We start from the raw sequence: 221,642 nt of genomic DNA, 5'->3' as shown, positions 1-221,642 counted from the left end.
TTTCCGTTAAGCTCTTTACCTTTATCGTATTCGGCGTACAGAGAAAAGTTTTCTGAAGCGGAATATGTGACCCTTGCACCCTTGTAAATAAAGGGTTGGCTGTTCCATACAAAACCGTAAACTATGTTTGGATTCAAATAAGTGGCTGCTAATTCATATCCTACGTTTGTAGGTAGTAAACCTGCTTCTACTTTGAAGTTTTTAAACGGAGAGGTATATAAAAATCCCCACACTATCCCCGTCTTTTCGCCGATTACAGCAGTATTGTCGTTATTAGCACTTGAAAGTACTGTAGGTTCTGTAATCGTTCCAAGACCAAAATCTGCTCCGGAAATTCCGTCTGTTGCCTCTAAATTTAAGATAGCATCGGATAGTTTCAGGTCGTTTGAGGAACTTCCGTCGGTTTTAGCTCTCGTTTCAAAGAATTCAGTTGTAGTTATTCCACCTTTTACGTTTAGTTTAACGTTCTGCATCTTCAATTCTGCCGACATAGATGTAGAATATGATACTGTTGCTAATATGATTGATGTTAAAATAGCTTTCGCACCTTTTCTCACGCTTCACCTCCTGTTCTCTTTTCTTCTGCTTTTTAAGGGGAGGGGAGGACCCCTCCCGCTCTCTTACAGGTTAAACCCTTTCTCTCCGTGAACTGCAGAATCAAGACCTTCTATTTCTTCTTCTTCGCTTACTCTTGCACCTCCTGTTATTAGGGAAGAAACGAAGAACACAACTGCAGTCATAATTCCAGAGTAGATAAGCGTTGCTAAAACAGCTTTTACCTGAATCCATAATTGAGGTAAGTTTCCTTCAAGAACTCCTGCTGTTCCGCCGATTGACTTAACTGCGAATATACCTGTAGCTATTGCACCCCATATACCGCAGAGACCATGAACGCCAAAAGCATCTAAAGAGTCATCGTATCCCAACTTCTGTTTTAGAACGAATACTCCGAAGTAACCTACAAGCCCTGCAATTAAGCCTATGATTAAAGCTCCTGTTACGTTTACAAATCCTGCTGCTGGCGTTATAGCTACAAGTCCTGCAACTGCACCTGAAGCAGCGCCTAAAAGCGTTGGTTTTTTATGAGTAATCCATTCGGTTACCATCCAAGAAACGGCTGCAATTGCAGCTGCCACGTTCGTTACAAGCAGAGCTAAGGAAGCAGAACCGTTAGCCGCTAAAGCTGAACCGGCGTTAAATCCAAACCATCCAAACCAGAGTAGCGCTGAACCTAAAACGGTTAAGACTACAGATGAAGGAAAGAAAGCTGCTTTCCCGTAATTTCTTCGTTTCCCTAAGAGAAGTGCCATTACGAGACCTGCAATACCAGCATTGATGTGAACTACCGTTCCACCGGCAAAGTCAAGAGCGCCATCGTTTGCTAAGAAACCTCCACCCCATACCCAGTGAGCTATTGGTGAATAGACGAGCGTTGCCCAAAGAACAGAGAATATTAACCAAGTTGAAAACTTCATCCTTTCAATAACAGAACCGCTTGCAAGTGCTACCGTAATAGCTGCGAACGTCCCCTGAAACGCTACAAAGAGGTATTCGGGAATTGTTCCGCTTAAAGTGTCGGGCTTTATTCCGTTTAAAAAGAGTTTTTGAAGGTTACCTACTATTCCGTGAACGTCTGTTCCGAACGCCAGTGTATAACCCCATAGCACCCATATGACAGAAACGATACAGTAAGCTAAAAAGCTCATTCCTATAGTGTTAAGAATGTTTTTGCTCCTTGACATTCCTCCATAGAAGAGAGCAAGACCTGCCGGCGTCATGAGCATTACTAAAGCTGTTGATATGAGCATCCAGGCGGTGTCTCCGCTGTTAAGTCCTGAAGAAGCGAAAGCGGTTGAGGGTATTAGTAAAGCTGTTATAAAAGGCATAAGTCGTTTTTTCATAGCGTCCTCCTTTATAGTGCTTCTTCCCCTCTTTCTCCCGTTCTGATTCTTATGGCGTCTTCCACAGGAATAACGAAGATTTTTCCGTCTCCGATTTTTCCTGTTCTTGCAGATGTGGCTATTGTTTCAATGACCTTTTCTGCCATACTGTCGGGGACGATAACTTCTATTTTGATTTTGGGGATGAAGTCAATTACGTATTCGGCGCCTCTGTAGAGTTCGGTGTGTCCTTTCTGTCTTCCGAATCCTTTAACTTCCGATACGGTAAGACCGGAAACGCCCAATTCTGAAAGGGCGTCTTTCACCTCTTCCAACTTGAACGGTTTGATGATTGCTTCGATTTTCTTCATGACGCCTCCTGAGAATGGGTTTTTATTTAGTTAAGCAAGAGGCGTGCCAGTTTTAAAGTTTAATTCCGTAAATGTTTATTTATTTTGAATGAACAAAAATAGTGTAGAAATCGGACAGAATGCACAGTTTTTGTGCAGAAATTATTCAAATTGTTTATTGAAATTTATTTTTTATTGATTAACTTAAAAAAATAATAATTGACAAAAATTGATTATAAACTTAAAATCAGGATAGAGCCTGATAATTTTATGGAGGGGGAAATGCGATTTAATCGATTGTTTTCTGCTCTGGTTTTAGGTGTTTTCGTTTCAGGTTGCGGCGGTATTTCGGGAAATGTTTCTCAGAACAGTTCCACTTCTCAGTTGACAGGCGTTATCTACGATGCTTTTATCAAAGGTCTTTATGTTTGTCCTTCAGGTGTTGACCCTTCTTCATCTCAATGTAATGTTACGGATGGAACCGGGAAGTATAGCGTGAAAGGTAGTGAGATGAAGTTAGATCTCTATTTACCGGTGGGAAATAATTTTATCTATCTTGGTTCTATACCGGCTGATAAATCAAGTGGTAACGTTGTGCGTCCAACGGATCTTTATTTTGATGGTGAACTGAATAAGACCATGGGGCTTGATCTGGGATTGTATCTGGAAACGCTGGCTGCTTATTGCACGAATAGTTCGACTTATCTATCCTGGGATTTGTCTGGCATTGATGCGGAAAGATGCAGTGGTTTTGTTGGTTTTGATGATTTTGCAAAATTGGAGCAGGAAAAAGGTGGAAATAAGGTAGTTTACTGTCTGTCACAATCCTACGGAAATGGCACTGCTTTTAAGGAGTGTCTTGATAACGCTACGGTTAGTGTTAACGATTCTATGGTTGATGACTTCAGGAGTTTTAAAGAGAAGCAACTTTATGAAAGCAATCCTGAACTTATTATGCAACAGTTGTCTGCGTTTTCTATTTTTTACAGTCCTCATACTTTTAAAGGGAAACTACGAGGACAGGATTTTGAGATAACCTTAACCCCGACTGAAGTGAATGGTCTGGAAGTAGAAGGGAATTATTCCGATTCATTTGAAAATGGAACTTACAAGCTATTTTATCCTCTTGATGATTCTACAGGTGTTGCTTATGCCTATCCGGTGCTTTTGTTGAACAATAAGTATTTTATACTTATGAACGAGATTTCGCCGAAAGGTTTTCTGGGCGTTTATGCCGATGTTGGCGCTTACAGTTTTTCGTATATAAACGTTTCGCTGGACGGTATTGAAATTCCTTATAATGGTTCTAATGCTACAGATATGGTTAAGCTGATGAATGAAGGGACAAGTTACTATTTCTCTTCATATCAGACAAATTCCTGGTATCAAACTGTTTTGCCGTTTAATGGGACGGGGACGTTTAATAGCATGACGATTACAATGTATAACAATAACTGGAGTATTAATCTCTCTAACGCAGCTGGTGATATACAGGTGGAGAATGGAAAAGTTATTTTCAGTAGCGGAGAAAATAGCGCCACTGTTTATTCGCCTCAAAATACGCGTGCATCTCTATCTAACTGGAACTTTACGTTTACTCTTACTCCTATGTTTGCCTATCAGGTTGATTGTTCAGATAAACTTGCTGCCGACGGTTTCTGTAAGGAGGGAGATGTTCTGCCGTTTCTGGTTGTTTGCAGGGGGATTTTTAATTTTGATTCGGTGTGGTTTATTCCACCTGATGAACAGTATTACCTGAATAACAGTATCTATGAAGGTTCTCTAATGAGCACTTCAGTTTTTATTCCCTTTGATTACTTCCAGGAACCCCAAAAAATCAGTGAACCCATGGCTTTTAAGAAAGAGAGTTAATCGTTTCATTTTGCCTCCTGCATGAGCGGGAGGCAAAATTCCTGTTTTTTGGATAGGGATTTTCTCCGGCTTCTCTTTGCCAGAAATACTTTAATGACTGAAATCATCTTGAAATTTTTTTATAAGATAAATATTATTAGTTTAGGTAAACAATTTTGGAGGGGAAGATGTCTCTGCGTTCTAAATTGTTCCTGGCGTCTTTATCTTTCCTTCTTCTGGGTTGTGGAGTATCTAATAACGTATCGCAGAACTCATCAGCTTCAGGGGTAATTTACGATGCTTTTATCAAAGGTGTTTACGTGTGCCCTGAAGGGTATTCGCCAGGCTCTTCGGCCTGTAGCATCACAAATGGTGCAGGTAAGTTTCTGATAAAGAACTATGACGGTAGTAATCTGGACGTTTACTTGCCTGCAGGTGATAAGTTTATCTATCTTGGAACTATTCCAGCGTCAAAGGTTGGTGGTGTTGTGCGTCCTACAGACCTTATTTTTGATGGAGAGGAAAACGAAACTATGGGGCTTGACCTCGGTTTGTATCTTGATACAGTTGCAGCTTACTGCACTATTTCTACGTTTCTAAGGTGGGATTTTTCAACGCTTAATACTACTGCCTGTGAGGATTTGTTGAGCTTTGATAGTTTCCCTGCGTTGGAGAAGGAGAAAGGTGGTGATAAGGTGGATCAATGTCTCTATGATCGTGTTTCTGGGAGTTATCCAGAGTTTGATAGCTGTGTGAATGATACCAGTGTTTTTGTTAGTTCTACTATTGTCAGTAATATGAGGGACATTAAGAGAAAACAATTGATGTATAGTGATCCGGAAACGGTGGCTGAACAGATGGATGCGTTTTCTATTTTTTATAAGTCTCATACTTTCAAAGGTAAAATGGGTGAACAGGATTTCGAATTGACTCTGATTCCTACACAGATTGACGGTTTCGCAATTGAAGGTAACTACACAGTTGTTCTGGGTAATGAAACGGAAAACGGCACTTACATTATCAACTATCCCATTAAAGAGGGAGATGGTATTGCAGGATATCCTGTTATTTTTATGGAGAGAAGCAGCATAATTATTAATAAACTTACCGATAAAGGTTTTGTGGGTGCTTCTTTTGATGATGGGGTTCACATTGTTAATCTTTCTCTTGACGGTTCACAGATTTCGTATCCTCCACTTGATGAGGATTCTTTAGAGTTTTATTTAGGTAAAGGGTTTGAGATGCATATAGGTGAGAATGGTAATAGTTTTTACGTCAGCGTTGAGAATTATGGTGGTTTACGTATATATATGTATACCGATTTAGGCACTTTGACGCTGTCAGGTAGCGGTTCAGATGTTACCATTAATAATGGGACTGTAACTGTTTCCAGTTATAATGTAACTGGTAGTTTGAATGGAGCGAGTTTTTCGGTTAACTCAATAACATTTTCTTTCAGCCCTGTGTTGATTTACGAAACGACCTGTTCTGGTCTTGAAACTGACTTTTGCATGGAAAATGAGACTATTCCTGATTTATCTGTAGGATACGGTAAACTCATCTTTGAAGGAGTGGATAACGCTACGATTCAACAATTAATCCAGAATATTAATGGGACGGAATATCTGAATACGATTGAGTTTCCTGACATAGATTTCTGGGATCCAAGCACTATGATAATGAGAACGCCTTCTTATTATATTCCTTCTTATTTTCCTACATAAAGATTACAAATTTAGAGTTTAACCTGTAATTATTGGCGCCTTCGGGCGCCTTTTTTAATGCTGGAGGTTCAAAAATTGAAAGAAATCTATCACCCACCGGTAATGTTAAAAGAGGTTCTTGAATTTTTAAATGTAAAGAAAGGTGGCGTCTTTGTTGATGCTACTTTGGGTGGAGGGGGACATACAGAAGCGATTTTGAAGGCTTCTCCCGATGTTAAGGTTATTGGCATAGATAGAGATGAGGAAGCGATAGAGAGGGCGATAGAAAGGCTTGAACCTTTTGGTGGTAGGGTTTCCATCTATCACGCTGCTTTTTCCCAGATTGATGAGGTTTTGGAAGCCGAAGGAGTGGAAGAAATTGATGGCGTTCTCTTTGATTTGGGTGTTTCTCATTTTCATTTAAGAGGAGATAGAGGGTTTACCGTTTGGGAAGAGCAACCTCTTGATATGAGAATGGATAGGAGACAGAAACTAACCGCCAGAGATGTTGTTAATGAACTTTCTGAGAAGAAGTTAGCAGAGATAATTTTTAAATATGGCGAGGAAAGATTTGCCAGAAAAATTGCGAGAGAAATAGTTAGGCGAAGGAAAGAAGAGCCTATAGAGACAACGTTAGAATTGGCGAAAATTGTAGAGGAAGTTGTTCCTAAAAAGTTATGGGCTGGTAGAAAAAAACATCCTGCGATAAAAACGTTTCAGGCTATAAGGATATACGTCAATAAGGAATTTGAAGAAATAGAGGAAGGGATTCCAAAAGCAGCAAACTTTTTGAAACCAGGTGGCAGACTGGTGGTGATTACCTTTCACTCCTTAGAAGATGGTTTGGTGAAGAGGATAATGAAAAACTTAGAAGGCTTTAAAGTTCTTACAAAAAAACCTGTTGAACCTACAGAAAAAGAGGTAAAAGAAAATCCCGCCGCCCGTAGCGCCCGACTGAGAGCAGCAGAAAGAGTTTCTACCTGACAAGTCTCATTATATCGTTGTAGAAAACAATGACCATTAATAGAGCTAACAGGGCAAAACCCACCTGCTGGAACTTTTCTCTAAAGGAAGCAGAAAGGGGTTTCTTTCTCAGCATTTCTATTAAGAACATAACTATGAGTCCGCCGTCTAAAACGGGAAGCGGTAGCAGGTTGAAATAGCCAAGCTGCAAACTTATGAAAGCCATAAAGTATATAAAGCTAGAAATTCCTGCCTGAGCGGCTTTTCCTGCCACTTCGGCTATCATTATAGGACCGCCTAAACTCTTTATGGATGCCTGTCCTGTTATTAGCTTGTAGAGGAAAGTGAAGAAAAGAGCGGATTGGGAAACGAATTCTTCTATACCTTTTTCAACAGCTTTTATTGGAGAGTATCTGACGAACGTAACGTCAAACTTCGGAATAATCCCAATTGTGTATCTGCCGAGTTGTTTATTTAAATGGGGTTTGACCGTTATTGTAAGTTTTTTGCCATTCCTTAGAATTAAGATTTTGACAGGTTTGCCGTTACTGTTTCCGATGAGCTTAACTACCTGTCTCCAGGAAGTTATTTCGTGACCGTTTATCTGGAGGATAACGTCTCCAGGCTTTAGTCCTGCTTTTGCAGCAGGAGAACCTTTTATCACTTTCCCGACAATAGGCTTTATTGCAGGAATTACATCTACCGTTCCTATGCCGGTTTTTTCATCCATACCGGTTTTGAGTGGTACGGTTACTTTCTTCCCGTCTCTTTCAACTACTACGTTTAGCGTTTTGTCAGGATTAAGAGCAATAACTTTTGAAAACTCCTGCCAGTTTCTAATTTTTTGACCGTCAACGGAGAGTATTACATCTCCGCTTTTTAAACTTGAGTTTGCGCTTAAAACGTTTCCTACTTTGGCTGCTTCGATCTGATAAGTGGGAACGTACCTTCCTATCATAAACGAAAGCGAGAAGAAGACAACTGCCAAGAGCAGGTTCATTATAGGTCCTGCCAATGCTATGACTATTCTCTGCCACGGCGGTTTGGCGTAGAATTCATCAGGTGAGGAAGGCGGAACGTCCGGGTCTTCTCCTGCCATTTTGACGTAACCGCCTAACGGTATAAGGCTTACGGCAAACTCTGTATCGCAGCATTTAAATGTGAAAAGTTTTGGTCCAAAACCGATTGAAAACGTCTCAACTTTAACGCCGAAAAATCTTGCAGCTAAGAAGTGTCCCAACTCGTGTACAAATATCAATATTCCTAACGCTATGATAAAGTAAAGAACGGTCATTCATCCTCCAGCACTATTGATTTGATGGCTAACTCCGGCATCTTCTCGCCGCTTTTAGTTGCAAACTCTGCTTCGTGGATTTTTTGTAAGAGTAAAAATAGGTCTTTTATGGTCGTTCGTCTTGATAGTTCTTTAAAGGTTTTTTGTGCTTTAAGCGGGAGTTTAGGTTTCTCTCCGGTCAGAATAGCTATTAGTTGTCTTACCTGTGATTGTAAGAGACCTATAATTGAAAGTGGGTCAACACCTTCAGATAGAGCAGTAGAAATCAGTTTTAAGAATTCCTTTCTGTTTTTCTCTACTAAAGGAACAATTATCTCAAAAACGTTAACTCTACCGCTTGAGAACAGTATCTGCCTGACCGTTTCCTCTGTTAGTTCTCCAGGATAGGCTAACAGTTTGTCCGTTTCCTGCTTCAAGTTTAAGAGGTCTGTTCCTACAGTTTCTATTATTAACCTTATTGCTTGGTCTGATATCTGTTTCCCTGCAGATGAAAATTTTTTCTTTAGTAGGTTATAGACTGCTTTTTCGTGGTAACTTTCAGAGACTATAACAATCTCTGCTAATTCGGTTATTGTTTGAAATATTTCACTTTTAAGCTTTTTGTAATCAAGGGTTTCTGTTGCTGCAACAATGAATTCAGGTAAAGTTTTTAGAAATTTTAGAAACTTTTCTTTTTCGCTTTTTTTTCGCAGCGCAGAAGGTAAATGTTGGGCGTTTGTTATCAGTAGAACTGGCGAACTGCCGAAAAGGGACGTTCCACTGAAGCTGTATATTGCGGATAGGTCTTCGTCTGCGTAGAACTTTTCTACTTCTCTAAAGCTTGAGATTTTCTTTATTAGCTGTTCCGTAAGGTATATCTCGTCTCCGTAGATGAAAATCCTTTTCCAGGGGACGTTGTTTTTTAGCTGTTTGAGTGCGTCTTGTACCTTAACCTGTTTCATTAACCTTTACCTTTTTCATTTCAATTGCTTTAGGGTTTGTCGGGCAGCTGTGGATGCACCGTCCACACCCTTTACAATGTTCGCTGTTGAATACAGGTTTTACTAAGTTTTCAAGGGTAATGGCTTTGTCCATCTGGGGACAACTCCAGTAGCAAGTCTGGCAGAATACGTCTTGATATGCAGCACACCTGTTTTTGTTAAGAACAGCTACGTACCTAAAACGTTTAAGGTTTTCAAACGTTAGCGCTCCGTTGGGGCAATTTTCAATACAGGTGTAGCACTGCTCGCAGTAGTTTTTGTCAAAATTCATAAAGGGAGTATCAAGTATTACGGGGTGGAGTTTTGATACCTTATCAAGTACTCCTGTAGAGCAGGAAGAGATACAAGTTCCGCACCTTTTACATAGAGATAGAAATGTATCTTCGTCTGGACTTCCAGGAGGTCTTATGAATTCTTCTTGAGGTTTTGTCGCTTCATAAGTAAACTCAGCAGCTGCCTGTGCTAAGGAGTTCGCGAGAGCTTTAAAGAACTTCCTTCTGCTCATTTTCTCTTCCTTTGAGTTTTTGATAGACCATGAAAATTATAATTATTCCTATTCCTGCAAGTAGAGAGATTATATTTAAGTTTTTGTATAGGAAATTTACGATGTCCTCTCCAAACCTTTTTATCAGCAGGGCTTCAAGAAAAAATCTACTACCTCTACCAATTAATGAAAATATAAAAAGTTTCTTTAGAGAGGCGTACAGAACGCCAGACGTTACGGTAAATACCTTATAGGGTAGTGGAGTGAATCCTGCCAAAAGTATGACTAAACTTTCGTACCGGTCGTAAAGGTTGTGAACCTTTTTTACTTTTGTTTCTCCAAAAAACTTTATAGCTAAGGGTTTCCCTCCCCAGAACCCTAAGAAATATCCTCCTATTCCGCCTAAAGAGGAAAAGATAGTTGCTATGAGTGCGTACAAAAAAGCGTTTTCTGGTTTTGCAAGGCATAGAGTTATAAGTAGAACATCTGGAGGTATTGGGAAGAATATCGCTTCTATAAATGCGTTTAGGGCAAGCGCCGGCGCTCCGTACTTTAAAGCTAACTCCTGCCAGAACTGGATTGAGAGTAAATCCATTCTACCACTCGTAGTTTTTAAGAATTTCAAGAGCTTTGTAGTCTGTTAGGTCTAAGTGGATTGGAGTTATGGAAATGTAGCCGTTTTTTACCGCCCAGTAGTCTGTTCCTGGTTCAGCTTTCCAGTTAGGTTCTTCTCCGCCTATCCAGTAATAGGTTCTTCCCCACGGGTCTTTTCTGACTTCTACCTTCTCAGTGTAATCCTTTTTTCCCTGCCTTGTTACCTTAATGCCTTTTATTTCGTTTTCAGGCAAATTGGGAATGTTAACGTTGAGACAGCAGTTTTCGGGAATACCTTTTTCAAGAACTTTTTGGGTGATTCTTTTAGCCCAGTTGCCGGCTGATTCCCATTGAAAGTCCTTGAAGGTGGCTAAAGAAAACGCGATGGAAGGTATTCCTAATAAAGCACCTTCCATCGCTATTGATACAGTACCGGAATAGGTTATATCTTCGCCTAAGTTTGGTCCTCTGTTTATTCCGCCTATGACCATGTCTGGCTTTTTGCCTTTCATTATTGCGTGGATACCGATGTAAACGCAGCTTGTGGGCGTTCCATCAACGGCGAACCAGTTTTCGTCAACCTGTTCGCATCTTAGGGGGCGATGCAGGGTTAAAGCTCTACCTACGGCACTTCTTTCTCTGTCTGGTGCTACAACAACTACGTCGGCAAATTCGGAGAGTTTTTCGTAGAGAACTTTTAAGCCGTCAGACCTTATTCCATCGTCGTTAGAGAGTAGTATTAAAGGCTTTTTATCCATTGTTTGCTCCCATAAAAACCCATCTGATTATACCTACTATTTCTACTGCTCCGTAAATCAGAGAGCTAACCATTATGCCGTATTGCTTTGTGGTGTATCCATAAATTGCATACATAGCAGATGCGAAGAGGGCTACTACAAAGCCTATTTGAGGATAACCGATGGCAGTTATAAACAGCGCTACTACGCCAGTGATAGATGCTGCTATTTCCAAAGCTTTTTGAAGTTTTGTTCGCTTCACTTGGTGTACTCCTATTAATTAAGGTGTAAAGAAATTTAGTTAATTTTCAGTAATTTGGATAGTTGCTGTGAAGAATTGATTAAAGGGATACCTTCTTTTTCGCATGGTTTTGAGAAATCGCTGTCTATAGATAATAGATAATTTATTTTGTAATACTGGCAACTTGCTAAGATTAAGCTGTCGTTTGTGGATAACTTGTAGTGTTTTACGTATTTATCGGCGATTTCTTTTACTTCGTAAGGTATGTCCAACCAGGATAGAACTTTAAATATTTTAAAAACATAGTCATCTATTAAAGAGGATTTCTTTTTTCCTTTTATGACCAGTTTGTATACAGACTCGCTATACACTATGGCATTTACGTAAAGGTTAATTTTAGGATAAAGCAAATGGTTTAAGAGGATTTTCCATATATCTTTAGCTTCTTTATTTCCGTCTTGCTTTAGAGCTTCAATGATAATATTACTATCAATAAAGAGCTTCACTTAGTCACCTTGAATTATAAGGTCTTCTTCGCTAATGTTTGGAATTTCCACGGCGTTGTTCACTTCAGGATAATGTTCTTGAAGGAAAAGAACATCTTCAATTAGTTTTAATTTTCGGAGGAATTCTTTTACTGTCTGTTGATTTTTTTCTATTTCAAGGGTTTCTTTTACGTTTCCCGGGACTTTAATTACTATTTCACCCATTTTAACCTCAGTGCTGCAGTGAAATTCTTCAACCTAAAAATGTATTCTTTTTTTCTTGTTTATGCAAAAATGTGATAGAAGGGGGACGGGGAGGTCCCCGGAGAAAATTAGAAAGTAAATACCATCTTAACCATACCGGCGAAGATGGAATCGTTGTTACTTGAGCCGTTAGGGTTAACTACGTATTGAATGTCTGGCATGATGTGGAAGTTTTCCGATACTTTTATGTCGTAGTAGGTTTCAAAGTGCCATTCTGTGTCGTCATTTTCAAACTTGCTGCTTGGAATAATTGCTGCAACACCGGCTGACAGCGTGTTTCCTCTGTTAAACGGAGAATTTATTGATATTCCAGCAGATACAAATTTGTTGAACGCATAGACGTTTCTGTTGGCGTAAGATGCTCTTCCGAAAATGCCGATTTTATCTGTTATTTTTTGGTCTATAGATATTCCTGCACCCCAACCTTGTTCTGTGTCAGGTTTGGCGTTTGGGTTATCTGTTGTTTCTCCTAACTTAATATGGTCGGCTGTGTTATCCCAGATGTAAAACCTGTAGTTTCCATTTTCTGTTGAATAGTTGAGCTGCGCAGCTAAAAATGGTTTGTCAAATACGTTGTCATACTCGCTTTTTTCTCTTACTTCCCATTGTTTGTCGTCGCTATTCCAGTATATTGTAGTTTGTTGGTTACTCTGAACAAGGGCGGTGAAAGATAGGTTTTCGGATAGGGTAACCTGTGCTGCGATTAGTGGAGCGAAAAAGTCTTCAGGGTCTAATATTGGGTTGTTAACGAAAGGTTTTCCTACAAATTGGGAGACTTCATCGTTGGCGTATTCGTTGTCATCAATGAAGGCAAAAGGTTCTGTTTTCCCAACCGTTAACTGAAGTTTGCCGTTAAGGAAACTATGAGAGTAGTAGAGTTCTAAGATTTCAAAGGTTTTCCCTTCGGGGTTGTCGTCTGCTAAGGTGTTGAGGTTAGCAAACAGGGCGTCTTCAGCGTAATCAAAGATTTTGTCGGCACCTGTTCCGTCTCCTGCATGGACTCTTGTGTAGAATTCTCCGTTTTTGTCTGGGTTGAAAGAGAGTTCTAAGTCGGCAGTGTAGCCTGTTCCTGAGGGGTCAGGAATGTTAACGTTGTTGATGTCGCCCACTTTCGCGCCCTGATAGTAAAGGGTTGCATCACCGTGAAATTCCACGGGGACTTTGAGTTCAGCGCCTAAAGTGGGGAGGGAGGACATTAACAATAAAGACGTTAGTAAAAGCACCTTCCCACGCATCACTCCTCCTGTTCTTGAAAGTTTTAAGAGATTATACCAATGAGTAATACTAAAAAGCAAGAAAGTTTTACTGATTTGTTGAAAAAGTCACAAAAAAGTATTACCATAGTCGTAGATAAAATTTAAAAAGTAGGAGGTAGGTATGAGGAAATTGTTGGCTGTTGCTGCCGGGGTGTTGTTATCTTCACAGGCTTATGCTCACTTTATGGTCTTGAAGCCTAATACCGATATTGTTGAGGGGAATCAAAGGGTAATTAAGTTAGAGGCAAAGTTTACCCATCCTATGGAAGGCGGTCCTAACATGCCCTTCAGAATTCTTGATAGTGGTGCGGTTGTTGGACATCACAAGTACAAGATTCACTGGGTTAAACACATGATTCCTGCTTATGAAGGAGTGAATAAAAAAGTACCTATGTACACTGCTGATTTCAGAATAAGAAGACCGGGAGTGTATAAGTTTTATTTGGTGCCAAGCGCTTACTTTGAGCCTGCAGAGCAGAAGTTTATTAAACAGATTACCAAGGTTTATGTTGACGCTTTTGACCTTGAAGAAGGTTGGAATGAACCTGTTGGTTTGAAGATGGAGATAGTTCCACTTACTCGCCCTTGGGGATTGTGGGAAGGAAATACTTTCAGAGGAAGGGTTTACTTCCACGGTAAGCCTGCTGCAAATGTGAGGATAGAGGTTGAGTATCTTAATACTAAAGGAATTAAAGTTCCAGCAGACCCGTTTGTTACTCAGGTTATAAGAACGGATAAGGATGGATATTTTGAATATACGTTCCCATGGGCTGGTTGGTGGGGATTTTCTGCCATTGGTTACGGAGGAAAGAAGAGATATAAAGACGGCAAGCTGTATCCTGTAGAACTTGATGCTGTAATGTGGGTTAAAGCCTATCCGAAACCAGAGGGGGTTAAGTAATGCATATCTCTGAAGGAGTTTTACCAGGTTGGGTTTTAGTTACAGGTTGGGTTCTGACAGCTGCTGGAACTTATGTGGGCTTGAAGAAGATAAATCAAAAGAATTTACCATTAGCGGCTTTGATGTCAGCAGTTTTCTTCGTTGCTTCTCTTATTCACGTTCCGCTTGGTCCTACCAGCGTTCACTTACTTTTTAACGGTTTAACGGGGTTGCTCCTTGGGTGGGCAACCTTTCCTGTTTTATTGGTGGCTTTGTTTTTGCAGGCTGTTCTTTTTCAGTTTGGTGGTATAACGGTTTTAGGAGTGAATACTTTTAATATGGCTATTGGTGGTGTTGTTGCTTACTACCTTTGCAGACCTTTTCTGAAAAAGGACAAAGGATTTGTTGTAGCCGGTATTTTGGGAGCGGTTGTTGCGGTTCTTACGGCTGGATTCTTAGTAGCTTTGGAGCTAACCACTATAGGGCAGGAATTTATCGTCAATGCAAAACTGGTCTTGTTAGCGCACATTCCTGTAATGGTTATAGAAGCGATTGTTAACGTGTTTGTTCTTTACTTTATTAGAAGGAATCTTCCGGAGATGCTTGACTTGGAGGGAAGTGAGAAATGAAAAGGTTAGTCATTCTTTTGACAGTGCTGTTTGTTGCAATTTTTTCAAACGCTTTTGCCCACAAAATTACTGCTTTTACCGATTTAGAGGGGAATAAGTTATCTGTTTATAGTTATTTTAACGATGGAACGCCTGCGAAACACGCGCAGGTTATAATATATGATGAGAAAACAGGTAAAAAAGTTATTACTGGTTATACAGATAATGAGGGAAATTATTCCTGTACGCTGCCGCATCCTGGTAAGTACAAAGTAGTTGTGAATGCAGAGTTAGGGCATAGGGCTGTTGCAGAGGTTGATTACGGTTCGGTAGAGCAGGCAGCTTCTGCAGAACAACCTTCGTCTTCTAAAAATGTTTCGCAAGGTATGTCTAATTCTGCGAATGCACCTGTGGCAGGCGTTTCTGCAGATGAGATAAGGAAGATTGTAAGGGAGGAGTTGAAGGAGCAACTCCAGCCTATTGACAGAAAGCTTTTAAAGATAGAGGAGCAGGTTTCTGCCATTCATTTGAAAGATGTTTTTGGTGGTCTTGGTTGGATAGTTGGTATCTTTGGAGCTGCTGCGTTTGGTTATAGTTTTAGGAGGAAAGAGGCTTGAACTATTTTGAAGCTTTGGGGAAGAAATCGTTTCTCTACAGGCTTGATGCGAGGGTGAAACTTGTCGTTTTGTTGCTTTTCGCCTGGAAGATTGCGCTGTCTTCCTCTTTTGGTGAGGTTTTAGGATTTGTTCCTTTTGTCGCTGCGCTGCTTTTTTGTTTGCGGGGGGATGTGGGGCGGATTTTCCGCATCCTCCTTGCTGCTGATGCTTTTCTTATTTTTTTAGTTGTTTCAGCTTTTATTTATGGAAATGTTAGTTTGGGTTTACTCCTGTTTTTGAAGTCTAACGAGATATTGGTTATAAGTATTGCTTTACTTATGACTTCTGAACCTTTTCAGATTTTTAGAGCTTTCAGAGATTTCAGGTTGCCTGCAAAGTTGGTGCAGCTGTTTTTTTTAACCTACCGATATATTTATACAATTTACGATGAGTATCGTTTGATGTTGAAGTCTGCGTACTGTAGGGGATTTAGACCTAAGACGAGTTTGAATACGTACAAAACGTACGCGTATATATTGGCTAATTTGTTGGTTAAGAGTTACTTTAGGGCTGATAGGATATATAAAGCTATGCTTTGTAGAGGGTTTAGGGGGGAGTTTCCGGTTTACGGGGAGTCTAAGATGAAAAAAGAGGATTACGCTTTTGCAGTTGTGAGCTTTTTAGTTTTTACGGTGGTGGAGTTATGGAGCTTATCAGGACAGAGAACCTTTCTGTAAAGAGAGGTGGTAGAGAAGTTCTTAAGAACGTTGATTTTTCTCTTCATGAGAGAGAAAAGATTTTTATCGTAGGTCCTAACGGTTCTGGTAAAACGACTTTTGCTGAAACTTTGATGGGGTTTGTGGAGTTTGAGGGGAGGATTTTTTTTGAAGGGAAAGAGGTGGAAGGAGAGGAGGATTTTTATAATTTGAGGACTAAAGTTGGTTACGTTTTCCAAAATCCAGACGACCAGCTGTTTTCTCCTACCGTTGAGGAGGAACTGGCGTTTGCGCCTATGAACTTGGGCTATAGTAAGGAAGAGGTTAAAGCTTTAGTTGAAAGCGTTTTAGAAAGGTTTGGAATACGACATTTGAAAGATACTCCTATATATAAGCTTTCTGGTGGTCAAAAAAGGCTTGTTTCTATTGCTGCCGTTATGACTATGAATCCTAAGGGACTTATACTGGACGAACCTACGAACGGTTTGGATGAGAAGAACTTCTTTATGTTGGTTGACTTTCTCAAAAGCGTTGAAAAAGCTGTAATTGTTATCACTCACGATAAAAATCTTATTGATGCCCTTGACTGGAAAAAGTATTACCTAAAAGATGGCAGTTTAACTTTCGTCAAATAGTTCTCTTATTAGTTTCTCCCACTGTTCCTCACAGTCTTCACCTTCGCATCTATCTAACGGAATGCTGGAAGCTTTTTCAATAACTTCTCTTTCTACGTAGATAGGAGCGCCTACCCGAACAGCCATGTTTATCGCATCGCTCGGTCTTGCATCTATCCTTATTACTTCACCATCGGGTCTTTTGACTTCAATTACTGCGAAGTAGATTCCTTTGTCAAAATCGTTGATTACTACTCTTTCTATTTCTCCGCCGAACGCTGCTAAAAGTTCTCTTATCAGGTCGTAGGGGAAAGGTCTTGGCGGGACTGCTCCTAAAAGTTCTGTTTCGAGGAGTTCGGCTTCCCACATTCCTACCCAGATGGGAATGGCGAATCGTTCCCTTGCGTTGCCTAAAATGATGATAGGCATGCCGTTCATTCTGTCCTGAGTGATTCCTATTACGGATACCTCGACCATGATGACCTCTCCTGTAAATAGTGTTTTATCTTTAAAATAAACTTTTCTATGTCCATTTCACTACATGGAGTATTAATATGTTCTTCTGGGTTTTCAAAAGGGTGTTCGTGGCAAATTTTGGAGCTCCTTCAGTTTCTTTTCGCAGTAACGTATTCCTTCTACTGCGTGTTCCCATTCTATGTAGTCGTTTTCTACTTCCCAAGAGTAGTTGTGCTTTTCTAAGAGTTTTGATTTTTCAAATTCTTCGAACGATAGTTTGTATTTTTCTTCAAGAGTTTTATTTGTCTTTTTGTATTTTTGTAGTTTCCTCTTTAACTCTTTTTCAAGGGCTTCTATAACCAGCCTGTAGGGAAAAGTCTTAAAGAAGTCTTCTTTAGTTTCTGTTTTCATTTTTGTCTCCTTCGTGGTGTTGCCCTTCTAAGAAGAAGGGGGTAGTTTTCGTGATTTTCACTTTAACGATTTTTCCTATTAAATTTTCATTTCCTGTGAAGTTAACGACTTTGTTGTCTCTCGTTCTCCCTGTTAGTTTATCTCCCCACTGGCTTTTACCCTCAACTAAGACTTCTTCTACCTTGTTGAGTCTTTTAAGGTTTTTCTTTTCTGCCTGCTTTTTGATTAATTCCTGAAGTATTTGTAATCTCCTGTTCTTTTCTTCTTTCGGAACGTTGTCTTCCATCTGGTAGGCTTTTGTTAAAGGTCTTGGAGAGTATTCAAAGACGAAAGCCTGGTCGTAGGTGCATCTTTCTACGAGTGATAAGGTTTCTTCAAAGTCTTTTACCGTTTCGCCTGGGAATCCAACTATGAAGTCTCCAGATAGTGCAACATCCGGAACGTACTCTCTGAGCATCTCTACCTTTTGTATGTATTCTTCTCTTGTGTAGCCTCTGTTCATGAGTTTGAGGATTCTGTTTGAACCGCTTTGAGGCGGAAGGTGAACGTAAGGACAGACTTTTTCTATCTCTTTCATTGCTCGGGCTATCTTTTCTGTGAAGCCTGCAGGGTGGCTTGTCGTAAAGCGAATGCGTTCTATTCCTTTGATTTCTGCAACCATGTATAGAAGGTCTGCAAGGTCGGTGTTTTTGTATCTGTAAAAGTCAACGTTCTGTCCTAAGAGGTGAACCTCTTTTACGCCTCTTTCTGCAAGTCTCTTGATTTCTTCTAATACAAGTTCAGGTTTGACGCTTCTTTCTCTTCCTCTTGTGAAGGGGACTATGCAGTATGTGCAGAAGCGGTTGCAGCCTCTCTGGACTGTAACGTAGGCAACGTATGGGTTTTCAAGGTAGCTGTCTATAAGGGGGAGGTGGTCTTCTTCGGGGATTTTTTCTTCAAGTATTTCAGTAGTTCTTCCCTCTTTTGCTTTTTCAAGAAGTTCGGGGAGTTTAACGAAATTGAACGTTCCAAAAATTAGGTCAACGTGCTCAAACCTTAAAAGGTGTTCTTTCTCTTTTTGAGGAACGCATCCGGCAATGGCTATGATGGTTGATGGTTTCTCTTTTTTTAGTTTTTTCAGGTTTCCAATGAAACTGTAAGCTTTGTTGTCCGGCTTTGCCCTTACAGAGCAGGTGTTGACAATTATTACGTCTGCTTCTTCTGGCGATTCAGCTTTTTCATAACCCAAGTCTTTTAACATTCCTGCCATCTTTTCTGAATCGTTGACGTTCATCTGGCAGCCGAACGTTTTTATGAAGAATCGCTTCATTTTTTCTCCCTATCTGCAGTAACTGCAAGGTTCCGGGATTGTTGCGCCTTTAGGGTAAACCATAATTTCTACTCTTCTGTTGAGTGCTCTACCTTCTGGTGTGTTGTTTGGCGCTATGGGGCATTTGGGTCCGCAGCCAAAGACTAATATACGGGTTGGGTCAACGCCGTTGAGAATTAAAAACTTTCTTACGGCTTCTGCCCTTTTTGTTGAAAGTTCAACGTTGTAGTTGAAATCCCCTGTGCTGTCTGTAAATCCTGCGATAACTATCACGTTGTCAGGATTCTGTCTGAGAGTTTCAGCTATTCTCCTAAGGGTTTCTTTGGCTTCTGGTTTAAGTGTATAGCTGTCAAAGTCGAACAGGACGCTGTTTTTGAATATTACTCTTACCTTATCTGGTTCTTTTACCACAGCAACAGGTTTTTCTTCACTGATAGGTGGCTTTGCAGGTCTAACTGCCGGGTTTGTGTTATCTATAGGTTTAACGCCTACGTCATTTCCCAACTCTTCTGCCTGCTGTTCTAAAGCGTAACCTATAGCACCACCGACTATTGCACCGATGGCTGCACCTATCAGGACTCTTTTCCCTTTATTGCTGCCTGAAGGTCCTGTTGCTGCGCCTAAAGCGCCACCTACTACAGCGCCGATGGCTGCGCCTGCAACCGTTTTATTTACTTTCTGCTGCTGTGCTGGTTGAGTTTGCGGCGTTGTTCCTGTTGTTGCGCATCCTGCTGTGAACGCTACTGCTGTTATGGTTAATATCAGTTTCTTCCACATGGATTTCTCCTGAAACTTTGATTTTAATAAGAATTTAGTTTCATTTTGTTAGAATTTCCACGAAATTCTGCAGGGGGAGAGGTATGAACGTTGAAGATATAGCTAAAAAAGCGAAAGAAGTAAGTTATCAGCTTGTGGATATTTCAACTGAGGTAAAAAACAGGGTTTTGTTGAGAGCAGCTGAATTAATTGAGGAGAAGAGAGAAGTTATAGAAAAGGAGAATAAAAAGGACTTAGTTGCAGGAGAGGAAAAAGGTCTTTCAAAGGCGATGCTTGATAGGTTGCTTCTTAATGAAAAGAGAATAAAGGGGATGGTTCAGGTTCTTCACGACGTTGCTGCTCTGAACGACCCCGTTGGTGAAGTTATAAAAATGTGGAAGAGACCTAACGGTTTGAAAATAGGAAAGATGAGAGTTCCTTTGGGTGTTGTGGGAATTATTTACGAGTCAAGACCTAACGTTACTGTTGAAGCTGCTTCTTTGTGTATTAAAAGCTCTAATGCGGTGATTTTAAAGGGAGGTTCTGAAGCTATTAACTCAAACCGCGTTCTTGTAAGTATTTTGAAAGAGGCTGCTGCTTCTGAAGGATTTCCTGAAGAGGCGATTCAGTTTATGGATACGACTGACAGGTCTGCAGTGAAAGAGATGCTTCAGCTTGATGAGTATATAGACGTTGTAATTCCAAGAGGCGGAGAAGGCTTAATAAGGTTTGTGGCTGAAAATGCCAGAATGCCTGTTATAAAGCATTATAAGGGCGTTTGTCACGTTTACGTTGATGAGTTTGCAGACTTAGAGAAAGCCTGGAAGATATGCTTTAACGCCAAAGTTCAGAGACCGGGCGTTTGTAACGCCATGGAAACGATGCTTGTTCACTCGGCAGTTGCAGAAGCGTTTTTGCCTAAAATGATAGGAATGTTTAAGGAAGCTGGTGTTGAGATTAGAGGATGTGATAGAACGAGGGCTTTTGCGCCAGATTACGTAAAGCCTGCAACGGAAGATGACTGGTATGCTGAATACCTTGACCTGATTTTGGCAGTTAGGGTTGTTGATTCTTTAGATGAAGCTATTGACCATATTAATACTTACGGTTCTCACCATAGCGATGCAATAGTCACAGAGAATTACACAAATGGAATGAAGTTTTTGAACAGGGTTGATTCAGCTGCTGTTTACATAAACGCTTCTACGAGATTTACGGACGGTAACGTTTTCGGACTTGGTGCGGAGATGGGTATTTCTACCGATAAGGTTCACGTAAGAGGTCCTATGGGACTTGAAGACCTTACCATTCCTAAATACATCATTTTCGGTGATGGGCAGATAAGGGAGTGAAGTTGATTTCAAACTCAACCTTTGGGACGTTGCTGTTCTGGTTTTTTATAGTTGTTACTGTTGCTTGGACTGTTGTGGCTGTGGGGGGGAGGATTTTTTCTTCCTTGAGGAAAAAGTGAAGGAAAGTGTAAAATTTGGCTGGCGCAGGTGAACGGGAAGTCCGGTGAAAATCCGGCGCTGTCCCCGCAACCGTGAGCAGGGAGAATAACAAGGGCTTTAGCCACTGGGAGGTTGGGTGGTAAGCCTGCCTTCCGGGAAGGTTAAAGCCTTTTGAATCCTGCGAGCCGGGAGACCGGCCTGCGCTGAATCTGCTGCTTCCTGCGGGGGTTCAGGAAGCGGGAGGGTTAATGAGGGTTCTTTTTTTGTTTTTCTTTATTTTTCTAATTTTTGGGAATGCTTTTGCTTTTGAAAGGATTGTTAGTCTTTCCCCTGCCCTTACAGAAATGGTCGTTTACGCTGGTGCTGAAGATAAGTTGGTTGGTGTGACTGACTTTTGCACCCTGAACGTTAAGGCAGAAAAGGTTGGGGGAATAGTTAACCCAAACGTTGAAAAAATTATTTCCCTTAAGCCAGACCTGATTCTCGCTACAAATATGACACCACCGGGAATCAGGAAAGTTTTAAGTAGGGTGGCGAAAGTTGTTGTTTTTCACCTTGTGAGTTTAAAGGAAGTTGAAGATGCCGTTGAATCTGTTGGGAATTTAGTTGGTTCTGATGGTAAGGAATTGAGGGAGCGATTTGAGAAGGAATTAGATAGTTCTTTAAAAACTGTTTCCTGCTTAAAAGGTAAGAAAGTTATTGTTCTTGTTTCCTGCAGTCCGATTTACGTTGCTGGTGGAGAAAGTTACATAGGACAAGCACTGTCTTTAGCTGGGTTGAGAATAGTTCCTGAAAACGTTTCGTTTGGTGCTGTTTCTGCTGAGTTTGTCGTTCAAAATGGGGAAATAGCTGTCCTTTCGTGCCACAACGGCGGTGGGGATTTGAAGTTACTGCTGAGAAAGTTTGGTTTGAAGGTATATGAAGTGCCAGGGAGTTTCTTGCTTCACCCATCGCCGATGTTTTTAAGGGGCGTTAAATATTTGGGGGAGGAAGCTTGCGGTTTAAGATAACGATTGCTTTTCTTCTGATTCTGACAATAGCTGTTTTTTTGCTGTTTTTAGGCTGGAAGTTGAATGATGAAAGGGTTTTGATGTGGCTGAGGCTTCCGGAAGCTCTTGTTGCTTTCTCTTTCGGCGGAGTTTTAGGAATCACCGGCGTGGTTTATCAGGGGGTTTTGAAAAATCCCCTCGCCTCCCCCTACATCTTGGGCGTTTCTGCGGGGGCGGCTTTCGGGGCAACTGTGGCTGCTTTTTTCTCTTTTCCTGTTATTTCGGGAGCGATTCTTGGAAGTCTGGTGACCGTTTTCCTTTTAGTTCTGTTTTCAGCTGTTTACAGGACTTCTGCCGAAATACTCCTGTTCGGTGTCGGCATAAATGCGTTTTTGTCTTCCTTGATACTCTTCCTTTACGCTGTTATGCCCTCTTTCACCGTTCAGGATGCGCTCTTTTTTACGTTGGGTTTTATCTCTCCTCAGCCTTTAAAATTTTCTGCTTTGCTGTTTCTGATTTCTTTACTCGCCATCTTCGTTCTCCTTCCTTTCGGGAAGTGGGTGGATGCGCTTTCTCTTGGAGAGTTGGGCGTTTTCTCTGGCGTGAGGTTTGAGAGAGAGGGGATTATCCTCTTGATTTTATCAGCGCTTTTCGTTTCTGTTTTCGTTGGAACTGTTGGCATTGTTGGATTTGTCGGCATCGTTGTTCCGCACATAGGAAGGCTTTTAGGTTTCAGAGTTTCTAACTACCTGATGCCCGTTTCGTTTTTGGTTGGCGGCGTGCTTCTTCTGTTTTCTCAGTTTTTAGCGAGGACGCTGGTGTATCCGACGGTGCTTCCGGTTGGGGCGATTACCGCTGTTGTAGGCGTTCCCTTGTTCCTTTACGTTTTGTGGAGGGCGGGGCGTGCTTGAAGTAAGTGTTGAAAAAGCGGGAATTGTTAGCGGTGTTGAGTTTACCCTTTCTCCCGGAACGGTTTTAGGAATAGCCGGTAAGAACGGGAGCGGTAAGACAACTCTTTTGAAGTTTATTGCAGGTGTTTTTGAAGGGAAAGGGCGGATAAGGTGGAAGGGAAAGGACTTGAAGGAGTTATCGTTCAGAGAGCGGATGAAAGTGGTTAACGCAGTTCCTCAAAATTTTGAACCGAACCTGTTTTATAGCGTTTACGAGGTTGTTGAATCTTCTTCGCCTGTGCGTTTGAGAAAAAAAGATATAGACGAAGTTCTTGAGAAAGTCGGGCTTAGTGGGTTTGGGGGGAGGATTTTTGCTAAGTTAAGTGGCGGAGAGAAGGTAAGAGTTCTCATTGCGAGGCTTTTGGCTATAGACCCGGATGTTGTCCTTTTTGACGAGCCATCTGCTTTTCTTGACCCTGATGTTGCTGTAGCTGTTGCCGAAATTGTAGGAGAGTTAAAAGATAGAGGAAAGGTTGTAATTGTTGCTTCTCACGATGTGTTGTTTTTGCTTGATACTTGCGACCTTTTTTTGGGATTGAAAGAGGGGAGGGAGGTTTTTTGGGGAGGGAGGGGGGATTTTTTACGGTCGCTGCAGTTAATCTACGACGTTCCTTTAAAAGTTGCCGAAGTGGATGGAGAACTTTTCATAAAACCAAACTACAGGAGGTAGAAAAAAGATGAAAAAACTGCTTTTAGCTGCAACGATTTTTGCAGCAGTAAATGCTTATGCGCAGACGCCAGAGATTCAAATTACGGCGACAAGAGTGGCTGTTCCTGTTGACCACGTAGGCGATGACGTTGATATCATCACTAAAGAGCAGATTAAAAAGTATGGGTTTACCAGTATCGCAGACGTTTTGAAGTACGTTGCCGGAATTACAGAGAGTTCCAACGGTGGATTCGGACAGACGACAAGTGTTTACATGTTGGGGCTTCCTACTAAGTATATCCTTGTAATGATTGACGGTGTTCCAGTTAACGACCCTTCGTCTCCTGATACTCAAGCAAATTTTAGTTATATAGATTTGAGTAACGTTGAAAGAATAGAAGTTTTAAAAGGACCTCAGGGAGCTCTCTACGGTTCTGAAGCGATTGCAGGTGTTATTAACATCATTACTAAAAAACCTAAGAAAAATGAATTTAAGGTAGGACTGGAAGGCGGGAAATATAAGACTTTTAAGGAAGACCTTTATTCTGCATTAAAGCTAAAAGGTGGATACCTTTCTCTTTCTTTTGAAAATTTCAAAACTAACGGATTTAGCGCGTCAAATGAAAAAGCAGGTAGTGGGACTTACGATCCGGATAACGATGGTTATAACTACAGAACAGGTTGGCTAAGCTGGGGATGGGATTTAAATGATTCTACTAAACTTACAGGGAATATTAAACTTAAAGGTGGAAAAGTGGAATACGATAGTGCTAATAATGGCGTTCCTGTTCCTGATGCGCATACTTCTTATAATAACTTTTTCACCAGTTTAAAAATAGAATCTGCTCTGTCGAACAACTTATTGTTGACCGCAAAGTTTGGAAATAATAAGGAAGAAAGGTTCAGTATAGATACAGGGATTGGCAACTATACGGGTATTACAAGGTATGCTTCTTTTCAAATTACCAATTATTTCGGTTCTTCGTTTGTTAATTTTGGTACATCTTACAAACAAGAAATAGGAAGATGCATTTATGACTATCCTGCCTGGAGTTTTACTACTACCTCAGTAGCCAATTTACATACACGTTCGATATATGGAGAATTTCATAGTGATTTAAATGCTTCACATTTCACTTTTGCTCTAAGAAGAGACTTTCATAGCCAATTTGGAGCTAAAACTACTTATAAGGTATCAGCATCTTACGATGTAAAAACAACTGAAACTACCTTGAAGGTGCAATATGGAACAGGTTTCAGGGCACCATCTGTTTATCAGCTTTATGCCAGAGGCGCGTTTTTTGGTATCTATGAAGTGATAGGAAATCCGAATCTTAAACCAGAAACGAGTGAAGGATGGATTTTAGGTGTAGCGCAGAGAATGCCTTTTGTAAAAGGGAGAATAGATATTAACTACTTTAAAAATCATGTTTGGAATCCAATTGTCTATGAAAGTAGTGCAAATCCTAATTACCAGAATGCGTCCAAAGGGTTGTCGGAAGGAGCAGAAATTAGACTATCTATTTCTCCGATTAAAAACTTTAGTTTATGGGGAACTTACACTCATCAGCATGTAGATGGTGATGATGATTTCACTCTTAGAAGACCTGAGATAATATATATAATGGGTTCTGATTATTTATTTGGAAAAACTAAATTCTCTTTTTGGATAGAACACTATAGTGCAAGAGCGGATAAAGATTACTCAAGTTCTCCTGCTAAAATTGTTTCTCTTTCACCGTTTACTACTTACAATTGTTATCTTTCCTACAGGCTCAACAACAAAGTTAAATTCCATATTAAAGGCGTGAACTTAACTAACAAAAAATACGAGCTTGCCTACGGTTATAACACTATGGGAAGAGCAGCCTTCGCAGGCATTGACATCTCCTTCTAAGGATTTCAAGCCCCTCATACGAGGGGCTTCATTAACTTTCTTTATTCAAACATAAACTTTCCAAATAACACAAATTAATCTGAATCTGTTAAAATGACTTCAATCTGTTTTGTTGGGAGGAAAGAGTATGAGAATTAAAAAGCTTCTAACCGCCGCGCTTATTTCAACTTTACCCTTTATGGGAAATGCAGTAGCGAAAAGCGTTTCTAACAATTGTGTTGCTTATACGCAGTTAGATAACGTTTGTGCTACAGTTCCTGAATTTAAGTCCTACTATAAAAAGTATAAAGCTGAAGTAATTCAAAAGGTAGGTAAGGGTAACTGGTATTTTAACCTTGCTGATGAAGTTCAGGCAGCGAAAGAACTTATGCTTCAGAAGCTTCTTTTACATGAGGCAGAAAAAAACAATATAGAAAAGACGAAGTGGTTTAAGAAGTATCTTCCAGAAATAGAGGATGCGAAGAAAGAAATTAAAAACTGGGTAAAGGAACAGGTAAAGAAAGGCAAAATCCCCCCCACCCAAGCTCCTTTAGTAGAAAAACGCCTTATACAAAGAGCAGTTAACGGCTACAAAGTAAAAGCATATCTTGATATGGTTTTAAAAGATGCCATAAGGGTAACGAGGGAAGATATAGAAAACTTTTTCTCTGCTCATAAAGGTGAGTACGGACTTTCTCCTGACCCGGATAAACCAAACCTAAAAGTTATAAATAAAAGAGACCTTGTAGAAGCAATTAGAGAGGAGAAGAAGCAGGTTGCGGCAGCTCAGCTTGCAGATTATCTATTCAAGAAATACAAAGTAAAAGTAAACGTTGAGTTACTCAAAAAGCTGGATAAAGTTGTTAATGCTGGTCAGAACTTTAAAGCCAAAGATACAAAATAGGGAGGTGTGAATGATTCTGTCTTTCGGAGAAATTCAGGAACCGCATGAAATTGTTAACATCGCTTACTCCTTTGCACAGCAGAAGCAATCTGTATGGTTTGAAGAAGAGCTTCCCATTGACCCAGTTATGCGAGTTGTTGGAATGCTTGAACAGCAGGCTGAACAGTTAAAGGCGGATGGAGTTAAAAACATTAAAATTCAGATTGTTCAGGGCGTAGATAAAGATGGTGACCCGGTTATTAACGTTTGGGGAATGGGAACAATCATAAAACTTAAGAACAAACAAGAGAATCAAGAAGAACCTTCTGATGCCAACTAAAAATCCTCCCTCCCCTCGCGGGAGGGTTAAACTCAGAATAACCATCACAGGCACTCCAGGAACTGGCAAAACTACCGTTTCAAAACTCCTCGCACAGCGTCTTGAATTACCTCTTTATGAACTTTCAAAGCTAATAAAAGAAGAAAAGCTCTATACTTCTTACGATGAAAAAAGAAACTCTTACGTTGTTGATACAGATGCTCTGAGGAGATTCTTTGAAGAGAAAGAATCTTTTATCGCTGAAGGAATGGTAGCTCATTATATACCTTCAGACGTTTTGGTTATCCTTCGCCTTAAACCTGAAGAAGTAAAAAAGCGACTGAAGATGAGAGGGTATTCTGAAGAAAAAGTAGTAGAGAACGTAGAATCGGAGAAGTTAGCAGTAATAGCTACAGAAGCGTTAGATTCTCCCGCTTCTCCTAAAATTCTTCATATTGATACTACCGGCAGGACGCCAGAAGAAGTTGCTGAACTTATATTAGAAGGAATAAAAGGAAAGGAGATATTTGACGACGTTGACTGGCTGGAAGACGAGATTTTTGGCTCTGAAAATCCTGATATTTACTGAAAGAGAAAACTTTAAACGCTTTAAGCCGTTTCTTGACAAATACACTAAAGACTTACCGCCTCTTGACAGGGCTTTTGTGAGAGAGATTGCTTCTGGGACAGTTAGATTCTTAAGGCTTCTTGACTTTTCTATTGAAAAAGCTACCGGTAAAAATCCTGCAAAGCAAAAAATCCCCACCCGCAACGCCCTCCGCCTTACAGCTTATCAATTGTTCTTCACCGGCATTCCCCCTTACGCTGCAATCAACGAAACCGTTGAAGCCTTTAAAAGAATTGCCGGTAAAAAGGCTGCAGGTTTTATCAACGCCGTTTCAAAGAAATTGATAAATTTTGACTACAAAAGCGCCGTTAACGAAATAAGAGACCCGATTGAAAGGCTTGCCGTTTTCCACTCTTTTGAAACCTGGATGGTAAAGAGGTGGCACAACTTTTACGGACAGAACCTTGAACGCTTGCTTGAGAGTTTGAACGAGGTTGCTCCTCTCTACCTTCGCGTTAACGCTCTCAAAATAAATGTAGGTGAGTTTTTAAAACTCCTTGAAGATAAAGGTTTTGGCTTTGAACAGCATCCATTCCTGAAAGAGATGGTCAGGATAAAAGGTAGAGTTGCAGTTGAAGAGCTACCTGGATACGAAAGTGGTTTCTTCTACATACAGGACCCTGCTTCTTACCTTGCAGCGTATCTGCTTCAGCCAAAACCTGGCGAAAGAATATTGGACGTAGGCGCTGCTCCGGGAGGAAAGACAACCGCTATTGCTGCCCTTACAGGAAACGAGATGGAAATCTACGCCGTTGATGTCAGCAAAAGTAGGATGGAACTTTTAAAAGAAAACTGCAAGAAGCTTGGCGTTAAGAACGTTAAACCTGTTATTACCGACATTTCAAAAGATAGGTCCTTCATTGAAAAGCATAAGAATAGCTTTGACAGGATACTCATTGACGCTCCATGCAGCGCAACAGGCGTTATCAGGCGTCACCCTGAAGGCAAGTGGAACAAAAGTTTATCTTTGATTAAAACCAACGCTTCCATTCAAAGAGAATTGATAAAGTCGGCAGTTAAACTTTTAAAACCTGGTGGCGTTTTACTTTTTAGCGTTTGTTCTTTGGAGAAAGAGGAGGGGGAAGCCCATGTAGCGCTTTTTAAAAACCTTAACTTGAAGCCTCAACCGTTTGAAGAAGTCAAGAATTTCCTCTACCCTGACTCTAACGTTTTGCGGGTTTTCCCCTATAGAGATGGCATGGACGGATTTTTCTATACCCGCTGGAATGTATAATTACTCTACTACGCAAAAGAGGGAGGAGAGGATGTCCAACTTAGATAGGCTTGAACTCAACCGAGAAGTGATGCTCAGGCTTATAAAAGGTTTAATAGAAGGGGAAGAACTTAACGAGATAGCTCAAATAATAAGCCTTGACCCAAACCTTTCTGCAAGGCTTTTAAAGTTTATCAATTCCCCCTTTTTCGGTCTCAGAAAGGAGATAAAGTCTATCGTTCAGACGGTTGCTTATTTAGGATATAAGAACCTTAAAGACTACATATTCGTTCTCCTTACTTCTTCATTTCTGAAAACTAAGAGTCGCGATGAGATGAAAAATACTATAAAGTTTGCCTATCTCCTTAGAGGATTGGCGGAAAAACTCCTTCCTGAACATTCCGATGAGGCTTACATGGTGGGGATTTTAGACCCGGTAAAAGATGAAATTGGTGAAGAGATAAGAGAAATTCTTGAGAAAGCTGGCGTTTCAGAGTACGTAATAAACGGCTTGTTGGACGATAACAGCAAGTTGGGGAAAATTAAGAGATTAGGGAAAAAACTGATGGAGCTTTGCGGCGATTTAACTTCAGGAAAGAACGTTAACATTCCAGAAGAGTTTTCCATGTTTACAAAAGAGGAACTGGTGGAAATATGCCTTTCTGCTGAAGATAAGGCTCAGAACATTCTTTCTACCCTTTAATGAGGAATCTTAGTAAAACTGTTGCGTAGGAACCGGGAGGGAGGGTAAACTGCAGTTTAACGTGCTTTTTCGTCTTCTCTAAAATGCGGAAATCTTCAGGCTTTACGATTGCCTTTCTCAGTCCATCTGTCATTACCACCATTCCTGCTGTTTCTTTATCAAACCACTCTTCTTTCACGCCGTATTTCTTGAATACCTTTTTCATCACTTTCTTCAGTTTGGGGTCTTCAGGTTTGTAAACGTGACCGGTGTAAGGTATTTCTAACTTTTCTAAGTGCTTGAAATCGTGAACCTTCAGGTAGTATGAGAGTTTCCAGTTGTTTATAAAGGGAATTCTTACAAAGGGGTATTTCATTTCAACGTATTCTCTTAACGTTTCATTCCACAGAAAGCTCTGAAATGCAAAGTTAAACATTAAGCGGACGTTTTTGGGCAGTATCCTGAACGCTTTTTCGGCTGGCAGCCCTCTCATTAACCCTTTTATTAGGTCTTTTTCATACTCTTCAAGGGCAGGTGAGAGGGTTTTGTATAGCTTTTTCCAGTCACCCCAGTAGTCAACGGTGGATTTTCCAAAAAAGTAACTTCTCAAAGCGCCGTCAAAGTCTCCTTTTAGAATGTATCTTAGAACGAAATCATCTCTGCTCTTTACGCTTCCAAATCTCTGTTCACCAAAATAGTTTGGAAAGCCGTAGGATTTAACTATTTCAAGGTTCCGGTAAAACTTTCCTCTTAGATTTTTTTCAAAATTTCTTACGGTTATCGTAAACCTGTTTCCCTTCAAATCTCCTAAATTCAGTTTTCTATTTACCTTGCCTAAAATTTCAACGCAAAAACCTGTTTCTTTCCCTACGTTAACAGTTTCTTTTCTTACCCACCGATTGTTTTTTATTCCAAAGCAGCAGCTTTCAACGGTATAAGAGTCAGGAATCGTTAAATACTGCGTTGTGACTGCAAATTTATCCTTCAGTCCTGCAAACCCTATTTCTTTTAGGGGAATCTTTAAAAATCGGGATAGAATCCTTACGGCTTCTAAAGTAGATGTGTTGGATTTGTGAAGTTTTAATAGATAAAAGTTGCCGCTTTCTTTAGGTTCTAAAATTGGCAGTTCTTCTACTACAAAATCTTCTGGTTTTTGCTTTATCTTTGTATATAGCTTAACCATCTTTCAACATTAAATGTTGATTTTGAGATTGGTATGTTAGCAAAATGCGGAACCTAAATGGTATATAATCAAAACTATGAGCAGGAAATATGACTATTATAAAGACTTGTTTGGAAAAGCTTTTACTGTATCCGTTCTTCTAATAGGTGCAACTGTAAGTTCTCTTAAAACAGAAGGCATTAATTTCTGGAATATATTGGGAGCTATACTAAGTGTTACAGGGATGGCTATTTCATATAAGTTAAATCTAAGATATAAACTTTTGGCGGAGGATAGCGATGATTGAAGCAATTTTAGCGTTTCTATTAGTATTGGCATTTTTATTAGCTTTAGCCCTACCTGCTTTGAAGACTACTCCTAAAGTTCAGCATTAATTCTTAAAAAATTCCACTACAAACTGTGCTGCTTTTAAAAAGTTGTCAAAAGGGTAACTCCCCACTTTTAAACTACACTTCATTCCAGCTTTAAAACCAAATTCAACGTCTGAATCTTTATCACCTATCATCACGCTGCTTTTAAGGTCTATGCCTATCTCTTTAGCTGCTTTTAATGCAAGCTCTATTTTAGGCTTACGGCAGGTGCAGTTATCGTCTGGTTTATGTGGGCAGAAGTAAAAAGCGTCTATCTGAACGTTAAACGGTTTTAATAGCTCCTGTAGTTTATTGTTTACTGCCCAAAAGTCTTTCTCTTCAAAGTATCCCCTGCCAATTCCAGATTGGTTGCTTACTACTATGAGGAGGTATCCGTTGTCTTTCAGTAGTTTTAATCCTTCACCAACGCCCTCAAGCAAAATTACTTTCTCCGGCTCGTGTATGTATCCCGGGTCATGAATAAGGGTATTATCCCTATCTAAAAACGCAGCTTTTTTCATTTTGCGTCGTCCGTGCAGTTTGTTATATCGCTGTCTATCGGGCAGAATCCAGAAAGTGAATTCTCTTCTATTGTAGTGTTTTCCTCTTCGTTCCCTTTAAAAAGGAAATCTTCTATGTTTTTATCCCCTATTACTATGATTTTTTCTGCTTTCTTATTAACTACTAAAACAGGAACTTCCTTTATGTTTAGGCTTTTAAGGAATGAGATGCACTTTTGGGCGTTTAATTTTTCAAGCTTTACACCTTTTTCTTCGGCTTCCTTCATAACTTTTTCGCAGTGGGGACATCCTTCTTTGTAAATTATCGTATAAGTAGCACTAAAGCTTACATTGTTTGTTCCTGCAGGTTTAAGCATAAACATCACGAACAAGACACTGACGAAGGTTAAGAAACCGGTAAGAACAAATCTTCTTTCTATACTCCTTATTAAAGTAAGAACTACAAAGGTTAGAAATACTGTAATGCAGAATATACATATGGTTTTTACCCTGAAGAGTTGGTATCCAACGAAAACACCTTCCGCACTTAAGGCTGTTATAAGTAAGGCATCTATAAGTTTCTGGCACACCTCTTTTTTACAGAGAGATAAAAGAAAAATTGCTAAAAAAACTAAAAGTCCTACTAAAACGATTACTGCGTCGGAAAAGCGAACGCTTTCGGCGACTATCCTGCACCCTTCCGTTGAACAGATGCTTTTGTGGAGTAGGTTGGAAATAAATTCAGCAGACGTAAGGAGTATCCCAAATAGGAGTACTATTTTGAATAGTCTTTCTTTCATAGGTTCCCTCCGGGAATATATATATCCATAAATTTATAAATGTCTGCCTTACAAAGAAAGGGGTTGTTTCTGTTACAATACTTTACTAAAGAAGTGGGGGAAGCTATGACTCCCAAAACCGTTATTGAAAGCATATTTTCCGAAAACGATGAGTTTGTTTCTTCTAAAGGTAAAGATTTCTTTGAAACTCACATTCACGAACAAAAACCTCTGATAACGCTTGTAACCTGTTCTGATGCGAGAGTTCAACCCAGTATTTTTTCAAGCGAGTTGATAAATAACGTTTTTGTCATAAGAAACATAGGAAATCAGATTGAGAACAACGTTGGTTCTGTTGATTACGGCGTTTTTCACCTTAGGACACCAGTTCTTCTCATTTTAGGTCACGTTCATTGTGGGGCGATAAAAACCTTTTTAGAAGGTTATGAAGATGAATCTATGAGTATCAGGCATGAGCTTGACCACTTGTGCATTCCCGTTTCAAGAGTAGAGAGAACAGGAGACTTTGAAAAGGATTGGTTGATGGCTGTAGAAGAAAACGTTCACTGGCAGGTAAGAATTGCCGTTGAAAGGTACGGCGTTTTAATAAAAAGGAACAGGCTTGCCGTTGTTGGGGCTGTTTATGATTTTGCCAACTATTACGGTAAAGGTTATGGAAGAATCTTAATTGTAAATCTGAACGGCGATAAAAATCCTAAGAGAATAAGGAAAAATCCCCTCCTCTCCAACCTGCCTCTTGAAAAGGTTATTCCTTAAATTCCTATCCTTCTAAACTTTGCGTATCTATCTTCTCTAAGCTCTTTGCCGGAGAGTCTCATCAGTTCGTCAAGATGCTTCTTCACGTAAGTTTTAAAGTTCTTAAACGTTGTATCCCAATCCCTGTGTGCACCTTCTAACGGTTCAGGAATGATTTCATCAATTATTCCCAACTCAAGTAAATCCTTAGCCGTTAACTTTAGCGCTTTAGCCGCCTCTTTAACTTTATCCTGCGACTGCCACAAAATAGCGGCGCAACCTTCCGGAGAGATAACAGAGTAAATGGCGTTTTCAAACATTAAAAGCCTGTTAGCAACGCTTATAGCCAAAGCTCCTCCTGAACCGCCTTCTCCTATTACCACGCTTACTACAGGAACTGTTAACTTTGCCATTTCGTAAAGGTTTCTTGCTATGGCTTCCGACTGCCCTTTCTCTTCTGCCTCTATCCCAGGAAAAGCCCCCGGCGTATCAACAAGGGTAATTATCGGTTTCCCAACCTTTTCTGCTAACTTCATAACTCTTAAAGCTTTTCTATAATCTTCAGGAACGGGCATTCCGAAATTTCTTGCTATTTTCTCTTTTGTGTCTCTACCTTTTTCCTGTGCTATCACGCAGACAGGGATTCCCTCAAATTTTGCAAAGCCTGCAATTATTGCTTTTCCATCTCCGCAGTGTCTATCTCCGTGAAGCTCAACGAAATCTTTGAAAGTAGCTCTTATAAAATCAATAGAATGTGGTCTATCTGGATGTCTTGCTATTTGAACCCTATCCCAGGCTTCAAGGTTTTCGTAGAACTCTTTTATTTTCTTCTGAAACTTTTTTTCTATCTCCTCAATAACCGCTGGCTCAAACTTCTCCATAGACTTCAGTTCCTCAATCTTTCTTCTTAATCTATCCACCTGCTTTTCAAATTCAAATAACGCGCTCATCTTTCAACCTCAAGCAACACTTATTCTTTCTCTTGGTAAAATTTTCCCTAATTCGCTAAATACCTGTGTTTCAATAGGTAACGAAAACTCAGGGTGTAGTTGCAATTTTACAAAACAATCTCTTAGTTTCATTTCTAAAACTACCGGTTTTCCGTTTGGGCTGGAAAGCTTTTCCAGCGTTTTCTTCAGTTCTTCAAGGAAGTTGTCCGTAAGCTCCTCATCGGTCAGTTTAAGAACAACCTGGTTGACCTTTTCAAATACTTGTCTATTTAAAGGTTCTACGTTCTTTGCAATTACCGATTTGCTTTCCTCTTCCTCCCTTACGCTTCCTTCAATTACGACTACATTTCCTTCCGTTAAAAGTTCCATTGTTTCTTTAAATACGTTGGGAAATACCAAAACGTTTACCGTTCCATCCATATCTGAGAGTTCAACGTTTGCCCAAAGCTCTCCTCTCTGGGTTCTTCGCGTTTTCACTTCTGTGATAGCTCCAACCAACCTAACTTCCTGGTCGTCTTTCCACTCTTCCTTTTCGGCTGTTGAGTTAAATCCAAACTTTATGAAATCCTTGTATTCAAGGAGAGGATGTCCTGACAGGTAAAAGCCTATGGATTGTCTTTCATACTCAAGTTTTATCCTTTCAGGCCACTCTTCCACTTCAGGAATTTCTTTGTTTACTACAGATACTTCATCTCCAAATAGGCTCATAAGACCTTTGCTTTTGGATTTCTGTATGCTCTGTGCGGCAGACATTGCTTTATCTAACACCTCCAAATTGGCGGCTCTACTGATTCCTGTTGAATCAAAGGCGCCAGCTTTTATTAGCGACTCTATTACCTTTCTGTTTACAACCTTCAGGTCAACCTTTTCGCAGAAATCGTAGATATCTTTAAATGCACCTTCTTTTTCTCTTACCTCTACGATGTGTTGCGCTGCTTTCTCTCCCACTCCCTTTATACCGGCGAGTCCAAACCTTATTCCTTCCCCTTCAATAGAGAACATGGCGTTACTTCTGTTTACATCCGGCGGATATACAGGAATGCCGTTTTCTCTGCAGTCTTTCATTAACTTCACGATTTCATCAGTTTTATCGTAGTCAATAGACATCATTACAGTCATTAACTCTTTTGGATAGTGCGCTTTTAAGTAAGCTGTTACGTAAGCTAAAAATCCGTAAGCTGCAGAGTGAGATTTGTTAAATCCGTATTCGGCGAATTTGGCTATATCGTCAAATAGTTTTTCTATCTTGTCTCTCGGATATCCTCTCTCAACCGCCCTTGTAACAAATATATTCCGCTGTTCTTCCATGATTTCTTTTTTCTTCTTACCCATAGCACGGCGGAGAAGGTCAGCTTCTCCTAACGAGTATCCTGCCAAGATGTTGGCAATCTGCATTATCTGTTCCTGATAGATGAAAAGCCCGTAAGTCTCTTTCAGAACAGGTTCAAGTTCCGGGAATATGTAGTCAACTTCCTCTTCGCCGTGCTTACGTTTTATGTAACTTTCTGCCATTCCGGAGTTTAGGGGACCGGGGCGGTAAAGAGCAACTAAAGCAATTATGTCTTCAAAAACTGACGGCTTGAGGCGTTTCATCAGGTTTCTCATGCCGCGAGATTCAAGCTGGAACACTCCTACGGTGTTTCCTTCCTGAAGCAACTTAAACGTCTTTTCATCATCTAAAGGCAGTTTTGTGGGTTCTATCTTTACTCCATGCCTTTCTTCAATTAGCCTGATGGTTCTATCTATGATGGTTAACGTTTTGAGTCCTAAAAAGTCCATTTTCAGCAGACCTAAAGCTTCAACCTGCCCCATGTCAAACTGAGTAGTAACGTCTCCGTCCTTACTTCTTGCTAACGGAATGAAATTCGTAAGCGTTTCGGGGGCTATAACGACACCGGCTGCGTGAACTCCCGTTTGTCTGGCAAGCCCTTGAAGCCTTTTGGCAATTTCTATCAGTTTCTTTATGGTTTCATCTTTCTCTGTTAGCTCTTTTATTTCCGGTGCTTTCTCTACTGCCTCTTCAACAGACTTTGCGTCGGAAGGTATGAGTTTCGCAAACTTATCAACCTCTTTTGCAGGCATTCCTAAAACTCTTCCGACATCTCTAACAACCATTTTTGTTTTCATGGTGCCAAAGGTGATTATCTGGCACACTTTGTCTTCGCCGTACTTATCTCTAACGTATTGGATTACCCTGTCTCTTCCTTCCTGACAGATGTCAACGTCAATATCTGGCATTGTCACCCTTTCAGGGTTTAAGAACCTTTCAAAAAGCAGGTTAAACCTTATCGGGTCAATATCGGTTATTCCTATGGCGTAGGCGACTAAAGAACCTGCTGCTGAGCCTCTACCTGGTCCTACGGGGATGCCGTTTTTCTTTGCCCAGTTGATGAAATCCCAAACGATAAGGAAGTAACCGGGAAATCCCATGTCGGAGATGATTTTAAGTTCATGTTCTAACCTTTCGTAGTATTTCCTCTTTGTTTCGCCGTCTTTTATCCCCTGCTCTTTAAACCTTCTTTCAAGTCCTTTATGGGCAAGCTCTCTAAGGAAGCTTTCGTACGTGTAGCCTTCAGGAACTGTGTATTTAGGTAGCAGGTAGTCAGAAGACTCAAATGTTGGTAGCGTATCTTCTACTTTTTCGGCTATTTTGAGTGTGTTGTAAACAGCATGTGGAATTTCCGAGAACACTTTTAGCATTTCTTCGGCGTTTTTGAAGTAGAACTCTTTTGTCGGAAACTTCATACGCTTTTCATCTGAGAGTTTCTTTCCGGTTTGAAGGCATAGGAGAACGTCGTGGGCTTCCCAGTCGTCGCGGTTTAAGTAGTGAGCGTCGTTGGTTGCGACTAATTCAATATCTAACTCTTTTGATAGCTGAGTTAGAAACCTGTTTGCTCTTTCCTGGTCTCTCAGCCCGTGGTATTGAACTTCAAGGTAGAAATCATCTCCGAAGAGTTCTTTATACCACTTGGCTGCGTTTTTTGCTTCCTCTTCCTTTCCCTGCAAGTAAAGTAGAGGTATTTCTCCCTGAACGCAGGCAGAGAGGGCTATTAACCCTTCGCTGTGCTTTTCTAAAACCTCTTTATCAATACGTGGTTTATAGTAAAACCCTTCTAAGAAGGCTATGGAAGAAAGTTTCATGAGGTTTTTTAAACCAGTGTCGTTTTTGGCTAAAAGAACCAGGTGGTAACTTCCTTTCTCTCCTTCGTTTCCTTTCTTTTTGTCAAACCTTGAGCCTTTTGCTATGTAAAACTCCTGCCCGATTATCGGTTTAATTCCTTTACTTTTGCAGGTTTTGTAAAGTTCGTATGAGGCGAACATGTTGCCGTGGTCTGTAACTGCTACTGCAGGCATACCGTATTCAATGGCTTTATCTATTAACTCGTTTATTTTGATTGCGCCATCAAGAATTGAGTACTGCGAGTGAAGGTGGAGGTGGACGAAATCGCCTTTGTTTGCCATTTGGGGCTCCTTTAAAGAGAAATTCCTTGATTATAAGGAAAGATACGAAAAATCCCCTCCTCCTGCAAACAACCAAACTACCTGGAAACGTCGGAGAAAGCTGATTAACTGCGATTTAAATTTCTGTGTTCTTGAAAGTTTCCAGGATTTTTTCCATTAAAGAGTAATATTCTTTCAATTTCGGAAGGATTAAATCAACCAGTTCTCTCCTATAAACGTGAGATAGATAATTTCTGCTATCAAGCATTTCAATGGCTGACTCATACTCTTCGTAAGTTAAGTAGTTTAATTGAAAAAGCGTTTTAATAACCCGTTTAGGAGAAACTACGTCTATCCCTTCTTTATCTCTCAAAAACTCTTTTGCTGTTTTCCAGAATAGTTCAAAACACATCTCAAACTTTTGAATCTGTCCACTTTCTATAACATCTCTTATTTCTTGTGGAAAATCTGACAAATTTATTTCTAATGCTTTAGAAAAATCTCTTAATGCCTTCTCAAATTCCTCAAGTTTTCTTACAGCCATCGTATTCCTTCCTTTTTGATAATTTCCTTCATTTCCTCTGGTAACAGGTCAAAGTTCAAAATATCCGCTTCAAAAGGAACTATACTTTCTTCAAGTTTATCTTCTAACTGCCACCTGAACTTTCTAAATTCTTTTTCAGAAAGACCGGAAACAGCTATATCTACATCCGAATGGCGTTTAAAATCCCCCCTCGCTCTTGACCCAAATAGATAAACTTTGCAGCGTTTCCCTTTTAAGAGAGAAATAACCATTTCTTTGAACTTTTCAAGAAATTCTTCTTCTTTCTTATAGTCTATCTGTTTGTTAACTTTTAATACCAACGAATACCTCTTAGATAAGTTCGGTGAAACAATAAAATAAATGATATAAAAATCCCCCCGAGACTTTCCAACCAACCCAACTTACCATTACTAATATTAATCCCTGAATTTTGATTCACTCTTCTTTATATAACTTTTTGCGGATTGTTCTTAACAAATTCTTAACAAAACTGGTTCGGTAAAGTGGTAAATTTATTCTGTAAAATTCCTCTACCAAAGCTTGCGGAGTACGGTTGTGAAAAAGTCAAAATTGGTTGACTGGACCTTTGGAAAAGTAGCCTTTGTATCGGCTTTACTGCTTCTATTAATTCTGTTTGCCCTATTTGTCGTTCTTTATAAAGAATCCTCTCTGTCTATTCACACTTTTGGTGTCTGGAAGTTCATTACCTCAAAAGTATGGAATCCTCCAGCTGAAAAATTTGGTGGTGCGCCTGCTATCTTTGGAACGATAGTAAGTACCATAATCTCAATATTCATCGCCGTTCCTGTTGCCATAGGGATAGCGATATTCCTTACAGAGATTGCTCCTCCTTTCCTTAGAACCCCTGTTGGCGTTGCAATAGAACTTTTGGCGGCTATCCCCTCCATTATTTATGGTATGTGGGGACTTTTCTACTTTGCTCCTTTTATGAGAGATAAACTGCAACCAGTCATTCATGCAACTTTAGCTAAACTCCCTGTTATAGGGGAGTGGTTTTCCGGTTATACTCCTGGTATAGGACTTTTAACAGCTTCTATCGTTCTTTCAATAATGATTCTTCCCTTTACTGCCGCCATTTCAAGAGATTCTTTTAAAATGGTACCTGATATCCTGAAGGAGTCAGCTTACGCTTTAGGAGCAACCAAGTGGGATGTAATGAAAGACGTTGTTATACCTTATGCAAAGCTTGGTGTTATTGGCGGAATTATTCTTTCTTTGGGAAGGGCTTTAGGTGAAACTATGGCTGTTACCTTTGTTATGGGTAACCAGCCTGTAATCCCCCACTCCCTTCTTGAGCCTGCAACTTCAATTACCGTTACTCTTGCCAACGAATTTACAGAAGCAGATACAGACCTTTACCTTTCAAGCCTCTTCTACCTTGCTTTAATCCTTTTTGTTATGAGTTTTATTGTAATAGTTGTTGGGAAGTTTTTCTTCTTGAAGAAAGTAGAGAGGTAACGTTGTGGATGCTTTTAAAAGGAGAAAATTAGCTAATGCGGTAGTTCTGTTTCTTTCAACGGCAGCGGCACTTTTTGGAATAATGTGGCTATTCTGGATATTAGGAACTCTCCTTTATAAAGGGCTTTCTACTTTATCTTTAGAAGTTTTCATAGGTAATCCACCAGCTCCCGGCGATAATACCGGGGGACTCAAGCACGCCATAGTGGGGCAGACGCTAATTGTCCTTACTGCTACTGTAATAGGAATTCCGCTTGGTATATTGGCAGGTACTTACCTTTCTGAGTACGGTAAAGGTAGTAAGTTGGCGAATTTTATAAGAGACATGTCTGATGTGATGATGAGCGTTCCTTCCATAGTTGTAGGAACGTTTATATATGCCATTTTAGTTAAACCGGTAGGACACTTTATGGGATTTGCCGGTGCTTTATCTCTTGCCATTATGATGATTCCCATAATACTGAGGACTACTGACGATATGCTTCGTATGGTTCCACCAGAACTAAGAGAAGCAGCTTACGCTCTTGGGGCTACAAAATTCAAAGTTATAAAGGATGTTGTTTACCGCTCAGCGATAACTGGTATTTTAACCGGGGTTATTCTTGCTGTGGCGAGAATTGGTGGCGAAACAGCACCTCTCCTCTTTACATCCTTTAACAATAACTTTTTTACTCTTGATATGACCCAGCCGATGGCATCCCTTACGGTTACGATGTATGATTATGCCATGAGCCCTTACGAATACTGGCAAAAATTAGCGTGGGCAGCAGCTATAATTCTTACGTTTGGCGTTTTGGGTGCAAATATATTGGGTAGAGTTATAGCTCACTGGAAGTTTAAAAAGTAAGGAGGAATAATGGCTTACGTTATAGAGCACGGTTTAACTCCAAAGATAACCGTTGAAAATCTTAACTTTTACTACGGCGATAAGCACGTTTTGAAAAATATCTCTTTTAAGATACCTGAAAATAAGATAACAGCGCTTATAGGACCATCCGGTTGCGGTAAGACCACGCTGTTGAGATGCTTTAACCGTATGCACGACCTTTATCCCGGTAATAGATATGAGGGAAAGATAATCCTTGATGGGGAAAATATCTTAGAACCAGATTACGACCTTATAAAGTTGAGAACCCGTGTAGGAATGGTGTTTCAAAAACCGACTGCTTTCCCTATGTCTATTTTTGATAACGTTGCTTACGGATTGAGACTTAAGGGGATAAAGAACAAGAGTGAACTTGAAGATAGAGTAGAAAAAGCTTTGAAAGATGCAGCTTTGTGGGATGAAGTAAAAGATAGACTTAAAGACCCAGCTTCAGGACTTTCCGGAGGACAGCAGCAGAGGCTCTGTATAGCGAGAGCAATTGCTGTTGAACCGGAAGTTTTACTTTTTGATGAACCTACATCGGCTCTTGACCCCATTTCCACTGCGAAGATAGAGGAGTTGGTTGTTAGCTTTAGGGGTAGGTTAACTATTGTGATTGTGACCCATAATATGCAGCAGGCTGCGCGAGTTTCAGACTTTACCGCTTTCATGTACTTAGGAGAGCTAATAGAATTTAATAAAACAGAAGAGATGTTTATCAAGCCGAAAGAAAAGTTAACTGAGGATTACATTACAGGAAGGTTTGGTTAATAAAAGGATTGGAGAAAGTCTAAGGAAAGTAGCTCTATTTTCTTCCCCATATAAATAATTCCCTATATTTTGCTTCTTGAATCCATTTGATATACTCATTTGCGAACTTTCTGTTTACACTATCTTTACAAATTATTTACATTTTGTTTACAATTTGGTAGTATAGTTGAAAGTAACCAACAGCGGAGAGGAAATATGCTCTACGATTTTATAGTCTTTATAGTTGTCATTACGCTTGCTGCTCTTCTTATATGGCTTATGTCCGTCGCAATAGCGCCGAGGAATCCCCATCCTGTAAAGGACGATACCTACGAGTGTGGGTTACCTGCTCCTGAGCCGATTATCTCCAGTGTTAACTTTCAGTATTACTTTTACGCAATAATATTCATAGCTATGGATATAGCAGGTGTATTCTTCGTTCTTTACGTTATAGGTAATAGTAATCCTGCTTACGGTTGGTTCTTCGTTCTGTTCGCCTTCCTTTTAATGATTCCCCTTTCCTACGTAATGCTTGGAGGAAAAAGAGAATGATTCTGAAATTTTTTGACTGGAGCAGGTCAAATTCGCCGTGGGGCGTTCACTTTTGTAGTGGTTGCTGTTCGTTGGAAGTTTTAGCTCTTATGTCCCCACGCTTTGACTGGGAAAGGTACGGTTTTATGATGGTGCCGAGTCCAAGACAGGCAGATTTCATCATAGTTACGGGTCTCGTTTCAAGGAAAGTTCTTCCTGTTCTATTAAGGGTTTATCAGCAGATGCCTGAACCGAGATACGTTTTCGGTATGGGTGCGTGTGCAGGAGGTGGCGGTCCGTACTGGGATTCCGATTTCGTTGCAGTTGACGTTTCTCAGTACATCCCTTTTGACGTTTTCGTTCCCGGATGCCCACCTAATCCAGAAGCTACGCTGGAAGGTCTTTTAAGGCTTAAGGAGATAATAAAGAGAGATAAGGTAAACGCTGCTGCTAAATATCCTAACAGAATGGAAGAGTTAAACTACTAAGGGAGAGCAGATGTTGGAAGAGATAAAGGAGATTGTTGAGAAAGAGTTTGGGCTTGAAGGTAAGAGTTTTGATACGAACGTTCTATTGATAAGATGTGAAAGGGACAAACTAAAGAATTTGATGAAGCTCTTGAAGGAAAAAGGTTTTAACTACCCTCATACAGTTTCCGTTGTGGATTATACACCGAAGGAAGAGGGCTTTGAGGTTAATTACGTTCTTGAAGATATTGTAGCTAAAAAGATGGTTATTGTAAGAGTTAAACTTGATGAAAATGACCTTTCCATACCTACCGTTAGCGATATTTTTCCGGCTCTTCAGCCTCATGAGAGAGAATGTTGGGAAATGTTTGGCGTTAACTTTGTTGGTAATCCAAGACTTGAGGTAATGCTTTTACCTGAATGGGCTGAAGGTTGGTTTCCTCTTAGGAAATCTTACGACTTTGAGAAACACAGAAAGCCTTCTAAGGAGAAGAAGTAATGAGCAGTATTGAGAACGCAGGATACTCCTTTACGATAGAGAGCAAGAAAGAAGTTAACGGTAAAGATTTAGGGCTTTTGAAAGAGAAGATACTGCAGCTTAACTGGGGTGTTCAGCATCCGGCTTCCGGTCCTATGAGGCTAAAGGTATGGATTGATGGAGATGTAGTTGTAAAAGTTGACCCTGATATCGGTTACGTTTTGAGGCTTTTAGAAAAGCTTGTTGAGTATAGAACCTGGATTAACGCAATTGTAAACGTGGAAAGAGCCTGCTTTATGGACGATTTTGGCACGATGGTTGGTTATTCTATTGCTGCGGAAAAGATAGCAGGAGTTGAAGTTCCAAAAAAAGCAGATTACGTAAGGGTTATTCTTGCAGAAGGTGGAAGGATAGTTAGTCATCTTATAGGTCTCGGAAGTTTCGTTGGCGTTTTAGGTGTTCATACTCCTATGCAGTGGGCTTTAATCGCAAGAGAAAAATTCTTGGATGCCTTTGAGGTTTATTCTGGTCAAAGGATTGCTACTTCTTCAATAGTTCCTGGCGGAGTGAGGTATGAACCTACGGGTAAATTCGTAGAGAAAATGATAGAGGCAATAGACTTTTTAGAGAAGGAATTTGTTCCAAGATATGAGGAAGTATTTATAGATAACCCTACGTTAAAAATTAGAAGTGTTGATGTTGGAACGGTGACGAAGGAGAAAGCAATTGAGTTAGGAATGGCAGGACCTCCTTTGAGGGCTTCCGGCGTTGAATCGGATATAAGGAAAGACTACCCTTACGCAGCTTATGGGGAATTAGACTTTAAAGTTATTACCAGAACGGAAGGAGATTGTTACGCAAGATACTTAGTAATCTGGGAAGAGATAAAAGAGTCTGCAAGAATTATCAGACAGGCGATAGAGGGACTGCCAGAAGGTGATTACAGGGTAAAGTTTCCTGTGAAGCTACCTCCCGGTGAGGCTTACGTTAACGTTGAGTGGGCGAGAGGGTGTTTTGGTTTTCACCTGATTAGTGATGGTGGTACAGGTCCTTACAGGTTGAAGATGAGGTCGCCGTCTTTTGCAAACCTCTGGGCTTTACCTGAAATAATGAAAGGCGTTAAGCTGGCGGATGTTCCTGTAATTTTTGCCTCCCTTTACATGTGCCACGGTGATATAGACAGGTAGGAGGAACTATGGAAGCGTGGATAAAAGCGATTTTCTTTCCGGGATTTTTCTTTCTGTTGGTTGTGTTTTTGATGATTTTTTACCTTGAGAGAAAGGTATTGGCTGATATTCATTTGAGGGTAGGTCCTTATTACGTTGGTAAGTGGGGACTTTTACAGACGACAGCAGACGTTTTTAAGCTGTTTCAGAAAGAGTTCATAATTCAGAGGCGTGCGAATAAGCTGCTGTTTTCTCTTATACCTTTTGTTGCTTTTGTAATGGTTGCAATTCTTATAGCTTTTATTCCGTTTTCTGAACACGTTTACATAGTTAGTACCAGTTTTGACCTGTTGGTTTCTCTTGCAATAGTAACGAGTATGCCTCCCATATTCTTCTATGCAGGCTGGGCTTCAAAGAGTAAGTATTCATTTATTGGCGGTTTGAGAGTGGTAAACCAGATGATTTCCGGTGAGATTCCTCTCTGGCTTTCTGCCCTTGCAGCAGCGCTTCTTCACGGAACGCTAAATCACGTTCGCATAGTTGAGGGAACCTCTTTCCTGACGTTCTTAGCTCTGATTCCTGCCCTTTTGATTTTTATAACGGCAACGCTTGTTGTTACCGATAGACCGCCGTTTGATATACCAGAAGCTGAACAGGAAATCGTTTACGGTTTTATGACAGAATTTGGTGGATTTAACTACGCTATACTTTCTGTTGCAAAGCTCATAGAACTTTTTGCCCTGTTCGCTCTTGCTACGGTTCTCTTCTTAGGTGGTTTTAAAGGTCCTGTTTTGCCTGGTATTGTGTGGTTTTTCCTGAAGATAGCTGTTCTCTACCTTTTCACTTTCGCTTTGAGGGCGTCCACGCCTCGTATAAAGATGGACCAGCTTCTCAAGTTTTGCTGGAAAGCGTTGACGCCGTTAGCGTTGCTTAACCTTGCTTTTGTAATCGTTTTAAAGATGTTCCTTTTTTAAAGGAGTTTGAAGATGAAGGATGAAATGAGAGAGCTTTCTATGATGCCTGTAAGGGCTTTACAGAAGGTTGTAAGGGTTTCCAAAGCGCTGTTTCGCGAAAAGGCGACGGAAATCTGGTGGGATAAGGGTATAAAGAGGGAACTTCATTATAGGGGTAAGCACGTAATAAAGGCAGAACTCTGTATAGGTTGCTCTCTCTGTGCGAGGTCGTGTCCTGTTAACTGTATAGAGATGGTTCCTACCGGGGTAAAAAAGCCAAGAGCTGTTCCAAAGGTAAGGGCGAGTGAGTGTATCTTCTGCGGTTTGTGTGAAGATGCCTGTCCGACAAAACCTCAGAAAGCTATTCAACTTACAGATAACTACAGCATGTTGGTTGAACCGGGAACGTGGGACAGGTTGACAGGCTACGTGTTTGAACCGGAAAACCTTGAGGCTGCCATAGAAAAGGCGAAGAAGATGGAAGAACTGATAGAGAAGAAAAAGCAGGAAGCGCTGAAGAAGAAACAACAGCAGGAGAAGAAAGATGAGCGGTAACGTTTATTTCTGGATTATATACGCTGTGATAATAGCTTCAGCTATTGTTGCTCTTGAAGCGTCGTCTCTGTTGTGGGCAGCTATCTCTTTTGTCATTCTCCTTTCTGAGATAGCAATTGTTTACTTTGGTTTGGGTATGCCTATACTGGGCGGCGTTCAGCTTGCCATATATGCCGGTGGTGTAACGATACTGGTTCTCTTTGCCATAATGATGGTAGGTGAAAGTTATAGAAAACCGCCGGGTAAAGCTGTTACTGCGATAGTTCTGAGTTTGCTTCTGGTGATTTTAGGAACGGGTCTTTCCTTCTTCAGCGCCATAGATACTTTTCCTTACAAAGTCTACTCTACGGAGTTTTTAGGAACGGTGTTTGTTAAGAACTACTCTTTCTTCGCAATTATTTTGGGCTTTATAGTTTCGGCAATTCTCTACCTTGCCAACGCGATTATTACGAAGAAGCGGGAGGCTAAGTAAAATGCTTTTAACTGCGGACGTTCACTACTACCTGTTTCTGTCTTTCTCTCTGTTTGCCGTTGGTGTTTACGGTTTGCTTTCCCGTAAGTCTGTGATAAGGATGCTCTTTTCCATAGAGATGATTATCAACGCTGCAAATATTAACTTCGTTGTCTTTTCGGCTCAGAGAAACGTGGATGGAGAGATATTTACCTTCTTTACCATAGGTCTTGCTGCTCTTGAGGCTGCTGTTGGTCTTGCGATAGTAATCGTTTTCTACAAGCGGTTTGGTGAGGTTATCCCATCCAAAATAAGAAATTTGAGGTGGTAGGATGGTAGAGCTTGCGTATCTGAACATTGCAATCTTTTTTGCTGGAAGTATTCTGGCGTTTTTGATTGGTAAGTTTACAGAAAGGTGGAATTCTTTCTGGGTTGCGGCGATAACCGGTTTAGCTGGTTTCCTCATTTCTGCTTACATAGCCGTTAATATGGGAGAACGTCCGATAGTTCACCAGTTTGAATGGTTCAGGTTCGGACACTTCTCTGTGCCGTTCGGGATTTTCGTTGACCACCTTTCCATCGTTATGGCGCTTATAGCTACCGGTATTGGATTCTTGGATATCGTGTTTTCTAAGGGCTATATGGAAGAGGATAAGTCTCCTCACAGGTATTACTTTGAAAAGCTGTTCTTTATAGGTTCTATGGTTGGACTCGTTTTTGTCAGTAACTTAGTGGGGCTTTACATATTCTGGGAAGGCGTTGGGCTTTGTTCTTATCTCCTCATCGGTTATTGGTACTGGAAGAAGAGCGCAGCCGAGGCTGCTTTGAAAGCGTTCGTTATGACGAGATTCGGTGACGTTTTTATGCTTGCCGGTATCTTAGTAGCCTGGGTGTTTTTGGGAACTATTAGTTTTCAGGACTTGAACGCCCTTGCTGCGATAGGTGCTTTTAGCGTTAAGTTGGGATTGATAATAAGCGTTCTGATATTTATAGGTGCAATAGGTAAGTCTGCTCAATTTCCGCTCTTTCCGTGGCTTTTAGACGCCATGGAAGGTCCTACAACGGTTTCTGCTCTCATTCACGCTGCTACAATGGTTAACGCTGGCGTTTACTTAGTTGCGAGAATGTTTCCGTTCTTTGATTACTCTCACGCTCTCATCGTCGTTGCTTTTGTCGGTGCGATATCTGCGTTTATAGCGGCTACCGGTGCAATGGCTCATACGGAAATTAAGAAAATACTGGCTTTTTCTACTATGGAACACCTTGCCTTGATGTTTGTCGGACTTGGTGTTGGCTCGGTGGCTGCGGGGATTTTTCACCTGATGAACCATGCGATATTTAAGGCACTGCTCTTTTTGGCTGCAGGTGCTGTTATACATATGACGCACCACACGAAAGATGCCTTTAAGTTAGGCGGATTGAAAAGGTATATGCCTCAGACGGCTATGCTGTTTTTGGTGGGAATTCTTGCTCTTTCCGGAATTCCGCCGTTTAACGGCTTTTTCAGTAAGGACTGGATTTTAGGTGAGGCTTTTCATTCAAATCCTGTTGTCTTTGCGCTTGCATTCAGCGCAGCAGTTCTGTGTATTTTCTACGGCTTCAGATTGTGGTTTGTGGTGTTTACAGGTGAGCCTTCAGAGTATTCTAAAAAAGCGAGAGAAGCTTATCCAGTGATGCTTGTTCCTCTTTACATTTTAGCTGCTATGACGCTTATAACGGCTTTCTTTAAGGAAAAGATTGTTCACTTCCTGTTTGGTGAAGTTCACGAGCCTTTTTCTGCTGCTCTCCTTACAGTAACGCTGACTGTTATGGCTTTGCTATTCCTGTTAGCTTATGCCATTTACTATAAGAGGGTTATCAGCACCAAAAAGTTGATAGAGCACCCTATTGGAGAGGCTGTTAACGTCTTTTTATATAGAGGCTGGCTCGTTGATGATGCGATAAAGTGGACCTGCAGGAATATCTTTTACGGTTCAATGGCAAAGGCTATTGAATGGGTAGATACTAACGTTGTTGACGGTGCTGTTAATGGCGTTGCTAAAGTGTCTTTGAAGTGCTGGGATAGATGTAGAAAAATCCAGACCGGCGACCTCATCAACTACCTTACTTACTTTGTTGCCGGGGTTATTGCACTCATAGTTATTATTACCTACTTGTAGGAGGCGTGAATGATTCTTTTGAGTATGATACTTATCCCTGTGATACTTGCGCCTTTTGCCTGGTTGGGAGAGAAGTTAAACAGGGATTTTCCGAAGTTCCTGTCGTTGGGAGTGGGAGTATTCTTAGCTCTTTCAACTGCCTACCTGATAGTGAAGTATCCGGGAAATGACTTTGCTTTTGGGGAGTTCTACCACATATATCCACCTTTTGATTTCAATCTGCACCTTGCCGTTGACGGTATATCTCTGGTGCTGTTAGCTATAGTGGCGTTCCTTTCAATTACGGTTACTCTTTCTTCCTGGAACGTTGAGAGACCTGGCGCTTATTTCTTTTTGGTTCTTGCGTTTTTAGGTCCTATGGTTGGCGTTTTCACCTCTCTGAATTTGCTGTGGTTCTTTATCTTCTGGGAATTCACTCTGGTTCCGATGTTCTTCCATATCGGTATTTGGGGTGCTGAGAATAGAATTTACGCAGCCATGAAGTTCTTTATCTATACGCACCTTGCGAGCGTTTTCCTGCTTTTAGGAATAATTGTTCTTTATTTGAACGCTCATACGTTTGACTTTTTGAAACTTTTAGAAGCAGGTGTTGACCCTAACGTTGCGAAGTTGGTGTGGATTTTGATGTTTATAGGTTTTGCCGTAAAGATGCCTGTAGTTCCGTTCCATACGTGGCTTCCTGACGCGCACGTTCAGGCGCCTTCACCTATTTCTGTTTTCCTTGCAGGATTGCTTCTTAAAATGGGTGCTTACGGTTTGTTGAGGTGGGAAATATTCCTTTTCCCTCATACGAGTAAGTTTTTTGCACCGTTAATGGCTTTTATAGCCGTTCTGACGATTTTCTACGCGGGATTCAGGGCTTTGGCGGAGGACCACATAAAGAGGATGGTTGCGTATTCCAGTATTAACCATATGGGCTTTGTTTTACTTGGACTTTCAGCCATTACGGCTGCAGGGATTTCGGCTGCTATTTATGAGATGGTGGGACACGCTTTGATTATTTCTCTGCTGTTTATGATTGCCGGTTACGTTCATCACAAGACGCACACCTGGTATATATCTGAGATGGGCGGAATAATGAAAAAAATCCCCGCCCTCATGACCATGTTCGTTATAGGCGTTTTGGCTGCTGTGGGGCTTCCTGGAACTGCCGGCTTTGTCGGTGAGCTTTCCGTTATGCTTGCAGCGTTTGATTATTACGGTTGGGTGATGATTATCGTGCCTCTTGCAAGTGCGCTTGGGGCGGGATTTTTCATGTGGATGCTCCAGCGTGCCGTTTTCGGTCCTCTGAGAGAGGGGTTTGAAAATATGAAGTCTTTGAAAGAACTGCCGTTCATAGAGAACCTGTCTTTAGCGCTATACATAGCTGCCTTTATCTTTGTTGGCGTTGTTCCATCGGTCGTTTTTAATCTTTACAACCCTGTTGTAGATGCTTTTGCTCAACTTTTTAGGTAAGGGGGTAACAGGTGAACGTTAACTTTTTAGCTGCGGTGATGATACTGGCGCTTACCGGTGCCTTTCTGCCCGTGATAAATAGAGTTTTTAGAGTAACAGGACTGCCCGGCGTTGCGATTTCCAGTGTGGGGTATGTGCTGGGGATTTTCTTGGTTATTCTCTCAAACTCTGGCGAGAAAATACTCAACAACTTTTTCGTTACCGATGAAGTTACACGTTTAATAGGCATTCTGATTCTTGTAGCTTCCTGGATGCTCATGTTCGTTCTATACTGGATTTTAGAAAAGGATAAGTTTGTAAATGAAATTATCGGCGCTCTTTTAATATCTACTGCCGGTGCGTTGCTACTCATTTCATCTACGAACTTCGTTTCCCTCATAATATCAATGGAACTTATGACTATGCCTACCTACCTGATGGTTCTCTTTGCCTTTGATGATAAAGCGATAGAAGCCGGTATTAAATACTTTTTCAACGGCGCTTTGGCTATAGGAATGCTTCTTTTCGGCGTTTCTCTTCTTTACGCCATGACGGGAAGCTTTGAGTTTTCGGTTTTAGCTCAGAAGCTCTTTAAAGACCCTCTGGTGTTGCTTGCAGCCGTTTTCATACTTGCAGGTTTCGGCTTTAAGATTACTGCTTTTCCTTTCCACTTCTGGGGACCGGACGTTTACGATGGAACGTGTCCCGGGATTGCTGCTCTTTTAACGGGAATTTCAAAGAGTGCTGCTTTCATAGCTCTTATGAGGGTAATTTTTGAATCTTTCCCGCTTTTCGGAGAGGGCGGTATATCACACCAGCTGACCTTGATTCTTGCCATTATTGCTGCTGTTACCATGACTGTAGGTAATCTGCTTGCCCTTGTTCAAAAAAGGGTTTCAAGAATATTAGCCTACTCTTCTGTGGCTCATGCCGGTTATACTTTAGTTGCCTTTGCAGCTCTCTCAACGCCTTTAAGCGTAACCGGTATCATTTACCATTCTGTTGCTTACGTATTTATGAAAACGGCTGCCTTTTTATGTTTCGCCGTTTTTCTCTTTGTCTGGGGTGCAAGGACGATGGACGACTACAAAGGACTTGGCAGGAGAGAACCTATATTGGCTGCTCTCTTTTTGATATTCCTCCTGTCGCTTGCGGGCGTTCCGCCTATGGCAGGTTTCATCAGTAAGGTTTTCGTTTTTACTGCAGCTGTTAAAGCCGGAATGCTGTGGCTTGCTCTTGTTGGATTACTTAACAGCGCCTTTTCCGTTGCTTACTATATATGGATTGCGAAGCAGATGTATTTAGAAGAACCGACCATTGAAAAGCCGAACAACGTCAGAGCTGATAAGAATCTGGTTCTAATTCCTTTAGGTGTTATGGCTGTTATGCTGATTATCTTGGGTATATGGATTAATCCGGTTCTCAACGCAGCTGGACAGTTCGTTTCCGGGTTATAGAAAGTAGAAAGGGCAGGATTACGTTCCTGCCCTAATGGATTAATTGGCGCAGGCTATACACTCTTCCTTCTTATTTATTTCAGATTCGCTATCTTTCTGTATTGTTCTCACGTAGTAGATGGTTTTTATTCCTCTTTCCCATGCGAGTAGAACCGTTTCGTAAATGTCTTTAGCTTTAATTCCTAAGTTGAGGTTGAAAAGCAGTTCCATAGAGATACCGCTATCTATCCATTTCTGGATTGCCGCTATTATTTCAACGACTTCTCTCTGGTCCATATATTTGCTTTCTCTGTAAAACCAGAACCGTTCTTTTATAAACGGTGGACAGATAGGAACAGCTTGTTTCTGATTTTTGTCTATGTAAAACTTTGAAAACGGCGGTAGGACGCCTGGCGTTGCTCCCTGAAGGAGTCCAGAACTTGTGTTCGGAGCTATGGCGAATAGCTGTCCGTTCCTTATTCCGTAGTTTTTCAGCTTGTTCAGAACTTCTTTCCAGCGTTCTTTTAGTTTCGTTTTCGTTAACAGGTATTCTTCGTCTTTGCCAAAGACTATTCCTCTACTCCAGTCAGAACCTTCAAATGCGGGAAATTTACCTCTTTCTTTTGCTAAATTAGCGCTTTCATCTATTCCGTAAAAGGCGATTTTTTCGTAGAGTTCTTCTATTATCGGTATTGATTGTCTGCCGTAGGGGATTTCTCTCTTTGCAAGGTAGTCTGCAAGTCCTAACGTTCCTATTCCTATCGTTCTGTATCTATCGTTGTGAAGTTTGCTTTCAAGTATCGGGGGACTTGTCAGTTCTATGGTGTTGTCCAGGATTCTTACTGCCGTCCTGACGGCATCTTCAAGCTCAAGGTCATCTTCAATGTTTGCAAGGTTAATTGAGAGCAGGTTGCAGGTGTGGACAAGCCCGGGCTCTTTGATTTCGGAAACGATTTTTCCGTTCTCAAGTTTTGAAGAGAAGCCTTTTGAAGGTTTAAAGTTTGAGAAACTTTCCATACAAAGGTTGCCGTTTCCTATGTATCCATCGTGTTTTAACGGATTGAGTCTGTTGGCTGTGTCTTTGAAAAAGATGTATGGAAGCCCCGTTGCAACCTGGGTTTTCAGTATCTCTTTTAGAAGTTCTTTTGCCTTTACAACCTTCTTTAGTTTTAACGTTTCCTGTTCTCTTTCTATATGAGTGTAGGCTTTTTCAAACTCTTTTCCCCACAATTCATAAAGCTTGTAGCCAAATTTCCTTTCAACTTCGTAGGGGTCAACTAACAGCCAGTTTCCATTCTCTTTTACTCTTTCCATAAAAAGGTCTGGAATGACGACTTGGGGGAAGATGTCAAAAGCCTTCCTTCTTAAGTCTCCGTTCTCCGTTTTCAGTTCCAGGAAGTCAAAGATATCTAAATGCCAGACGTCCAGGGCTACGGTGACAGCGCCTGCTCTTTTCCCTTCCTGGTTTACTGCTACGGCGACGTCGTTGAGGATTTTCACCCATGGAACAACGCCGCCGCTGGCGCCGAAAACCTTTTTAATCCATGAACCCTGTGCCCTTATCCTTGAGAGGTTAACGCCAACGCCGCCTGCCCTTTTTGATATCTGTGCTACCTGGTTTGCTGTGTACATTATGGAGTCAAGGTTGTCGTCCATTGCGGTTATAAAGCAGGAAGAGAGGTTCCCGTTTGGTCTTCGCAGGTTTATGAGTATGGGCGTTGCGAGGGAAAGTTTTTTGCCGGCTATCATGTCGTAGAACTTTTTTACTATTCTCATACGTTTTTCTTTCGGTTCATCTTTTGCGAGCATGAGGGAGATGCTCATATACATTTCCTGGGGCAGTTCTATGGGGAAGTCTTCGTAAACGCACAGGTATCGCTTTGCTAAAAGGTTTGCGCCTGCGTAATCGTAGAGAAAATCGTATTTCAGCTTCAGGTAGTCGCCTGCTTCTTTTATTTCTTCTTCTGTATAGCTTTCAAGGATTTCTGGAGTGTATAGTCCTAACTCTGTCAGGTTTTTTACTACTTTTAAGTATTCTTCACCGCCGCCGACGTAAGCTAACTTGTTCGTTCCTCTCCTGATGGAGATTTCTTTGTAAAGGTTAAAAATGAAGAGTCTGCCTGCTAATATTCGCCAGTCCGGTTCTTGAGGCGTTGTCAGGTTGAGGGCTGTATTTATTACCGCTTCGTGAATCTGCCTTGTAGTAATGCCGTCAAAAAAGTGGAGTTTCAGTTTTGATTCAAGTTTTAGCGTGTTTATGTCCAGCCCTTCTGCCGCCCAGTTTATTACCTTCCTTATTTTTTCTATGTTTAAGGGTTCTTTTACGCCTTTTCTTTTAACGACTTTTATCTGCGTCATGGTTTCTCCTGAAAGGTTTGTAGTTCGTATTTTACATCAAGATAAGATGATTGATTTTAATATTAGAATAATTAACTGACATCTTTGAAGATATATTCCACGTTTGTTGAACTTTCCTGTAGCGTGTAGTCGGAAAGGTAAGGGAAGAGTTCTTTTACGCCTTTGTTTATTTTGATTACCACGCGCTTTCTTGCCACTCTTTCTGCTTCTTTAAGGGTTTCAGGAGAAACGAAGTCTTTTACGGCAACCTCTCTAAAGGGTGACATAACGTCGCAGTGCCACTTTGGTTTTATGAACATAGGTGAAAAGTAAACGATATCGTAAGATTTATCGGGCTGTGCTTTTAAGAATTCGGCGTTATCGGCGCAAACTGGTTTTATTCTTTTGAAGGCATCTTCAGCGATTTTCAGTTTTCCTCCAGGTTTATACCTTTCCAATCCTCTTTTCACTATTTCAAAAATCACGGGGTCTTTTTCAACACCGGTGACCGGCTGTTTAGAAACAAATGCTGATAAAAGGGCATCCTGTGCAAGTCCCAAGTTGCAGTCTAATACGGTATCTCCTCTTTTCAGGTTCATCGCCTTTATCATTGCCTCGTTCCCAGTTGCTATATAGTTGAGGAGGCGAATTTTGAATAATCCCGGATGGAAAAAGAGTTTTTGCCCTTTAAGCGTATGTAAGGTTAGGCTTAAATCTCTGTTTACTACTAAAACGTTCCTGTTGTAGCGTTTTTTTATCTGGTTAATTGTGTTGTGTCTTCTGTGAATGTGGACTGTATTGAACTTTTTGGCTAATTTTTCTGCATCTTCTATCATTTCGGGAGTTGGTTTTTTGTCGGTTGTTATTACCACTTCCATTTTTTCTTTCCTTTAGTTAGAATTTTTGATATAAGTCTAATATTACGTAAACAATAATTAGTGAGGGGTAATGAAATTTTCTAACTTCCTTGCCAAAGATGCAAGAGAAGTTAAAGATATTCTTTTGCAGTGTAAACCTTCTTCTCCAGACCTTATCTTGTTCTTTTGTGCTTGCTGTCAGGAAGAGATTGAAAAAGTTGTAGATGTTGCTGCCGCTGTTTTACCTGATGTAGAGAGGGTTGGAGTTAGTGCTGCTTCTGTGATAAAGGATGGAGAAGTTTTTGATTCTGGAATTGTCGTTTGTTGCGTTAAAGGGAACGTTAAGGTTGTTTCTTCTGATTTTGTTGATGAATTGGAGAGAGGGAGGTTTTTGGGGAAGTCTCTGGCAGGAAGTGATGATGGTTTTATCGTTTTGCTTTCTGATGGAACGGAGACTAAGGGAGAAAGTTTGATAGAGGGATTGAGGGAGTATCTCCGAATTCCTCTGGTGGGAGGGAAAGCGTCTAACTCAGATTTTGGAGATGTTACGTTAGTTTTTCATAACGAAAAGCTGATGGATAGAGGGGCTATAGCTGTTTATTTTGAAGAGAAAAGTTTTGTTTCTGACTACGTTTTTGATTGGGTGGAGGTCGGGAGGAGATTTCTTGTAACTAAAGCAGATGGTAACAGGGTTTATACGATTAATCATTTTCCGGCAGTTGAATTTTATAGGCATTATTTGGGAGATGTTGTTGCCAATGGTTTGCCTGGTTCCGGTATTGAGTATCCTCTGGTGTTTGAAGTTAACGGCAGGAAAGTTGCGAGAACGTGTGTAAAGAAACTTGAAGATGGTTCTTTACTGTTTGCAGGAGAAGTTCCTTCGGGTGTTTACGTTCGTTTGGGATGTGGGAGTTTAAGAGATGGATGCAGAACTTTGAGCCGATTGAAATCGGTTTTTGCTGATTGTGAAAGCCATTTGGTCTTCTCCTGTTTCGCTCGTAGGAAATTTTTAGGTGAAGAAGTGGAAAAGGAGTTGCAGGTTTTGGGTGGGAGAGGGGGAGGATTTTTTACTTTTGGGGAATATTATGATGATTGTGTTTTGAATGAGAGTTTAGTGGTTTTGGGTACAGGGGTAGAGGGGAAAAGGTTAAGTAAGGTAGAGGAAAAGTGCACTAATAAAGAATCGTCTCTTTATGCAATCTCACATTTTCTTAATCAAACAACTAAAGAGTACGAGCTAATAACTGAAGCTGTTGATAACAATGATTTTGGGGTTATGGTTCTTTTGCCTATTGGCGGTAGTAGGAAGTGTATTTTCGCTTCAAAGAGTTTGGAAAAGATAACGGGTTATCGGGTGGAGGATTTTATTTTAGGGAGGGTATCTTTTGAAACTTTGATTCATAAGGGAGATTTGCATAGAGTATTGAGAATTAGGCAATCCTTTCTCAAAGAAGGTAAAAGAGAAGGGAAGGCGGAGTACAGAATAGTAACTGCTGATGGAAAAGTTAAATGGGTGCGTTCTTTTATTAGAATTTGTGAGGATGGGAAGATAGTTTTCTCCATAATTGACATTACTCCCGAAAAAGCTGTTGAGTTTTTAGCAGTAAAAGACCCGCTGACTGGTCTTTATAACAGACAGTTTGCTTTTGAGATTCTTTCAAAGCTTATTGCTCATAATAAGAGAAAGAAAAGTCACGGAGCTGTTCTGTTTATAGACCTTGATAGATTTAAGTTCATAAATGACGTTTACGGGCATGATGCAGGAGACAAGGTTTTAAAGGAGGTTGCGAGGAGAATAAAGAAAGCTGTTAGAGATGAAGATGTTGTCTGTAGATTTGGTGGAGATGAATTTATAGTTATCCTTTCAGGATTGGGTCCAATTAGGAAAGTTGCAATTGCTGAGGCGAAAAGAATCGCAAAGAGGATTTTATCGTCTATAGATAGACCTGTGTTGGTTAATGGTAAGGAGTTTTTCTTAACGGCAAGCATAGGTATTGCCGTGTTTTCTGGGGAGATTACTCCTTCAGAGGTGATTAAGTTTGCAGATGTTGCTATGTACAGAGCTAAAAATCGTGGACGCAACAGAATTTCAGTTTTCAATGAAGAATTAAAAACAAGAGTAGAATGGGAGGAATTAGTAGAGAGGGAACTTAAAAGAGCTGTAAGGCGTAGAGAGTTCAAGCTTGTGTATCAACCTCAGTTTTTTGTTGGAAATCTTAAGGTTAAGAAGTTGGTGGGGTTTGAGGCTCTTTTGAGGATACTTAATCCTAAGATAGCTTCGATACCTGTTTCAAAGCTTATAAAAATGGCTGAGGACTGCGGGATAATTCAGGATATTACGATAAATGTTATTGATAGGGTTTGTAGCCTTTTGAAGTTTGCGAGGGGGAAAACAAGAATAGGTATTAATGTGAGTTCGCAGGATTTGATGGGGGAGGATTTTGTTGAAGAGGTTGAAAAGATATTAAGAAGCCATGGTGTTGACCCTGCTAACTTGTGCTTTGAAGTAACGGAGCGGGTATTCATTGAAGATTTTGATATTGCTAAAAAGACTGTAACAGCGTTGAGAGATAAAGGAATTCATATAGCAATAGATGATTTTGGGACGGGCTATTCTTGTCTATCGTATTTACAGGAGTTTCCTATAACTGAAATGAAGGTAGATAGAACTTTTATAGAAAACGTAGAGATGGATTCTAAGAGAAAAAGTTTGTTATCTGCGATACTTAAACTTGGTAAATCCTTAAACGTTCAACCTATAGCTGAAGGTGTAGAAAAAGAGGAGGAGTTTAGGACTTTAAAGTCCTCAGGTTGTTCTTTGTTTCAAGGTTACTACTTTTCTCCTCCTCTGGAAGAAAATAAAGTGCTTAACCTGATGGGAAAAGGGGGAGACATTGAAGTTAGTAGTACTTCTTTTAATGGGGGTTGTAGTGATTAATTATCAATTAGAGAGGCTCTACAAAGATTTGATAAAAACGTGGGAGGAAGGTTAGTCCTTTACAATTAGGTCAGGACGTTTGCGTTTAAGGTATTTTTCTGTGTATGAACAAAGGGGGTATATCTTATAGTTCTTCTCTTCAGCGAATTCTACCAACTTGGCTGATAGTTTACCTGCAATTCCTTTTCCCCTCTGACTTTCTGGAACGTAAGTGGTACTTACAACTATTACTTTTTTCTCTTCATCAATACCAAAGGTGATGAAAGCCTCTTCGCCTGTTTCTAATTCCATCCATATTCTTTTTTTGGAAACTTTTATTTCCATTCTGACCTCTTTAAACAATTTTAACGTTTGTATTTTACAACACTTGTTCTTGCACCTTTAGGTAAAAGTCTTAAAATTCACCTCGTCACGGGTGAACGGGAAGTCCGGTGAAAGTCCGGCGCTGTCCTCGCAACCGTGAGCAGGCAACAAAAATGGGCTGAAACCACTGGAAAGGAAAGGTTAAAAGCCGCCTTTCTGGGAAGGTTTCAGCCTTAATAAGCCTGCAAGCCGGGAGACCGGCCCGTGATGGGTGGGTGAAAACCTGCCCCTTCGCGTCCTGCGGGGGTTCGGGACGCGGGAAAGGAAAGGGGTTTCTTTTGCCTTTTTCTTTTTCCCGCCCTTTAGAACCGCCTGCAGGCGTTTAAGCAAATAAAACGCCGCAGGAGGTAGAACATGAAAACTTATGCTTACGGTTTCCCGAGATTGGGGAAACAAAGGGAATTCAAGAAGTTAATTGAAGGTTACTGGAACGGAAAAGTAACCGAAGAAGAGCTCCGTCAGGGTATAAGAAACCTTGACGAAACGAGAAAATCCACCTACACCCGCCACGTATCTTCCTACCCTCAGGGAGAAATGACCCTCTACGACCACATGTTGGACACTGCTCTTCTTTACGGCGTTTACAGGGCGGAAACGCTTGAAGATTACTTCCGTCTCTGCAGGGGTAAAGAAGCCTTAGAGATGACCAAGTGGTTCAACACCAACTACCATTACCTCGTTCCCGACTTTGAAGGCAAAAAGCCAGAATTTTCTATTCAAACGCCTGTCTGGGACAGACACGAGGGAATAGAAGAAAACGCTTACCTTATTGCGCCTTTCACCTTCCTTAAGCTTTCTAAAGGTCTGAAGAGAGAGTATTTCGGCGATGCACTCAAAGAGTTAACGGCTTTGACAATTAGTTACATTAGAGAAAAAGGCTTCAAATCCGTTCACCTTGACGACCCGGCTTTAGTAATGGAGCTTACAGATGAAGAATGGAACTGGGTGAAAGAAGCTTACGCTCAATTTTCCGATTTAAATATGCCTGTTAACCTTTTCACTTACTACGACAGCGTTGATAGGCTTTCACTTCTCTTTGAACTGCCGTTTGCCGGGATAGGTGTTGACCTCGTTCACGATAGAGGTGAAAACCTGAAACAGCTTGGAAGTATTAGAACTAACAAGGTGTTGTTCGCTGGCGTTGTTGACGGTAGAAACGTCTGGAGAAACAACGTTCTTAAGACGGCAGAGCTGGTAAAAAAACTCTCAGAGAAGTTTAACGTAGTTGTCACCAATGCAGCACCTTTATTCCATCTTCCCGTTAGTCTGGAAGGAGCTACTCTGCCTTCCGAACTTTTGGAAAAGGTTGCGTTCGCTGAAGAGAAGTTGAAGGAGATAAATTTGATTGCTAAAGCTGTAAGTGGAGATGAAAGCGAAGGCAGAGAATGGATAAGTGGAATTGACCTTTCTTTTGGTTTGAACGAGAAGGTGAAGGAGAGAGTAGGGGCGTTGTCTTCTGAGGATTTTGAAAGGAAGGTGCCTTATCAGGAGAGGAAAAAGTTGCAGCAGGAAGTTTTAAGACTTCCGCTGTTTCCAACGACCACTATAGGTTCTTTCCCTCAGACAGAAGAGGTGAGGAGAGTAAGACTTCTCTACAGGAAAGGGAATCTTGACGCTGATTCCTATGAGATATTCATAAAGGGTGAGATTGCCAAGGCTATTGAAATTCAGGAAGAGTTGGGACTTGACGTTTTTGTCCACGGTGAGTTTGAAAGAACCGACATGGTTGAGTTCTTTGCAGAAAAGTTGGAAGGGATAGCTACTACGGGCAATGGATGGGTTATTTCTTACGGAACGAGGTGTTATCGTCCACCAATTATCTACGGTGATGTTGAAAGGAAAGAGCCTATGACCGTTAAAGAGATAGCTTTTGCGCAGAGTTTGACGGATAAACCGGTTAAAGGAATGCTGACGGGTCCTGTTACCATAATTGCGTGGAGCTTTGTGAGGGAAGATATACCGACGAAAGAGGTTGCCTATCAGATAGCCCTTGCTATTAAAGATGAAATTAAAGACTATGAAGATGCAGGAATAAAAATCGTTCAGATTGATGAACCGGCTATAAGGGAAAAAGCGCCTATAAAGAAGCGTTACTGGAACGAATATTTTGATTGGGCTATTAAATCCTTCAGACTCTGCTGCTCTTCTGCGAAGCCGGAAACCCAGATTCACACCCACATGTGCTACTCTGAATTCGGCGAGATAATGGACTATATCGTTGAGATGGATTTTGACGTTATTTCCATAGAAGCTTCCCGTTCTAAAGGGGACATTATAGAAGCTTTTGAAAAGGTTAACTTTGACAGGCAGATAGGTTTGGGCGTATGGGACATTCACTCACCTTACGTGCCTTCAGTTGAAGAGATGAGAGAGATAGTGGAGAGAGCCTTAAAGGTTATTCCTAAGGAAAACTTCTGGATAAATCCTGACTGCGGATTAAAAACAAGAAGGTGGGAAGAGGTAATCCCTGCCCTGAAAAACCTTGTGAATCTCGCGAAAGAGCTTAGAAACGAATAATTCCAGCAATTTCTCTCCGCTTGCCCGCCTTTTATGGCGGGTTTCCTTTAAAGTCATAAAATTATTCTGATACCAGATTTGAATCTTGAGGTTAACGATGAAGTTTTCCCCTTTTCTCAAGGTTGAAGTTCCCATTACGTTTAAAGACCAGCCGGGAGTTCAGTCAGCGCTTTTCTATACCGATATAAGAGTTTGCAACCTTAACTGTTATCACTGCCATAACAGGAGTAGTTATAGGGGAAACGGAGAGAAATATACTTATGAGGAATTGTCTGAAAAATTGGAAATGCTTAAGCTTTTAGGTGTTGAGCTGATAATAATTTCTGGCGGGGAGCCTACATTAGAAAAAGATTTAAAAGAAGGTTTGAGGTTTTTAAAGGAAAAAGGGTTTAAAGTCAGGATAGATACGAACGGGACGAACCCGGAAGTTGTTAAAGAAATAATTGAAGAGAAATTAACAGATGGTTTTGCAGTAGATATTAAATTTCCTTTATTAGAAGAATATGCCCCTACCCAGCTCAAGCGCTTCAAAACTATCCTTTATTCAACAGAGGATGTTCCTGATGAAAAGTTGTATGAATACGTTCAGAGGGTGAAAAAAACAAAGCAAATAGTTGAGGAAAGCAAACTTCCATATAACGTTTTCAGGACTGTCAGGTATCCTCTTCTGACCGAATCGGAACTCAGGTTCATTTCTGAAAATGTAAAATCTATCCCACACCAGATTAACCCTTTTTACCCTGTGGAGGAGTGAGAATGAAGAAAAATAAGTATTTCAAGCTGATTGAACTCTTTATTGATAATGACGACATATCCCGTAATAACGCTAACTTCGTTAGAGGAATTCCCGTTTTAGAGCACGTTGTTGTTGGCGAAGTGATGAAGGATTACCTCTTTGATGAGATATATAAAGGGCTTCCTGTAAGAACTCACCACGAAGAGGGTTGGGCATACCACCATCAAACCTACCGCCTGAGCGCTTACTGTATCGGTTTATCCGCCAAAGATATTGCGTTCTATGGGCTTCAGAGTAACGCTAAAAACGAGAGGAAAGCGGCACCGCCAAGAAGACTTGAAACCCTTTTTATGCAGTGTGCCAACCTTATCTGTTTGATTGCTCAGGAAGTTTCCGGTGCTACGTCCTTAAATGACCTTTCTACAGTTGCTGCCGGATACCTTTACTACCTTGAGAGGGAAGGTAGAACGAGCTATTCTGACTATGACCTTGAAAACCTGTGGCAGGAATTTCTCTACAACATAAACCTTCCTTTTAGAAGCGGTAACTCGCCGTTTTCAAACATAACTCTTGATTTCGGTAAGCCTAACAGCAGATTGAAGTATGAGCCGGTTGTTTATGCAGGCGATTTCCTTAACATGACCTACAATCAAATACCTTCTCACTACTTTGACAGGATTAATACTGCCTTTATTAAGGCAATGAGGCGTGGGGACGCTGAAGGTAATCCGTTTACGTTCCCGCTTATAACGGTTAACATTACGGAAGATTTTGATAAGGATAATCCTGCCTGGAAGTTGCTTTTGAAAGAGAGCGAATACTTTGGTGGTTTTTACGTTCAAAACTACCTGAGAGAGCCTTTTGAAAAGCCGTCTATTTATAAGCAGAAAAATCCATACATTAAACCTTTTGATGAAGGTATGATTTATTCCAACTGCTGTAGGATGCTGTTTAACATTTCGCAGGTTGAAGCGGTAACCGGTTCAAACCCGTTCCACTCTGGTAGTGGCGTTGGCGGTATCGGTGTTTACGCTATTAATATGAACAGGTTGTTATTCTTAGCAAAGGATGACTTTGATTTCTTAAAGAGAATGATAGATTACACTATGGACGTTGGAGCGAAAGCTTTGCAAAGAAAGAGAGAGTGGCTCAGAAAGTATTGGGATGATTTGTTCCCGTACCTGTCTTTCTATCAGAAGGACGATAAGTCGCTGTTTAACATCTTCTCTGTAGTGGGTGTTCATGAAGGAATGGTTAATGCTGGTTTTGAGGGGGGACTCTTTAACGATGAAGCGAAGGAATACGCTCACCAGATAGCTCAATACCTGTATACGAAGCTACAGGAGTTTATGGAGAGGGATAGAGTGCTTTATTCTTTAGAGTATGCTCCTTCTGAAAACGCTGCCTGCAAGATGGCTGAGAAAGACCTTGCCTTTGCAAGCGCTCTTGCCGATGTTTTAAATGGTGAGAGAAGTTACGAAATTTCTAAGGACCCATACTTGAATTTATTTATTAAGGAGTCTATTCATAAGTTTGGTGAGAAACTTTTTGATGTAATAAGAGTGTAACGGTGGATAAGATAGAAAAGGAAGTGGATTTGTATAGGGATATGCTGAAAATTCTGTCAGCTTACGTTTTTGCGATTGGGAGTGGAATTGTAGGTTTGCTTTTTAAACAAAAGAGCTTGCTGGTGATGGTTCTCTTGTTTATAGGTTTCTTTCTTGAGTTGATGCTGATTTCTGCTATGACTAAGTTATATTTAAAAATCAGGAACTTATTGCAGGAGTCTTAAATGTTTGAGCTTTTAGGAATTATTTTTAGCGTGATTATTGCTCTGTTTTTTGCCTATTTTCTTTTTGTCGTTATTAGAAGTCTGGAAGAAGCAAAATAGTTTGGAGGTTGTAGATGGAGGTTGTAAAAAAAGTTAGACCTAAAATGTACGTTAACGGCGACCCTTCAACGGGGAGAGTATTCTTAACATCTGGTTTTCAGGCGCCGTTCCAGGAGGGGGACCTTTTAAAGCAGATAGACGTAAACTCACACTTCCAGAGCTACGCGACTGGTGGTTCTATAATGCACATCTTTACTGCTGAAGAGATGAAACCTGAAGAGCAGGAGAAGTTGATTTTTAACATCATCAGGAATTTCCCCATTCAATACCTGACGAAGACGCCGTTTTTAACTACCTGCAACGAGTGCGGACACAAGATGGTAGGAAGAAAAACTGAGTGTGAAAAGTGCGGTTCTACCGACGTTACTTTGTGGAGCAGACCTATCGGATATTTCAGACCTGTTATGAGGGGGAAAATCTCAAAGGATTTTAAGAAAGCAGAGTATCTTTTCTGGCTTAACGGAAGGATAGAGGATTTTGCTACGAGAAAAGAGGTAACTAAAAAGGATGTTGAGGAAATTGTTGACGAGCTTAGTTCTATAACGTAGAATAACGTTCTTATGAAAGGCGTTAGAGTATTTCTCTTTTTCCTTATTTGCTTTTTCCTCTCTTTCAATTTTTCTTTTGGGAAAAGTCTTGAGGATGTTGTGAGGGAGTTGGGGGGATTTTCCACTCCTCAGCAGATAGAAAAGGCTATAAATTCTCTTAATTCTACTGATAGATTGAAGTTAGAAATACTTCTTTCTGCTTACAGGAAAAATGAAGAGAGACTGAAAGCTCTTCTTAGTTCCTTTCGTAGAAGCAGGGAGAAATACGTTATAGCTAATGCAATCTTTTTCCCTTCAGATAGAAATGTAATAGTTGTTGATAAGGAAAAAGAAATTCTTTACGTTTTAGGTTTAAAGAAAGGATTACCTTTTATTGTTAAAAAGTTCCCTTGCATTACAGGGAAAAGGGCAGGGGATAAGTTAAGAGAAGGAGACCAAAGGACACCGGAAGGAATTTATTTTCCTCTTTTTTGGTCAGATAACTTACCGTCCACCTACGGTATAGGAGCGTTTCCTCTTAATTATCCAAATCTTATTGATAGAAAAATCCTCCACCGCAACGGTCACGGCATCTGGATTCACGGAACCGATAACCCCAACAGACCTCCGCATAGTTCTAATGGATGTATAGTTTTAAGGAACAACTATCTCAGCCAACTCCTTTCGGTTGTAAAACCCAAAGAAACTCCAGTTATCATTGTGGAGAGCTTGCAGTATTATTCTCCAAAACGTTATTTTGCAGAGAGGCAATCATTATTGGACTTTATTAACAGGTGGAAGTCTGCATGGGAACGGACACCGAAAAATTTAGTTCCTTATTTTAGTTGTTATTCGGAGCATTTCGTCTGGAAGGGAGGTGGAATTAAGAGCTGGAAGGACTATAAAAAGAGAGTTACTTCCCGGAAGAAGTGGATTAGAATAAAAATAGATAATCTGTATTTGTGTAAAGATGGGAGAGTATTAAAATATGGAAATATTTATGTGGCAAGTTTTAAGATGACGTACGATTCCAACAATTATCATTTTAAGGGAGAGAAAGTCTTATATATAATAAAAGAGGGGAAAAGGTGGAAAATCTTAGGAGAAGAGACTTTATAACTTCTTTGTTTTCACTTTCCTTTCCGATAATTTTTCCTGTTAGTGCTTTGGGTAAGACGTTAGGGAATGTTAGGGTAGAACTACCAGATTATTTGTTTCAAGAATATTTACTTACAGGCAAAGAAAAGGGTGGGAAAATACTCATAATTGGTGGAATTCACGGGAACGAACCGGGAGCTTACAAAGCTTCTGAAATCTTAAAAAGCGTTAAAGTAAAAAAGGGAGAACTGATAATTGCTCCCAGGGCTAATGTAGTTTCTATATTAGCTAACGTTAGAGGCTATAACGGAGATATGAACAGGAAATTCCAGTATTTATCAAATAAAGACCCTGATTATGAGAGAGTTCAAAAAATAAAAGAGCTAATAGCTGAAACAAAACCTGATGTCGTTCTTTCACTGCACGATGGTTTTGGTTTTCACGCTGTTAACAGGAAAGCTTGGGGTCAATGTATAGTGATAGATGAGAAAGTGTATAAAGGTTTCCATTTGGGTAGGATTGCTGAAGCTGTATCTAAAAGCGTAAACAGGCGAATAGAAAAAAGAGAGTGGAAAATCCCCGTCTACAACACCCACACCTTTTCTCCCTCTACAAAACATCCTGAGCAAAGAAAATCCCTCACCTACTACTGCCTCTCTAAACAGAACGTTCCAGCCTTCTGCCTTGAAACGTCAAAGCAGTTACCTTCTTTACGTTTAAAAGTTCTGTTTCACCTGATGATGCTGAAAGAGTTCTTTGAGATTTACGGCGTTGAAATTTCGCCTGACTTTGATGTCTTAGAGAAGGAAATTGATAAATTCCTTGCACCAGCGAAGTTTTACTCTGTAAAGGCTGAAATTAACGGCAGAACGGTTGAAATATCGTCAGGAAAGACTTTTTACCTTCATAAAGGCAGTTACTTTAAAGTTCTATCCTGTCACGGAACAGAAGGAACGAACGTTATCTGCAAAGATGTTAACCTTAACTGGCGGAGTTTCCACATAAAAAGGAGAGTTGCCCTTACCCTTAAAGACGACTTCCGCAAAATTTTTGACTTCAGAGTAGTTGTTGTTTAACCGTAAACTCTTAAAATTTTCTCAATTATCTTCGTTGTAGAAACATCGTAAGAAAACTCTATCCTTTCAACCCTTTTTGCGTATTCTCTGCCAACTATATCTTCTAACTTCCAATCAGCTCCTTTCACTAAAACGTCTGGCTTAACAGCTTTTATAACTTCAATTGGCGTGTCTTCATCAAATACGATAACGTAATCCACACAGTTAAGAGCAGAAAGGACTTTTACTCTGTGTTCCTGCTTATTTATAGGTCTCTTTTCACCTTTAATTCTCTTTATAGAACTGTCGCTGTTAACGCCAACAATTAAAACGTCGCCGAAACTTTTTGCCTTTTCAAGGTAGTCAACGTGACCCGCGTGGAGAATGTCAAAACAACCGTTCGTAAAAACAATTGTTTTACCTTCATCTTTAAGATTTTCTACCAGCGTTTTCAATTCCTCAATAGATTTGATTACCTTTCCCAACCGTAAACTCCTCATAAATTTATGATTGAATTTTATCTTAATTGGAGGAAACGGTGATTAACGTTATAGGTGGCGGTCTTGCAGGAGTAGAGGCTGCGTGGAAAATAGCGGAAAGTGGTATTCCTGTCAGGCTTTTTGAAATGAGACCTAAGAAAATGACTCCTGCCCATAAAACAGATAAATTTGCAGAGCTTGTGTGTAGTAACACTTTAGGCGGTAAAGATATCGTTACGCCAAGAGGTTTACTGAAAAAAGAGATGGAGCTTTTAGATTCCATAGTTATAGAAGCTGCCAAAAAGTCTGAAGTGCCTGCTGGTGGCGCTTTAGCTGTTGATAGAGATAAATTTTCAGAGTTCATTACAGAAAAAATAGAGAATCATCCGCTTATAGAGGTAATAAGGGAAGAGGTTACTGAGCTGCCAAAAGGAGAGATAACCGTCGTTGCAACGGGTCCTCTCACTTCGGAACCTTTTTCAAAGTATCTTCAAAACTATTTAGGAGAGGAAGAGCTTCACTTCTACGATGCGATTTCCCCCATAGTTTACGCTGATACCATAGATTATTCAAAATGTTTCTGGGGTTCTCGCTACGGTAAGGGAGGAGACGATTACCTGAACTGCCCGATGACAGAAGAAGAGTATGAACGCTTTTACAACGCTCTTATGGAAGCAGAAAAGGTTCCCCTGAAGGATTTTGAAAGAGCGTGCTACTTTGAAGGTTGTATGCCTATTGAGGAGCTTGCAGAAAGGGGAAAACAAACGCTCCTTTTCGGTCCTTTAAAACCTGTTGGTCTTGTAGACCCGAGAACTGGAAAGAGACCTTTTGCCGTTGTTCAATTGAGGAAAGAGAACAGAGAAGGAACGCTTCTTAACATGGTTGGCTTTCAAACCAAGTTGAAATATCCTGAACAGAAAAGAGTTTTTCGTTTAATTCCCGGTCTTGAGAACGCTGAGTTTGCAAGGTATGGAAGCATTCACAGGAATACTTTTATAAAATCCCCCAAACTACTTCTCCCCACGCTTCAGCTAAAGAAAAATCCAGAAGTCCTTTTTGCCGGTCAGATAACTGGCGTAGAAGGTTATCCGGAATCAGCAGCAACGGGTATAATTGCTGGAATGAACGCTGTGAGATTGTATAAAGGGGAGGAGCCGATTTATCCTCCCAGAGAAACCATGGTAGGAGCTTTACTTAACTACATTACTACTGCTGATGAAAAAAGTTTTCAGCCGATGAACGCGAATTTCGGTTTACTGCCGCCTCCGGAACGTAAAATAAAGGGTAAAAAGGAAAGGCGTAAATACCTGGCAGAAAGAGCTTTAAGAGAGATGGAACGATGGTTAAAAGAATTGGTTTAACTTTTCTGTTTTTTTCTGCAGTTACCTTTTCTGCTGCGGCTAAGGTTTACGAGCTGAATATATATAAGTTCGTAAATGCCAAACCTCAGGAGCCTTCCGATTACTTGATTTATAAGGTTAAGAGAGGTGATACTCTATTAAAAATATTGAAAAAATTCCATATCCCGCCGTATAAGTTAAAGGAAATTGTTAAGTTGAATAAACTGAAAAATCCCAACCTCATCTACGCTGGCAGTAAATTGAAATTGCCTGTTAGCTTTTCTGAGATTGCTGTTAAAGGGAAAGGGAAGGAAAAAGAGGCTACTTCTCCTTACCTTGAAGGGATGAAACTCTTAGGCGCTAAAGTAGAGCGTCAGGGGGCACTTTTCTTGGAAAACGAGAAGATAAACTTCAGTAAATACCCCAAAGTTTCTTTTAACGGGAATCAATTTATCGTTGATTTGAATAACTCTCTGAAAGGTTCTGTAAAGAAGGAAATAGAATCTTTGGGAATAAGTGTTGTTAATGGAACTCAGCTTGAAAACCTGTTTGAAAATTCCCTTTCATCTGCGTTCGGTTCTGTTCAGAAAAATGGCAACTTAACGTTAGGTATTAACGATGTGCTTGTTTACCACTACGACTATATGGGTTATGACTCATCAACAGGAGAAAGGACTGTTGTAAATCTTAAATCGGATACGCCAGCGCCTTTGAAGAAGCTTCTTTTCTCCTATGGAGTTAGAGTTGTTCAACCTCAACGAAAATGTAAAACCGATTTAACGGCAGGAGAAGGTGAAGGGGAACTGAAAATTCTTTCTGGTAATGGCAGAGAAAAGTTAGCAGAGTTAGTTTATCTCGTTTCTAAGCATAAGGGTAAAGTGACGGAAAAGGGAGTTGTAATACCTGACTGTAAGATTTATGCCGTTTTAGATACCGTTAGCCCTCAGGAGAAGGTTCAGCTTGAACTTGAAGGCTATAAAGTCTTTACGCTTACCGGGAACTTTGCTGACGATGCTGAGAAGCTGTTAGAGTTGATACCTATTGCGACAAAGAAGGTAAAACTAATCCTGAAAGAACCACCTTCAAGCGGTAAACGTTCTACTTTTTATATTAAGGGGATTCAAATATTTGCGCCCCAAAAAGAGTGGTTTATGGTGGATTCCTTTGATAAGTTAGAGGAAATTCCTTATCTCAGATACAGAGGTGTTAACCTGATAGTTTATTAAAAAGGCGAGAACACCCCGCCTTACTGTTTGTCGGTTAGAGCCATAACTCCAGGTAGTTCCTTTCCAGATAGGAATTCAAGGAACGCACCTCCTCCTGTTGAAACGTGGTCAATCTGGTGTTCAAGTCCCAACATCTCTATGGCTGCTACGCTGTCTCCTCCGCCTACAATCCTTAAAGCATCGGTGTGTTCTGCAACTATTCTGCCTATCTCCATTGTCCCGTAGCGGAACTTTTCAAATTCAAATACGCCCATAGGACCGTTCCAGAGAATCGTTTTAGCGTCAGAAAGAGCTTCTTTAAACAGGTAAACGGTTGCAGGTCCTATATCAAGTCCCATCATGTCGTTCGGTATCTCTTTGTAAGTGGTTAGTTTAGCGTGAGCGGTAGGGGAGAATTCATCTGCGTTATTGCTATCAACAGGTATGTAGAACTTGACACCCTTTTCTTCGGCTTCTTTCATAATTTCTTTTGCCGTTTCTATCAGTTCATCTTCTACTAAAGATTTCCCTACGTTGTAGCCGGCGGCTTTAAGGAACGTGTAAGCCATTCCTCCGCCGATGAGCATTTTGTCAACGATTTTTAAGAGGTTTTCTATTACTTCTAATTTGCCGCTTACTTTTGAACCTCCTATGATAAGAACTAACGGTCTTTCCGGGTTGTCTAAAGCTTTCTGCAAGAACTTTATCTCTTTTTCAAGGAGAAAACCTGCTACTGCAACTTCCACGAACTTAGCTATTCCGTAGGTAGATGCGTGTTTTCTGTGTGCCGTTCCAAAGGCATCGTTTACGTAAATGTCTGCAAGTTTTGCAAGCTTTTTGGCAAACTCCTCATCGTTCTTCGTCTCCTCTTTGTAGAATCGGACGTTTTCAAGGAGGGCAACTTCTCCCTCTTTTAAGTTGTTTACTTCCCATTCAACTTCTTCGCCGACAACGTCTGGTATAAACTTTACTTCCTTTTCTAACAGGCGAGCAAGCCTTTCTGCTACAGGTTTTAAAGAAAACTTGGGGTCCCAGCCTTTAGGTCTATCAAGGTGGGAACAGAGTATTACTTTTGCGCCGTGGTCTATTAGGTAGTTGATTGTTGGTAGTGCTGCTCTTATTCTTTTATCGTTCTGGATTATGCCGTTTTCTATGGGGACGTTAAAGTCAACTCTTACGAAAACCTTCTTTCCTTTCAGGTCTTCTTTCTTTATGTCTCGCAGGGTCATTTTGTTAAACATTTTTTTGAAAGGCATTTTCCCACCACCTCCTGAGGATTTTTTCTGCTTCTTCCGTTACCATGTATTTAATGCTTTTGCCCTGTTTAAGGCGTTCTCTTATTTCTGTTGCGCTTATCTGGAGCTGCCTTCCTTTATAGAAGATTATTTTTGCGTGGGAGAGTATTGTTTTGTCTACTTTGCCTTTTTCTACTTCTATGACTGAAAGGTTGGCGTTGAGTTTTTTTAGGACGTCGGTGAAGTTTTCTTCATAGCCTGGTCTTTTGACGATGAGGAGGGTGGAGAGGGTGAGGATTTTTTCCGGTTCTTTCCATCTGTGAAATGAGAGAAAAGAATCTGTTCCCATTATAAGAACAGGTTTTTCTTTGTAATTCTTGACGTACGCTTCAAGGGTTTTGTAAGTATAGGAAACGCCTTCCTGTTTTATTTCGTAATCCCAAACGTCAAAGTGCTTTTCTCCTTTGATTGAAACTTTTAGGAGTTTTAATCTTATTTCTGGTGGAATTAGTAGATTCTCCTTTAGAGGTTGGATGAAGGCAGGAACAAATATCACTTTTTTGAATTGAAAATCCTCCAGTATGTCTCTTGCAACGATTAAATGCCCTATATGAACAGGATTAAAACTTCCTCCGAAGAGCGCTTTCACCCTTCCCCCGAAAGATTGCTTTGCGTATTTTATCAATGATGGTAGAAATTCCTATAAAATAACACTTAATAATTTGATGCGTTGGAGATTTGAAATGTCCAAGTTCCAATTTGCAAGGATAGACAGGTTACCTCCCTACGTGTTTGCTGTAGTGAACGACCTGAAAACTAAGCTGCGCAGGGCAGGAGAAGATATCGTAGATTTGGGAATGGGGAATCCGGACTTACCTACGCCGCAGCACATAGTTGATAAACTTTGTGAGGCTGCACAGAACCCGAAAAACCATAGATATTCTCAAACGAAAGGGTTGTTTAAACTGAGGGAAGCATTAGCGCTCTGGTATAAAAGGAAGTATAACGTTGACCTTGACCCGGAAACAGAAATTATCACAACTATAGGTTCAAAGGAAGGTCTTGCTCACTTGGCTTTAACTTTGATTAATCCGGGTGACGTTGCAATAGTTCCTACTCCTGCGTATCCTATCCATCCGTATTCCATCATTATTGCAGGTGGAGATGTTAGAAGCGTTCCACTCTTAACAGAAGAGGGTTTTGATGAAGAGGCGTTCTTTGAATCCATAATCAAAGCCTACAAAGAGAGCTGGCCCCGACCAAAAGTTCTTATTCTCAACTTTCCACACAACCCTACTACTGCCTGCGTTTCGCTTAATTTTTTTGAGAGGGTGGTGGATTTTGCAAAGGATAACAGCCTTATAGTGATTCAAGATATAGCTTATGCAGAGATAGCCTTTGATGGATACGTCCCACCGAGTATTTTACAGGTCAAAGGGGCTAAAGACGTTGCTGTTGAGTTTTATTCCCTTTCTAAAACTTACTCAATGGCTGGCTGGAGGGTTGGATTTGCTTCTGGCAATAAAGAGATTATTCACGCTTTGTACAGGATGAAGAGTTATCTTGATTACGGAATGTTCCAGCCTATTCAGATAGCGGCAATAATAGCTTTAAAGGGTGACCAATCTTGCGTTGAGGAGTACAGGCAGATTTATCAAAAGAGGCGCGACGTCTTAGTTGAAGGTTTAAATCGTATCGGCTGGCACGTAGAGAAACCAAAATCTACCATGTTTGTTTGGGCGAAAATCCCCGAAAAATTCCAATCTATGGGTTCACTTGAATTTGCCAAAATGCTCCTTTTAGACGGGAAAGTTGCCGTTTCTCCAGGAGTTGGTTTTGGCGAATACGGAGATAAATACGTCAGATTTGCCCTGGTAGAAAACGAACTGAGGATAAAACAGGCAGTAAGGGGCATAAAGAGGGCTTTTGAAAAATACGGTCTAAGGAATATAAGCGTTTAAGAGGTGCTTATGCGTGTAGGAATTGTAGGTTGCGGAACTGTTGGTAGTGGCGTTGTCAAGTTGCTTTTACAGAACAGTAGTTTGATAGAAAGGCGAACCGGTGAAAAGATAGAAATAGCCTTCGTTGCCGATAAAAATCCCGAAAAAGTGAAATCTTTAGGCGTTCCTGTAGATAGAGTTTACGATGACGGTTTTGAAGCTTTAAAAAGCGTTGATTGCGACGTTATCGTAGAGCTTATAGGAGGAACTACGGTAGCGAGAGACCTGATAATTGAAGCCTTAAAAATGGAAAAACACGTTGTTACAGCGAACAAAGCTCTTCTTGCCGACTACGGTAAAGACCTGTTTATGCTGGCAAGGGAAAGCGGTGTTTCTTTAAAGTTTGAAGCAAGCGTTGGGGGAGGTATCCCCGTTATAAAAGCTTTGAGAGAAGGGCTTGTTGGCAACAGAATTAAAGGAATTTACGGAATCATAAACGGAACTGCCAACTACATTTTGACGATGATGACAGAAAAGAAAGTTGATTTCTACACTGCGTTAAAAGAGGCGCAGGAGTTAGGATATGCAGAAGCAGACCCAACGCTTGACGTTGAAGGTTACGATGCAGCCCACAAGATTGCCATTCTCTCAAGTCTCGCTTATTGCAGGTGGGTAAAAACGGAGAACGTTTACCTGAGAGGAATAAGAGAAATTACCCCTCTTGATATTGAACTCGCAATGGATTTTGGCTACAGAATCAAGCTTTTAGCCATATCAAAGCTTGAAGAAAACGGTATGGAAGTAAGGGTTCACCCCACGATGATACCTGAAAACCATATACTGGCAAGTGTTAACGGCGTATTTAATGCTTGTTTGGTTGATGGGGATTTTGTGGGAGAGACCCTTTACTACGGTAAAGGTGCAGGAGAAAAACCTACAGCGAGCGCTGTTGTTTCAGACATTGTTGATTTGGCTTTGGGCAACTTCTACGACGTTCCTGAATGTTTGTTTGAAAAGAGTGAAGTAAAGATAAAAGAACCAGATGAGTTCGTTTCCAGCTTTTACCTGCGCTTTACTGCCCTTGATAAACCGGGCGTTCTTGCAAGTATTTCAAAGATATTGGCAAAGTTTGGTATAAGCATAAAGATGGCTCTACAGAAAAGCGTTACAGTAGAAGGAGGAGTTCCGGTCGTTATGACCACCCACCCTGCGAAAAAGAGAGATGTTCAGAAGGCAATAGAGGAGATAGATAAATTAGACGTTATTCTAAAGCCCACTTTCGTTTGTATGATAGAGGAGTTTACTAATGAGTAAAGTCATTGTTGCTCTTGATTTTGATTCTGAAGAGAAAGCAATAGGTCTTGTTAAGGAAATAATAGGAGAAGTTAGTTACTTTAAGGTGGGTCTTGAGCTATTTTCAAGGTGTGGAGTTTCCATTGTTAAAAAGATTTCCGATTTAGGTGGAAGAGTTTTCTTGGATTTAAAGTATCATGATATTCCTAACACTGTTAAATCGGCGGCTAAAGTTGCTGTTGAATCTGGCGCGTTTATGTATAACGTTCACGCTTTCGGAGGGTTTAACTTACTTAAAGAAGTTGCAGAGTTTAACAGAGAGTATGCTGAGAGTTTGGGTATTGAGAAGCCTTTACTCATAGCTGTAACAGTTCTTACAAGCATGGGAGAGGAAGATTTAAAAAGCATAGGTATACACGATAGCGTGGAAAATACAGTGTTGCGCCTTGCAGAACTCGCTAAAAAAGCTGGTTTTGATGGAGTTGTCTGTTCCGCCAAAGAGGTTAAGAGAATAAAAGAGAGATTAGGAGAAGATTTTATTACGGTTACGCCGGGTATTAGACCTTTATGGGCTTCAAAGGATGACCAAAAAAGAGTGGTTACTCCTAAACTAGCAGTTCAGTTAAGCGTTGACTATATGGTTATCGGAAGACCTATTACCAGAGCTGAGAATCCATTGGAAGCTATTAAGAAAATAAAGTCAGAAATTTCAGGATAAAGCTTCTATAACTTCTTCATCAGAGGTTTGAGAAAAATCGTAGTAGAATTGCCCTACAGCGTTAAAGTATTCCGGCGTGTGGAGGGCTATTAGGTCGTCAACCAACTCTTGAAATTCCGAAACTTTATCTGCAGGCATTACAGGAACGGCTAATATAATTCTATTTGGATTTTGCCTTTTTAGAGAGAGAATTGCTGCCTTTACGGTCAATCCTGTAGCTATTCCATCATCAACTAAGATAACATCTCTGTTGGTTATAGGGATTTCTCTCCCCTGAAGGTAAAGCCTTTTCCGCCTTTCTATCTCTTTCAATTCTTCCTTTGCCTTTCTTTCTATGTACTCTCTGGTGATTCCCATCCTATAAGCTATATCTTGGGTTATTGATGGATTCATCAAAATATAACCATCTTCCGTTACTGCTCCTATTGCAAATTCTTCGTTAAAAGGTGCTCCAATCTTTCTCGGTATTACAAGGGTTATAGGGGCGCTTAAGGCTTCTGCAATCGGTTTTGCGACTATGACGCCTCCTCTTGGAATTGCAACGACAACGGGGTCTTTTAGCGTGCCGTTGTATTTACGCAGTATAGCTTCTGCTAAAAGTTCTCCAGCTTCCCTTCTATCTCGGAAAATCATGATAAGTCTTCCATTAAGGTTGTTCTACTAATGAATATAGTAGTTTTATCTCCTCTGCCCAGATTGAAGGGTCTATCGTTTCAAGAATAAGGGGAATATTGTCAAGGCGCGGGTCGTTCATAATTAATCGGAAAGCCTCTAAACCGATGTTTCCTTTTCCTATAGAATGATGCCTATCTATTCGGCTACCCAATGTTGATTTTGCATCGTTTAGATGCATACCTTTCAAATATTCAAATCCTACTATTGAATCAAATTCTTCCATTGTTTTTAAATATGCTGTTTCTGTTCTGATATCATAGCCTGCAGCGAACAGGTGACAGGTATCAAGGCATACGCCTATTCTTGTTTTATCTTCCACTAACTCTATGAGTTTTGCTATATGTTCAAACCTATATCCTACGTTTGACCCCTGCCCTGCCGTATTTTCAATTACTAAAATTACTTCCTCTGTTCTTTCTATTGTTTCATTCAAGGATTCTGCTATTACTTTTAAGCACTCTTCTTCTGTCATCTGACGCAGGTGGCTTCCCGGGTGAAAATTTAGGTACTTTAATCCTAACTGATGACATCTCTTTACTTCGTCAATGAAGGCTTCTATTGATTTGCGTCTCTTTTCTTTTTCGGGGTGTCCTAAGTTAATTAAATAGCTGTCGTGGGGTAGAACGTGGTCAACGTTAATTTTTGCTTTTTTAAGATTATCCTTAAATGCTTTTATATCGTTTTCTGCCAGTGGTTTGGCATTCCACCTTCTTTGGTTCTTTGTAAAGAGTGCGAAAGCTTTAGCTTTTATGTTTATTGCGTTAAGAGGGGCGTTGAATATACCTCCAGAGGTACTTACGTGGGCTCCTACGAACTTCATGCTACTCCTTGTAGAGTATGGTGGATACAGAGTGTTTATATACTAAGATATTCCCCATATAGTTTCTAACTCTTAAACAAAATCTATCAAAGCCTTTGAGTTTACCTTCTACTCGGCTTCCATTCCTGAAATAGATGATGACCCTTTTACCTACCGCTTTTCTTAATTCTCTACTCTGTACGCCCCCCATGTAAGAACAGGCTATCAGTTTAAATCCTTCCTGCGTTTTCTCTTCTATCTCTTTTGTTTGTTTTTCGTTGAGAAGGGGAGGTAGAACAGGTATGTAGGAAGCTGGCTTTATTATCAGTTCCTCTTCAATTTCTTCATAAACGATATCACCTGATGACTTCATAAGTTGTAGGAGGGGTATGATGTTTTCAGGTTTTACTGAGAGGCGTTCTGCTAATTCTTTTATTGTACCTCTGAATTCTCCTTCTTCTTCTAACAGCTCTATTAACTCTATTTGGGCGTCTTCTAAGGTTTTATACTTTTTCATCTTTTTACTCGTAGAGTATTGTTGCTATAGCGTGTTTATAAACTAAGGATTTCCCCTTTGGAGCTGTCATTGATAGAGTGAAGTTGTCAAAGTCAAGGAGTTTACCTTCTAATCTCGTTCCACTTATCAAGAATACCGTTATCTCTTTGCCTAACAGTGAAGTTAAAACTTGGTCTTGAAGAGAAACCTTTTTTTTCTTCCTTTCTTCTCTTTCTTTTAGTAGTTCTTCTTCCGATTTTTCTTCTTTAATTGGTTCTAACTGCGGTTCTTTTTGAGAGTCCTCTTTTTCTGTTTTTAGTGTAAGCACAAGACCTTTTCCTCTTTTTGTTTCAACATTTATTAAACCTTCTTCTTCTAACTCGCTAATAGCTTTTTTGGTTAAATAAGATGTTGAGTTTGCTAAATTTGCCAATTCTTCTAAGGTTCCGCAGTATTCACCGAATTCGGAAAGGTATTCTTTTATCCAGATTTTTACTTTTTCAGATTTTGACTGGGAAGCCATTTTTTCCTCCAAAAAAATTAAAAAGTGAAAACAGTTTGCTTTTTTAAAATGTTAGCTTTTAAATTAAGAAAGTTTCATCTTTGGTAATATTTTATTTTCCAGTATCTTCGTGTCAAGGTTTCCTTTCACGAAATCTTCATCCTCTATTAGCTTTAAGTGAAACGGTATTGTTGTTTTAAGCTTACCTTCTATTATAAACTCTTCTAATGCTCTTTTTCCTCTTTTTATGGCTTCTTCTCTTGTTTCTCCCCAGACTATAAGTTTTGCCAGTAAAGAATCGTAGTACTGCGGAACGGCATAACCTTCATATATATGAGTGTCAATTCTTACTCCGAAACCTCCAGGGAGTAGGAGTTTCTCTATTTTTCCTGGAGCAGGACGGAAATCTTTCAAGTAATCTTCACAAGTTATTCTGAATTCTATCGCATGACCGTTTAAGGAAGGAGACTCTGTTGGAAGTTTCTCTCCTGCCGCAGAAAGTAGCTGTAGCTTTATAAGGTCTTTTCCGGTTACCATTTCTGTTACTGGGTGTTCTACTTGAATTCTTGTATTCATTTCAATGAAGTAAAAGTTTTTGTCCTTGTCAACTAAGAATTCAATTGTTCCTGCACCTTCATAGTTTATCAATTTGGCTATTTTTGTTGCAGCCTCTGATAGTTTTTCTCTCAGGTCTGGGTCAACAAATGGAGAAGGAGCTTCTTCAACTACTTTCTGGTGTCTTCTCTGAAGTGAACATTCCCTCTCTCCAAACGTTACTACGTTACCGTGAGAGTCTGCAACTATTTGAATCTCTATGTGGCGGGGATTTTGGACGTACTTTTCTATATAAACTTCTCCATTGCCAAAGGCTGCTTCTGCCTCAGCCATTGCGGTAACTATGAGAGATTCAGCTTCCTCTTTTGATTCTATAAGTCTCATTCCTCTTCCGCCACCGCCGTGGGCAGCTTTAACTAAAACGGGATAGCCTATCTCTTCGCATACCTTTAATGCTTCCTGAACGTTCTTTACAATACCACTACCGGGAACGACAGGGACGCCAGCTTTTATAGCTATTTCTCTGGCTTTTGCTTTATCTCCCATTAAGACCATAGTTTCTGGAGAAGGACCTACGAACTTCATTCCACAAGCGGTACATATCTCTGCAAATCCTGGGTTTTCCGAAAGGAAGCCGTAGCCCGGATGTATGGCGTCTGCACCTGTAATTTCTGCTGCAGAGATAATCGCCGGTATGTTGAGGTAACTCTCTTGGGGAGGAGCATCACCTATACAAACGGCTTCGTCTGCTAAGAACACGTGTAAAGAGTCTTTGTCTGCTTTTGAATAGACGGCAACAGTTTTTATTCCTAACTCTTTACACGTTCTTATTATTCTTACGGCTATTTCACCTCTATTTGCGATTAATAGCTTTCCGAACATTAACCTATACCTGTTCTATGTAAAATAGTGGTTGTCCGTACTCTACAGGCTGCCCGTTTTCCACCAAGATTTTTCTAACGATACCGGAAACTTCCGATTCTATTTCATTCATAACTTTGAGAGCTTCAATGATACATAAAACTTGACCTTTTTCAACTCTGTCACCTTCTTTTACAAAAGGTTCCGCTCCTGGTGCTGGTGCTCTATAGAAAGTTCCTACCATAGGAGATTCCACAACGTAGTAGTTTTCCGGTATCTCTTTCTCCTCACGATGTTCAGTTGCTTCAGGTTGCGAAGATGTAGAAGAAGGGGTTGTAGGTGAAACGTTGGCAGAAGGAGCTGTAACTGCAGGAGGTGATTTAACGAATTTGGCTTTCAGTTTAAAGTCTTCAGTTTCTATTTCAATCTCTTCTAAAGAGGTCTTTTCCAACTCCTTTAGTAACTCTCTGAGTTTTTCTAACTCCAAAGTGTCCTCCAGAATTTATTTAACGTTTACCCTTTCTATATACTCTCCCGTTTCAGGGTTTACCCTAACGAAGTCACCTGGATTAATAAACATAGGTACTTGGATTACTGCACCCGTTTCTAACGTTGCAGGCTTTGTTACGTTAGAAACAGTATCCCCCTTAAATCCAGGTTCTGTATCGGTTACTTGAAGAACGATGCTTTTGGGAAGTTTAACAGAGATAGCTTCTCCTTTGTAGAACTGTACCATTACGGTTGTGTTTTCTTTTAAGAACTTTGCCTTTTCACCCAAAGATGCAGCAGGAACACCTGTTTGTTCATAGGTTCTATTATCCATAAAGTAGTAGAATTCACCGTCGTTATAGAGGTATTCCATCTCTCTTTCTTCAAAATCAGCCAACTCTAACTTTTCGCCTACTTTGTAAGTCTTTTCAACTACGTTTCCTGTTTTTAGGTTTTTTAGCTTGATTCTTGCAAAGGCTTGTCCCTTACCAGGTTTCACGTGTTGATAGTCCACTATTTCAAAAGGTTGTCCGTCTATTTCCAGTTTCATTCCTTTGGAAATTTGGTTTACATCTATGGATGCCAACTTGAACCTCCTGTAAAGAGTTTTACTTGCGAATTATACCTTTTTTGTTTGATAAAATCCCTTAAGTTTTTGTTGGGAGGTGTAGTTGAAAAAGGTTCTTTTCCTTTCGTTACTTCCTTTGCTGTTTTCTTTTACTATGTGTGGTAATAGAGGAGCGCCACTACCACCTTACACTAAAATCCCCGCCACCCCCTCCATCACCACAATTCAACAACACTACAAAAAAGTTGTAATTGCATGGAACCCTGTTACCACTTACAGAGATGGTAGGAAGCTCCCTTTACCATCTAAGGTTTCTTATGTCGTCATCGTTAACTTTGGTAAGAAAAAAGTAAAAACGGAGAAAACTTATTACTCCGAAGCTATTAAACGTTTCAACACCAAGATGTGTTACTCCGTTGTATCTGTTTATGAAGGAAGAAAAAGTGAACCTGCAAACCCTGTGTGCATTTTAGTAAAGAAACCGATAGCAGAAGTACCCGTTGTAGAAAACGCCACAGCAGGCGACGGTTTTGTGTCGTTTACATTTTCTCCTTCTCGCTATTCAATAGAAATTTTCAGAAATGCACAACCACCCTACCTTAAGCCTTTGAAAGTTTTACCTCCTCAAACTACCTCCTTTACTGATAAAGGTTTAAAAAACGGGAAAACCTACCTATACAAATTCCGCTATGCAGAAGGCGTTTATAAGGGAAAACTCTCTCGCACCTACAAATTAACCCCTGCTGACAAAATCCCCCCCCTCCCTCCAAAAAATCCCCTCCTCATCCTCTCCCCCAAAGGTTGCACTTTAGTATGGGAGCCCTCCCCATCCAAAGATGTAGTCTCTTATAAAATAGTGGCGGACACTGGCAACTTTACACTTTCCAAAGATGCAATATACTTTCAATTCAAAAGTTGTCCTAAAAAGGTTGGTATAGAAGCTGTAGATAAGGCAGGAAACGTATCCAAATTGGTAGTTCCTCGGGAGGTTTTAAAATGAAGAAGGTAGCAGTTATTATGGGAAGTAAGTCAGATATGCCAGTTATGGAAGCCTGCACAAAAGTTTTAGAGGAGTTTGGAGTTCCTTACGATGTAAAAGTGCTGTCAGCTCACAGAACGATAGATGAAGTTATCGCTTTCTGTGAAAAAGCAGAAGAGAAGTACGACGTAATTATTGCTGCTGCCGGCTACGCTGCTCATTTAGGCGGAGTAATTGCAGCCAAAACGGTTCTTCCCGTTATAGGCGTTCCCCTTGACGCTTCTCCGTTAAAAGGAATTGATTCACTGCTGTCAATCGTTCAAATGCCAGGGGGAATTCCCGTCGCAACGGTGACAATAGGTAAAGCAGGCGCTAAAAATGCCGCAGTTTTGGCTGTTGAGATAATGGCTATAAAGTATCCGGAACTCAAAGAAAAGTTGAAGAAGTACAGAGAAGAGATGAAGAAAAAGGTTCTTGAGGGCTAATATGAAAGTCTATCCAGATTGTTTACCTTGCTTTTTAAAGCAGATACTTAACGTTTCAAAGATAGCAGGGCTTTCAAAAGAGAAAACAATCTCCATTTTAAAAGAATCCTGTGCCTTTTTAGGTAAAAACCTGAAGGAAAACGCTTCTCCCGGTCATAACGCAACGTTGCTCCATAGGTTATTTAAGGAAAGAACACAGATAGATGACCCTTATAAAACTTTGAAAGACAAGTATAACGACATAGCATTAAGGCTTGAACCTTTTCTGATGAAAGAGATATACGAACCAGCAGAAGACAAATTAGCTACAGCGATTAAGTTGGCAGCCTTAGGTAACGTTATAGATTTTGGAATTCCCCGGCAATTTGACTTGAATGAGGAGATAAAGAATTTCTTTAAAACGCCCTTTGCCTACTTTGATATGGCTATATTTGAAAGGTTTTTAGTTTCGGGGAAAACCGTTCTTTACGTTGCCGACAACGCCGGAGAGATAGTTTTTGACAAGTTTCTTCTGAGAGAGCTTAAAGAGAGAGGATTAAAGGTTGTTTTAGCTGTCAGAGGAGGTCCAATTCTCAACGATGCAACCGTAGAAGATGCTCTTAAAACTGGAGCTGCAGAGATAGCAGATGAGCTGATTACTACCGGTAGAGATTTTATAGGCGTTGATTTTGAGTTTGTGTCAGATGAGTTTAAAGAATACTGGCAAAAGGCTTTCTTTGTAGTCTCAAAAGGTCAGGCAAACTTTGAAACGTTAGACGGAATAAGAGATGCAGATATATTCTTCATACTTAAAGCCAAATGTCCGCCAGTTGCTAAAGAACTTAACTGCAACCTTAATGAGCTGGTTTTCCTCTACAACAAGCACCTTTTAGAGATGAAAGAAAATGAAAGTAATCAAGAAGGATAACTGCGTTTCTGAAGTTATCCACCACTTGAAAGAGGGAAAAATCGTTTGTTTTCCTACAGATACCATTTATGGTCTTTTAGGTAATCCAATGCTGTCCGATACGCTAAAAAAGGTCTACGAGATTAAGGGTCGCGATAAAGATAAACCGCTTATTCTCCTCTTCGGTTCAATTGAGCAGATGGAGAACTTAGGAGTAGAGGTAAAGCAGAAAGAGGTTTTTTCTTCCCTGTGGCCCGCTCCTCTTACCGTTGTTTTTCCCTTGAGAGATGAGAGTCCTTTGAGAAAAGTACTTAATAGAGACGACGTTGCTGTAAGGATTCCTGACGATGCAGTATTACTTCAAATCTTAGAAGAGGTATATCCTCTTTTCGCTCCCAGTGCCAATCCTCAAGGTTTAACTCCCGCCAGGAACTGTCAAGAATGTATCGGATATTTTGGAAATAGCCTTTCACTTTGCGTTGAGGGAAAATGTGGGAATCAACCTTCTACGTTAATTAAATTTACATCGGATAGATGGGAAGTTCTCAGGGAAGGTAGTTTTCCCCTCTCAAAATTGAAGGAGGCTTTAGGTTGAAAGAGAAGATGGTTTTTATGGGAACCCCAGATTTTGCAGTTCCTTCGTTGAAAGCTCTAATAGATAAGGGTTTTAACGTCTCCTTAGTGGTTACACAGCCCGATAAACCGGCAGGTAGAGGAAAGAAATTAACTCCGCCGCCGGTAAAAGTAGTAGCTGAGAAAAACGGAATTCCTGTTGTCCAGCCAGAAAAAATAAAGAATAACGAAGAGTTTAAAAAGTTGCTTGAAGATATCTCTCCCGATTTAATAGTTGTTGTAGCGTACGGTAAGATATTGCCTTCCTGGTTGCTTAATCTACCCCGTTACGGGTGTATAAACCTTCACGCTTCCCTTTTACCAGAATATAGAGGTGCTTCACCAATTCAGTCGGCTTTGCTTGATGGAAAAGAAAAGACCGGCGTTACTGTGATGAAGATTTCGGAAGAGTTAGATGCCGGAGACATTCTTTCACAAAGAGTTGTTCCCATAGAAAAGAACGACAATGCAGAAACTCTGCACGATAAGTTAGCAAAAGTCGGAGCAGAACTTTTAGTAGAAACAATTCCCCTGTATATAAAAGGTGAAATTAAACCTACTGCGCAGGAACATTCAAAGGCTACCTATTGTACCCGTATAACTAAGGAAATGGGAAAGATAGACTGGAATGAACCTGCAGAAAAGATTTTTAACAAGGTAAGAGCTTTTACTCCCTGGCCCTCTGCCTACACCACCTTTAACGGAAAGAGGCTTAAAATAATTCAGGCGGAACCTGTTGATTGTAGTTTTAGTGCTTCGCCGGGAACAGTTGTAAAAGCAGATAAAGAACTAATTGTTTCTACGGGAAAGGGTTGTCTAAAAATTCTCCGTCTCAAACCTGAAGGTAGAAAAGAAATTTCTGCTGAAGAGTTTCTGAGAGGGTATCCTATTAAAACTGGCGATAAATTAAAATAGGCATACTATTACAATAGACATCAATTTGCAAAAGGAGTTGAAATGGAGGAAAGAATTTTATCCTTCAGAGAAAAGGCAAGGAAAGCAGGCTTGAAGCTAACTCCTCAAAGGCTTGCTGTCTATAAGGAACTTATATCCCGCACAGACCATCCAGGTGCTGAAGAGCTTTACGAGAGTTTAAAAGAAAAGATAGAAGGGATTTCTCTTACTACCATATATAGAACTCTTGCAAGTCTTGAAAGAGCAGGACTTGTAATAAGAGTTCCTACGTTAAGAGATAAAGTTAGGTACGATGCAAGAACTGAGCCCCATAGCCATTTTGTCTGTCTTGAGTGCGGGCGAGTTTACGATATGGATTGCGATTTTAAAGAGAATTTAAAGCTATCAGAAATACCTGAAGGTTTTGAAGTAAAAAGTTGTTCTTTAGTTTGTTACGGTATATGTAAGGAATGTAATAGTTCTAATAAGTAAAACTTATTTATGCTATTTGCGTTAGTTTCTTATTTTTAGTATATTAAATTCGCTATGAAGGGAAAATTAAAGAAAGCCTTTTCTTTTAGGTTTTACCTTAAGAAGCTGCTTGAGCTGAAGGACAGACCTGATGAAACCGCTAAGGGTCTGGCTTTAGGTGTTTTTATCGGCTTTCTGCCGGTAAATGGTTTTCAGGTTCTCATAGCGGTAACAATAGCGGCTTTTACCAGAGTTAGTAAGATAGCTGCTGCTATAGGAACTCACGTAACAAATCCGTGGACAACAATTCCTGTTCTAATCATAGATTATTACGTTGGATGTTTCCTTTTAGGTAAATCCCCTCATCTTCCCCACATAGACTTTTCCTCTTTCGGTGCAATTCTCTCTGCTGGAAAAGAGATAATAGTTCCCATGTTTGTAGGTGGAGCATTTCTTGGAGCAATATTCTCCGTGCTTTCTTACTTTGGTATGAAGAAGTTGCTGCAGAAAGAAGTTGCAGCAGTTAAAAATTACGTTAAATCCAAACAGAAGCAGCCTGTTGCTGATTAAGTTGAAGCAGCAGGACATATATGCCTGTAATCACACCACTTGCAGTTAGTTTCGCAAGCAGAGGGGATTAGGTCAGAAAAGGTTTTTTCCAACAACTCATCTTCTAACGTTTCTATTATTGGGAGCAGCCTCGCTTTGAATCCCAAAAGGTCAGTTCTTGTAAAGATAAATCGGTTTACCGTTCCGTATCTAACGTTGTGAACTTCTAATGCAAACCTTTCAAATTCAGGAAACCTTGCACTTGCTAAAAGGGCATACCAACGTAGTTGCGTCTTTATCCTGTTGTCAAATTCTCTGTTTCTATTTGTTTTATGGTCAACTATATAGAGGGTATTGTCTTTAGAGAAGACGAAGTCTAATTTTCCCCTTAAAAAAACCGATGAATCGGAAAAATCCTCCACCACCCTCAACTCCCTATCAACTGCCAACTCCAGCTCAGCAACGGATATCTTGCTCTTCCCAGCCCTTTTAAGTTGACCGTTAACAAACTTGATGATATTCGGGAAGAACTCTGTAATCTTTTTCTCTTCAACAGAAGGTTCTTCTTTCTTAAAAAGAGCAGTAAAGTAGTAAAGTAAGTCTTTGTTTAAAGGTTTTTCCCTTTTAAACGCCGTTTTCAGCGCGTTTTCTAAAACAAAGTGAACGCCGCTTCCTATCAGTAGAAAATCAGCCTTTTCTAAAGGTTCAACCTTTTCAACGTATCGCCAGTAAAACTCGTATTGACACTTTTTCGCCTTTTGAACTTTTGAAAAAGACCACGGGCGCAAATGCTCTAACTCTATTTTCATCTAACCTGAAGCTCCCGTAGAGTTTCTAACGCTCTTTCAATTGCCTCCTCTACCGGAACTTCTATCTTTTCTCCCGTTTTTCTTACCTTTACTTCTACCTTACCTTCTGAAATTTTCTTGCCTACAATAACTTGAATAGGAATTCCTATAAGGTCTGCGTCTTTAAACTTAAATCCAGGTCTTGCGTTTCTATCGTCTATTAGAACGTCCAATCCTTTACTCTTTAGTTCTTCGTAAATCTTTTCTGCAGTCTCTCTTATTTCGTCGTTCTTTACGTTAACAGGAATAACGATTATTTCAAACGGAGCAATTTCCGGCGTCCATACAATTCCGTTCTCATCGTAGTTCTGTTCAACAGCAGCAGCCATTACCCTCGTTACGCCTATCCCGTAGCATCCCATAACTATCGGCTTTTCTTCGCCGTTTTCATCTACGAACGTGGCGTTCATCGCTTCGCTGTACTTCGTTCCCAATTTAAAGATGTGTCCTACCTCTATGCCTCTTTTTTCGGTTAGAGGATTCCCGCACTTTGGACACGGCTCTCCGCCTTTCACCTCTGCTACGTCAACAAACGCTTCTACTTTAAAATCTCTTTCCCAGTTTACGTTTTTCAGGTGGTAATCCTTTTCTCCTGCTCCTGCTACAAAGTTCACCATCGGAATTACTGAGTAATCGGCGTAAACCGGTATAGACAGGTTTATCGGAGATAAGAAACCTTTAGGTTGTCCGGTAAACTTTTCAATCTCTTCGTCCGTTGCAAGTCTTATCTCTTTTGCTTTGAAGACGTTTTTCAGCTTTGTTTCTTCTACGTCTTTGTCGCCCCTTATCGCTACTGCAACAGGTTTGCCGTCAACTATGTAAACTAACAGCTTGAGTATGCTATCTTGGGGGACGTTGAGGAACTCAGATACCTCTTCAATTCTTCTTACATTTGGAGTGGATACTTTTTCAATTTCTCTGAACAGACTTTCTCTGTTTTCTGGTATTTGTGGTTTTACCGCTTCAGCCTTTTCTGTGCTTGCGGCGTAACCACACTTTTCGCAGAACACCAACTTTCCTTCGCCTGTATCTGCGATAACCATAAATTCGTGAGAGAAGCTACCGCCAATCTCTCCGGTGTCAGCTTCAACCGCCTTGAACTGAAGTCCCATTCTGCTGAAAATTCTGGAGTACGTTTCGTACATGTTCCAGTATTCTCTTTCTGCGTCCTCGTCTGAAGCGTGGAAGGAGTAAGCGTCCTTCATAATAAACTCTCTTGCCCTCATAAGACCAAATCGGGGGCGAATTTCGTCTCTGAACTTTCTTCCTATCTGGTATAGGTTAAGCGGTAAATCTTTGTACGATTTAACTTCTTTTCTGACTAAATCGGTTATCATCTCTTCTGCGGTAGGTCCTAAAGCGTAGTTTCTGCCGTGTCTGTCTTCAAACTTAATCATCTCTTTTCCGTAAGCGTCCCACCTTCCGCTTTCTATCCACAGTTCCGCTGGATGCATTATTGGAAGGATTACCTCTTGGGCGCCAGCTTTGTTCATCTCTTCTCTGATGATTCTTTCTATTTTAAGCAGAACTCTTACGCCCAAAGGGAGTATGTCGTAAAGTCCTGAAGCCTTTTTTCTTATGAAACCTGCTCTTATGAGTAATTTGTGGCTTGGTATTTCTGCGTCTGCTGGTGATTCTTTTAGAGTTGGTGCAAACAGTCTGGAAAATCTCATTGTAAGCCTCCAAATAGCTGTGAATGGTGGAATTTTACATTAAAATTTAAGTAAATCTTTAGGAGAGATGGATATGAAATACTACTTTGCTTACGGCTCAAATATGAACCCTGAGCGTATGAAGGATAGGGGGGCGGATTTTAAGAGTCTGAGGAGAGCTATACTTAAGGGCTATAAGCTTGTTTTTAATAAAAAAAGTAAACGTTATGGTGGTTGTGCCAATATAGAGCCTGACGAAAATGCCATAGTAGAAGGTGTTCTATATGAACTTAAAGAGCCTGAAATTGCCATAAAACGCTTGGATTTTTATGAAGGTTATCCTGAAAACTACGATAGGGTTAAAGTTACGGTAGAAACGGAAGATGGCGAGAAGATTAAAGCCTTCACTTACATAGCACAACCAAGATATATTGATAGTACGGTTAGACCTTCAAAGAGGTATTTAGCTCATCTTCTAAAAGCTTGTGAGTTGGGGTTGCTGTCTCCTCAGTATTGCGAGAAGATAAAAAGGTTAGAAGAAACTCTTTAGCGTAAGGTTGAAATAGTAAACTCGCAGGATAAATTTATAGTCTGCACTGCGCCCGTAGCTCAACTGGATAGAGCGTGGGACTACGGATCCCAAGGTTGCAGGTTCGACTCCTGCCGGGCGCGCCACTTTTAAACTTTTAAGAGACCTATTTATGAATCATCTCTTCTTCCTTAGAGAAGCCCTTAAAGAAGCAGAAAAGGCATTTTCTTTAGGTGAAGTTCCTATAGGTGCTGTCATCGTTAAAGATAACCAGATTATTTCTCGTGCTTTTAACAGAAAGGAATTTCTTCAAGACCCTACAGCTCACGCAGAAATCTTAGCTATAAGAGAAGCTGCTTTGAAGTTCAATTCTTGGAGGTTAAACGATTGTATCCTTTACACAACTGTTGAACCGTGTGTAATGTGCTGCGGTGCTATAATACAGGCAAGGTTAAAGACAGTAGTTTATGGAGTTCCAGATAAGAAATTTGGTGGGGTAGAGAGTCTGTATTCTATATTGGGAGACGAAAGGAATAACCATAGACCTGAAGTTATCAAAATAGAATTCCCTCCCGCAGAGGAATTATTAAAGAGATTTTTTAAAATACTAAGGAAATAATAGAGGAGAGGTGCCGGAGCCTGGCTTAACGGGCCCGACTCGAAATCGGGTGACCCCTTAACCGGGGTCCGCGGGTTCAAATCCCGCCCTCTCCGCCATAAATTCTTTTTGGGAGTAGATATGGAAAAAGGAAAAGAAAAAAAGCAGTTTTCCCCTGAAGAAGCCAGGGAGAAAGCTTTAAAAGAAGCACTAAAAATAATAAGGAAAGAGTACGGCGATGGTTCAATAATGTACCTTGGGGAAAGACCTGTTGAAAAAATCCCCACCATCTCCACCGGCTCCATCGCCATAGACCGAGCCACCGGCATAGGTGGTATTCCAAGAGGAAGAATTACCGAAATCTACGGTCCGGAATCTTCCGGTAAAACCACTTTAGCCCTTCACGTTATAGCCAATGCACAGAAAGAAGGCGGAACTGCCGCTTTCATAGATGCCGAGCACGCTTTAGACCCAGTTTACGCCAAAAAGCTTGGAATAAACCTTGACGAATTGCTCATTTCCCAGCCAGACAGCGGTGAGCAGGCGCTTGAAATAGCCGAAACCCTCATAAGGAGCGGAGCGGTTGACGTTATAGTCGTTGACTCCGTTGCTGCGCTCGTTCCAGAAGCAGAAATAAAAGGAGATATGGGCGACTCTCACGTTGGTCTTCAGGCAAGGCTGATGTCTCAAGCTTTGAGAAAACTTACCGCTGCCGTTAACAAAAGTAACTGCGCCTTGATTTTCATCAACCAGGTTAGAGAGAAAATAGGCGGAATGGGCTACGGTGCTAACGAAACCACCACAGGCGGTAGAGCTCTGAAATTCTATGCCTCTATGCGCGTAGAGGTAAGAAACATAGGTCAGATAAAGAAAGGCGACGAAAGGATAGGTCACAACGCGAAAGTGAAAATAGTTAAAAACAAGTTAGCTCCACCATTTAGAGAAGCAGTGGTTGAGATATACTACGGCGAAGGTATATCAAAAGAAGCTGACCTCATTAACTTGGGAGAAGAACTTGGAATTATTAAGAAGAGCGGTTCCTGGTATTCCTACGGTGATATGAGGTTAGGACAGGGTAAAGAGAACGCAAGGCAATTCCTTAAAGAAAATCCGGAAATAGCGAAAGAGATAGAAGAGAAGGTACTGGAGGCTATAAATGCCGGCGGTTGATTTAGATAAGCTTTTAACGCAAGCTTTTAAGCTTGGAGCTTCTGACGTTCACCTTAGGGTAAAAATCCCCCCTATGTTCAGAATTAACGGTAAGCTGGTTAAAACAGACTTACCTCCCCTTGAGATGAGCGACGTTTTAGCCTTTGTTAAAAAAGTCCTTCCTGAAGAAAAAAGGAAGGAGCTTCCGTACATAAAGAATATAGACTTAGCTTACAGTATCCCTGGCGTGTGTCGCTTCAGGGTTAACGTGTTCAAGCAAAGGGGAACGTTTGCAATTGTTATGAGAGCCATTCCTGCCAAAGTTCCGCAGATAGACGAACTTAACCTGCCGCCGGTGTTGAAAGAGATAGCCCTTTACCCGAGAGGATTGGTTTTGGTTACAGGAACTACCGGTTCTGGTAAGTCCACCACTTTGGCTGCGATGCTTGAAGAACTTAACAACAGGGATTCCCGCGTTGTGATAACGATAGAAGACCCAATTGAATACCTTCATAAAGATAAAAAGTGCATCTTTTACCAAAGAGAAATAGGGGACGATGCAGAAGACTTTTTTACAGCCTTGAGAGCAGCGCTCCGCGAAGACCCCGATGTAATATTGGTTGGTGAGATGAGAGACCCGGAAACCGTCAGAACTGCCCTTGATGCGGCAGAAACCGGTCACATGGTTTTCTCCACCCTTCACACCTTGGACGCAAAAGAAACGATAAACAGGATAATTTCCTTCTTCCCTCCTTACCACCAGCAGGCTATAAGATTTCAGCTTGCTTCTGTTTTGAAGGCGACCATATCCCAAAGGCTTCTGCCCAAAGCCGACGGCGTCGGTAGAGTGCCTGCCGTAGAGGTAATGATTGTTACAGAAGCTATAAGAGAAAGAATTATGAACCCTGAACTCACTGAAGAAATTCCAGAATTCATTGAAAAAGGAAGAGAAGTTTACGGCTCTCAAACCTTCGACCAGTCTCTCTACGACCTCTGGAAGAAAGGTCTTATCACGAAAGAGGATGCAATCAAGTATGCTACGCGTCCTGACGACCTGAAACTCAAGATGGAAGGTATATTTACAGGTGGACTTGACGTATAAAGAAGCGCTTGCCTACGCCTTAAAGCTTCTGGCGGGAAAGGATTACACCGTTTGTCAGATTGAAGGTAAACTCTCTAAAAGATTTCCTCCTGATGCTGTTGCGTTTGTTCTTGAATACCTATCTTCTAAAAACTTCTTGAACGACTACCGCTTTGCTCTAAACTACTTTCAGTCAAAAATGGAAAAAGGATGGGGGAGAAAGAAAATACGCTACCACCTAAAGCTAAAGGGAATTTCAGAGGAAATTATAAACGCCGTTGAAAACGATGTTGAATTTGATTACTCCTTTGTAGAAAAAGAAATTGACAGGAAGTATGACCTATCGGACAGGAAAGATAGGGAAAGGGCGGCGAGGTTCCTCTCTTCCAGAGGTTTCACCGCCGGTGAGATATTTAATCTTCTTGAGAGAAAATAGACTTAAACGCTTCAAAAGCCTTGTCTAAGTTCGTTAGATTTCTAACACCGCCTTGAGCCATATCCGGTCTTCCGCCGCCTTTACCGTCAAGGATTGGCGCTATCTGCCTTATTATCTCGCCGGCTTTAAACTTATTGGTTAGTTCCTTGCTTAAAGCTATCAGCAGCGTTGCTTTTCCGTCTTTGATACCAACTAACATTACCGCTGCCGGAAGTTTTGACTTATTCCTTACTACATCTGCAATTTCCATTAATTCTTTACCGCCAAATCCTTCCATCTTGGCAGTTATCACTTTAACGCCGTTTATCACGGGTGCGTTTTCCACTATTTCGTCAACTTGAGAGGTAGCCAACTTCTTTTTAATTCTCTCAACTTCTCTTTCTTTCTCTTTCAGTTCTTCTTTCAGCTTTTCTATCTTCTGAACTATCTGTTCTTCTGGCACTTCAAGTGTTGCTTTTACCTTTTCTAACGTATTCTCTTTTTCCGTTACCCAGTCAAAGGCTTCAAAACCCGTTAAAGCTTCTATTCTTCTTGTTCCCGAAGCGACGGAAGATTCTGAAGTAATCTTAAACAGCCCTATGTCTCCACTTCTCTTCACGTGAGTTCCACCGCACAGTTCAACACTGACTCCGCCAACGTCAACGACTCTAACGACATCTCCATACTTTTCGCCAAAGAGCGCTATTGCTCCCCTTTGGAGCGCTTCATCGTAAGGCATCTCTTCAACTTTAACTTCGTAGTTTTCAAGTATCCAGCGGTAAACCAGTCTTTCAACTTCTTTTAATTCCTCTTTTGTAGGTGCTTCAAAGTGAGTGAAGTCGAATCTCAGCCTATCTGGAAGAACTAAGGAACCTGCCTGTTTAACGTGGTTGCCCAATACTTCCCTTAACGCTTTGTGTAAAAGGTGAGTAGCCGTGTGCGCTCTTGCTATCGCCTTTCTCCTTTCTTCGTTTACTCTGGCGTCAACCGTCTCGCCCGGCTTTACTGTTCCCTTTAACACCTTTACCTTGTGGGCTATAAGTTTTTCTGTTAGGTATTGAGTATCTAATACTTCAGCTTTAAAGTTTGCTCCTTCAATAATTCCCGTATCTCCTACCTGTCCGCCCTTTTCTCCGTAAAACGGCGTTTTGTCTAAAACGATAAAACCTTCTTCGCCTTCTTTCAGCTCGCTTACCGGTTTTTCTTCCTTTATCAGCGCTGTTACTGTTGCTTTTGTGGATAAGGTGTCGTAGCCTACAAATTCCGTTGGCTTTTCCTCTGAAAGCTTTTGAATTTCCGGGTCAATAACCTTTTGAACGCCACCTTTCCAGGACTTTCTTGCCCTTTCTCTCTGTTCTTTTAAAAGTTTTTCAAAACCTTCTATGTCAACGTTTAGGTTTTCGTCATTTGCAACTTCCATTATCAGGTCAACGGGGAATCCGTAGGTGTCGTAAAGTCTAAAAACCTCTTCTCCTGGGATTGTCTTTTCGCCCTTTTCTTTAACGGATTCAACAACTTCTTGCAGCAGAAAAATCCCCTTCTCCAGCGTCTTTGAAAACCTCTCTTCCTCTTTAAGGGTAACTCTTTTAATGAAATCAAGGTTTTCTGAAACTTCCGGGTAAACGTCTCCCATAATTTCTGAAACTACATCAACGCCTTCAAATAGAAATGGCTTTTCTATTCCCAACAGCCTTCCGTGTCTTGAAGCTCTTCTGATAATTCTTCTTAAAACGTATCCCCTACCTTCGTTTGATGGAAGAACGCCGTCGGCAATCAAAAATGTCAGCGCTCTCAAGTGGTCTGCGATAACCCTCATAGAAACGTCTTTTTCTTCGCTCTTTCCGTAGGGGATTTTAGATAAGTCTGAAGCCCATTTAACCAGTGGAAAGAGCAGGTCAGTTTCGTAGTTTGAGGGAACGTTCTGAAGAACGGAAGCTATCCTTTCAAGCCCCATTCCCGTATCTATTGAAGGTTTTGCCAGCGGTGACAGGTTGCCCTTTTCGTCCCTTTCAAACTGCATAAAAACAAGGTTCCATATTTCAAGGTATCTGTCGCAGTCGCACTTACCGATGCCGCAGTTTTCGCCGCAGGCAAACTCTTCTCCCCTGTCAAAGTAAATTTCACTACACGGACCGCAGGGTCCTGTGTCGCCCATAGCCCAGAAGTTATCTTTTTCTCCCAATTTAAAGATTTTATTTTCCGGAATGCCTATGTGCTTGTTCCATATCTCAAATGCTTCATCGTCCTTTTCGTAAACGGAAACGTAGAGTCTTTCTTCAGGTAGTTTAAAGACTTTTGTTACCAGCTCCCAGGCAAACTCTATCGCTTCTTTCTTAAAGTAATCGCCGAAAGAAAAGTTCCCTAACATTTCAAAAAATGTGTGGTGTCTTCCCGTTTTACCGACGTTTTCAAGGTCGTTGTGCTTTCCGCCTGCTCTCATACACTTCTGGCAGGAAGTTGCCCTTTTAAACGGCGGAACCTCTTTCCCCAAAAAGTAGTCTTTAAACTGAACCATTCCCGCGTTTGTGAAAAGGAGCGTCGGGTCGTTGTGGGGAATGAGTGGGGAACTTTTTACGCGCGTGTGACCTTTATCTTCAAAAAACTTTAAAAAAGTTTCCCTTATCTCTTTGCCGCTTAACTTTTCCATAACTTCTCCAGCTTAAAGTTTGGTGGGAAATTTTATCATTAAGGTGATAATATAGCCTGTGAACTCTTTGAAGGGGGCAAAAATGTCCGCAGCGGTTGTGATTTTTTCCGGGGGTTTGGATTCAACGACGGCTCTCTACTGGGCAAAGAAGCACTTTGACGAAGTCTACGCCATTACTTTTGACTACGGCCAGAGGCACTCAATAGAAGTTGAGATGGCTAAAATAACGGCAAAAAACGCAGGTGTGAAGGAGCACTTTATATTTGAGATAGACCTGTCAAAAATAGGCGGTTCAGCTCTTACGGATAGAAGTATAGAAGTCCCTGAAGCTAAGTCAGTAGAGGAAGTTTTGAGCAGGGGTATCCCTTCCACTTACGTGCCTTTTAGAAACGGAATATTTATATCCATAGCTGCGGCTTACGCAGAGACGAAAGGAACTACTGACATCGTTGGTGGCTGGAACGCCGTTGATTACAGCGGTTATCCTGACTGCAGACCGGAATTTTTAAAGGCTATGGAAGAAGCTTTAAATAAAGGAACGAAAATAGGGGCTGAAGGTGGAAAGTGGACAATTCACGCCCCTCTCATTCACCTTACAAAAGGTGAAATTATCAAGTTAGGGCTTTCTTTGGGTGCTGATTATTCCTATTCAATATCCTGTTATCGTGGAGAGGAAATTCCCTGTATGAAGTGTGATAGCTGTATTTTAAGGGCAAAGGGATGGCTTGAAGCAGGAGAAGAGGACCATCTGATTAAGCGTTTAAGAGAGGAAGGGAAGATACAGGAATAGTGGTGCTGGCGGGGGGACTTGAACCCCCGACCTGGGCATTACGAGTGCCCCGCTCTGCCAACTGAGCTACGCCAGCGGACACAAAAAATATAGTAATTATTTCTCTTCCTTACAATACCTGTCGCACAAAGAAGGAACACCTAATTTGTGAAGAAGGATAGAGGAAGGACACAGTCCCGTTATTGCGTAGAACATGAGCATAAAGCCTATGAAAGCTGTAAAGTAGAAAAATCCTTTAATTCCTGTAATTAAACCGAGGATTGTGCTTGTAAAGGTAAAGAAACCTGCCATAAAGGTAGTAATTCTTTCCACATACCAACTGTCCGTTTTAGCTCTAAAAATAGCCATTAAACCTCCTATAAAATAGCATTAATTTGATTAAGAATATATTCTGAAAGCCGAATGGGTCAAGAACGCTACTCGTTTGAATTTGTGGAGTCTAAATTCAGGTTAAAGGTATCGTTTAAGTTCGTTTTTGTATTTTTTGTTGAGTTTGTTGAATTTGAAACTTCAGGGCTGGTAGCGTTTTCTTGCGTAGAGTTAGTTGCGTTAACTTCTATTTCAGCTTCTGAGTAAGGGTATATTATCTTGCAGGTTTTTGGAACTTCTGAGTAAAGTTTGTTGGCTGGTATGAAATTACCGCCGAAGCAGACGCCTGCAAACTCACCGCTGTAATTAAATACGAAGCCGTTATCTGTGCAGTTGCCGCTGAAATCTTCAAAGGAGAACCTTCCGTTGTTCTGCGGAACAGCTAAAACGTTTCTGTCTTCCAAATTTCCTTTTTCTACTTCGGGGGGCCAAAATCCTCTGACAATGTAGTTCACATCTACAATTCCGTCTCTACACAGGTAAACTTTGTGTGGCTTACCAAGCGTTAAATCGTCTGAAAGTTTTGTTTTTATGAAGTTCCACTCCATCAAAGAGAACGTTAACAGATGAATGCTCGTTCCGTTGTTTGTTCCCTTTACTTTAAATATCAGTGCTGGGTGATAGTTTATTCCTTCTTTTATCTCTTTGTAGAATTTTGGAATTATCTGTTTAAGTCTTTTAAGCCTTTCCCTATTGTAGTTATTTGTTGCGTTGGTAGTTTCCGAACCGTTAGCTATCTCTTCAAGGACAGGAATCGTCTGTTTTACAGATGGTAGCGCGTAAGAGGTTTCGTTTTCTACGATAACCTTTTTAACGTAAAAAGAAGGCTTGTAAAAAGAAACGATGATTCCTACAGAAAGCCCTATTATGAATGAAAATAGAATCATAAGAAAGGTTATAAACCTACTCATGCAGTTCCTCTAACTTTAACTTTGCTTTTATTCCTAGGTCGCTATTTGGGTTTATTTCAGCACACTTTTTTAGATACTTAGTGGCTAACTTTTTGTTTCCTTGCTTCAGGTATAGCATTCCTAAAGCATAGTAAGGATACTGAATTTTTGGGTAAAGGTTTATGAGCCTTACGTATATAACTTTTGCGTCTTCTGTCTTACCTTCTCTTTCTAAAATTTTTGCCAATTCTATGTAAGCCGGAACGTAGTCTGGATTGTTTTCTATCGCTTTAGCTAATTCCTTTTTTGCTTTCTCTAAGTTACCTTGCTTTTCGTCTAAAAGGGCTAATCGGAAATAGGCAACTTCAGGCGTAAGGTATAACGGGTTTGAGAGGGCTTTAAGGTAAAACTCTCTTGCTTTTTTAAGGTCTCCTTCCTGTTCGTAAAGTATTCCTAAGTTTAGGTACGCTTCAGAAAAGTCTGGTTTTAGAGAAAGCGCTTTCCTAAAGTTTTCCTCTGCTCTTTTAAGGTCTCCCCTTTTTAAGAACGCCAGACCTATGGCGTTGTAGATTTTGGGGTCATCAGGCGTTAGCTTTTTTGCCTTGAAAAAGTAGTTTAGCGCCAGAGGGATTTCGCCTAACTCAAGATAGGAAATACCAATCTGGTAGTAGCCTTCTGCCTTTTCTTTCGGTGTTGGCTTTGTCACCGTTTCTGCAGGAGGGGGTGGAGGAGGTGGTGGTTTTCTACTTTCTTTGTCGTTACCAAACAGGGAAGCGCATGAAGAAAACATTAAACAGAAAATCGGTATCAACAGCAGTTTTTTCATAGTCTCCCCTTGATTAGAAAGAGGGCTTCCATCCTTGTAGGTTCATTTCTCATAATGCCTTTAACGGCACTCGTTACGGTGTAAGAGCCTGGTTTTTTCACGCCTCTCATGACCATGCACAGGTGTTGCGCTTCTATTATAACCATTACGCCTTTGGCGTTCAGCTTTTCCATTATCGCAGTTGCTATCTGTTCGGTCATCCTTTCCTGAAGTTGAAGCCTTTTTGCGTAAACGTCAACAATTCTTGCTATTTTAGAAAGTCCTGTAACTTTATCTTCGTTTGGGATGTAGGCTACGTGAGCTTTACCGAAAAAGGGAAGCATGTGGTGTTCGCACATGGAATAGATGGGGATGTCTCTGACTATTATCATCTCATCGTACTTTTCAGAGAAAAGAACCATGTGGTTGTCGGGGCTGTCGGAATATCCTGACAGCACCTCTTCATACATCTTAGCAACTCTTTTAGGTGTATCTTTTAACCCTTCTCTGTTAGGGTCTTCGCCTATTGCTAAAAGGATTTCGCGAACAGCTTTTTCTATCCTTTCTTTATCTATGGGCAACCTAAGCCTCCAGTTGAGGATTTAATCCTAAACCGCCTATCTCTTCGTTTTTCTCTTTTTTCTTTTCACCACCTGAAGTTCCAGGAGATGCCGGTGGTTCTGTGTCCCTTGACGGAAGTTCGCCTTTTATTGCAAGGTCTATTTCCTCCCCTGTTAGCGTTTCTCTGTCAAGCAGTGCTTTTGCTAAGTTTTCAAGCTTTTCCATGTTGCTTGAGAGTATCTCTTTCGTCTTTTCGTAAGCTTCCTTAATTATTCTTTTAACTTCTTTGTCTATAAGGCGCTTCATATCTTCGCTTACCATTTCAGCCGGCTCGCCAAACTGCTCTTTCGTTTTTACAGCGATTGGACCTATGCGGTCGCTCATACCCCATTCGGCTACCATTTTTCTTGCAATTTCTGTGGCTCTTTCTATGTCGTTTCCTGCTCCGGTTGATATCGTTCCGAGCGCCAGCTCTTCTGCCACTCTTCCGCCAAACAGAACACAAAGTTTATCAAGGAGGTAATCTTTGGTGTAGGTGTACCTATCTTCTTCAGGCAACTGCTGAGTAATTCCTAAAGCCTTGCCCCTGGGGATTATCGTTACTTTGTGAACTTTGTCTGCATTGGGGAGGAGTTTTGCTACTAAAGCGTGTCCTGCTTCGTGGTAGGCGGTTGTTATCTTTTCCTGTTCCGAAAGAACCATGCTTTTTCTCTCTATTCCCATTGTTACTTTGTCTTTTGCTTCTTCTAAGTCTTCCATCGTTATCTTGCCGTGGTTTTTGCGAGCTGCTATGAGGGCTGCTTCGTTTACGATGTTCGCAAGGTCTGCGCCGGAAAATCCGGGCGTTGAGCGGGCTATAACTTCAAGGTCAACGTCTTCCGCTAAAGGTTTGTCTTTCGTGTGGATTTTGAGTATTTCAAGTCTTCCTTTAACGTCTGGTAGCGGAACGAATATCTGCCTGTCAAACCTTCCCGGTCTTAAAAGGGCGGGGTCTAAAATGTCTGGGCGGTTGGTTGCCGCTATTACTATTATCCCTTCTGAGCTTTCAAAGCCGTCCATTTCAACAAGTAGCTGGTTCAGGGTTTGTTCTCTTTCGTCGTGTCCGCCGGTAAATCCTCCGCCTCTTCTCCTTCCTACAGCGTCTATCTCGTCTATAAATACGATGCATGGAGCGTGTCTTTTAGCCTGTTCAAAGAGGTCTCTAACCCTTGAAGCTCCAACACCTACAAACATTTCAACGAACTCTGAACCGCTGACAGAGAGGAAAGGAACGTTGGCTTCTCCTGCTATTGCTTTTGCCAGTAGGGTTTTACCTGTTCCCGGTGCGCCGGCTAAGAGAACGCCTTTGGGAATGCGCCCGCCCAATTGCTGGTATTTGCGGGGATTTTTTAGAAAGTCAACGATTTCCGATACTTCTTCTTTAACTTCATCTATCCCTGCTACGTCTTTGAAAGTTACTTTGGGCTTATTGTCTATGAAGATTTTTGCTCTGCTTTTTGCGAAGGAGAGTGCCTTGTTGCTTCCTGCACTCATCTGACGCATCATGCTTATCCAGAGGAGTATGAGGAATATCATTGGAAGCCAGGAAACCAATATCGTTATGTACCACGGGCTTCCTTCCTGAGGCTTAACGTTGATTTCTACGCCTTTCTTTTGGAGTTTTGTGATTATGTCGTTGTATCCAGGCGGCAGGTAGGTTTCAAAGGGCTTTCCGTCAATGGTTACGCCGATGACTCTCTGCCCTTGAATTGTTACCTCTTTTACATGTCCCTGCTCTACCTGTTTTACGAACGTTGAGAAAGGCTCTGCGTGGTTTCTTACCTGATTAGCGTTTAAAAAGTTAAACGCTAAAATTATGAGTAGTGCTATTGAAAGCCAAAGAGCTATGCTTTTCACTATCTCCTTAACCTTGTCCATCTTCGTCTCCTTCTATGTAGGCTACGTATGGGAGTTCTCTGAACAGTTCGTTATAGTCAAGTCCGTAACCTACTACAAATTTATCAGGAATTTTAAAACCGACAAAGTCGGGGTAAATGTCAACGTTTTTTTCAACCTGCTTATCAAGTAGAACGCAGGTTTTGAGTTTCTTTGGCTTCTGTTTTTCTACCTCTTTTACTACAGTCTCTAAACTCTCTCCTGTGTCAAATATATCATCTAATATTAAAACGTTTTTACCTTTAAGGGTCAAATCTTTCGGGAAGTGAAGCTTCGTTTCCTTCTTCTGAGTTCCGCTGTAGCTTTTAACTCTCACAAACTCTACCGCTTCTACGTTTTTTAAGTTTCTTAAAATATCGGCGGTGAAGATAAACGCGCCTTTAAGGAGAGAAATTACGGTTATTGGTTCTCCGTTAAACGTTTTGGTTATTTCTTTCGCTAACTTTTCGGTTTTTTCCTTTATTTCACCTTCAGCTATCAGTTTTTTCAGTTTCACGCTTTTCTACCTTCACTCCTACGAAAGGTTTGCCTTTAATATATGCCTTAAATACATCGGGAATGTATATGATTTCTTCACCTGAGGTGATAATTGGGATTTGCCAGCGGAGGGTGGGGGGGATTTTCTTTTCCATGAGGAGTTTTTTTAAGGGTTTATGAAATTTCCCTAAGTTTACTTTGTCTCCAGGTTTTCGGTTTCTTACGGTTATTCCCTTTTCTTTAAACTGGGTGATTGGGAGCAAAGGCTCGCCTTCGTTTTCGGCAAAGTGAAGGGTGTAGAGGGGGGTGTGGAGGGTGGTGGGGATTTTTGTAACTTTGAAAGAAAAGGATTTCGGCTTTTCCTGTTCTTTCCTAATCTTAATAGTATTGTCTTCTTTTACAGCTTTGAATCCACTACCTAAATGAATTTCTTTATACCCTTCAGCGTCTGCCAACTTTTCTATATCTAACAGGTTTTTAAAGGAAAGCTTTCTGCCAGAAATCTGTTCAAAAGCTTTTTGTACAGCTTCCCTCCTTAAAAAAGGGTGTAGGGACTTGAACGTTTGAAGAGGAATTTTGATTTCATCTTTTTCTGTCCAGGCGTGTATTACGGTTTCCACTTCTTTATTAAGAAAATCTTCTAATAACCTTAAAGTTTCGCAGGTTTTGAGAAAGGCGCTTTCTAAAGAGGGGTTAATCTTCTTTAAAACGGGAATTACGTCAAGGCGAATTAGATTTCTTTCAAAAGATTTATCGTAGTTTGATGAATCTATTACGTAGGGTAGTTTTTCTTTCTTGGTGTATTCTTCAATCTCTTTACGGGTTATCTCTATTAGCGGTCTGATTACGTTGCCGCTTTTGGGCAAAAATCCCCTCAACCCCCTTATCCCCGTTCCTTTAGTTAAATTTAACAAAACGGTTTCCACCAAGTCTGAAGCTGTGTGGCCGGTGGCGATTTTCCCTCCACCTATTTCTTTTAGCGTTTTTCTCAGAAAATCATAGCGCTCTTTTCTTGCAATTGCCTCAACGTTTTTTCCTTTTGAAATTTCTTTAACGTTCCTTCTCTCAACAAACAGAGTTACGTTCCACTCATTGCACAGCTTCCTTACGAATTCCTCGTCTCTATCCGATTCTTCACCTCTTAGCATATGGTTAAGGTGGGCTGCAAAAACGTTTACTTTGAGTTTATCTTTTAGCTTTAGGAGGAGATAAAGAAGCGTTACAGAGTCGGGACCTCCTGAGAGAGCCACTAAAACGTTTTCTTTGGGATTGATTAAAGAATATTTTCGGATAGTGGAAATGAATTTTTTTTCAAGCATAATTTGGAAAACCTGAAAGGAAGGTTAATGGTGGCGACGGGTGGAGTCGAACCACCGACCTGGCGGGTATGAGCCGCCCGCTCTAACCACCTGAGCCACGTCGCCACTTGCAGAGTGTAATATAAACTTATTCAATATTAGTGTCAATCTCCGTATAATTCTTTGTCGTTTGCAATTTAAACAAAATTTTCTAAAATTCCACAACCCAGAGTTTTATTCGGAGGAAGAGGTGAAAAAAAGAGTAGTTTTAGCTTATTCTGGTGGACTTGATACTTCAGTTATCGTCGGGTGGCTTGCAGAGAGAGGTTTTGAAGTTATAACCTACACCGCTGACGTTGGTCAAGGTGAGGAGTTGGAAGAGATACCGGAAAAAGCGAAAGCTTCCGGTGCCGTTGAAGCGATAGTGGACGATATAAAAGAGGAATTTGCCAGAGAATACTGTTTACCTTTAATGAGGGCTGGCGCGCTTTACGAGGGCAAGTATCCTTTAATTTCCGCCCTTTCAAGACCTTTGATAGCTAAAAAGCTGGTAGAAGTTGCCCATAAGGTTAACGCCGACTACGTTGCTCACGGCTCTACTGGTAAAGGTAACGACCAGGTAAGATTTGAAGCTTCTGTATGGGCTTTAGACCCGGATATTGAAGTTTTAGCGCCTGTTAGGGAGTGGGAATTCAAGTCAAGGGAAGAGGAGATTGAATACGCTAAAAAGTGGGGAATTCCGGTAGTTGCTACCAAGGAAAAACCTTACTCCTACGATAGAAATCTCTGGGGTGTAGCTATTGAGGCTGGTCCTCTTGAAGACCCGTATACAGAACCTCCTGAAGATGCTTTCGTTATTACTGTTTCTCCTGAAAAAGCACCTGATACTCCAGAATACGTGGAGATTAAATTTGAAGAAGGTGTTCCTGTTGCCATTAACGGTAAAAGATACGATGAGTTATGGAAGTTGGTCTGGGACTTAAACGAAATAGCCGGTAAGCACGGATACGGTCGTATAGATATGGTTGAGAACAGGCTTGTAGGTATTAAATCAAGGGAGGTTTACGAATCACCTGCAGGGCTTTTACTTATAAGAGCTTACGACGAATTGGAAAGCTTAGTTTTGGATAGATTTACCTACCACTACAAGCAGAGTCATATAAGACATCCTTACGCTGAAATTGTTTATGAAGCGCTTTGGTTCACGCCGTTAAGAGAGTCTTTAGACGCTTTCAACAATGAATTGGCAAAACTTGTGACAGGAACGGTAAGGTTTAAGCTCTTTAAGGGTAATGCAGCTGTAGTTGGAAGGAAATCACCGAATTCCCTTTATATAGAAGACCTTGCAACTTACAGTCCAAAAGACTCATTTGACCATAAGGCAGGTGCAGCCTTTACGAAGGTTTGGAGTTTGCCACTTAAAGTGATGGGAAGAGTAAGAAAAGAGAGGAGGAAATAAGATGACTTATACGGTTGAAAAAGTTAATGACGTAGTATTAAGGGTAAAGATAGTTGGAGAACCGCAGGAAATTGAAAAAGAGATTAACGAAATCTGTAAAGAGATAAGGAAAACGGCAAAAGTTCCTGGATTTAGACCGGGAAAAGCTCCTGTTAACATTATCAAAAAGTATTACGAAGATACTATAAGAGATAGTCTTGTGAGGAGTTACGTTCCTGTAAAGCTTCAGGAAGTTGTAGAGAAGGAGAACATTCAGCTTCTATCAGACCCGGGAATAGAGGACCTGCAGTGTGACGTTAAGAATAATGCCTTTGAAGTGACGCTGATTCTTGAGAAGAAGCCGGAGATAGAGTTAAAGCCGGAAGACTACAAAAGTATAAAGGTAAAGAAAACGGTTAGGGAAATAACCGATGAAGACGTTGAAAAAGTCATAGAAGGAATGAGAAACCAGCTTGCAACCTGGAAGGAAGTAGAAAGAGAAGCTAAAGAAGGTGATTTAGTAGAAATTGAATATACCACAACTATTGAAGGTAAAGAAAACAGCGGTTCTGTTGCAGTTGTTTTAGGAGAGAAGCAGCTCTGGCCCGAAGTGGAAAAAGAGGTATTGGGCAAAAAGGCAGGTTATGAAGGAGAAATAACGTTTAAAGCTCCTGAAGATGAAAAGGTTTACGGAGATGCTGCTGGTAAAGAGGTAACTGTAAAGTTCAAGGTGAAAGCGGTAAAAGAGAAGGAGTTACCTGAAGTAAACGATGAATTTGCTAAGAAGTTAGGATTTGAGTCTGTTGAAGATATGAAATCAAAAATTAAGCAGGATTTAATTGATGCAGAAAAGAACAGACAGCAGGAAGAGGTTGAAGACCAGATTGTTGAGGAGATTTTAAAGAAGGTTAATATTCCTGTACCTCCATCTATGCTTGACCTTGAAATAAGAGCGCAGGCGGAAGCGCAGCTCAGAAGGCTTGCTCAGTTTGGCGTTGATGTCAATCAGATTAATCCTCAAACTGTAGTTGAAATGGTTAGACCTACTGCTGAGAAAACGGTAAAAGTTAAGCTTCTCCTTGAAAAAGTAGCTGAACTTGAAGGTTTGGAAGTAACAGATGAAGACTTAGATAAAGAGATAGAAAAGTTAGCCCAAGCTGCATTCGGCGGTGATTACGTTCAGGCAAGACAGTCCCTTGAAGAGAGGGGCTTGATAAACATGATTAAGCAGGACGTTCTCAGACAGAAAGCTCTTGATAGACTCATTGAACTTGCCGAAGTGGAAGAAGTTCCAGCAGAGAAAGAGGAAAAGAAAGAAGAGTAAAATCCCCCCTCTTTTGAGGGGGTTATTCCTTCGTTAATTTGTATCCTAACCTTGGAAGTGTTCTCAGGTACTTGCCTTTTTCTCCCAACTTTTTTCTCAGCCTGCTAATGTAAACGTCAACGGTTCGCGTAGTTTCGTTGTGGTCTGCTCCCCAGATTTTTTCTAACAGTTCTTCTCTTGAGAACAGTTCTTCGGGATGTTCAAGGAAAAATTCTAAAAGCTGTAGCTCTGTTTTTGTCAGGTATATCGGTTCTCCGTCAACAGTAACGGACTTAGACTTCCTGTCAAGCTTTATTCCCTCAAACTCTAAAACGTCTTTCTTTACATGTCCTGCCCTTCTAAGAACGGCTTCTATTCGCGCTAAAAGTTCTTTCATACTGAAAGGTTTTGTAACGTAGTCGTCCGCTCCTGCTGAAAAGCCTTTCAATTTTGTGTCTTCACTTGAAAGGGCTGTCAGTATAATCACCGGAATGTCTCTATTCTTTGGACTTCTCCTTATCCTTTTGCATATTTCCAGACCGTCAAGCCCTGGAAGCATAAGGTCTAAAATGGCTAAATCGTACTTAACTTTTTCAACTTTTTCAGCTGCTTCTTCTCCGTCTAAAATCCAGTCAACTTTGAAGTGGTTTTTTTCAAGGTTGTACTTTACTAAGTCTCCCAAGTCTTTGTCATCTTCAGCCAACAAAACGAGCATATGAAACCTCCTGCTATTTTAGTGTGAACGTATGGGGCAGTAGTTCTCCTAATGTAAAAGTGGTGGTATTTTCTCCGTTTGTTACTATTACTTCAAAGTTTTCAGGGAAAAATTCCCTTAAAACCTGACGGCAGGCGCCACAGGGGTAAGGCATTCCGTCCGGTGAGTAGATAAAGATACCTTTGAAGTCCTTTTTCCCTTCTGCAACCGCGCGGAATACGGCACACCTTTCAGCGCAGATTGTCAAACCGTAGGATGCGTTTTCAACGTTTACTCCGGCAACAGTTCCGTTTTTGCCGAACAGTAGAGCTACCACTCTGAATCGCGAGTATGGAGAGTAGCTTCTCTCAACGTACCTTTTTGCTTCTTTTAAAAGTTTTTCAAACAACCTTTTCCTCCGTAAACTAATGCTTAATTTTAACTTAAACGATTTTTATTGCGGGAAGGTGTTATGAAGGCAGTTAAGGCTGTGTTCAAAGATGGGGTGTTTGTCCCTGTTGAACCTGTTGGCTTGGGAGAGGGTGCTGAGGTTTTGGTTGTTTACGTTGAGAGCGCTTCAAAAGGGAATCCTGAGTGGTGGAATGAGATACCAGTAGAGGAGAAAAAGAAAGATGCTTTGAAGCTGTTTTCTGAAAAGCTGACTGCCGTTCCTTACATTGACGTGAAGGTGAGCGTTGACGGTGGGGAGATGGAAGTTTTTGTTTTGGTTCACGATGAAAGAGAGGTGGTAAGACCAGTTATGGAAGCGGGAATGAAGGTTTATGAGGAGACGGGTGTTTACGTTCCCATTCAGGTTATATCGGAGCGGAGATTGAACAGATGGAAAGAGCAGGGAAGCGAGATTTACCGAACGATAAGAGAAGGTGTGTCAATAAAATGAGAGATAAAAAGAGTCTGGAACGTTTGCCGGTTATGGGGATAGAGGTGACGGAGGTGAGGATTTTTCCTTTCGATACTTCCGGTATTGGAGGTAACGTTAGAGCTGTTGCGAATATTAAGTTAAATGACGTTTTGGAGATTAAAGATATAAAGATTGTTTATTCTAACAACGGTTATTTTATTCAGATGCCTTTAAAGAGAAGCAAAAGTGGAGAGTTTGTTCCGCTTGTTAACGTTCTAAATAAGGATTTATATTTACACATACGGAGAAAGATTTTGGATGAATTTAACCGCGTTATGGAGAAGTACGATGAAAAAGTTGATAGTTCTGTTTAGTTTTTTACCTGTTATCTTGACTGCGTGCGCTTCTGCTCCGGTGTCAAAGACTGATGCTGCCCTTTTAGGAGCTTTGGGCGGTGCTGCAGTTGGAGCTGCTACGCATAAGCATTATAAGGCATCTGCTAAAGACGCAGCTATTTACGGTGCAGTTGCAGGTGGAATATTAGGTTACGTTTTTGGTAACGACCAGCAGAATACTCATACAGTTCAAGCAGATTCCGACTATGAGGTGAAAACGAAAGACGGTAAAGTTATTCACGTTCATGAGAATTGGTACACCGTTGATAGCGAACCTGCACCTAACGTCAAGTAGTTAGTGGTGTCTTTTAAAGTAGCGGACGGCTCTTAAGAACTTCCAGTTGCGGAACTTCTTTGCAACATCTACTGGTGTTTCTCCTCTTTCGTTTTTTGCGTTTAGGTCTGCTCCTTTGCGAAGTAGGTATACTGCTGACCAAAAGCATTTTCTGTTTTTTGCGCAGAGGTGTAGAGGTGTATCTCCTATTAAATCTTTGGCGTTTACATTTGCTCCGTGTTTTATGAGTAGTTTTGCTATCGTCAGCCTCGCGTACATACCGCAGTAGTGGAGAGGTGTGTATCCGAACTTATCTCTGCTGTTTACGTCTGCTTTGTGCTTTATGAGTAATTCTGCTGCTTTTACGTTGTTAACGACTATCGCTTCATCTAAGGGAGTCATACCGTAGATATCTCTTACGTTAGGGTCTGCTCCTTTTCTTAGTAAGAGATTGACTAATTTAATATTTCCGCTGTCTATAGCGTAAAAGAGGGGAGTACGGTTGAACCTGTCTTTAACGTTTGGAGAAATACCTCTTTTCAGCTCAGATTCTACCTTGTCTAATTTTCCTGCCTTTGAGTAGTCAAATATTTTTAGCGTTTGGCATAAGACCAGGGTTGGTATGAATAGTAGAGTAAAAAGAAAGAGAGAAATTTTCTTTTTCACTCTTTCAACTCCTCAAGGAGTGATATTAGGTCGTCAAAGTCTTTTAGGTTCACGTAAAGCTTTTTATCCGGTGTAAACGTTGCTTTCCTGCTTTTTACCATTTCTACCAGCTTCTCTGTTTGGACGTTAGGGGTATCGCTGAAAGCTATTATCGCTTTCCCGGAAGGTGAAACGGTAATTTCCTTTACTCCTATCTGTTTTGCCAGCTTTTTGAGTTTCATGGTTTTGAAAATGTTGATTACGGGGTCTGGGATATAACCGTGAACTTCTCTCAGTTTTCTGACGGCTTCGTCGGGATTTTCTGAAGATGCCAATTCTGCGTATATCTTTACTCGTTCTTTTACATCTTCCACGTAATCTTCGGGAATGAACGCTTCCCACGGCAGGGTTATCTTTACATCTTCCTCTTCTTTTTCTTGAGAAACTTCTTCAAAGAGTTTGAGATACAGGTCAAGTCCTACCGTGTTGACGTAACCGCTCTGTTTTGGTCCTAACAGCGTTCCTGCACCTCTTATTTCAAGGTCTTTGACTGCTAATTGGAATCCTCCGCCTAAAGGCGAGAGTTTTTTCATTGCTTCAAGCCTTTTAACAGCTTCGGGCGTTAGTTTTGTTTTTGGTGAAATGAGCAGGTAGCAGTAGCCTTTTTCCACGCCTCTTCCTACCCTTCCTTTAAGCTGGTAGAGTTGCGATAGCCCGAACCTCTCTGCTCCTATAACTATCAGGGTGTTTGCAGATGGAACGTCAAGCCCCGATTCAACGATTGAGGTGGAGATGAGGATTTTTATCTTTCCTTCAAAGAAGTTGTGCATAATTCTTTCTATTTTATCCGACTTCATCTGTCCGTGAACTATCTCTACGGGAACGCCGGGGAACATCTCTTCCACTTTTGTTTTGAGCGGCTCTAACTCCTCTATATCGTTTTGAACGATGAATACCTGTCCATTCCTTTCTAACTCTCTTTCTATCGCCGTTTTAAGAATTCTGTCTGAGTATTTTGAAACTACTACTTTTGTTCCTCTCCTTCCTGGCGGTGGCGTTTCTATGACGGAGATATCTCTAAATCCTGAAAGAGCTGAGTAGAGAGTTCTCGGGATTGGGGTTGCGGATAGATATAGAACGTCAATGTTCTTCTTTAGTTTCGTCAGTTTTTCTTTTGTTTTTACGCCGAACTTGTGTTCTTCATCTATTATGAGAAGTCCTAAGTCTTTGAACTTAACGTCATCTTGGGTGAGCCTGTGGGTGCCGATGATAATGTCTATTTCGCCTTTTTCTAACTTTTCTAAGATTTCTTTCTGCTCTTTTTTTGATTTAAAACGGGAAATAACTTCTATGTTTACGGGAAAACCTTTAAACCTTTTCTTGAACGTTCTGTAGTGTTGGTCAACCAAAACGGTTGTAGGCGCTATAACTGCTACCTGTTTGCCTGACGTTACCGCTTTCATTGCTGCTCTCATTGCGACTTCCGTTTTGCCGTAGCCGACATCTCCGCAGATGAGTCTGTCCATCGGTTTTTCCGATTCCATATCTCTGTAAACGTCTTTTATTGCCTTTGCCTGGTCGGGCGTCAGGCGGTAGGGGAAGCGTTTTTCAAATTCCCTCAGCAAGTTTTCGTCGCCTTTCAGGCTTTCGCCAACAGCGTTTTTCCTTTCTTTGTAGAGTTCTGCTAACTCTTTTGCGAACTTAACGAGGGAAGCTTTGATTTTTCTTTCTAAGTTTTTCCAGGATGTGCCGCCTAATTTGTCGAGTTTGGGGGATTTTCCTCTGTATCCTGAATATTTGTATATACGGTCTATCTGAGTGAACGGAGCGAATAACTTTTCGCCGCCGGCGTATTCTATCTCTATGAAATCGTAAGTTTTTCCACCTATATTTCTGCTTACTATTCCTTGAAATATACCTATTCCGTAGTCTCTGTGGACTATTAGTGTTCCAGGTTCAAGCGCTGTTATGTCTTCTTTCTTCTGTTTGATTTCTGGTAGAAAATCCCCCTCCACCACCCACGCTATTTTCTCTTCATCCAGTCTGAATCCGCCAGAAGATATTCCTTTCTCAACGGTAGCTTTTACAGATAACTTCTTTAATGCCTTTTCAATTTCCTGTTTAAAAGTTTCCGTTGCCGTTATGATTCTAACTTCGTAGTTCAGAAGCTGACTGAGAACTTCATTTACGTTTTCTTCCGATAAGTTAGGTAAAGGCTTGACGCCAAAGTTAATTCCGCCGTTTATCGGCTTTTCGTATATTGCAAAAGTGTAATCGCCAAACCATACATCTTCAACGAACTTTTCCGGTTTTGCTGCCGGAACGCCTTCCCTTTTCAGTATTTCGTAATTTTCCTTCACCTGCTGCAGAAAACTTTCCGATGCTGTTCGTATCTGGTCAGGTTCTATAAGAACGGTAGCAAAATTTGAGCTTAAGTAGTCTTTTACTGAGGTTAAAGGAAAAATTTCAGGCAGGAGTTTATCCGCTCCGCTGAGTTCTCCTAAAATTAAATGTCTTTCGGCAACTTCCGGGTAGATATCTTCAATCTTCTTTAACGTTTCCTTATCTATCGGAACTTCAAGGAGGGGGAATATCTCAACTTTTTCTCTTTCCTCTCCGTTAACCGTTATCCTTTCAACTTCGTCTCCGAACAGCTCTACGGAAACTCTACTGCCTAAAGGCATTACAACTTCAACGTGGTCACCTTTAACAGAAAACTCTCCTTCTTCAGGTTCGCTGTCAACTCTCCTGTAGCCCATAGAAGACAAACTTTTTGACAGGCTATCGTAGTTTATCTCTTCTCCCTTTTTTATAGACAAAACCCTTTCTATAAGGATTTCTGGAGGAATGACTTTCTGCATAAGCGCTTGAGGTGTTGAGACAACAACCTGTGGATAGTTTTCTATTAACCTGTAGAGAGATGATAGTCTTTTGAACTGGTAGAGTGATAAAGGAGATGAAACGTCTAAAGGAGGAACGTCCCAGGAAGGCAAGAAAACAGCTTTTATTCCTTGTCTTTTAAAGTCTTCCGTTAACGCTTCTCCTATGAGTTCTGAAGGAGAGATAACTAAGACTTGCTCTTTGAGCGTTGGTAGAATTTCCTTTAAAAGCAGAGATTTTGAAGCGCCGGGAAGACCATAGACCTTGGGTTTTTCTCCAGACTTGATGCTACCTTTGAGAACTTTTAAGGCTCTTTTAAACATTCTTTTTAGGTTGCTCTCCCTTCAACTAACTTTGCTTCTCTCTGCATCAACCTGTTAAAGAGGGTGTCCCAGAAAATAGTTAAGTTACCTCTACCTCCGTGTTCTTCAAAGAACTTAACGGAATCTTCCAATTCACCGCCTAAAAGCTCAAAGAACGTATCGTTTAGCAACCCTCTATCTATTTTATCTTGGTTGTAGAGGAAGAAATCTGCAACGATAGTTCTTGCAAGTCTTTCAATCTTCTCAGACATTCTTGCCCCCTAAAAGGTCAAGTAGCTTTGCGAGGGTTTCCTTTAGCTTTTCCCGCTCAACGACCATATCAATGAGTCCGTGCTCTAAAAGGAATTCTGACCTTTGAAAGCCTTTCGGTAGCTTTTGCCTTATCGTTTGTTCAATTACGCGGGGACCGGCGAAACCTATAAGAGCCTTCGGCTCTGCGATGATTACGTCCCCAAGGAAAGCAAAGCTCGCAGATACTCCGCCCATTGTAGGATGGGTAAGGACGGAGATGTAAGGAACCCCCCTTTCCTCAAGGAGCGTAAGGGCTGCAGATGTCTTTGCCATCTGCATGAGGGAAACGATTCCTTCCTGCATTCTTGCACCGCCGGAAGCAGCAATGCAGATAAACGGAATTCCTTCTTCTGCAGCCCTTTCTATGTTTCTGGTTACCTTCTCGCCGGCCACCGCACCCATACTTCCGCCCATGAAGCGGAAGTCAAAACAGCTTACGTATGCGGGCTTGCCGCCTATAAGTCCTTTAGCGTTTATAACTGCATCTTTTAAACCGGTCTTTTCCTGCGCTTCTTTAATTCTTTGGGTGTACGGTTTTCTGTCGGAAAACTCTAAAACATCGGTAGGTTCAAGGTTTGCATCTAACTCTTCAAATTCGCCGTTGTCAAAAATCATGTACAACCTATCTTTCGCAGGAACGGGGAAGTGATGTCCACACTTTGGACATACCATTAGGTTGTTCTCAAGTTCCCCGCGGAAAAGGAGAGTTTTGCAGTTATCACACTTTATCCATAACCCACTGGGAACCTGAGAACTAACTCTGCCTTCCCTCTCTAACCTGCGCTTAAAAAAACGTTCAAACATTAATTGTTAACCTCTAAAGCAAGCTATCTGCGGTAAAATGTTTAAAAGCTCTCTGAACGCTTCAGAAGATATCGTGTAATATACTTTATTCCCTTTTCTCGTTTTTGCAACTATACCTTTGTATCTGAGAGTTCTTAAGTGCTGGGAGAGGGAAGACTGAGAAATCCCCAACTCCTGTTCTAAGTCTGTTACGCACATAGGCTTGTCTTTAAGCGTAAAGAGAATCTTTAAACGTACTGGAGAAGCCAAAGCTTTTAGACATTCTGCACCTTCTTCTATTCTTTCATCGTCAAGGACTATTTTACTCTCCTTTGCCATCATTCCTCCTGACTTTTATAGTTTTCTTAATTTTACCTTTTTTAATGGGATTTTTGCAACAGTTAAAAATATAAAATAAATAGAATTGTAGTTTCAAGCTTGTTGGAGCATAATATACGATTGGGAGATTACAATTTCAACGTTTTTATGTTAAAAGTTAGTTAGATAAAGCTTATATTTTAGGAGGTTGAGAATAATGAAAAAAATTCATACTGAAAAAGCACCTGTTCCGGTAGGTCCTTACTCTCAAGGAATACTCTACGGTAACTTTCTATTTACTGCTGGTCAGGTAGGAATAGACCCTCAAACGGGGAAGTTGGTAGAAGGCTTTGAAAATCAGGTCAGGCAGTGCTTAAAAAACCTTGAAGCAGTCTTGAACGCTGCCGGCGCAAGTAAGTGTAGTATTGTAAAGGTTTCGGTGTTTCTGACAGATATTTCTAAATTTGCCGAGTTTAACGCTATTTATGAAGATTTTTTGAAGGATTGTCCTGTTAAGCCTGCGCGTTCTGTTGTAGAGGTTTCTGCTCTACCGTTAGGCGCGGAAGTGGAGGTGGAATGTATAGCGGTGAGAGGTTAGGAACTCTTTACGTTGTTGCTACGCCGATAGGAAACCTTGAAGATATAACTCTGCGGGCTCTTAACGTGTTGAAAGATGTAGATATTATCGCTTGTGAAGATACGAGGCAGACAAAGAAACTTTTAACTCATTATGGAATAGGTGGTAAAAAGTTAGTGCCTTACCACGAACATAACGAGGAACAGCAGTCGGAGAAGCTCCTTTCTTTTCTTGTTGAAGGAAAGAGTATTGCGCTTGTTTCAGACAGTGGAACTCCTTGTATAAGCGACCCGGGATATAGACTGGTAAAAAAAGCAAGAGAGGCTGGAATTAAAGTTGTTCCTATTCCTGGAGCTTCTGCCGTTATTGCTGCTTTGAGCGCTTCGGGGTTTCCTACCGATGCTTTTACGTTTTTCGGTTTTTTACCTAAAAAGGAAGGTCAGTTGAGGAGGAAATTGGAAGAGATTTTTGGTTATCCTCATACGGTAGTTTGTTACGAGTCCCCGCATCGGTTAAAGAGAACTCTTGAAATAATTGCCGAAATGGATTCAGAAAGGGAGATAGGAATTTTTAAGGAGATAACGAAAATAAACGAACTTTTCCTTAAAGGAACTGCCGGTCAGTTGTTGGAAGAGCTTGAGAAGAGAGGTGCGTTTAAAGGTGAGTTTGTGATTTTGTTCCCTCCAAAGAAGGAGAAAGAGAGTGATTTTGACGTTGAGGGGATGTTGGAGGAGTTGAAGGAGGGGGGATTTTCTATGAAAGAAGCAGTAAAAAAGGTGCGAGAGTTGACAAATCTTCCCAAAAGGGAAGTTTATGCTAAGGCGTTAAAGATTTTTAGGGGCGATAATAACTGATTTCTCTATTTCTTTTCATAAACTTGGCTACTAAAACTCCAGCTAAAAAACCGCCAAGGTGGGCAAACCAGGCAACGCCTCCCATAGATAGGTGGTGAACCGAAAGTAACGCACTTGTGAACTGGAAGATAAACCATATAGCAATCCATAGAGCAGCTGGAAGAACGATGATGTCAATAATAAAGAATATGAAAACCAGCGTTACAATCTGCGCTCTGGGGAAGAAAACCATATAAGCACCTAAAACGCCGCTTATGGCACCTGACGCTCCTATTAGTGGAATGTCAGAATTGGGATATACTAAAACCTGTATGAGGGCTGCGACTATTCCACAGAACGTATAAAAGAAGAAGTATTTAAGTTTACCCATAGTGTCTTCTACGTTGTCTCCGAAGACCCACAGGAACAGCATGTTGCCGATTATATGCATAAATCCGCCGTGAAGGTATTGATAGGAGACCAGGTTGCCGTAAGGCGTTAGCGGGTCGGGAGGGGGGATATCAACGCCGTGAAAGACTTCATAGGGAATGACGCCGAACATTTTTACAAATATCTGACTGTAAGGACCTAAGGAAAGCTCATAGAGAAAAACGAACGTGCAGAAAACGATAATACCTATGGTAACTATTGGTGTTGACCTGCTCGGATTGATGTCTTTTATCGGTATCACGCTCTCCCCCTATCCTGTGCTTCCAAATCCTCCTTCTCCCCGAAGCGTTTTATCAAGGGATGAAACTTCTCTTGCTTCAAGCGGGAAGAACTTTCTTGGAATAAGCTGAACGGCTCTCCACGGTAGTTCTGGAACTTCTTTGCTTTCATCTACCCTGACCAGAGGAACTTTTATCGTTCCTCTGTAAGTCATATCAATAATTCCAACGGAGTTTGCCAGCATAAATCCGCTTTTAAAAATTGAAGAGCGAGGAACTAAATCAAAGTAAAAACCGGGCGGTGGTGAGACTCTTACGCCTGTGTCAAAGAAATAGACGTTCCCTTCTACTTTCAAGAGTTTTATCAGGTGTAAATCCCAGCCGCTGTCGGAGATCCGCTTTTTAAAAGGTGGAATTGCACCTTCTTCCAATGAAAAGAGGAAGGAAGTTCTTTCCCACTTTTTACCTACCAAAAAGGATAGAAACTTTTCAAAGAAGTGTTCAGAGCGTTCTTCCGTTTCTTCGTCGTATAGAGTGTGAAGGAAGAGGTTTGCACCTTCACCGGTCAGGAAGAAGCCATCTTCGCTTTTTACTGCGTTAAAAGAAGCTAAAAGTGTTTCCATCTGTCTCTCAAGGTTTCTAACGGCAGGAACGAAAACGGTTCTGTTCCCCCAAACGCCGCCAGCTTCAAAGACGCCTCTTAAAAAGTTTGCATCAACGGTTGTAACTTCAGGAATCCGGTCAATAGAGAGCCTAAAACCGGCAGGCGTACGTTCCAGCCTGCCACCTAAAATGGAATGAATTTTGACTGCGACGTCTAAAAAGGTATCTTCAAACTCTATCTGTTTGCCTTTTACGTGTATCCAGCCTGCTGTCCAGTTACTCATCGTTTCTCTCCGGTTCGGCGTAAAATCCCCCCTGCTCTCTCAACCTCTTTTCCTCTTCAGCAGTTACATCAATCCTGCTGAGCTTAGGTCTTCCCATCTGGTCAAACTCAACGATTTTCACAGGTATAACGTCGGACACTTTCAGGTGTTCAAAAATATTTTCTCTTATTTCAGGCGGAAGCTTTGATATGTGAACGAGTCCAATCTTACCCGGCGCAAGTTCTACAAACGCTCCGTAGTTTTCTACTCTCGTTACCTTACCTAAATAGGTGTTGCCAACTTCAAGGTCTTTAGTCACGTCTTCAATCATCTTTAATGCCTGAGCGGCAGCTTCTTCAGACGGAGCGGAAACTAAAACAGTTCCATCTTCTTTTATCGTTATCTTTACACCGGTTTTATCTATAATTGCCTTAATTGTCTTTCCGGAAGGTCCTATGAGGTCTCTTGACTTTTCAGGTTCTATCTTCGTAGAGATAATCCTTGGAGCGTAAGGTGAAACGTTCTCTCTTGGCTCTTTTATCACAGCATCCATCTTATCAAGGATAAACATTCTGCCTTCTCTTGCTTGAGCGAGCGCCTTTGATAGAACGTCTCTGCTTATTCCCTTGACTTTCAAGTCCATCTGGATAGCCGTAACGCCTTTCCTCGTTCCTGCCACTTTAAAGTCCATATCTCCAAGGTGGTCTTCATCACCTAAAATGTCAGAAAGAACTACAAACTTATCTCCTTCCATTATCAATCCCATAGCGATACCGGCAACCTGCGCCTTTATAGGAACGCCGGCGTCCATGAGCGACAGAGAGCCGCCGCAAACCGTTGCCATAGAAGAAGAACCGTTGGATTCCAAAATGTCAGAAACAACTCTGATAACGTAGGGGAATTCCTCTTCCGGTGGAATTACCGGAGCAAGAGCCCTTTCTGCAAGCGCTCCGTGTCCTATTTCCCTTCTTCCAGGACCTCTTAAAGGCGATATTTCGCCCACGCAGAAAGGCGGGAAGTTGTAGTGAAGCATAAACCTTTTCTGCTCTTCAGGCATTAACCCTTCAACTAATTGATACTCTTCCGGCGTTCCAAGCGTCGTTGTAACCAGCGCCTGCGTCTGACCCCTTGTGAAGAGAGCTGAGCCGTGGGCTCTTGGCAACAGTCCAACCTCTATGGTAATCGGGCGAATTTCGTCCGGCTTTCTTCCATCTATTCTTACGCCTTTTTCTAAAACCATCTGACGAACGAACTTCTTCTCTGCTTCGTTAAAGGCTTCTTTCGCTAATGCCTGTTCCTCTTCCGGAATGTTCAGCTCAATAAACATAAGCTCTCTGAGTTCGCGGAGTTTCATTCTCCTTTCGTGCTTGTCGGGAATGGTGATTATCGGTTCAATCCTTTCAAATACCCACTTCTCAATCTTTTCCTTTGTAGCTTCATCAAGTGAAGGTGCAACGAATTCATACTTCTCTTTACCGGCTATCTCTCTTAACTCTTCCTGTGCTTTTATGATTTTCTTGATTTCTTCGTGGGCAAAGAGGATTGCGTCTAAAACTTCCTCTTCGGGAACCTCTTTTGCTCCCCCTTCAACCATTACAACGGCGTCTTCAGTTCCAGAAACTACAAGGTTGATGTCCGCTTCCTGAAGGGATTCGTAGGAAGGGTTGACCACTAACTCGCCGTTAATTCTTGCAACTCTTACTGCACCTACAGGCTTTTCAAATGGAATTCTTGAAATATGCAGTGCAGCTGAAGCGCCGTTGATTGCCAGAACTGCAGGGTCGTTTCCCTGGTCGGCTGATATAACGAAGGCTACTACCTGAACGTCGTTTCTGAAACCTTTTGGGAATATCGGTCTGATTGAGCGGTCTATAACTCTTGATTTTAGAACTTCTTCATCTGTTGGTTTCCCTTCGCGCTTGATGAAGCCGCCGGGGATTTTACCTGCAGCGTAAGCCCTTTCTCTGTATTCAACTAAGAGAGGGAAGAAATCTATATCTTCTCTCGGCTCATCGCTCATTACGGCTGTTACCAAAACCTTCGTATCGCCCTGAGAAACGATTACAGAGCCGTCTGCCTGTTTTGCTACTTTTCCCGTCTGAAAACTTAACGGACGACCTCCAACTTCTATGGAAACTTCGGATATTGGCATTTTTGACCTCCAGTGGTTTTTAATCTCAAAGAGAAAAATATCAAAATAGTTCTTAAAAGGCAAAGGTAAAGGTGCTTTAGGGGGGTGGGAGGGGGGATTTTATGAAAAGGAGCGGAAGGTGCCCGCTCCGTAGAGTTATTTTCTAAGACCTAACTTAAGAACGATGTTCTGATATCTGTTAAAGTCTTTTTCTTTAAGGTATTTGAGGAGTTTCTTTCTTCTACCAACTAATCTTTGAAGAGCTCTCTTGTTGTAGTTATCGTGTTTATGAACTTTAAAGTGTTCTGTAAGGTTTTTAATTCTTTCAGTTAAGAGTGCAATCTGAACTTCTGGTGAACCTGTATCTTTTTCGTGAAAACCATACTTTTTAATGATTTCCTGCTTAATGTCCTTATCTACTGGCATTTATAAACCTCCCGAAAAACTGTTTAATCTTCACCGGTGGCAAAAGGCAAATGGAAATTTAACAACAATTGCGCCGTTTGTAAAGACCTGTTAGAAGGTTTTACAGAAGTTTTTCTAACTTTATGATTTCTTCCAACTCTTTCGTTTTGGAGTAAGCTCTCTTTATAAGTTTTTCATCTTTGGAGTAGGTTAAGATATCTCTGTAGAGTTCAAGAGCTTCTTTGTGCTTTCCACCTTCGTATAGGGCATCGGCTACTATTTCTGCCACTTCGCAGTATTCTTCATCTGAGATTTCTGGGTTTTTCAGTACCTTCCTGCCCCATTCGGCAATGTCTGAAAACCTGTCCTGGTCAAAGAGGATAATTGCCAGTTCGGCGAAAGCGTCCAAAACCATCCATACGTTACCGGATGTGGTTATTATCTCTTTCAGTATAAACTCAGCTTCATCAAACTTACCTTTCTCTGCTAAAAACTCTGCTAAAACTTTTAAAGCGTCTTCTTTTACGAAACCTTCCGATTTTGATACAGCCAATCGGTAGTAGTATTCGGCTAACTCTTCCTTCCCTAAAAGGTCGTAGAGGGCTGCTGCGCTCTGAATGACGTAAGTAGCATCGGGGAAAAGTTCAAGTGTTGATATTACAACTTCAAGGGCACTTTCATAATCTTCTTCCTGAACGAAGACTTCTGCTAATTTCTGCCTGTATTCAACGTTTTTGAAATCTAAGAGACACGCTTTTGACAATTCCTCTTTTGCTTCTTCAAACTTTCCAGCATCTGCCAAGACTTTGCCTAATTCAAAGTGTAGTTCGGGACTATCAAGTCTTGAAAGTGCGTCTTTTAGCACTTCTATCGCTTTAAGGTAGTTTCTTCTGAAGTAGTAGATTCTTGCTAATTCTATGTAAGGGAATGGACTAAACGGGTCAAGAGTTTTTATCTCTTCAAGAACTTTAATCTGCTTCTTAACTGTTCCTATCTCTTTGTAGATGCTGTAAAGGGTAAGGTATGCGGACTTGTCAAAAGGATTAAGCTCTATTGATTCAAAGAGTTCTTTTTCAGCATCTAAAAATTTCTTCTTTGCTGCCAAGTTTATGGCTTTGTTTATCTTCTCTTTTGAGCGAATTTCCCCGTCTAAAAACCTTGCTTCTTCAAGGCATCTTTCTGCTTCTTCGTTTCTTCCTATGCCTTCGTAAGCTTCAGCTAAGAGCAGGTAGTAGTCAACAGAACGAAACTTTACCTTCTCTAACTCATCTATTGCTCTTTTGTAGTTTTTACTTTTTATTAAGGATTCCGCTTTTTTTAGTATTGATGAGATATCGGCAGTTCTATCTTTGAATCTTTTGCTGTTCACGTTTGTCCGTTCTCCTTAGGGTAAACTTTAAGGTTGAGAAAGCCGCTAATTTTAAGTATAAATCCCTACTATGAAATTTCAACTGCTTTGGAGGCGTTATGCTATCAAAAATCAGGAACAACTTGCGTACCTTTAGTATATTCCTCTGGGTTGTAGCTGCTTCGTTTGTAGGAACGATTTTCCTGGTTTGGGGTAAAGGTTCCATCTCAGGTCCTTCCGCTAATGAGGTTGCTACCGTAAACGGTTTAGGTATCAATTTGGTTGAGTTTAACAGGGAGTATAACAGGGTACTTGAGGAGTTGAAGCAGCAGTACGGTAATCAGTATAGAAAGTTCTTAACAGATAAGGACATTAAACTCTTAGCCTTGCGCAACTTGATAAGAAGAAAGTTGATACTTAGCGAAACTGAAAAAGAAGGCATAAGGGTTAGCGATTGGGCTGTTGCTAAAGAGATTGAGAGTATGCCGATATTCCAGAAGAACGGAAAGTTTGATGTAAACCTTTACAAGAAAGTTTTGGCTGCTAACCACTTAACTCCTGAGCAGTTTGAAAGCGAGATAAGGGATGACCTGCTTGTTTCTAAGGTTACTTCTGTTGTTGGTTACTCCCCTTCCGTTACGAAGTTTGAGCTCAACAAGCTTTATAAAGAAATGTTTGGCAAGAGAAAGTTTAAGTTCAAGTTGTTTGGTTTGAATACCGATAATGTAACCGTCTCAGAGGATGAGCTTAAGAGTTACTATGAAAAGCATAAGAGTGAGTTTGCAGGAAACGCCACGGAAAAGTATTTCGTAGTTGAAATTCCTGTCTCTGAAAGTGGGGCAACGGAAAAGGCAGCCAAGGCGTTTAAGCTTGCAAAATCTGGTGATTTCAGCGCTTTAAATGGTTTTAATCCAAAGGAGGTTCCGCCTGGAAAAGCAAAGAAATTGATGGGAGATAAAGCAGTCTACTTTACGAAGGACAGTAAGTTCTTCTACGTTTACTACAGAGCTAAAACTTCAGAATCTTTGCCATTTGAAAAGGTTAAGTCTCAAATAGAAAAAGTTCTTAAAGAGCAGAAGGCATTTGAGGTTGCCAAGAAATTGGCTGAGAACTTCGTGAAGTCAAACGGGGCTTTGGAAAACGCTACCGACTTTTTGGATAGAGAGGAGTTTGCGAAAAAGTTTAAGCCTGTGAATCCTGCTGATGTTGAAAGAGCTTTTACTGCTAAAGTTGGTGAAAAATTGATTGTTCCTGTTGTGGACGGTTTTGTAGTTGTTTCACCTGAAACCGAAATAACAGTTACGCAGGTTGAACCGAAGAAAGAAGAGCAGCTGCGTGCCTACATTTTGGCTGTTAAGAGAAAGAGCAACGAAGTTAACTTCCTGAACCTGCTTCAGCAGAAAGCAACGATTAAGATAAACAAGGAACTTTTGAGGCTGCAGCAATGAAAAGTATGACTGGATACGCCAAAGAGACGTTTAAAACGGAAGATATTGAAGTAACAGCAGAGATTAAGAGCCTAAACGGAAAGGCTTTGAGGATAAGGTTCTCTATTCCAAGGTTATTCAACCCTTTGATAACGGAAATTCAGTCTGTGATTGGTGAGGTTGTAAAGAGAGGGGAGGTTGACCTTTACCTGTTTTACAGACTTTCACCGGAGCTTGTTCCTGAAGTTTCAGTCAACTACGCTCAAGCTGAAAAGTATTTGAAAGCCGTTCAGAAAATTTCGGGCGTTTCGGGAAAGGAGATAACTGTAACTTTCAAAGATTTGCTTGCTATTCCTGAGATTTTCCAGAAAGAAGAGATGGACGTTGAACCGTTTAGGGAAGCCGTTATAAGTGCAGTTAAAAAAGCTGTTCTTAAGCTTGATGAGGTGAGAAGGATAGAGGGAGAAAAAATTAAAAGGTATCTTGAAGATAGGTTGAAAACTATAGAAGAAACGCTTTTGGAGATAGAGGAGGATATAGAGGGGATTGAGGGGAGGATTTTTGAAAGGTTGAAAGAAAAGGTAGAAAAACTCTTGAAAGATGTGGGAGTTGAGGAGGAAGAGTTCTTAAAACGTGTAGAAATGGAAGTGGCTTTCTTGGCTGAAAAGCAGGACGTTTCAGAAGAAGTTTCAAGGTTAAAGATGCATCTTAAAAGATTTAGGGAGCTTATAGACTCTGATGAACCGATTGGTAAGACGCTTGATTTCTTGTGTCAGGAGATGCACAGAGAGATTAATACGCTTGGAAATAAATTGAAGGAGATTGATGTGACAGAACCTGTTTTGAAAATAAAATCCGAGATTGCAAGGATTAAGGAGCAAGTTCAGAACGTGGAATAGCCTGAGCAAGCAGGTCTGCAATATGAAGGGTTTTTACTCTCAGGTTTTCCCTCTCAATCCCTTCTGCTATATTCATAACACAACCTGGGCATTCTGTAACAACGATTTTAGCGCCGCTTTTTCCTATGTTTTTTGCCTTTTTTAACTGAATCTCTTTTGAAATTTCTGGATGTGAGAGTTTAAAAGAACCGCCCATTCCACAGCAGTTGTCAGCTTCTTCCATCTCTACATACTCTAAGTTTTCTACTGCTTTGAGAACTTCTATCGGGTAGTTCTTTGGAATGTTCTGTCCCCTTACAATGTGGCAGGGGTGGTGCCAGGTAACTTTCGTTTTTTGGGGGAGTTTCCAGTTCTTGATGGTATCAACTTCTTCGTAAAGTACCTCTATAAGCTCTTTTACGGGGATTTTTATGTATTCCTTTATGACGTGTCCACACGTTGCACAGGCTGTCACTACAAAGTCGTAATTATCCTGTTGAAATACCTGAACGTTCTTTTCTGCTAACTTTTCATACGTTTTTAAATCTCCGGCAAAGTAAGCCGGTGCACCGCAGCAAACCTGTTCTTCTGGAACGTGAACGGTGTATCCGAGTTGATTTAAAACCTTGACAACGTTTTCCGCCGTTTCGGTGTAAAAGTTGTTAAACATGCAACCCGTAAAGAAAAGGATTTTGCCTTTCTCATTTTTTGCTTTGTAGGTTTGATTTCTGTTGAAGGGTTTAGAGCTTATTTGAGGGAGGAGGACTTTGCCTAAGCGGGGGATTTTTATAGGTAAAAGGCGGTTTTGAGGACTTTGGGAGGAAACAGTAAAAAGTTTAGTAATGGGGGATAAAATTCCTAAAGCTTTAAGCGTTTTGTTGCTTGAAAAAACTTTAACAGCAGCCTTTTTCTCTACAGGAAGACCAAACTTTTCTGTCGCCAAGCTTCTTGCAGAGATGATTATCTTCTCATAATCAACGTTTAAAGGACAGATTTCTCTACACCTTAAGCAGGTTGTACACAGATTAAAAATGTCTGCAGCTTCTTTATCTAACTCAAGAACGCCTTTGTTTATCAGGTTAGCCAAGAATATCTTTCCCCTTGCTACTGATGGTTCTTCTTTTGTTACGTTGAATACCGGACATACCTGTCTGCAGCTTCCACATCTAACGCATTTTTCTAAAAGCTCTTTACTTAATCCTGCTATTTTTTTTGACATTTACTCTCCGAAGCAGAAGGTATAGTGGAAGTTTCAAATTTATAGCAGGACTTCGGAAGCGTCAAAAATGGGACCTTCAACGCAGCAACGTTTGTAACCGCTTGTTGTTTTTACAACGCAGCCAAGACACGCTCCAACACCACAAGCCATTCTCATGTCTAAAGAAAGGAAGCATTTAACTTTTAGTTTTTCTGCTGTTTCTTTTACTGCTTTCAGCATGGGTATTGGTCCACAAGCTATCCAGACTCTATCTTTAAACTCAGATAATCCTTCTGTTACAAACCCTTTTTTTCCGTAGCTGCCGTCTTCGGTGAAGGTGGTGGTGGGGATTTTGTATTTCTCAATAACCGGAAGTGCAGAAAGGTTTTCCTTGCTCTTTTCTCCGTAAAGAAGATGAACATCTTTTCCTGCTTGTAGAAATGTCTTCGCTGCCAAGAAAACGCCACCTATGCCTATTCCACCTGCTATGAAGAGATATCTGTCAAATTGGTCAGGAATGGAGTTTCCGAGGGGTAGTAAAACAGATACTTGTTCACCTTTTTTGAAAGTTGTAAGGAGTTTTGTTCCTCTTCCGTACACTCTGTAAATGAAAGAAATGTTGTTTTCTTCAACGTTAAATATTCCTAAAGGTCTCTTTAAAAGAGGGTCAAAGCTTTGAGGAGATGAAACACTGACCATAGCGAATTGACCAGGTTTTATCTTGTTAAGGAGTTTTCTATCGTTAATCTCAACGGTTAATAAGAAATCTTTCTCAGAAAGCTTGCGGTTTTCTACTATTTTGAAGTTCATATTAATCTCTCTTAGGACATACTTTTCCTTGTGCTATCTCTATAAGCGCTATAACGGTTTTCTTGTGTTCCTCACCTTTATCATCTTTACCGAAAGTATAAGAATCTACGCTATAAAGGTGCCTTGCTCTTTTTGCTGCTACGTGCACGGTCTCATAATAGTTTCCAACTTTTTCAACTACCGGTTCTAAAGGTATTCTTTTAGACATTCTCCGCCTCCTTTAAAAGTTCAACTATTGCTCTATCTTTTATGAGTTTATCAAACTGATTTTTTAACCTTTCCGTCTTACACTTTTCAGCGGTAATGATAGCCTTTAATTTATTAAATGCAACGTCTAAAACATCGTTAACTACTATGTAATCGTAGAAAGGAGCTTTTTTAATCTCCTCTTTGGCTACATTTAATCTTTTTTCTATGACTTCTTCGCTGTCTGTTCCTCTACTTCTCAATCTCTTTTCCAACTCTTCAAAGGATGGAGGCATGATAAATATGAGAACGGCTTCTGGAAGGTTTTTCTTAACCTGCAAAGCACCTTGGACGTCTATGTCTAATAAGATGTCTTTACCTTCTTCTAACGCTTTCAGAACCTGTGATTTGGAAGTCCCATATAGATTGCCATAAACGTTAGCCCATTCTAAAAAATCCCCCTCCTCCACCATCCTCTCAAACTCCTCTCTTGAAACGAAAAAGTAATCCTTACCGTTTACTTCACCTTTTCTTGGAGGACGTGTCGTATAGGAAACAGAAAACTCCATATTTTTAAACTCTTTAAGCAGCATACGACAAAGCGTCGTTTTTCCCGTCCCTGAAGGTGCAGAAACGACTATAAGTAAGCCTTTTAAGGGCATTACGCTCTCCCGAAAGTTGAAATCCCCCCTAACGGGGGGAAAGCGTTATTTAGAAATAGACGGTTGGCAAGGAATCAATTCTCCATTTTTATACTCGTAAGCCTTGATAATGCAAGGTCCGCCAATGTACCTCTCAACGTCAACGAAAGACGCGTATTCAACCTTAAACCATTTAACAGTTAACTCAAAAGCAACCATAGGGTCAAAATCTTTACAGCTGTATGCGTCCAGGCTGAAGAACTTTTCTTCAGGCCAGGTATGGATTGTACAGTGGCTTTCAAGCCATATAGAAACTCCAGACACGCCACTATCTTCAGTAGCTCTCCTTTTCAGAGTTTCTTCCATAAACTCCAACGTTCTGCTTTTAACGTTTTCTTCAGAAAGTTTCTTCACGAACTGCTCAAGCTCCGACTGCGCAAATGGAAACTTGGCAACGATAGGTGGATAGACCAGCGTCATGTCAAGCTGTCTCGCTAGCTCCTCCATGTAGTCATAGATAGGTTGGATAGAGTTGATGCGTCCCACATCAGAAACAGTTGCATCCATCATTACGTGCCTTCCAACAAATTCCATGGCAGACCTCCAGGACAGGTTAAGTGCCCTTACGGGCGCGCTTACTTTTTAAGAGGCACTACATCTACAGTAAGTGTAGCTTCAATATCTTTAAAGAGGTGAATCTTCACTTCGTAAGTACCGGTTTCCCTTATAGGTTTTTCTAAAATAATCTGTTTTTTCTCAACGTCTTCAAAACCAGCTTGGTGCAAAGCTTTTTCTATCTGAGAAGTAGTTACGGAACCGAACAGCTTTCCTTCTTCACCGGCTTCGTGTTCAATGGTAATACGTGCAGTAGCCAACTTTTCTGCTAACTCCTTGTACTTCTCAATCTGTCTTTCCATCTTTCTCTGAAGCGCTTTAAGTTCGTTCTTCACCTTTGCAATGTTTGATTCTGTCGCAGGTAGAGCGATACCAGAAGGAATAAGGTAGTTCCTTGCATATCCATCTTTAACGTTAACGATATCTCCTACTTTGCCTAAGTTCTCCATATCTTTAAGTAAGATTACCTTCATTTTTCATACCTCCTTTACCTATTTTTCTGAAATCAAACCAGACATCAAGCAGTCCCGTTACTATTGCGCCCAAGAATATTGCTGCCGGTATAACGATAAGCGTAAACAAAAGTATGAACTTCCAGGTTAGAGAAACCTTTCTGTAATAAAAAAGTAAAACCGACAGTCCTTGAACGAGCAAAAAGCCCATCGCTGCAACTAAAAGGTTTTCAGCTATTAGCTTCACTATTCCCGTCTTTAGCAGTACTGTTCCAAAACCGCCTAAAAGGAAAAAGGGGACGGGGAAAAATCCCCACCTCACCCTCTCAACCGCAAAATCCCTCTTCAGTACCCACGTTGCAGCTATCAACGTTAAATACGTAAAGAACAGCGAGGAGGTGAGGTAGAAGCCCCACCTTACATCCACAAACCACTTTAAATTGTTTACCTCAGGTGTTCCCAAAAAGAGTTCTTCTAAAACGGCAAAGGCGAACAGGAACGCCGAGGAGGCAATTAATATTTCTTCAACTGAACGTCTTTTCAGATAGCATATAAGGTATCCAACGATGGGAAGGGAAGATATATCAAAAGCTAATTTCCATTCGGAAGCTACACCTGTAACAACCACTGCCAGTGCTGAAACCGCAAGAGAAACCAAAAAACCATTTCTTTCGGTTACGGCGCAACAGAGAACCGGCACAAAGATGGAAAGCCCTAAGGACAAAAATGCTAACCCTTCCACGCCGGCAAGCAAGCCGGTAACCAAAGTTAAAACGCCGTAAACGGCAGGTAATTTAACCCTTCCCATCGGTTGGCTTTTCCCCTTAATCAATCTTTACGAACGGTAAAAGTGCAAGGTGTCTTGCTCTCTTAACAGCCCTTGCAAGCTGTCTCTGGTGTTTGGAGCAAACGCCAGAAATTCTTCTTGGAATAATTCTTCCCCTTTCGGAGATGAAAGGCTTTAAAAGCTCAACGTTCTTGTAGTCTATCTTTTCTATCTTTTCAGCGCAGAATTTGCAGTATTTTCTCCTTCTAACAAACCTTCTCTGTGGTAAAGCGTTGCTCATTTTCTACCTCCTTAAAATTCAATGTCGTCAATTTCATCAACAGATTCTTCGTTGCTTCTACTTCTGAATTCAAGCGAAACAACCCTATCTGCTCTTACTTCTATTCTTGAACGTCTTTCTCCGCTGTCCGTTTCCCACGTTGACTGGCGTAGCTTTCCCTCAACTAACACTCGTGTTCCCTTGTTAAACCTGCTAACAGCTCTATCTGCTGCATCTCCCCAGAGAACAACATCTATAAAAAGGGTATCCTCCTGCCAGTTGCCGCTTCTGTCCCTGTAAGGATTGTTGACGGCAATTCTAAAGCGGGTAAACGGCGTTCCAGACTGCGTATGAGAAAGCTCAGGGTCGGCTACGAGCCTGCCGATTAAAAACACCCTGTTAAGATTTGCCATTACTCTTCTCCCTTATTCTCTTCCGCCTTAGGAGCTAATTTTTCCTTAAGCTCTTTAACTTCAGAAGGCTTGAGTCTAAACACTAAAAACCTTATAACGTCTTCGTTAATTCTGAAGAAGTTTTCCATGTTCCTTACAAAGTCTCTCTCATTTGTCTTTATGTATTCTAATACGTAGTAACCCTTATCGTAATCGTTTATAGGGTAGGCAAGCTGTCTTCTTCCCCACTTATCAATCTTTAAAACTTCTCCTCCGTAACGCTGAACGTAGGAGTTAACCTTCTCTATTCCTTTTTCAATCTCCTCATCGGACATTGTAGGTCTGAGTATATAAACCATCTCGTAATAGTATTCCCTCATTTTTACCTCCTTATTTGTTGCATTCGGTAAGGATTTTGTTGGTTATATTACCGCTCTCTAAGACCTTTAAAACGCAGTCAGAAGCTCTCTCTATAACCTTTTCCACTGTGCTTAACTCTTCCTTTCTAAAAGGAGATAGAACGTAGTTTACTACTTCCTCTTTCGTTGCCGGTCTTCCTATGCCGATTCTCAGTCTGGGAAACTCGTTAGTTTTAAGATGCTCCTCTACGGACTTAACGCCCCTATGACCGCCGCTGCTTCCCTTTAACCTTATTCTCAGTTTGCCCAACGGCAGGTCAAGGTCGTCGTAAATTACCAAAATTTCTGCAGGGTTTATCTTGAAGAAGTTAGCTACTTCCTTAACGCTTTCACCGCTTCTGTTCATATAGGTTAATGGTTTCAGGAAGAAAACTTTCTCTCCTTCTTCGTTTCTCCACTCTGCAATCAGCCCTTTAAACTTTTCCCTGAAGTCGGAACAGCTTAATTTCTCGCATACTCTATCAATAATCATCCAGCCAACGTTGTGGCGGGTGTTCTCGTATTCCTTACCAGGATTTCCCAGACCGACAATCAGCTTAACCATTACTCTTCAGCTTCTCCTTCACCTTCTGTTTCTTCGGCTGCTGCTTCCTCTTCAGGTTCAGCCACTACAACAACAGTTTCTTCCGGGCTATCAACTAACTTTGCTCCTTCCGGAAGTGGAAGGTCGCCTACGTGTAGTGCATCCCCTGCGTGAAGGTTGGAAATATCAACGACAATCTTTTCAGGAATTGCTCTTGGAAGAACTTCAATGGCAACTTCCCTCTTGAGAATTTCAAGAACGCCACCTTCTTCGGATACGCCTACAGGCGTTCCAACGAATTCAAGCTCTACTGTTACTTCAATCATTTCACCAAACGTTACTTCCTGAAAGTCAACGTGAATAGGAACGTCACCTAAGTAGTTGTACTGGACGTCCTTGAGGATGCACATCCTCTCTTCACCGTCAAGGTCTAACTTAATTAGACCGTGGTGATGCTGAATCCTTCTTACGTCTTTTGCAGAAATGGCAATGTGCGTTGCCTCTGGTCTTCCACCGCCGTAGATAACAGCAGGTAGAAGGCCTTCCCTGCGCAATTTTCTGGCTACCCCTTTTCCTGTTTTCTCTCTGCGGGTAGCCTTTACCTCTACTACTTTCATACTTACCTCCTTCTGTTTTTTTGCGGGAAAGCAGGCAATATTTACAACTGCCGATTGATTTTGTCAAGGCAAAAAATAAAAAATCCCCCTACCCCTTGCAACCTTATATTAAAGACTTTGGAAAGTTAAGTTTATTACCTTTCTATCTCGCCCTTTATGAACTTGTCAACCATCTCTTTCGCTTTCCAGTCTGGATACTGGATAGGCGGATGCTTCATCGTATAGGCAGAAATAGAGTAGAGAGGTCCTCCTATTTTTCTGTCTAAGGCGAGCTTGGCACACCTTATTGCATCAATAGCTGAACCTGCACTGTTCGGTGAATCTTCAACGGAAAGTTTGAGTTCTATATACATAGGAACATCGCCGAACAATCTTCCTTCAAGCCTTATGTAGGCTATCTTGTTATCTTTTAACCAAGGAACGTAATCGCTTGGACCTATGTGAATGTTGTCGCTTTCTATCGGATAAGGAATGAGAGAACGAACAGCTTCCGTTTTTGAAACTTTTTTCGTTTTTAATCTTTTTCTTTCCAGCATATTCAAGAAGTCTGTGTTTCCACCGAAGTTGAGCTGGTAAGTTCTATCTATCGGAACGCCTCTATCGCTCATGAGCGTTGCTAAAACTCTATGGGTTATCGTTGCGCCTACCTGTGACTTTATGTCATCACCAACTATCGGTAATCCTTTTTCTTTGAATTTTTCTGCCCATTCGCTGTCGGATGCTATGAATACGGGGATGCAGTTTACAAACGCACATCCTGCCTCTAAAGCGCACTGAGCGTAAAATCTCGTTGCTTCTTCCGAACCGACAGGCAGGTAGTTAACTACCACTTCTGCGCCACTTTCTTTTAAAACTTTTACAACGTCAACAGGTTCTTTATCAGCCGGAACGAACCTCTGGTCTTCTGGATAGTCAAGCATATGCTCTGCAAAGCCGTCCATTACAGGTCCCATCTGGACTTCAACGCCCATTTCCGGTACATCTGGGCAGAAAACGGTGGTGCAGTTTGGTTTTTCAAATATCGCCTTGCTTACATCCTTACCCACCTTTCTCGCATCTATATCAAAGGCAGCAACAACTTCTATGTCCCACGGCTTGTAGCCGCCAATGTCAAAGTGCATCAAACCGGAGATATCTTCTTCATTCTTTCCTTGGTAGTAGTAAATTCCCTGAACCAAGGAACTTGCACAGTTTCCTACTCCTACTATGGCTAACTTAACTTTTTTAGACATCTACTCTCCTCCCGCTCTGTACTTTTGGGCAAGCGTTTTAAACTCCTCTATTTTACTACTTATGTTGGAAAGTATTCTTTCCATCTCTTCCACAACCTTTGGGTAGTTTTCTGCTAAGTTCTCTACTATCTCCTGAATTACCTTTTCTCTTTCTTCTTCAGAGAAGTACTCTTTACCTTTCATTGCGTCTTCTATTAAAGCCATCTCAAGAAGTCCTAAAGTTAAAAGCAGAGGGTTCAGTTCTTCTGTTTTAAAGCGTTGCTTTAGGAATTCCATTACTCTATCGTAGTGGTTGTCTCCCGGTTTGAACTTTGAAAGTTCAAGGTTTAACCACAGGTCAACGCCTCTGTAGGCTAAACCTTTAATTGCTTTCTCCTCCATTTAAAGCTCCTGTTCCGTTTTCTGTGTTGTTTTCCGTTTCGTTCTCTGACTGTATCAGTTTTTCTATTTCAAGGAGTTTCACCTTTGCAATTGCTGCTTCTGGAGTTCCCTGATACTTGTCCATAACTTCTTGAAGCAGCTCAACCGCTTTATCGTAATCTCCTAAACCTTTGTAGCAGAGCGCTAATTTTAACATCGCATCCGGCACCTTGTTTCCTTCCGGGTACTTCTGCATTACCTCTTCAAAATATTTGGCTGCAGTTTCGTAGTCGTTGTGAGAGTAGTAGATTTCTCCTATCCAGTAGAGCGCGTTATCGGCAAGGCTACTCTGAGGATACTGCTGAACCAACTCTTCAAATAGTTGCTTTGCTTTTTCAAGGTCGCCTGCATCCATGGCGTTAAAGGCTTCTCTGTAGATATCCTTATCGCTCATGTTTACAACAGGCGTTGGCTGTTCGGAAACGCTGTTTCCACTTTCGGAAGGCATCTGCGTTATGGTTGGTGTTTGGCTGACCGTTATCGTTGAAAGTGTTTTTTCAACGTTTTCAAGCTTTTTCTTTACCTGGAATATTTCCTGCTCGTTGTTTGCTACTTTATCTTCAACCCTTGATACTCTTTCTTCTACAGCTGATACTCTGTGCTGGGTGGCGTCTAACCTTTCCTTCAGAACTTCTATCTCATTTTGGATTTGAGAAACGTTCGTGTTTGGTTGAACCTGAGTGCAGCTGGTTAAAGCTACCGCCAAAAGGGCTATAAGCGAAAATTTCTTCATTGCTCGCCTCCGAAATTGAGGTTTTTCTTTGCAAGTTCTTCTTCGCACTCTTTTACTAACTCTTCTATAAGTTCTTTTACCGAATACATTCTGTTGACTTTTCCTACATTACTACCTGCGAATACCAGTCCGTTTTCAACGTCTCCTTCAACCGATTTTAGCAGGACGTCGGCTATGCAGTAAATAGAATCAGCCTTGGCGCAGGTTTTGAGGCAGTTGAACGGGCAGGTGTGGGGGATTTTTCCTTCCTTTTCAAGCCTTTCTGTAAACGGATTTCTAACTGCGTGCGCCGGCATTCCAACAGGACTTTTTATGTATATTGAATCTTCCGCTTTAGCGTTAATTATATAGTCTTTGAAGTTCTGATGGGCGTCGCACTCGTAAGTGGCAATGAACCTCGTTGCTATCTGAACGCCTTTTGCTCCTATTTCAAAGGCTCTTGCCATGTCCTTGCCGTCAAAGATACCGCCGGCTGCTATTACCGGAATCTTAACGGCTTTAACTATGTCTGGTAGAACGTCCCATATGCTTTCCATCGTTCCAAGGTGTCCGCCCGCCTCACCGCTTTCAACGATTATCGCTGCAGCTCCAAGCCTTTCAGAAAGTTTTGCTCCTTTAGGCGTTGCCACTATTTCTATTAGAGGCATGTCAAATGTGTTGCATATCTTAAATACGTCTTTACCGAAGCCTGCACCTTGAATGATAAGGTCTGCACCGGCATCTATCGCCGTCATTAGAAGCTCGTAAAAGTGGGTAAGGGCATACATGATGTTTACGCCGATAATTCCGTTCGGCGCAAGTTCTTTCGCTTTTTTGATTTCTTCGGCAAGCTCTTCGGCGTAGTGGTAGGGTTTTAATCCTACGCTTTCTACGTCAACGCCCTTGCAAGTTGTTTTTAAAGGTTTTTTTCTGTCTTTTTCGTGAAGTAAAACCGCAGATATTACGCCTATGCCGCCTGCGTTTGCTACGGCTGCTGCTAACTTGTGAAGGGAGACCTTTGCGCCCATTCCCCCCTGAATAATGGGGTATTTTGGTTTTAAGTTTTTGATTTTAAGTTCAGGTAATCTACTCATAGAAACTCCTTCAGCAGTTTTTCTATTTTTTCAACGTCATCTGAACTGATAATTTTAAATCCTTTTTCTTCAAGAAGGGCTGCCGTTACGCCCCTTCCTCTTTTTAAAGTGTCTTCTTCAAATTTGTAAATGTATTTAACGCCGCACGATGGGCTTTTTTCCTTTAAAATGCACGCCACTAAATTATCCTTTAGCTTTTCTGCTGCAAACAGCGTTTCTTCTGCACCTTTTATAAAGTTTTTAGTAACGTCTTTCTGCTTTCCTTTAACGGTAAGAACTCTTGCGTTTCCTTTGATTACGTCAAGTCCTTCGCCTTTTTCTATCTTTGCCGGAGGTCTTGGAGTTGCCAGCCCGCCTAACTGCTCTGGACATAAGGGTAAGAGCAGTCCTTTTTTAAAAGCTTCTTCAAGCTCTGGCATGTAGTTGTTTCCGCCGCTATACTTGCAGTTAAAGCCCACAAGGCATGCGCTCACTATGAACCTAATCATCTTTGACCACCACAACGTGTTTTGGAGATTGGGAAGTTTTAACAGCAGCTTCTTTTAACGCTTCAGTTGGCAGGTCTTCTATCTTTTTTATGAAGGTTTCGTCGTAGTCTGGGGGGTGGGAGAGGATTTTCCAGAATCCCCTGTGCCAGCTTCTTTTGCTTCTCGTTTCAAGTTCCATGAGGTAGGAACCTTTCATGTACTCCTTCGCCCTTTTTACGCTTTCTTCCGTTACGAAATCTGGCAGGTTTTCAACGATTTTTTTCATTTCCTTTAGCGCTTCCTGCTCTTTTTCTGGGGTTGTCCCTATGTAGAGGAAAATCCTCCCATCACCTCTTCTCGTTGGAAACAAGCTTCCCGTTGAGTAGGCAAAACCTCTTTTTTCTCTTAATTCTTGAAATAGAACAGAGCCTATGCCTTCGCCTAAAACGGCGTTTAGCAGTTTAAACGCTTCGTACTCAGGGGAAGAAACGGAAGGTGCCTTTAAAGCCATCATTATGAATGATTGAGCTGAACCTTTTCTTGTAACGGTTTCTAATCTGTCTTCTTTTATTTGAGAGCAGGGGATTACTTCTTTAGTTTCTTTCGTTTTAAGGTTTTCCAGCGCAGTTACGATGAAGTTTTTATCGCTTTTAGAAAGTTTACCGCAGAAGGAAAATACCGTCTTCTCAGGGAATATCAGGTTTTTGAAGTAGTTTTCTGCATTTTTTCTGCTTATGGATTGAACCGTTTCTTCCGTTCCGTAAACGGGGAACTGGTAGGGGGTGTTTTCGTAAGTTATGGACATCAGCTTTTCGTATGCCAAAAGGAAAGGGTTTTCAAGGCGGGATTTTATGGCGGCTAAGAGGGTGGATTTTTCCGTTTTGAAGCTGTCTTCTGAAAAGTCGGGATTTTCCGCCGTTTCCAAAAAGAGAGAAAAGGCTTCTTTTAAACCTTCTGCCGTTGTCTGAAATCTAACCGTTGCGTAGTCGCACGAAACGTCTGGAACGAAAGAAGTTGAGTGTTTTTCTAAAGAGGCGTAAAAGCTTTGGGGCGTTCTGACTGCACTTCTTTTAAAGCCTGTCTTTAAGGAAAGCGTTGTTATGCCAGGCACAGGTTCTACTGCAGAACCGCCCGGAAGAAAAACTGAGCAGGCTACTATTTCCACTTCCGGCGCATCGTCAAAGATGACTTCTATGTTGTTTTTTAAGTTTAACGCTTCCATCTAAAAATCCTCTAAAGCTGGAACTGCCGGCAGTTTTGAGTAATCGGCGTTTTCAACGATTACGTTTCTTCCGTTTACCTTAATTCTTCCTTCAACGAACCACTTGATAGCCTGCGGGTATATGCGATGTTCAAAGGAAAGTATCTTTTCCGATAGAGTTTCTGGCGTATCTTCTGGCGAAACGGGGACGACTGCCTGAATAACGATTGGACCTGTGTCAACGCCTTCATCAACAAAGTGAACCGTTGCTCCGCTAACCTTAACGCCGTAACGTATTGCCTTTTCCTGTGCTTTAAGCCCGGGGAAGGAGGGTAGTAGTGCGGGGTGGATGTTGAGGATTTTCATCGGGAAAGCTTTTATAAAAACTGAGGTAACTATTTTTCTGTATCCTGCAAGACAAACAAGGTCAACGTTTAAATGTTTTAGGATTGCAACGATTTTGGCGTCGTAAGTTTCTCTGTCGGGAAAGGAGGTTGGGTCAACGAAAATCCAGTTTATACCTAACTTTTCTGCTCTTTCTATTGCCTTGGCGTTTCTGTTGTCTGTTATGAGGACGGGGAGGTTGGCGGGGATTTTGCCGCTTTTTACAGCTCTTGCTATTGCTTCAAAGTTGCTTCCCCGTCCTGAAGCTAAAACGGCTATTCTTTTCATTTTATTACTACTTCTCCGCTTCCTTCAGTAATTTCACCTATTACGTAAGGAGTTTCTCCCTTTTCCTTTAAGAATTCAACTGTTTTTTCAGCATTTTCCTTATCTACCACTACGGTTAAGCCAATTCCCATGTTGAAAGTTTTAAACATCTCTTCTTCTGGAACGTTCCCCTTTTCCTGAATGAATTTGAATATGGGTAGAACTTCCCAGCTTCCTTTTTCTATTACTGCGTTTACGTTTGGCGGCAGTATGCGTTTAAGGTTACCTGGTATTCCTCCGCCTGTTATGTGTGCTATGCCCTTTACTTTAATTTGCTTAATTAGTTCAAGGATAGGGCGGACGTAGATGCGGGTGGGGGTGAGGAGGATTTTGTAAACGTAATCACCCAACTCTTCTACGTAATCATCAACTTTTAACTTGAGAATGTCAAAAAAGAGTTTTCTCACCAATGAGTAGCCGTTGCTGTGAATTCCTGAAGATGCAAGCCCTATTACAACGTCTCCCGGTTTTATCTCTTTTCCTGCTATGTATTCATCTTTTTCAACTACTCCTACAACAAAGCCTGCAAGGTCGTATTCGCCTTCAGTGTAAAAGTCCGGCATTTCTGCCGTTTCTCCGCCTATTAAAGCGCAGCCTGCGATTTCACATCCCTTTGCGATTCCTTTTATAACGGCTTCTGCCGTATCAACAGAAAGCTTTCCTGTGGCGAAGTAATCTAAAAAGAAGAGAGGTTGAGCACCTACCGTAAGTATGTCGTTTACGCACATTGCCACTAAGTCTATTCCTATCGTATCGTGAACGTCAGCCATCTGGGCCACTTTGAGTTTCGTCCCCACGCCGTCTGTTCCTGAAACCAGAACGGGATTTTTATACTCTGATGGCAGAAGATAACCTGCCCCGAAGCCTCCAATTCCGGCTAAAACGTTTTCGTTGAAGGTCTTCTTTGCTAACGGCTTTATTCTGTCAACTAACTTATCTCCGGCTTCTATGTCAACGCCGGCATCTTTATAGGTGAGAGGTTTCTTTTCCATCTTACTCCTCTTCTTCGTATTTGAATTCTCCATCAAAAAATATTGGAACTTCAAAAGCAAAATGTCTCCTCGTCCAGCCTTTTTTATCTCCTAATTCCCTTTCTATGTGTTCTTCAAAACCTTTAACCCTTGAATCAAGGGCATCTGCGTAGGCAAGCGCAACAGCTTCAAGCGTTTTCGGTTTTTTGGGTGAACCGTGCTCGTATTCTCCGTGGTGGGACAGGATGCAGTGAATAAGCTTCGTTTTCAATTCTTCAGGAAAGTTGGGGATTTCCCTTATCTTCGTGGCTATCATTTCACAACCTATATAAAGGTGACCTAATAAAATTCCTTTGTCTGTTCTCGTTATAGCGATGTCCACCGCATATTCCTCTACTTTTCCAATATCGTGAAGGAGGGCTGCTGTAAGTAAAAGGTCTCTATCTATTGACTTAAAGCGTTTAGCTATTGTCTCGCAAATTTCTGCAACTCCCAATGTGTGTTCTAACAGTCCGCCTATTGATGCGTGGTGAATTGTTTTTCCTGCTGGGGCTTTATTGAACTTTTCAACAAAGTTATCGTCGTAGAAGAACGATTCTAAGAGGGTGCGGAGGGGGGGATTTTGAACAGATTCAACGAATTCAAGTAACTTTAAGAATTGCTCATCTATGGGGAAACGTGTTTTCGTTATAAACTTTTCGGGGTCAAATTCTTCTCTTTCTGCATGCCTTATAACGTTGAGTTTAGGTTGCAGATTACCTTGAAAATATTCTACGTGTCCTGAAACGAATACAACGTCTCCCTTTTTAAATATGGTAAGGTCAGCATCTTTAGGAGGTTTCCACCATAGGGCTGTAAAAGTTCCCGTCTTGTCGGAGAGGATTAACCTTAAGAATGGTTCTCCCGTTCTATGCTTTCTTATTTCAACGTGTTCAACTACAAAGTAACCTTCAAATGGTGCTCCAGGCGGAAGAGGATATATATCTCTTACGAATAGGTCCACTTTTAACCTCTGTACGGAGGATTTGTTTTATGAATTATCCTATAACTTAAATTAAGAAACAATTGCAGGATAAATTTCTTTCTCTTGATTAAAATTCAAACTAAACGGCATCGGGAAGTTGACAAATTGAAATTGATAACTATTATTAATAGCAGACACCCCCTATCCCCCTCCCTCCTCCCCATAGATGTAAAGGGCGCCTGCAACGGGCGCCCTTCTTTTTTTGTTGATAAAATATCCGTACCATGAAAGAAAAAGTAATAGTAGGCTTCAGCGGTGGAATAGATAGTTTTTTCGCCTCTCTCATATTAAAAGAGCAGGGTTTTAATGTCCTTCCTGTATATTTCAAACTTTTTCCTGATGCTGATGTAGATAAAGTTAGAAAAAAGGCTTCTCTTTTAAACCTTTCCTTAACTGTTTTAGACCTTTCTAAAGAGTTTAGAGAAGTAGTAATAGAAAGGTTTATCGACTATTACAAAAAAGGGTTAACTCCTAACCCCTGTGTTCTATGCAATAGGGAAATAAAGATAAAGTATTTGGAATTAATAAGAAAGGAAGTAAAGGCTTCTTATATTGCCACAGGTCACTACGCAAAAATAGAGTATTTTTCTCAGTGGAATAGAAAGTTGATAAAGAGGGGAAAAGATAGAAAAAAGGAGCAATCTTATTTCCTTTCTATGGTTCGATCAGAAGATTTAAAGTATTTGCTTTTACCTCTCGGTGATTTTAAAAAGGAAGAAGTTTCTCAGTTAATTAAAGACTTAGGTTATGAGTGGGAGGAAAAAGAGAGTCAAGATGTTTGTTTTATAAAAAGTGATTATAGGGAGTTTTTGAAACGTTTTATTCCTCCGCTTCCTGGAAAGTTTGTTCTTCAAAGTGGTGAGGTTTTAGGAAGTTATGAATATCCGTATTCCTATACGGTTGGACAACGCAAGGGTTTGAACATTCCTTACAAGTATCCGCTTTACGTTATAAAGGTTTTGCCTTATCAACGTAAGATTGTTGTGGGAAAAAAAGAGATGCTCTACAAAGAGGAAGTATTCGTGAAAGATGTGGAGTGGCATCTTCTTCCGGATTTAGTCCCGAATCAAGAGGAAATTTCTGTTCAAATAAGGTACAGGGCGAAACCTGTCAATATCGGAAAAATAGAGTATTTAAAAAATGGTATTTATTGTGTAAAATTACGCCCGAAAGTTGAAGCTCCAGCACCAGGACAGGTGTGTGCCTTTTATTACAACAATCTCCTCATGGGAGGAGGAGAAATAATAGAACCTCAAGGAGTAGGGAGATGAAAGAAAGTATAGTCAGCATCAGCTGGTTATGGCTCTCCGTACAAGCTATTAACTTCCTCGTTTTTATGTTCTTAATCAACAAATTCCTTTTCCAGCCGTTATTACGCCTCATGGAAGAAAGAGAAAAAGAATTGGAAGTACATTACTCAGAAATTGAATCCTTAAAGGCGAAGGCTCAGAGCTTACTGGAAGAAGTAGAGAAACTTCTTGCAGAAGCAAGAGCCAAAGCGAAAGAGATAATAGATGAAGCGGTTAGAGAAGCTAAGAAGGAAAGAGACAGAATTCTTTCAGAGGCTCACCAAGAAGCTGCTGCTAAGATAGAGAGTGCCAAGCAGGAGATTTGGTCTGCGTTTGAGGTAGAGAAAGCTAAGTTAGAGAAAGAAGCTGAGCAAATTGCTGAAGAAATAGTGAGAAAGATATTAGGAAAGGCAGCTTAATAGAGGAGGAAGGATGGAACACGGCGGAAACCTTCTGTTCTGGAAATTAGTGAACACTGTAATCTTAATAGCCATACTTTACTGGCTTTTAAGAAAACCGGTTTCTCGTTTTATTTCTGATGGAATTAACGCGGTAGTTAGTAAGTTTGAGAAGGCTAAGCAAGAAAAAGAAGAAGCGTTAAAGCTTCTTAAACAGGCGGAAAGAAAGTCTGAAGAAGCAAAAGCTGAAGCTGAGAAAATTCTTGCCTACTCAAAAGAACTTGCTCAAAAAGAGAAAGAACAGATAATAGCCGAAGCAAAGAGTACAGCGGAAAGAATAATAGCTATGGCAGATGAGGAGATAGAAAAAGAGGTATTTAAGGCTAAAGAGGAACTCAAGAAATTTGCAGCTCAGAAGGCTGTGGAACTTGCAGAGGAGAAGTTAAAGGGTTCAATAACGCCTGAAGCAAACAAAAAGCTTATTGAAACAAGCCTTCAAAAGCTTTAGGAGGGATCAAGTTGAGACTGGAAGTTAGAGTAGCAAGAAGGTACGCTAAAGCGTTGGTTGATGTTTTACCAGAGGAGAAGCTTGAAAAGGTGCTTGAAGAAGCTAAAACGATAAATCAGCTTATTGACGACAGGGCTATTCGTTACTTTAAAAGTCCTGTTGTAGCTGTAGAGAAGAAGAAGGCTCTTATAGAACAGATTCTTTCAAAAGTGGAGATTACAGAAGAGCTTAAAAGAGTGCTTCTTCTTATGGCTGAAAAGAATAGATTGGGAATTTTGAGAGAGTTTGTTTCAGAGCTTGAATCTTTGGTAGATGCAAGGTTGGGTATTGTAAAGGCTGAAATAACGAGCGCTACTGAACTTGATGATGATACTCTGGAAAAGATAAAAGCTAAAATAGAGGAACTCTTCGGGAAGAAAGCTGAGATATCGGTAAGCCTTGATCCCTCCCTGATAGGCGGCTTCATAGTAAAGGTTGCAGATAAAATCATAGATGCTTCTATAAAAACTCAGCTTGAAAACTTAAAGAAAGTTATTGCCGATTAACATAAAAACAGTTAGCGAGGTGAAGGGATGCAAGTAAGGGCAGAGGAAATTTCCGAACTAATAAGAAAACAGATTGAAGAGTTTGAAGCTTCCGTAAAGCTTGATGAGACAGGAATTGTTATCAAAGTTGGTGATGGTGTTGCGAGAGTTTATGGTCTTGAAAACGTTGAGTACGGTGAAGTTGTAGAGTTTGAGGATGGAACAGAAGGTGTTGCTTTCAACCTTGAAGAGGACAACGTAGGTGTCGTTCTCTTGGGTGAAGGAAAGGGAATCGTAGAAGGTGGAAAGGCAAAGAGAACGGGAAGAATTCTTGACATGCCTGTTGGTGATGGTCTTATTGGAAGAGTTCTTGACCCTCTTGGAAGACCGATTGACGGTAAAGGGGATATTGATTACGTAGAAAGACGTGCAGTTGAACGTATTGCTCCTGGTATTGTTACAAGAAAGCCTGTTCATGAACCTCTTCAAACAGGAATTAAAGCTATTGACGCTCTTATACCTATCGGTAGAGGGCAGAGAGAGCTTATTATCGGTGATAGACAAACTGGTAAAACAACTATCGCTATAGACACAATTCTTAACCAGAAAAGAGAAGGCGTTATCTGTATTTACTGTGCAATTGGTCAGAAACGTTCAACTGTAGCTCAGACCATTCAGCTTCTTAAAGAACATGGTGCTATGGATTACACGATTGTAATTTCTGCTACAGCTTCTGAACCCGCTGCACTCCAATATCTTGCACCTTACTCTGCTGTGACAGTTGCAGAATATTTCAGAGATACAGGAAGAGCTGCTCTCATTATCTACGACGACCTTTCAAAGCAAGCTGTAGCTTATAGAGAGATGTCCCTCCTCTTGAGGCGTCCACCTGGTAGAGAGGCTTATCCTGGAGACGTTTTCTATCTCCACTCAAGACTTCTTGAAAGGGCTGCTAAGCTTAAAGATGAACTCGGTGCTGGTTCTCTTACGGCTCTCCCAATCATTGAAACTAAAGCTGGAGATATTTCTGCTTACATTCCTACGAACGTTATCTCTATTACTGATGGTCAGATTTTCCTTGAAACTGACCTCTTCTATAAAGGTCAAAGACCTGCTATTAACGTAGGTCTTTCCGTTTCAAGGGTTGGTGGTGCAGCTCAGATTAAAGCAATGAAGCAAGTTGCAGGTAAGCTTCGTCTTGAACTTGCAAGATATAGAGAACTTGAAGCTTTTGCGCAGTTTGCTTCTGACCTTGACCCAGCCACAAGAGCGCAGCTTGAACGTGGTAGAAGGTTAATGGAGCTTCTCAAGCAACCACCTTATCAACCAATTCCGGTTGAAAAGCAGATAGTTGCTTTCTTTGCGGCTATTAACGGATACCTTGACGATATACCTGTTGAAGCTGTTACGAAGTTTGAAAGAGAACTCTACGCATTTATGGACGCAAAGCATCCTGAAATCCTGAAAGAGATTTTGGAGAAAAAGAAACTTGATGATGAGCTAACAGAGAAACTTCACGCAGCCATTAAGGAGTTTAAGGCTACGTTTACTGCGTAATTGGAGAGGTAGAAAATGCCTGGAATGAGAGAAATAAAAGCTAAGATAAAGAGTCTTAAAGGAACTAAGCGGATAACCGCCGCGATGAAGGCGGTGTCCGCTGCCAAACTCCGTAAGGCGCAGGTAGACCTTTTTAACGTTAGACCTTATGCTGAAGTAATGAAAGGGATGGTTGAAGGTCTCTACCTGAGGGAAAATCCCGCCATTCACTCCATCTTCCGCGTACGCCCCGTTAAGCGTATAGAATTCGTTGTTGTATCCTCTGATAAAGGTCTATGTGGAGCTTTTAACGCCAACATTATTAGAACTGTTAACAAACTTGCCAGAGAAAAGAAGGAGCAAGGCATAGACATTAGTCTTACAACAGTAGGAAACAAAGCTTCTCAATTTTTCACTAAATACTCTGACCTTCACGTAAGAAAAGAAGTTAGAGATATTTTCCGCAGAATTGGTCTTCCTTTGGCTAACGAAATTGCTGAAGACCTTTACTTAGGTTATATCTCCGAATACTTTGATGAAGTCTATATTATTTACAATAGATTCGTTAACGCCCTTACTCAAGAAGTTACTGTTGAGAGAGTTTTGCCTCTTACCACTGAAGTGGAGGAAGGAACTCCAATAGCTGAATATACTGTAGGACCAGACGAAAGCGTTGTTGAAAGAGCTGTTAAATCTTACGTCTCTGCTGCAGTTCTTAGAGCTTTAAAGGAATCCGAAACTTCCGAACATGCAGCGCGTATGACAGCTATGGATAACGCTACAAAGAACGCAGAAGACCTCATCAAGAAACTTACAATCTCCTTCAACAAGGCAAGACAGGCTGCAATTACGAAGGAGCTTATAGAAATCACAACAGCTATTGAAGCAATGAAATAGGGAGGATAGATATGGCGGAACATAAAGGTAAGATAGTTCAAATTGTAGGACCTGTTATAGACGTTGAGTTTCCTGATGGACATCTTCCAAAAATTTACCACGCTTTGAGAGTCCCCAACGTTAAGACTATTACGTGGGACGGTAAAGTTACTACTGGCGACCTTATGCTTGAAGTTCACCAACAGCTTGGTGAAAATAGGGTAAGATGCGTTGCTTTTGGTGCTACAGAAGGCTTAAAGAGAGGAATGGAAGTAATAGATACAGGTGATTACCTTAAAGTTCCTGTTGGTCACGCTACAAGAGGAAGAATTTTCAACGTTGTGGGACAACCTATTGATGAACAGGGACCGGTTGAAGCTGAAGAATACTGGCCTATTCACAGACCAACTCCACCTCTTACAGAGCAGAAATCTACAGCAGAAATTTTTGAAACGGGAATTAAGGTTATTGACCTTCTTGAACCGTATGCCAAAGGTGGAAAGACAGGACTGTTCGGTGGTGCTGGAGTTGGTAAGACCGTTCTTCTTATGGAGCTTATCCATAACGTTGCAATGAAGCACGGTGGTTTCTCTGTATTTGCTGGCGTTGGTGAGAGAACAAGAGAAGGAACAGACCTCTGGCTTGAAATGAAAGAGTCCGGCGTTCTTGACAATACAGTTCTTGTTTACGGTCAGATGAACGAGCCTCCTGGTAACAGATGGCGTGTTGCAATGACCGGTGTTACAATGGCTGAATACTTTAGGGATGTAGAAGGAAGAGACGTTCTCTTCTTCGTTGACAACATGTTCAGGTTTATTCAGGCTGGTGCAGAAGTTTCCGCTCTTTTAGGTAGAATTCCTTCTGAGGTTGGTTATCAGCCAACGCTTGCAACAGAAGTAGGTGCTATTCAGGAGCGTATTACTTCTACGACAAAGGGTTCTATTACGTCTGTTCAGGCTATTTACGTTCCTGCTGACGACTTTACAGACCCAGCTCCGTTTACGTTGTTTGCTCACCTTGACGCAACAACAGTTCTTTCCCGTTCATTGGCTGAGCAAGGTATTTATCCAGCTGTTGACCCTCTTGAATCTACATCTCGTATGCTTGACCCTAACATTGTTGGTGAAAGACACTACCGCGTAGCAAGAGAAGTTCAAAGATATCTCCAGCGTTATAAAGAACTCCTTGAAATTATTGCAATCTTGGGTATGGAAGAGCTTTCCGAAGAGGACAAGCTTGTAGTTCACAGAGCAAGAAGAATTCAGCTCTTCCTCACTCAGCCGTTCCACGTTGCTGAGGTCTTTACAGGTATGCCTGGACGTTACGTAACGATAGAGGAAACAATTGAAGGTTTTGAAAAGATAGTAAACGGTGAGCTTGACCACCTTCCTGAAAACGCTTTCTACATGGTTGGTAATATAGATGAGGCTATTGAAAAAGGTGAAAAGCTTATGAAGGAAGCAGAAGCTAAGAAATAAGGGAGAGCATAGATGGCTGCTACAAAGGGAATTCCAGCAGAGATGAAGTTGCTCCTCGCTTCCGCTACGGGGAAGCATTACGAGATAGATGCAAAAGAAGTTTACGTTGAAACTGACGACGGTGACTTGGGCATCCTACCAGGTCACCAGCCTGAGTTCTACTCCGTTGGTGCTGGTTACGTTAAATGTAGAAGTGCTGAAGGAGAGGAGATAACGAAGTTGGTGTTCAACGGATTCGTTCAGGTAGAACCAGATGTTGTAAGGATAGGTGTTCAGGAAATTTACGAACCCGGAGAAGTTGATACTGCTGCAGTTGAAGCGGAGATAGGAAAATTGAAAGAAGAGCTTGCTTCTCTTACTGAGGAGGAAGAGGAAGCTAAGGCTAAAATAGAAAGAGAAATTAAAATGAGGGAAACTCTCATAAAGAAGGCTCGTTAGCGTTAGCTGCGAGCCTTTTCCTTTTTCATTAAATATTTCATCAATAAAACGCCAATTCCCAGTCCTACGACAAGTCCACCTGACAGATAAAGTAGTTTCTTAGAAGTTCCTTCTGGAAGTTTATTTACAGGTTTAGGGATTTCCTCTCTGGTTAAACCTGGAGCTACTTCTATTATTTTTCCCGATTCAGTTCTGATTTTTATAACTTCAACTTCTCTGTTTCCTATTTTCTCTTTTGTTATCCAAGCTTCTACAGGTTTATCTTCAGCGAAAGTTTTGTTTGTTAGAGCGAAAGTTGGTAGGAATAGAAAAATAAAAAGGGTGTATATGGCTAATTTCTTCATTTTATTTCCTCTCAAGTAGTTCCTGCTACAATTGATTTTACCAAAGGAAAGAGGTTTGCTATGAAAAAGGAAGGTAAACTTACGCTATTGCAGGCTATAGCTATGGCTGTAGGAACGATGATAGGTGCCAGTATATTCTCCATATTTGGCTACGGCGTAAAAATAGCAGGAACCGGACTTCCTTTTGCGTTTTTCTTAAGCGGTATTTACGCTTTAATGGTAGCCTATTCCTACGCCTACTTTGGAAAAAATTTCGTTTCAAACGCAGGACCGATTGCTTTTATAGAGAAGGGATTTGGGGATAGCCCCATTGTCGGTGCGTTAAGTATTTTGATGTGGATGAGTTTTGTTGTTTCAATCTCTCTGTTCGCTATAAGTTTTTCAGGTTATTTTATTCCCCTTGTTCACCTTAACAACAGTTTTCATCCCGTTGTTGAAGTTTTGATAATTGCTCTATTCGGAGCGCTTAACTATTCTGGAGGTAGCAGACTTATTGGTAGATTAGAGTTTTGGATAGTTCTCTTTAAACTCTTGGTGCTTTTAACCTTTGTAGCTGCTGCTTTTTATGCGTTCCATCCCGAATATCTCAAGTTTAATACGTCTCCGCAGTTTATAAAAGGGATACTGACTGCATCGGTTGTTTTCTTCCTATCCTACATGGGATTTGGCATTGTAACCAACGATAGCGAAAATATAGAAAATCCCCAACTCAACGTCCCAAGAGCTATCTATATAAGTATTTTCATCGTTATGGCTGTTTACGTTGCAGTTTCATTGGCTGCTTTAGGTTCTCTGCCAGCTGAAGAATTGGTGAAATACAGAGAAAACGCCCTTGCCGTTGCTGCGCAACCTGTTTTAGGTAATTTCGGTTACTTTCTACTTTCCATAGGTGCCCTTGCAAGTATTACTTCTGCCCTTAACGCCACGCTCTACAGCGGTGCAAACGCAGCCTATGCTCTTATGAAAAAAGGTTACATTCCTCATCCTGAAATGCAGAGGAGAAGAGAGTGGATGGGAGAACACTTTGGACTTTACCTTACCTGCACTCTTGCGCTTTTATTTACGCTCCTGTTTAACGTCACTTCAGTTGCTTCTATCATAAGCATAATAACCACCGTTATCTATATAGGTGTTATAGTATCCCACCTTAGGCTTGCCGATAGGATAGGCGGCAGGAAGGGGATAATATTCTTTAACTTGATAGTTATAACTTTTGTAGCTTTCCAGATTATTCTCTTTCAGCTAAGAACGAACAAACTTACGTTTATCGTCACCGTTTTAGTGTTTTTGGTTTCCTATCTTCTTGAAAAGTTTTACTACGGTAAAAGGCGGGAAATAAGACTCTTGACCCCAAAAGGTTGATTTTATATCTTTCTTTCGTGGAAGGGCGGGCGTAGCTCAGCTGGTAGAGCATCAGCTTCCCAAGCTGAGGGTCGCGGGTTCAAGTCCCGTCGCCCGCTCCATTAAATCCTTGTGGATAAAATCTATATGGAAGATAGAAAGGTTACCTTTTTCTCCTCGTTAGCTTCGGTGTTTATTCACGCAGTTATCTTTTCCATTCCCGTTTTTTCAGGAGTAATTTTTTCAAAGACTTACAAGTTGGTGGAAACAGTACCTTTAACTTTTGATACTGCAGTTGATGCAAATCTGATAGGTGAAAGGGCAGTTAAAGGAAGTAAGGAAGAGTCTTCTCCTTCCGATAAAAGTTTCGTTCCTGACGGTAAAAGTTCAAAAAAGGCTACAAAGTTTAACGCCAAGGTCTCTTCTAACCAGAATAAGGGAAACGACAACAACCGTTTTTCTGACAGAGGAATAGTTCTAAGCAACAGGTTTGTTGAAGTTAGAAAGGAGCAAGGTAACGGGAAACTTTCTCTTGTCTTTTCAAACAACGCCAAAAAAAACGGGAAAGAAAAAGTTCCAGCCGTTAAAATGAGTAGGGTTGTTCCTTACCTGTTAAGAGTTAGAGATAAAATTCTCTCAAATTGGCAGCCGCCGTACACAGAAGAAAAGAGCAAGGAAATAGTAACCATTTACCTTACCATAGCGAGTAATGGAAAGGTGGAGGAGATAAACGTTGAAAAACTTTCTTCCAGTGTACCGTTTAATCGTTCAGCAATAACGGCTATTTACGATTCTGAGCCTTTTCCTCCTTTTCCTAAAAGTATGAAAGGTATATCGGAAGTAAGGGTGAAGGTGAACTTTGAGAATAGATAAAGAACGTTTACTTGCATTTCTTCTTAAAGGTTGGGTGAGAACTCTGCGGATTGATGTAGAGTTTCTGTCTCCTATACAGTTTCCTTCCATATTTGCTTTCTGGCATGGGAGGATGTTCGTCCTTCCTTTTGTTTTTGAACGCTACGCTGAAAAGGTGAACGTTCTAATCAGCAGGCATAGGGACGGTGAGTTTGCAGCTAAGTTGATAGAAGCAATAGGGTTTAAAACCGTAAGGGGTTCTACAGGAAAGGGGAAAGGTGGAGAAAGAGCGTTTCTTGAAATGGTAAAAATTCTTTCAAGAGGAGAGGCTGTAGCCATTACTCCTGATGGACCGAAAGGACCTGCTGAAAAGGTAAAGAAAGGGATAGTAAAACTATCTATGAAGACAGGCGTTCCCGTATATCCGATAAGCTTTTCGGCAAAACCCTGTTATCGTTTTAACTCGTGGGATAGTTTTATGTTGCCTCTGCCTTTTTCAAGATGTGTAGTAAGGGTTGGGAAACCTGTATATCCGGCGCAACTTTCAGAAGATGAACTCAAAGAAAGGATAGAATTAGAATTGAAGAAGCTAACCGATTTGTGCGATGAGGAGGCGGGATGGAAAAAATAGTAGCTCTTGTATCCGATTACGGTTTAAAAGACCACTACGTTGGAACTGTTCACGCTGTTATTAAAAGTACCGACCCGGAGATTCAAATCATTGACATAACCCATAACGTTCGCCCTTTTGACGTTGTTGATGGAGCTGTAAAGCTGAAGTGGTCTTACAAATATTTTCCTTTAGGAACAGTATTTTTAGCGTTAGTTGACCCTGACCCTAATGCTGAACCTGTTATCGTTTCTACTGAAAGGTACTTTGTCGTTTGCCCAAACAACGGAATAGTAAGTTTGATGGCAGAAGAAGAACCTATTGAGAGCGTTTACCTTATAACTGCAGACCATTACTTTTTGGAAGGAAAAGGAAACTTTAGGGGAAGAAATCAGCTTGCACCTATAGCAGCAGAGCTTTCAAGGTTGCAAAATCCGTCTCACTTTGGCGAAAAGGTGGAGAAAAACCGCTTAAAGCTGTTTAAGCTTCCTCCTAACGTTAGAGTTTCAGATAACGTTGTAGAAACGATTGTTCTTGACGTTGATTCCTTCGGCAACGTTGTTCTAAACCTGCCTGTTGACAAACCTGTAAGGTCTGTGGAGATAAACGGTAAGAGAATTGAAAAGTTCTTGTCTTCATTTTCTGGAGTTCAAAAGGGAGAGTTGTTTATTTCTATTAATCCTGAAGGGTATCTGCAAATAGTTGCTTACATGACAAGCGCAGCTGCTCTTTTAGGCGTTAAGAGAGGACAAAAAGTGAGAGTGGAGTTTTAAGATGTGGGATGGCGTTTACGACGTCATAGTCGTTGGTGCCGGGCATGCCGGATGTGAAGCTGCTCTGGCTGCGGCAAGAATGGGTTGTAAAACGGCGCTGTTTGTTATCAATAGCGACAGAATAGCTGAAATGTCTTGTAACCCTTCTATTGGTGGCGTGGCGAAGGGAACGGTCGTCAGGGAGATAGACGCTTTAGGCGGTGAAATGGCTAAGAACATAGACGCCACCGGCATTCAGTTCAGGATTTTGAACAAAAAGAAGGGACCAGCTGTAAGAGCACCAAGGGCGCAGGCGGATAAGTACGCCTACAGAGAGAGGATGAAAAGAGTTATAGAGGAAACGGACAATCTTGACGTTGTGCAGCAAATAGTTGATGACATTATAGTTGAAGATGGAAAAGTGAAAGGGGTGGTCACCCATTTAGGCGCTAAGTACGGTGCAAAGGCGGTTGTGGTTACCGCTGGAACTTTTTTAAGAGGAAAGATAATCATAGGCTTTGAAGAGTTTGAAGGCGGTAGGATGTGGGAACCTGCTGCGAATAAACTTTCCTCTTTTTACGAAAGGCATGGCTTTCGCGTTGCAAGATTAAAAACAGGAACGCCTGTAAGGATAGATGGAAGAACGATAGATTTTTCAAAAATGGAAAGGCAGGACGGCGATGAGCCACCTCCCTTTTTCTCTTACTGGACAGAACCTAAAGAGATTGAGCAAATTCCGTGCTGGTTAACTTACACCACGCCGGAAACTCACAGGATAATAAGGGAGAACCTTCACCGTTCTCCTATGTACGGGGAGTGTAAGCTTATAACAGGCGTCGGCGTTCGTTATTGTCCTTCCATTGAAGATAAAATCGTTAAGTTTCCAGATAAAGAGAGACACCACGTTTTCGTTGAGCCAGAGGGAAGAAACACTGTAGAGTTTTATCCGAACGGAACTTCAACGAGCCTTCCTTACGACGTTCAGGAGCAAATAATCCATTCAATTCCCGGACTTGAAAACGCAAAGATAATAAAACCGGCTTACGGGATTGAGTACGACTTCGTTGACCCGACGCACCTCTACCCTACACTTGAGACGAAGCTGATAAGAGGTCTTTTCAACGCAGGTCAGATAAACGGAACGACCGGTTACGAAGAAGCTGCGGGTCAGGGGATAGTTGCCGGGATAAACGCTGCCCTTTACGCTATGGGTAAGGATGAAAGGTTCGTTTTAGGTAGGGATGAAGCTTACATAGGCGTTATGATTGACGATTTAGTTAATAGAGGAGTTAGAGAACCTTACAGGCTATTTACTTCCCGCGCTGAGTACAGGTTACTGCTGAGGTACGATAACGCCGATTACAGGCTGGCGAAATACGGCTACAAGTTCGGGCTGTTAACGAGAGAGCAGTACGAAAGGGTAAAGAGGAAGTATGAAACAGTAAAAGTTTTCATAGAGAAACTTAAGGAGATAAAGATTAAACCTTCTGAAAGCCCCGTTGAGATTAAAGAGACGAAGAGCGCTTACGAACTCCTTAAAAGACCGGAAGTCAAATTAGAAGATATCTTAAAGGTTGTTCCTGTAAAGGTTTCTGTTGACGATGAGAAACTTTTAAGGGAAATCTTGGAAGAAGTAGAGATAGAGGTTAAGTACGAAGGTTACATAAAGAGACAGCTTGAAGAAGTAAGGAGGTTCAGAAAACTTGAGAACGTGAAAATTCCGAAAGATTTTGACTACGACGTTGTTCCTATATCTATAGAGGAAAAACAAAAGTTAAAAGAGATGAAGCCTTTAACTTTAGGTCAGGCTGCAAGACTTGAAGGAATTAGACCTGCATCTATACCTATACTTTCTATCTACATAGAGAAGTGGAAAAGAGGTGAGTTTCGTGAAAAGACTTAAAGAGCTTTGCTCTCTCAACGGTATTGAGATAGAAGATATATGTTTGAATCAGTTTGAGAAGTATAAGGAGCTTTTGAAAAAGTGGGGAAGGAGAATTAACCTTACCTCTTTACTTTCTGACGAGGAGATAGAGGTTAAACACTTCTTTGATTCCCTTTTAGGTTTGAAAGCTTTTGAAGAAGCGGGTTTGAGCATTTCTGAAAAGAGATTTTGCGACGTTGGAAGTGGAGCAGGATTTCCCGGAATTCCGCTTGCCATTGTTGTTAAGAGTTCTTTTTTCAGCCTAATTGAGTCAAGGCACAAGAGATGTGTATTTTTAGAACAGGTTAAAAGAGAGCTAAAGTTAGAAAATGTGAAGGTTTTCTGCCAGAGAATAGAGGAGCATTATGGCGATTACGATTACCTGCTGATGAGAGCGGTTAAAGACCCTGAAACGGCTGTTGAGATGACTTCTCAGTTTTTAGAAGAAGGTGCTGTTCTGTGCATCTACAGGGGAAGAGAGAAATTTGAAGGGGAAATACCTGGTTATGAGGTTGAAGAGGTTGTTCTTAAACCTGAAGGAGTGGATTTTACCCGCAGATTTTTATTCATTAAGAAAGTGTAATGGCTAAGATTAAGACAATTCCTGAAGATTTCGTTGTAGAAGAAATTTTAAAAACTCCTTTAAAGAAGGAGGGAGCTTACAGAGTTTATAAGCTTACAAAGAAAGGGCTTGAGACTGACGAAGCAATCAGAAAGGTAGCGAAAAGTTCAAGCGTTCCTTCTCTCCTTATATCTTACTGCGGTCTAAAGGATAAAAACGCTGTTACAACCCAATTCATAGCCGTTCCTTCAGACAAAAGGCTAAGAGAACCTTCCGATGAAAGGATAAAGCTAAAAGAAGTGGGTTTTTTAAACAGAAAGCTATCACCATCTTTGATAAAAGAAAATAAATTCACTATAAAAGTTCGTAATGCAGAACTGCCCGATAGTAGAAGAGTAGAGGTTTTAAGGCGTTTTGGTATCCCCAACTACTATGGCGAACAGCGGTTTACGCCTGTCAGGAAAGGAGCGTTTTTCGCAGAATTGCTTGCAAAGGGATTAAAAAAGGAGGCTTTGCTTTACCTTTTTACGCCTGCAGGTTGGGAAGGTTCAAGAGATAGGAAGGGTAAGAAGGTGTTTATTTCTGGCAATTACGAAGAGGCAGCTAAGTATTTTAAAGGGTGGAGAAAAAAGGTAGCCAAGGCTTTAGCTGAAGGGAAAAGTTTTGAAGAGGCGTTTTCTTTGATTCCTAAAAGGGAAATTGAGTTTCAGTTTAACGTTTTTCAGAGTTTTCTTTTTAACGAGTGGCTTGCGAAAGAAGTGATGAGAAGAACGGAAAACTATTTGAAGTTTAAGTATAAGGTGGGGTTTATGGTATTTCCGATGGAAGACGTTGGAGAGTTGAAGGAGAGGGAGGTGGGGATTTTTCACCCTGAAAAGGAGTGGAATATTTATGAAAAGGTGTTGAGAGGGAGAGGTGTTGAGGTGGGGGATTTTCTTCCTCTTTCCTGTTTTTTTCATCCTTTTAAAAGGAGAACGTTTGCTGAAGTGAAACGTTTGAAACTTAAAAAGTTTGAATGGGGAGTTAAGCTGTCCTTTTCTCTGCCATCTGGAAGTTACGCGACTAACGTAGTAAGGTTTCTTTACGATGCAGTATAATCAGCAACTAACAATCAGTAGGAGGTTATAAATGGATAAATTCAAAATTTTAGTTACAGAACATATAGCGGATGCGGGAATCAATCTTCTCAAAAGTCAACCAGATGTTGAGCTTACCTATGACCCAGAACTGTTTAGAGATTTCAACAAAATTCTTTCAATAATTCACGAATACGACGCTTTAATTACGAGAAGTGGAACGCCTGTGACAGAAGAACTGTTTGAGAGAGCCAAGAGATTAAAAGTTGTCGGTAGAGCAGGTGTAGGTGTTGACAATATAGACCTTGACGCTGCTTCACGAAGAGGAATTTTAGTTGTTAACGCTCCGACCGGCAACACTTTAGCGGCTACAGAACATACAATGGGAATGATGATTGCAGCCGCAAGGCAGATTCCTTACGCTCATAACTCTTTAATGATTGAGAAAAGGTGGGATAGGAAGAAGTTTATGGGCGTTGAGCTTGCAGGCAAAACGCTTGGAATTATCGGTTTTGGAAGAATAGGTTCAAGAGTTGCCATTAGGGCGAAAGCTTTTGATATGAAGGTCATAGCTTATGACCCTTACATAAAGAAAGAAAAGGCAGAGAGACTTGGAGTTGAATTAGTTGATGAGCTTGATGAACTCCTTAAGAGGTCTGACATTATAACGGTTCACACTCCACTAACAGAAGAAACGAAAAATATGATAACTAAGAAAGAGATTGAGAAGATGAAAGATGGCGTTATTCTCCTCAATATAGCGAGGGGAGGAATTATTAACGAGGAAGACCTTTATGAAGCGCTTGTAAGCGGTAAAGTTAGAGCAGCAGCAATTGACGTTTTTGCAAAAGAACCTGCAACCGATAACATTCTTCTTAAAGCACCGAACATTGTAGTTACTCCTCACATAGGTGCGAATACTTACGAATCACAAACAAACGTTGCAGTGATAATAGCCAATCAGGTGCTTGCTGCTTTGAGGGGTGAAGAGGTAGAGTTCGCCGTTAACGCTCCTTACGAGGATACTGCTGCAGCGAAAGTTTTAAAGCCATTTATGGAGCTTGCTGAGAAGCTTGGACTTTTTGCTGTTCAGGTTGCTTGCTCAAGGTCTAAGGAGATAACTCTTGAGTTTAGAGGGGACTTGGGAGAAGATACATCTCCTTTAGTTACTGCTTTTCTCAAAGGATTCTTACAGAAGATTGTTGATATCCCTGTTAATTTGATAAACGCTCCATTCCTTGCGAAAGAGAAAGGAATTTCTGTTGTTGAAGTTAAGAGACCTGAAGGTATTAATTTCAAGAAGTTAATAAGGGTTTCCTGCAAGTCTGATAGAGGAGAGTTCACCATTGCCGGAACGGTTATGGACGATAAGTTCCCTAAAATTGTTGAGATTAACGGCTTCCTGTTTGACTTAACGCCAGAAGGAAAGCTTTTACTCATTAAGAATATTGACGTTCCGGGAGTGATAGGAAAGTTAGGTTCTATCTTAGGTAAGTACAGCGTTAATATCGCCGGGTTCCAGCTTGGAAGAACGGAAAAAGGTAAAGAAGCTAAGGGCGTAATTTTGGTAGATGATGACGTTCCTGCTGAAGCTATAGAAGAGATTAAGAAGATTCCAGAGATAATGGAAGTAAAACAGATTACGCTATCTTAGTTAAGTCCCCCTTTAAGGGGGGCTATAGTTTTCTATCTCATCATAGGAAAGGAAGGTACGTTCTGGGGGAGGTTCCCCGGTGGAGGCGGAAATTGACCTGGCGGCATCTGAGGTGCAGGTGATGGAGCAAGTGGAGGAGCGGGTAGTTTAAAGGCATCGTTGGATACCTTTTTCCTGAATTCTTCTAAGGTCATTTCCATAGTACTTTCGTTACCTTCTGTTTTTAAATACCAGACGATGCCGTCTTTATCGGCGCATATTGTTGTTTTCTCTCCATCTTTTACTAAGTAGCAGGTAGTTTTGTGTCCGTTAACAATCTTTGTACCGATTTTCTTGTATTCCTTTTCCGAGGAGAAAAGGTCGTTCATGTTTAGGGGCTTTTCTGTTTGACGGGAAGTGAAGTTTGTAGAACCCATGAGGAAGCAAAACCATCGGTCTTGTGGGGTTTTAGCACAGGCGTAACTTTTGTTATTTATGGTGTAGGTTCTTGTTTCTACGTTTTGGGAAGGAACTGACATGTCTATTCTGCTTTTATCTTCTTTTCTGTAGTAGGTGTAAGTCCCTTCTCTTGCGCTCTTTACATTTTCCGTTTTCAGTTTTATCCGGTATTTTGCTTTGAACTCTTTAATTTTTAGGAAGTTTTCAAGTTCTGGTGGAAAACTACCTGCAAAGGCTGGCGTTGATAGTGAGAAAAGTAGAAATAATAAAAACTTCTTCATTTTCTCCCCCCGATTAAATTATTAATCAATTATACCAATGACACTGTTAAACTCTAAATAGGAGACGGAAAAAAGCTATACCTCCTGTGGTTGCTGTAAGACAGGTTATTACGTTAACGGCAACGTTGAAAAACGCTTTAAGGAAAAGCCCCTCCTGTATAAGAACTACTGTTTCGTAGCTGAAGGTTGAAAAGGTTGTTAATGCCCCTAAAAAACCTGTTATTAACATTGCTTTCCATTCTGGTGCTATAACGTATTCAAACACCATTACTAAAAAACCTATCAAGAAGCTTCCTAAAACGTTGACGCATAACGTTCCTACTGGAAACGTTGTTCCTAACGTTTTCTGAACGAATCCGGCTATGAGAAATCTCGCTATTGCGCCTAAAAATCCACCCACCCCCACATAAACCGCCAGCATCCTACACTCCTACCTGTTTGATGAGAGAATCTGTAATTATTTGAAGAACTCTGTCTCTCGTTTCATCAAAATCTATGTTTTCAACTATTGGCGTTCCGTTCTCTTTTGCCAGGTGGTAGAGAAAATCCTGAATGATTCTTATCGCTCTAAAGTTGCGCAGGTATTTTTTGCTGGTGCGGGAGGATTTTTTCTCCCGTGAGTAGAATCGGCTTTTGTGAATCTCTTCATCTAAGGTTGTTAGTAGGATTTCCACAACGTACGCTTTGTCGCAGAACTTTTTGAAAGAACCAGGTAGCAGGTGTATTCCTTCAACAACTAAACTGACGTTCTCTTTAATAGCTCTGCACACTACCGCCTCAACGCCGGTCAAAACCTTTTCAGCCTGGTCTAAAAATCCGTAGATAATCTTGTCTTTCTTACTCATTTCACCGAACTTGTAGATAACCTTTCCGGCTTCGTAACTTGATACGTGTATGGAAGGAACTAACTCCTTTGAAATCATCTTCCTCATAACTTCTCTTATAGAATCGGTTGACGCCATCCTGTTGATTTCCAAAATGCCTGCAAGCTCTGCGGCGAGGCGAGATTTCCCTACACCGGTTGCTCCGCCTATCAAAATGATTAAAGGCTTTCCTAAATGTTTGATTTTCCGCCAGAGTAAGTATCTCTTGCTGAACTCTTTTCCTAACCTTTTGCTTATCAATTCCGCGGTAATCTCTCTCAGTTCGTTTCTCGTTACGCGGAAAACTCCTTTTTTCCTTAAAGCCTCCGCAACTTCTTTCGCTATCTCAAACGCTTCCTGAACGCTTGCCCCTGCCGAACGGATAGAACCTGCTAAAATTCCCCTTGAGAAAGGAACGAACGTTTTGCCGTCTGGTTCTGCGACTAAAATTTCTCTTTCACCAACTAACCTCTTGTAGCGCCGCGCAACCTTTGTTCCGAATTTCTTTTTCAAAATAGAATAAACTAAGTTTGTCAGCTCTTCAGAAGTGATAGTGCCTTTAAACGAGGAAGCAACCTCGTCTGCTATCTTGTAAGCCTCTTCAACGGTAAGTCCTGCTTTGGTTAAAGACCTTACCAAAACGCCCCTTGAGAAGGGGTATTTTTCTCCAGCGCTATCTATTACGAACCGCTTTGCCATACCTGTAAATTTCCCTGATTAGTTTTAAATGTTGATTATAGCTTTTTGAGAAAAGGTGTTTATTGCCATATGCCACGAAGTAAAGGTATTGGGTTTTGGCAGGATACATGGCAGCTTTAATGGAACTGAGAGATGGATTACAGATGGGCGTTGGGGGTAAGCCCCTTACGTAATAGGTATTGTACGGAGATGGAAAATCCACATCTCCCCTGTGAAGCCTTTTCTTCTCTATCCCTGCCATTTTGTAGGCGTAAAAAACGGTTGGGTCACACTGGAGTTTCATCCCTTTTGTAAGCCTGTTGTATATTACGCTCGCTATTAAAGGTTTTTCCTTTTCGTTGGACGTTTCTTTTTCTATTATTGAGGCAACAATGAGAATTTTCGGTAAAGTTACTTTCTTTAACGCCTTTTTTACTAAAGGAGGAGGGTTATAACCTTCAAACAGCGGATATACTCTATCTTTAAATTCTTTTACTGGAACGCTTAGAGCCTTTCTGCAGTTTGCTTCTTGTGCTACTTTGTAAGTATCGGGAAACAGGTATCCTTCTAAAAAAGGGATATTCAGCTTTTTCAAAAAATCTTTATCTTTTGAAAGCTTTAAAACTTCACCCTTTGAGCAGATTCCCGTTTGGCTCAGCGTTTTATCAACAGAAAACAAGTCATCACCTGGACGAATTGTAAAAGAAACAAGGCAGGGATGCCCTTTGGTGAACTCTTCAAGAATTTCTCCTGCAGTTAGTTTACCGCTAAACTCGTAACATCCTTCCTTCACTTTAAGTTTCTTGAGTTTAACCCAGATATAGACCGGTAAAACGTGAGAGATAACGTTTTGCTCCTTGAGCCTTTCAATTACCTGCTTAACGCTTTCTCCCTTTTTAATTTTCAGTTTAACGTTTACTTCTTTTGGGAAGAGAAAATCGCGTAACGCATAGGTAATGAAAGTAGAGATAAAAAGGAGAACTGCTAAGAACGGAAGCAGTTTTTTCATTTTAACCTTTTAAAAGCGCAGATTAACCTTTGAACCGCCGTAACGTTAGAAAATACCGCCAGGACGCCTATGAAAAAGTTGAGGTATCCTGTTAGTAGGGCTAACAGTATCAACAGAAACCGCTCTGGTCTTTCAAGCAATGCAGCTTTGCAGTCTGCTCCTAAACTTTCCGCTCTTGCTCTTGCATAGCTTGTGGCGAACGAACCCATTAGAGAAAGAAGTGAAAACGCCAGCAGTAAAGAGTCTTGTTCCTTAAAAGCTAAGAAAGCTATTGCTGATAGAGGGAAAAAATCAGCGTATCTGTCTAAGAAGGAATCTAAAAAAGCACCGAATTTAGTGGTGCTGTTAGTTGTTCTTGCCACTATTCCATCTAACATATCACACAAACCTGAAAGAGCGAAGAAGAACGCTCCACCAATTAGACTTCCGATGCAGATAAAGAAACTGCTAACCAGAGAGAAAATGAAGCCTGCTACTGTTAACAGGTTTGGAGTTATTCCTAAGCTTTTCAGCCCTTCGGCTAAAGGTTTCAGTATTTCTTGCGCCCTTGACTTTACTTCTGCAGTCCCTATCATTCAGTAGTCCTTTTTGGTTTTAACACATGTTAAGAGTAAAAAAATTATAATTGAAAATGGACTGAAAACCGAAATTAATGTGGGGAGAAGAGATGGAAGAAAGGTTAACGAAAGAAGAATTAATTGAAATCATGGCAGTTCTCATGGAAGAGGAGGGGTTTGAGGTTTATGAACCTCAGTCGGAAGAGGAGGAATACCTTCCAGACTTTTTAGCCGTTTACGAGGACGAAAACGGCGAAAGACACCAGATAGCTGTTCAAGTTGAAGACTGTCAAACCGTTAATACTGAAGAAGCAGAAGCTAAGGCAAAAGCCATAGCGGAACACTGCAGAATGTCAGGTGAAGGATTTATCTTTGTCGTTCCGTTAGAGTGCGAAGAAGAGGGCTTTAACAAGTTTAAAGAATGGGGACTGGAAGATATTGCGGAATTCGTTCCTATCGGTATAGAGTTTGAAGAAGAAGAGGAGTAATGAGGTATTTCTCCTTTTCTGAATACCTCAGGAAAACTTTTAACGCAAAGGTTTACAGGGTAACGGTAGATGCAGGTTTTACCTGTCCCAACAGAGATGGGACGAAAGGGACGGGGGGATGTATCTACTGTTACGCTGGTTCCGAATATAACCCTGACAAAAGGCTTTTAAGCGTTGAAGAACAGATAGCTAAAGGAATTGAAAGGGTTAAAAGGCGCTATGGGGCAGAGAAGTTTTTGGTTTACTTTCAGGCTTTTACCAATACCTACGCGCCTGTTGAAAAGTTAAAGGAAATCTACGATACGGTAAGAAAGTTTAGCGAAGTTGTTGGAATAATAATTGGAACGAGACCTGACTGCGTTCCAGATGAAGTCCTTGAGCTTATAAATTCCTACACCGAAGACTATCAGGTATGGATAGAGTACGGACTGGAAAGCCCTCACTTTAAATCTTTAAGGTGGATGAACAGGAGACACGGCGTTTCCGACTTTATTGATGCCGTTTTAAGGACGCGTCGGTTTGAAAAAATAAAGATTTGTGCTCACGTTATTCTGGGAATTCCCCTTGAAGATGAAGAAGATATGCTTGAAACTGCTGACTTCCTTTCAGCTATCAGGGTTGACGGCGTAAAAATCCACCCCCTCCACGTCATTAAAAATACGAAGTTAGCTGAAATTTACGAGAGAGAAAAGTTCTCTCTTTTGGAGCTGAATTCTTACGTTAACCTTGCGGTAAGGTTTATAGAAAGGCTGCGCCCAGATATAGTTGTTCAAAGAGTTACAGGCGAAGCTCCTGAAGACTTACTGATAGCGCCTGAGTGGTGCAGCCACAGAGAGAAGAATAGGGTAATTAATCTGATAAGAAAAAGAATGGAAGAACTTGATACCTATCAGGGCGCCAAGTGCCGATTTTTATCTATGGTAAGGTGAGCCTTTGTTTATCAGGTAAGCCCGGTAAATTTGTTCTAAAAGGACGATTCTTGCTACATCGTGCTGGAGCGTCATTTTTGAAAGGGAAAGGGTAAAGTCGGCTTTTGTTTTTACTTCTTCTGATAGTCCGTCTGCGCCGCCTATTAGAAAGGAAAGGTTTGCTTTTGAGGAAAGTAGTCTGGCAAACTCAATAGAGGTCAGCTCCTTGCCTCTTTCGTCTAACGCTACTGTGAAGCCTTTTGCTTCTTTCAGAAGTTCTTTTCCTTCTTCTTCAACGGTTTTTTTCTTTTTTACTTCAACGATTTTGAGGAACGGAACTCTGCGGGCGTAGTATTCTTGGGCTTGGTGGAAGTGAGGGGGGATTTTTCCAACTGCTACTACTCTGACTTTCACAGCTTCTCCAGCTAAAAGGGACTCCAGAAGGAGCCCCGATTATTCGTTTATCAACTCTGAAGGTTCTATTCTTGGCGCATCCATCCAGAGCGTTTCAAGGCTGTAGGTTTCTCTCGTTTCTGGACGGAACACGTGAACGATAAGGTCACCGTAGTCTATCAAAATCCAGTTTGCCTGGTCGTATCCTTCTACGTTGACCGGAAGGATACCGTTTTCTTTAAGTTTTTGTTCTACTTCGTCTGCTATCGTTCTTGCGTGTGTGTCTGACGTTGCTGAAACTATGAGGAAGTAATCGGCTAAGGTGGTCAATCCTCTTAAGTCTAAAATTGTCGGGTCTTCAGCTTTCTTGTCAAGTGCTGCTTTGAGTGCAACTTTGAGCTTTTCAATACTATCCAAGCTTTTTTACCTCCTTAAAAGGTTTCTTTAATCTTCCACCAAATGGAGTGTTTTATCGGGTTTATTACAGGTTCAACATTTAGGATTTTTTCGCCTAAGAGGATTCTCCTTGCTTTTATGCCGTAAGGTGAATTGGGATACTTTTCGGCAACTTCTTTGAGTATCTTTTCGCCGATTACGTGGTTCTTTTTAGCTGTTTCCTTCCACCTTTCTATGTCTGACTTTATCAGCTTTATTCTGTATTTAGCTACTCTTCTTTCGTCCGGGTCGTTTGAGTGAAGCCTTTCCTCTTCCTGCTCTAACTTATCTTTCAGCCTTGAAATCTCATCGTCAGCCTGAATGTAAGTGAAGTAGTAAGCTCTTCCAAGCAGGTAATCAAGCCTGTCGGGTGCTTCAACGTCTGAGTATTTCTCTTTTGCCAATTTGTATCTTTGAATTGATGCGGTAAACTTTCTCAGCATGTCGTAGGTGCCGCCGATGTAGATGTCGTGTTCTGCTAAGATTTTTCTTGCTAATTTAATGTATTCTTTAGCTTTGGGAACACGAGGGTCGTTTGGGTAGAGCTTTATGAATTTTTCAAAGGTGTTTATAGCTCTTTTTGTGAAGGTCTGGTCCCACTGAGGACCTTTTATGAGATTGAGGTAGCAGACGCCCAACCTGAACATGGCGTCTTTTGCGTAAGGTGATGCGGGGTATAGTTCTAAAAACTCTTCGTAGTTTAAGGCTGCGTTTTCAAAGTCTCCGTCGTTAAAGTAGGCATCGGCTAAAAAGAGTTTTGCCTTTTCCTGCTGCTGCGGTGACAATTCGCCGTTTAGTGCTTTCTTTAGCAGTTCTTCTGCTCTTCCCCAGTCTTGCTGATAGGCGGCTTTAATCCCTTCTCTATACTGTTCCTGAGTTGTGGTGGGGATTTTAGAACAGGAAAACAGGGCAATTCCTAAGGCTGTGGTCAAGAGTAGCTTTCTTTTCATCGTTCTCCTCTCAATTTATCCTTTAACCACCATAAATTTCTCTATGTGGTAGTGTTCAACAGGTACAACTTTTATTTCTTTGTCGTATAGCTTTTCAATTCTCTCAATTATATCTTTTTCGTCCGTTGTCAGTTTTTCCGCCACTAAAGGATTTGCATAAACTTTTATAACTTTACACTGAGCAGGGTTAGTTTTAAGATTTTGAAGGATTTCCCTTTCCACCTCAAACGTTACGGTTTCTAAAGATTTAACTCTTCCTTTACCTTCACAGTAGGGACACGTCATTGTCAGGCTTTTACCTAAACTTTTCTTTACTCTTTTTCTCGTCATTTCAACCAAGCCTAAATCTGACATGCTGACGATTTTCGTTCTTGCCCTGTCTTTTGCTAACTCTTTTTCTAACGTTTCAAGGAGCAGTTTTTTGTTTTCTTCGTTTTTCATGTCTATGAAGTCAATGACAATTATTCCGCCTATGTCTCTTAAGCGTAGCTGTCTTGCTATCTCTTTTGCTGCTGCTAAGTTTATTTCAAGAGCAGTTTCTTCTAACGTTTTTGTGTTTCTGAACTTTCCGCTGTTAACGTCAATGGAAACCAGTGCCTCTGTTTCATCTATAACTATGTAGCCGCCGTTTGGAAGGTAAACCTTTCGTGATAGCGCTTTTTCTATTGCCCTTTCAACGCCGAACTTTTCAAATAGTGGAACGTTCTGACCGTAAAACTTAATTCTCTTTGCAAGTCTGGGGATAAAGGCTTTTGCAAAGCTGACCGCCCTTTCAAATTCTTTGCGGGAATCTATGAGAACTTCTGATACGTCTTCTGTTAAGAGGTCTCTTAAAGTTTTGGGGACTATTTCAAGGTCTTGGTAGAGAAGCGCCGGCGGAGGTCTTTTTTCTGCCTTTTCTAAAAGTCCTCTCCAGACCTTTAGTATGTAGGCTAAATCTTTTTCTATTTCTTCTTCCGAAATTCCTTCTGCTGCCGTCCTTATGATTAGTCCGTAATTTTCCGGTTTTATCTTTTCGGCTATCTGTTTTAGTCTTTCTCTTTCTTTTTCGTCGGTTATTCTCCTTGATATTCCAATACGGTTTATTGTGGGCAGAAGGACTAAGTAGTGTCCGGGGACGGTGATGTTGGTTGTGACGCGGGGACCTTTTGTTCCTATCGGTTCTTTCGCTACCTGAACTAAAACCTCTTGTCCTTCCGATAAAACCTCTTCTATTGATGGAAGCTCTATTTCAAACTCGCCGCTTTCAAAAAGTTCGTCTTCTTCATCTATCTCTACTGTTACGGCGTCTTTTACGTAGAGGAAAGCTTTTTTAGATATGCCTATGTCAACGAATGCTGCCTGAACGGCAGGAACGATTTTGTGGACTCTTCCTTTGTATATATTGCCGACCGTTCCTCTGTTGCCTTTCCTTTCAACGTAGAACTCTACTAACTCTCCGTCTTCTAAAACGGCTATTCTTACTTCTTTTGTGTGAGCGTTTATCAAAATCTGTTTGTTAACTTTTGACAAGCGGTTCTCTCCATACTTTTGTGTTTTCAAGGTTTAAGCCTGCTGCGTTGAGCAGGTCTTGCACGTTTAAAATATTGCCGTTTGTAACGGTTAAAACAACCGTTAGTATTCCGTCTTTGAAACCGTAGGATTTTATCTTCTCTTTCAGGTTGATTTCTCTGCCTTTTCTGTCTATGAGCGTTCCTGTTTTTAGGAATTCCCAGTTTCCTGCTTCTTTTAGGGGTTTTATGTGGTAGGTTACTTCTGTGATTTTGTTTATGAGGCTGCTTTTTTTGTCTATTTCAAAGGCTGACTTGAGCCTGAGTCCGTTGGGCAGGAAGTTGTTGATTTCTTTTATTAATTCTTTAGAAAAGGTAAAGTCTTCAGTTAGTTCTACTTCGACGATTTCGCCCAATCCTTCAACGCCTACGGGTAAGCCTAAGAGTATGTTTAGTTTGGGGTGGGGGTTAAAGCCTTGAGAATATCTTAAGGGTATCTGGAATTTTCTGAACGCCCGGGTGAAGGCTCTCGTCAAGTCTAAAAGAGATAGGAATTTTGCTTCTTTCACTTTTTCAAATACGACTGCTAACTTCTTCTTTAGAGGAAATTCTTTTTTGGGGCGCGGCGGGACGGTGAATTCTATCTTTTCCGGTATCGGGTGTTCTTTGAGCTTCTCTATTTCTTCTTTTGTGCAGGCGCCGCAGCCGTGGCATCCGGCTATTCTGCAGTCTGGCGTTCTGATGGCGTTTTTTGCTTTTTCAAGTTCTCTTAACAGAAACTTTTTCGTTACAACGCCTTTTATAAAGTCCCAGGGTAGTTCTTCATTTATATCTCTTTTGGCGATTGCCTTTTCAACTGGAAATGCCGTTTCTTCAAAGGCTTTCAGCCAGCCTTCCCAGTTTAAGTATTCGTTCCACTCGTCAAGCTGGCAGCCGTGTTTGTGGGCAGAAAGTAGAAGTTTTGCCGTGTCCTCATCGCCTCGCGTTAGAATGGCTTCAATGAGAGATTGGCGGTAGTCGTGGAAGCGTAAGGTGAAGGTGCGGGGGGATTTTTTCTTGATTTTCTGGATTTTCTCTTCTGCTTCTTCTCTGCTGCTGAAGGCTTCCCACTGAAACGGAGTAAAAGGTTTGGGAACGAATATGGAAATACCTGCTGCTAAGTGTTTTCTGCCTTTAAATCGTTTTCCGATTTTGTGAACCTGCCAGAGCATTTCTATGAGAGCATCTATGTCTTCTTCCGTTTCAAAGGGTAGTCCTATCATGAAGTATAGCTTTAGCCTGTTCCAGCCTCTTTCAAACAGCCCTTCTACTGCTCTGTATAGGTCTTCGTTGGTTAGGTCTTTGTTTATACAACTTCTCAGCCTGTCTGAGCCTACTTCAGGTGCCAGCGTAAAACCTGTTTTTTTAACTTGCATCAGTTGGGATGCTAAGTCAGGATTGAAGCCTTTAACTCTCATTGATGGAAGGGAAAGAGATATCGTGTTTTTGTAGCAGTATTCCATTATCAACGGAACTAATTGGTTGAATCTGCTGTGGTCAGATATTGAAAGAGAAGAAAGAGAGGCTTCTTCGTATCCTGTGTTTTTAAACGTTTCGTCAAGGATTTTGAGAATTGTATTTTCATCTTTTTCTCTGTAAGGTCTGTAAACGTAGCCTGCCTGACAGAACCTGCAGCCCCTTAAACATCCGCGGGACGCTTCAATGGCTATTCTGTCCTGAGATGTTTCAACCGTTGGAACGGGAAAGTTGGTGTGGAAATAAGTGGGTGAAAAGGAATGAAAGATGGCTTTTTTGACCGGATATCTGCCGAATTTCGGAACCCAAACTCCTTTAATGTTTTTTATTGCGTGAAGGAAGTCTTCTCTGCTGCCTCCCTGCTTTTTAACCTCTCTTAATGTTTTTGCCACCTCTATTAGAGTTTCTTCGCCGTCACCGATTGAGAAGAAGTCAACGAAAGGTGATAGCGGAACGGGGTTGTAAACGCAGGGACCTCCTGCAAATACTATCGGGAAGCCTTTTCTTTCTTCGCTAAGTAGAGGAATACCGGCAAGCTCAAGGCATTTAAGAAGGTTGGTGTAGGTGAGTTCTGATGACAGGGAAAATCCCCACAACTCATACTCCCTCACCGGTCTCTTCTCTTCTATCGTGAAAAGGGGAATTCCCCGCTTTTTCATAAATTCCTGCATGTCGGGTCGGGGCAGGTAAGCTCTGTGCATGAGGGCAAAGTCTGTCAGGTTGTTGATGGTGTGGAGGAGGATTTTTCCGCCTATATGGGAAGTCCCGATTTCGTAAAGGTCTGGATAGGTTAGAACGAACCTGACTTCTCTTTCTTCAAAGCGGTGGTATTTTAGATTTAACTCTAAAGAAAGGTAGCTTGCAGGTTTTTTAACGCCGTAAAGTGCCTGGAGCGTTTCTTCGTCAAAAGTTACGACAGAACTCATAGAATCTCCTCTTTTCTCTTTCCCATGCTGAAAGGTCTGTGCCTTTGCAAACGCCTAATTGATTTAGAAATTTAAAGTAGCCGATGGAGGGGATTTTATCCTTTTTGGTGACGATGATGGAGCCGGGGAGGATTTTCCAGTTGTTGTACGTGTAGAAGCAAACCCTGTGCAAGTAGCCAACCAGCTTTCTATAAGCGAGTCTCCCTTTACCTATAGATATTTTCCTCTTTTGCAATTCTTTCACCACTTCGCTGTAGTAAAACGTCTCCCTTCTCTTTCCAGCTTCAAACAAAATTTCCCACAATATCCATTCAACCATCAGAAGCTATACACAACTCCCGTAAAAAACGTTTTATCCGTGTGGTATTCCGTTCCTTCAGGTAACAAGTTCTGGTAGTCAACCGTGTAGGAAATCTCAAGTGAAAGGTTTTCAGTTAATCCTACTTTTAAATTGGTTTTGCTGTGAATGAAGTAGTCATTGCCGTTTTTTAGAGATATTTGGTAATCAATTCCTTGCTCAAGCTGAACGTTCTCTTTAAGCTGTCTTGTATAGTCTACAGAGATTTCAGACTGACCGTAGCTGTCTGTAGTTCCATCTGCGTAGTTATTGTAAACGTAACTGACGGTTGTTCCTATCCTTAGTTGCTGTTTTTCGGTTTTAAAAGGATACCACGCAATACCGGGACCAATTCCTACTCTAAAATCGTAACCGGAAAACCTGTCGGAGAAAATAAAATTCTTCACGAAGAAGGACAGCTTTTCCGATATGCTTCTTTCACCCCTGTTTTCCATAGACACTCTGTTGGCACTTTCTTTTCCATTGTCCTCTTTATAGAGGTAGTTTCCTTCAGAGTAAAGATTCCACTTTCCTATATCTTTTGTTATCTGATATCCTGCAGAAAAAGCCTTTGTGTTAGTATTTCCGGAAGTTTCAGAGTAGGAAAGGGATACTGAGTTATCGTTTCCTCCGTAGCATAGTGCAGGGAAAAGACTGAAAATAACGATTAGAAGGAATCTGCTTTTCAATCTGCCCTCCCGTGTATAATTTGCTTGCTACAAATATATAAAGAATTGTCGGAGAGATGCTGTGGATAGAGAAAAGCTGATAGAAAACCTTAAATCTTTTGCAATAGCCCTTGTTTTAGCTCTCATCATAAGAACCTTTATCGTTCAATCTTTCCACATTCCTTCGGGTTCTATGATACCAACGCTTTTGGTCGGCGACTTTATATTGGTTGATAAAGTTACTTATCACTTCAGGAATCCAGACAGGGGCGATGTTGTCGTTTTCCACTTTCCGTTAAATGAAGACGTTTACTATATAAAAAGGATTGTAGGACTTCCCGGAGATAAGGTACAAGTTATAGATGGAAAGGTTTACATAAACGGAAAACCTTGTAAGTATCAACCTGCAGGGGAATACTCCTACGTTGAGAACGGCGAGAAGGTGACTGGAAAGCTTTACTACGAGTTCCTTCCGAGAAAAGAGGGAGGGGTAAAGAAGCACTTAATACTTAAAACGGGAACGAGAGGAGACAATACTCAAGTTTTCGTTATCCCCAAAGGCGAGTATATGATGATGGGAGATAACAGAAACAACAGTTATGACAGCAGATTCTGGGGATTTGTAAAGAGAAAGGAGATTGTTGGAATAGCAAGAATTATCTTTTTCTCTTGGGATGGGAACAAACATCTACCACGATTTAACAGAATGTTTAAGTTAGTAAATTAAGGGGAGGATTAAACCTCCCCCTTTAAGTTACTTTCTCTTTTTCTTGAGTTCTTTTTCAGTAGCTTCTTTGAGGTCTTTACCAGGCTTGAAGGCAGGAGTGAGTTTTGCAGGTACTTCTACCTTTTCTCCTGTTCTTGGGTTTCTTGCTACTCTTGGAGCTCTTTCCTTCATGAGGAACGTACCGAAGCCTCTGATTTCTACCTTGTCGCCCTTAGCCAAAGCTTCTGTTACTACTTCAAGGAATGCGTTGAGAGCTGCTTCTGCGTCCTTCTTTCTTATTCCTGCCTTCTCGGCGATTGCTGCTACCAAATCACTCTTTGTCATGCCGCTCCCTCCTAAAGTTGGTTTAAGTTAAAGTGCCATAAGGCTTAAAGTGAAAATACTATTTTAAATTTTAAATGTCAAGAGGTTACAGCAACTTTAATTCCCAATTTTGCCTCAACTGTTTCTGGCGATATCCCCTCTATAAAAAGCGTTTTTATTCTTGAGGTTTCACCTTTTATTATCTCTATTCTTGATTTAGGGACTTTCAAAGCCTTTGACAGCAGTTCAACTACCGCTTTGTTCGCCTTTCCCCCTTCCGGCGGAACTGTTACTTTCATCTTCAGTCTTCCCTCTTCCACTTTCTCTATCTTGTTTCTTGACGCTTTCGGCTGGACTTTTACTTCTATTATCAGTCCGTTTTCCTTCTTTTTCGCTTTTAGCATTTGGTTTTAACTCCTCCAAGATTCGCGTCATATCTAAAATTGCTAATTTAAGTCTGTCGTAGACCTTCTTTTGAGCTAATTTTAGCTTTTCTATTTCAATTTCCAATTCCTTCTTCTTTCTTTCAAGCTGTTCCTTTTCTTCCGTTTTCTTCTGGACGATTTTTTCTATCTCTCTTTTTGCCTTTTCAATCAGCATCTCAGTTTTGTATTCTGGAGTTTTTTTCTTCAAGTTTTCTATTTCGTTTAAAAGGTTTTGATAAGCGTTTGCAACGTCATTAAGGAACGCTTCCACTTCATCTGGGTCGTATCCGAAAAGTTTTTTGCTGAACTCTTTTGTTCTTATATCGGCAGGTTTAATAGATATCTTTTTATTTACCATCTCTTTCCCCGTGAGTTAATTGTGTGCGCCAATCCATTATAAAACATCTTTTAACAACCTGACAAACTTTTCAAGTGCTTTACCTCTGTGACTTATCCTGTTCTTTTCTTCTATGGTTAGCTCAGCCATCGTTTTGCTGTATCCTTCGGGGATAAATAGAGGGTCGTAGCCAAAGCCTCCGCTGCCCCTTGGTTCAGTGATTACCTTTCCCTTTACTTCTCCTTCGCTCCAAAATCCAAAGGTTTCTGGGTAGGAAAAAACGAAGAAAGAAACGTACTTTGCAGGAGATTCTGTTAAGCCCAACTCTTTCAGCTTTTTTATCAGTAGGGCGTTGTTCTCCTCATCTGTGGCGTTTTCACCTGCAAATCGTGCAGACCTTACTCCGGGAAGTCCTCCCAACTTCTCAACAACGAGTCCGGAATCTTCGGCAATTACTGGCAAGTTTAAGCGTTTGGCGTAGTAAGTTGCTTTTTGATATGCGTTTTCCAAGAAAGTTTCTCCAGTTTCTTCTGGCGGTTCTAAGCTAACGTTTAAATCTTTTAGGGAGATTACTTCAACGTTAAGGCTTTTAAGCTTTTCTCTCACTTCTCTAACTTTACCCTGATTGCCTGTGGCGAAAACGACCTTCAAGATTTTACTCCCAAAACGGATTTTTGTATCTCTATCAGCTCTTTTATGCCTTTTTCTCCCAAATTCAGCATCGTATTGAGGATGTCTCTTGAAAACGTTTCTCCTTCTGCCGTTCCCTGAATCTCTGCGAACTCTCCTTTATCGGTCATGACTATGTTCATATCCACTTCTGCTAAGGAGTCTTCTTCGTAGTTTAGGTCAAGGAGAACCTGTCCGTTAACCACTCCAACGCTTACTGCGGCTACAAAGTTTTTAACGGCGGATAACTTTTCAATTTTTTCTAAAGCTCTGTAAAGAGCAACAAAAGCACCTGTTATAGAAGCTGTTCTCGTTCCCCCGTCTGCCTGTATTACGTCGCAGTCTATCCAGATGGTTATCTCTCCTAACGCTGTCAGGTCAACGGCACATCTTAAAGACCTTCCTATCAATCTCTGAATTTCCTGAGTTCTTCCTGTTAGTTTACCCTTTGCTGCTTCTCTTACCGTTCTTTGGGCAGTTGCTCTGGGAAGCATTGAATATTCAGCTGTTATCCAGCCCTGCCCTGTTCCTTTTAGAAAGGGAGGCACTTTTTCTTCAACCGAAGCCGTGCATATGACCTTTGTATCACCGAACTCTATGAGACATGAACCTTCTGCGTGTTTGATGTAATCAAGGGTTATAGTTACTTTTCTCAGTTCATCAGGTTTTCTGCCGTCATTCCGAGTCAATAGAAACCTCCTCTATGAGAGTATCTTCTCCCATAATCATTTTGGCTATTCTTTCAAACCTCTCGGTTTTGTCGCTTACTAAAATTCTAACAACTCCTTCGTTTTCTGACTTTCTTCTGTGAGGTAGTTTCTTCTCTACCTCTTCTGCTACTGCCATGGCGGAGTCTATTAAGGTTACTTTGTCTTTTACTAATTTTTTTATTGTGTCTTTAATTAGTGGGTAGTGGGTACATCCTAATACCAGGGTGTCTATGTCCTTGTCCATTAGGTCCTGCAGGTATTTTTCTGCTACTAATTCTGTAACTTTGCCCGATAACCATCCTTCTTCTATGAGGGGGACAAAGAGCGGGCACGCTTTTTCAAATACTGTTGCAAACGGGTCTAAAGAGAGGATAGCTTTTCTATATGCGCCGCTTTTTATAGTTGCTTCCGTTCCTATTATCCCTATTCTTTTGCTTTTTGATTTGTTAACGGCTGCTTTTGCTCCGGGTTTAACCACTCCTATAACGGGAAAGGGGAATTCTCTTTTGAGTATTTCTAAGGCATAGGACGATGAAGTGTTGCAGGCGACGACTAATGCTTTTATGTTGAACTTTTGGAGGAGTCTTGCGTTCTCAACGCTGTATCTGATTATGGTGTTTGGAGACCTGTTGCCGTAGGGGACTCTGGCGGTATCTCCGAAGTAGATGAGGTTTTCGTGGGGGAGGATTTTTTTGATTGCTTTTAGGACGGTTAATCCTCCAACTCCAGAGTCAAAAATGCCTATAGGTTTTTCTGGCATTGCAACTCCTTTGCAGTTTGCCTTAAATTAAAGGGAAGTTTAGCAATTTTTAATTTTTAAAAGGAACGTTCTATGAGAACTTGCGAAGAAATTATAGGAAAGATTAAAGAATACCGAACAAACTTTGAAGAGGAACAGGTCAGGAAAGCTTACGAGTTTGCCAAAAAGAAACATGAGGGGCAATTTAGAAAGTCTGGAGAGCCTTACTTTTCGCATCCAGCGGAAGTGGCTTACATATTGGCTGAACTTAAAATGGATATCCCTACCATTGTAGCCGGGCTTCTACACGATACGGTTGAGGATACAGATGCAACAATAGAGGAAATAGAAAGGGAGTTTGGCAAAGAGGTTGCCTTTATCGTAAAAGGCGTAACGAAGTTGGAGGATTATAGCTTTCAGAGTAAAGAAGAGAAAGATGCGGAGGCTTTTAGGAACCTGTTAATATCTTTGGCTGAGGATATTAGAGTTCTCATTGTTAAATTAGCCGATAGGCTTCACAATATGAGAACTATGGATACTATGCCGAGAGAAAGTCAGGTAAGGAATGCGAGGGAAACGTTAACCATTTACGCTCCTTTAGCAAATAGATTGGGTATGTACAGGCTAAAGAACGAACTTGAGGATTTATCCCTTAAGTATCTTGACCCTGATGCTTATAGAGATATTGAAAAAAAGGTTAAAGATAAAAAGAAGAAGTTACTGCCCTACTTTGAAGATGTTATTAACACAGTCAAGAGAAAGCTTGAGGAGAGTGGTATTTCTTGCGATATCCAGTGGCGGTTTAAGCACATCTACGGCATTTATAGAAAGATGATTATTAAAAACATTCCTTTTGAAGAGGTTTATGACGTTGCAGGTATAAGGATAATAACGGACACTGTAGGTAATTGCTATCAGGTTTTGGGAATAGTTCACAGCCTTTGGAAACCTGTTCCCGGAAGATTTAAGGATTACATAGCTACTCCCAAACCAAACATGTATCAGTCCCTTCACACTACGGTTGTAGGTCCTAAAGGGCAGTTTATAGAGTTTCAGATAAGAACGTGGGAGATGCATCAGGTTGCCGAAATGGGTATTGCTGCCCACTGGAAGTATAAAGAGGGAGGAGGCACTTTAACAGAAGCAGAAAAAGAAAGGTTTATATGGCTTAGGAACCTGTTAGAGTGGGTTAAAGAGGAAAAAAATCCCCACGACTTCCTTGACTCCGTCCGCAAAGACCTCTACTCAGAGGAAGTGTACGTTTTTACTCCCAAAGGTGACTTAAAAACGCTGCCTGTAGGTTCTACGCCGGTAGATTTCGCCTACGCCATACATACATCTATAGGTCATCGCTGTAAAGCGGCAAAGGTTAACGGTAAGTTGGTTCCTCTCAACTACGTTCTTGAAAGCGGTGATAGGGTTGAGATTATTACTGGAAACGAGGAAAAGCCCAGTAGAGACTGGCTTGAATTTGTAAAGACATCAAAGGCTAAGAACGCCATTAAGAACTTTTTAAGGAAGCAGGAAAATGAAAGAGCTAAAAAGTTGGGAGAAACCCTCCTTGATAAAAATATCAGGAAGCTTTCTGAAAAATCCCTCTCCTCCCTCCTTGAAGAGTTAGAAAAAAGCGGAGAGCTAAAAGAGATTATCTCTTCTTTGGGTCATTCAACCGTAGAATCGCTGCTTATAGATGTAGGTTACTTTAAACTTAATCCAGAAAAGGTTGCGAGGCGTCTCTTAAAGCTTCCTGTAGAAACTGAAAAGAAAAAGAAAAAATCCCGCAGTAGAGAAAAGGTAAAAGGTATAAAGGTTGACGGCATAGACAACGTGATGGTTACACTGGCGTCCTGCTGTCATCCGTTGCCGGGAGACAAAGTTGTGGGAGTTGTCAGTTCAGGTAAGGGGATAGTTATTCACACCAAAAACTGCGTTGTTGTAAGGCAGATAATGGAAAGCTCTCCCGGGAAAATCGTTCAAGTTGAATTCCTGCCCGGTGATAGAACCTACAATGCAAAACTGAGGGTTTCTGTGGAAGATAAACCGGGTATGCTTGCAAGCGTTTCTTCTGTTATAGCGAAGTTGAAAATAAATATCGTATCTTCTATGAGCAGGTCAATTTCAGGTAGAGGAGTTCTGGATTTCATCGTTCAGGTTAAGAGTAGAGACGAACTTCAAGAAATTATAAGGGCTATAAAACAGGTAAAGGGCGTAATTTCTGTGAAGAGGATATATAGAGAAAAACCGGTGACGGTTAGGAATTAATTTTATAATCCAAAATTTTTTAACGATAACTCTTCTTTATCCAAAATTTCTTGCCTTTTCCCTTTTCTCCTCCAGATTTCCCCCTACCATCAAAAACCTGTCAGGAGGTAGAACAGATGCCTTTTTCACCTGAAAACAGACCTCACACGATTCACGGAATCCTGTTCGTGGCGCTCTTTGCGACAGCGGCACTTTACATTTCTCAATGTCCCATCTTTAAGCACCTTGGTATCAGCCCTTTAATTATCGGTATCGTTTTGGGTATGTTCTACGCCAATACTTTAAGAAATAACCTGCCGGAACCATGGGTACCAGGTATCGTTTTCTGTACTAAAACGCTTCTGAGGGCGGCGATTATCCTTTACGGTTTCCGTATAACGTTTCAGGCTATTGAGCAGGTTGGTATAGCCGGAATAGTTGCAAGTACGTTGGTTGTTGCTACTACGTTTTTAATCGGTTATTTTCTTGGAACGAGAGTTTTTAAGCTTGACTCTGACACATCAATACTGACTGCAACAGGTAGTTCAATCTGCGGCGCTGCTGCTGTTTTGGCAACAGAGCCTGTTATAAAAGCTGAACCTTACAAAAGCGCTATAGCTGTTGCTACTGTTGTTCTTTTCGGAACGATAGCTATGTTTCTCTATCCTGTAATCTATAAAACAGGAATTCTTCACTTTACACCTGAGCAGATGGGCGTTTACATAGGCGCAACAGTTCACGAGGTTGCTCACGTTGTTGCAGCAGGTAATGCAGTTGGACCTGAAACTGCCAAATATGCGGTAATTGTAAAGATGATAAGGGTTATGCTTATCGCTCCGTTCCTCATCATTCTCAGCTTCTTCCTCTCTAAGTTCAGAGGAAAGGGTGGAGCTTCTAAAATAACTATTCCTTGGTTCGCCGTAGCGTTTATAGGAGTTGCTATTTTCAACTCTTTCCACCTTTTACCAGAAACTTTGGTGAGGTACATCAACAACGTTGATACGTTTATGCTTACTATGGCTATGACCGCGTTAGGAATGGAAACGAGCGTTGATAAATTTAAAGGCGTTGGAATGAAGCCTATCTACCTTGCGTTCTGTTTGTTCATCTGGTTGCTCTTTGGTGGTTATGCGATTACGAAACTTGCTCTCTATGTAGGTAGCGTTTTATAAGTAGGATTTAAATAGCACTTTTGCCCCCTTTATAAAGGGGGCTTTTTTATTTAGTCATTTGTAAATGTTCAAAATTCATTTGATATTGCGAATTAAGATAACGTTTGGGTATAAAGTTAACAAACCAGACTATTACGCAAACTTATAATTAGTCATATTGACTTTGATTAATTAAGAAATATATACTTTTCAATGGAAAAACTTGAAAATCATTAAAGGAGGAGGACATGCGCAAGCTGATGAAGCTCGCAACAGTGGCAGCTGCTGGTATGTTATCACTTAGCCTTTATACTACCAATGCAGCTGCTAAGTACGAGTTCACAAACTACTCTGGTTCTGGACTCTCTTCTCAGACAGTTCAGTGTCTTCAGTGTCACCAGAAGGCTACACCTTTTGTAGTGAACGACTGGAAGAGGTCTAAGCACTTCTACAACGGCGTTGGATGTTACGAGTGTCACAAGTCTGACGCTACAAACCCTGCTGCTTACGAGCACTACGGATTCACAATTTCTACGCTCGTAACACCTAAACAGTGTTCTACTTGTCACCCAAAAGTTGCTAAGGAGTACATGGATTCTATCCACGCACACTCCGGTCTTATCTCTCAAGAAGCTGAGGCTAAGGCAGGCGGTAACTTCTCTGTTATCGTTCTTAAGATGTTAGGATGGAGCAAGAACAAGATAATTCCTCATCAGAACAGCTATGGTCAATCCACATGGCAGGACATCGTAAACGACCCATGCTGGCCATACGCTGGTGTTCCTGCAAACTTAAGAACACCAAGACCAACTGCTGCAGCAGTTATCAAGATATTTGCTAACTGGGGATGTTACTCCTGTCACGGAACAAAGGTTAGCATCGTTAAGAAGCTTCCTGACAAGGTTGTATTTGACTTAAGAACATGGCCAATGACAGGTGCTGGAACTATCAACCCAGACGGTTCTCTTGGAAACTGTGCTGCATGTCACCCATTCCACAGCTTCAGACTCAAGATTGTTAGAGTTGGTAGAGGTGCTTGCGGTAGATGTCACGAGTCTGAAGACCATCCAAACTACGAAATGTTTGGAAAGTCCATGCACGGTGCTGCGTTCCTCTCCCAATGTAACGAGTGGAACATGGACGCTCCTGCTATAAAGGCTGGCGTTGACTACTTTGCACCAACTTGTGCTACATGTCACATGGGTGCTGTTTATAAAGGCGACAAGATGATTTACGCTCCAACACACAACCCAGCTGCTATCTGTAAGTGGAAGCTTGGTATGTGGAAGCTCATCTTCGTTAGAAAGGCAGGTAAGCCTCACCCAGCTCTTCCAAGCGTTAAGTACCCAACAGACGGTATCAAGAACAGAGAAAGAGCGTTCGCTATGTGTACACAGTGTCACACCAAGCAGTGGGCTGCTAACTGCTTGATTGGTGGCGACTTAACTATGGGCGTTCTTGACTACATCAGAAAGATGGCATTCCAGGTTGAAAGAGACCTTGAGAAAGCTGGTCTCCATACACCGCTTGACAGAAAGATTGTTAGAGACATCGGTGCTATGGCTGTTAGACCTACAGAGATTGCTATGTTCCACTACGCTCCAGGTTACATCTGGTGGGATGGAATTTACAAGGTTGCATTTGAGTTCGTTGAGTGGCTTGAAACCAGCGTAGCTCCAAGACTCGGCGTTGACTACGCAAGCAAGTACGTAAGCTGGATTAAGAGCTACGAAGAGAAGGTTAAGAGATACCGCAGAAGACACCACATTGAAGACTAATTATCGCGCCTTTTAAAGCGCTTAAAGGGGAGGCAGATGCCTCCCCTTTTTTATTTTGTGTAAAGTAGTTGAAATGTAGATGTGTGATAGAATATATTAAAATTCCACATTTCAAATTAAAAGAGGTGGAAAATGAAAGTTTACCTTATAGTGTTTTCTCCCGATTGTTCCGCAGGAACTTACATGTTTGCCGAAACCCTTGAGTTTATTAACGATGCACACGTTAAAGTTTCTGGTTACTTCGTTTTCAACGACGATGTAAAGGAGTATTTAAGGCTGAAGAAAGAGAACGCTGCCAAGAAAACGTTAATAATTCCGCAGAGTTCCTACTCCTTTATAGAAGAGATAGAAGTTGAAGATTAGAATAAACTCTTAACCCAATCGGGAGTAATTCCGCTTTTTAAAATCAGGAGGGCTTCCATCTCTCTTGTCATATGTGTATGCCATACTCCGAACGCTTTAAACAGTTCTATCGTTCCTAAAAACACTACAACGACTAAAACTGCGTGAACAAGCGGTGGTAGATTTCTACCCAAAACCGTTATTTTTATTGAATCTGTAGTGCAGTTTGATTTACAATCAAGACAAGCCATACATTCTGTGTTGTTGAACTCTTTCATCTTTGAAGGGGTTAATCCTACCGAGCAAACGTCACACTTTCTGCACTGTTGACAGCTGCACTCTTCTCTTCTTATTCGTGTCAGAGAAAACAGGTTGAAAATTCCGTAGAGCGCTCCTAACGGGCAGAGATATCTGCACCAAAACCTTGGTACTACGATGGATAGAACAAACAGAGTAACGATTATTGCAGCAGCTATCGGGTGTTCTCCTTTAAAGAGGTCAATCCACCACTTAAAAAGGGATATGTCGGCTGCAGCGTTTGACGTTTGGGCTATCATAATCATTGCCTGAGCGGGAAAGGAAGCCATCGTGTATATAAACCAGCCTAAAATCAGGAACTTGGGCGTTCTGAGTATGAAATCTAACAATGGATAGAAGCGCCAGTTTTTCAGTTTTTCTCCTAACTCTGAAAGCGTTTTCAGGGGCAGAAGTTTTTTCCTTACAGCTACGGCGTAGTCGGTAATCGTTCCTACTATGCATATATACGAACAGAATACCTTTCCTATGAGGAGGGTTGTGATTATTGATGCTAAGATGAATACCATTGCCGCCGGGTGGTAAGGGTCTGTGATGCCCGTTTTTATCTTCATTATTACGTCAAACACTCCTGCTATGGGGCAAAAAACGTCTATGGCGTCGGGGCGGGGCGTTCCCTTGAATACGAATTCGTAATATCTGTAGATTATCCAACCGGTTAATAGCAGGAAGAAGAGCTGGATGACTGACCTTAATTTTGTATGGTTCATTTTTCCTCTTTTACGGCTGTTAGTATTGATTCAATTAAGTTTTTATCGTCAAGGGGGAAGTGTTTCTCAGAGCTTAGGTAGATGTGGTGAGGGGTTTTGAGTTCTCTATTCAGGACGATAACGTATCTGTATCCTTTGCCGAACGCTGTTTTAACAGATTCTTCTATGCTTCTTTTGATTATGTCTCTTGCAACAGAGAATCCTTTCTCTCTTAAGGCTTTTGCTATTTCGTAGGCTAACTTTCTTTCTTTTTTGAGGTCTATGATGTAAAAGTCTTTCTTTTCTTCTTTGAATATTCCCTTTCTTTCAAGAAGTAGCTGAAGTGAGTCAACGTTTACGGCTATACCTGTTGCAGGTAGGTCTCTGCCGAACTTTTTAAGTAGTTGGTCGTACCTTCCACCTGAAGCTAAAGAGCAACCTAATAGGGGGTGGAAGACTTCGTAGGTAATGCCTGTGTGGTATTTCATTCCTTTCCTTTCTGATAGGTCAAAAATCACTTTGCTTTCAAAACCGTAGCTTTTGAGAATTTCAAGTATCTCTTTTAACCTTTTTACTGCTGATAGGGATTGTTCGTTCTGGAAGATTTGGGCTGCTTTGTCAAGGGTTTCTTCTCTGCCGTAGAGGTCAAGGAGGGTGAGGATTTTTTCTCTCCTTTCGCCCGATATGTGGTGTTCTTCCATGAAGAGTTCAATACCTGAGATATCTTTTGAGGAGAGAAGTTTTATGAAAGTGGTGGGAGAGGGGATTTGAAGCTCCTCTATAACGCCGTCTATGAATTCAGAGTTTCCTATATCAATCTGAAACGATTTTAAACCTAAATTTTCTAAGATATTTACGACGACAGAAACGATTTCTGCATCGGCTTCCGGTTCGTTAACGCCTATGAGTTCAAATCCTATCTGGTAGGTTTCTCTTTCCCCTTCAACGTCTCTGAATACTTTGCCTTTGTAGTAAAAGCGAAAGGGAGGAGCTTCATCTTTGAAAGATGACGCTACAATTCTGGCAACCTGCGGGGTGAAGTCGGGGCGAACTGCCATCAGTTTTCCGGTTTCTCTGTCAACAACTTTGAAGGCTATCTCTTCAAACTTTTCGTCAACAGCTTTGAAGGTGGAAAGAAATTCTACTGTTGGAGGAAAGAGGGGATTGTATCCCCAGAGTTTTATTACGCGTTCCATGGAGGTGAGGATTTTTTCTCTCTTATTTGCCTCATCCGGTAATAACGTTTTAAAACCTTTTGGAATTTCTGTTATAGCCATTTTAGAACCCTAAATGCTTGATTATTTCCTTTTTGTCTGCCGGAAGCGTTACAGGTTTAACACCCATAGATATGGCGGTATCTGGGTCTTTAAGTCCGTGACCTGTAAGAGTGCAAACTATTACATCGCCTTTCTCAAACATTCCCTTTTCCCTTACGGACTTTATTACGCCGGCTATTGACGCTGCAGAAGCTGGTTCACAGAAAATACCTTCAGTTCTCGCTACTAACCTGTAAGCTTCAAGTATCTCTTCATCTGTTACCATATCTATAAATCCGCCCGATTCTTTAGCAGCGTTAACGGCTCCTTCCCAGCTTGCCGGATTTCCTATTCTTATGGCGGTTGCTATCGTTTCCGGATTTTTAACAGGATGCCCTAAGACTATTGGTGCAGCACCTGCTGCCTGCCATCCGCACATTTTAGGCTTTGAATCTACCTTTCCGGCAGCGAAGTATTCCTTGTATCCCATCCAGTAAGCTGTAATATTTCCGGCGTTTCCTACAGGGATAAAGTGGTAATCGGGAGCTCTGCCTAACTGCTCACATATTTCAAATGCTGCTGTTTTCTGTCCCTGAAGTCTGTAAGGGTTTATTGAGTTGACGATAGTGATTGGGTATTCTGCTCCTACCTCTCTCACTATTTCAAGTGCCTGGTCAAAGTTACCTTTTATCTGAACTACTTCTGCTCCATACATTACTGCTTGGGATAGCTTACCTAAGGCGATTTTTCCTTCAGGTATTAAAACTACCGCTTTCAATCCTGCTTTTGCTGCGTAAGCTGCAGCTGATGCAGAGGTGTTACCGGTTGATGCGCAGATAACAGCTTTTGCCCCTTCCTCTACCGCTTTTGAGACAGCCATAGTCATACCGCGGTCTTTGAAAGAGCCGGTAGGGTTGAGTCCTTCAAATTTTAGGTAAAGCTTTATCCCCGGTTTTATAGCTTCTGCCAAGTTGTTTGCTTCTATAAGTGGGGTATTACCTTCCAAAAGGGTGATTACGGGAGTTGAATCTGAAACGGGAAGGTATTCTCTAAATTCCTCTATTATTCCTCTCCACCTTTTCATTAAAAAACCTCCAGAAAACGGATAAAATACGGTTAGAGAATTATATTCTTTTTGTGGAGGAAAGATGTTTGAGGGTATATACGTTGCGATTCCTACCCCGTTTAAAAACGGTAAGGTTGATGAAGAAGCGTTAAAAAATCACATAGAGTTTTTAATTGAAAACGGCGTTAGCGGAATTGTTCCTTGCGGAACTACGGGAGAAAGTGCAACTCTTTCTTACGAAGAGCATGAGAGGGTAATAGCCCTTACGATTGAACAGTGTAGAGGTAGAGTAAAAGTAATAGCTGGAACAGGTTCAAACTCTACAGCGGAGGCTATCAGACTTACCAAGTTTGCAGAAGAAGTAAAAGCTGACGGAGCGCTTCTCATAACGCCATACTACAACAAACCTAACCAGGAAGGTTTATATCTTCACTTTAAGGCAGTTGCGGAAGCTGTGAGTATTCCGATAGTTCTTTACAACGTTCCCGGTAGAACTGGCGTTAATATGCTCCCTGAGACAGTTGCAAGGTTATCGGATATAGACAACATAGTTGCGATTAAAGAGGCTACAGGAAGCACAAACGTAGCTACTGAAATAGTTAGATTGTGTGGAGAAAAGATAGAAATTTTATCGGGTGATGACTTAACGTTTTACCCTTTACTTTCTGTCGGAGCTAAAGGCGTTATTTCTGTTACTGCTAACGTTCTGCCGGCTAAGATGGTTGAAATGTATGAGAGCTTTGTAAGTGGGGATATTTCAAAGGCTATGAAGCTGCACCTTGAACTCTACCCTGTTTCCAAAGCCATGTTTATAGATACGAATCCTATTCCTGTTAAAACAGCCCTTTACTTTATGGGAAGAATGGAAAAAGAGTTTAGATTACCTCTGTGTCCTATGTTTCCTGAGAAGGAGGAAAAACTTAGAGAAACCTTAAAAGAAGCAGGAGTTCTGTAATGGGTTTATCCTTAAACTACAGGGATTTGGAGAAGCTCTTTTACTATTTTGAGATTAGAGATAAGGACATCAAAAATATGCAGTTTTTGGGAAATATCCTGCTTCCGTATGAGGAAGAGTTTGCAGATGCGTTCTACGACAATTTAATGAAGTTTGAAGATATAAAAGAGTATATTCCTGAAGCCAAGCTCCAAAAGTTAAAAAAAACTATTAGAGAGTGGTACAGAAAGCTATTTTCCGGTAAGTATGATTCTGAATATCTCTTGTACCTGTTAAGAATTGCCAAAGTGCACGTTGAAGAGGGCATTCCTCCTCACTATATCATTGTTGCGATGAACTTCGTTGGTAGATTTTGCACGAGGAGGGTTGCCAAGTTTTTCTCTGATAAGGCGCAGATTTTCTTTGAACAGATAAAAAAGGAACAGGAAAGGGAGTGTGACCCTACAAAAACGGAAATTCTTGAGGGGTTTGTTCTTGAAGAAGTTTTTGAGAGAATGGAAGACTTAAACCGTTCTCTCAGGAAGTTGTTGGCTTTAAATGAAGACGTTTTGGTTTCTTACTATGTGGATTCAGAACTCAGAACCTTCCTTGAAGCAGGGAGACTAGAAAGGTTCATAATTAATTTCAGTAAGAAGTTTGCAGTATTTATGGATATAGCGATTCTTGTTGGGCTTATGTTCCTTGCCGTTTTCGTTATCGCGTTGTTTGGTATGGATATATCTCACTTCTTCCACGGAGACCTTGCCCACGGGCTTATTGCTGCGCTCGGTGATTTGCTGATTCTGTGGACTGTTCTTGAGCTGCTAAACAGCGAAATTAAGTTTATGTTGGGTGGTGAATTAGCTGTTAGTGCCTTCGTGAGCGTTGCTCTTGCTGCTACGATAAGGGAAGCGCTTGTTGTTTCGCTTGAACATAATAAGCCTATAGAGTTTAAGCTGGGTATAGGCGCTTTGATTTTCATACTGGGTATCGTATTTGGAATTGTGAAATGGTTTGAGATAAAGAGACAGAGAAAGGGGTAAGTGATGATTAAGGTTGGCGTTACTGGTGCAGCCGGTAGAATGGGAAATTTAATAGCCAAATTGGTGCTTGAAGATAAGGATTTAAAGCTCGTAGGCGTAACAGAAAAGAAGGATTCTTCTTTTATTGGAACGGAGTTTGCGGAAGGGGTTAAGTTTTACTCTTCTATAAGGGATTTTCCTGAAAAACCTGATGTTGTAATTGACTTTACCGTTCCTCAGGCAACTTTAGGCTTGTTGAAGGATGCTGAGGATTTGAGGATAGCTTTAGTTGTGGGAACTACCGGGTTTTCTGACGAGGAAAGGAAAAGAATAGAAGAAGTTTCTGAGAAAATCCCCGTCGTCTTCTCCCCCAACATGAGTTTAGGTGTTAACCTGCTTTTTAAGTTAGTTGCCGAAGTTACGGAAGTTCTGAAAGACAAGGGATACGATATAGAAATTTTTGAAATACACCACAGGTTTAAGAAAGATGCTCCTTCTGGGACTGCCGTAAAGCTTGCCGAGATAATTGCAGAAAAGTTAGGTAAAAACCTTGACGACATTGCCGTTTACGGCAGAAAGGGAATAGTAGGAGAGAGAAAACCTGATGAGTTAGGCGTTCTTTCTGCAAGAATGGGGGACGTCGTAGGAGACCATACGGTTTTCTTTGCCACTTTAGGTGAAAGGCTTGAGCTTACCCACAGGGCAACGAGCAGAGAAACGTTTGCAAGAGGTGCGGTAGTTGCTGCAAAGTGGGTGGCTGGTAGAAAGCCCGGGCTTTACACGATGTTTGACGTTCTGGGGATTTGATGAAAGAGGCGCTGAAGGAAGAGATTGGCGTTTGGAAGGAGAATTTAAAGGCGGTCATCTATCTGTTTGTTATTGATATAACCGGAACTACTGCAAGAGCTGTAAAAGTAGGGGTTGTTGATGCATGGGTTATTGCAGGTGTTTTGTTAGCCTATCTTTTGTTGGGGATATACATTTTAGTCTGGAAGCAAATCAACAAGTTTTTAAATCAGTTAAAGGAGATTGAGTAGTGAAAGAAATTATTTTTCTCCTGTTGCTCATTTTACCTTTCATTTTGGCGCTTCTTTATGCTTATAGAACTGACCCTCTTGTTGAAAGATAGTGAAGGAGGAGTTTATGTTTGAAGTCATTCCGGCAGTTGATATAAAAGGTGGAAAGTGTGTAAGGCTCTATCAGGGTAGGGCAGATAAAGAGAAAGTTTACTTTGAAAATCTGGTAGAAGTTGCTAAGAAATGGGAGTCTTTAGGCGCTAAAAGGATTCACGTTGTTGACCTTGATGGTGCTTTTGAGGGAATTCCTAAAAACATTGCAATAGTTGAGGAAATCGTTAAGTCTGTTTCTGTCCCCATTCAGTTTGGGGGCGGAGTTAGAACGATAGAAGCCCTTGACAGGCTGTTTTCAATAGGCGTTGACAGAGTTATCGTGGGAACTGTTGCCGTTGAAAATCCGAGGCTGTTTGAAGAGATGGTTGACAGATACCCGGGCAAAATCGTTTTGGGTATAGATGCGAAAAACGGAATGGTTACAACTAAAGGATGGGTGGAGGTTACAGAAATCCCTGCCGTTTCTTTAGCTTCCGACTACGACGCCATGGACATATGGGGATTCGTTTATACGGACATTTCAAGGGACGGGACGCTGACGAGTCCTAACTTTGAGGAAGTGGAGAAATTTGCTTCTGCCGTTAACCGTCCTGTTATAGCTTCTGGAGGTGTTTCTTCGGAGGAGGATATACTGAAACTTTCTAAAATAGAGAACGTTGTAGGAGCAATTGTCGGAAAGGCGCTTTACGAAGGAAAGGTAGACCTTGCTTCTGTTCTTCAGAAAGTTGGCTGATGGAAGTTGATTTAAACTCTGTTCTCAAAGAGATTGAAGGGAATCGGTATTTTAAGGTTGTGGAGAGGGGGGATTTTGTAAAGGTTTCTTACAGGTATAACGTCCCTAAAGTTTTTGATTCGCCTTTAAAGAGGGAATTACGGGGGATAACCTTTAGAAAATCCACTAAAGAGGTTGTTTCTCGCCCCTTTCACAAGTTTTTTAACGTTAACGAACACGAAGAAACGCAAAGAGAGAAGTTGTCCAATAAGGAATTTGTTGCCCGCGAAAAGTTTGACGGAACGATGGTTCACTTCTTCCTTGACGGTGAAAAAATTGCCGTTGCGACGCAGAAGTCTTTTGATGCACCGCAGCTTGAAAGGGTAAGAGAGATAGTAAAAAGGAATAACAACCTTTCTTCCTTTATAAAGAGCGTTCTTTCAAAAGGTTGCACGCCGATTTTTGAGTTTGTCAGCCCTGAATATCAGATAGTAATTCCTTACGATAAGGAGCGGTTAATTCTAACTGAGATAAGGGATAACAGGACTGGAAAGTATCTTTTAGAGCGGTATGAGCACCAGATTGACGTTGATGTGGCAGGGAAAGTGGGGAAAGGGACGCTAAAGGATTTTGAAAGAATGTTAGAAAACAGGGAATTTATAGAAGGGTTTGTATTGAAAAACTTTGATAGAGAAGAGCCTTTTCCGCTTTTTGTTAAATTGAAGTCGCCGTGGTATTACGACAGGCATTACGCTTTTACCTACCTTCACAATATTCCGGCTCATAAGTTGTTTTTGCTTTACCTTCAGGGCAAGTGGGACGACTTTTTCAGTAAAGTAACCAACGAAAAACTAAAGGAACGAAGGCTTAGGGAACTTGAAGAACTTATAAGTGCTTATGAAAGAGCTTTGAAAGTGGTTGAGAGCGCTAAGAGTGAGGAGGAAATAAGAGGTAGTGATGAATTTCCTGTTGAGGTTTTGGTTCAGGCTTATAAATTAAGGAAGAAAGGAAAGGACTACGAAAAGTTTTTAGGGCAGAAGTTTTACGAGTATCTGAAGAAGAATTCTAATAAAACTTGACCATTGCGGTTGTGCTGTTATAAATTAATGTCTCACTTTTTAAGGCAATCCGGGAGGTAAGGAATGTACGCTGTAATTAAAACTGGCGGAAAGCAGTACGTTGTGGAGCCTGGTCAGGTTTTAAAGGTTGAGAAAATCAACCTACCTGAAGGTTCCGAAGTGGAGTTTGATGCTTTGATGGTAAGGGATGAAAACGGCGTTAAAGTAGGTGATGAAGTTAAGGGTGCTAAAGTTAAAGCTACCGTTGTAAGACACGGTAAGGGCAAGAAGATTATCGTTTTCAAGTACAAGAAAAAGAAGCACTATCAGAGAAAGTACGGTCATCGTCAGCACTTTACAGAGATTCAAATCAACGAAGTTGTAAGCTAATTGGAGGTTTGTCATGGCACATAAGAAAGGTATGGGTTCAACCAAAAACGGAAGGGATTCAATAGGTAAAAGACTTGGCGTTAAGAGACATGACGGACAAATTGTTAAGGCTGGAAACATCATAGTAAGGCAGAGGGGAACTTCCATACATCCAGGTCAGAACGTTGGAATGGGAAGCGACTACACTCTCTTTGCTTTAATTGATGGCGTTGTTAAGTTTGAGACAAGAAGAAACAAGAAGTTTGTAAGCGTTTACCCTGTTCAGTAAGCTTTTCGGGGGCTGCTGCCCCTTTACTTTATTTTATGAAGAACAGTAGTGCAATTCCTATTATTTCTCCGATTATCAGAGCCATGAATCCGGGAGTTACCTTCCTAAACAGCTCTCTGTTCCCCATAGAAAGCGTTAAAAACCACTTGAAAACTGTGTTAACTGTTGCTGCTATTAAAACAGCTACTATTCCTGCTAATAGTGTAACGTCTTTAGAAGAGAAAAGTTTTGCTGTTGATAAGGTTATGGCATCAACGTCTGAAAGTCCTGAAATGGCTGCTACGACGTAAAGTCCGAAGTCTCCAAAATATTTGAGGGCATTTCTTGACACGAAGAGAATAAAGGCGTAAAAGATGCCAAACTTTATGGCGGTGGAGAGTTCGTAGGGGTTTTTAACTTCAATGTTCGTTCTTCCCGTATTTTTAGAAGTAGAGATTTTGTAAGCCCAAAAAATCCCCCCCACAAACGCCACCAACGAAGGAATCAGCAGATACATTGCAAAGTGTGGACTTACCACGCCGGCTAAAAAGGTCATTCTAGGGAACATAATTGCCGAAGCGCCAACAATTCCGGCAGCGTATTCGTTTATAAACAGCGGGTTCGTTTTAGCTAAAGGCGAGAATGTAACCGTTACCGCAGTGCTTGAAACGAGCCCGCCGATTAGTCCTGTCAGCAAAACGCCCTTTTCCCCCGCCACCTTCGTCAAAACGTATCCGATGAAATCTATCGTTGAGATTACCGCCACCATGGTCCACACTTCTTTCGGATTGACGCCGTAAAAGTTTTTATCGGGCAGGAGCGGGTAGATAATCACGGTAACGACGGCGAACTTCAAAAAGGCAAAGAGGTCTTCCATCGTCAGGTGTCTTACGAAGTCGTGCATCTGCTCTTTGAAGGAAAGAACGAAGAGAACGGAAACTGCAATTGCCGCTGCAACCTGGAGCTGTCCTTCAGAGCACATGGCGCCTAAAAGAAAAGTTATGAGGGCGGAGAAGGAGGAGGTGAGGCGGGGGGATTTTTCAACCAACTGTGCGCCCATTAACAAAACTGCAGTTACGAAAAACCCCAGATATAGAAAGAACTCATACTGCTTTGACAGGTGAGCGCACAAAGTCCCGAGCAAGGAAATGAGCATAAACGTCCTGACGCCGCCAAAAGAGGGAACACCTTCCTTCTGCTTTTTATATTCCCTTTCAACGCCTATCAGCCCGCCTATTATAAGAGAAACCAGATAAGGCTCGTATGCCTTCCAAACGGCGCTTTCAACCATAAAGAGCCTCTTCTAAAACCTTTCTCATAACGTCAACCGGCGCTTTCTTTCCCGTCCATATCTCAAAGGCAATTGCACCCTGATGAACGAGCATTCCAAGTCCGTTAACCACCTTGCAACCTTTTTCCTTTGCGGCTTTAAGCAGCGGCGTTAACGGCGGATTGTAAATAATGTCAACCACAACCGTTTCCCCTTTTATCACAGAATAATCAAAAAGCTTCGGGTCACCTTCCTTCATACCCACAGATGTCGTGTTAACTACAATGTCTGCATCTTCAACTAAAGACTCAGCAGTATTCTCTTTCAGCGGATAAACTAAAACGTTTCCTCTCTTGCTCAAAAGCTCTCCCACTTCTTTTGCCCGCTGAAAGTTTCTATTAATCAGATGAAGCACTTTTGCGCCGCCTTTCAGTAGAGCGTAGCCAACTGCCCTTGCTGCTCCCCCAGCACCAAACATTACAACTTTCTTCCCTTCAACGTTTGTTCCTTCCTCTAATAGAGAACGCAAAAAACCTTCTGCATCGGTGTTGTAGCCTGTCAAAACCCCGTTTTCGTTCTTTACCGTGTTAGTAGCACCTAAAAACTCAGCGTCTTCACTTAAGTAATCCACCAGCTCACATACTTTTTCCTTATGAGGAACTGTAACGTTTATCCCCTTAACGTTTAAAGCCTTTATTCCTTTAATTCCATCTTTTAGTGCTTCTGGCGAAACCTCAAACGGAACGTAAACTGCATCTATGCCACAGTGCTGGAATGCGGCTGTTTGCATAAGCGGAGAGAGAGAATGTTTAACAGGAAAGCCGAAAATCCCGTAAACGGAAGTTTTACCTGTAATTTTCATCGTTCTTCTCCTGTCTTTTTAAGGAATTGTAACCTAAAGGTTGGAATTTGACTTAATTAAACCTGCAAAATAAAATTACGCTTGCAAAATAAAGGCGACGGAGAGAAAAAGTTGACCTTTCAAGAGCTGATATTTACCCTTGAAAAATACTGGGCTTCTCAAGGTTGCGTTATAGCTTCAAGTTACGATGTTGAACAGGGTGCCGGCACGATGCACCCTTTTACTTTCCTTAAGGTTTTGGGAAAGGAACCTTTCAAGGTTGCTTACGTTCAACCCTGTCGCCGCCCTGCCGACGGTAGATATGGCGAAAATCCCAACCGCCTCCAGCACTACTTCCAATTTCAGGTAATTCTTAAACCTTCTCCAGAAAACTCCCAGGAGCTTTATCTAGGAAGCCTTGAAGCTTTAGGATTTAACCTGAAAGAGCATGATGTTCGTTTCGTAGAAGATGACTGGGAATCTCCAACGCTTGGCGCGTGGGGACTCGGCTGGGAAGTGTGGCTGGACGGGATGGAAATTACTCAGTTTACCTACTTCCAGCAAGCTGGCGGTATAACGCTTGACCCCGTTTCCGTTGAAATCACCTACGGTCTTGAAAGAATTGCAATGTATATACAGGGCGTTGACAGCGTTTACGATATAGTCTGGACAGATGGCGTCAAATACGGCGACCTATACAAAGAGAATGAATACCAGTGGTCAAAGTATAACTTTGAAGAAGCCGATACGAAGATGCTCTTTGAGCTTTTTAACCTTTACGAAAAAGAGTCTGAAAGGCTCGTTGAAAAGGATTTAGTTCTTCCTGCTTACGATTACTGCTTAAAGTGTTCTCACGTCTTTAACATTTTAGATGCACGGGGCGCTATATCCGTTGCAGAAAGGACTGCTTTTATAGGTAGAGTGAGAAGATTAGCTTCTAAGTGTGCTAAAAAGTATCTTGAACTAAAAGAGGGTAAAGGTGAAAGCGTTAAACCTGCTTCTTGAAATAGGAACGGAAGAGTTACCGGCATCTTTTATTGAGCCTGCCCTTCAATTCTTAAAAGAATCTTTATACAAAAAATTAGAAGAGAACTATCTTTCCCCTTCTTCAATAGAAACTGCAGGAACGCCTAAAAGGCTTATCGTTATCGCTTACGACGTTCCAGAAGTTCAACCAGACAGAGAAGAACTTTTAGTTGGACCTTCTGTTAAAGCGGCATTTGACGAAGAAGGAAATCCGACAAAAGCTGCCCTTGGTTTTGCAAGGTCAAAAGGTGCTTCTGTTGAAGAGCTAATAAGAGTAGAAAATCCCCCCGGCAAAACCGGCGAATACGTTGCCATTAAAAGACTTGTAAAAGGAAAACCGGCAGCAGAAATCCTTTCAAAAATCCTTCCCGAGATTATCACTTCCATTCCTTTTAAAAAAAGTATGCGCTGGGGGACTAAAAAGCTCAGATTTGCAAGACCTATAAGGTGGATAACCGCTGTTTTAGGAAACCAAACAGTTTCATTTGAAATAGACGGCATTAAATCTTCAAACGTTTCTTACGGGCACAGATTCCTTTCACCCGAGCCGTTTGAAGTCGGTGAACCTGCTGAGTTTATCACTCAGCTTGAAGATAGATTTGTCGTTGCCGATATAGAGAAAAGGAAATCCATCATATTTGATGGAATACGCACGCTTGCTGCTTCCGTCGGCGGCAAAGTGCTAAAAGACGAAGACCTGTTAGACGAAGTCACTAACCTTGTTGAATATCCATACCCCATTTTGGGTTCTTTTGAAGAAGAGTTCCTTTCCCTGCCTCCAGAAGTGCCGACAGTTGTTATGAAGGACCACCAGAAATTCTTTTCAGTAGTTGACGAAGAAGGAAAACTCAAAAACTACTTTATCGGCGTTGCAAACATAAAACCTGTTGATGAAGTAATTATCAGAATCGGCTACGAAAAGGTTTTAAGGGCGAGGCTTTCTGATGCCCTGTTCTTTTTCAACGAAGACAGAAAGAGAAAATTAGAAGAGAGAGTTCCAGACCTTAAAGGCATAGTCTTCCACGAAAAGTTAGGAACGATGCTTGATAAAACGAAAAGGCTTGAGCGTTTAGCGCCTGCCGTTGCAGAAAGAATCTCAGGCGATAGGAAAAAAGCAGAAAGGGCTGCGCACATCTGCAAGGCAGACCTTTTAACCGAGATGGTAAACGAATTTACAGAACTTCAGGGAACTATGGGCAAATACTACGCCCTTTTAGACGGAGAAGATGAAGAGGTCGCTTCTGCAATAGAAGAACACTACCTGCCAAGGTTTTCTGGTGATAGAGTGGCTGAAACGAAAATAGGAATTTCCCTGTCAATAGCTGAGAAAATAGACAACTTAATCGGTTTTATCGGTGCTGGATTTAAGCCTACCGGTTCTGCCGACCCATTTGCTTTAAGAAGAAACGCTTTAGGCTTGATACAGACGCTTATTCAGAGAGAAGTTTCCCTCAGCCTGTTGCCTCTGTTATCTTACGCCTATGACCTTTATAAAGAACAGAACGTAGAATTAAACCAAAATGCGGTAGAAGAAACTATTTCCTTTATTAAGGATAGACTAAAAGGCGTTTTAAGAGAGAACGGATTTAAACCCGACACAGTTGAAGCCGTTCTACCGGTTACTGACGACGTTTACGATATCTTCTTGAGGGCTAAAGCTATTGATGTTTTAAGAGAAAGTCCGGAGTTTGAAGAAGTCCTGATAACAATGAGACGTGTTGTAAACATTATTCCGAAAGACTTTGAACCTGTGGAGTTTACTCCAGAAGGTAGATATGAGGAGGAACTTTTTAACGAATTCCTTTCCGTTAGAGAGAAGTTGGCAGAGCTGCTTCAAAGAAAAGATTATAAAGAAGCCCTTTTAACCGTGAAAACTTTAAAGCCTTACGTTGATGCTTTCTTTGATAACGTTATGGTGATGGATAAGGATGAAAATGTTAAAAATAGGCGTTTGAGCCTTTTGAAAACAATAGCAGATGAACTTTTGAAAATTATGGATTTCTCCAAAATAGCTATATAGGGGGCAGCAGCAATGTCTAAAAAGATGGTTTACTACTTTGGTGGCGGTAAAGCCGAGGGTAGAGCAGATATGAAAATGCTCCTTGGTGGTAAAGGAGCAAACTTAGCTGAGATGACCAATTTGGGTCTTCCCGTTCCTCCAGGAATAACGATAACAACAGAAGTGTGTAAGGAGTATTACCAGTTAGGACAGCAGTTTCCTGAGGGTATGTGGGAACAGGTTATAGAGGGGCTTAAAAAGATAGAAGCTGAAATGGGTAAAAAGTTCGGCGACAAGAAAAATCCCCTCTTAGTCTCCGTCCGTTCCGGTGCTCCAGTCTCCATGCCCGGTATGATGGACACTATTCTCAACCTTGGTCTTAACGATGAAACTGTTGAAGGGCTTGCTGAATCAACAGGGAACGAACGTTTTGCTTGGGACTCTTACCGCAGATTTATCCAGATGTTCGGCAACGTCGTTATGGGAATTCCGCACGAAAAGTTTGAGCACGTATTAGAAGAAAAGAAAAAAGAAGTAGGAGCCAAGCAGGACGTTGACCTGACTGCAGAAGACCTAAAAGATGTTGTTAAGCGTTACAAAGAGTTGGTTAAAAAGGAGACAGGTAAAGAGTTCCCTCAAGACCCTTACGAGCAATTAAAGATGGCTATAAAAGCCGTTTTTGACTCTTGGAACAACCCGAGGGCTATTAAATACAGAGAAATCAACAAGATACCGGAAGACTACGGAACAGCCGTTAACATCGTAGCCATGGTATTCGGAAACATGGGCGACACTTCCGGAACTGGCGTTGCCTTTACGAGAAACCCATCTACCGGAGAGAATGTCTTCTACGGAGAATACCTTAAAAACGCTCAAGGTGAAGACGTCGTTGCCGGTATTAGAACTCCTCAACCTCTCACGAAAGCTCAAAAAACGTCAGATGAGCAGACTTCACTTGAAGAAGAGTTCCCTGAAGTTTACGAACAGCTACTCAAAATAAGGGATATTTTGGAGAAGCACTACAAAGATATGCAGGACATTGAATTCACCATTGAAAACGGCAGGCTCTGGATGCTTCAAACGAGGGCTGGTAAAAGAACAGCGAGGGCTGCCGTTAAGATTGCCGTTGACATGGTTAAAGAAGGGCTAATAACCAAAGAAGAAGCAATTCTCAGAGTTGACCCATTTCTCATAAACCAGTTGCTTCATCCTATGATAGATGAAGAAGACCGCAAGAAGGCGATAGCAGAAGGCAGATTGATTGCTAAGGGTCTTCCAGCAGCTCCGGGTGCCGTTTCCGGTAAGGTGGTATTCACTGCCGACGATGCCGTTGAATTAGCGGAGAAGGGAGAGAAGGTAATTTTAGTAAGACATGAAACTTCTCCTGAAGATATTCACGGAATGCACGCTGCTCAGGGTATTCTAACTGCCAGAGGTGGAATGACCTCTCACGCTGCAGTTGTTGCAAGGGGTATGGGTAAAACCTGTATCGTTGGTGCCGAGTCTATCCACGTTGATTACGATAAAAAGGAATTTAGAGTTGGCGACGTTGTAGTTAAGGAGGGAGACGTTATTACCATAGATGGTTCTTCCGGTGAAATATTCCATGGAGAGATAAAAACGATACCTGCTCAGATTTCCGGAGAGTTTGAAGAACTTATGAAATGGGCAGATGAAATAAGGACGCTTCAGGTGAGAGTAAACGCTGACACGCCAGAAGACGCAAAACAGGGAAGAGATTTTGGTGCGGAAGGTATCGGTCTATGTAGAACAGAACACATGTTCTTTAAGGAAGATAGAATTCCGGTTGTTCGTGAAATGATACTTGCTAAAACAAGGGAAGAGAGAGAAAAGGCACTTCAAAAACTCCTTCCAATGCAGAGAGGTGATTTTATAGCGATATTTGAAGTTATGAACGGATTACCTGTTAACATAAGGCTTTTAGACCCTCCTCTCCACGAATTCCTTCCAAAAACAGAAGAAGAGTTTGAAAGAACAGCCAAAGAGATGGGACTCCCTGTTGAAGAAATCAAACAGAGGGCTGAAGACCTTCACGAAGTTAACCCAATGTTAGGTTTAAGAGGTTCAAGGCTTGGAATCGCCTATCCCGAAATTTACGAAATGCAGGTAAGAGCTATTCTTGAAGCTGCATGCCATTGCAAGAAAAACGGTATAGAAGTTCTACCTGAAATAATGCTTCCTCTTATTGCAGATGACAGAGAACTGTACGAGCTTAAGAAACTCATAGATAGAGTAGCGGCAGAGGTCTTCACTGAGACAGGAATTGAGGTGCCGTATCAAGTAGGAACAATGGTAGAAGTTCCAAGGGCTGCTCTCATTGCAGACCAGCTTGCAAGGTACGCTGAATACTTCTCCTTTGGAACGAACGACCTTACACAGATGACTTTTGGTCTGTCAAGGGACGATGCCGGTAAGTTTATCGGTAAATACGTTGAACTCGGCATCTTAAAAGGTGACCCATTTATGCATATAGACGTTAACGGTGTTGGAAGGTTAATAGAACTTGCCGTTGAAAAAGGTAATGCTGTAAGACCTAATATGAAGACGGGAATTTGCGGTGAGCATGGTGGAGACCCACGCTCCATCAACTTCTTCCAAAAAGTAGGTGTTAAATACGTTAGCCCATCTCCGTTCAGAGTACCTATTGCAAGGCTTGCAGCTGCTCAAGCAAGGATTAGACAGATGAGGGGAGAGCTTTAAAAATTACTTCTTAATGACTTTGTAAAGGGGGGGCTGCTGCCCCCCTTTTTTGTTTATAATAGCCTTTGAACATACTTGGAGGTTGAGAATATGAGAATTTTACTTTCTGTTGCTATTTTAACTTTCCTGCTCGCTTCTTGCTCACAGGCGGAAAAAACGAAGGAGACCTCTGTTAAAAATCAAGTTTCTTCCGATATTCTTAAAGATGAAAATCTAATAAAAGCGGTTTTAAAGCCACTTTCAAGAAAAAACGTTGTTGTTAAGCAGGTTAAGAAAGTTAACCTTGATGTTCCAGGCTTTTTTACCTTTGAGGTAACTCTGCTTGATAAAGGGAGAAACGTAGAAATCAACAAGTATATTTGGATTTCAAGAGATGGTAAGTATTTGGTTTTAGATATGTTTTCCATTAAAAGAGAAAAAGACAAAGTGCTGATTAGACCGCTTGCTCCTCAAAAAAGGATTAAACAACTTCCTCCTAAAAAAGAGGATTTGTCTTGGATTAAAAAAATAGATGAACAGCTTACCAAAGAAGGAATTCCGCACGTTATAGGGAAAGGAGAGAAAAAGGTTTACGTTATTTGGGATGTTTATTGTCCTTTCTGTTATGAACATATAAAGAGACTTTCATCAGAAAAGCTTGCCAAAGAAGGTATTGAGCTTCACATGATTCCATTTCCTGTTCATGGAAAGGCGTCCATTACCGGTACTATGTATTTCATCAAGTTATCTAAAGAGAAAGGTGCTGAAGGTGCTCTTAAATACATAACTACCTTAGGTAATGGTAATTTTAGAGATTACGTTAAGGAGTTTGAAAAAGAAAGTAACGCTTACGTGAAAGGCTTAAGCGAAAAGGAAAGGAAAAAGGAAGAGCAGTTTGTGGAGAACTTGAAAAAAGAACTTATAAAAGGAAAAGTAAGAGGAACTCCAACGATTATTTACATTCCTCCTAATGAAAAGAATAACATGGGTTACAAAATTTTAGGTTATAAGCCTCTTAATGAAGTTGTGAAGATGAAATGACAGAAGGAATTAGGGTAGAAAACCTATCTATCGGTTATAGAGGAAAGACCGTAGTTTCCGGTCTTTCCTTTTCTATGATGGAAGAAGAATTCTGGCTTGTTGCAGGTCCTAACGGCGTTGGCAAAACTACATTAATAAAAACGCTTTTGGGAATTATTCCTCCTGTTTCTGGAAGAATCTACATTCACGGCATTGACTGCACGTTTTCTTGCGATGAACGGCGTTATTTGAGTTACGTTCCACAGATGGAAAATTATTCTAAAGATTTTCCTGCAACGACTATAGAAGTTATAGTTTCTGGCTATTATCCGAGGTTGCGCAAGTTTGAGCCTGTACCAGATAAAGTCTTCAAAATAGCTGAAAACTGGCTGGAGGAATTTGACCTTTACCACGTGAAAGATTATCCATTTTCAAAGCTTTCTGGCGGTCAGCAAAAGAAAACCCTTATAGCGAGGGCGCTTATTTCTGACCCTCACTACTTGTTTTTGGATGAACCTACAACCGGCGTTGACCTTAAAAGTTCACGAAAAATCCTTTCTTTAATTAATTCTCTACATAAAGAAAAGAACTTCGGTATTTGTATGGTTACCCATGACATTACTTCTGTTTGGGAGTACATAGATAAGGTAATTCTGTTGGGATACAGAAAGTTTTTCGTTGGAGATAAAGAAAAGCTGTTAGACGAAGAATTGCTATCTTCTATCTATGAAGTTAGGGTAAAAGTTCTTGAAACAGAGGCGGGACCTGTGTTTTTAGTTGGAGATAAGCATTATTAACCATGGTGCCCGGGGCGGGAATCGAACCCGCACGGCCTTACGGCCCCGGGATTTTAAGTCCCGTGCGTCTGCCAATTCCGCCACCCGGGCGTGAGGGAGGGATTTTGTTGCGGAAATAAAAAAATGGTGCCGAGGGGCGGAATCGAACCGCCGACACGAGGATTTTCAGTCCTCTGCTCTACCAACTGAGCTACCTCGGCGTGCAGGTGATAATATATCCGCTAACAACTTTTCTGTCAACTTAAAACGCTGTTTTATTTGTGAATTAAGAACATCAGCAGTCCTATTAAAGCTATTGCAGCAGTTCCAGGTGTGATTTTCTCTTTTTCACCTTTGAGTAAAGCTAAAAAGAAATAAGTGACGAAGCCGGCGCTTAATCCTATGGTTATGGAATAGGTTAACGGCATTAACATAACGGTTAGGAAAGCGCTTACTGCTGTTGTTGTATCACTAAAGTTGATATTTTTGAGTTCACTGAACATTAAAACGCCTACCATAACAAGTATAGGGTATATTGCGCTGTCGGGGATTGCTCTGTAAACGGGAAGGAAAAACAACGTTGTTATGAAAAGTAAACCTGTAACTACTGCTGTTAAGCCGGTTCTTCCACCTTCTTCAACCCCGGCAGCGCTTTCAATAAAGGACGTTGTAGTTGAAGTTCCTAATGATGCGCCAATAACCGTTGCTGCTGCGTCGGCTTGTAAGGTTCTTTCTAACTGTTCGGGTTCTCTGAACAGACCTGCTCTCATACCTATTCCTGCTAACGTTCCTATAGTATCAAAGAGGTCTGTAACTAAGAACGTTGCGATTACTGGAACAAAGGAGAGTTTTAAAGCGCTTATTATGTCAAAATGAAATGCTATCGGAGCGATGCTTGCCGGCTTTGAGATAAAGCTGTGGGGAGGAGTTGATAATCCTATTATCCATGCAACAATGGAAGTTAGAATTACAGAGAGGATAAAAGCACCTTTAACTCTGTATGAGTATAGAATTGCGCAGAGGAAAAATCCCAAAACTCCTAACAGCACTGAAGGGGAGTGGATTTTCCCCAATGTTACAAAAGTGTTCGGGTCAGAGGAAATAATCCCGATACCCTTTAGTCCTATAAATGCTATAAAAGCACCTATTCCTGCGCTGATTGCCCTTCTTAAATCTTCTGGAACAGATTCAAAAACCCAGGCTCTAAAACGCGTTAGAGATAACCCTAAAAAGATTAGACCGCTTATCATTACTATTCCTAAGGCTGTTTGCCAGGGAATCCCCATTCCTTTAACGAGACCAAAAGTGAAGTAAGCGTTGAGACCCATTCCAACGCTCATGGCAACGGGAGTATTTGACCATAAACCGTTTAAAACGGTTGAAATAATGGTTACGAGGGCTGTTGCCGTTATTAAGGCGTCAAAGGGCATTCCTGCTAACTTCATTATTGCCGCATTGACGGGAACGATGTACATCATCGCTAAAAAAGTTGTAAATCCAGCTCTTACTTCTGTTGGAACGTCTGTGTTGTGTTCTTTAAGTTTGAAAAGTTTATCTAAGATTTCCATTTCCCACCCCTTTAAGGATTATATCAATCCTTTTTTACTATAATCAAACTACCATGAAAGTAGGGATAATTGCGGATATTCACGGTAATATTCACGCTTTGAAGGCGGTAGAGTCTGCGCTTATAAGGGAAAACGTTGAGGAAGTATGGTGTTTAGGAGATACCATCGGTTACGGTGCGTTTCCTAACGAGTGTCTTGAGTGGGTAAAGGGTAACGTCAGGCGTTTTGTTGTAGGAAACCACGAACTTGCAGCTTTGGGGTTTGTTGACCTTTCACTTTTGAACGATTACGCACGGGTAGCTATAGAGTGGACAAGGGAGGTTTTGAGGGAGGATTTTCGCGAGTTTCTCCTTCAAACGAGAATCCAAGACCTTACAGACGAGTTTCAGCTGGTTCACGATACCCCTGAATCGCCGGGCAGTATGGAATACATCCTGAGTAAAGCTCAGGCTTACCGAGCGCTTATAAAACAGCAGAGGGACGTTTGTTTTTTTGCCCATACCCATATTCCGGCTGCTTACTCTCTTGCCGGCGGAGACGTTGTTGAAATTGACGTTTCTTCCTCTTTTACCGTTGATGGAAGGATGCTTATAAATCCAGGTAGCGTGGGTCAACCGAGAAACAGAGACCCGCGTTCTTCTTTTATAGTGTATGAAGATGGTTACGTTCGTTATCTAAAAGTGGAGTACGATGCGAAAGCAGCTGCAAAAGCCATTTTAAAAGCAGGATTACCTGACTTTTTAGCTGCAAGATTAATATTAGGGGTGTGAAGATGAAGGGATACATGGTTATCGGTGGAAAGAAGGTTTTCAAGCAAGAAGAGATTGAGATTACCTTTCCTTATACGGAAGAGGTTGTAGGAACGATACCGAGAGGCGATGAGAGGGACGTTCAGCTTGCCGTTGAGTCTGCCTTAATAGGTTTTGAAAAGATGAAGAAGATGACCGCTTACGAGCGCTACCAGTGTCTTCAAAAGGCAGCAAGGATTCTTTCAAACCGTTCAAAAGAGTTTGCGGAAACTCTCACCTTAGAAGTAGGGAAAACTATCAAGGAATCTATGGGGGAAGTTGGCAGAGCTGTGAATACGATTACCCTCTCTGCTGAAGAGGCGAAAAGGGTTTTGGGTGAGGAAGTACCGTTTGATGCGGCTCCCGGTATTAAAGGGAAAGTTGGTTTTTACAGAAGGGTACCGCTTGGAGTAATTGGCTGCATTACGCCGTTTAACTTTCCTTTGAACCTTACCTGTCACAAAGTAGCGCCTGCCTTAGCTGCCGGGAATAGCGTTGTAATAAAACCTTCGGAGAACACTTCTTTAACCGTTATAAAGCTTGCAGAGGTTCTTATTGAAGCAGGTTTTCCACCTGAGGCTGTTAACGTTGTAACCGGATTTGGCGAAGAAGTTGGTGATGCTCTGGTGAGGAATGAGAAAGTTAGAATGATTACTTTTACCGGAAGCGTCCAAACTGGAAAGATAATAATGAGCAGAGGCGGGTTAAAGAAGTATGCAATGGAGCTTGGTTCTAATGCCGGCGTTTACGTGGATAAAGACCAGTCTTACAGACTAAAAGAGATAGCAGAAAGAATTGCAAGGGGTGGTTTTGCCCTGGCAGGTCAGGTGTGTATTTCTGTTCAGAGGGTGTTTGTTCACGAATCTCTGTTTGACGATTTTGTTGAAAAGATAAAAGAGTTTACCGCTACTTTAAAGGTTGGTGACCCGAGACTCCCTGAAACGGACGTTGGTCCTGTTATAGACAGACAGGCTGCAGATAGAATAATGGAATGGATAGAAGAGGCTGTTAACGCCGGAGCGGAAGTTGTTATCGGCGGTAAAAGATTGTCTCCTACGCTGATAGAGCCGACGATTGTCGTCAACGTTCCAGAAAGCGTCAGGTTGTTTAAAGGCGAAGTTTTTGGACCGGTGATAGCCGTGAACAGGGTTTCTTCTTTAGAAGAGGGGATAGAAGAGGTAAACAACTCTCCTTACGGATTGCAGGCAGGTATATTTACTGATAATTTGAAGGCTGCGTTTAAGTTTGTAGATGAGGTTGAATGCGGCGGCATAATGGTTAATGAAATTCCTACGTTCAGGGTTGACCAGATGCCTTACGGCGGCGTGAAGGAGAGCGGAATAGGAAGGGAAGGACCCCACTTTGCGATTGAGGAGATGACGGAGATAAAGACTATATGTTTTGACCTTAACTGATGAAGAAAAACGTTTACCTTTTAAGCGTTGTCAGTTTACTTAACGATATCTCAAGTGAAATAATCCTTTCTGTGCTGCCCCTCTTTATAACGTCTCTGGGGGGTGGCGGCTTTTCCATAGGTTTAATAGGTGGTTTCAGAGATTTCGTTTCCAATTTCGTTAAGGTGATTTCGGGAGTTTTGTCTGATAAGTTTCGTTCAAAGAAACCTTTTGTTATTGCCGGCTACGGGATTTCTGCTTTCTTCAAGTTCTTTATAGGCTTTGCCAAAACTCCTTTTCAGGTTTTGATTGCTACCGTTTTTGAGAGAATAGGTAAAGGGGTGAGGACTGCTCCGAGAGATGCGATTATTTCTCTTTCTGCTTCCTCTCAAGGAAAAGGGTTTGGTCTTCACAGGGCGTTTGATACTTTGGGAGCTTTAATAGGAACGCTTTTAGCGCTTTTGATGGTGGCTTACTGGCACGCTTCTTACCGAAAAGTTATCCTTTTTGCTGCCATTATCTCTTTTGTTTCTCTGCTTCCCCTTTTGTTTGTGGAAGAGCCGAAAGTTAGTAGAGTTAATAGAAAGATTTCCTTTTCTTTTAGCTTTTTGGATGGAAGGTTTAAAAAATTTTTATTTGTAGCTGCTCTTTTCGCCTTTTCTTCTGTTAGCTATATGTTCTTTATGCTTAGGGCGGAAGAAATTACGCATTCAAAGGTTGTTCCTATTGTTTTGTATGCCGTTTTTAATCTGTTTTACGCTTTTCTTTCTGTTCCTGCTGGCGTTTTGGGGGATAAGGTTGGCAGGCTGACAGTTTTGTCTATAGGTTATGGAATTTCTGCTCTCTCCCTTCTGTTTTTGGCATTTTCCAACGGGTTTATGTTTCTTGTTCTATCTTTTGTTTTTTACGGTGCTGCGATGGCTTTGATTGATGGGACTCAGAGGGCGGTTGTAGGGGAGTTTTCTAAAGAGGAGTATAGGGCGAGTGCTTACGGCGTTTTCCATTTCTTGACGGGGTTGTTTGTGCTTTTGGGTAACGTTGTTTTGGGTGGGATGTGGGAGGTGGGGGGATTTTTCGTTCTTCTTGTTTACTCGTTTATTTCTTTTTCTTCTGCTGTAATCTTGAAGGTTTTGCTGTGATAGAATAGCATGCAAATAATTCCCAATTAAGGAGAGTGCGATGAGAAAGACGCTTGTTCTTGCAGCTGTTTTAGCAGCAGCTTCTATTACTTTTAGTTCTTGTGGAAAGAAGGAAGAGAAAGCGAAAACTCAAACTACACAGCAGGAAACTAAGGCGCCGAAACCCCTATCTGAACTTGAGCCTCAAAATGGAAAGATGCCGGCAGGTCATCCTCCGGTTAACAATATGCCTCCTGGACATCCTCAGATGAATGCTCAGAAAGAAGTTGAGATGTTCCATACGAAGAAAGTGTTGACGAAGATTGATAAGCCTGTGGAGATTCCTGCTGAGGTAGAAAAAACCTGGAAGTTCGCTACTGTTGATATTGTTGATAAGAAGACAGGAAAGCCTGTAAAAGAAGTTAAGGTTAAGAAGGGCGATGTGATTTCTTTCAAGGGTATGGAAATTAAGGTTCTTTATATTGTGCCTCAGCTTGTTGTAGGAGATAAGTACACTTCTGCTTCTAACGAACCTCGTAACCCTGCTATTTTGGTGGTTGTTAAGAAAGATGGAAAGACCGTTTACGCTGGTCCTATCTATAAGATGTTTCCGAAAATGTATAACATTAATGACCCTGAGTATATGATTATCTTGAAGGATATTTCAAAGAGTTAAATTTCTTTCTGAAAAAAATCCCCCCACCCCCTGCTCTTTTCCCTGCGTTGGAATGGAAGGAAGTGAGTGGGGGGATTTTTTATTTCTTGCATAAGTCTCTTACAAGCATTAATCTTAAATAAGAATTACTTGAGAAGGGAGGGTGTTATGCCGGTAAGAGACTTAATCCAGAGAAAGGTTGTGACCGTTGAACCTGACGACACTGTAATGCTTGCTGCCCAAAGGATGAAAGATAAGATGGTTGGAAGCCTCGTCGTTTTAGATGGGGACAAACCTGCAGGCATAATTACCGATAGAGATATAGCCATAAGAGTTGTAGGAGCAGGGAAATCCCCGGATACTCCTGTTAAAGAGGTGATGACTAAATCTCCTGTAACTATAAGAGAGGACGCTTCTTTCTTTGAATTAACCAGAACTTTTAGAGAAGCATCTGTTAGAAGGTTGATAGTTGTTGACAAAGAAGGTAAATTAGTAGGGTTAATTTCCATTGATGATGTGTTTGAACTTCTTGCAGCGGAATTTGCCAATCTCATTACAGCAATTAGAGGTTAGATGGATATAAAGGTTGAAACTGAAGTATTTGAAGGACCTTTAGACCTGCTGATTTACCTTATAAAGAAGAGGGAAGTAAGCATATACGATATTCCTATTGCTGAAATTACCGAAGAGTTTCTCAACTACATCTATACGATGCAGGAACTCAATATTCCGTTGGCTTCTGAGTTTATTTTCATGGCTGCCGTCTTGGCGCGTATTAAGTCTGAGTATTTAATTCCAAGAGAAGATTCTGAAGACCCAAGAAAAGAATTGGTTCAGATAATAGAAAAGTACCTTCATTCAAAAAAAGCTGCGGAAGTTCTTGAGAAATTAGAGGAAGAAGCAGCAAAGTTCTTTACAAACGACCCTTCCGATTTAATTTTTCAATTCCAGGACAAAATTAAAATTGCCAATACTAAAGAAGATTTGAAAACCGCGTATGAAGAAGTTCTTTTAAGGAAAGAGGAAAAACCGCTTAAAATAGGTATCAGGATTTCTGCTGAAAGCTTTAAAATTCCACAAAAGATGGAGGAAATTAGAAAAATCCTCTCAGAACACTACCTATTCCCCTTTTTAGAGTTTGTAAAAAGAAGTTCCTGTAAGTTAGAAGCGATAACCTACTTCCTTGCTCTCCTTGAACTTTCCAAGTTAGGTGAAGTGGCAACTTTTACAGATGGAGAAGAGATTTTTGTAACTAAGCTCTTTCCTCCGTTTAAACAGGAGAGAAAGATAATTCCTGTTATGGCTGATTACGTTTCTTAAGGACGTTTTCTATTATATCCGCCTTGCTCTTTAAATTCACGTACCTGTTAATGTAAGAAACCCTTTCCAAATTCCTTCCTGAATATTCAACTACTATATCAACAGGAAACCCTAACTTTAAGAGCTTTGCTACGTAGTTATCCTTAAAGTCTGCAACTGTTAAATCTAACTTGGCTTTTTTCATCAAATTATGAAACGTTACCTTCATTGTAGCTGTTGAAGAAGATATGAGTTTAGCTACAGGAAGTTTTTCTTCTTTTAATTTCTGCAACCGCTCGTTGATTTCTTCATTAATCACAAAGCGCTTTATCTTCCCCTCTTGAATTACAGGTACGTTTAAAAACACGCCATAGGAAGTACACTTTAGTTTTGAAATTTCAGCTGGGGCGAGACCTAAATGAATTACCATAAGCATTGCTGTTTGAAGCTCAGAAGAACGCAGCCTTTCAATTAAACTTTCTAACTTTTCTATTTCCTCTTCTTTGATTGGTCTGAATTCTTTAAACTCTCCGGTATCGGGGGGTTGAAATTTCAGTTTTCTTTTTACTTTATTAAACTTTAAGTACTGTTGTATTGCCGACATTGCTGTTCTGAAGCTTTTTTCTGTTCTGTACCTTACAGAGATAAAACTGTAAAGTTTCTCTTCATCAAAGTTCCTGAAATCGTAGTTGTAGAAATCCAAGAATTTGTGGAAGTACTTTAGAACGCGCTCATAAGTTTTAAGCGTGTTGTGTGTATATCCTTCTTCTCTCAAGGCTTTAAGAAACTTTTCCATTCTTGCCCTGTTCCGTATAGGTTGGAGTAAAAATAGAGATTTCTGCTTACCTTTTTAACGTAATCTCTCGTTTCCTTAAACGGCAGATAAAAATCTACGAAAATTATAAGGTCTTCTTTAGTTTTTATCTTTCCATAATTTTTAAGCGCTTTTTTTAAATTTCCAGGTCCGCAGTTGTAGGCAGCTGCAGCTAAAGGAAAGGATTTGAACTTTTTAAGAAGGCTGTGGATGTAGAACGAGCCAAATCGGTAATTTACTTCGGGTATAAAAAGTTTTTCCTTGAAGAAGTCCGTATCTCCTAATTTCTTAGCTAAGTACCTGCCTGTAAGAGGCATTATCTGCATCAGTCCTATCGCTCCGGAGCGTGAAAGTGCAAGGTGGTTAAAGAGACTTTCCTGTCTTGCAATGGCTAAAGATATAAAGTCGTCTCCGAATATTTTCGGTTTTGGGTATAGTATCTGTAAAGGTTTCTTTACTTTAAGTTTTACGGCTGCTTTGAGAGCTGCCGAATAGTATCCGCATTTGTAGAGGGCTAAAGGAATATCTTTTGATTTTAGGTCAAGCAGTGAAATTACTGGGCAGTAGTTGTTTGATAGCAGATATTTGATATCGGGGTTTGAAATTTCAACGTTGCCTTCTTTAACAACTTTTTTAGGTTTAGAAAGGAGTAGAGCGTAAAAATCTTTCTTACCAATCAAGAAAGAGTAATCGCTTTTGAAACCCAATTTGGCTTTTAGCGTTTCTCTCCATACCTTCTCTTTTTCGTTTTGAGGAGTTGCAATTAGGTTTATAGCTTTCTCGTAGTTGTAGTTAATTACTTCATATTTAATTCTGTAAGTTCTGTAAACTTTTGGAAAGAGGGTTTTTATGCTGTCAAGCATTTTCCTGTAAAATCCCCCCTCTCCCACCAAAAACCTGTCAAGCAGATAAACAGAGGCTGCCTTCTTGTAGTAAGCAGGAACGTTTTCTGTTAATAATTTCCTGAAATAGAAAAACTTTTCCGCTGGCTCTTTTGAAACGTAAATCAAGAAGAAATATCTTAAAGGTATGTTGCTGCTTTCAAGGTACTCTTTGGCTTTCCTATAGTTCCCTCTTTTAAGCTGGATTATTCCTTTAAAGTAGTTATAGAAAGGGTCGGTTTTTAAAAACGATAGGTACACCTCAGCTTCTGCGAACTCTCTATCTTTTATTGCTATCCAGACCTTTTTTCTCAAAACTTCAGGTGTGAACAGATATTTAGTATCACCTGCATTTGCCGTTATTATTTCCGGGTCTAACCTGTTGGTGCTTGAGAATATCTCTTTAAAGAGTTTTTTTGCTTCTTCCGTTTTTCCTTGCTTTTTTAGCTTTTTAGCGTATATGAACTTTACGTAAGGGTTTTTAACTTCTAAGTTTTCATTCTCTACGGGGCAGTTTAAAACGTACAACTCTTTTGATAACGTAGAAAAGATTGTCCCGTTAAACTCTTTAAGGAATTCGGTTGAACAGAAATTTCCTTTTTGGAGATAACCGATGAATCTTTTAGCTTTGAGCGTTTCTGCCTGACTTGATAGAGAAACAAAGGAAAGAAACAAAATTCCAAAAATTCTTAAAATTATCCCTCTCATTGTTTAATTATTGTATCACATATTGATTACTCTGTTTCTCCCCATTTTCTTCGCAGTGTAGAGACGGTCATCAACTAACTTTATCAGCTTTTCTACGTCTTCAGCTTCAACGCTGTCTGCAACTCCTAAACTTACGGTTATCTTCTTTGGAATAGAGAAATCGTTTTGCTCTATCAGACGTCTGATTTTCTCTGCTACGATGGTGGCTTCACTCTTTTTCGCTCCCGGTAGGGCAATTAAAAACTCTTCGCCGCCGTACCTTCCTATGATATCTCCTTTGCGAAGATTTTTTCTTACTAAAACGCTTACTTCTTTCAGAATTCTATCTCCCGTTTGATGTCCGAACGTATCGTTTACGCTTTTGAAATGGTCTATATCAAACATTATAAGTGAGTAGGGGATTCCCCTTTCTTTAATCTTATCTAACTGAGAAAATAAAGCTCTTCTCGTTAGAGCGGTTGTCAGTACGTCAACTTCTAAGAGCTTTTTTAGACCGTTTCTGTAAGCATCAATAAACATTCGGTATATCGTTATGGCTATAACGAAAGTTATGTAAGCTACAAAGGCTTCAAAACCTAAAACTATGGGGCTGTTTGATGTTAAAGTCTTTATTTCTGGAAGGTGGGGGAATTTCAAAAGGAAAATGAGGGTGTTTGTAACTATGGGAATATAGGCGTAGATAAGGAGTTTCCTGAAGTTAAAGAATATTCCAGCCATAAGAGGTATTAGAGGAAACCAGAAAAGGGAGGAGTAGTGTCCTGCTAATAGACAATAGGTGAGCGTGAATAGGACAGCTAAGACAAATATATTAACTGCTGTTTCTAATTTATCTTTCTTAACGAAGATGTAAGAAATTCCTAAAAGTAAGAAAAACAGAAAATCGTTTGGGAACAGGCAGGAAAAGTTAAGGAAGTAATCTCTCAGAGCCACGTAGAATTTAACTACTGCAGCTAAGAAGATTGCTATAACTAAGAGTTTTTTATAACAATCTTCGGGAATATCGTAGTTTATTGCCGGTGATTTAAAGCACCCTAATAACCATTCTCTCACGCTTACCTTCAAATTCATAGTTTTAATTAATGTAATCTATTTTATTGTGGCAAGCATTGATATTTTTCAAAAGGGGAGGAATTTCCTCCCCTTAATTACGTGTAGTCTTCTTCAAGCTCTTTGTATAGCGGGTGTTTACCGCAGATTTCAATAACTTCTGCTTTTACTTTTTCTATGACAGATTCGTCGTTGATGTTCTTTAAAACTGTTGCAATAAGCTGTGCAATTCTCTTTGCGCCGTCTTCTTTGATGCCCCTTGTTGTTATTGCAGGCGTTCCGATTCTTATTCCGCTGGTTACAAACGGACTTCTCGTATCAAAAGGAATTGTGTTCTTATTAACGGTGATGTTTGCCCTTCCTAAAGCTGCTTCAGCTTCCTTACCTGTTATTCCTTTATCTGTAAGGTCAACGAGCATAAGGTGGTTGTCCGTTCCGCCGGAAACGAGCCTGAACCCTTCTCTTTGAAGCTCTTCTGCCATAACTTTTGCGTTCTTGACGACCTGTTCCTGATACTTTTTAAACTCTTCCGTTTGAGCTTCTTTGAATGCGACGGCTTTTGCGGCTATTACGTGCATGAGAGGACCACCCTGAAGCCCCGGGAATACTGCTTTATCTATTTCTTTTGCAAATTCCTCTTTACACATCGTTACGCCGCCGCGGGGACCTCTAAGCGTTTTGTGAGTTGTAGTCGTTACGAAATGGCACGCTTCAATTGGTGATGGGTGAAGCCCTGTAACTACAAGCCCTGCAATGTGCGCAATGTCTGCTAAAAGGAGCGCGCCTACTTCATCTGCAATCTCTCTGAACTTGTCAAAGTCTATTATTCTTGGATATGCAGAAGCACCGCAGATAATTAGTTTAGGTTTGTGTTCTTTTGCTAAAGCGTAAACCTGGTCAAAGTCTATCGTTTCTGTGTCTTTACGAACGCCGTATTGGACCACGTTGTAGTATTTACCTGTCATGTTAACAGGGGAACCGTGAGAAAGATGCCCGCCGTGAGAAAGGTTCATGGAAAGAATTGTGTCACCTGGTTTTAGCATGGCGAGATAAACTGCCTGGTTGGCCTGAGAGCCAGAGTGCGGTTGAACGTTTACGTGTTCTGCTCCAAAAAGCTGTTTGCATCTTTCTATTGCTATTCTTTCCACGATATCAACGCATTCGCACCCACCGTAGTATCTCTTGCCAGGGTAGCCTTCCGCGTATTTGTTTGTCAGGACAGAACCTTGAGCTTCCATCACAGCAGGTGATGTGAAGTTTTCCGATGCGATTAGCTCAAGGTGTTCATTCTGCCTTTTATACTCGCACTTCAGGGCTTCAAAAACATCCGGGTCAACGTTTCTAACGTGTTTCATCTATTTTCCTCCGTATTCTGTTTTTTCAATCTCAGCGATTTTGTTGATTCTCCTTTCGTGCCTGCCACCTTCAAAAGGCGTTTCAAGCCACACCTTTACAATAGCTTTTGCTAACTCTTCACCTAAAACTCTTCCACCTAAGCATAAAACGTTTGCGTTGTTGTGCCTTCTGCTCATTTCTGCAGCGAAAATGTTGTAGCAGAGGGCTGCTCTGATACCTCTTACTTTGTTTGCAGCCATAGAGATGCCTATGCCCGTTCCGCAGATGAAGATACCCCTGTCTGCTTCGCCGTTTACTATCGCCTTTGCTGCCTTGTATGCAAAATCCGGGTAATCTACAGATTCTTCGGAATACGTTCCGAAGTCTATGTATTCAACGCCTAATTCCTGTAGGTAGGATTTAATGCACTCCTTTAATTTGTAACCACCGTGGTCGCAGGCGAGGGCAATTTTCATTTGCTTTTCCTCCTGCTGTTGGTTGGCGTGATTATATAATTTCTTTCTTAACTGAGTGGGGGTGCGTTTTGAAGTTTCTTTTAACTGTTGCAGGTTTTGACCCAACTGGCGGTGCCGGAATTTTGAGAGATTTGGCTATTTTCAGGCGGTTTGGATTTTTAGGCGCTGCTGCAATAACTGCCAATACGGTTCAGAACACCGGGGGCGTGAGAAGGGTTGAGTTTGTGGAGGGGGGATTTTTAATTGAACACTTAAAGGCAGTTTTAGAAGAAATCAAGCCTTTTGGCGTCAAGATTGGTATTCCTCACAGCTCTGCTGAGATTAATAGTGAGATGGCTAAGTTATTGGGAGATTTTAAACCCATTGTTTTTGACCCCGTTGTTTCTCCAACTTTTGGGAAAGAATTTTTGAGCAATTTAGAAGTAATAAGACCTTTGCTTTCGGTTGCCGATGTGATTACTCCTAACTTTAGCGAGTATAGAGTTTTGAAGCCTTATCTTGAGGATTTTAAAGGTGGTGTAATTGTTAAAGGTGTTGTGGAAGGTGAAAGAGTGAAGGATTTATTAATGATGGGGGGGGAGATTTTAAAGGAGATTGTCCACGTTAGAGATGATAAAGAGGTTAGGGGAACGGGCTGTGCGTTTTCTTCAGCTTTGCTTTCTTTAATGTGTCTTGGAGAAGTACTTGAAAAAGCTTTTGTCGGTGCTTCTTCTTTTCTTGAAACTTACAGAAAGGAAAGTTTTAAAACAGGTATAATGAAGCAGTGGTATTCTTTTGTTTAATGGAGATGCTTTGGAAAGACAGAGAATGGACGTTTTACTGAGGGATATTCTTCAAAAGATACCTGAAAAATTTGTGTACCTTCTTACGGGGAAGAGAGGTATAAAAATACTTGATAATTCCTTCCCAACTATAAAAGAAAGAAAAGCTGATTTTGTTGCAGAGCTTGAGGACGGTTCTATCTTTCACCTGGAACTTCAAACCAACCCCGATAAGAACATGCCCCTGAGGATGCTGGAATACCGTGTCCTTCTTATGCAGAAATATCCTGGCAAAGAAATTTATCAAATGGTTTTATACGTAGGAGAAGGAACTCCTAAAAATGGAAAATTCTATAGACCAGCAAGGTTTGTCGTTTAAATATGAACTAAAAGATATTAAGGAACTAAGCTGTGAAGAGTTAATGAAAAGTCCTCGGTTGGAAGATAAAATTCTTGCAGTTTTATGTAACGTGGAAACCCCTGAACGTTATTTTGAACAATTAATCCGGGAACTTTTAAGTCTGCCAGAGAAGGAGAGGGCAGATTACATTAGGAAACTGTTAACAGCTGTTCATTACAGACCTAAATTAAAAGTGGTGCTTAAACGTTTATTGGAGGATAGGAAAATGCCGCTTACCATTACTGAGGAAATGATGAAACAAGACCCATTTTTCCAGAAAGGAAAGTTAGAGGCAAAAAAAGAAGACATAATTAACCTTTATCGGGAGCTTAATCTTCCTCCCGAAAAAATTGCGAAGGTTCTTAAAGTTCAAGAAGAGTTCGTGAAGGAAGTTCTTAAGAAAGAAAGCCGTTAAAGTTCTGTGCAGGGAGGAGGTTTATGGTTTCAGTATCGTTCTTAGTTAACTATGCGGCTAAGGCTGTTAGGCTTCACTGGAAGGCAGTGCTTCTTTTTGTAGTTCTTCAGATACTTTTTGTCTTGGTTGGGCTTATTCCTTTCTTAGGGATTATAGGTGATATCCTTTCAACGTTGATGGTAACTTCGGTTGTTGTTTTTTACGGAAAGAAACTTTACGAGTTGAGAGAAAGCGTTGTGAATGTGCTTTCTCCTGAAACAGGAGCAACAGATATTTTATTCAGTAATTGGAATATAGCGGCGGGAATAGTCCTGGCTTCATTTGTTTTGATGGTTCCAGTTGTTCTGTTTACTGTTTTAACTGCTTTCATTTTCGGAATGTTTCACCTTCCGCAGGGTGAAGGACAAACTTATGAGTATATAACTAAGGCGTTTGTTTTCTTTTTAGTAAATGCCATTGTGTGGAGCTGGTATCTCTACGTTATACCTTACGCTAACGGAAAAGCTATTGTTGCTGATAGTTTTTCTGATGCTTTCCTGTCTTTCTTAAAGCCTTTCATATCAAAAGAACAGTTCAAAACGATAAACGGAGATTACTTTAAGTTGCTTTTCCTATCTTCACTTCTGCTAATTGTATTTGTGATTGTTACCGGTATTCTGTTTATAACTATTGTTTTCTCGCCGATTGCTTTTGCGTTTGTTTACGCTTTTAACGTTTACTACGGCGGTATGTGCGTAGCCTGCTATAGCCTTGTTACCGAATCGGAGTTGGCTAACGCCTGAACTACATCGTAGGCGTTTGATGGCGTTCCTACTTCAAGGTTGTCTAACAGGTTAAAGTAGTCAAGGCACGTGCCGCAGCAGATAATTTCTACGCCTTTTTCTTTTAGCGTTTTGAGGGCGTCCAATATTTCTGGGTCTGCCCCCTTACACGCTAATTTTACTGCCGTGTTTATGAGGATAATTCTTGCAGGTAGTGGGTCTGCGTTTATGAAGGTTTTGATGAAGCCTTTGGTGAGGATTTTCCCTAACTCTTTATCTTCGCCTACGTAAGTGGAAGCTATTAAAACCGTATAGTTGCCTGTTTTTTTGCTTTCTGCTTTTTCTTCCTGAACGCTTTCTGCTGTTCCTTTTGTGATTTTTAATTTGAAGATGCCGTTATCTTCTTCTATTTCAACGGTGCAGCCAGCTTTTTCGGCAAATCTTTTAACGTTTTCTCTTGAAGCTTTATTATCAACTAAAACGGTGATTGTTCCTGCTTCTATCTCTTCTAACGTTTTTTTTGTTTCTAAAACCGGTATGGGGCAGGCTTTGCCTCTGCAGTCGACAACTTTCTCTGCCATTTTGCTTCTCCCTGCAAGAGTTTTGTCTGAAATAATAGATGGCTTTCAGCGGTATAGAAAATTTCTATGGAATTAGTTCTGAAAATTTAAGGCGTAAATAGGTTTTTGTGGGGGTATTCCGGATTTTTTATGGCTTGAGATATTTTTTCTTTTAATTCGTCAACGTTAATGGTGTAGATAGTTCCGTTGTATTCTTTTAAAAGTTCAAGGGCGTTTTCTAAAAGCAATTTATAGCCTCTTTCGTTAAAATTTTCTCTGTGATAAAAGGCAACGCCTATCTGAATTAATGCCTGCAGAAAGTCTCTGTCTTTTCCAAAGTTTCCCATCCAGATTTCTTCTATGAGTTCGTGAACTTCAAAGAAGAGTTCGTAGTTGAAGAGTTTTATCGCCAATTTGACGTTTTGTTCTACGTTTTCGCCTGCTGGTGTGATTTCGTTTTCTTTTAAGAATTTCAGGTATCTTTCGCTTTTTTCTTTGACGTATTCTTTCGTTATGGGGTCAATGTCTTCGGAAAGTTTGAGTTTGCCGTTTTCTTCTTTTATGAGCGGAAATGTTGAGAGGATTTCTTTTTTTATGGAAGGTGGAAGGGTGGGGGGACTTTCATTTGAAATGATTTCTGCTACAGCTTTGACTATTGTTAGCTCTTCTTTTTTACCTTCTCTCAGGTAGTCACAAAATCTATGTGCAAACCAATTCCTTATTTCAAAGAAGTCCACATTTACCTCTTAGACTAGGTTTTTGCAAAATTTATAAGGAGTTGAGTTCTTCTTTTAAGAGGGAAATTAGCTATTAGTAATTCTTTTCCTTTTTTTGTTTTTTTCTTTTTATAATTGGTCATACCGTAGCTTAACTCCCATTCTATTATATAATAATCTTTGTAAAGTTCTTTAATAAAAGGGGAATTGTCATAAGTGATTAGTATTTTGTGAGGGCAACGAGATATAGCCTTAAAAAAACGGATGTGGTCAAATTCTGTATGGATATTTCCTCGTTTGCCGTATAGGCGGGATTTTTGAGCTGAATAGTATGGAGGGTCAAGGAAAATTATTACATCTTTACCTGGTAAAAAGAGTAAATGTTCGTAGTCTCCGTAAAAGAGTTCTACTTCTTTTATTATTTTGTGTGCTTCCTCAAGTCTTTCTATTGAACTCCAGGTAAAACGTTTGTGAAACGCTTGTTCTGAATAACCCCCACTATCAACTGTACCAGAGAACGTTATTCTATTGAGAATGAAAAAGTCAACAGCTCTTTGGAAATCGTCTATCTTTTCTCTTCTTTCTATTATCTCGTTAAAGAGTTTTCTTCCATCAGAATAGGAAGATTTGATTTTCTTTATTTCTCGTATTAAGTTATCTTTGTTATATTTCAATTCTTTCCAAAAGCAGTATAAATCGTAATTGATTTCTCCAGCTAAGAATCTGCATCTTGGTTTTTTCTGAACCCAGTAGAAAGTTATTGAACCTCCACCGAACATTGGTTCTCTTAATTCTTTAAATTCTTGAGGAAAAAAAGAGGCGAGAAACTTAACAGCTTTTGACTTACCACCTGGATATCTTAGAGGACTTTTAATCATGGATTCCCTCTAACCATATTTCAAAGCTGTTTTTATTACTTTCTTCTATTAGAGCTTTTAGGAAAGAATCTGACTTTACTTTTAGGATATCGCTGCTGATGTATTTACCCCTTATGAGTTTTGATGTTAATTTAAGGACAGGTACTACTTTTTTAACTTTTTCTTTTCCAATAAATGCTTCTGAAAGATTGGTGTAAATTATCATCTTCAGTAAACCATCTTTTATATCTTCTTTTGAGGGTAGAAGTTTGGAAGAAGAATGTTTGGCTTCTATTAAATGTAGAGCATCTGATTTTATTGCTACTTCGTCTACCGTGAAAAAGTAGTATCCTCCGAGATAGTTTTTTATAGTTATGGTTCCTTTCTTTCCGCTTTGAATTTTCTCTTTTGGTTGTATTGTTTGTTTTTCCCTTTTTTGAGCTCTTTGTGCCTTAAATCTGGAAAAGTCTTTAAATGCTTTTATTCCTATTGATAAAGTTCTTTGAAATTTTTCTATTCCTGAAACTGAGTGAATTGGTACACCTGTAATTTCAGATATTTTCTTGTAGGAAAGTAAAGCTTTATTTATTACTTTTGTAAGGTTTTCAGGGGATAACTCTTTAAGATTCCAATGGAGGGCGGATGCATGATATACAGAAAGTTCTTTTAATTTTCTCGTGATGTAATTTCCGTCAAACTGTTGATTGGAAATTTTGATTTTTCCACTTTTAGTTACTTTTCTGGATGCATGGGAATAATAAGCAGGTATAACGTAAACATTAAGGAGGCTCATTAATGAAACTGTATCCCATTGAAGAAAATCTCTATCTCCGTTTCTTCCTTCATCTTTTATTATGGGAATTATGGCTACAACTTTACTGGCAGGTGTTTGTAGAGTATCGTAAACACGGGCGTAAGGATAACTTCTTGTTCTTTTTGGAGATACCCATTTGCTTATGGCAAAGGAAAAATTCTTGATGTTAATCAGACAAGTAGGAGGTAGTTCGTTAATGTCAATTTCAAAACTTGGAAAAGAAAACTTCTTCAAAGGGTTCCTAATACATTTTTCATACTTAATATTTTCTATTACAGCTTGAATTTCCATTTAGATGCTCTTTAATCGTATTATTAGAAGGGGGAGAATCTCCCCCGAACATTAGCTTCCTACAACTTCGTCTGGGTGTGCAATTCTTCCTAAAACTGCAGAAGCTGCTGCTACTGCTGGAGAAGCAAGGTAAACTTCGCTTTCTGGATGTCCCATTCTTCCTACGAAGTTTCTGTTTGTTGTAGCTACTGCTCTTTCACCTTTTGCCAAGATTCCCATGTGTCCGCCAAGACACGGTCCGCAGGTTGGCGTTGATACTACGCATTCAGCTTCAAGGAATATGTCAATAAGTCCTTCTTTGAGTGCCTGTCTGTAAATTTCCTGCGTTGCAGGGATAACGATGCACCTTACATTAGGGTTAACCTTTTTGCCTTTCAGTATTTCTGCTGCAATTCTCAAGTCGCTTATTCTGCCGTTTGTGCAGGAACCGATAACAACCTGGTCTATTGTTACGTGGGTTGCTTCTGTTACGGGTTTTGTGTTTGACGGAAGGTAGGGAAAAGCAACCTGAGGTTCTATCTTTGAAACGTCTATTTCGTAAACTTCAGAGTATTCTGCATCTTCGTCGGACTTGTAAAGTTTGTAAGGTCTTTTAGCTCTGCCTTTGACGTATTCAAGAGTTTTTTCGTCAGGTTCTATTATGCCGTTTTTGGCGCCTGCTTCTATTGCCATGTTGCAGATTGTAAACCTGTCGTCCATGGGAAGTTCTCTGATGGCTTCTCCGGTGTGTTCCATCGTTTTGTAGAGGGCACCATCAACGCCTATCATTCCGATTACGTAAAGAATTAGGTCTTTGCCGCTTACCCACTTTTGCCTTTTGCCGTAGTAGATGAATTTCATTTGCTCAGGGACTTTAAACCATACTTCTCCTGTTAACCACGCGTAAGCCATGTCCGTTGAGCCGACACCGGTTGAGAAAGCACCTAAAGCGCCGTAAGTGCAGGTGTGGGAGTCTGCTCCAATTACGACGTCTCCTGGCACTACTACGCCTTGTTCTGGTAAAAGTGCGTGTTCAATTCCCACTCTGCCTTCAGGCCAAAAATGCTTGATGTTAAATTCTTTGGCAAATTCTCTCATCATTTTGACCTGTTCTGCTGCCTTTATGTCCTTGGCAGGAACGAAGTGGTCTGGAACCAACGCAATTCTTTCTCTATCCCATACCTGCTTTGCACCTATGCTTTTTACCTGCTTAATGGCTATGGGAGCGGTAACGTCGTTTGCAAGAGCAATATCAACTTTGCACATTATTAATTCGCCAGGATAAACTTCTTCTTTGCCTGCGTGTTCAGCTAAAATTTTTTGAGTAATGGTCATTCCCATTTTTCTCTCCTTGAGCAGTTTTGATGTGGAGATTTTACGAATTAATTTCCTAAAACTTCAACTATTGCTTCTTTGTAGGTTTTAACCATGAAGTCTATTTCATCTTCAGATATTGCCAGCGGTGGCATAATTACTAAAACCGGTCCTAACGGTCTTGTAAATACGCCTTTTTCTACTATTCTTCTTGAAACTCTTCTGCCTACGTTGTCTTTCCAGGAGAAGCCTTCTTTCGTCTTTTTGTCTTTTACTAATTCAATGCCGACCATAAATCCTTTGCCTCTTATGTCTCCTACGTGTTTTAGTTCTGATAGTTCTTCGTTGAGGCGCTTGTAGAGGTATTCTATTTTTGGGGCGAGAGATTCGGGGTAGCCTTTTTCTTCAAAGAGCTTTATGTTGGCAAGGGCTACTGCACAGCCTAACTGGTTGCCTGTAAAGGTGTGACCGTGGAAGAAGGTTTTGCCGCTTCCGTAGTCTCCGCCCCAGAACGCTTCGTAAACTCTGTCGGTTGCCATTGTTGCGGCAAGGGGCATGTATCCTGCCGTTAAGCCTTTTGATATTGCCATTATGTCTGGTGTTACGTTTTCCCACTGGCAGGCAAACATTTTCCCGGTCTTTCCAAATCCAGTTGCAACTTCATCTAAAATGAGGAGGACGTCGTATTCGTTGCAGAGTTCTCTAACGCCTTTTAAAAAGCCTTCAGGATGGACGATTATTCCTGCTGCTGCCTGAACTAACGGTTCTAAAACGACTGCGGCTATCTCTTCGTGCTTTTCTTCTAACAGTTCCTTTAATTTTTGTAAAACGTAGTCTCTGCACTCTTCTTTTGTGCCGTTGAAACGGTAGGGGTAGGGGGAGGGGATTTTGTAGGTTTCAAACATGAGTTCTTTAAACATGGAATGGAAAAGGTCTATTCCGCCTATGCTGACAGAGCCTATTGTGTCTCCGTGATAGGCTTCGTCTAACTTTACGAACTTCGTTTTTTTCTTCTTTCCCTTTAGCTGCCAGAACTGGTAAGCCATCTTTAAAGCGGATTCCATTGCTGTTGAGCCGTCGTCGGTGTAAAAAACGTGGTTTAAGCCTTCAGGCGTTATTTCTACTAACTTTTTGGCTAAAATGGTGGCTGGGACGTTTGAAAGCCCTAAAAGGGTAGAGTGGGCTATTTTTTCTGCCTGCTGACACAGAGCTTCGTTTAGCTCTTTTACGTTGTATCCGTGAACGTTGCACCAGATTGAACCGACGGCATCAAGATATTTGTTGCCTTCTGTGTCTACAAGCCAGCAACCTTCTCCTCTTTCTATTATTATCGGTTCCATTTGAACGTATTCAGCCATCTGTGTAAAGGGGTGCCAGACGTAGGTTTTGTCCCACTCTTTTAAAAGGTTTTTATCTACATTCACAGTTTCACTCCTTTTAATGCTTCTTTTTCTATTTCTCTTTCGGGGTTTCTGCTTACAACGACGTCAACAGGCTTTTGAAGGGCAAGTTCAAGTTTTGCTGAAAGCTTTATCTTTTTTTCAAAGAGGTTTTCTCTGTTTTCGGGGATTATAAATATATCTACGTCTCCGCCTTTTTTCTCTCTTATCCTGCTGCCAAACAGGTATATTTCGCAATCGCCGAAAATCTCTCTGGAAAGTTTTTTAATCGTTTCAATTTCTTCTTTGGTTAACCTTACTTTCAATTTTTTGCACCGATTTTCCTGCGTTTAGATTGTTCTGTTAATTATAAATACGGTAAGTAGGGTTATGGCTATTGCGAAAGCAATGTTTAGAATGAAGCCGACTTTTAGCATATCTTTCTGCTTTATCGCTCCTGTTCCATAGACGATTGCGTTAGGTGGTGTTGCTACCGGTAGCATAAAGGCACAGGAAGCTGCAATACCTGCCGGCAGTGCTAATTCGTGAGGAGGTAGTCCCATCTGTGTTGCTGCTGTAATTAGTATGGGGATGAATATTGCTGCTGTTGCCGTGTTGCTCATTAGTTCTGTCATGAAAATCATGAACAGGGTAACGCAGAGGACTATTAAGAGATGAGGTAGGTTACCTATGCTTTCTGTCAGTAAAGAGGCAATGAACTTGCTTGCGCCTGTTGTTTTAAGAACGTGGGAAAGTGCTATGCCACCGCCAAAGAGGTATAAAGTTCCCCAGTCCGTTCCTTCGTTGATTTCTTCCCAGTTTACTAAATTGGTTAGGAATAAAAGAACTACGGCAAAGACGGCTACGAGAGCATCAAAGTAGTGATGAATGCCGAATAAAGACGATATCTTTTTGCCAAACAGCCAGAGCAGTGCGGTTAGGATAAATATGCCTAAAACGGTCCACCTTTCTTTCGTCATTAAGAATGAAAACTTTTCTAAAGTTACTTTTTCTTTTAGGTTGGGTTTAAAGTAGAGGTAAAGGATTAAGAAGAGTAGTGGGAACAGAACGATTACCGTTGGTATTCCAAAGGTCAGCCAGTCTGTAAAGCTCATGTTCAGGTTTGCAGCAGTTATGCCGTTAGGTGGACTGCCCACTAAAGTGCCTATACCGCCCACGCTTGCAGAGTAGGCAATTCCTAAAAGGATAAATGTTTTAAGTCTGCTGTCTGCCTGAACGGCACCTATGATTCCTAAAGCTAACGGCAGCATCATTGCCGTGGTGGAGGTGTTGCTTATCCACATTGAAACGAAAGCTGTTGCTGCAAAAAGGAGCAGTGAGGTTGTGAAAAGAGAGCCTTTGGATGCGCTGACGATTTTGTAGGCTATGAACTTGTCCATTTCATACTTTTTCAGGGCAGTTGCTAGAGCAAAGCCACCGAAGAAGAGGAAGATAATTGGGTGTGCAAAAGAGGAGAACGCTGCTTTAACGCTTAAAACACCTAAAAGGGAGGCTAATATCGGAACTAATAGTGACGTAACGGGCAATGGTAGAGCTTCTGTTATCCACAGAACTGCAGTAAATATGAGAATGGATAGTCCTTTTTTAACTTCTAACGGAATGTTGAAGGCGAAGGGAATTAAGCAAAGTATAAAGGCTAAGGGTATGAAAACTTTCTTCTTCATTGTTCCCCCAGAAGTGGTTCCCTTCAGGAATTATACTACGCTTTACTCTGCGCCAATGAAGAAGCAGATAGCTTTCTCTAACTTCTTCATTTCCTTGCTCGTTAAAGAAGCTATCCTATTAGGAATCAACCTTGAAAGGTCAATTGCCCTTATCTGGTCCACCATGACTGCTGAATCTTTTTCTAACCTTTCTCTTGCTTTTATGAAAAGCCTCATTGGATACTTGCCTTTTAGATTGGAAGTTATTGGAGCTACTAAAACGGTAGGATAGATGTTTAGGATTTCCTGCCTTTGAATGATTACTACCGGTCTTGTTTTACCGGGTTCTACTCCTTTAGTCGGGCTGAGTTTTGCAAGGTATATTCCGCCTCTAACCAAGTCCATCTGCTACTGTTCCCTCAAGTTCTTTTAAATCTTTTAGGTTTTCCGGGTCTTCGGCAAGTTCCCTTGCAGAGTCAATCAGGTTTTTGAGCATTTCCTGTTTTTCAAGTTCTCTCTTGTAGAGAAGGAGCGCTCTTTTGACTATCAAACTCTTAGGATTTCCAGTCTTTCTGGATAGGTTTTCTAACAGTTCAAAGAAGTGGTCATCTAATCTGATTGTGTAAGTCCTCAATTGAGCCTCCGCGTGGTATTCATTTCTAATTTATTAATCAGGATTATAATTAACAAGTTAAGTAGGTATTGCGATTCCGTAGTTTTCCTCTCTTTTTTCTCCGACTTCTGTTAGTTTTACTTTTATGGGTGTAGAGGGGGGAAGTTTGCGGTCTAAAACTACTCTTATGTAGTTGTCTGTGAGAGCTACCGAGTGTTCGTTTTCTGTTTCTGAGAGGACGAGGGCGTCAAGTGTTTTGTTGATAAAAGAGCTTCTGTATTTAATGTTTTTCTCTTTTCCTATTTCTCTTAAGGTTTTTACTCTCTCTTTTTTGACTTCTGGTGGGACGCTGTCTTTTAAAAGGGCAGCTTTTGTGCCTTTCCTTTTTGAATAGGGGAAGACGTGAAGGTAGGCAAAGGGGATTTCTTCTATCAGTTTTTTTGTTTCTTCAAATTCTTCTTCTGTTTCGCCGGGAAAGCCGACCATAATGTCTGTGCCGATGGCTGCGTGGGGGAGGTGGGTGAGGATTTTTTCTACCGTTTTTATGTAATCTTCCGGAGTGTATCTTCTGTTCATTCTTTCAAGAACCGTTTTGCTGCCGCTTTGTAAGGGAATGTGAAAGTGTGGGGCTATTTTGGGCGATTCTGTTATTACGGAAATAAGTTCATCTGTGAATTCCATCGGTTCTATTGAGCTTAAGCGTATGCGGTAGAGGTTTTCTATTTTCAGCAGTTCTTTTAGCAGCTTTGCTAAGTTCCAGTCCTGCCACCTGTAAGCGCCCAAGTGAGTTCCTGTGAGGACGATTTCTTTAAATCCTTTTTCTACCAATTCTTTTACCTGAGTGATTACAAGGTGTGGTGATTCGCTGAGCATTGGTCCGCGGGCTTTCGGGATTATGCAGTAGGAACAAAAGCTCTCGCATCCCTGCTGGATTTTTACGAAAGCTCTCGTTTTTCCTATGAAATCTGAAACGTTTAGAGGGAAGAATTTACGCGCTTTCCAGGCGCCTGTAACGACGGTTTTAGGTATTTCTCCTTTGAGGCGTTTTTCTACCAATTCAACTAAATTGTATTTTTCAACGTTTCCGGTTATCAGGTCTGCTTCTTTTACTTTTTCCAACTCTTCTGGATAGACTTCTGAATAGCAACCTGTGACTACTACTAAAGCTTCTGGACTGCGGTGTTTGGCTTTTCTTATGGCTTTCCTGCTTTTTGCGTCTGCTGTGTGGGTTACGGTGCAGGTGTTTATTACGTAAACGTCAGCTTTTTCTTCAAAGGGAACGACATTGTATCCAGCGTTTTTGAAGAGTTCTTCCATTACGGCGGTTTCGTTAAAGTTCATTTTGCAGCCTAACGTGTAGAAGGCGACTGTTTTCAAAGTGACCTCTCTATCATTTCGGCGATTTTTTTGAGGTTTTCCACGCCTATCGGTTCTTCAGGTAGTTCTTCTATAAAGATGGTCTTTTTGTGGGGGAAGGGGGTGGGGATTTTTTCTTTCCACTTGTTTAGAACGATATATTCTACAGTTATGCCTGCTGATTCTAATTCTTTTATGGTTCTTTTCGCTATTTCTATTGGAAGTTTGCCGGGATTTGTTACCACCATGAAAGAGGTTTCTTCGCCTGAAAAGAGGTAGGACAGCGTTTGTGTTTCTTTAAGTCTTCTTTCAAGGATTGATATGAGAGGGTCTTCTTCGCTACTTTCTTTTAGTTCTGCCATTGCTTTTAATTTTAGGGCTTTTTTGCGCAGGTTTATCATGTGTTTGAGCCAGTTTTCTAAAAGGTCTGGAACGGTCATGAGCCTAACGGTATATCCGGACGGCGCAGTGTCAAAGATTATTTTGTTGTATTGGCTGCCGTAGTTTTTGTAGATTTTGTAGATTGCGTCAGCTATTGCTAACTCAAAAGCTCCGGGCGAATAGTAGGCTATTTCTATCTGTTTTTTTATCTCTTCTAATATTACGGGGCTGACGATTTTTTCTGCGTCTTTTTTTACCTTGTTTAAGTAGTTTTTCATCTCTTTTTCTACGTCTATTTCGTGGACGGAGAGGTTGGGAGGAAGTGGAGAATCGGCAAAAGCTATGGAAAGGGAGTGGGCCGGGTCTAAAGAAACGACTAATGTTTTGAAGCCTTTTTGGGAAAAGAGGAGGGCGAGGGAGGAGGAGAGGGTGGATTTTCCCACGCCTCCTTTGCCGGATAGAAAGAAGAAACGTTTTTTGTAAATATTTTTATGGTTCTCCGCTTTCCTCAATTGCTCTTCCAAGGATAGTTTTTCTATTAGCCATTCTCACTTCCCAACCTCTTATCTCTTTTGCAAGGTAGGGAAGTAATTCAACGTAGTAATAATAAAGAGGGTTGGGTATACCTATCTTGTCGCTGAACACTAACATTAAAAATGTATCGTTATAGGTTCTTGCAACGGCATCTATTTTGTCAGTTGCGTTATCGGTTATAGCTCCTTTGAAAAATAACCTTATGAATTCTTTGAACTTTTTCATGTCCTGTACTCTGCGTTAATTTTAATATAGTCGTAAGAAAAGTCGCACGTAAGGTATTCAAATTCTTTAGTCCCCTGATTTAAATTGAGTTCTATAGTGATTTCTTCGTTATTTTTCATGTATTTCCATACTTCCTCTTCGTTATAGTTTGTTTTACTTCCATTTTTGAAAAGTAGATATTGTCCAATTTTAAGTTCTGCCTTTTCCTCTATAAATCCGGCTTGAGCTGCTCCTGCTGCTGCAATTATTCTTCCCCAATTTGGGTCACATCCAAAAAGAGCCGTTTTAACAAGTGGCGATAAGGCTATCTTTCTTGCAATCTTTCTAGCCTGTTCTTTGCTGTTAGCGTTTTTGACTTTTATTCTTGCAACTTTCGTTGCTCCTTCGCCATCTTTAACTATTTGGTAAGCCAAAGATCTCAGTAGGTTCGTAAGTTTTTCTTTAAATTCATTAAAGTTGTTTTCGTCTATTAGAACATTTGATTTTCCGGTTGCAACTAAAAACACACAATCGTTTGTGCTCATGTCTCCATCAACGGTTATTGCGTTAAAAGATACTTCAACTGCTTTTTGTAGAGCTATTTTGAGTAACTTTTCAGATATTTGAACATCGGTAGCGACGAACGATAACATAGTTGCCATTGAAGGGTCTATCATTCCAGCGCCTTTAGCTATTCCTCCTATTACATAACCGTTTCCTTCTTCAAATGCCACTTTGGGAAATGTGTCTGTTGTCATAATTGCTTCTGCCGGCAAAGTACTTTTTGCTTTACCTAAATTCTCAGCAGCTTCTTTTATTCCTTTTTCTATTCTATCCATAGGTAAAGGTTCCCCTATTACTCCTGTTGAAGCTACTAAGAATTGTTCTTTTGTTTTTGAATACTTTTGTGCTAATTGAATCATTGTTGAGGCATCTTGTATTCCTTTGTTTCCTGTGCATGCGTTTGCATTTCCACTGTTGGCAACTATTCCTGAAATCCTTCCCTTTATCTGTTGTGATACTTTGATAGGAGCTGCTTTTACTTCGTTTTGAGTGAATACTGCTGCAAAGGTAGATGGTTGGTCAAAAATTATTAACAAAGTGTCTGGTCTATTTATTTTATGTATTGTTTTCTTTATTCCTCCAAATCCAACTCCACATTTTACTCCCGGTACTTCAGCGATGCCTTTTTTCATTTTTATCTCCTGTTTTAAAAGTTTCTGTTAATTCTATCAAGGTTGATATAATACGCCCGCTATATATATTTTGTGTTAACCTTTAACCGTTTTTGGAGGTTTTGTTTTGGCTAAGGTAAGAGTTCACCAGCTTGCTAAAGAGCTTGGTATGTCTTCTAAAGAACTGATTCAGAAGTTGAGAGATGAACTTGATATACAGGTAAAAAGTGTTCATTCATCTTTAGATGAAAAGCAAGTTATGTTGGTTAAAGAGTTTATTAAGCCTGTTGATGTCGTTAAGAAAAAAGAAGAAGTGAAAGCGGAAAAAGAAGAGAAAATAAAGGAAGAGAAGAAACGAGAAGAATTGAAAGTTACTGTGGAGAAAGAGAAGGTTGAAGAAATTGAGGAACGAAAGATAGAGAAGAAAGATTTGATTTCTGAGAAAACAATTGTTGATGAAGAAAAAGCAAAGGAAGAAGAGATAAAGCCTAAAGAAGAGAAGAGAGAAAAGAGACGTTCTGAAGTGAGGGTGCTTTCTCCTGAAGAGTTAGCAAGAAGGAGAAGAAGGAGAAGGAAGCCGTTTAAGAAAGATGAGAGAGGAGAGAAGAAGCCTCGTAAATTTAAAAAGTCAGAAAAAGAGGAAAGAAGAGAAAGAAAACCTGAAAGGAGAGAAGAAGTTACAAGAGAACAACTTGAGAAGTTAGTGGCTTCAACAAAGGAGCACAGAGAGAAGGAAAAGGAAAAACCAAAAACTGCTGAAGATATCCTTGCTCAAAAGAAAAAAGAACAAAAAGAGTTGGAAGACCAGAAGAAATTTGAAGAGTTAATGAGAAGGATAGAAGAGAAGAATAGAGCTAAAAAGAAAAAGAGAAAGAAGAAGAAAAAAGAAGAAGTAAAAGAAGAAATACCTTTTGAGGAACTTTCGGAAGAAGAGCAGCTTCAGAGGTTAATTGAAGAAGAGGAAAAAGCTAAAACGGTTGTTATTCCGGAAGTTATCTCTGTTAGAGAGTTTGCTGAAAGACTTGGTGTTGAAGCCAATCAACTCCTGCAAGATTTGATTGCTTTAGGAAAATTTGTTGCGATAAATCAGCCTATAGATTTTGAAACTGCTTCAAAAGTTGCAGAGAAGTACGGGAAGGTTGTTAAGTTAGAAGGGGCAGAAGAAGAGGAAGCGCTACTTGAAAAAGAACTGGAAGAAGTTCCAGATAAAGAGGAAGACCTTAAACCAAGACCGCCTATTGTAACTGTTATGGGTCACGTTGACCATGGAAAAACTACGTTACTTGACTATATAAGGAATACGAAGGTAGCTGAGAGAGAAGCTGGTGGTATTACTCAGCATATAGGTGCTTCTGTTGTTGAAGCAGATACGAGTGAAGGAAAGAAAACGCTTGTATTTTTGGATACGCCGGGTCATGAAGCTTTTACAGCAATGAGAGCAAGGGGAGCTCAGGTTACTGATATTGCTATTTTAGTTGTTGCGGCTGATGATGGTGTTATGCCACAGACAATTGAAGCAATTAACCACGCTAAAGCTGCAGGTGTTCCTATAATCGTTGCCATTAATAAAATTGATAAACCAGGTGCGAATCCTGAGAGGGTTAAGCAAGAGTTAACTCAGCACGGTCTTATTCCTGAGGATTGGGGCGGTGATACTGTTATGGTTCCTGTCTCTGCTAAGACAGGTGAAGGTGTAGACGAGCTTCTTGAAATGATAGCTCTTCAAGCCGAGTTAATGGAATTGAAGGCTAATCCTGATAAGCCTGCAAGAGGAGTAGTTCTTGAAGCTAAGTTGGATAAGAAAAGAGGACCTGTTGCAACGCTTCTTGTTCAAAGTGGAACGTTAAGAGTGGGCGACCCAATTGTTGCTGGACTTTATGCCGGTAAAGTAAGAGCAATGTTTGATGATAAAGGTAAGCCAGTTAAAGAAGCCGGTCCTTCAATGCCTGTTGAGGTTTTAGGACTTGAAGGGGTTCCACTTGCAGGAGACAAGTTCTACGTTGTCAAAGATGAAAAAACTGCAAGAAAGATTGCAGAAAAGAGACAAGAGCTTGCAAGGGAATCTGCACTTGAGAAAGAGAAGAGAGTTTCTCTTGAGGAATTGTTCGCTCAGATGCAGGCAGGTGAGGTTAAAGAGCTTAATATTGTTCTAAAAGCAGACGCTCAAGGTTCTATAGAAGCTATCAGAAAATCTCTTGAAGAGCTTTCTAACGAAGAGGTGAAAGTTAACATAATTCACGCTGGTGTAGGTCCTATAACAGAAAACGATGTTATGCTTGCTGCTGCTTCTAACGCTATTGTTATTGGTTTTAACGTTAGACCTGATTCTGCGGCGAGGAAGGCGGTAGAGAAGGAGAAAGTTGACGTTAGAACTTACAGAGTTATTTACGATATAGTTGATGAAGTTAAAAAAGCCATGCAAGGTCTTCTTACACCTGAAGAGAAGGAAGTTTATCTTGGCTCTGCTGAAGTTAGAGCAACGTTTAAAGTACCGAAGGTTGGAACGGTTGCTGGTTGTTACGTGAAAGATGGCGTTATAAAGAGAAATGCGAATGTAAGGTTAGTAAGAGACGGTGTTGTTATTTACGATGGTAAGATAGCTTCTCTCAAGAGATTTAAGGATGACGTGAGAGAAGTTCAAGCTGGTTATGAATGCGGTGTAGGTCTTGAAAACTTCAACGATATTAAGGTCGGCGACGTTATTGAGTGTTATACGATAGAGCAAGTTCAAAAAGAAATCTAACTTATTAGATGGTGCCCCTTCGGGGGCACTTTATATCTTATTTTCAATCTCCTTGAGAATCTTCTTTAAAAATTTTATGTAGATTTTAGATATTCTTTCAAAAATCTCTTTTGCCTTTTCTTCATTATATATGTGTGAACTTAAGTTCCTGTCTTCTAACATATCCAAAATTATTTCATCGTCTTTAATTATCCCGTGTCGGAAAGCTTTTTTAACACAGTCCCTTGGCGAAAAACATTCTAACTTGTTGTATTCCAAAACTCTTCTAAGGGTTTTCCAGAGAAGTTCAACGGTGAATTCAAAACGTTGGATAGCGCCGTCTCTATCAAGGTCATCTTTAACTCTGTTAATTGCTTCTTCCAGTCTTGATACGGCGTTCTTAAGTTTTTCTACGTATAAAAGAACTTCTACTTTTTCCACAAAACCACTCCGTGTTGTTCAATTATTTTCCTAAGTATATCATCAACATCTTCTATGAACACAACGTCAACTGTGTAGATTCCTGAAACTTCATTGACCTGCTCTTTAAGTTTTCTTTTTTCTCTGAACGAGAGCTTACTTCCATAGATTGCTATGTCAATGTCAGAATGTATAGTATTCGTTCCTTTTGCCCTTGAGCCGAACAAAACTATTTTCTCTGGATTGCAGCTACTTACTATTGTAGAAATTATCTCTTCTTGATGAGGAATTCTATATCTCATCCCATCCTTCTACTGCGGATGCCTGGTTGTAACTTGTTACTGTGGCTTCAAAGAAGTTGGCTTTAACGTTGCCTTCTCCGCCCGTATCGGCAATTCTTTCTAAGTGTTCATAGGGGTTGGGTCTATCAGGGAAAATAGGCTCAAGCCCTAAGGCTTTTAACCTTTTGTTTGCTATGTAATAGGTGTAATCTTCTATTGATTGTTCGTTCATTCCTAAAATGTTGTTACCTATTACTTTTTTACTGAAACGTTGTTCCTGGTCAACGGCTATTCTAAACATTTCGTAAATTTTGTCTTTCGTTAAATACTTTTTAAATCCTTCATCTGTCAGGTCTTTCATAAAGTATTCAAACAGTATAACGTGAGTTAACTCATCTCTATTTATATATCTGATAATGTCTGCTGTTCCCTGCATGAGGTTTCTTGAGGCTAAGTTGTAGAAGAACATAAAACCGTTGTAGAAATAAAGTCCTTCAAGAAGGTAGTTGCCTATTAAGACTTCTCCGTAGTTTTCCATTGTTGGCTCTTCTAAGAATTTCTGATAAATGTCTGCTATGTATTTATTTCTTTCAAAAAGAATTGGGTCTTTCTTCCACCAGTAGTAAACCTGTTCTCTTTTCTCAGGTGGCACTACAGATTCTATTGTGTATCCATAACTTTGAGAGTGAATTGCTTCCTGGTAGGCGTGAATGGAGAGGTCAATCGTTATTTCTGGTGCTTTTACGTAAGCTGCTATATTTGGGATGTTACTTGTCTGTATAGAGTCTAAAAATACTAAAAAGGAGATTATTTCATCGTAAGCCTGCCTTTCGTCTTCTGTAAGTTCCTTGTAATCCTGAACGTCCTGCGTCAGGTCAACGGTTTCTGGTATCCAGAAGTTAGCCATCATTACTCTGTAAAGCCTTGGTGCCCACTCGTACTTTATAACGTTAAGGTTAAATATGTTGGTTGTATCACCTTTAAGGATTCCCCTTTTTGCGGGGTCATCGTTACCTTCCGGGTTAAAAATTGGACGTGGTTTCATTAGTTCTTTTTTAATGTCCATAAAGTTCCTCCAGAGGAGTTTTAAGTTTTGAAATGAAAATAGTATGCAATAGTAGTGTAATAAATTTTGCTGATTTTATACGATGCTGTCGTAAAGAATCAAGTTATGAGGGAATAAAAAAAGGGGGCGAAAAGCCCCCTTTGATTGGTTGTTTAAGTCAGAATTAGAACTTGAGGTCAGCTTGAGCCCAGATGTGGTCTTCGGCGTCAGACTTCGTGGAATGGTCAGGGTTAATGTAAGCAGCTGCAAAGTCGCTGTCTGGGTCAAAGTGATCCCATCCGAGGGAGAGGCAGAGGTTCTTGCTGTATTTATATTTAACGCTAAAGTCGGCTTCCCAACCAATATCATCGGATGTTTTGCCAGTGAATCCTGCAGGTTTTACACCGTAGGTATTAGTAGTTGAGTCAACTGCATAATCTTCTGCAGTTTTGAAGTAGTGAAGGTCAAGTCCAAGAGCTACTTTAGCAAGAGGTTTAGCAGATAGTTTAAGATAAAGGTCTTTTACACCTGGAGAACGAGATGCTATAGCTCCGTTGAACTTATAAACATTTCCGAGCCACACAATGTCTGCATGACCAAGCCACTTGTGAGCTGTTGGGAGGACGGACCAGAAGGAATCAATATCGCCTTGGTCATCGCTGTCACCAGAGTAGTAATCATATCCGACGAATACGCCTGGTGTCCAGTTAACATTTGCGAAGTCAGCTCCAGCACCTACACTGAAGAAGTAACCGCTGAAATCACGATCTTTTCCTGTAATATCTACACCAGCATCTCCACCTTGAATGGCGCCTTCAAGATTAACTTTGACTTTAGCAAAATCAGTGTTGAATACTGGTGTTATACGACCATAAAGTGTATTAACGTTTCTAAAGTCCAAAGCGTCGGAAGCATCTCCAGTAGTAAATGTAACTCCTCTCTTGTTAACGTAAATATCCGTCAACTCGTAAGTTCCACCAATTCCAAATGGTTTAAATTTACCTTGCCATGTAGCTACGTAAAGGTCAATATCAGTTCCATCTAAATCTTCTGCAGCTGGCCTAAACCATGCATCTTGCTTTCCATTATCATTTAGTTTTCCATAGAAGAATCCAGCAAGTCCGTAGTCACCAGCTACGTAACCAACTAAAATACCATCAAGGCTTCTTCCAGCCTGAGACCAGCCAACAGAACCTACAAGTCTTTGGTTACCAAGGTTAACTTCCTGACGACCAATTTTTACGATTACATTGTTAATTCCAAATGGATTTGCAAGAAGCATGTAAGCTTCATGCATTCCTACGCTCATGTCGTTGTCAAGCCCCACACCGTATTTACCATCTTCTCCGTTATTTGCTGTTCCCCAAATACCGACAGACTGCGGGACAAATACAGCAGTCACACCATCAGAAAGTTGAGCTTTAATCTTAATCCTTGCCCTATAGGTTCCTGCGAGCCTATCGCCTGTTCCACTTCCAGCTTCGCTTGCGTACCACTCAAGTCTTTCTCTCAACTGTCCGCCGATTGTTACCTTTGTGCTGCCCATGTCCATGTCAGCAGCTTTAGCGCTTGGTGCAGCTGGAACTATGAGAGCAGCTGCAAGACCCATTAAGGTCGCTACTTTCAGTGCTTTTCTCATCTTGGGACCTCCCCATTAAAAGTTTTTTGCAGAAAAGTTCTTAATTTCACTGCATAATTTAGCAGCTTTCTTTCTTGAATGTCAAGCCCCGCTTGTTGCTTAATTTGATTGTTTTTGCAATATTGCAAAGCATTTCTACTTGCTTACAACTAATTATATTCAAAATTCCCTGTTATTTCAGTAATTCAGTTTTAGCTTAATTATTATAGACCGGTTGCAATCTTTTGGAGATTATCTTATATTTTCCGCAGCAACTGCCCACGTGGCTCAGGAGGTTAGAGCGCACCCTTGGTAAGGGTGAGGTCGGCGGTTCAACTCCGCCCGTGGGCACCACCTCTTGAATTTCTCTTTTTCTGTTGTTAAATTTCCAGCGTTCAAAAATAAAATCAAACCCTAATAAATAATTGTTTTTTTTGGAGGAAAACCATGGCGAAGCAGAAATTTGAGAGGACGAAGCCCCACAAGAACGTGGGAACCATAGGGCACGTAGACCACGGCAAGACCACACTAACAGCAGCCATCACCCACTGCTTAGCACTCAAAGGAAT

General features: G+C 40.9%; 243 protein-coding genes, 8 tRNA genes and 2 riboswitches (1 of these 253 running past the window's edge). Of the genes, 120 read left to right on the top strand and 131 right to left on the bottom strand.

Annotated elements, in window-relative coordinates:
* The 3 genes from QOL23_RS04915 to QOL23_RS04905 form a co-directional block, all read right to left on the bottom strand.
* Positions 1–557: the 5' portion of an outer membrane beta-barrel protein gene (locus QOL23_RS04915; protein WP_283400480.1), read on the bottom strand. The gene continues 454 nt to the left of window position 1, outside the view; 557 of the gene's 1,011 nt are visible here — the first part of the coding sequence; its start codon is at positions 555–557; the stop codon falls past the left edge of the window.
* 63 nt (positions 558–620) lie between these two features.
* Positions 621–1,901 (bottom strand): ammonium transporter, encoded by a 1,281-nt coding sequence (locus QOL23_RS04910; RefSeq protein ID WP_283400479.1) that lies wholly within the window; start codon positions 1,899–1,901, stop codon positions 621–623.
* An 11-nt stretch (positions 1,902–1,912) separates the two neighbouring features.
* Entirely contained in the window at positions 1,913–2,251 is a 339-nt protein-coding gene (locus QOL23_RS04905; RefSeq protein ID WP_283400478.1) for a P-II family nitrogen regulator, read from the bottom strand.
* Between the two features lie 261 nt (positions 2,252–2,512).
* Here QOL23_RS04905 and QOL23_RS04900 point away from each other — a divergent pair, with 261 nt between their 5' ends.
* The 3 genes from QOL23_RS04900 to rsmH all read left to right on the top strand — a co-directional run bounded on the left by QOL23_RS04900 (position 2,513) and on the right by rsmH (position 6,768).
* Positions 2,513–4,102, top strand: coding sequence for a hypothetical protein (locus QOL23_RS04900; RefSeq protein ID WP_283400477.1), 1,590 nt, complete (start codon positions 2,513–2,515; stop codon positions 4,100–4,102).
* A 167-nt stretch (positions 4,103–4,269) separates the two neighbouring features.
* Positions 4,270–5,805 carry a hypothetical protein gene (locus tag QOL23_RS04895; protein ID WP_283400476.1) on the top strand — a complete coding sequence of 512 codons (1,536 nt, stop codon included), beginning with the start codon at positions 4,270–4,272 and terminating at the stop codon, positions 5,803–5,805.
* Between the two features lie 75 nt (positions 5,806–5,880).
* A complete protein-coding gene (rsmH, locus tag QOL23_RS04890) occupies positions 5,881–6,768 on the top strand; it encodes a 16S rRNA (cytosine(1402)-N(4))-methyltransferase RsmH (protein WP_283400475.1) in 888 nt (295 codons plus the stop codon).
* On the opposite strand, the gene rseP is transcribed toward rsmH, so the two are convergent.
* From rseP to QOL23_RS04845, 9 genes are all read right to left on the bottom strand, one after another.
* Positions 6,761–8,041 (bottom strand): RIP metalloprotease RseP, encoded by a 1,281-nt coding sequence (gene rseP, locus QOL23_RS04885; RefSeq protein ID WP_283400474.1) that lies wholly within the window; start codon positions 8,039–8,041, stop codon positions 6,761–6,763. The two genes, rsmH and rseP, sit on opposite strands and share 8 nt — an antisense overlap.
* Positions 8,038–8,982, bottom strand: coding sequence for a DNA polymerase III subunit delta (gene holA / locus QOL23_RS04880; protein WP_283400473.1), 945 nt, complete (start codon positions 8,980–8,982; stop codon positions 8,038–8,040). The genes rseP and holA overlap by 4 nt, the downstream gene beginning before the upstream one ends.
* Entirely contained in the window at positions 8,969–9,526 is a 558-nt protein-coding gene (locus QOL23_RS04875) for a 4Fe-4S dicluster domain-containing protein (protein WP_283400472.1), read from the bottom strand. Before QOL23_RS04875 ends, holA begins: the two co-directional genes overlap by 14 nt.
* The gene (locus QOL23_RS04870) at positions 9,504–10,100 is read right to left on the bottom strand and encodes a YqaA family protein (RefSeq protein ID WP_283400471.1); all 597 of its coding nucleotides are present in this window, start codon (positions 10,098–10,100) and stop codon (positions 9,504–9,506) included. The genes QOL23_RS04875 and QOL23_RS04870 overlap by 23 nt, the downstream gene beginning before the upstream one ends.
* 1 nt (position 10,101) lies before the next feature.
* Positions 10,102–10,857 carry a 5'/3'-nucleotidase SurE gene (gene surE, locus QOL23_RS04865; RefSeq protein ID WP_283400470.1) on the bottom strand — a complete coding sequence of 252 codons (756 nt, stop codon included), beginning with the start codon at positions 10,855–10,857 and terminating at the stop codon, positions 10,102–10,104.
* Positions 10,850–11,098: a nicotinamide mononucleotide transporter gene (locus QOL23_RS04860; RefSeq protein WP_283400469.1), complete on the bottom strand. Its 249-nt coding sequence runs from the start codon at positions 11,096–11,098 to the stop codon at positions 10,850–10,852. Before QOL23_RS04860 ends, surE begins: the two co-directional genes overlap by 8 nt.
* A 35-nt stretch (positions 11,099–11,133) precedes the next feature.
* Positions 11,134–11,583, bottom strand: a complete 450-nt coding sequence (locus QOL23_RS04855) for a PIN domain-containing protein (RefSeq protein WP_283400468.1) — start codon at positions 11,581–11,583, stop codon at positions 11,134–11,136.
* Positions 11,584–11,787, bottom strand: a complete 204-nt coding sequence (locus QOL23_RS04850; RefSeq protein ID WP_283400467.1) for a hypothetical protein — start codon at positions 11,785–11,787, stop codon at positions 11,584–11,586.
* Positions 11,788–11,894: 107 nt separating this feature from the next.
* Positions 11,895–13,061: a carbohydrate porin gene (locus QOL23_RS04845; RefSeq protein ID WP_283400466.1), complete on the bottom strand. Its 1,167-nt coding sequence runs from the start codon at positions 13,059–13,061 to the stop codon at positions 11,895–11,897.
* A gap of 142 nt (positions 13,062–13,203) precedes the next feature.
* Here QOL23_RS04845 and QOL23_RS04840 point away from each other — a divergent pair, with 142 nt between their 5' ends.
* From QOL23_RS04840 to QOL23_RS04820, 5 genes are read left to right on the top strand one after another with little or no spacing between them, the layout of a single operon-like run.
* On the top strand, positions 13,204–13,983 hold the full coding sequence (locus QOL23_RS04840; RefSeq protein ID WP_283400465.1) for a DUF4198 domain-containing protein: 780 nt from the start codon (positions 13,204–13,206) through the stop codon (positions 13,981–13,983).
* A complete protein-coding gene (cbiM, locus tag QOL23_RS04835; RefSeq protein WP_283400464.1) occupies positions 13,983–14,591 on the top strand; it encodes a cobalt transporter CbiM in 609 nt (202 codons plus the stop codon). Before QOL23_RS04840 ends, cbiM begins: the two co-directional genes overlap by 1 nt.
* On the top strand, positions 14,588–15,187 hold the full coding sequence (locus tag QOL23_RS04830; protein WP_283400463.1) for a carboxypeptidase-like regulatory domain-containing protein: 600 nt from the start codon (positions 14,588–14,590) through the stop codon (positions 15,185–15,187). Before cbiM ends, QOL23_RS04830 begins: the two co-directional genes overlap by 4 nt.
* Complete coding sequence (locus QOL23_RS04825; RefSeq protein WP_283400462.1) at positions 15,184–15,903, top strand: energy-coupling factor transporter transmembrane component T family protein; 720 nt, start codon at positions 15,184–15,186, stop codon at positions 15,901–15,903. Before QOL23_RS04830 ends, QOL23_RS04825 begins: the two co-directional genes overlap by 4 nt.
* Positions 15,870–16,517, top strand: coding sequence for an energy-coupling factor ABC transporter ATP-binding protein (locus QOL23_RS04820; protein WP_283400461.1), 648 nt, complete (start codon positions 15,870–15,872; stop codon positions 16,515–16,517). The genes QOL23_RS04825 and QOL23_RS04820 overlap by 34 nt, the downstream gene beginning before the upstream one ends.
* Here QOL23_RS04820 and QOL23_RS04815 read toward each other — a convergent pair.
* The 4 genes from QOL23_RS04815 to QOL23_RS04800 all read right to left on the bottom strand — a co-directional run bounded on the left by QOL23_RS04815 (position 16,500) and on the right by QOL23_RS04800 (position 19,449).
* Positions 16,500–16,973, bottom strand: a complete 474-nt coding sequence (locus tag QOL23_RS04815) for a bifunctional nuclease family protein (RefSeq protein ID WP_283400460.1) — start codon at positions 16,971–16,973, stop codon at positions 16,500–16,502. The genes QOL23_RS04820 and QOL23_RS04815 overlap by 18 nt on opposite strands.
* A 93-nt stretch (positions 16,974–17,066) precedes the next feature.
* The gene (locus QOL23_RS04810; protein ID WP_283400459.1) at positions 17,067–17,363 is read right to left on the bottom strand and encodes a hypothetical protein; all 297 of its coding nucleotides are present in this window, start codon (positions 17,361–17,363) and stop codon (positions 17,067–17,069) included.
* Complete coding sequence (gene miaB, locus QOL23_RS04805; RefSeq protein ID WP_283400458.1) at positions 17,347–18,672, bottom strand: tRNA (N6-isopentenyl adenosine(37)-C2)-methylthiotransferase MiaB; 1,326 nt, start codon at positions 18,670–18,672, stop codon at positions 17,347–17,349. The genes QOL23_RS04810 and miaB overlap by 17 nt, the downstream gene beginning before the upstream one ends.
* Before the next feature lie 9 nt (positions 18,673–18,681).
* The gene (locus QOL23_RS04800) at positions 18,682–19,449 is read right to left on the bottom strand and encodes a YiaD family glycine zipper/OmpA-like lipoprotein (protein ID WP_283400457.1); all 768 of its coding nucleotides are present in this window, start codon (positions 19,447–19,449) and stop codon (positions 18,682–18,684) included.
* Between the two features lie 83 nt (positions 19,450–19,532).
* On the opposite strand from QOL23_RS04800, the gene QOL23_RS04795 reads away from it, so the two are divergent.
* From QOL23_RS04795 to QOL23_RS04750, 10 genes are all read left to right on the top strand, one after another.
* Positions 19,533–20,780 (top strand): glutamate-5-semialdehyde dehydrogenase, encoded by a 1,248-nt coding sequence (locus QOL23_RS04795; protein WP_283400456.1) that lies wholly within the window; start codon positions 19,533–19,535, stop codon positions 20,778–20,780.
* 128 nt (positions 20,781–20,908) lie between these two features.
* A riboswitch (cobalamin riboswitch) is annotated at positions 20,909–21,095 on the top strand.
* Positions 21,096–21,127: 32 nt separating this feature from the next.
* Positions 21,128–21,889, top strand: a complete 762-nt coding sequence (locus QOL23_RS04790; protein WP_283400455.1) for a helical backbone metal receptor — start codon at positions 21,128–21,130, stop codon at positions 21,887–21,889.
* A complete protein-coding gene (locus tag QOL23_RS04785; RefSeq protein WP_283400454.1) occupies positions 21,874–22,779 on the top strand; it encodes a FecCD family ABC transporter permease in 906 nt (301 codons plus the stop codon). Before QOL23_RS04790 ends, QOL23_RS04785 begins: the two co-directional genes overlap by 16 nt.
* On the top strand, positions 22,772–23,488 hold the full coding sequence (locus QOL23_RS04780) for an ABC transporter ATP-binding protein (protein WP_283400453.1): 717 nt from the start codon (positions 22,772–22,774) through the stop codon (positions 23,486–23,488). The genes QOL23_RS04785 and QOL23_RS04780 overlap by 8 nt, the downstream gene beginning before the upstream one ends.
* 7 nt (positions 23,489–23,495) lie before the next feature.
* A complete protein-coding gene (locus QOL23_RS04775) occupies positions 23,496–25,364 on the top strand; it encodes a TonB-dependent receptor plug domain-containing protein (protein ID WP_283400452.1) in 1,869 nt (622 codons plus the stop codon).
* A 127-nt stretch (positions 25,365–25,491) separates the two neighbouring features.
* Positions 25,492–26,247: a hypothetical protein gene (locus QOL23_RS04770; protein ID WP_283400451.1), complete on the top strand. Its 756-nt coding sequence runs from the start codon at positions 25,492–25,494 to the stop codon at positions 26,245–26,247.
* Positions 26,248–26,257: 10 nt separating this feature from the next.
* Positions 26,258–26,566: a hypothetical protein gene (locus QOL23_RS04765; RefSeq protein WP_283400450.1), complete on the top strand. Its 309-nt coding sequence runs from the start codon at positions 26,258–26,260 to the stop codon at positions 26,564–26,566.
* Complete coding sequence (locus tag QOL23_RS04760; RefSeq protein ID WP_283400449.1) at positions 26,556–27,134, top strand: adenylate kinase family protein; 579 nt, start codon at positions 26,556–26,558, stop codon at positions 27,132–27,134. Before QOL23_RS04765 ends, QOL23_RS04760 begins: the two co-directional genes overlap by 11 nt.
* Positions 27,082–28,407, top strand: a complete 1,326-nt coding sequence (gene rsmB / locus QOL23_RS04755) for a 16S rRNA (cytosine(967)-C(5))-methyltransferase RsmB (RefSeq protein WP_283400448.1) — start codon at positions 27,082–27,084, stop codon at positions 28,405–28,407. Before QOL23_RS04760 ends, rsmB begins: the two co-directional genes overlap by 53 nt.
* 31 nt (positions 28,408–28,438) lie before the next feature.
* Positions 28,439–29,089 (top strand): HDOD domain-containing protein, encoded by a 651-nt coding sequence (locus tag QOL23_RS04750; protein ID WP_283400447.1) that lies wholly within the window; start codon positions 28,439–28,441, stop codon positions 29,087–29,089.
* On the opposite strand, the gene truD (QOL23_RS04745) is transcribed toward QOL23_RS04750, so the two are convergent.
* The 3 genes from truD (QOL23_RS04745) to QOL23_RS04735 form a co-directional block, all read right to left on the bottom strand.
* A complete protein-coding gene (gene truD, locus QOL23_RS04745; RefSeq protein ID WP_283400446.1) occupies positions 29,079–30,251 on the bottom strand; it encodes a tRNA pseudouridine(13) synthase TruD in 1,173 nt (390 codons plus the stop codon). The genes QOL23_RS04750 and truD (QOL23_RS04745) overlap by 11 nt on opposite strands.
* 370 nt (positions 30,252–30,621) lie before the next feature.
* On the bottom strand, positions 30,622–31,122 hold the full coding sequence (locus QOL23_RS04740) for a D-glycero-alpha-D-manno-heptose-1,7-bisphosphate 7-phosphatase (protein WP_283400445.1): 501 nt from the start codon (positions 31,120–31,122) through the stop codon (positions 30,622–30,624).
* Positions 31,119–31,901, bottom strand: coding sequence for a vitamin K epoxide reductase family protein (locus tag QOL23_RS04735; RefSeq protein ID WP_283400444.1), 783 nt, complete (start codon positions 31,899–31,901; stop codon positions 31,119–31,121). The genes QOL23_RS04740 and QOL23_RS04735 overlap by 4 nt, the downstream gene beginning before the upstream one ends.
* A gap of 105 nt (positions 31,902–32,006) precedes the next feature.
* On the opposite strand from QOL23_RS04735, the gene QOL23_RS04730 reads away from it, so the two are divergent.
* Entirely contained in the window at positions 32,007–32,657 is a 651-nt protein-coding gene (locus QOL23_RS04730; RefSeq protein ID WP_283400443.1) for a carbonic anhydrase, read from the top strand.
* Here the strand turns inward: QOL23_RS04730 and QOL23_RS04725 are convergent.
* From QOL23_RS04725 to QOL23_RS04710, 4 genes are all read right to left on the bottom strand, one after another.
* Positions 32,654–33,586, bottom strand: a complete 933-nt coding sequence (locus QOL23_RS04725) for an acetyl-CoA carboxylase carboxyltransferase subunit alpha (RefSeq protein ID WP_283400442.1) — start codon at positions 33,584–33,586, stop codon at positions 32,654–32,656. The two genes, QOL23_RS04730 and QOL23_RS04725, sit on opposite strands and share 4 nt — an antisense overlap.
* A gap of 9 nt (positions 33,587–33,595) precedes the next feature.
* Positions 33,596–37,048, bottom strand: coding sequence for a DNA polymerase III subunit alpha (gene dnaE / locus QOL23_RS04720; RefSeq protein ID WP_283400441.1), 3,453 nt, complete (start codon positions 37,046–37,048; stop codon positions 33,596–33,598).
* A gap of 115 nt (positions 37,049–37,163) precedes the next feature.
* Positions 37,164–37,571: an HI0074 family nucleotidyltransferase substrate-binding subunit gene (locus QOL23_RS04715; RefSeq protein WP_283400440.1), complete on the bottom strand. Its 408-nt coding sequence runs from the start codon at positions 37,569–37,571 to the stop codon at positions 37,164–37,166.
* A complete protein-coding gene (locus tag QOL23_RS04710; RefSeq protein WP_283400439.1) occupies positions 37,562–37,891 on the bottom strand; it encodes a nucleotidyltransferase family protein in 330 nt (109 codons plus the stop codon). Before QOL23_RS04710 ends, QOL23_RS04715 begins: the two co-directional genes overlap by 10 nt.
* A 235-nt stretch (positions 37,892–38,126) precedes the next feature.
* Between QOL23_RS04710 and pstC the strand changes: the two genes are divergently transcribed.
* The 14 genes from pstC to QOL23_RS04640 all read left to right on the top strand — a co-directional run bounded on the left by pstC (position 38,127) and on the right by QOL23_RS04640 (position 50,316).
* Positions 38,127–39,050, top strand: coding sequence for a phosphate ABC transporter permease subunit PstC (pstC, locus tag QOL23_RS04705; RefSeq protein WP_283400438.1), 924 nt, complete (start codon positions 38,127–38,129; stop codon positions 39,048–39,050).
* 4 nt (positions 39,051–39,054) lie between these two features.
* Positions 39,055–39,897: a phosphate ABC transporter permease PstA gene (gene pstA / locus QOL23_RS04700; protein ID WP_283400437.1), complete on the top strand. Its 843-nt coding sequence runs from the start codon at positions 39,055–39,057 to the stop codon at positions 39,895–39,897.
* A 9-nt stretch (positions 39,898–39,906) separates the two neighbouring features.
* Complete coding sequence (gene pstB / locus QOL23_RS04695) at positions 39,907–40,686, top strand: phosphate ABC transporter ATP-binding protein PstB (RefSeq protein WP_283400436.1); 780 nt, start codon at positions 39,907–39,909, stop codon at positions 40,684–40,686.
* Positions 40,687–40,881: 195 nt separating this feature from the next.
* Positions 40,882–41,217: an NADH-quinone oxidoreductase subunit A gene (locus tag QOL23_RS04690; RefSeq protein ID WP_283400435.1), complete on the top strand. Its 336-nt coding sequence runs from the start codon at positions 40,882–40,884 to the stop codon at positions 41,215–41,217.
* The gene (locus QOL23_RS04685) at positions 41,214–41,684 is read left to right on the top strand and encodes an NADH-quinone oxidoreductase subunit B (protein WP_283400434.1); all 471 of its coding nucleotides are present in this window, start codon (positions 41,214–41,216) and stop codon (positions 41,682–41,684) included. Before QOL23_RS04690 ends, QOL23_RS04685 begins: the two co-directional genes overlap by 4 nt.
* Before the next feature lie 10 nt (positions 41,685–41,694).
* Positions 41,695–42,162, top strand: a complete 468-nt coding sequence (locus tag QOL23_RS04680; RefSeq protein ID WP_283400433.1) for an NADH-quinone oxidoreductase subunit C — start codon at positions 41,695–41,697, stop codon at positions 42,160–42,162.
* Positions 42,162–43,328, top strand: coding sequence for an NADH-quinone oxidoreductase subunit D (locus QOL23_RS04675; RefSeq protein WP_283400432.1), 1,167 nt, complete (start codon positions 42,162–42,164; stop codon positions 43,326–43,328). Before QOL23_RS04680 ends, QOL23_RS04675 begins: the two co-directional genes overlap by 1 nt.
* Positions 43,329–43,336: 8 nt before the next feature.
* On the top strand, positions 43,337–44,281 hold the full coding sequence (locus tag QOL23_RS04670; RefSeq protein ID WP_283400431.1) for a complex I subunit 1/NuoH family protein: 945 nt from the start codon (positions 43,337–43,339) through the stop codon (positions 44,279–44,281).
* Positions 44,282–44,293: 12 nt separating this feature from the next.
* Entirely contained in the window at positions 44,294–44,815 is a 522-nt protein-coding gene (locus QOL23_RS04665; protein WP_283400430.1) for a 4Fe-4S binding protein, read from the top strand.
* Complete coding sequence (locus tag QOL23_RS04660) at positions 44,805–45,287, top strand: NADH-quinone oxidoreductase subunit J (protein ID WP_283400429.1); 483 nt, start codon at positions 44,805–44,807, stop codon at positions 45,285–45,287. The genes QOL23_RS04665 and QOL23_RS04660 overlap by 11 nt, the downstream gene beginning before the upstream one ends.
* A gap of 1 nt (position 45,288) precedes the next feature.
* Positions 45,289–45,597, top strand: coding sequence for an NADH-quinone oxidoreductase subunit NuoK (gene nuoK / locus QOL23_RS04655; RefSeq protein WP_283400428.1), 309 nt, complete (start codon positions 45,289–45,291; stop codon positions 45,595–45,597).
* A gap of 1 nt (position 45,598) precedes the next feature.
* On the top strand, positions 45,599–47,425 hold the full coding sequence (locus QOL23_RS04650) for an NADH-quinone oxidoreductase subunit 5 family protein (protein WP_283400427.1): 1,827 nt from the start codon (positions 45,599–45,601) through the stop codon (positions 47,423–47,425).
* Positions 47,426–47,434: 9 nt separating this feature from the next.
* Complete coding sequence (locus tag QOL23_RS04645) at positions 47,435–48,880, top strand: complex I subunit 4 family protein (RefSeq protein WP_283400426.1); 1,446 nt, start codon at positions 47,435–47,437, stop codon at positions 48,878–48,880.
* A gap of 11 nt (positions 48,881–48,891) precedes the next feature.
* Positions 48,892–50,316 carry an NADH-quinone oxidoreductase subunit N gene (locus tag QOL23_RS04640; RefSeq protein ID WP_283400425.1) on the top strand — a complete coding sequence of 475 codons (1,425 nt, stop codon included), beginning with the start codon at positions 48,892–48,894 and terminating at the stop codon, positions 50,314–50,316.
* A gap of 39 nt (positions 50,317–50,355) precedes the next feature.
* Here QOL23_RS04640 and QOL23_RS04635 read toward each other — a convergent pair whose 3' ends face one another.
* Positions 50,356–52,653: a ribonucleoside-diphosphate reductase subunit alpha gene (locus QOL23_RS04635; RefSeq protein ID WP_283400424.1), complete on the bottom strand. Its 2,298-nt coding sequence runs from the start codon at positions 52,651–52,653 to the stop codon at positions 50,356–50,358.
* A 71-nt stretch (positions 52,654–52,724) separates the two neighbouring features.
* Complete coding sequence (locus QOL23_RS04630) at positions 52,725–53,510, bottom strand: class I SAM-dependent methyltransferase (RefSeq protein WP_283400423.1); 786 nt, start codon at positions 53,508–53,510, stop codon at positions 52,725–52,727.
* 70 nt (positions 53,511–53,580) lie between these two features.
* On the opposite strand from QOL23_RS04630, the gene QOL23_RS04625 reads away from it, so the two are divergent.
* Positions 53,581–56,427, top strand: coding sequence for an EAL domain-containing protein (locus QOL23_RS04625; RefSeq protein ID WP_283400422.1), 2,847 nt, complete (start codon positions 53,581–53,583; stop codon positions 56,425–56,427).
* Positions 56,428–56,478: 51 nt separating this feature from the next.
* Here QOL23_RS04625 and QOL23_RS04620 read toward each other — a convergent pair whose 3' ends face one another.
* On the bottom strand, positions 56,479–56,751 hold the full coding sequence (locus QOL23_RS04620) for a GNAT family N-acetyltransferase (protein WP_283400421.1): 273 nt from the start codon (positions 56,749–56,751) through the stop codon (positions 56,479–56,481).
* A gap of 72 nt (positions 56,752–56,823) precedes the next feature.
* Positions 56,824–57,010: riboswitch (cobalamin riboswitch) on the top strand.
* A 134-nt stretch (positions 57,011–57,144) separates the two neighbouring features.
* On the opposite strand from QOL23_RS04620, the gene metE reads away from it, so the two are divergent.
* From metE to QOL23_RS04585, 7 genes are all read left to right on the top strand, one after another.
* Positions 57,145–59,307, top strand: a complete 2,163-nt coding sequence (metE, locus tag QOL23_RS04615) for a 5-methyltetrahydropteroyltriglutamate--homocysteine S-methyltransferase (protein WP_283400420.1) — start codon at positions 57,145–57,147, stop codon at positions 59,305–59,307.
* Between the two features lie 97 nt (positions 59,308–59,404).
* Positions 59,405–60,061 (top strand): radical SAM protein, encoded by a 657-nt coding sequence (locus tag QOL23_RS04610; protein ID WP_283400419.1) that lies wholly within the window; start codon positions 59,405–59,407, stop codon positions 60,059–60,061.
* A gap of 2 nt (positions 60,062–60,063) precedes the next feature.
* Positions 60,064–61,611 carry an anaerobic ribonucleoside-triphosphate reductase gene (gene nrdD, locus QOL23_RS04605; protein ID WP_283400418.1) on the top strand — a complete coding sequence of 516 codons (1,548 nt, stop codon included), beginning with the start codon at positions 60,064–60,066 and terminating at the stop codon, positions 61,609–61,611.
* A 2-nt stretch (positions 61,612–61,613) separates the two neighbouring features.
* Positions 61,614–61,835 carry a hypothetical protein gene (locus tag QOL23_RS04600; protein ID WP_283400417.1) on the top strand — a complete coding sequence of 74 codons (222 nt, stop codon included), beginning with the start codon at positions 61,614–61,616 and terminating at the stop codon, positions 61,833–61,835.
* A gap of 113 nt (positions 61,836–61,948) precedes the next feature.
* Positions 61,949–62,482, top strand: coding sequence for an anaerobic ribonucleoside-triphosphate reductase (gene nrdD / locus QOL23_RS04595; RefSeq protein WP_283400416.1), 534 nt, complete (start codon positions 61,949–61,951; stop codon positions 62,480–62,482).
* 99 nt (positions 62,483–62,581) lie between these two features.
* Complete coding sequence (locus QOL23_RS04590) at positions 62,582–63,580, top strand: L,D-transpeptidase family protein (protein WP_283400415.1); 999 nt, start codon at positions 62,582–62,584, stop codon at positions 63,578–63,580.
* On the top strand, positions 63,550–64,635 hold the full coding sequence (locus QOL23_RS04585) for a M99 family carboxypeptidase catalytic domain-containing protein (protein ID WP_283400414.1): 1,086 nt from the start codon (positions 63,550–63,552) through the stop codon (positions 64,633–64,635). The genes QOL23_RS04590 and QOL23_RS04585 overlap by 31 nt, the downstream gene beginning before the upstream one ends.
* Here QOL23_RS04585 and rfaE2 read toward each other — a convergent pair.
* Positions 64,632–65,099 carry a D-glycero-beta-D-manno-heptose 1-phosphate adenylyltransferase gene (rfaE2, locus tag QOL23_RS04580; RefSeq protein ID WP_283400413.1) on the bottom strand — a complete coding sequence of 156 codons (468 nt, stop codon included), beginning with the start codon at positions 65,097–65,099 and terminating at the stop codon, positions 64,632–64,634. The genes QOL23_RS04585 and rfaE2 overlap by 4 nt on opposite strands.
* Positions 65,100–65,152: 53 nt before the next feature.
* Between rfaE2 and trmFO the strand changes: the two genes are divergently transcribed.
* Both trmFO and QOL23_RS04570 read left to right on the top strand, forming a co-directional pair.
* Complete coding sequence (gene trmFO, locus QOL23_RS04575; protein WP_283400412.1) at positions 65,153–66,454, top strand: FADH(2)-oxidizing methylenetetrahydrofolate--tRNA-(uracil(54)-C(5))-methyltransferase TrmFO; 1,302 nt, start codon at positions 65,153–65,155, stop codon at positions 66,452–66,454.
* Positions 66,433–67,659 (top strand): LysM peptidoglycan-binding domain-containing protein, encoded by a 1,227-nt coding sequence (locus tag QOL23_RS04570; protein WP_283400411.1) that lies wholly within the window; start codon positions 66,433–66,435, stop codon positions 67,657–67,659. Before trmFO ends, QOL23_RS04570 begins: the two co-directional genes overlap by 22 nt.
* A gap of 20 nt (positions 67,660–67,679) precedes the next feature.
* On the opposite strand, the gene QOL23_RS04565 is transcribed toward QOL23_RS04570, so the two are convergent.
* Both QOL23_RS04565 and nadD read right to left on the bottom strand, forming a co-directional pair.
* The gene (locus QOL23_RS04565) at positions 67,680–68,894 is read right to left on the bottom strand and encodes a phosphoglycerate kinase (protein ID WP_283400410.1); all 1,215 of its coding nucleotides are present in this window, start codon (positions 68,892–68,894) and stop codon (positions 67,680–67,682) included.
* Positions 68,872–69,522 (bottom strand): nicotinate (nicotinamide) nucleotide adenylyltransferase, encoded by a 651-nt coding sequence (gene nadD, locus QOL23_RS04560; protein ID WP_283400409.1) that lies wholly within the window; start codon positions 69,520–69,522, stop codon positions 68,872–68,874. The genes QOL23_RS04565 and nadD overlap by 23 nt, the downstream gene beginning before the upstream one ends.
* A gap of 94 nt (positions 69,523–69,616) precedes the next feature.
* Here nadD and QOL23_RS04555 point away from each other — a divergent pair, with 94 nt between their 5' ends.
* The 3 genes from QOL23_RS04555 to pyrF are packed head-to-tail and all read left to right on the top strand — an operon-like array spanning position 69,617 to position 72,824.
* Entirely contained in the window at positions 69,617–70,834 is a 1,218-nt protein-coding gene (locus tag QOL23_RS04555) for an aminotransferase class I/II-fold pyridoxal phosphate-dependent enzyme (protein ID WP_283400408.1), read from the top strand.
* 9 nt (positions 70,835–70,843) lie between these two features.
* Positions 70,844–72,127 (top strand): homoserine dehydrogenase, encoded by a 1,284-nt coding sequence (locus QOL23_RS04550; RefSeq protein ID WP_283400407.1) that lies wholly within the window; start codon positions 70,844–70,846, stop codon positions 72,125–72,127.
* Complete coding sequence (gene pyrF, locus QOL23_RS04545) at positions 72,120–72,824, top strand: orotidine-5'-phosphate decarboxylase (RefSeq protein WP_283400406.1); 705 nt, start codon at positions 72,120–72,122, stop codon at positions 72,822–72,824. The genes QOL23_RS04550 and pyrF overlap by 8 nt, the downstream gene beginning before the upstream one ends.
* On the opposite strand, the gene QOL23_RS04540 is transcribed toward pyrF, so the two are convergent.
* The 7 genes from QOL23_RS04540 to efp all read right to left on the bottom strand — a co-directional run bounded on the left by QOL23_RS04540 (position 72,816) and on the right by efp (position 77,787).
* Positions 72,816–73,457: a phosphoribosyltransferase gene (locus QOL23_RS04540; RefSeq protein WP_283400405.1), complete on the bottom strand. Its 642-nt coding sequence runs from the start codon at positions 73,455–73,457 to the stop codon at positions 72,816–72,818. The genes pyrF and QOL23_RS04540 overlap by 9 nt on opposite strands.
* A 13-nt stretch (positions 73,458–73,470) precedes the next feature.
* Entirely contained in the window at positions 73,471–74,319 is an 849-nt protein-coding gene (nfo, locus tag QOL23_RS04535; protein WP_283400404.1) for a deoxyribonuclease IV, read from the bottom strand.
* Position 74,320: 1 nt separating this feature from the next.
* Positions 74,321–74,815 (bottom strand): RNA chaperone Hfq, encoded by a 495-nt coding sequence (locus QOL23_RS04530; protein ID WP_283400403.1) that lies wholly within the window; start codon positions 74,813–74,815, stop codon positions 74,321–74,323.
* A gap of 4 nt (positions 74,816–74,819) precedes the next feature.
* Positions 74,820–75,317 carry an RNA chaperone Hfq gene (locus QOL23_RS04525; RefSeq protein WP_283400402.1) on the bottom strand — a complete coding sequence of 166 codons (498 nt, stop codon included), beginning with the start codon at positions 75,315–75,317 and terminating at the stop codon, positions 74,820–74,822.
* Between the two features lie 63 nt (positions 75,318–75,380).
* Positions 75,381–76,733 carry an acetyl-CoA carboxylase biotin carboxylase subunit gene (accC, locus tag QOL23_RS04520; RefSeq protein WP_283400401.1) on the bottom strand — a complete coding sequence of 451 codons (1,353 nt, stop codon included), beginning with the start codon at positions 76,731–76,733 and terminating at the stop codon, positions 75,381–75,383.
* Positions 76,734–76,737: 4 nt separating this feature from the next.
* A complete protein-coding gene (gene accB, locus QOL23_RS04515; RefSeq protein WP_283400400.1) occupies positions 76,738–77,199 on the bottom strand; it encodes an acetyl-CoA carboxylase biotin carboxyl carrier protein in 462 nt (153 codons plus the stop codon).
* Between the two features lie 15 nt (positions 77,200–77,214).
* Positions 77,215–77,787: an elongation factor P gene (gene efp, locus QOL23_RS04510; RefSeq protein ID WP_283400399.1), complete on the bottom strand. Its 573-nt coding sequence runs from the start codon at positions 77,785–77,787 to the stop codon at positions 77,215–77,217.
* An 85-nt stretch (positions 77,788–77,872) separates the two neighbouring features.
* Here efp and QOL23_RS04505 point away from each other — a divergent pair, with 85 nt between their 5' ends.
* The 7 genes from QOL23_RS04505 to QOL23_RS04475 are packed head-to-tail and all read left to right on the top strand — an operon-like array spanning position 77,873 to position 82,666.
* Complete coding sequence (locus QOL23_RS04505; RefSeq protein WP_283400398.1) at positions 77,873–78,769, top strand: fibronectin type III domain-containing protein; 897 nt, start codon at positions 77,873–77,875, stop codon at positions 78,767–78,769.
* Entirely contained in the window at positions 78,766–79,233 is a 468-nt protein-coding gene (purE, locus tag QOL23_RS04500) for a 5-(carboxyamino)imidazole ribonucleotide mutase (protein WP_283400397.1), read from the top strand. The genes QOL23_RS04505 and purE overlap by 4 nt, the downstream gene beginning before the upstream one ends.
* A 1-nt stretch (position 79,234) precedes the next feature.
* Complete coding sequence (locus QOL23_RS04495) at positions 79,235–80,140, top strand: damage-control phosphatase ARMT1 family protein (protein WP_283400396.1); 906 nt, start codon at positions 79,235–79,237, stop codon at positions 80,138–80,140.
* The gene (locus QOL23_RS04490; protein WP_283400395.1) at positions 80,118–80,714 is read left to right on the top strand and encodes an L-threonylcarbamoyladenylate synthase; all 597 of its coding nucleotides are present in this window, start codon (positions 80,118–80,120) and stop codon (positions 80,712–80,714) included. The genes QOL23_RS04495 and QOL23_RS04490 overlap by 23 nt, the downstream gene beginning before the upstream one ends.
* Positions 80,715–80,722: 8 nt before the next feature.
* Positions 80,723–81,646 carry a methionyl-tRNA formyltransferase gene (fmt, locus tag QOL23_RS04485; protein ID WP_345782578.1) on the top strand — a complete coding sequence of 308 codons (924 nt, stop codon included), beginning with the start codon at positions 80,723–80,725 and terminating at the stop codon, positions 81,644–81,646.
* Positions 81,647–81,688: 42 nt separating this feature from the next.
* On the top strand, positions 81,689–82,117 hold the full coding sequence (locus tag QOL23_RS04480) for a Fur family transcriptional regulator (RefSeq protein WP_283400393.1): 429 nt from the start codon (positions 81,689–81,691) through the stop codon (positions 82,115–82,117).
* Positions 82,118–82,171: 54 nt separating this feature from the next.
* Complete coding sequence (locus tag QOL23_RS04475) at positions 82,172–82,666, top strand: DUF2062 domain-containing protein (protein WP_283400392.1); 495 nt, start codon at positions 82,172–82,174, stop codon at positions 82,664–82,666.
* On the opposite strand, the gene QOL23_RS04470 is transcribed toward QOL23_RS04475, so the two are convergent.
* Together QOL23_RS04470 and QOL23_RS04465 are read right to left on the bottom strand one after the other, a co-directional pair.
* Positions 82,663–83,454, bottom strand: a complete 792-nt coding sequence (locus QOL23_RS04470; RefSeq protein WP_283400391.1) for a RecB family exonuclease — start codon at positions 83,452–83,454, stop codon at positions 82,663–82,665. The two genes, QOL23_RS04475 and QOL23_RS04470, sit on opposite strands and share 4 nt — an antisense overlap.
* Positions 83,451–85,166, bottom strand: coding sequence for a proline--tRNA ligase (locus QOL23_RS04465; RefSeq protein WP_283400390.1), 1,716 nt, complete (start codon positions 85,164–85,166; stop codon positions 83,451–83,453). Before QOL23_RS04465 ends, QOL23_RS04470 begins: the two co-directional genes overlap by 4 nt.
* A 73-nt stretch (positions 85,167–85,239) precedes the next feature.
* Between QOL23_RS04465 and QOL23_RS04460 the strand changes: the two genes are divergently transcribed.
* The 7 genes from QOL23_RS04460 to QOL23_RS04430 all read left to right on the top strand — a co-directional run bounded on the left by QOL23_RS04460 (position 85,240) and on the right by QOL23_RS04430 (position 88,938).
* Positions 85,240–85,695: a gamma-glutamylcyclotransferase family protein gene (locus QOL23_RS04460; RefSeq protein ID WP_283400389.1), complete on the top strand. Its 456-nt coding sequence runs from the start codon at positions 85,240–85,242 to the stop codon at positions 85,693–85,695.
* Positions 85,696–85,743: 48 nt separating this feature from the next.
* Positions 85,744–85,820: transfer RNA gene (locus tag QOL23_RS04455), tRNA-Arg, on the top strand.
* A gap of 26 nt (positions 85,821–85,846) precedes the next feature.
* Complete coding sequence (locus tag QOL23_RS04450) at positions 85,847–86,293, top strand: nucleoside deaminase (RefSeq protein ID WP_283400388.1); 447 nt, start codon at positions 85,847–85,849, stop codon at positions 86,291–86,293.
* A 4-nt stretch (positions 86,294–86,297) separates the two neighbouring features.
* Positions 86,298–86,391: transfer RNA gene (locus QOL23_RS04445), tRNA-Ser, on the top strand.
* Between the two features lie 22 nt (positions 86,392–86,413).
* Entirely contained in the window at positions 86,414–87,442 is a 1,029-nt protein-coding gene (gene recA, locus QOL23_RS04440) for a recombinase RecA (RefSeq protein ID WP_283400387.1), read from the top strand.
* Positions 87,429–88,523 carry a type IV pilus twitching motility protein PilT gene (locus tag QOL23_RS04435; protein ID WP_283400386.1) on the top strand — a complete coding sequence of 365 codons (1,095 nt, stop codon included), beginning with the start codon at positions 87,429–87,431 and terminating at the stop codon, positions 88,521–88,523. Before recA ends, QOL23_RS04435 begins: the two co-directional genes overlap by 14 nt.
* On the top strand, positions 88,507–88,938 hold the full coding sequence (locus QOL23_RS04430) for a regulatory protein RecX (protein WP_283400385.1): 432 nt from the start codon (positions 88,507–88,509) through the stop codon (positions 88,936–88,938). Before QOL23_RS04435 ends, QOL23_RS04430 begins: the two co-directional genes overlap by 17 nt.
* On the opposite strand, the gene alaS is transcribed toward QOL23_RS04430, so the two are convergent.
* Complete coding sequence (alaS, locus tag QOL23_RS04425) at positions 88,916–91,564, bottom strand: alanine--tRNA ligase (protein ID WP_283400384.1); 2,649 nt, start codon at positions 91,562–91,564, stop codon at positions 88,916–88,918. The two genes, QOL23_RS04430 and alaS, sit on opposite strands and share 23 nt — an antisense overlap.
* 82 nt (positions 91,565–91,646) lie before the next feature.
* Between alaS and queC the strand changes: the two genes are divergently transcribed.
* The gene (gene queC, locus QOL23_RS04420; RefSeq protein ID WP_283400383.1) at positions 91,647–92,354 is read left to right on the top strand and encodes a 7-cyano-7-deazaguanine synthase QueC; all 708 of its coding nucleotides are present in this window, start codon (positions 91,647–91,649) and stop codon (positions 92,352–92,354) included.
* Here queC and QOL23_RS04415 read toward each other — a convergent pair.
* The 9 genes from QOL23_RS04415 to QOL23_RS04375 all read right to left on the bottom strand — a co-directional run bounded on the left by QOL23_RS04415 (position 92,355) and on the right by QOL23_RS04375 (position 98,815).
* Positions 92,355–92,430 (bottom strand) — tRNA-Thr (locus QOL23_RS04415).
* A gap of 20 nt (positions 92,431–92,450) precedes the next feature.
* Entirely contained in the window at positions 92,451–92,702 is a 252-nt protein-coding gene (locus QOL23_RS04410; RefSeq protein WP_283400382.1) for a YgaP family membrane protein, read from the bottom strand.
* Positions 92,703–92,770: 68 nt separating this feature from the next.
* The gene (locus QOL23_RS04405) at positions 92,771–93,634 is read right to left on the bottom strand and encodes a hypothetical protein (protein WP_283400381.1); all 864 of its coding nucleotides are present in this window, start codon (positions 93,632–93,634) and stop codon (positions 92,771–92,773) included.
* Entirely contained in the window at positions 93,627–94,439 is an 813-nt protein-coding gene (locus QOL23_RS04400; RefSeq protein ID WP_283400380.1) for a tetratricopeptide repeat protein, read from the bottom strand. Before QOL23_RS04400 ends, QOL23_RS04405 begins: the two co-directional genes overlap by 8 nt.
* Positions 94,436–94,999: a GTP cyclohydrolase I FolE gene (gene folE / locus QOL23_RS04395; protein ID WP_283400379.1), complete on the bottom strand. Its 564-nt coding sequence runs from the start codon at positions 94,997–94,999 to the stop codon at positions 94,436–94,438. Before folE ends, QOL23_RS04400 begins: the two co-directional genes overlap by 4 nt.
* A gap of 1 nt (position 95,000) precedes the next feature.
* A complete protein-coding gene (gene ftsH / locus QOL23_RS04390) occupies positions 95,001–96,896 on the bottom strand; it encodes an ATP-dependent zinc metalloprotease FtsH (RefSeq protein ID WP_283400378.1) in 1,896 nt (631 codons plus the stop codon).
* On the bottom strand, positions 96,883–97,410 hold the full coding sequence (gene hpt / locus QOL23_RS04385) for a hypoxanthine phosphoribosyltransferase (protein ID WP_283400377.1): 528 nt from the start codon (positions 97,408–97,410) through the stop codon (positions 96,883–96,885). The genes ftsH and hpt overlap by 14 nt, the downstream gene beginning before the upstream one ends.
* Positions 97,385–98,710 carry a tRNA lysidine(34) synthetase TilS gene (gene tilS / locus QOL23_RS04380; protein WP_283400376.1) on the bottom strand — a complete coding sequence of 442 codons (1,326 nt, stop codon included), beginning with the start codon at positions 98,708–98,710 and terminating at the stop codon, positions 97,385–97,387. The genes hpt and tilS overlap by 26 nt, the downstream gene beginning before the upstream one ends.
* Positions 98,711–98,738: 28 nt before the next feature.
* Positions 98,739–98,815 (bottom strand) — tRNA-Met (locus tag QOL23_RS04375).
* Positions 98,816–98,939: 124 nt separating this feature from the next.
* On the opposite strand from QOL23_RS04375, the gene QOL23_RS04370 reads away from it, so the two are divergent.
* Both QOL23_RS04370 and tig read left to right on the top strand, forming a co-directional pair.
* A complete protein-coding gene (locus tag QOL23_RS04370; RefSeq protein WP_283400375.1) occupies positions 98,940–100,148 on the top strand; it encodes an argininosuccinate synthase in 1,209 nt (402 codons plus the stop codon).
* A gap of 1 nt (position 100,149) precedes the next feature.
* Positions 100,150–101,451: a trigger factor gene (tig, locus tag QOL23_RS04365; RefSeq protein ID WP_283400374.1), complete on the top strand. Its 1,302-nt coding sequence runs from the start codon at positions 100,150–100,152 to the stop codon at positions 101,449–101,451.
* A gap of 22 nt (positions 101,452–101,473) precedes the next feature.
* On the opposite strand, the gene QOL23_RS04360 is transcribed toward tig, so the two are convergent.
* Together QOL23_RS04360 and cdd are read right to left on the bottom strand one after the other, a co-directional pair.
* Positions 101,474–102,145: a response regulator transcription factor gene (locus QOL23_RS04360; protein WP_283400373.1), complete on the bottom strand. Its 672-nt coding sequence runs from the start codon at positions 102,143–102,145 to the stop codon at positions 101,474–101,476.
* A 13-nt stretch (positions 102,146–102,158) separates the two neighbouring features.
* Positions 102,159–102,533, bottom strand: a complete 375-nt coding sequence (cdd, locus tag QOL23_RS04355; protein WP_283400372.1) for a cytidine deaminase — start codon at positions 102,531–102,533, stop codon at positions 102,159–102,161.
* 63 nt (positions 102,534–102,596) lie between these two features.
* On the opposite strand from cdd, the gene QOL23_RS04350 reads away from it, so the two are divergent.
* The 3 genes from QOL23_RS04350 to QOL23_RS04340 are packed head-to-tail and all read left to right on the top strand — an operon-like array spanning position 102,597 to position 103,676.
* Positions 102,597–103,025 carry an antitoxin AF2212-like protein gene (locus QOL23_RS04350; protein ID WP_283400371.1) on the top strand — a complete coding sequence of 143 codons (429 nt, stop codon included), beginning with the start codon at positions 102,597–102,599 and terminating at the stop codon, positions 103,023–103,025.
* Positions 103,022–103,360 carry a septation protein SpoVG family protein gene (locus tag QOL23_RS04345; RefSeq protein WP_283400370.1) on the top strand — a complete coding sequence of 113 codons (339 nt, stop codon included), beginning with the start codon at positions 103,022–103,024 and terminating at the stop codon, positions 103,358–103,360. Before QOL23_RS04350 ends, QOL23_RS04345 begins: the two co-directional genes overlap by 4 nt.
* Entirely contained in the window at positions 103,335–103,676 is a 342-nt protein-coding gene (locus tag QOL23_RS04340) for a glycine zipper domain-containing protein (RefSeq protein WP_283400369.1), read from the top strand. Before QOL23_RS04345 ends, QOL23_RS04340 begins: the two co-directional genes overlap by 26 nt.
* On the opposite strand, the gene QOL23_RS04335 is transcribed toward QOL23_RS04340, so the two are convergent.
* The 5 genes from QOL23_RS04335 to QOL23_RS04315 are packed head-to-tail and all read right to left on the bottom strand — an operon-like array spanning position 103,677 to position 108,916.
* Complete coding sequence (locus QOL23_RS04335) at positions 103,677–104,321, bottom strand: ankyrin repeat domain-containing protein (protein WP_283400368.1); 645 nt, start codon at positions 104,319–104,321, stop codon at positions 103,677–103,679.
* Complete coding sequence (gene mfd / locus QOL23_RS04330; RefSeq protein WP_283400367.1) at positions 104,318–107,503, bottom strand: transcription-repair coupling factor; 3,186 nt, start codon at positions 107,501–107,503, stop codon at positions 104,318–104,320. Before mfd ends, QOL23_RS04335 begins: the two co-directional genes overlap by 4 nt.
* Positions 107,504–107,508: 5 nt before the next feature.
* A complete protein-coding gene (locus QOL23_RS04325) occupies positions 107,509–107,754 on the bottom strand; it encodes a hypothetical protein (RefSeq protein WP_283400366.1) in 246 nt (81 codons plus the stop codon).
* Positions 107,747–108,598 carry an acetyl-CoA carboxylase, carboxyltransferase subunit beta gene (gene accD, locus QOL23_RS04320; RefSeq protein WP_283400365.1) on the bottom strand — a complete coding sequence of 284 codons (852 nt, stop codon included), beginning with the start codon at positions 108,596–108,598 and terminating at the stop codon, positions 107,747–107,749. The genes QOL23_RS04325 and accD overlap by 8 nt, the downstream gene beginning before the upstream one ends.
* 6 nt (positions 108,599–108,604) lie before the next feature.
* Positions 108,605–108,916: an ArsR/SmtB family transcription factor gene (locus QOL23_RS04315; RefSeq protein WP_283400364.1), complete on the bottom strand. Its 312-nt coding sequence runs from the start codon at positions 108,914–108,916 to the stop codon at positions 108,605–108,607.
* Positions 108,917–109,112: 196 nt separating this feature from the next.
* Between QOL23_RS04315 and QOL23_RS04310 the strand changes: the two genes are divergently transcribed.
* On the top strand, positions 109,113–109,493 hold the full coding sequence (locus QOL23_RS04310) for a RidA family protein (RefSeq protein WP_283400363.1): 381 nt from the start codon (positions 109,113–109,115) through the stop codon (positions 109,491–109,493).
* Entirely contained in the window at positions 109,472–110,326 is an 855-nt protein-coding gene (rsmI, locus tag QOL23_RS04305) for a 16S rRNA (cytidine(1402)-2'-O)-methyltransferase (RefSeq protein WP_283400362.1), read from the top strand. Before QOL23_RS04310 ends, rsmI begins: the two co-directional genes overlap by 22 nt.
* On the opposite strand, the gene QOL23_RS04300 is transcribed toward rsmI, so the two are convergent.
* From QOL23_RS04300 to QOL23_RS04280, 5 genes are all read right to left on the bottom strand, one after another.
* Complete coding sequence (locus QOL23_RS04300; RefSeq protein WP_283400361.1) at positions 110,307–110,996, bottom strand: rhomboid family intramembrane serine protease; 690 nt, start codon at positions 110,994–110,996, stop codon at positions 110,307–110,309. The genes rsmI and QOL23_RS04300 overlap by 20 nt on opposite strands.
* Before the next feature lie 9 nt (positions 110,997–111,005).
* On the bottom strand, positions 111,006–111,860 hold the full coding sequence (locus tag QOL23_RS04295) for a dUTP diphosphatase (RefSeq protein WP_283400360.1): 855 nt from the start codon (positions 111,858–111,860) through the stop codon (positions 111,006–111,008).
* A complete protein-coding gene (locus QOL23_RS04290; protein ID WP_283400359.1) occupies positions 111,853–113,991 on the bottom strand; it encodes a polyribonucleotide nucleotidyltransferase in 2,139 nt (712 codons plus the stop codon). Before QOL23_RS04290 ends, QOL23_RS04295 begins: the two co-directional genes overlap by 8 nt.
* Positions 113,992–114,126: 135 nt before the next feature.
* Complete coding sequence (rpsO, locus tag QOL23_RS04285) at positions 114,127–114,396, bottom strand: 30S ribosomal protein S15 (protein ID WP_283400358.1); 270 nt, start codon at positions 114,394–114,396, stop codon at positions 114,127–114,129.
* A gap of 100 nt (positions 114,397–114,496) precedes the next feature.
* The gene (locus QOL23_RS04280) at positions 114,497–115,744 is read right to left on the bottom strand and encodes a tetratricopeptide repeat protein (protein WP_283400357.1); all 1,248 of its coding nucleotides are present in this window, start codon (positions 115,742–115,744) and stop codon (positions 114,497–114,499) included.
* Between the two features lie 98 nt (positions 115,745–115,842).
* Between QOL23_RS04280 and QOL23_RS04275 the strand changes: the two genes are divergently transcribed.
* Positions 115,843–117,171, top strand: a complete 1,329-nt coding sequence (locus QOL23_RS04275) for a peptidylprolyl isomerase (protein ID WP_283400356.1) — start codon at positions 115,843–115,845, stop codon at positions 117,169–117,171.
* Entirely contained in the window at positions 117,168–118,049 is an 882-nt protein-coding gene (locus QOL23_RS04270; RefSeq protein ID WP_283400355.1) for a YicC/YloC family endoribonuclease, read from the top strand. The genes QOL23_RS04275 and QOL23_RS04270 overlap by 4 nt, the downstream gene beginning before the upstream one ends.
* Here the strand turns inward: QOL23_RS04270 and QOL23_RS04265 are convergent.
* The 21 genes from QOL23_RS04265 to QOL23_RS04165 all read right to left on the bottom strand — a co-directional run bounded on the left by QOL23_RS04265 (position 118,021) and on the right by QOL23_RS04165 (position 132,738).
* The gene (locus QOL23_RS04265; protein ID WP_283400354.1) at positions 118,021–119,247 is read right to left on the bottom strand and encodes a (Fe-S)-binding protein; all 1,227 of its coding nucleotides are present in this window, start codon (positions 119,245–119,247) and stop codon (positions 118,021–118,023) included. The genes QOL23_RS04270 and QOL23_RS04265 overlap by 29 nt on opposite strands.
* 39 nt (positions 119,248–119,286) lie before the next feature.
* Positions 119,287–120,036: a dihydroorotate dehydrogenase electron transfer subunit gene (locus QOL23_RS04260; protein ID WP_283400353.1), complete on the bottom strand. Its 750-nt coding sequence runs from the start codon at positions 120,034–120,036 to the stop codon at positions 119,287–119,289.
* Between the two features lies 1 nt (position 120,037).
* Positions 120,038–120,244, bottom strand: coding sequence for a DNA-directed RNA polymerase subunit omega (rpoZ, locus tag QOL23_RS04255; protein ID WP_283400352.1), 207 nt, complete (start codon positions 120,242–120,244; stop codon positions 120,038–120,040).
* Entirely contained in the window at positions 120,237–120,884 is a 648-nt protein-coding gene (gene gmk, locus QOL23_RS04250; protein WP_283400351.1) for a guanylate kinase, read from the bottom strand. Before gmk ends, rpoZ begins: the two co-directional genes overlap by 8 nt.
* Positions 120,885–120,929: 45 nt before the next feature.
* Positions 120,930–121,457: an S-adenosylmethionine decarboxylase family protein gene (locus QOL23_RS04245; RefSeq protein ID WP_283400350.1), complete on the bottom strand. Its 528-nt coding sequence runs from the start codon at positions 121,455–121,457 to the stop codon at positions 120,930–120,932.
* Between the two features lie 41 nt (positions 121,458–121,498).
* Positions 121,499–121,951 carry a 50S ribosomal protein L9 gene (gene rplI, locus QOL23_RS04240; protein WP_283400349.1) on the bottom strand — a complete coding sequence of 151 codons (453 nt, stop codon included), beginning with the start codon at positions 121,949–121,951 and terminating at the stop codon, positions 121,499–121,501.
* Positions 121,932–122,738 (bottom strand): YybS family protein, encoded by an 807-nt coding sequence (locus QOL23_RS04235; protein ID WP_283400348.1) that lies wholly within the window; start codon positions 122,736–122,738, stop codon positions 121,932–121,934. Before QOL23_RS04235 ends, rplI begins: the two co-directional genes overlap by 20 nt.
* A 16-nt stretch (positions 122,739–122,754) precedes the next feature.
* Positions 122,755–122,997 carry a 30S ribosomal protein S18 gene (rpsR, locus tag QOL23_RS04230; protein ID WP_283400347.1) on the bottom strand — a complete coding sequence of 81 codons (243 nt, stop codon included), beginning with the start codon at positions 122,995–122,997 and terminating at the stop codon, positions 122,755–122,757.
* An 11-nt stretch (positions 122,998–123,008) separates the two neighbouring features.
* Entirely contained in the window at positions 123,009–123,389 is a 381-nt protein-coding gene (locus QOL23_RS04225; protein WP_283400346.1) for a single-stranded DNA-binding protein, read from the bottom strand.
* On the bottom strand, positions 123,389–123,748 hold the full coding sequence (rpsF, locus tag QOL23_RS04220) for a 30S ribosomal protein S6 (protein ID WP_283400345.1): 360 nt from the start codon (positions 123,746–123,748) through the stop codon (positions 123,389–123,391). Before rpsF ends, QOL23_RS04225 begins: the two co-directional genes overlap by 1 nt.
* Positions 123,749–123,758: 10 nt before the next feature.
* On the bottom strand, positions 123,759–124,331 hold the full coding sequence (gene pth, locus QOL23_RS04215) for an aminoacyl-tRNA hydrolase (protein WP_283400344.1): 573 nt from the start codon (positions 124,329–124,331) through the stop codon (positions 123,759–123,761).
* Positions 124,331–124,927: a 50S ribosomal protein L25 gene (locus QOL23_RS04210; protein WP_283400343.1), complete on the bottom strand. Its 597-nt coding sequence runs from the start codon at positions 124,925–124,927 to the stop codon at positions 124,331–124,333. The genes pth and QOL23_RS04210 overlap by 1 nt, the downstream gene beginning before the upstream one ends.
* A gap of 134 nt (positions 124,928–125,061) precedes the next feature.
* Complete coding sequence (locus tag QOL23_RS04205) at positions 125,062–126,159, bottom strand: inositol-3-phosphate synthase (RefSeq protein ID WP_283400342.1); 1,098 nt, start codon at positions 126,157–126,159, stop codon at positions 125,062–125,064.
* Positions 126,160–126,540 (bottom strand): hypothetical protein, encoded by a 381-nt coding sequence (locus QOL23_RS04200; protein ID WP_283400341.1) that lies wholly within the window; start codon positions 126,538–126,540, stop codon positions 126,160–126,162.
* Positions 126,521–127,312 (bottom strand): tol-pal system protein YbgF, encoded by a 792-nt coding sequence (gene ybgF, locus QOL23_RS04195; protein WP_283400340.1) that lies wholly within the window; start codon positions 127,310–127,312, stop codon positions 126,521–126,523. The genes QOL23_RS04200 and ybgF overlap by 20 nt, the downstream gene beginning before the upstream one ends.
* Positions 127,309–128,385, bottom strand: coding sequence for an NAD(P)H-dependent flavin oxidoreductase (locus QOL23_RS04190; RefSeq protein ID WP_283400339.1), 1,077 nt, complete (start codon positions 128,383–128,385; stop codon positions 127,309–127,311). Before QOL23_RS04190 ends, ybgF begins: the two co-directional genes overlap by 4 nt.
* Positions 128,382–128,873 (bottom strand): 2-thiouracil desulfurase family protein, encoded by a 492-nt coding sequence (locus QOL23_RS04185; protein WP_283400338.1) that lies wholly within the window; start codon positions 128,871–128,873, stop codon positions 128,382–128,384. The genes QOL23_RS04190 and QOL23_RS04185 overlap by 4 nt, the downstream gene beginning before the upstream one ends.
* The gene (locus QOL23_RS04180) at positions 128,866–130,074 is read right to left on the bottom strand and encodes a M16 family metallopeptidase (RefSeq protein WP_283400337.1); all 1,209 of its coding nucleotides are present in this window, start codon (positions 130,072–130,074) and stop codon (positions 128,866–128,868) included. Before QOL23_RS04180 ends, QOL23_RS04185 begins: the two co-directional genes overlap by 8 nt.
* Positions 130,075–130,725, bottom strand: coding sequence for a phosphoribosylglycinamide formyltransferase (purN, locus tag QOL23_RS04175; RefSeq protein ID WP_283400336.1), 651 nt, complete (start codon positions 130,723–130,725; stop codon positions 130,075–130,077).
* Positions 130,722–131,756, bottom strand: a complete 1,035-nt coding sequence (gene purM / locus QOL23_RS04170; RefSeq protein WP_283400335.1) for a phosphoribosylformylglycinamidine cyclo-ligase — start codon at positions 131,754–131,756, stop codon at positions 130,722–130,724. Before purM ends, purN begins: the two co-directional genes overlap by 4 nt.
* A 1-nt stretch (position 131,757) precedes the next feature.
* Positions 131,758–132,738 (bottom strand): 3'-5' exoribonuclease YhaM family protein, encoded by a 981-nt coding sequence (locus tag QOL23_RS04165; RefSeq protein ID WP_283400334.1) that lies wholly within the window; start codon positions 132,736–132,738, stop codon positions 131,758–131,760.
* A 245-nt stretch (positions 132,739–132,983) separates the two neighbouring features.
* Here QOL23_RS04165 and mnmA point away from each other — a divergent pair, with 245 nt between their 5' ends.
* The 8 genes from mnmA to atpC are packed head-to-tail and all read left to right on the top strand — an operon-like array spanning position 132,984 to position 139,806.
* A complete protein-coding gene (gene mnmA / locus QOL23_RS04160) occupies positions 132,984–134,030 on the top strand; it encodes a tRNA 2-thiouridine(34) synthase MnmA (RefSeq protein WP_283400333.1) in 1,047 nt (348 codons plus the stop codon).
* Positions 134,027–134,467 carry a F0F1 ATP synthase subunit B gene (locus QOL23_RS04155; RefSeq protein ID WP_283400332.1) on the top strand — a complete coding sequence of 147 codons (441 nt, stop codon included), beginning with the start codon at positions 134,027–134,029 and terminating at the stop codon, positions 134,465–134,467. The genes mnmA and QOL23_RS04155 overlap by 4 nt, the downstream gene beginning before the upstream one ends.
* A gap of 13 nt (positions 134,468–134,480) precedes the next feature.
* Positions 134,481–134,954: a F0F1 ATP synthase subunit B gene (locus QOL23_RS04150; RefSeq protein ID WP_283400331.1), complete on the top strand. Its 474-nt coding sequence runs from the start codon at positions 134,481–134,483 to the stop codon at positions 134,952–134,954.
* An 11-nt stretch (positions 134,955–134,965) separates the two neighbouring features.
* Positions 134,966–135,499, top strand: coding sequence for an ATP synthase F1 subunit delta (gene atpH, locus QOL23_RS04145; RefSeq protein ID WP_283400330.1), 534 nt, complete (start codon positions 134,966–134,968; stop codon positions 135,497–135,499).
* A 27-nt stretch (positions 135,500–135,526) separates the two neighbouring features.
* The gene (gene atpA, locus QOL23_RS04140; RefSeq protein WP_283400329.1) at positions 135,527–137,035 is read left to right on the top strand and encodes a F0F1 ATP synthase subunit alpha; all 1,509 of its coding nucleotides are present in this window, start codon (positions 135,527–135,529) and stop codon (positions 137,033–137,035) included.
* 15 nt (positions 137,036–137,050) lie between these two features.
* Positions 137,051–137,911, top strand: coding sequence for an ATP synthase F1 subunit gamma (gene atpG, locus QOL23_RS04135; protein WP_283400328.1), 861 nt, complete (start codon positions 137,051–137,053; stop codon positions 137,909–137,911).
* A gap of 11 nt (positions 137,912–137,922) precedes the next feature.
* A complete protein-coding gene (atpD, locus tag QOL23_RS04130; protein WP_283400327.1) occupies positions 137,923–139,368 on the top strand; it encodes a F0F1 ATP synthase subunit beta in 1,446 nt (481 codons plus the stop codon).
* A 12-nt stretch (positions 139,369–139,380) separates the two neighbouring features.
* The gene (gene atpC / locus QOL23_RS04125) at positions 139,381–139,806 is read left to right on the top strand and encodes an ATP synthase F1 subunit epsilon (protein WP_283400326.1); all 426 of its coding nucleotides are present in this window, start codon (positions 139,381–139,383) and stop codon (positions 139,804–139,806) included.
* A 2-nt stretch (positions 139,807–139,808) separates the two neighbouring features.
* Here the strand turns inward: atpC and QOL23_RS04120 are convergent, their stop codons facing one another.
* Positions 139,809–140,150 (bottom strand): hypothetical protein, encoded by a 342-nt coding sequence (locus QOL23_RS04120; protein ID WP_283400325.1) that lies wholly within the window; start codon positions 140,148–140,150, stop codon positions 139,809–139,811.
* Between the two features lie 60 nt (positions 140,151–140,210).
* Between QOL23_RS04120 and QOL23_RS04115 the strand changes: the two genes are divergently transcribed.
* The 9 genes from QOL23_RS04115 (at position 140,211) to serA (ending at position 148,921) form a co-directional block, all read left to right on the top strand.
* Positions 140,211–141,512: an APC family permease gene (locus QOL23_RS04115; RefSeq protein ID WP_283400324.1), complete on the top strand. Its 1,302-nt coding sequence runs from the start codon at positions 140,211–140,213 to the stop codon at positions 141,510–141,512.
* 25 nt (positions 141,513–141,537) lie between these two features.
* A tRNA-Gly gene (locus QOL23_RS04110) sits at positions 141,538–141,613 on the top strand.
* A gap of 25 nt (positions 141,614–141,638) precedes the next feature.
* A complete protein-coding gene (locus QOL23_RS04105; protein ID WP_283400323.1) occupies positions 141,639–142,364 on the top strand; it encodes a TonB family protein in 726 nt (241 codons plus the stop codon).
* Positions 142,351–142,974, top strand: coding sequence for a lysophospholipid acyltransferase family protein (locus QOL23_RS04100; RefSeq protein ID WP_283400322.1), 624 nt, complete (start codon positions 142,351–142,353; stop codon positions 142,972–142,974). The genes QOL23_RS04105 and QOL23_RS04100 overlap by 14 nt, the downstream gene beginning before the upstream one ends.
* A complete protein-coding gene (locus tag QOL23_RS04095; RefSeq protein ID WP_283400321.1) occupies positions 142,962–143,726 on the top strand; it encodes an SAM hydrolase/SAM-dependent halogenase family protein in 765 nt (254 codons plus the stop codon). The genes QOL23_RS04100 and QOL23_RS04095 overlap by 13 nt, the downstream gene beginning before the upstream one ends.
* 1 nt (position 143,727) lies before the next feature.
* The gene (gene mnmG / locus QOL23_RS04090; RefSeq protein WP_283400320.1) at positions 143,728–145,608 is read left to right on the top strand and encodes a tRNA uridine-5-carboxymethylaminomethyl(34) synthesis enzyme MnmG; all 1,881 of its coding nucleotides are present in this window, start codon (positions 143,728–143,730) and stop codon (positions 145,606–145,608) included.
* The gene (rsmG, locus tag QOL23_RS04085; protein ID WP_283400319.1) at positions 145,595–146,212 is read left to right on the top strand and encodes a 16S rRNA (guanine(527)-N(7))-methyltransferase RsmG; all 618 of its coding nucleotides are present in this window, start codon (positions 145,595–145,597) and stop codon (positions 146,210–146,212) included. The genes mnmG and rsmG overlap by 14 nt, the downstream gene beginning before the upstream one ends.
* Positions 146,212–147,288: a tRNA pseudouridine(13) synthase TruD gene (truD, locus tag QOL23_RS04080; protein ID WP_283400318.1), complete on the top strand. Its 1,077-nt coding sequence runs from the start codon at positions 146,212–146,214 to the stop codon at positions 147,286–147,288. The genes rsmG and truD (QOL23_RS04080) overlap by 1 nt, the downstream gene beginning before the upstream one ends.
* Before the next feature lie 31 nt (positions 147,289–147,319).
* A complete protein-coding gene (gene serA, locus QOL23_RS04075) occupies positions 147,320–148,921 on the top strand; it encodes a phosphoglycerate dehydrogenase (RefSeq protein ID WP_283400317.1) in 1,602 nt (533 codons plus the stop codon).
* 32 nt (positions 148,922–148,953) lie between these two features.
* Here the strand turns inward: serA and QOL23_RS04070 are convergent, their stop codons facing one another.
* The 5 genes from QOL23_RS04070 to QOL23_RS04050 are packed head-to-tail and all read right to left on the bottom strand — an operon-like array spanning position 148,954 to position 152,765.
* Entirely contained in the window at positions 148,954–149,640 is a 687-nt protein-coding gene (locus QOL23_RS04070; RefSeq protein ID WP_283400316.1) for a hypothetical protein, read from the bottom strand.
* A gap of 46 nt (positions 149,641–149,686) precedes the next feature.
* The gene (crcB, locus tag QOL23_RS04065) at positions 149,687–150,061 is read right to left on the bottom strand and encodes a fluoride efflux transporter CrcB (RefSeq protein WP_283400315.1); all 375 of its coding nucleotides are present in this window, start codon (positions 150,059–150,061) and stop codon (positions 149,687–149,689) included.
* 1 nt (position 150,062) lies between these two features.
* Positions 150,063–151,202: an ATP cone domain-containing protein gene (locus tag QOL23_RS04060; RefSeq protein ID WP_283400314.1), complete on the bottom strand. Its 1,140-nt coding sequence runs from the start codon at positions 151,200–151,202 to the stop codon at positions 150,063–150,065.
* The gene (gene mltG, locus QOL23_RS04055; RefSeq protein ID WP_283400313.1) at positions 151,177–152,190 is read right to left on the bottom strand and encodes an endolytic transglycosylase MltG; all 1,014 of its coding nucleotides are present in this window, start codon (positions 152,188–152,190) and stop codon (positions 151,177–151,179) included. The genes QOL23_RS04060 and mltG overlap by 26 nt, the downstream gene beginning before the upstream one ends.
* The gene (locus QOL23_RS04050; RefSeq protein WP_283400312.1) at positions 152,187–152,765 is read right to left on the bottom strand and encodes a CDP-alcohol phosphatidyltransferase family protein; all 579 of its coding nucleotides are present in this window, start codon (positions 152,763–152,765) and stop codon (positions 152,187–152,189) included. The genes mltG and QOL23_RS04050 overlap by 4 nt, the downstream gene beginning before the upstream one ends.
* Positions 152,766–152,857: 92 nt before the next feature.
* On the opposite strand from QOL23_RS04050, the gene QOL23_RS04045 reads away from it, so the two are divergent.
* Together QOL23_RS04045 and mnmL are read left to right on the top strand one after the other, a co-directional pair.
* On the top strand, positions 152,858–153,235 hold the full coding sequence (locus QOL23_RS04045; protein WP_283400311.1) for a hypothetical protein: 378 nt from the start codon (positions 152,858–152,860) through the stop codon (positions 153,233–153,235).
* Positions 153,235–154,164: a tRNA modification radical SAM protein MnmL/YtqA gene (mnmL, locus tag QOL23_RS04040; RefSeq protein ID WP_283400310.1), complete on the top strand. Its 930-nt coding sequence runs from the start codon at positions 153,235–153,237 to the stop codon at positions 154,162–154,164. Before QOL23_RS04045 ends, mnmL begins: the two co-directional genes overlap by 1 nt.
* Here mnmL and QOL23_RS04035 read toward each other — a convergent pair.
* From QOL23_RS04035 to QOL23_RS04005, 7 genes are read right to left on the bottom strand one after another with little or no spacing between them, the layout of a single operon-like run.
* Positions 154,147–154,557, bottom strand: coding sequence for a 23S rRNA (pseudouridine(1915)-N(3))-methyltransferase RlmH (locus QOL23_RS04035; RefSeq protein WP_283400309.1), 411 nt, complete (start codon positions 154,555–154,557; stop codon positions 154,147–154,149). The genes mnmL and QOL23_RS04035 overlap by 18 nt on opposite strands.
* 39 nt (positions 154,558–154,596) lie before the next feature.
* Positions 154,597–154,953 (bottom strand): ribosome silencing factor, encoded by a 357-nt coding sequence (gene rsfS, locus QOL23_RS04030; protein WP_283400308.1) that lies wholly within the window; start codon positions 154,951–154,953, stop codon positions 154,597–154,599.
* A gap of 14 nt (positions 154,954–154,967) precedes the next feature.
* On the bottom strand, positions 154,968–155,921 hold the full coding sequence (locus tag QOL23_RS04025) for an outer membrane protein assembly factor BamD (RefSeq protein ID WP_283400307.1): 954 nt from the start codon (positions 155,919–155,921) through the stop codon (positions 154,968–154,970).
* A gap of 15 nt (positions 155,922–155,936) precedes the next feature.
* Positions 155,937–157,433: an Rne/Rng family ribonuclease gene (locus QOL23_RS04020; protein ID WP_283400306.1), complete on the bottom strand. Its 1,497-nt coding sequence runs from the start codon at positions 157,431–157,433 to the stop codon at positions 155,937–155,939.
* Positions 157,420–159,852, bottom strand: coding sequence for a TIGR03936 family radical SAM-associated protein (locus tag QOL23_RS04015; RefSeq protein WP_283400305.1), 2,433 nt, complete (start codon positions 159,850–159,852; stop codon positions 157,420–157,422). The genes QOL23_RS04020 and QOL23_RS04015 overlap by 14 nt, the downstream gene beginning before the upstream one ends.
* A complete protein-coding gene (locus tag QOL23_RS04010; RefSeq protein WP_283400304.1) occupies positions 159,830–160,171 on the bottom strand; it encodes a hypothetical protein in 342 nt (113 codons plus the stop codon). The genes QOL23_RS04015 and QOL23_RS04010 overlap by 23 nt, the downstream gene beginning before the upstream one ends.
* On the bottom strand, positions 160,171–160,878 hold the full coding sequence (locus QOL23_RS04005) for a DUF481 domain-containing protein (RefSeq protein ID WP_283400303.1): 708 nt from the start codon (positions 160,876–160,878) through the stop codon (positions 160,171–160,173). Before QOL23_RS04005 ends, QOL23_RS04010 begins: the two co-directional genes overlap by 1 nt.
* Positions 160,879–160,939: 61 nt before the next feature.
* Between QOL23_RS04005 and lepB the strand changes: the two genes are divergently transcribed.
* Positions 160,940–161,584 carry a signal peptidase I gene (gene lepB, locus QOL23_RS04000; RefSeq protein WP_283400302.1) on the top strand — a complete coding sequence of 215 codons (645 nt, stop codon included), beginning with the start codon at positions 160,940–160,942 and terminating at the stop codon, positions 161,582–161,584.
* Positions 161,585–161,611: 27 nt separating this feature from the next.
* Here the strand turns inward: lepB and QOL23_RS03995 are convergent, their stop codons facing one another.
* The 6 genes from QOL23_RS03995 to murI form a co-directional block, all read right to left on the bottom strand.
* Positions 161,612–161,908, bottom strand: a complete 297-nt coding sequence (locus QOL23_RS03995) for an HU family DNA-binding protein (protein WP_283400301.1) — start codon at positions 161,906–161,908, stop codon at positions 161,612–161,614.
* 77 nt (positions 161,909–161,985) lie between these two features.
* Complete coding sequence (locus QOL23_RS03990) at positions 161,986–162,207, bottom strand: DUF167 domain-containing protein (RefSeq protein ID WP_283400300.1); 222 nt, start codon at positions 162,205–162,207, stop codon at positions 161,986–161,988.
* Positions 162,134–162,670 carry a DivIVA domain-containing protein gene (locus QOL23_RS03985; protein ID WP_283400299.1) on the bottom strand — a complete coding sequence of 179 codons (537 nt, stop codon included), beginning with the start codon at positions 162,668–162,670 and terminating at the stop codon, positions 162,134–162,136. The genes QOL23_RS03990 and QOL23_RS03985 overlap by 74 nt, the downstream gene beginning before the upstream one ends.
* Positions 162,671–162,706: 36 nt before the next feature.
* Positions 162,707–163,300, bottom strand: a complete 594-nt coding sequence (rdgB, locus tag QOL23_RS03980) for an RdgB/HAM1 family non-canonical purine NTP pyrophosphatase (protein ID WP_283400298.1) — start codon at positions 163,298–163,300, stop codon at positions 162,707–162,709.
* Entirely contained in the window at positions 163,297–164,007 is a 711-nt protein-coding gene (gene rph / locus QOL23_RS03975; RefSeq protein ID WP_283400297.1) for a ribonuclease PH, read from the bottom strand. The genes rdgB and rph overlap by 4 nt, the downstream gene beginning before the upstream one ends.
* Positions 163,994–164,788, bottom strand: a complete 795-nt coding sequence (gene murI / locus QOL23_RS03970) for a glutamate racemase (protein WP_283400296.1) — start codon at positions 164,786–164,788, stop codon at positions 163,994–163,996. The genes rph and murI overlap by 14 nt, the downstream gene beginning before the upstream one ends.
* Positions 164,789–164,860: 72 nt before the next feature.
* Between murI and QOL23_RS03965 the strand changes: the two genes are divergently transcribed.
* From QOL23_RS03965 to QOL23_RS03950, 4 genes are all read left to right on the top strand, one after another.
* Positions 164,861–167,029 carry a RelA/SpoT family protein gene (locus tag QOL23_RS03965; protein ID WP_283400295.1) on the top strand — a complete coding sequence of 723 codons (2,169 nt, stop codon included), beginning with the start codon at positions 164,861–164,863 and terminating at the stop codon, positions 167,027–167,029.
* A 116-nt stretch (positions 167,030–167,145) separates the two neighbouring features.
* A complete protein-coding gene (locus tag QOL23_RS03960) occupies positions 167,146–168,180 on the top strand; it encodes a YeiH family protein (protein WP_283400294.1) in 1,035 nt (344 codons plus the stop codon).
* 239 nt (positions 168,181–168,419) lie between these two features.
* Positions 168,420–169,937 carry a multiheme c-type cytochrome gene (locus QOL23_RS03955; RefSeq protein WP_283400293.1) on the top strand — a complete coding sequence of 506 codons (1,518 nt, stop codon included), beginning with the start codon at positions 168,420–168,422 and terminating at the stop codon, positions 169,935–169,937.
* A 132-nt stretch (positions 169,938–170,069) separates the two neighbouring features.
* A complete protein-coding gene (locus QOL23_RS03950) occupies positions 170,070–170,300 on the top strand; it encodes a hypothetical protein (RefSeq protein ID WP_283400292.1) in 231 nt (76 codons plus the stop codon).
* On the opposite strand, the gene QOL23_RS03945 is transcribed toward QOL23_RS03950, so the two are convergent.
* From QOL23_RS03945 to thrC, 3 genes are read right to left on the bottom strand one after another with little or no spacing between them, the layout of a single operon-like run.
* Positions 170,297–171,304 carry a 4Fe-4S binding protein gene (locus tag QOL23_RS03945; protein WP_283400291.1) on the bottom strand — a complete coding sequence of 336 codons (1,008 nt, stop codon included), beginning with the start codon at positions 171,302–171,304 and terminating at the stop codon, positions 170,297–170,299. The two genes, QOL23_RS03950 and QOL23_RS03945, sit on opposite strands and share 4 nt — an antisense overlap.
* Positions 171,301–172,560: an ATP phosphoribosyltransferase regulatory subunit gene (gene hisZ, locus QOL23_RS03940; RefSeq protein WP_283400290.1), complete on the bottom strand. Its 1,260-nt coding sequence runs from the start codon at positions 172,558–172,560 to the stop codon at positions 171,301–171,303. The genes QOL23_RS03945 and hisZ overlap by 4 nt, the downstream gene beginning before the upstream one ends.
* Position 172,561: 1 nt before the next feature.
* Entirely contained in the window at positions 172,562–173,623 is a 1,062-nt protein-coding gene (thrC, locus tag QOL23_RS03935; RefSeq protein ID WP_283400289.1) for a threonine synthase, read from the bottom strand.
* A 64-nt stretch (positions 173,624–173,687) separates the two neighbouring features.
* Here thrC and dapA point away from each other — a divergent pair, with 64 nt between their 5' ends.
* The 8 genes from dapA (at position 173,688) to rpmA (ending at position 179,119) form a co-directional block, all read left to right on the top strand.
* Positions 173,688–174,560, top strand: a complete 873-nt coding sequence (gene dapA, locus QOL23_RS03930) for a 4-hydroxy-tetrahydrodipicolinate synthase (RefSeq protein WP_283400288.1) — start codon at positions 173,688–173,690, stop codon at positions 174,558–174,560.
* A complete protein-coding gene (locus QOL23_RS03925; protein ID WP_283400287.1) occupies positions 174,560–175,582 on the top strand; it encodes a protoglobin domain-containing protein in 1,023 nt (340 codons plus the stop codon). The genes dapA and QOL23_RS03925 overlap by 1 nt, the downstream gene beginning before the upstream one ends.
* 3 nt (positions 175,583–175,585) lie before the next feature.
* Positions 175,586–176,368, top strand: a complete 783-nt coding sequence (dapB, locus tag QOL23_RS03920) for a 4-hydroxy-tetrahydrodipicolinate reductase (protein WP_283400286.1) — start codon at positions 175,586–175,588, stop codon at positions 176,366–176,368.
* Positions 176,368–176,598, top strand: coding sequence for a hypothetical protein (locus QOL23_RS03915; RefSeq protein WP_283400285.1), 231 nt, complete (start codon positions 176,368–176,370; stop codon positions 176,596–176,598). The genes dapB and QOL23_RS03915 overlap by 1 nt, the downstream gene beginning before the upstream one ends.
* Before the next feature lie 106 nt (positions 176,599–176,704).
* Entirely contained in the window at positions 176,705–177,424 is a 720-nt protein-coding gene (hisA, locus tag QOL23_RS03910) for a 1-(5-phosphoribosyl)-5-[(5-phosphoribosylamino)methylideneamino]imidazole-4-carboxamide isomerase (protein ID WP_283400284.1), read from the top strand.
* Positions 177,424–178,482, top strand: coding sequence for an RNA ligase (locus QOL23_RS03905; protein ID WP_283400283.1), 1,059 nt, complete (start codon positions 177,424–177,426; stop codon positions 178,480–178,482). Before hisA ends, QOL23_RS03905 begins: the two co-directional genes overlap by 1 nt.
* A 63-nt stretch (positions 178,483–178,545) precedes the next feature.
* Positions 178,546–178,851 (top strand): 50S ribosomal protein L21, encoded by a 306-nt coding sequence (gene rplU, locus QOL23_RS03900; protein WP_283400282.1) that lies wholly within the window; start codon positions 178,546–178,548, stop codon positions 178,849–178,851.
* A gap of 13 nt (positions 178,852–178,864) precedes the next feature.
* The gene (gene rpmA / locus QOL23_RS03895; RefSeq protein ID WP_013536901.1) at positions 178,865–179,119 is read left to right on the top strand and encodes a 50S ribosomal protein L27; all 255 of its coding nucleotides are present in this window, start codon (positions 178,865–178,867) and stop codon (positions 179,117–179,119) included.
* A 28-nt stretch (positions 179,120–179,147) separates the two neighbouring features.
* Here rpmA and QOL23_RS03890 read toward each other — a convergent pair whose 3' ends face one another.
* Positions 179,148–180,389, bottom strand: a complete 1,242-nt coding sequence (locus QOL23_RS03890) for an MgtC/SapB family protein (RefSeq protein ID WP_283400281.1) — start codon at positions 180,387–180,389, stop codon at positions 179,148–179,150.
* The gene (locus QOL23_RS03885; RefSeq protein WP_283400280.1) at positions 180,382–181,230 is read right to left on the bottom strand and encodes a shikimate dehydrogenase; all 849 of its coding nucleotides are present in this window, start codon (positions 181,228–181,230) and stop codon (positions 180,382–180,384) included. Before QOL23_RS03885 ends, QOL23_RS03890 begins: the two co-directional genes overlap by 8 nt.
* A gap of 111 nt (positions 181,231–181,341) precedes the next feature.
* On the opposite strand from QOL23_RS03885, the gene glyQ reads away from it, so the two are divergent.
* From glyQ to QOL23_RS03860, 5 genes are all read left to right on the top strand, one after another.
* Positions 181,342–182,214 (top strand): glycine--tRNA ligase subunit alpha, encoded by an 873-nt coding sequence (glyQ, locus tag QOL23_RS03880; protein ID WP_283400279.1) that lies wholly within the window; start codon positions 181,342–181,344, stop codon positions 182,212–182,214.
* The gene (gene glyS / locus QOL23_RS03875) at positions 182,189–184,255 is read left to right on the top strand and encodes a glycine--tRNA ligase subunit beta (RefSeq protein ID WP_283400278.1); all 2,067 of its coding nucleotides are present in this window, start codon (positions 182,189–182,191) and stop codon (positions 184,253–184,255) included. Before glyQ ends, glyS begins: the two co-directional genes overlap by 26 nt.
* A 12-nt stretch (positions 184,256–184,267) precedes the next feature.
* Entirely contained in the window at positions 184,268–186,955 is a 2,688-nt protein-coding gene (gene ppdK, locus QOL23_RS03870; protein ID WP_283400277.1) for a pyruvate, phosphate dikinase, read from the top strand.
* A 90-nt stretch (positions 186,956–187,045) separates the two neighbouring features.
* A complete protein-coding gene (locus QOL23_RS03865; RefSeq protein WP_283400276.1) occupies positions 187,046–187,975 on the top strand; it encodes a thioredoxin domain-containing protein in 930 nt (309 codons plus the stop codon).
* Complete coding sequence (locus QOL23_RS03860) at positions 187,972–188,751, top strand: metal ABC transporter ATP-binding protein (RefSeq protein ID WP_283400275.1); 780 nt, start codon at positions 187,972–187,974, stop codon at positions 188,749–188,751. The genes QOL23_RS03865 and QOL23_RS03860 overlap by 4 nt, the downstream gene beginning before the upstream one ends.
* Positions 188,752–188,754: 3 nt before the next feature.
* Here QOL23_RS03860 and QOL23_RS03855 read toward each other — a convergent pair.
* The 3 genes from QOL23_RS03855 to QOL23_RS03845 form a co-directional block, all read right to left on the bottom strand.
* Positions 188,755–188,841, bottom strand: a tRNA-Leu gene (locus QOL23_RS03855).
* Positions 188,842–188,875: 34 nt separating this feature from the next.
* Positions 188,876–188,951, bottom strand: a tRNA-Phe gene (locus tag QOL23_RS03850).
* A 54-nt stretch (positions 188,952–189,005) separates the two neighbouring features.
* Positions 189,006–190,298: an NCS2 family permease gene (locus tag QOL23_RS03845; protein WP_283400274.1), complete on the bottom strand. Its 1,293-nt coding sequence runs from the start codon at positions 190,296–190,298 to the stop codon at positions 189,006–189,008.
* Positions 190,299–190,351: 53 nt separating this feature from the next.
* Here QOL23_RS03845 and QOL23_RS03840 point away from each other — a divergent pair, with 53 nt between their 5' ends.
* The 6 genes from QOL23_RS03840 to QOL23_RS03815 all read left to right on the top strand — a co-directional run bounded on the left by QOL23_RS03840 (position 190,352) and on the right by QOL23_RS03815 (position 195,573).
* Positions 190,352–191,068: a metallophosphoesterase family protein gene (locus tag QOL23_RS03840; protein ID WP_283400273.1), complete on the top strand. Its 717-nt coding sequence runs from the start codon at positions 190,352–190,354 to the stop codon at positions 191,066–191,068.
* Positions 191,069–191,070: 2 nt separating this feature from the next.
* Positions 191,071–192,501 (top strand): aldehyde dehydrogenase family protein, encoded by a 1,431-nt coding sequence (locus QOL23_RS03835; protein WP_283400272.1) that lies wholly within the window; start codon positions 191,071–191,073, stop codon positions 192,499–192,501.
* Positions 192,501–193,619, top strand: a complete 1,119-nt coding sequence (locus tag QOL23_RS03830) for an MFS transporter (RefSeq protein ID WP_283400271.1) — start codon at positions 192,501–192,503, stop codon at positions 193,617–193,619. The genes QOL23_RS03835 and QOL23_RS03830 overlap by 1 nt, the downstream gene beginning before the upstream one ends.
* Before the next feature lie 40 nt (positions 193,620–193,659).
* Complete coding sequence (locus QOL23_RS03825; RefSeq protein ID WP_283400270.1) at positions 193,660–194,274, top strand: DUF2155 domain-containing protein; 615 nt, start codon at positions 193,660–193,662, stop codon at positions 194,272–194,274.
* Between the two features lie 147 nt (positions 194,275–194,421).
* Positions 194,422–194,826 (top strand): CBS domain-containing protein, encoded by a 405-nt coding sequence (locus tag QOL23_RS03820; protein ID WP_283400269.1) that lies wholly within the window; start codon positions 194,422–194,424, stop codon positions 194,824–194,826.
* The gene (locus QOL23_RS03815) at positions 194,827–195,573 is read left to right on the top strand and encodes a segregation and condensation protein A (RefSeq protein WP_283400268.1); all 747 of its coding nucleotides are present in this window, start codon (positions 194,827–194,829) and stop codon (positions 195,571–195,573) included. It abuts the gene before it with no gap.
* Here QOL23_RS03815 and QOL23_RS03810 read toward each other — a convergent pair.
* The 5 genes from QOL23_RS03810 to rpiB form a co-directional block, all read right to left on the bottom strand.
* Positions 195,551–196,348, bottom strand: a complete 798-nt coding sequence (locus QOL23_RS03810) for a site-specific integrase (RefSeq protein ID WP_283400267.1) — start codon at positions 196,346–196,348, stop codon at positions 195,551–195,553. The two genes, QOL23_RS03815 and QOL23_RS03810, sit on opposite strands and share 23 nt — an antisense overlap.
* Positions 196,324–197,955 (bottom strand): lytic transglycosylase domain-containing protein, encoded by a 1,632-nt coding sequence (locus tag QOL23_RS03805; protein WP_283400266.1) that lies wholly within the window; start codon positions 197,953–197,955, stop codon positions 196,324–196,326. The genes QOL23_RS03810 and QOL23_RS03805 overlap by 25 nt, the downstream gene beginning before the upstream one ends.
* A gap of 15 nt (positions 197,956–197,970) precedes the next feature.
* The gene (locus QOL23_RS03800) at positions 197,971–199,005 is read right to left on the bottom strand and encodes a GGDEF domain-containing protein (RefSeq protein WP_283400265.1); all 1,035 of its coding nucleotides are present in this window, start codon (positions 199,003–199,005) and stop codon (positions 197,971–197,973) included.
* Positions 199,006–199,100: 95 nt separating this feature from the next.
* The gene (locus tag QOL23_RS03795; protein ID WP_283400264.1) at positions 199,101–200,357 is read right to left on the bottom strand and encodes a serine hydroxymethyltransferase; all 1,257 of its coding nucleotides are present in this window, start codon (positions 200,355–200,357) and stop codon (positions 199,101–199,103) included.
* Complete coding sequence (gene rpiB, locus QOL23_RS03790; protein ID WP_283400263.1) at positions 200,358–200,813, bottom strand: ribose 5-phosphate isomerase B; 456 nt, start codon at positions 200,811–200,813, stop codon at positions 200,358–200,360.
* Positions 200,814–200,881: 68 nt separating this feature from the next.
* On the opposite strand from rpiB, the gene QOL23_RS03785 reads away from it, so the two are divergent.
* The 4 genes from QOL23_RS03785 to QOL23_RS03770 are packed head-to-tail and all read left to right on the top strand — an operon-like array spanning position 200,882 to position 203,171.
* Positions 200,882–201,595 (top strand): bifunctional hydroxymethylpyrimidine kinase/phosphomethylpyrimidine kinase, encoded by a 714-nt coding sequence (locus QOL23_RS03785; RefSeq protein WP_283400262.1) that lies wholly within the window; start codon positions 200,882–200,884, stop codon positions 201,593–201,595.
* A 10-nt stretch (positions 201,596–201,605) separates the two neighbouring features.
* Positions 201,606–201,953, top strand: coding sequence for an RpnC/YadD family protein (locus tag QOL23_RS03780; protein WP_283400261.1), 348 nt, complete (start codon positions 201,606–201,608; stop codon positions 201,951–201,953).
* Complete coding sequence (locus QOL23_RS03775; RefSeq protein WP_283400260.1) at positions 201,916–202,389, top strand: hypothetical protein; 474 nt, start codon at positions 201,916–201,918, stop codon at positions 202,387–202,389. The genes QOL23_RS03780 and QOL23_RS03775 overlap by 38 nt, the downstream gene beginning before the upstream one ends.
* Positions 202,390–202,412: 23 nt before the next feature.
* Complete coding sequence (locus tag QOL23_RS03770) at positions 202,413–203,171, top strand: hypothetical protein (RefSeq protein WP_283400259.1); 759 nt, start codon at positions 202,413–202,415, stop codon at positions 203,169–203,171.
* Here QOL23_RS03770 and yedF read toward each other — a convergent pair.
* The 14 genes from yedF to argJ form a co-directional block, all read right to left on the bottom strand.
* Positions 203,132–203,731 carry a sulfurtransferase-like selenium metabolism protein YedF gene (gene yedF, locus QOL23_RS03765; RefSeq protein WP_283400258.1) on the bottom strand — a complete coding sequence of 200 codons (600 nt, stop codon included), beginning with the start codon at positions 203,729–203,731 and terminating at the stop codon, positions 203,132–203,134. The genes QOL23_RS03770 and yedF overlap by 40 nt on opposite strands.
* An 86-nt stretch (positions 203,732–203,817) precedes the next feature.
* A complete protein-coding gene (locus QOL23_RS03760) occupies positions 203,818–204,447 on the bottom strand; it encodes a DUF309 domain-containing protein (protein WP_283400257.1) in 630 nt (209 codons plus the stop codon).
* Positions 204,448–204,461: 14 nt separating this feature from the next.
* Entirely contained in the window at positions 204,462–205,304 is an 843-nt protein-coding gene (locus QOL23_RS03755; RefSeq protein ID WP_283400256.1) for a DNA adenine methylase, read from the bottom strand.
* Positions 205,297–206,388: a hypothetical protein gene (locus tag QOL23_RS03750; RefSeq protein ID WP_283400255.1), complete on the bottom strand. Its 1,092-nt coding sequence runs from the start codon at positions 206,386–206,388 to the stop codon at positions 205,297–205,299. The genes QOL23_RS03755 and QOL23_RS03750 overlap by 8 nt, the downstream gene beginning before the upstream one ends.
* A 51-nt stretch (positions 206,389–206,439) precedes the next feature.
* On the bottom strand, positions 206,440–207,708 hold the full coding sequence (leuC, locus tag QOL23_RS03745; protein WP_283400254.1) for a 3-isopropylmalate dehydratase large subunit: 1,269 nt from the start codon (positions 207,706–207,708) through the stop codon (positions 206,440–206,442).
* A gap of 41 nt (positions 207,709–207,749) precedes the next feature.
* Positions 207,750–209,105, bottom strand: a complete 1,356-nt coding sequence (bioA, locus tag QOL23_RS03740; RefSeq protein ID WP_283400253.1) for an adenosylmethionine--8-amino-7-oxononanoate transaminase — start codon at positions 209,103–209,105, stop codon at positions 207,750–207,752.
* Complete coding sequence (locus tag QOL23_RS03735) at positions 209,102–209,386, bottom strand: nucleotidyltransferase family protein (RefSeq protein WP_283400252.1); 285 nt, start codon at positions 209,384–209,386, stop codon at positions 209,102–209,104. Before QOL23_RS03735 ends, bioA begins: the two co-directional genes overlap by 4 nt.
* 24 nt (positions 209,387–209,410) lie before the next feature.
* A complete protein-coding gene (locus QOL23_RS03730) occupies positions 209,411–210,745 on the bottom strand; it encodes a DASS family sodium-coupled anion symporter (protein WP_283400251.1) in 1,335 nt (444 codons plus the stop codon).
* A 42-nt stretch (positions 210,746–210,787) separates the two neighbouring features.
* Positions 210,788–211,129: a type II toxin-antitoxin system PemK/MazF family toxin gene (locus tag QOL23_RS03725; protein ID WP_283400250.1), complete on the bottom strand. Its 342-nt coding sequence runs from the start codon at positions 211,127–211,129 to the stop codon at positions 210,788–210,790.
* A complete protein-coding gene (locus QOL23_RS03720) occupies positions 211,116–211,358 on the bottom strand; it encodes a ribbon-helix-helix protein, CopG family (protein ID WP_283400249.1) in 243 nt (80 codons plus the stop codon). Before QOL23_RS03720 ends, QOL23_RS03725 begins: the two co-directional genes overlap by 14 nt.
* 57 nt (positions 211,359–211,415) lie before the next feature.
* Entirely contained in the window at positions 211,416–212,714 is a 1,299-nt protein-coding gene (gene mtaB, locus QOL23_RS03715) for a tRNA (N(6)-L-threonylcarbamoyladenosine(37)-C(2))-methylthiotransferase MtaB (RefSeq protein WP_283400248.1), read from the bottom strand.
* Positions 212,711–213,586, bottom strand: coding sequence for an ArsA family ATPase (locus tag QOL23_RS03710; protein WP_283400247.1), 876 nt, complete (start codon positions 213,584–213,586; stop codon positions 212,711–212,713). Before QOL23_RS03710 ends, mtaB begins: the two co-directional genes overlap by 4 nt.
* A complete protein-coding gene (locus QOL23_RS03705; protein WP_283400246.1) occupies positions 213,564–213,833 on the bottom strand; it encodes a DUF7990 family protein in 270 nt (89 codons plus the stop codon). Before QOL23_RS03705 ends, QOL23_RS03710 begins: the two co-directional genes overlap by 23 nt.
* Positions 213,830–215,008 (bottom strand): bifunctional glutamate N-acetyltransferase/amino-acid acetyltransferase ArgJ, encoded by a 1,179-nt coding sequence (argJ, locus tag QOL23_RS03700; RefSeq protein ID WP_283400245.1) that lies wholly within the window; start codon positions 215,006–215,008, stop codon positions 213,830–213,832. Before argJ ends, QOL23_RS03705 begins: the two co-directional genes overlap by 4 nt.
* A 106-nt stretch (positions 215,009–215,114) precedes the next feature.
* On the opposite strand from argJ, the gene infB reads away from it, so the two are divergent.
* Complete coding sequence (gene infB, locus QOL23_RS03695) at positions 215,115–217,730, top strand: translation initiation factor IF-2 (RefSeq protein ID WP_283400244.1); 2,616 nt, start codon at positions 215,115–215,117, stop codon at positions 217,728–217,730.
* 30 nt (positions 217,731–217,760) lie between these two features.
* Here the strand turns inward: infB and QOL23_RS03690 are convergent, their stop codons facing one another.
* The 4 genes from QOL23_RS03690 to QOL23_RS03675 form a co-directional block, all read right to left on the bottom strand.
* A complete protein-coding gene (locus QOL23_RS03690) occupies positions 217,761–218,150 on the bottom strand; it encodes a nucleotidyltransferase substrate binding protein (RefSeq protein ID WP_283400243.1) in 390 nt (129 codons plus the stop codon).
* The gene (gene mntA, locus QOL23_RS03685; protein ID WP_283400242.1) at positions 218,138–218,431 is read right to left on the bottom strand and encodes a type VII toxin-antitoxin system MntA family adenylyltransferase antitoxin; all 294 of its coding nucleotides are present in this window, start codon (positions 218,429–218,431) and stop codon (positions 218,138–218,140) included. The genes QOL23_RS03690 and mntA overlap by 13 nt, the downstream gene beginning before the upstream one ends.
* A complete protein-coding gene (locus QOL23_RS03680; RefSeq protein WP_345782577.1) occupies positions 218,421–219,455 on the bottom strand; it encodes a ribonucleotide-diphosphate reductase subunit beta in 1,035 nt (344 codons plus the stop codon). The genes mntA and QOL23_RS03680 overlap by 11 nt, the downstream gene beginning before the upstream one ends.
* A 184-nt stretch (positions 219,456–219,639) precedes the next feature.
* Complete coding sequence (locus QOL23_RS03675; RefSeq protein WP_283400240.1) at positions 219,640–221,094, bottom strand: alginate export family protein; 1,455 nt, start codon at positions 221,092–221,094, stop codon at positions 219,640–219,642.
* Positions 221,095–221,350: 256 nt separating this feature from the next.
* Here QOL23_RS03675 and QOL23_RS03670 point away from each other — a divergent pair.
* Positions 221,351–221,427, top strand: a tRNA-Thr gene (locus QOL23_RS03670).
* Between the two features lie 93 nt (positions 221,428–221,520).
* Positions 221,521–221,642 (top strand): GTP-binding protein (locus tag QOL23_RS03665; protein ID WP_283400546.1); only part of this gene is annotated, 122 nt, incomplete at its 3' end.

Source organism: Desulfurobacterium pacificum (assembly GCF_900182835.1).
Taxonomy (GTDB): Bacteria; Aquificota; Aquificia; order Desulfurobacteriales; family Desulfurobacteriaceae; genus Desulfurobacterium_B; species Desulfurobacterium_B pacificum.
This window is presented reverse-complemented; position numbering and strand designations above follow the sequence as displayed.

Excerpts from the sequence above, each read along its gene's own strand:
- mntA (WP_283400242.1), bottom strand. The coding sequence starts at position 218,431 with ATGAGATATAGAATTCCTCATCAAGAAGAGATAATTTCTACAATAGTA.
- QOL23_RS04210 (WP_283400343.1), bottom strand. The coding sequence starts at position 124,927 with ATGAAAGTAGTAGAGGTAAAGGCTACCCGCAGAGAGAAAACAGGAAAA.
- alaS (WP_283400384.1), bottom strand. The coding sequence starts at position 91,564 with ATGGAAAAGTTAAGCGGCAAAGAGATAAGGGAAACTTTTTTAAAGTTT.
- dapA (WP_283400288.1), top strand. The coding sequence starts at position 173,688 with ATGTTTGAGGGTATATACGTTGCGATTCCTACCCCGTTTAAAAACGGT.
- QOL23_RS04760 (WP_283400449.1), top strand. The coding sequence starts at position 26,556 with ATGCCAACTAAAAATCCTCCCTCCCCTCGCGGGAGGGTTAAACTCAGA.
- QOL23_RS04120 (WP_283400325.1), bottom strand. The coding sequence starts at position 140,150 with ATGAAGAAATTAGCCATATACACCCTTTTTATTTTTCTATTCCTACCA.
- QOL23_RS04675 (WP_283400432.1), top strand. The coding sequence starts at position 42,162 with ATGAGCAGTATTGAGAACGCAGGATACTCCTTTACGATAGAGAGCAAG.
- accD (WP_283400365.1), bottom strand. The coding sequence starts at position 108,598 with ATGTTTGAACGTTTTTTTAAGCGCAGGTTAGAGAGGGAAGGCAGAGTT.
- QOL23_RS04845 (WP_283400466.1), bottom strand. The coding sequence starts at position 13,061 with ATGCGTGGGAAGGTGCTTTTACTAACGTCTTTATTGTTAATGTCCTCC.
- QOL23_RS04530 (WP_283400403.1), bottom strand. The coding sequence starts at position 74,815 with ATGAAAAAGTATAAAACCTTAGAAGACGCCCAAATAGAGTTAATAGAG.
- QOL23_RS04475 (WP_283400392.1), top strand. The coding sequence starts at position 82,172 with ATGAAGGGAAAATTAAAGAAAGCCTTTTCTTTTAGGTTTTACCTTAAG.
- QOL23_RS04820 (WP_283400461.1), top strand. The coding sequence starts at position 15,870 with ATGGAGCTTATCAGGACAGAGAACCTTTCTGTAAAGAGAGGTGGTAGA.
- QOL23_RS04770 (WP_283400451.1), top strand. The coding sequence starts at position 25,492 with ATGAGAATTAAAAAGCTTCTAACCGCCGCGCTTATTTCAACTTTACCC.
- QOL23_RS04765 (WP_283400450.1), top strand. The coding sequence starts at position 26,258 with ATGATTCTGTCTTTCGGAGAAATTCAGGAACCGCATGAAATTGTTAAC.
- QOL23_RS04625 (WP_283400422.1), top strand. The coding sequence starts at position 53,581 with ATGAAATTTTCTAACTTCCTTGCCAAAGATGCAAGAGAAGTTAAAGAT.
- leuC (WP_283400254.1), bottom strand. The coding sequence starts at position 207,708 with ATGGGAATGACCATTACTCAAAAAATTTTAGCTGAACACGCAGGCAAA.
- QOL23_RS04225 (WP_283400346.1), bottom strand. The coding sequence starts at position 123,389 with ATGGCAAATCTTAACAGGGTGTTTTTAATCGGCAGGCTCGTAGCCGAC.
- recA (WP_283400387.1), top strand. The coding sequence starts at position 86,414 with ATGGAAAAAGGAAAAGAAAAAAAGCAGTTTTCCCCTGAAGAAGCCAGG.
- mfd (WP_283400367.1), bottom strand. The coding sequence starts at position 107,503 with ATGTTTAAAAGAGCCTTAAAAGTTCTCAAAGGTAGCATCAAGTCTGGA.
- QOL23_RS04650 (WP_283400427.1), top strand. The coding sequence starts at position 45,599 with ATGGTAGAGCTTGCGTATCTGAACATTGCAATCTTTTTTGCTGGAAGT.
- QOL23_RS03995 (WP_283400301.1), bottom strand. The coding sequence starts at position 161,908 with ATGACAAAGAGTGATTTGGTAGCAGCAATCGCCGAGAAGGCAGGAATA.
- QOL23_RS04295 (WP_283400360.1), bottom strand. The coding sequence starts at position 111,860 with ATGAGTAACTGGACAGCAGGCTGGATACACGTAAAAGGCAAACAGATA.
- QOL23_RS04725 (WP_283400442.1), bottom strand. The coding sequence starts at position 33,586 with ATGAGCGCGTTATTTGAATTTGAAAAGCAGGTGGATAGATTAAGAAGA.
- QOL23_RS04800 (WP_283400457.1), bottom strand. The coding sequence starts at position 19,449 with ATGTGGAAGAAACTGATATTAACCATAACAGCAGTAGCGTTCACAGCA.
- QOL23_RS04400 (WP_283400380.1), bottom strand. The coding sequence starts at position 94,439 with ATGAAAAAACTGCTGTTGATACCGATTTTCTGTTTAATGTTTTCTTCA.
- QOL23_RS04025 (WP_283400307.1), bottom strand. The coding sequence starts at position 155,921 with ATGAAAAGAAAGCTACTCTTGACCACAGCCTTAGGAATTGCCCTGTTT.
- pyrF (WP_283400406.1), top strand. The coding sequence starts at position 72,120 with ATGAGTAAAGTCATTGTTGCTCTTGATTTTGATTCTGAAGAGAAAGCA.
- QOL23_RS04690 (WP_283400435.1), top strand. The coding sequence starts at position 40,882 with ATGCTCTACGATTTTATAGTCTTTATAGTTGTCATTACGCTTGCTGCT.
- QOL23_RS04525 (WP_283400402.1), bottom strand. The coding sequence starts at position 75,317 with ATGGCTTCCCAGTCAAAATCTGAAAAAGTAAAAATCTGGATAAAAGAA.
- QOL23_RS04795 (WP_283400456.1), top strand. The coding sequence starts at position 19,533 with ATGAACGTTGAAGATATAGCTAAAAAAGCGAAAGAAGTAAGTTATCAG.
- QOL23_RS04565 (WP_283400410.1), bottom strand. The coding sequence starts at position 68,894 with ATGCCTTTCAAAAAAATGTTTAACAAAATGACCCTGCGAGACATAAAG.
- rpmA (WP_013536901.1), top strand. The coding sequence starts at position 178,865 with ATGGCACATAAGAAAGGTATGGGTTCAACCAAAAACGGAAGGGATTCA.
- QOL23_RS04205 (WP_283400342.1), bottom strand. The coding sequence starts at position 126,159 with ATGTCTAAAAAAGTTAAGTTAGCCATAGTAGGAGTAGGAAACTGTGCA.
- QOL23_RS04275 (WP_283400356.1), top strand. The coding sequence starts at position 115,843 with ATGCTATCAAAAATCAGGAACAACTTGCGTACCTTTAGTATATTCCTC.
- QOL23_RS03705 (WP_283400246.1), bottom strand. The coding sequence starts at position 213,833 with ATGAAAAAGTTCAAAGAATTCATAAGGTTATTTTTCAAAGGAGCTATA.
- QOL23_RS04480 (WP_283400393.1), top strand. The coding sequence starts at position 81,689 with ATGGAGGAAAGAATTTTATCCTTCAGAGAAAAGGCAAGGAAAGCAGGC.
- QOL23_RS03950 (WP_283400292.1), top strand. The coding sequence starts at position 170,070 with ATGAAAGTTTACCTTATAGTGTTTTCTCCCGATTGTTCCGCAGGAACT.
- QOL23_RS04495 (WP_283400396.1), top strand. The coding sequence starts at position 79,235 with ATGAAAGTCTATCCAGATTGTTTACCTTGCTTTTTAAAGCAGATACTT.
- argJ (WP_283400245.1), bottom strand. The coding sequence starts at position 215,008 with ATGAAAAAAGGCATCGCTGAAGTACCGGGAGTAAAATGTGGAGTTGGA.
- QOL23_RS04665 (WP_283400430.1), top strand. The coding sequence starts at position 44,294 with ATGAAGGATGAAATGAGAGAGCTTTCTATGATGCCTGTAAGGGCTTTA.
- mltG (WP_283400313.1), bottom strand. The coding sequence starts at position 152,190 with ATGAAAAAACTGCTTCCGTTCTTAGCAGTTCTCCTTTTTATCTCTACT.
- QOL23_RS04310 (WP_283400363.1), top strand. The coding sequence starts at position 109,113 with ATGAAAAAAATTCATACTGAAAAAGCACCTGTTCCGGTAGGTCCTTAC.
- QOL23_RS04345 (WP_283400370.1), top strand. The coding sequence starts at position 103,022 with ATGAGAGATAAAAAGAGTCTGGAACGTTTGCCGGTTATGGGGATAGAG.
- QOL23_RS03680 (WP_345782577.1), bottom strand. The coding sequence starts at position 219,455 with ATGAAACCACGTCCAATTTTTAACCCGGAAGGTAACGATGACCCCGCA.
- rpsO (WP_283400358.1), bottom strand. The coding sequence starts at position 114,396 with ATGCCAGTAGATAAGGACATTAAGCAGGAAATCATTAAAAAGTATGGT.
- QOL23_RS04105 (WP_283400323.1), top strand. The coding sequence starts at position 141,639 with ATGGAAGATAGAAAGGTTACCTTTTTCTCCTCGTTAGCTTCGGTGTTT.
- QOL23_RS04410 (WP_283400382.1), bottom strand. The coding sequence starts at position 92,702 with ATGGCTATTTTTAGAGCTAAAACGGACAGTTGGTATGTGGAAAGAATT.
- mnmA (WP_283400333.1), top strand. The coding sequence starts at position 132,984 with ATGAAAGAAAAAGTAATAGTAGGCTTCAGCGGTGGAATAGATAGTTTT.
- cbiM (WP_283400464.1), top strand. The coding sequence starts at position 13,983 with ATGCATATCTCTGAAGGAGTTTTACCAGGTTGGGTTTTAGTTACAGGT.
- QOL23_RS04670 (WP_283400431.1), top strand. The coding sequence starts at position 43,337 with ATGGAAGCGTGGATAAAAGCGATTTTCTTTCCGGGATTTTTCTTTCTG.
- QOL23_RS04050 (WP_283400312.1), bottom strand. The coding sequence starts at position 152,765 with ATGATAGGGACTGCAGAAGTAAAGTCAAGGGCGCAAGAAATACTGAAA.
- QOL23_RS04070 (WP_283400316.1), bottom strand. The coding sequence starts at position 149,640 with ATGAAGAAGTTTTTATTATTTCTACTTTTCTCACTATCAACGCCAGCC.
- QOL23_RS03860 (WP_283400275.1), top strand. The coding sequence starts at position 187,972 with ATGACAGAAGGAATTAGGGTAGAAAACCTATCTATCGGTTATAGAGGA.
- QOL23_RS04620 (WP_283400421.1), bottom strand. The coding sequence starts at position 56,751 with ATGGAAATAAAAGTTTCCAAAAAAAGAATATGGATGGAATTAGAAACA.
- QOL23_RS04810 (WP_283400459.1), bottom strand. The coding sequence starts at position 17,363 with ATGAAAACAGAAACTAAAGAAGACTTCTTTAAGACTTTTCCCTACAGG.
- QOL23_RS04645 (WP_283400426.1), top strand. The coding sequence starts at position 47,435 with ATGATTCTTTTGAGTATGATACTTATCCCTGTGATACTTGCGCCTTTT.
- murI (WP_283400296.1), bottom strand. The coding sequence starts at position 164,788 with ATGCCAGAAAAACCTATAGGCATTTTTGACTCTGGAGTTGGAGGATTA.
- QOL23_RS04450 (WP_283400388.1), top strand. The coding sequence starts at position 85,847 with ATGAATCATCTCTTCTTCCTTAGAGAAGCCCTTAAAGAAGCAGAAAAG.
- QOL23_RS03795 (WP_283400264.1), bottom strand. The coding sequence starts at position 200,357 with ATGAAACACGTTAGAAACGTTGACCCGGATGTTTTTGAAGCCCTGAAG.
- QOL23_RS04265 (WP_283400354.1), bottom strand. The coding sequence starts at position 119,247 with ATGTCAAAAAAAATAGCAGGATTAAGTAAAGAGCTTTTAGAAAAATGC.
- holA (WP_283400473.1), bottom strand. The coding sequence starts at position 8,982 with ATGAAACAGGTTAAGGTACAAGACGCACTCAAACAGCTAAAAAACAAC.
- rplI (WP_283400349.1), bottom strand. The coding sequence starts at position 121,951 with ATGAAGGTAATCTTACTTAAAGATATGGAGAACTTAGGCAAAGTAGGA.
- QOL23_RS04775 (WP_283400452.1), top strand. The coding sequence starts at position 23,496 with ATGAAAAAACTGCTTTTAGCTGCAACGATTTTTGCAGCAGTAAATGCT.
- QOL23_RS03840 (WP_283400273.1), top strand. The coding sequence starts at position 190,352 with ATGAAAGTAGGGATAATTGCGGATATTCACGGTAATATTCACGCTTTG.
- QOL23_RS04470 (WP_283400391.1), bottom strand. The coding sequence starts at position 83,454 with ATGAAAATAGAGTTAGAGCATTTGCGCCCGTGGTCTTTTTCAAAAGTT.
- QOL23_RS04905 (WP_283400478.1), bottom strand. The coding sequence starts at position 2,251 with ATGAAGAAAATCGAAGCAATCATCAAACCGTTCAAGTTGGAAGAGGTG.
- rplU (WP_283400282.1), top strand. The coding sequence starts at position 178,546 with ATGTACGCTGTAATTAAAACTGGCGGAAAGCAGTACGTTGTGGAGCCT.
- fmt (WP_345782578.1), top strand. The coding sequence starts at position 80,723 with ATGGTTTTTATGGGAACCCCAGATTTTGCAGTTCCTTCGTTGAAAGCT.
- QOL23_RS04630 (WP_283400423.1), bottom strand. The coding sequence starts at position 53,510 with ATGGAAGTGGTAATAACAACCGACAAAAAACCAACTCCCGAAATGATA.
- hisA (WP_283400284.1), top strand. The coding sequence starts at position 176,705 with ATGTTTGAAGTCATTCCGGCAGTTGATATAAAAGGTGGAAAGTGTGTA.
- QOL23_RS03865 (WP_283400276.1), top strand. The coding sequence starts at position 187,046 with ATGAGAATTTTACTTTCTGTTGCTATTTTAACTTTCCTGCTCGCTTCT.
- QOL23_RS04635 (WP_283400424.1), bottom strand. The coding sequence starts at position 52,653 with ATGACGCAGATAAAAGTCGTTAAAAGAAAAGGCGTAAAAGAACCCTTA.
- QOL23_RS03775 (WP_283400260.1), top strand. The coding sequence starts at position 201,916 with ATGGAAAATTCTATAGACCAGCAAGGTTTGTCGTTTAAATATGAACTA.
- QOL23_RS04660 (WP_283400429.1), top strand. The coding sequence starts at position 44,805 with ATGAGCGGTAACGTTTATTTCTGGATTATATACGCTGTGATAATAGCT.
- rpiB (WP_283400263.1), bottom strand. The coding sequence starts at position 200,813 with ATGAAAATTGCCCTCGCCTGCGACCACGGTGGTTACAAATTAAAGGAG.
- nrdD (WP_283400418.1), top strand. The coding sequence starts at position 60,064 with ATGAAGAAAAATAAGTATTTCAAGCTGATTGAACTCTTTATTGATAAT.
- metE (WP_283400420.1), top strand. The coding sequence starts at position 57,145 with ATGAAAACTTATGCTTACGGTTTCCCGAGATTGGGGAAACAAAGGGAA.
- rsmI (WP_283400362.1), top strand. The coding sequence starts at position 109,472 with ATGTATAGCGGTGAGAGGTTAGGAACTCTTTACGTTGTTGCTACGCCG.
- atpA (WP_283400329.1), top strand. The coding sequence starts at position 135,527 with ATGCAAGTAAGGGCAGAGGAAATTTCCGAACTAATAAGAAAACAGATT.
- purM (WP_283400335.1), bottom strand. The coding sequence starts at position 131,756 with ATGGAAAAGAAACCTCTCACCTATAAAGATGCCGGCGTTGACATAGAA.
- gmk (WP_283400351.1), bottom strand. The coding sequence starts at position 120,884 with ATGCCCTTAAAAGGCTTACTTATAGTCGTTTCTGCACCTTCAGGGACG.
- QOL23_RS03905 (WP_283400283.1), top strand. The coding sequence starts at position 177,424 with ATGGAAGTTGATTTAAACTCTGTTCTCAAAGAGATTGAAGGGAATCGG.
- QOL23_RS04715 (WP_283400440.1), bottom strand. The coding sequence starts at position 37,571 with ATGGCTGTAAGAAAACTTGAGGAATTTGAGAAGGCATTAAGAGATTTT.
- QOL23_RS04550 (WP_283400407.1), top strand. The coding sequence starts at position 70,844 with ATGCGTGTAGGAATTGTAGGTTGCGGAACTGTTGGTAGTGGCGTTGTC.
- QOL23_RS04850 (WP_283400467.1), bottom strand. The coding sequence starts at position 11,787 with ATGGGTGAAATAGTAATTAAAGTCCCGGGAAACGTAAAAGAAACCCTT.
- ppdK (WP_283400277.1), top strand. The coding sequence starts at position 184,268 with ATGTCTAAAAAGATGGTTTACTACTTTGGTGGCGGTAAAGCCGAGGGT.
- queC (WP_283400383.1), top strand. The coding sequence starts at position 91,647 with ATGTCCGCAGCGGTTGTGATTTTTTCCGGGGGTTTGGATTCAACGACG.
- truD (WP_283400318.1), top strand. The coding sequence starts at position 146,212 with ATGGCTAAGATTAAGACAATTCCTGAAGATTTCGTTGTAGAAGAAATT.
- QOL23_RS03810 (WP_283400267.1), bottom strand. The coding sequence starts at position 196,348 with ATGGAAAAGTTTCTTAAAGCCTTGAGAGAAGAAGGATATACACACAAC.
- QOL23_RS03830 (WP_283400271.1), top strand. The coding sequence starts at position 192,501 with ATGAAGAAAAACGTTTACCTTTTAAGCGTTGTCAGTTTACTTAACGAT.
- QOL23_RS04540 (WP_283400405.1), bottom strand. The coding sequence starts at position 73,457 with ATGATTTTCCGAGATAGAAGGGAAGCTGGAGAACTTTTAGCAGAAGCT.
- QOL23_RS04350 (WP_283400371.1), top strand. The coding sequence starts at position 102,597 with ATGAAGGCAGTTAAGGCTGTGTTCAAAGATGGGGTGTTTGTCCCTGTT.
- QOL23_RS04245 (WP_283400350.1), bottom strand. The coding sequence starts at position 121,457 with ATGGAATTTGTTGGAAGGCACGTAATGATGGATGCAACTGTTTCTGAT.
- QOL23_RS03815 (WP_283400268.1), top strand. The coding sequence starts at position 194,827 with ATGGATATAAAGGTTGAAACTGAAGTATTTGAAGGACCTTTAGACCTG.
- QOL23_RS04260 (WP_283400353.1), bottom strand. The coding sequence starts at position 120,036 with ATGAACTTCAAAATAGTAGAAAACCGCAAGCTTTCTGAGAAAGATTTC.
- QOL23_RS04200 (WP_283400341.1), bottom strand. The coding sequence starts at position 126,540 with ATGGAGGAGAAAGCAATTAAAGGTTTAGCCTACAGAGGCGTTGACCTG.
- QOL23_RS03770 (WP_283400259.1), top strand. The coding sequence starts at position 202,413 with ATGGTTTCAGTATCGTTCTTAGTTAACTATGCGGCTAAGGCTGTTAGG.
- tig (WP_283400374.1), top strand. The coding sequence starts at position 100,150 with ATGACTTATACGGTTGAAAAAGTTAATGACGTAGTATTAAGGGTAAAG.
- QOL23_RS04870 (WP_283400471.1), bottom strand. The coding sequence starts at position 10,100 with ATGGATTTACTCTCAATCCAGTTCTGGCAGGAGTTAGCTTTAAAGTAC.
- nuoK (WP_283400428.1), top strand. The coding sequence starts at position 45,289 with ATGCTTTTAACTGCGGACGTTCACTACTACCTGTTTCTGTCTTTCTCT.
- truD (WP_283400446.1), bottom strand. The coding sequence starts at position 30,251 with ATGGTTAAGCTATATACAAAGATAAAGCAAAAACCAGAAGATTTTGTA.
- QOL23_RS03845 (WP_283400274.1), bottom strand. The coding sequence starts at position 190,298 with ATGGAAATCTTAGATAAACTTTTCAAACTTAAAGAACACAACACAGAC.
- QOL23_RS04910 (WP_283400479.1), bottom strand. The coding sequence starts at position 1,901 with ATGAAAAAACGACTTATGCCTTTTATAACAGCTTTACTAATACCCTCA.
- QOL23_RS04610 (WP_283400419.1), top strand. The coding sequence starts at position 59,405 with ATGAAGTTTTCCCCTTTTCTCAAGGTTGAAGTTCCCATTACGTTTAAA.
- QOL23_RS04270 (WP_283400355.1), top strand. The coding sequence starts at position 117,168 with ATGAAAAGTATGACTGGATACGCCAAAGAGACGTTTAAAACGGAAGAT.
- rpsR (WP_283400347.1), bottom strand. The coding sequence starts at position 122,997 with ATGAGCAACGCTTTACCACAGAGAAGGTTTGTTAGAAGGAGAAAATAC.
- QOL23_RS03965 (WP_283400295.1), top strand. The coding sequence starts at position 164,861 with ATGAGAACTTGCGAAGAAATTATAGGAAAGATTAAAGAATACCGAACA.
- QOL23_RS04460 (WP_283400389.1), top strand. The coding sequence starts at position 85,240 with ATGAAATACTACTTTGCTTACGGCTCAAATATGAACCCTGAGCGTATG.
- QOL23_RS04315 (WP_283400364.1), bottom strand. The coding sequence starts at position 108,916 with ATGGCAAAGGAGAGTAAAATAGTCCTTGACGATGAAAGAATAGAAGAA.
- QOL23_RS04435 (WP_283400386.1), top strand. The coding sequence starts at position 87,429 with ATGCCGGCGGTTGATTTAGATAAGCTTTTAACGCAAGCTTTTAAGCTT.
- QOL23_RS04680 (WP_283400433.1), top strand. The coding sequence starts at position 41,695 with ATGTTGGAAGAGATAAAGGAGATTGTTGAGAAAGAGTTTGGGCTTGAA.
- QOL23_RS04060 (WP_283400314.1), bottom strand. The coding sequence starts at position 151,202 with ATGGCAAAGCGGTTCGTAATAGATAGCGCTGGAGAAAAATACCCCTTC.
- QOL23_RS03820 (WP_283400269.1), top strand. The coding sequence starts at position 194,422 with ATGCCGGTAAGAGACTTAATCCAGAGAAAGGTTGTGACCGTTGAACCT.
- QOL23_RS04180 (WP_283400337.1), bottom strand. The coding sequence starts at position 130,074 with ATGGAAGCGTTAAACTTAAAAAACAACATAGAAGTCATCTTTGACGAT.
- QOL23_RS04150 (WP_283400331.1), top strand. The coding sequence starts at position 134,481 with ATGGAACACGGCGGAAACCTTCTGTTCTGGAAATTAGTGAACACTGTA.
- pth (WP_283400344.1), bottom strand. The coding sequence starts at position 124,331 with ATGGTTAAGCTGATTGTCGGTCTGGGAAATCCTGGTAAGGAATACGAG.
- dnaE (WP_283400441.1), bottom strand. The coding sequence starts at position 37,048 with ATGGCAAACAAAGGCGATTTCGTCCACCTCCACCTTCACTCGCAGTAC.
- atpD (WP_283400327.1), top strand. The coding sequence starts at position 137,923 with ATGGCGGAACATAAAGGTAAGATAGTTCAAATTGTAGGACCTGTTATA.
- QOL23_RS04340 (WP_283400369.1), top strand. The coding sequence starts at position 103,335 with ATGAAAAAGTTGATAGTTCTGTTTAGTTTTTTACCTGTTATCTTGACT.
- QOL23_RS04185 (WP_283400338.1), bottom strand. The coding sequence starts at position 128,873 with ATGATTAGGTTCATAGTGAGCGCATGCCTTGTGGGCTTTAACTGCAAG.
- QOL23_RS03960 (WP_283400294.1), top strand. The coding sequence starts at position 167,146 with ATGCCTTTTTCACCTGAAAACAGACCTCACACGATTCACGGAATCCTG.
- QOL23_RS04570 (WP_283400411.1), top strand. The coding sequence starts at position 66,433 with ATGGTTAAAAGAATTGGTTTAACTTTTCTGTTTTTTTCTGCAGTTACC.
- QOL23_RS03725 (WP_283400250.1), bottom strand. The coding sequence starts at position 211,129 with ATGGACTTGGTTAGAGGCGGAATATACCTTGCAAAACTCAGCCCGACT.
- rpoZ (WP_283400352.1), bottom strand. The coding sequence starts at position 120,244 with ATGTCTAAAAGAATACCTTTAGAACCGGTAGTTGAAAAAGTTGGAAAC.
- ybgF (WP_283400340.1), bottom strand. The coding sequence starts at position 127,312 with ATGAAGAAATTTTCGCTTATAGCCCTTTTGGCGGTAGCTTTAACCAGC.
- QOL23_RS03755 (WP_283400256.1), bottom strand. The coding sequence starts at position 205,304 with ATGATTAAAAGTCCTCTAAGATATCCAGGTGGTAAGTCAAAAGCTGTT.
- mnmL (WP_283400310.1), top strand. The coding sequence starts at position 153,235 with ATGAGGTATTTCTCCTTTTCTGAATACCTCAGGAAAACTTTTAACGCA.
- QOL23_RS04045 (WP_283400311.1), top strand. The coding sequence starts at position 152,858 with ATGGAAGAAAGGTTAACGAAAGAAGAATTAATTGAAATCATGGCAGTT.
- QOL23_RS04875 (WP_283400472.1), bottom strand. The coding sequence starts at position 9,526 with ATGAGCAGAAGGAAGTTCTTTAAAGCTCTCGCGAACTCCTTAGCACAG.
- QOL23_RS04730 (WP_283400443.1), top strand. The coding sequence starts at position 32,007 with ATGACTCCCAAAACCGTTATTGAAAGCATATTTTCCGAAAACGATGAG.
- QOL23_RS04465 (WP_283400390.1), bottom strand. The coding sequence starts at position 85,166 with ATGAGATTTTCCAGACTGTTTGCACCAACTCTAAAAGAATCACCAGCA.
- QOL23_RS03925 (WP_283400287.1), top strand. The coding sequence starts at position 174,560 with ATGGGTTTATCCTTAAACTACAGGGATTTGGAGAAGCTCTTTTACTAT.
- QOL23_RS03955 (WP_283400293.1), top strand. The coding sequence starts at position 168,420 with ATGAAGCTCGCAACAGTGGCAGCTGCTGGTATGTTATCACTTAGCCTT.
- accC (WP_283400401.1), bottom strand. The coding sequence starts at position 76,733 with ATGTTCGGAAAGCTATTAATCGCAAATAGAGGTGAAATAGCCGTAAGA.
- QOL23_RS04740 (WP_283400445.1), bottom strand. The coding sequence starts at position 31,122 with ATGAAAAAAGCTGCGTTTTTAGATAGGGATAATACCCTTATTCATGAC.
- QOL23_RS03835 (WP_283400272.1), top strand. The coding sequence starts at position 191,071 with ATGAAGGGATACATGGTTATCGGTGGAAAGAAGGTTTTCAAGCAAGAA.
- rpsF (WP_283400345.1), bottom strand. The coding sequence starts at position 123,748 with ATGAGGGAATACTATTACGAGATGGTTTATATACTCAGACCTACAATG.
- QOL23_RS04840 (WP_283400465.1), top strand. The coding sequence starts at position 13,204 with ATGAGGAAATTGTTGGCTGTTGCTGCCGGGGTGTTGTTATCTTCACAG.
- QOL23_RS04735 (WP_283400444.1), bottom strand. The coding sequence starts at position 31,901 with ATGAAAGAAAGACTATTCAAAATAGTACTCCTATTTGGGATACTCCTT.
- QOL23_RS03825 (WP_283400270.1), top strand. The coding sequence starts at position 193,660 with ATGAGAAAGACGCTTGTTCTTGCAGCTGTTTTAGCAGCAGCTTCTATT.
- QOL23_RS04900 (WP_283400477.1), top strand. The coding sequence starts at position 2,513 with ATGCGATTTAATCGATTGTTTTCTGCTCTGGTTTTAGGTGTTTTCGTT.
- yedF (WP_283400258.1), bottom strand. The coding sequence starts at position 203,731 with ATGGCAGAGAAAGTTGTCGACTGCAGAGGCAAAGCCTGCCCCATACCG.
- QOL23_RS04405 (WP_283400381.1), bottom strand. The coding sequence starts at position 93,634 with ATGAGTAGGTTTATAACCTTTCTTATGATTCTATTTTCATTCATAATA.
- QOL23_RS03675 (WP_283400240.1), bottom strand. The coding sequence starts at position 221,094 with ATGAGAAAAGCACTGAAAGTAGCGACCTTAATGGGTCTTGCAGCTGCT.
- nfo (WP_283400404.1), bottom strand. The coding sequence starts at position 74,319 with ATGAAGTTCGTAGGAGCCCACGTAAGTACCTCTGGAGGTATATTCAAC.
- QOL23_RS03915 (WP_283400285.1), top strand. The coding sequence starts at position 176,368 with ATGAAAGAGGCGCTGAAGGAAGAGATTGGCGTTTGGAAGGAGAATTTA.
- mnmG (WP_283400320.1), top strand. The coding sequence starts at position 143,728 with ATGTGGGATGGCGTTTACGACGTCATAGTCGTTGGTGCCGGGCATGCC.
- QOL23_RS03885 (WP_283400280.1), bottom strand. The coding sequence starts at position 181,230 with ATGAAAATTACAGGTAAAACTTCCGTTTACGGGATTTTCGGCTTTCCT.
- rseP (WP_283400474.1), bottom strand. The coding sequence starts at position 8,041 with ATGACCGTTCTTTACTTTATCATAGCGTTAGGAATATTGATATTTGTA.
- QOL23_RS04555 (WP_283400408.1), top strand. The coding sequence starts at position 69,617 with ATGTCCAAGTTCCAATTTGCAAGGATAGACAGGTTACCTCCCTACGTG.
- QOL23_RS03945 (WP_283400291.1), bottom strand. The coding sequence starts at position 171,304 with ATGAACCATACAAAATTAAGGTCAGTCATCCAGCTCTTCTTCCTGCTA.
- dapB (WP_283400286.1), top strand. The coding sequence starts at position 175,586 with ATGATTAAGGTTGGCGTTACTGGTGCAGCCGGTAGAATGGGAAATTTA.
- QOL23_RS03985 (WP_283400299.1), bottom strand. The coding sequence starts at position 162,670 with ATGGTAAATAAAAAGATATCTATTAAACCTGCCGATATAAGAACAAAA.
- nrdD (WP_283400416.1), top strand. The coding sequence starts at position 61,949 with ATGGAGGTTGTAAAAAAAGTTAGACCTAAAATGTACGTTAACGGCGAC.
- QOL23_RS04015 (WP_283400305.1), bottom strand. The coding sequence starts at position 159,852 with ATGAGTTCTGTCGTAACTTTTGACGAAGAAACGCTCCAGGCACTTTAC.
- QOL23_RS04235 (WP_283400348.1), bottom strand. The coding sequence starts at position 122,738 with ATGGGAAGGGTTAAATTACCTGCCGTTTACGGCGTTTTAACTTTGGTT.
- hisZ (WP_283400290.1), bottom strand. The coding sequence starts at position 172,560 with ATGGCTATAACAGAAATTCCAAAAGGTTTTAAAACGTTATTACCGGAT.
- crcB (WP_283400315.1), bottom strand. The coding sequence starts at position 150,061 with ATGCTGGCGGTTTATGTGGGGGTGGGTGGATTTTTAGGCGCAATAGCG.
- QOL23_RS04095 (WP_283400321.1), top strand. The coding sequence starts at position 142,962 with ATGGAAAAAATAGTAGCTCTTGTATCCGATTACGGTTTAAAAGACCAC.
- QOL23_RS04790 (WP_283400455.1), top strand. The coding sequence starts at position 21,128 with ATGAGGGTTCTTTTTTTGTTTTTCTTTATTTTTCTAATTTTTGGGAAT.
- QOL23_RS04360 (WP_283400373.1), bottom strand. The coding sequence starts at position 102,145 with ATGCTCGTTTTGTTGGCTGAAGATGACAAAGACTTGGGAGACTTAGTA.
- pstB (WP_283400436.1), top strand. The coding sequence starts at position 39,907 with ATGGCTTACGTTATAGAGCACGGTTTAACTCCAAAGATAACCGTTGAA.
- QOL23_RS04010 (WP_283400304.1), bottom strand. The coding sequence starts at position 160,171 with ATGGTTGAATGGATATTGTGGGAAATTTTGTTTGAAGCTGGAAAGAGA.
- QOL23_RS04155 (WP_283400332.1), top strand. The coding sequence starts at position 134,027 with ATGAAAGAAAGTATAGTCAGCATCAGCTGGTTATGGCTCTCCGTACAA.
- thrC (WP_283400289.1), bottom strand. The coding sequence starts at position 173,623 with ATGAAAAGGTGGAGAGGAATAATAGAGGAATTTAGAGAATACCTTCCC.
- QOL23_RS04115 (WP_283400324.1), top strand. The coding sequence starts at position 140,211 with ATGAAAAAGGAAGGTAAACTTACGCTATTGCAGGCTATAGCTATGGCT.
- serA (WP_283400317.1), top strand. The coding sequence starts at position 147,320 with ATGGATAAATTCAAAATTTTAGTTACAGAACATATAGCGGATGCGGGA.
- QOL23_RS04325 (WP_283400366.1), bottom strand. The coding sequence starts at position 107,754 with ATGTCTGAGAAGATTGAAAGACTTGCAAGAACTATCGTTGCAGATTTC.
- purE (WP_283400397.1), top strand. The coding sequence starts at position 78,766 with ATGAAGAAGGTAGCAGTTATTATGGGAAGTAAGTCAGATATGCCAGTT.
- QOL23_RS04895 (WP_283400476.1), top strand. The coding sequence starts at position 4,270 with ATGTCTCTGCGTTCTAAATTGTTCCTGGCGTCTTTATCTTTCCTTCTT.
- QOL23_RS04290 (WP_283400359.1), bottom strand. The coding sequence starts at position 113,991 with ATGCCAATATCCGAAGTTTCCATAGAAGTTGGAGGTCGTCCGTTAAGT.
- surE (WP_283400470.1), bottom strand. The coding sequence starts at position 10,857 with ATGGATAAAAAGCCTTTAATACTACTCTCTAACGACGATGGAATAAGG.
- QOL23_RS04685 (WP_283400434.1), top strand. The coding sequence starts at position 41,214 with ATGATTCTGAAATTTTTTGACTGGAGCAGGTCAAATTCGCCGTGGGGC.
- miaB (WP_283400458.1), bottom strand. The coding sequence starts at position 18,672 with ATGAAGCGATTCTTCATAAAAACGTTCGGCTGCCAGATGAACGTCAAC.
- tilS (WP_283400376.1), bottom strand. The coding sequence starts at position 98,710 with ATGCTTGAAAAAAAATTCATTTCCACTATCCGAAAATATTCTTTAATC.
- QOL23_RS04750 (WP_283400447.1), top strand. The coding sequence starts at position 28,439 with ATGTCCAACTTAGATAGGCTTGAACTCAACCGAGAAGTGATGCTCAGG.
- atpC (WP_283400326.1), top strand. The coding sequence starts at position 139,381 with ATGGCTGCTACAAAGGGAATTCCAGCAGAGATGAAGTTGCTCCTCGCT.
- QOL23_RS04190 (WP_283400339.1), bottom strand. The coding sequence starts at position 128,385 with ATGAGTAGATTACCTGAACTTAAAATCAAAAACTTAAAACCAAAATAC.
- QOL23_RS04815 (WP_283400460.1), bottom strand. The coding sequence starts at position 16,973 with ATGGTCGAGGTATCCGTAATAGGAATCACTCAGGACAGAATGAACGGC.
- QOL23_RS03805 (WP_283400266.1), bottom strand. The coding sequence starts at position 197,955 with ATGAGAGGGATAATTTTAAGAATTTTTGGAATTTTGTTTCTTTCCTTT.
- QOL23_RS04830 (WP_283400463.1), top strand. The coding sequence starts at position 14,588 with ATGAAAAGGTTAGTCATTCTTTTGACAGTGCTGTTTGTTGCAATTTTT.
- atpG (WP_283400328.1), top strand. The coding sequence starts at position 137,051 with ATGCCTGGAATGAGAGAAATAAAAGCTAAGATAAAGAGTCTTAAAGGA.
- purN (WP_283400336.1), bottom strand. The coding sequence starts at position 130,725 with ATGAAAAGAATAGCCGTTTTAGCTTCAGGACGGGGAAGCAACTTTGAA.
- QOL23_RS03730 (WP_283400251.1), bottom strand. The coding sequence starts at position 210,745 with ATGAAGAAGAAAGTTTTCATACCCTTAGCCTTTATACTTTGCTTAATT.
- QOL23_RS03890 (WP_283400281.1), bottom strand. The coding sequence starts at position 180,389 with ATGGTTGAAAGCGCCGTTTGGAAGGCATACGAGCCTTATCTGGTTTCT.
- QOL23_RS03750 (WP_283400255.1), bottom strand. The coding sequence starts at position 206,388 with ATGGAAATTCAAGCTGTAATAGAAAATATTAAGTATGAAAAATGTATT.
- QOL23_RS04490 (WP_283400395.1), top strand. The coding sequence starts at position 80,118 with ATGAAAGTAATCAAGAAGGATAACTGCGTTTCTGAAGTTATCCACCAC.
- ftsH (WP_283400378.1), bottom strand. The coding sequence starts at position 96,896 with ATGGACAAGGTTAAGGAGATAGTGAAAAGCATAGCTCTTTGGCTTTCA.